The following is a 230,686-nucleotide window of genomic DNA, read 5'->3' on the forward strand; positions in this document are numbered from 1 at the left end:
AAACTGACCGCCTTCATATAATTTACCCACTTCAGTCACATCTACTTCCACCGTAGCTTGATTCGGATCGGTTTTATTCACTTCAATTTGTCTAACATTAAGCTGATGCTGCTGATACTCCCAGTACCAATTTTGCTGTTTGGCCAACTGGGCTGTTTCTCGCCAACTAGACAAAGCCGGATCGAGCAAAATCGTATTGAGTTGCTCAAATTGATGCTGTGGACCGAGGGCTTGTGATTTCAGGGCAAACCATTGCTGAATCACCTGAGTCGCCTGTTGCTGATTTAACTCCGTATTGCCTGACGGGGCGGCAGATTTTTGGGGATCGGGAATCGGGATGACTGCCGATTTGTCGGCCAAGTTAACATCACTTAAGTAAATCTGGAGTTGTTCCCCTTTGAGGGTTGGACCAGAGAAAAAGATCGCTCTGAGCAAACTCCAAAACAGCCAAATTCCCACCAGACCTACAGCCCCGACTAAAACCAGCCGTTCAACCTTCAGCCCTTTAATCATCAGGGCTTCGGAGCTTTTTTTCGAGGATTTGGCGGCACTGCGAGGTGAAGTCCCACTACTCTGGGGGGGATAAGGGGGGGTTCCTACCCGGGCTGCTATGGGCAAACGAGACTTATCTTCGGATCTGGTCTCCCCAGACACCGAGTTGCTTCTAAAGGTATCGGCGGACGCAACCCGGTTTCTGATGTTGCCAGTAGTTTCCAGCGGTCTAGAAATTGGCCGACTACTTCTGTCAGCGGGTAAGCTTGGGGAAGGGGTGGAAACCGGAACCTTTGAAGGGCTCGGATTTCTAATCGCACTCGGCAAGGGACTAGAGATTGTGGTAGGGGTTGTGCCGCCAGAAGTTACAGACCCCCGAGGACTCTGACTACTTGACCCGGCAATAATTCCGTTACTCGGAGACTGCCCCGATGTAGCATTAGTAGCATTAGATTCTGCCATCCGTTCGCTTAGAGATGGCATGGTCAAAGTCGGTTCCCGATAAGCTGCGGGTTGGGGCAATCCTACAGTAATCGGAGATTTTGGCGGTGGCACAACCATCCATTGATTGGCCTCATCCACTGAAGACTCCGGCAAGGATTCCAAATAGGCTTGACAGTTGGGATCGGCAAAATAATCCTTTAAAGAGACTTGAGCTTGGAGCAAATCTCTAAAATAAGGAAAAACTTCTGATTGCAGCCAGCGTTCGCCATACAAACATAATCCGGGCAGTAAATCGGGAGAATCTTTAGAATTTTCTCTAATAAACTCCAGCACATCATGTTCTTGGGTCAGATCCAACGCATGAGACGCTTGCTCGGTCTGACCGAGTAATAAAGCACAGACTGCTTGTTCTAAGTGAACATCTTGCCTGCGGGCTAAATGAGTCAACATTAAACTAGCACGGCGAATCAGTGCCGGTTGTCTGTTGGCAAAGCCACGGGCTATTAATGCATAGACCGCTAGATAGGTGGCGACCGCCGAGGGACGACGGGCTTCGGCTTCAAATAATTCTTGTTGTTCGCCTGCGGTTAAGTGGCTGCGGAGTTGTTGGATAAACCGGAGAAAGTCATCGACATTTAAACCGGAACGGTCATCGCCGCTGCCATCAATTCCTTGGCGTTCTTCTAACATATCGCGCAGGAGTTCCAAGCCATGCCGACGTTCTTTTACTTTTGACTCAGGCAGGGCTAATAATTCTAAGATGCGATAAGGCCGCAGTTTATACAGGTCTGCTTGAATTTCTCCCCGGACGCTGGGAAATAATTCTTCACGCAAGAGTAATTCTTGGCCAGTTTCTAAAGATGTGGCGGCTTTTTGATATTGCCCTTGTTGCCATTGTTCTCTTCCCAGTTCTAAACAAGCTAGGGCTAAAGTCAGCACAATATCGGGGACAACTAGCTGAGGATCGCCAAATTTAGAAACCGGGTTTCTATGAGAAATGTCTGTTGCCCCACCGGCTTCTACATAGAAACCCGGTTTCTGGCTAATGTTATTGGCATTATTTGCACCTAGATGGGGCAGACCTAGTTTGAGTACAAGCTCATATTCTCCTAATTCCTGGAGAATCAGCAAGGCACCTACGAGTTGTTGTGGTTCTATTCCAATACTCGGAGTATGAGGATCAAAGTCAGCGCTTCCCGGTTGAGTCCGATTGATCGATGGCTTGGCTTCCAATTGCTTGCCGGATTCCATCTCATTGTATGTTTTAGCTAGGAAGCTGGCATCATAAATTTGGCGTTCTTCAGGATCGCTCAGAATAGCATAAGCTTCGTCTATGAGTTGTTTGCGTAAATCAATGGCAATATCAGAATATTCTCGACGCGGATATTGTCGGCTGCGATCGCGATGGGCTTGTTGTAATTGTTCAGCGGTTGCTTGGATCGGTAAACCGAGAATGCGGTAATAATCAAGTGGAACTAGCACTATTAATCCCCCTGCTCACGAGTAACATCTAGTTAGCTTATAGTTAGCTGTTTTTGGCTTCTGACCGAACGCACCGTTATCGTGCGATAATTATACGCTCTAGCTTCATAGCTAAAAGTGTACACGCATTCATTAATCGTAGCGACTCGCCACTTAGGATCGGTGAACGCCTTCTCGCTCGTAGAGAAGAGAGGAGAGAGGATGCATGGCTAACCGTTGACCGTTGACCGTCAACCATAAATCGTCATCCGATCGGATCTGTTGCCAAGGTAGTGGCGATCGAGGATGATAAGTTGAAAAAACCTGTCTAAATTTTATTTGCGATCGGTAGGAGAATTAAATGTTTCAGGAGCGAACTGCACCAGTTTATCAGGCCAGCGCAACAGAAGTCACTAAAGAAGAAGGATTGATGTTGTATGAAGATATGGTCTTGGGGCGGTTGTTTGAGGATAAATGCGCCGAAATGTATTATCGGGGCAAGATGTTTGGCTTTGTTCACCTCTACAATGGCCAAGAAGCCGTGTCTACTGGGGTTATTCGGGCGATGCGGCGAGATGAAGATTATGTGTCGAGTACCTATCGCGATCACGTTCATGCTTTGAGTGCGGGTGTTCCAGCCCGGGAAGTGATGGCGGAGTTGTTTGGCAAGGCGACGGGTTGCTCTAAAGGTCGTGGGGGTTCGATGCACTTGTTTTCCGCAGAACACCGGCTTCTGGGGGGTTATGCGTTTGTGGCGGAAGGTATTCCCGTGGCAATGGGGGCGGCTTTTCGCAGCAAATATTGCCGAGAAACTATGAGTGATGAGAATGCGGATCAAGTGACCGCTTGCTTTTTTGGCGATGGGGCTGCCAATAATGGCCAGTTTTTTGAATGTTTGAATATGTCGGTGTTGTGGAAACTGCCGATTCTTTATGTGGTGGAAAATAATAAGTGGGCGATCGGGATGTCCCACGAACGCGCTACCTCTGTGCCAGAAATTTATAAGAAAGCCAGCGCTTTTGGGATGCATGGTGTTGAGGTGGATGGGATGGATGTGCTGGCAGTGCGGGCTGCGGCTAAGGAGGCGATCGCCCGTGCTCGTGCCGGAGAAGGTCCAACCCTGATTGAAGCCCTGACTTATCGTTTCCGAGGTCACTCTTTGGCTGACCCCGATGAAATGCGGTCGAAAGAAGAAAAAGAATTTTGGCACGCCCGCGATCCAATTAAGCGATTGGCAGACCATCTGATTACTTATGGTTTGGCTTCTGAGGAAGAGTTGAAGGCGATCGATCAAAGAATTCAAGGGGTGATCGATGATTCCCTGGAATTTGCCACCACCAGTCCCGAACCAGATGCCAGTGAACTGTATCGCTTTATTTTTGCGGAAGATGTATAGAGCGTAGTTCTTTTTGGGGAGCGGGGGAAAGTGAAAAGTCGTAGGGGCGAATGGCCAAGAGAGAAAAGAGAGGAGAGAAAAGAGAGGAGAGAATATCTTTCCTATGCATCCTCTTTCCTATGCATCCTCTTTCCTATGCATCCTCTTTCCTCTTTCCTATGCATCCTCTTTCCTATGCATCCTCCCTTTCACTATTCACTATTCACTCTCCCCTCTGCCCCTCCGCTCCTCTGCCCCCTATCACCCCTGCCCCCTCCGGGGGAGCGATCGAAAATACCATCTAATTTCTATGCGTTTACCATAGTTCTGAGCCAATCTAGTTGGTAAGGTTGAAGCATCAAGCTAAAAGATTATTTAGATTATCGAGATACTTATGTTTGACCTTCAACTTGACTGGGATCTTCCCGCTAAGATTAGTTCTCAGAATACCAATCACGTTCTGCGGGTGCGGATGACCCCGATCGCAGATGCGCCGAAAATGCCCTTGCACCTAGCGATCGCCCTCGATACCAGTTCCTCCATGCACGGGGAAAAACTGGAACGGGCTAAAGCGGCTTGTGAAATGGTGATTCGTCAACTCAGAGACAGCGATCCGCAGAACCCCCCCTTGCCCCCCCTTAGTAAGGGGGGGTTAAGGGGGTTGAGCGATCGCCTCTCCCTGGCTAGTTTTGCCACCAATGTTTCTCCTTTAATTAACGCCACTTCGGGGAATACCTCTCAGACACGAGAAGCGATCGCCCAACTTCGCGCTAACGGTGTCACCCGTACCGACCTTGCCCTAAAATGGTTGCAACAAGCCCTACCTCCAGAACCCGGAGTTGCCAGAGTTGCCATCCTAATTACCGACGGGCATCCCACCAACAATCAAGGACAGATTCTCGAAAATACCGACTCTCTGATTGATATGGCTAGACAATGCGCCAATTCGGGGATTAATCTTTGTACCGTGGGCTTGGGCAATGCCGCACATTTCAATACGGACTTTCTGGTGACATTAAGCGATCGCGGTCGTGGGGCATTTATTTACGCTGATACTCCCAGCAGCTTAGAACCACAATTACAAGAACGGTTATCCAGCTACCAGGCGATCGCCTTCGACGCAGTGCAACTAATTCTCACTCCTCTCGCTGGGTCTGAGGTGGAAAGCTTCTGTCGCTATCGTCCCGAATACCTGCCTTTAGAAGAAACTGCCCCCAACGAACTCATCCTCACCGCCCTTTCCTCCACCGAACCCACCGACGTTCTGATTCTAGTCAACGTCCCTCCTCTGGGTTTTAATGACCCTAGCACCTCTAAACCCGTGCTCAATGTTCAACTACAAGGGCCAAACATGAATCCCGTCCGCGCTACTGCGGCGATCGAATATACCACTTCCTATAGAAAAGCTCAGACCGTGAATCAAGAAGTCGATCGCGATCGCCTCGGATGGGAAATTAACCTCAACAGCACCGAACTGCCCAGCAGCCACGACCCCAACCGCACCGGGGAACTGCTCACCAACATTCAAGTTGCCGCTTACAAATCCGGTCGCACGGACATAATGCAGCAAGCCGCACAACAGCTTCAAGAATTACAAAATTCAGGAAAACTGAACCCCGATCGCATGACTTCACTGCTACGGGATACCCGCAAAACTGGAGAAATCCTATGATGGACGGATTTGGACTCGACCCCATTCCCAGACGGCAACGACTCCTTCCCGAAACCACTTACTTAGTGGTACTCAACGGGCCGCAAAAAAATCGGCTTTTTCCCCTAACGCAAATGCGATCGCTGGTCGGACGGAACGACCCGCCCCACTGCCAGGTAGAGATCGATCTCAATGACTGCGAACTAGGCAACCCACCAATGGTTTCGCGTCGTCATGCCCTATTGCAATGGCAAGACGGAAGCCTACAAATTCGCGATTTAGGTAGTCGCAACGGAACATTTATCAACGAGAAAAAATTAGATGTTCCGCCCAATCAAAAATTTTCCGAACCTGTTGCCCTAGAAATTGGCAGTCGCATTCGCTTAGGCAACATTCAACTTGAGGTAATTAACCGTGAATAAACCGATAAATAACTCTGAAAATAACTCTATAAATATCCCTGAAAATAACTCTATAAATTCCCTTGAATTAGCCCCAATTCAAGTTAGCCAACTTAACTGGGCTACTCTCTGTTCGGTTTCCCATATTGGAAAAGTGCGTACCGAAAACCAAGATGCTTTTTTACTGGAACCTTGGCCGGATAAATCAGCAATTTTGGCCGTAGTTGCTGATGGCATGGGGGGAGGTCGTGGCGGAAAACGAGCCGCTGAATTAGCCATTGAAACCTTTCGAGAACTGTTAGGCGAACCCTTGGCTAAACCTAGTAATAATAGTAATACTTTACTGGAACAATCAAACGAAAATTTGTCAGAAACCTCCGCAAGTCTATCAGACATATTATATCATAAATTAATCGAAAAATTTTACCAGGCTGACGAAAAAATTCGCTTAGAAGGCAGTCAAAGTTTCCAACTGATCGGCATGGGAACCACCGTAGTTGCTGCCATCATTACCCCTGAAGAATGCGTTCATCTTTATGCCGGAGATAGTAGACTTTATCACTTTAGAGAACCGCAGCACCTCTACAAAACCGCCGACCATTCCATCGTGCGGATTTTACTCGAAGTCGGTAAAATAACTCCCGAACAAGTGGAAAATCATCCTATGCGATCGCTCCTTAGTTCTTGTTTAGGTGGCAAAGAAGGCACCGGACAATTTTCAATCGACCCTAAATTTGGCCAACAACCATCACCGTTTTTGCCGCTACAACCAAACGATATTATTCTATTATCTAGCGATGGTTTACATGGGCATATTTCCGACTCAGAAATGCAACATTTAATCACTGAAAATATCAGCAATCCCGAACAGTTAATCACCGCCTTACGCGATCGGGCCTTAGACCAAGGAGGCAAAGACAACATTACCGCCTTAATCATTCAGCTTCAACCCAACTCTCAACTTTCTTAACTATAGCAATCCTATTTCAATCGTAATATTTTTGTAGGGGCGAATGGCCATTCGCCCTTGTAGGGGCGAATGGCCATTCGCCCCTACTGCTTGAAATATTAAATAAACTGCCGGAATGCGCGGGCCCGCTCTCCGCGAATAAATTATAAATATCTGTAGGGGCAAAGCATTTGCGCTATTAGCACTGCCCTGTCCTCCTGCCATATCCTTGTTCCCTTCTTAAAACATTCTCGATCGACAAAATCTCTCCAAAATCTCCCCAAAATCTCTCTTTGTGTCCTCTGTGTCTCTGTGGTTTCGATCCAGCCGTGTCCTTCGTTATCTCTCGTTCCCAGGCTCTGACTGGGAATGCCCCTCTAGAGGCTCTGCCTCGTGTCAGAAAAACCCGAAAAAACCCCCCCAACCCCCCCTTACTAAGGGGGGGCTTACTGATAAAATAGGGAAAAAAATCCTAGCCCCGACGTGCCCGTCCAACCACAATGGCAGACTTAATTCCCTATCTGATCATTCAATCCCCCAGTGGCGAAGAAAAAAAACTCGAACTCCGTGACACCCACTACACCATTGGCCGACTTTCTGATAATGACATATCTTTATCCGAAGATCCAAATAGTCTCATTACCCGCATCAAGCACTGTATTTTATATCGAGAAGCGGGACAATGGTTATTAACTGATAATAGCACCAATGGCACCATCGTGCAATGGGGCGAAAACCAAGAAAACATTCACCAAAAAACCATCGCCCTGAAACCGGAATCAGCGATTTTAATTCACCATTGGAAAATCACATTTTTCGACCCCAATGCCACCAACAAATATAAAACTAAGATCGTAAAATCATCGGCAGAATTAGCAGAATTATCGGAATTACCGAAAAAGCCATTAGAAATCAGCAGATTTATTTACAAAATCTCTCAAGCTACCTTGTATCATCAAATTGGCACAGAACGCACTGCAATTCCCTGCCGTCCCCAAGTAAATGCCATGCTGCGATATATGGCACAAAAAAATTTAGATAATCAAGGAGAACCCATTGTTTGTGAATATCAAGCACTGATTTCTGCGGTTTGGGGCAACGGGCCAGACGCGGAAGGACGCACTGCTTTAGAAGTCAATGGATTAGCCCGCGATATTCGTAAATTATTAGAAGAATATAGTAATATAAATGATGCAGAAGCAGCATTAGTCACTATCCGACGTATGGGTTATTTATTAAAAATTCAATCTGAATGGTAATTAGGTGGGCAAATTTTTTAGATTTGGCAATAATTTAAGGATTTTATAGCAATCCTAAATTGGTTGTGGTAATTGTAGGGGCGATCCCCCCGTGGTCGCCCCGTGTCCCTACTGTTGCATTAATTTTTGTAAATGGTATTATGAAGTACAAAAAAACCTGTCATTCCCGCGAATGCGGGAATCCAGAAAACCTCTGTACTTCATCCAGGTAATAACCGCTATATATAGCAATCCTAAATTGGTTGTGGTAATTGTAGGGGCGATCCCCCCGTGGTCGCCCCGTGTCCCTACTGTTGCATTAATTTTTGTAAATGGTATTATGAAGTACAAAAAAACCTGTCATTCCCGCGAATGCGGGAATCCAGAAAACCTCTGTACTTCATCCAGATAATAACCGCTATATATAGCAATCCTAAAGTGATGCGAAAAATTTTGTAGGGGCAATTCCTTTGGCGGTGGCTGCCCCTGGACGCTCCGGGGCAACCACGGGGGGATTGCCCCTACAAAAATATTACGATTGAAATAGGACTGCTATAACCAAAAAGCTCAAAAAAAAAGGCGCTTCGCGCCAAGAGGGAAAGAGGGAAAAAGAGTAAAGAGAAATTAAGTTCTCGGCAGGGAGACGGCAATACGAAACCCAACGAGGTAGCCCCGACCGCCGGGACTGCTGCAGTACCGAGCCGCCGAACGGCAGTACCTCGGAACGAGGTTCCAGTCCCCACCGCGCAACAGCTTATTTTTTTTATGTTCCAGAAATTTTTTCAGTAAATTTTGCCAATTCTCAAAATGATAATCATTATCATTCTTATTTTTAACAAAAATGCTTGAAAAAATAATTAAGTTAAAAATATTTTGAGAATCATTATCATTAGTATCTAGCCAGGGGCGACCGTCAGTCGGGGCGCCAGTATAGCTGTCATGCCAATCATCTAAACACCATTCCCACACATTCCCATGCATATCGTGCAAACCCCAAGCATTCGCCGCATTCAGGCTACCCACCGGAATGGTCTCTCCCAGACGAACCCCTTTCTGACCCCTGCCGTAAGTATGGTTGCCGTCGTAGTTAGCCACTTCTGCCGAAATAGTTTCCCCAAAATGAAAGGGGGTAGTGGTGCCAGCACGACAGGCATATTCCCATTCTGCCTCGCTGGGCAGACGGTAGTTTTTCCCTGTTTTCTGACTCAACCGCGCACAGAATTCGATACAGTCGTACCAAGTAACACACTCTACGGGGCGGTTGTCCCCTTTGAAGTCTGACGGGTCGGGGTCGAGGTCGCGGTGAATTTTCGGCAAATTAGCCACCACCCGCCATTGAGCCTGGGTAACTTGAGTTTGCCCCAGGCAAAATTCCGCGATACTGACTCGATGTTGCGGACTTTCAGCCTTCGTTCGTCCTGCTTCTGTGTGCGGGGAACCCATCAGGAAGCTGCCAGAGGGAATTCTCAGCAAGGGAAACTCCACGCCGTTGATAAGTTCGATATAGCCTTGGTTGCTGCCCTGGTTGCGGCTGCTGATATTGCCTTGGGGGTCGAGTTTTACTACAGCGTAAGAGAATGTTTTCCAGTCTTCCCGCCCTTTGAGGATTTCCAGCGCGGGAATAACCGGAGAAATGACAGGTGGGTGGATTCCCGCCTGCGCGGGAATGACAGGAGGATGGATTCCCGCCTGCGCGGGAATGACAGGAGGATGGATTCCCGCGCAGGCGGGAATGACAGGTGGTTTCAGCGCCTCTAGTACCCGTTCAGCCGTCCACCGTTGCCGTCTGTCCTCTTGCAAACAGCCCCGGACAATTGACTCTAACTCTGAGGGAATATTATTTGGCAAAACTAAATTACCAGTCATCACCTGCTTGAGCAACTGAGTTTTTCCGTCAAAACTATAAGGAACTTGTCCGCTAACCGCATTCACCACCATAATTCCCAGAGACCAAACATCCCAAGCCGTAGAAATCTTACCTCGATCGCCGAATGCTTCCGGGGGCGTATAGGCAATGGTGCCACTAGGGTTGGCAGTTTGGGCATAACTCTGACTGCCCAAACTCCGCACTAAACCAAAATCAGACAATTTCCAGGTATTGTTCAGCCAGAGAACATTTCCCGGCTTCAAATCCCGATGCACTTTATTTTGACCGTGCAGGTAAACCAACCCCGCCGCCACATCCCCAGCCAATTTTTTCGTATCGGCCACGGACAGCTTGCCCTGTTCTAGGCGCTTCTCTAGGGAATATTCGGCTTTTTCCATCACTAAATAAAGAAAGTCAATCCCATTTAACTGGCAATCTCCTGCTGCATAAGAGCGGATTAAATTAGGATGGTCTAAACGAGTCGCTTCGATCAATTCCTCGAGTTGCTCGTTGGTATTATCGGCAATCAATTTAATCGCCAATTCTCGCAGCAGCCGGTCTCGGACTACTTCATCGGCCAGAAAAACGCCCCCAAAGCCCCCAGCGCCGAGCACTTTTCTTAAATGGTACAGGTCTTTGATTACCTGTCCTACGAGCATTTTGTATAGCAGTTCAGCTTGATTCATTTCTCTAAACCCGAATGATAATTCCGCGTTTTTGCATTTGTGCCTCGAACTGTTGGCGAAATTGAGGCATCCCCGGCACGCCAGTAAAATAAACCTCCCCATTGCTTCCAGACACAAAGGTGAGTCCCGCTGAGTTATCCCCAGCCGCCAAACGTTCTGCCACCGTGACTCGATACCGTGGGGTCAAGCAGAGCAAACGCTGATTCCGAGAACCCCGCCACAATAGGTCATCGTGTTGGGACTGAATATATGTCCCATCTACCAGTAAATCAATTTTTTGCAACAATTGTCTTTGGGAGTTGGTTCCCTGTTGTTGAAGTGCTTCCAGTCGATATCCCGTATAGCACATTACTCCTAAATCCCGTTCCTGGCGAATCAGATCGATTAACTGAGTTAAAGCCCCTGCTTGGATCGTCGGTTCGCCCCCAGATAAGGTAATGCCTTCGATGTGCGGTTGCCCCAATACCCAGTCAGCCAGTTCCCCTAGGGTAATTTCTTCGCCACCGTTATGATCCCAAGATTCGGGAACGATACAACCGGGACAAGCGAAAGCACAGCCTTGAACCCAGATAACCGCTCGTTGTCCGGGTCCCAATACTCCCACGGGGGCTTCTCGACGAAAAATGCGTAAGGTGGTTTGCGGTGTCATAAGCCTGAAAGATGTTTTAAATGTTGCTATTCGTAGTCTGGCATTTTGTCAGCAGTGGCGGAATGACAGGAAGATGCCAGTCTTATGGTAACTGCATGGAAATTAAGATCGTAGGGTGGGCAAATGAATCAAAGCCTTACAGCGGTTTTCTTTCTTACTGAACCACGATCTGACCCGCGCCCAAGCGTAGGGGCGAATGCGAGAACGCCCCTACATTTAATATTTTTCCTCGTTTTCCTCGTTCGTTTTCCTCGTTCCCAGGCTCCAGCCTGGGAATGCCAGTCGAGAGGCTCTGCCTCGCGAGGGCTGGTTATAAGTAGGTGGGCAGAAATAAATGCACCACAGACCAGATCGGGAGAAAAACTGTCATTCCCGCGCAGGCGGGAATCCACAGCCTATCGGCGGGGAACGAAAAGTGCAATTAATTATGTTCACCTACTTACCAAGTTATACCAAGCATCAAAAATTATTGCTACGATTTCGAGGTTAATTTGGGCGCAAGCATTGCGCCCCTACAGATGCCAAATCACCAGATATTGTAGGGGCGAATGCGAGAACGCCCCTACATTTAATATTTTTCCTCGTTCCCAGGCTCCAGCCTGGGAACGAGAATGGAATCTTGCCCATCCTACTTACCAAATTGTCTGAATATTAGTTAAGGATTGAATTTGCGCGTCGCGAGTGACTAAGGGAAGATTCAAAGATAACGCAGTGGCGGCAATAATCCTATCAGGCATATCTGGCACTAGATGGCGGGGAATCTGACGCAAAGTTTGTGCTGTTATTAAATTTAAAGGGGCTATTTCTAATTCAGTCTCCGCATCGGATAAAGCCTGAATTAGTTGCCCAAATGCCTCTTCTGGCAATCGATATCTTTCCACTAGATAGCCTACTTCTACCACAGAAATCGCTGATACATAAATCAGATATCCTCCTGTAGATGCAGTATCTAAAGCATTCATAGCGGCTGGCGATAATCGAGTATGATCGCGCAAATAAGTAGGTGGGCAGAAATAAATGCACCACAGACCCAATGAGAAAAAAACTGTCATTCCCGCGAAGGCGGGAATCCACAGCCTATCGGCGGGGAACGAAAAGTGCAATTAATTATGTTCACCTACTTACCAGATAATTGTATGAGTGTCAGCGACAACGGCTGTCATTAAAAATCCTCTCTGGGAAAATTTCCCCACATTTCCTTTCTAGCTTGGGCGATATCTGCTTCCGTAATATTGATATCTAAATTATTCCACATTCCTTTAACACTTTTCCGAGGTTTTTTAGGAATGATTTTTTGTTGAAGAAACTCAGCAAAATCTAAAACTTCTTGTTGCTTATCTGGGGGCAATGTCTGCAACTTATCTAAAACGGCTTGCTCTAAATTCATTGTTAATTTTCTCCGTAATTATAAGTAGGTGAACATAATTAATTGCTCTTTTCGTTCCCCGCCGATAGGCTGTGGATTCCCGCCTGCGCGGGAATGACAGTTTTTCTTCTAATGGGGTCTGCGGTGCATTTATTTCTGCCAGTCTACTTACCTGATTTTTTTCATGTTTTAGCCAATATGCTCCGGCGATCGCATTTTTGCCATGACTTTGAGCTAATTACTATCCTATCAAATTCCATGTAAATTCCATATTCCTGACATTCTTCTCCTATGGAGTTTTTCCCCAACCAACCTTAGTCTGGAGATAACCCTAGAAACCGGGTTTCTGCATCAACTTATATATAAGGAGAAACTCCCATGAGTGGTAGCCCTAAATATTCCAGTGCGGAACTAGACCGCCAACGCCAAGAAAAACTGGAACGCGATCGCCGAGAACGGGCAGCAGAAGAAGAACGGCGCCGCCAAGAAGCGGCAGCCCGGGAAAAGCAACGTCGCCTAGAAAATCGTCGGACTAAAGTGCGGGAACAGGCGCAAAAGTTTCAGGCTGAATTGTCCCAACAACAAGCTAACCTGTATCCCAAGGCAGCCCAAACTCTGCAACAACAACTGCAACAGCATCAGCAAAAGATCCAAACAGCCCAGTCCGAACCGACTTTACAAGAAATTTCTCAGCATCTGGAACAATTGCAACAGGAAATGCAGGGTCATATTGCCCAAAAACGGCGCGATGATGAGGAGAAAAAGCGCCAAGCGGAACTGGACCGGCAACAGTTTGCCCTGGAAGAGTTGCAACGGCAATTAACGCAAATTCCCGATGGGGCTAAGTTTGCCCCCCAGTCTGAAGCTGATATAGCACAAAAACTGCAAAATGTCAAGCAATTCATCCAAACTGGCAACCCGATCGCCGTCCGACAACCCCTGCAAGCGGCAGAACAAGCCCTGGCACAACATCGCCAACGAGTGACCGAACGCCGCGCTGAGTGGCAACGACGCCAAGCCCAAGCAGAACAACAGTTAGGAGACTTGCAAGCCCTGATTGCCGGACTGCAAGCAGACCCGGTAGTGATGCGGTGGCAGCCCCAAGAAGTCGCGCAACTGGAAAGTCAAATCGCGGCGGCAACACAAGCGATTACCTCGGAACAGTTCGAGGTAGTGGGTGAAATTCTGGCCACTTGCCAACAGCAAAGCCAAAATACGATTAAAACTGCCAACGCCGCCCAACTTAAAGCAGACCAACGGGACTACATTGCCGATAGTATCGCCCAAAGCTTAGAGTCTCTGGGTTTTAGCATTCTCGCCCGCCAAGCGGAACATCCCGATAACCCTGCCAGTGCGGTAATTTTGGGCGCGGCCACCTATGCGGGGAAAGGTATTAGCGTTAGCATTCCCGTGGAAGGGGAAGTTTTCTACGATGTGGAGGGCTATAGCAAGAGTACGGAAGCGGCTGTGGGTGGGGGTTCGGCGGCAACCTGCGATGAAGCCGAAGCGGTGCTGAATGAAATGGGCAAAATTCTGGAGACGGAGTTTGGGGTACAAATGGGCGAGTTGCAATGGGAGGGAAAGGACCCTAACCGGAATATTCACCAAGCGGATAGCCTCCCCCGTAGTCAGGGTTCGCGATCGCGGACTGCGTGAATCTGAATACACCAAGCGGGCGCAAGCATTGCAGGGCGCAAGCATTGCAGGGCGCAAGCATTGCAGGGCGCAAGCATTGCGCCCCTACACCCCTAGTTTCGAGGACACCACCATGAACTTTCCGCTAATTTCCGCTCGTTGGATTTCTGACTTTGACAAACAACTACACCGCCGCAGTCATATTCTCCTTTACGGTGATATTCACGACCCCTTAGTATGGCGGGGAAACTATCTGTCTATTCAGGACTTTCTGAGCAGCTATTTCCAAGAACTCGACTTTAACCTGATCCTCCGCTATGACAGTATTGATGGGTTCACCTTTGCCGAACCGCAGATGCAGCAAGAGTTCCAGCGGATTTCTCAGGAACAACTCCGCCATCGTCATGGGGCAGCCCCAGACCTGCAACCTCCTAATGCTAATCCTGCTCCTAATGGTAATCCTGCTCCTAATGGTAATCCTGTGGCTGCACCACCTCGCGGCAACCCAGGGGCCGTTCTGCAACAACGTGGCAATGCTCAACTAAATCGCCGCATTCCCCCAGAAGAAGCTTTTGGACAATTGCGTTCTGTCCTCTGCCAAACCGAAACCGCGATCGCCGCAGTCATCGATTTGGGAGATATGCTCACTGCTGACCCCGATCGCTATGCTACGGAAGAACGCAACGCGCTGATTTTGCTGCAACGCTGCACTTTAGAAGCGGCGACGATCCAAGCAGGAACACTTCGAGGCTACCGCAATACGGTGATAATTTTGGCCAGCGACTTGAAACGAGTTCCCGTCTGGTTCTACAACAACAATCCTTATGTCAATTTAGTCCAAGCCACCTATCCCAACAAAGCCGAACGAAAATATTTTGCTTTGCGCTTTGGGGCAAATTTCTATGAGGGCGATCGGCTAAATGCGCGATCGGCTAACCCAAACCAAGCCTCGGAACTCGAACAAGTCGCCGAAGAATTCGCCGACCTCACCGACGGGTTTAAAACGATGGACTTAGAAGCCCTGCGTCTGACGTCAATTCAAAACCGTCTGCCTTTGAATCAACGAGACGCTATGCGCTTAGTGGACTTCTATAAATTCGGACAGCGAGACGAACCCTTTGAACAACTCAGCCGGGAAAAAGTGTCTCGGGCTGCGGAAACTTTGTCCCAAGAAGTCATCGGACAACCTCGGGCAATTCAAGCGGTGACGGATATGCTGACCACAGCGAAGGTGGGCATCAGCCTCAGCCAAGTTCGCGGACGCAACAGTAAACCAAAAGGCGTCTTTTTCTTTGTCGGTCCGACCGGGGTGGGCAAAACGGAGTTAGCCAAATCTCTCAGTCGTCTGATTTTTGGAGACGAGGAAGCTTTCGCCCGATTTGATATGAGTGAATATAAAGAGGAACACGCTGCGGAAAAGTTGGCCGGTTCTCCTCCGGGTTTTGTGGGCTATGAAGAAGGGGGACAATTGACCAACCGCGTTTTAGCCAATCCCTATAGCATTCTGTTATTTGATGAGATTGAAAAAGCACATCCAAAGGTATTGGACAAGTTTCTGCAAGTTCTCGAAGATGGTCGCTTAACTGATGGTAAAGGGCAGACGGCTTATTTCAATCAAACGGTAATTATTTTTACTAGCAATATCGGGGCTTCAGATTTAACCGACCCGCAAACCGGGGCGCTAATTCGTCCCGGAATTATGAATCAAGTACAGCATGAAGGAACGAGTCAGTACACTTATGACCAAGTTAACCAGCATTTTCGTGAGGAAGTAAGCTGGTATTTTTCCAGCCGAATTGGTCGAGCCGAATTACTGAACCGCTTAGGGGATAATATTGTCGTGTTCGACTTGTTGCGATCGCAATTTGTCACGCAAATTGGTCAGAAGTTTTTGGGACAATTGCAAGCATCATCCCAAGAAAAATATCGGTTATCCCTGAAATTTGATGCCTCGATTTTAACCGGGTTAACTGATTCTATGCAAGCCGGAGATAATTTGCTGTTTGGCGGTCGGAGAATTAAAACTTTGCTAGAAAGTTTGGTAGAACGACCTTTAAATCGGTGGATTTTTGATAATTATGTCAATCTATCAGAGATGGCTGGACAAACTTTAGAATTAAGTTTAGAGGTTGATAATAAATTGCGGGTTCAGCGTTCATAAAATCAATAAATCCGCATTGGGGGCTTTATGTCAAAAAGAGTTTTTGGCACCAATGGTGTATGAAGGATATTCTACATCTCAGGTAATTGAGACAAAGGCTAGAACAAGTGTTATTACTCAATCTCAAAAAAGGTCAAGTCATAATTAGGCATAATGCCCGGTTCCATCAAGGAAAAAAGTCAGATAATTAATTGAGAATGCGGGTTGTGAATTATTATTTTTACCAAAGGGAACAGGCAACAGGCAACTACTGCTACAGACAACAGGATGCTAATGAAAGAGGTGAATTATGAAAGAGGAAAACTCTCTCTTCTCTCTTCTCTCTTCTCTCTTCTCTCTTCTCTCTTCTCTCTTCTCTCTTCTCTCTCCTCCGAACCGCGTTCCCCAATATTCTCCTGACTTAAATCCAATTGAGCATTGGTGGCAAAAAAATCAAGAACGCTATCAAAAAAGAACTCCACCAGTATGATTTTAATCTCGATAAGGCGGTAGATGCAGTATTTGCGTATTTGTAGCAACGCCAGCGCGAAGCCTGCCCCCATGCAGCCTGCCCCCGTGCAGACGGGGGACGGGGGACGGGGGGAATCAAAACCTCATAATGTACCTCATAATATAGAAAAGTGCTGTATCTTTTGTGTAAATACTACTGTGCAAATACTATTGTGCAAATCATAGCAAATAATACAGAGACTATTGTGATTTAAAACGTAAAATATGATAAATTAAAATATCAAACAGTTTGCATATTATTAATTTACTCAAATCAAGAACTTAGGGAGGATGTCTTTGTCTCCAATTACTTCAACTTTTCAACGGAAAAATTTCCTACAAACTCCCCATAGTGGCTATCACTGGGATGGCAGCGATCGCCGTTTTTTTGAAGGCTGGTATTTTCGCGTGACTTTGCCAGAACATCGCCAAAGTTTTGCCTTCATGTATTCCATTGATGACCCCGCTGGGGGAACCGCAAATGCTGGTGGTTGCGCCCAAATTTTGGGGGCTAATGAACAATATTTTTGCCGAACTTTTCCCAATGTAAAAACTTTTTGGGCTGACTCCCAATCTTTGGCTTTAGGTCATTGGGGAAAAGTTAATGCATCGGCGAATAACTCTAATAACTATATTAAACCCAGATATTTAAACCCGGAGGAATTTAATGCCACCCTTGCCGAAGGGTATCAAGTTACTGCTACTTGGCATCAGGGCAAATTACAAGACCCCAGAACTAAACAATGGTGTTGCTGGGAATATCAAATTCAGCCGGTTTATGGCTGGGGCGATGATACCAGAGGGCAGCTATCAACCGGGGGAATTTTATCGTTTTTGCCGATTTTTGAACCGGGATGGCAAGTTTTAATGGCGCATGGTTTGGCTACAGGTTGGATTTCCTGGAATAACCAGCGTTATGAGTTTAATCATGTCCCCGCTTATAGTGAGAAAAATTGGGGCGGTTCTTTCCCCTCTAAATGGTTTTGGATTCATTGCAATTCCTTTAATAAATACCCGGATTTAGCTTTAACTGCTGCCGGGGGAAAACGTCAAGCATTATGGTGGCTGGAGTCCGTAGCAGCCATTGGCATTCACTATCAAAATAAATTCTATGAATTTGCCCCGTGGAATGCAGAAGTAAGCTGGGAAGTTGCCCCTTGGGGTTATTGGTGGATGACCGCAACTAATGATTACTATTCAGTGGAATTAGAGGGGATGACGAATCAGTCAGGAACCCTGGTCAGAGTCCCCACAGTTGATGGTTTACAGTTCCGTTGTCGCGATACGACCCAAGGTGATTTAAGATTGCGATTATGGGAAAAAAATTCCCCCAATTCTCCGCCTATTTTACAGGCAAATAGTAGTTTGGCAGGGCTAGAAACTGGGGGCGAACCTTGGCAAGAAACTTGGCGATCGCCTGTATCCGCAGTTAGTCGTCAGCAAGAGGCGATCGGCTATTAGACAATTCTGGCAAAATATCTGGCAAAATAAGCGATCGATCCTCCCAACCCCCCCTTAAAAAGTAAACCACACCCGTCGGGGATTAAAATCCCCGCCTCATAGCGCAAGTCGGTTTTAACCGACTAATCATGCTTGGTAGGGGTCAACGACCGTTGGCCCCTATAACAGCCCTTGACCCGTAAAGAATTTTAGTCAGTTTTAACCGACTGTAGGGGTCAACGGCCGTTGACCCCTACAGTCGGGATTTAATTCCCTGGCGGTTAATGTGGTTTATCTATCTGAAAAGCCCTGTAAGCTAAGTTTTGACCAATTCTTCTGCGACATTTTCAGTAACTACATTGTCAGTAACCGGGTAATCTATTTTTTCCGGTTCATTATCAACTTTAACGGTTAATTTTAATCCCACAACTTGCAGCCATTCAGCTAAATTATAAATCACCTCACTGCCACCATTAGATAGCAATCGTTCCAGCTTTTCTAGGTGAATTTTAACTTCTTCTGGGGTGAGGCGATCGCCTGCCAATGCTTGAGCAACATCTTTGAGGGCCAAAGCCAATAGTGCCTGGTCGGGTGCTTCGTCTTTTTCTAATTCTAAATGAGTTTCCACATAGCCAACGGCATAGTTGCGATCTTTTAACTTGGCCATCAAAAAATCATCATAAGATACAGATTTATTCATAGTTTTAACTCCGATATTCTAAATAGCCCCCTTTTTACAGCGGTTTTTAGATTAAAAAACCACATTAGACCTCTTGCAAAATAAATATTTCGACCCCCCCAACCCCCCTTTTTAAGGGGGGCTTTTAGGAATTTTGCAAGAGGTCTATTAACCACATTAACCACATTAACCACATTAACCGCCAGGGAATGAATTCCCTGGCTAATAGCTAAAGTCGGTTAAAACCGACTGAAATTCTGATAAATACAAGCATAATTAGTCGGTTTTAACCGACTTGCGCTATGAGGCGGGGATTTTAATCCCCGACGGGTGTGGTTTACTCAGTCTGGTGTAAAAGCTTTCTTGTCTAGCTTTCTTGTCTAGCTTTCTTGTCTATCGATCGTAGTTTTGGCTTTTTCGTCTTGGAGAGAATCAAACCACTTGGAAAAAGGAATCTTTCCCGCAGGGGTGATGTAAAGTTGAATATCTCTTGGTTGTGCTTCTGCCATATCATTCTAGCTAAGGTATCTTTGAGAAACAGGGTTTCTTGGTCAACCGTCTCACTTGAGTACCAAGTCAGCCCCGAGACAGAAAACTGAAATTTAACCAAAAAATCTGATTTCTCAGGATTGATCTGGTTAAATTACCAACTTGATCTGTTACAATTATTCATAAATTCTGCTGAATACAAACTAATATCACGTTTATCCTAGACGCAAGTTATGAGTCTTCCCATTCGCAACGTCGCTATCATTGCCCACGTCGATCACGGCAAAACCACTCTGGTGGATGCCCTCCTGAAACAATCTGGTATTTTTCGTGAAGGGGAAGACGTCCCTGATTGCGTCATGGACTCCAACCCCCTGGAACGGGAACGGGGGATTACGATTCTCTCCAAAAATACCGCCGTTCGCTACAAAGACACCTTAATTAATATTGTGGATACCCCCGGTCACGCTGACTTTGGCGGTGAAGTGGAACGGGTGCTCGGCATGGTCGATGGTTGTTTGCTAATTGTTGATGCTAACGAAGGGCCGATGCCACAAACTCGGTTTGTGCTGAAAAAAGCCTTAGAAAAAGGACTTCGCCCTATTGTGGTGGTGAACAAAATTGACCGCCCTCGCGCTGAACCTCATGGGGCAGTGGATAAGGTTTTAGACCTGTTTTTGGAACTCGGCGCCGACGACGATCAGTGCGAATTCCCCTATTTATTTGCTTCCGGTCTAGATGGATATGCCAAGAAAAACCTGGAAGAAGAAGGGGTGGATATGCAGCCACTATTTGAGGAAATCCTCGCCCATGTCCCAGCCCCGGTCGGCGATCCTACGAAACCCCTGCAATTACAAGTGACCACTTTGGATTATTCCGAATATATCGGTCGGATCGTGATTGGTCGGATTCACAATGGCACCATCAAAGCTGGGCAGCAAGCGGCTTTGGTGAAAGAAGATGGGTCAATTGTTAAGGCCAAAATTACTAAATTGATGGGCTTTGAAGGGTTAAGCCGCGTGGAAATTGCGGAATCCTCAGCGGGTAATTTGGTGGCAGTGGCGGGTTTTGCCGATGCGAATATTGGCGAAACTATTACTTGCCCCAATGAACCCCAAGCCCTGCCACTGATTAAGGTGGATGAACCTACTTTACAGATGACTTTCTGGGTGAATGATTCCCCGTTTGCCGGACAGGAAGGCACTTTTGTTACTTCCCGTCAGTTGCGCGATCGCCTAATGCGGGAACTGGAAACCAACGTTGCCCTACGGGTGGAAGAAGCGGACACCCCAGATAAATTATTAGTGTCCGGTCGTGGGGAACTGCACCTGGGTATTTTGATTGAAACCATGCGCCGGGAAGGTTATGAATTCCAAGTTTCCCAGCCCCAGGTGATTTACCGGGAAATTGGCGGTCAGCCTTGCGAACCGTTTGAATGTTTAGTCCTGGATGTCCCCGAAGAGGCGGTGGGTGCTTGCATCGAACGCTTGGGACAGCGCAAAGGGGAAATGCAAGATATGCGGGTGATTACTGGGGGTCGGACTCAGCTAGAATTTGCTATTCCCGCACGGGGATTAATCGGTTTCCGGGGTGAATTCCTGCGGATCACCCGTGGGGAAGGGATTATGAACCATAGCTTCTTGGATTATCGTCCTTTATCTGGGGATGTGGAAACCCGCCGCAATGGGGTGATTGTGGCTTTTGAAGAAGGAACCGCTACTTTCTATGCCCTGAAAAACGCTGAAGATCGCGGAGTTTTCTTTATTACTCCCGGTACTAAGGTGTATAAAGGCATGATTGTGGGCGAACATAATCGTGCTCAAGATTTGGATTTGAATGTCTGCAAAACCAAGCAGTTGACGAATATGCGATCGGCTAGTGGCGATGAATTAGTTCAGCTACAAACGCCGATTGATATGAGTTTAGAACGGGCGTTAGAATATATCAGTTCTGATGAACTGTTGGAAGTGACCCCGGAATCGATTCGTCTGCGGAAGATGAACGCGAAGAAATTAGCGAAACGCTAAAGAAAACCCTGGAAAAAATATGGGGGCAACCGCAGAAGAAACCGGGTTTCTGTGCAGAAACCCGGTTTCTGGCTTAATTTTTAACTTAATCATATAGACAAAATTTTATAGGCAGGATTTTTAATGGCGATCGGTCTGTCAAGCATCTCTAATATCATCCCTCAAGCAGAAACAGAAAATCTCAGGGAAATTGATATCCTTGACAAGCAATTATATGACCACTTTAAAACTAAATTTTTAGTCCAATCCTCCCTGACTAGACTTTTAGTCAGCTTTCAGGCAAATAAAACCAAACCAATGTATCGGTGGTACAAGTATAAAGAGGCGTTTTCCGCTTCTTTGGTGGAGTTTTTATTCCAGAAATATGAGATTTTCCAAGGGAAGATTTTAGATCCTTTTGCAGGGAGCGGGACGGCTTTATTTGCTGCCGGGGATCTGGGTCTTGATGGTGATGGCATTGAATTATTGCCCATTGGTCAAACCATAATTGAGACGAGAAAAATTTTTAATTCTGAATTTACCTCCGATGATATTGCCCGTTTAAAAGACTGGGTTAAATTGCCGTTATGGAAAAATTTTGAACATGAAACAAGTCTGCCAGAATTTAGAATTACTCAGGGGGCTTATTCCCTAGAAACTAAAACAGCCATTGAGGAATATATAGCCCGGTGCGATCGCGAAAATCCCAGAGTAAAAGCAGTTTTAATGTTTGCTTTACTTTGTATCTTGGAATCCGTAAGTTATACCCGAAAAGATGGGCAATATCTGCGGTGGGATTATCGTTCTGGTCGGGGTTCGGGGAAAAAACCTTTTAACAAAGGTGAAATTTTAACCTTCGAGATTGCCATCAGTCAGAAAATCAATGAAATCATCAATGATTTAGAACCAAACATAGAGCAAATCGAGCTTTTTCCCACCCAAAAGCCGCAAGGTCTGATTAATTTGTACAAAGGATCTTGTTTGGAATTAATGCCCAGTTTACCTGATGCCAGCTATGATGCTATTATGACCTCTCCCCCCTATTGTAATCGATATGATTACACTCGTACTTATGCCTTAGAACTGGCTTTATTGGGGGTTTCAGAACAGGGATTAATTGAGTTTCGTCAGCAAATGTTAAGTTGTACGGTTGAAAATCGTCCTAAAAATTTGTTAGCTATTAATTCAAACTGGGAATTGGCTGTAAATCTGGCAGATAGTCAATCTCTATTGCAAGCTATTTTAAAATATTTAGATAACCAAAAAATAGAAGGTTTATTAAATAACAAAAATATCCCCAGAATGGTCAAAGGATATTTCTATGAAATGGCTTGTGTCATCCAAGAATGCTCTCGTGTCCTTAAACCAGGAGCGCTTTTATTTATGGTTAATGACAATGTGCGTTATGCTGGGGCAAGCATTTCCGTGGACATGATTCTTTCTGCCTTGGCTGAAAAAGTAGGCTTTATTGTAGAGAATATTCTGGTTTTACCCAGTGATAAAGGCAACAGTAGTCAACAGATGGGAAATCATGGCCGCGACCCTTTAAGAAAGTGTGTTTATGTATGGAAAAAGCAATAAATGAGATGAATTTAAATCAGATTAATTTAAATTAATTTAAATCTATGAGCGCTTATCTTAACCATCTGAAATCTAGTGACGATCTGGTGACAACTTATGAAGCCACCCGTGCCGGATTTGTAGCCCTTGCCCTGGAGAGAAATCGACAGGCTGCACCTTATATTGCCGAAGCAAAAGCACTTCAAGCAGCGGCAAGTCAAGCTGTCAGTGCGGCTGATTTGCTCAAGATTAAGGATATTGAGGTGGGATTGTTAACAGCGGCAGGACTATCTCAAAAATCTCTTAATTATTTGACTCCAGAAGATAAAATTGATGCAATCAATGGGCTGATTCAGAATTTTCTTGAGCCAGCAGCGGCAAATTTTGTGGAGGAATTGGTGTTTAGATTTCTCCTGACTCGTGGTGACACCCTTGGTGGTTCAATGCGTAATATCGGTGGAGCATTAGCACAAAGAAAGTTAACCCGTGCTATCCTTTCGACTCTGAAAATTGCAGGTCGTCAATATTCTTGGCAAGATTCCAGGACTAAACAATGGATAGCCATGACCAATGATGATATAGAAATTGAGTTATCTTTACGCGGGATAAACTGGCAGAGTGAAGGAGAGAATCGCACCCTAATTTATAATCTGAAGGTGCCATTAGTCAGGAGCAATGTGGATCTATGTTTATTTAATCTTCCCCCGACCGAACTGGTAGTGAATAAATCCAGTAAAATTCAGCCATCTGAAACTGCACCATCTATCATCGCTTTGGGTGAACTAAAAGGAGGCATAGATCCAGCCGGAGCAGATGAGCATTGGAAAACAGCACAAGCCGCACTAAATCGGATTCGGGAAGCATTTTCTAAAGTTGGCTATTTTCCTAATACTTTCTTTGTCGGATCGGCAGTAGCAAAAAGGATGGCCGATGAAATTTGGCATCAACTGGAGGAGGGGACGCTCACTAATGCGGCTAACCTGAATCAAGAGAATCAAGTTGCATCGATCGCTCGTTGGCTATGCAATTTATAACTGGGGGCAACCCCAGGAGAAACCGGGTTTCTGTGCAGAAACCCGGTTTCTGGCTTGATTATGATGCGGCTAATTCTCATCAATTTTGGCAAAAATTTCTGACATATTCTTGCATCACGGGAGATAGTTGAAATAAAAGCCGTTCGCGGTTAATTTTCCTGACTAAATAACGCTGTTGTAAAGATTGCAACCCATTCATTAAGTCCATTGAAGATAAGTCTAAACGTTGCCTAAGTTCTTCTCTGGATAAAGCTTGGTCTTGACTCAAGGCTAAAATAAGTTGCTGTTCGCTGGGGGAAAGTCGGTTAAATAGCTGCTGCAAAGCAACCTGCATTTCTTTGGTGATGACCAAAGTATTCTCGTCTAAAAACTCAGCTACATGACCGGCAAAAATATTTTTAATTAAAATCGCAATACTTTTTAAATCAGCGGGATTTCCTTGATATAAATTAAGCAGCGAAGTCCAGCTATCTTCATCTTGTAATCCTGTATGGTTGAGGATTTCTACCCCATCTAATCTTGATAACTCTAGGCATTTAATGGGATATAACTCTTCGTCTAAGCATTCCATTTCCGCAGATTTTTCTTGACTGATTAAAATTAAATGACTTTGATGGTCACGTCCGGCGATCGCTTTAAAAAAGTTTTGATAATCTTGATATTCTGGTTGATATTGTCCGGCAAATTAACCAGGGATAAATAGATTTTGCACATCATTCATCCAGGATGATTAAACACCGTTTTTCCGCGAACAGGGCAAATAATTGTTTGAGGCGATCGCTCATAGTTTATTTTGGTTCTTGATGACAAACTTGCAATAAATCATTGACCAAGACATCCAAAGATTCGGGAAATTTTAAGTTTCGCCAAATGATGATTTCAAATCGATCTAAGGTGCGATTCCGCGAAGCGGATCCGGAAAGGGAATCGACCAATCTTTTCACCAGAGTAGTTTTGCCAATTCCCGATAATCCTAATACGGCGATTAAACGAGTATTTTGATTAATTAACCAGTCGGATAGGGTTTAGAGTTCCGTATCTCTGCGATAAAAATGAATAATTTTCGGGGCTAAGGTTAAATCGATTTTTTGGGATTTATCTTCATTTTTTGGTTCTTGTTCTTGAGATGGATAAGGATATGAACAAAATTTAAAATTATGGCTGCTTTGTATATTAATAAATTGTGATGATTTTAATTCTAACCTTTCAAAAGTTGATCGAAAATTATTTTTTTTAACATCCTCACCCAATGCTTCTGATAAGATTTGCCATAGTTTATAACCCACATCTCTAACATAGCGCTCACTCAAGTGAGATATACGGGCAATTTCCTCATAAGTTGTACTTTCCTAAACTCCCTTAATCACTGTTTATCCACGGTTGCTAAATCTCCTAAAAAAAGTGGAGAGCAGCACCTCCGACTCCAATCGGTAGCGGTTGCCTTCAACTTTCCACGGTGATTATACTTTATTTCTTAGGATAGATTTCATCCATCAATGATTGCCAGATAAGTTCTGTCATCCGCGCCGCTGTCCGCTGAATCGCTAGTTTCTTCCATTTTTTCTGAGTGTCTTCTTCTTCTTTTGGTAAGTAACTTTCTACAGAAATAGACCGCTCGATCGCTGCTTTCATGTCAGCCAATATTTGATAATCTATTATCTCCTTGAATGGCTTGTCTAAGGCTGCTTTGGCTTTTTTGATTGCTTGTTTTCGTTCGCGTTCGGCGATCGCACGTGGATCGGTATTCCACCGATGTACCAGGCTTTTGTAGTAGGAAAGCACCAAGTCTTGCTGCTTTGTCGTGCAGTAAGGAGTCATGTAAAAATAAGTTGGTCAATTATGCCTCGACTCGGGGCTTAATGATATAGTTCCATTCACCCCGAAAAGAGTGGAGCGAAATCACAATAGAATTAAACTCTTGGTCGGTCACTTTGATTCCTGTTTCGTAGCGACTTTCATCTAAGTTGGCTTGCACTTCTAATCCTTCCAAGGTCGTTGTATTTTTAATTAAATTAATCAGGACTTGCAAGCTTGTTATTGGTCTGCCCCGCCAATTTTGAGTCAGATGACAGAATCAGCGATGCTCAATTTTATTCCATTTACTGGTTCCCGGAGGAAAATTACAGACTTGAATCGGTTTCTGAATTTCGTCGGCCAACTCTTGGAGTTTTAACTTCCAGAGTCTCGACCGATAGCTATTACTTCCTCCACAATCTGCTGTAATCATTATCTTTTGACTATGGGGATAACAATCTTTTCCCATTGACTGCCACCAATGACGAATTGATTCCACCGCAAATTCCGCTGTATCATGGTCAATTCCCACATTGACCCATCCTTTATTCTGGGTTAAATCATAAATCCCATAAGGAATAGCTTTACCCAAATTTGGGTCTACAAAGTCATGCCTTCGGACTTCAATAGGCGGCGCCTTAAGCGTCCACTCTTTTCCTTCGTTTTTAAAGTCTCCAATTAATTCTTTTTTCTTGGTATCAACAGAGATTACGGGTTCGTTGGCGGCTTGAAAACTTTTGACTTCTGAATAAATATGTAAAAATTGCTCATCTCTATCTTGACAAGATGAGCCATCCCGAGTTTTCCGATTTGATTGTAAGCTATAGCCTAGATGTTCTAGTAAATTATAAACGCTTTTTGGACTGATTCTATGTCCCCCACCATTTAGCTCTTTGGCCAGTTTGGCTACACTGTTACAAGTCCATTTTAGCGGAGACTCCGGGTCTCCCAATGTCATAGGTTCTATCAAGGATTCCAAATCTGATAGCAGCATTCCATCTTTTTCTTCTAGTAATTTACGTCCACCCCCCTGACGACGGATCCGAGGAAGCTCTTTTTCTGATGGAGTGCCCGAAGATTCAGACAGTTCGCGGATTCCGGAATTTATTGTCGTCCGGGATAGTCCAGTTGCCTTGGCAGTAAGTGTTACACCTCCCCATCCCAAAGACAAGGCTTCACAAGCTGCCCAAATCCTTCGTGTTTTTTCATTCAAATAAGGTGATAATGACTAATATTTATCTTTAATGCTTTAATGCTTTTGAGGGTTTCGTTATCCACAATCATCAGGCTCGCGGTAGCGCTACTTCTTGATTATCCCACTTCCGGTCTAATTGGTCAACTTATTTTTACACGACTCCTAACGCTATGGAAACACGCGGATGTCGAAATTAAATGACACACCTTAGTCAACCCTGACAAATCCCCTTATGACGGAGATTGGGTTTATTGGAGTACCAGGCGAGGACAAGACATTGAACCCCCTACAAGAGTGGCAAAACTGTTGAAAAAACAGAAGGGCAAATGCCCATATTGCGGGCAATACTTCACAAGCAGCGACCCGTGAGAAGTAGACCACATCATACCTAGAAGCTTAGGTGGAAAGGATGAATACAAAAACCTGCAATTGCTTCACGCTCATTGTCACGACTTAAAGTCAAGATATGACGGAAGCGCCCAAGGGCGGAGGAAGAACTACCACTCTGGTAGACGTACCTGTGTAAAAGGTCAATTTAGGTAGGAGCCTAGTGCCGTGAAAGTGGCACGCTGGGTTCTGAATGGGAGGTGGGGAGAACGATTTCCCCATCGACCCCTAATAAATATGAAGTTATCCTGTTAATTGTTGATATTGAAAAATAAGAAGTCAGAAAATGGACAAATTAACCGATTATCAAAATTTTCTTAAAAAAATCTTAAATGAGTATGAAATAATCTCAGCACAAGTCCCCGATCCTGATATAGATGAGGTCTTAATGTTTGACGATCAAATGAGTGAATATTTTTGGTTTAATATTGGCTGGAAAAATAAGCGACGAGTTAAGGCAATTTTTGTTTATGTTCGCCTTAAAAATGAGAAAATTTACATTGAGGAAGATTGGACAGAGGAGGGAATTAGTGAGTTGTTAAGGGAGGGAGTGCCGTCCAAGGATATTGTGTTAGCGTTCCATGATCCTGAGAGTCGGAAGTTTACGGATTTTGCGATTGCTTGAGTCAGGTTGGTAAGGCGATCGCTATAGTTGTTTTATCTGGATCGATCGCCAATAAACCGGGTTTCTCTGGTGGGCCGATCGCATGACTTTGGCCTGCCAAAAAGAAACCCGGTTTCTAGGAAGTTTTGGGAAATAACTTATTTAGAGTTATTTATTAGACTTATTTAGTGGCGCGATCGGTTAAAGTGGTGAGCACTTGGTTAGAACGCTGGACAAAGGCTTTCATCCCATCAGCATCAAAGCCTTTTTGGGCCATTAAAGCCAGGTCATAAACGTGCTGACAAATCATATTTGCCAGTTCCCCAGAGGGAGAAGTGCCATCAGGCCCAATAATGGTGCCACTGCTGAGTTGAGCCAGATTTTTGATTAAGGGGTGGGCAGTATTTACTAATAAAATATGTTCTTCGGGGAATTTGGCGACTTCTTGGGACATGAGGGCACTCATATCTTGAATTCGGCGCATGAATTCCGGTAAGAGTACCATTGCCGGAGGACTGCCTTGGGGGTCGGAGGATTTGAGGGCTTCGGTACGAATATTTACCTTGGGTTTGTTCAGCGCTTTTTCAAAGATTTCTTTGATTTGTTCGCTGCGGGTTTTGTTGGTGGTGGGGTCAACAATTTCTTTTTCTTGGTCTTTGTCCAAGAGTTTGTCGTCAATTTCCGAGTCTACCCGTGAGAATTTAACATCGGTGTGTTCCCGTTCTAGGAAGGAAATAAAGTGGGTGTCGATGAAGGAGTCCATAATTAGGACTTCTAAGCCTTGACTCTTATGGAGTTGAATGTAGGTGGCTTGTTGGGCTTCATCGGTGGCATAGAACACCCGGTTTTCATGGCGTTCTTTGTTGCGGTCTAGGTAGTCTTGGAGAGTGGTGTAAGAGCCCCATTGAGTCCCCCCTTTGCTATTTTTTGGGGTGACATCTTGCCAAACGTCTCCCGCTTCGGACTGGACTTCCACTGCTGGGGTTTCCGGTTCGGCTTTACTCAGGTCAGCGGTGGTGCGGAAGATGACGATATCGTTGACTTGTTTTTTGAATTTGTCGTCGTTGAGGCAGCCAAATTTGACGAAGGTGCCAATGTCTTGCCAGCAACGAACATATTCGTTCCAGTCTTGTTTGTAGAATTCGTTGAGGCGATCGCCTACTTTTTTGGCGACAAAATCGGCAATCTTGCGGACGGTGCGATCAACTTGTAAGGCGCTACGGGAAACGTTCAGAGGAATATCCGGGCTGTCAATCACCCCGCGCATAGGCAGCAAGAATTTGGGAATAATTTCCTCAACGTGCTCGCTGACAAAGACGTGATTGCAGTAGAGTTTAATTTCCCCTTTGGTGACATCCACATCAGGGCGCAGTTTGGGGAAATAGAGAATGCCGTTAATGTCAAACGGATAGTCAGTTTTGAGATGTACCCACAGCAGAGGTTCATCTTGGAACGGATAAAGATAACGATAGAATTCCAGATAGTCTTCTTTGGTCAGGTTGTTGGGAGACTCTCGCCAAGGGGACTTTTGTTTGTTGATCGCTTCCCCGTCGAGTTTGATGGGTACGGGCATAAAGTCACAGTAGGTTTTCACCAACTGTTTGATTCGAGAAGCTTCAGTGTATTCTTTTTCTTCGTCGAGCAGGTGTAGGGTGATGGTGGTGCCGCGAGTGGTGCGGGTGGAATCTTCCAAGGTGAAGGAGGGAGAACCGTCACAAGACCAGTGAACCGCTTGGGCGCCTTCTTGATAAGACAGGGTATCGATTTCTACTTTGCTAGAAACCATGAAGGATGAGTAAAAACCCAGCCCGAAGTGACCGATGATTTGTTCTCCGGCAGATTTGTATTTTTCTAGAAATTCCTCGGCGCTGGAGAAGGCGACTTGGTTAATGTATTTTTTCACCTCGTCAGCGGTCATGCCAATGCCGTTGTCGGAAATGGAGAGGGTGTTTTTGCTGCTGTCGAGTTCGATGGTGATTTCCGGTTCGCCTACGTCCCCCTTGAATTCGTCGCTGAAGGACACCATTTTCATTTTGGTGATGGCGTCTACGGCGTTGGACATCAGTTCCCGAAAGAAGACTTCGTGACCAGAGTAGAGGGACTTCTTGATGATCGGGAAGATGTTCTCGGTATGGATCGTAATGTTGCCCTGTTCGAGTACGGCCATAGTTATCTCTCGCTGATTGATCTGTTATGTTATTGTAGGGTGCGTTAGCAAAGCGTAACGCACCGTTAATTGATTGTGGGCGATCTCTACCCTAGGATGGATCGCGGATAGCCCCCCGCTAGGGATGCGGATTTCCCTACACGCGACGATTAGATTTCGGGGCGATCGGGCCAATTACTATGGCGATCGCGCTTAAGTCCCTTCTCCAGAACTGCGAGAATCTCGGAAAACTTACTGCCCGCCGCCCGCCATTTACGCCTTGCATCCCATGACTCTTACACCCCATGACTAGAGAAACCGATCAAAAAAATCGTGAAATCGTTAATCGGACTCGGCAAGTGATGTCATTGCCCAATATTCAGCTATGAGGTCATCGTGTTATTTAACTCTTATGTTTTTATTTTAGGTTTTTTACCGATTACCCTGATGATTTTTTTCGGCTTGCTGCGGTTTGGTCATCGTCAATTTGCTCTCCTCTGGATGACTCTAGCTTCTTTATTTTTTTATGGCTATTGGAATCCTGCCTATTTACCTTTATTACTGATTTCAATTGGGGGAAATTATTGGTTTGGCTGGGAAATTAATCGCGGTGAACCGAAAAGTACCAAGTCCCGAAATTTGTTAATTTTAGGGATAGCTTTTAACTTGGTAATTTTGGGTTATTATAAATATGCCAACTTTTTTGTCAATTCTTTGAATCAAATTTGGTCAACCGATTGGCAATTGCCCACAATTATTCTGCCCCTGGCGATTTCTTTTTATAGTTTTACCCAAATTGCTTACCTAGTGGATGCATATCGTGGGGAAACCCAGGATTCTGATTATGATTTAATCACCTATACCTTATTTGTGACGTTTTACCCCCAACTGATTGCCGGGCCAATTTTGCGCCATGATGAGCTGATTCCCCAATTGCGCGATCGCCAGAAAGTTTTCTTCTCTGAGGCGAAGTTTGCCCAAGGTTTAACCTTATTTATTTTAGGACTTGCCAAAAAGGTTTTAATTGCGGATAATTTATCTCCTTGGGTTTCCTTAGTTTTTGACAATGCCAATGATGTCGGTTTCCTAGAAGCTTGGGTCGGGGCGTTAGCTTATACCTTTCAGCTTTACTTTGATTTTTCTGGTTACTCTGATATGGCGATCGGGTTAGCATGGATGGTGAATATCGATCTGCCATTAAATTTTAACTCTCCCTATAAATCTACCTCAATTATTGAATTTTGGCGGCGTTGGCATATTACCTTATCAAATTTTCTCAGAGATTATCTTTATATTTTCCTCGGTGGCAATCGCAAAGGGGAAATTCGGCGGTATATTAATCTCATTATTACCATGTTACTGGGAGGACTATGGCATGGGGCAGGCTGGACTTTTGTCTTGTGGGGTGGAATGCATGGGTTTTATTTGGCGATTAACCAAGCATGGCGCAAATTGGGAATATTTTTGCCCAAAATAGTGGCATGGATGATTACTTTTTTGGCTGTGGTCTTTAGTTGGGTATTATTTAGGGCTAGTAGTATTAGTGATGCAGTAGAAATGTTTAAGGCAATGACGGGAATTAAACCAATTGAAATGCCCCTTGCCTATCAAGGTTTTTTGGGGTGGTTATCGTTATTGGGCGGAAAATTTGAGCCGTGGAATAACTTTACTTACTTACCCGAAAATTTAGGAAATAATTATATCTTATTGATTCTGTTAGGATTAATGTTAGCAGTTATTTGGTTGCCGAACAACCAGGCAATTATGGATTGGTTTAAACCTCGGTTGTGGGTTGCTTGCTTAACAAGTTTGTTGGCGCTTTTTTGTTTGCTTTCTCTGAATCGTGTTTCGGAATTTCTTTACTTTCAGTTTTGATCAGAATGAAGCTTTATCAAACCTATCAAAAATATAATTTAATTTTATTTGTTTGTCTATTATCTCAGATATTAGCGATTGTGTCTTTTAATGTGATCGTAGATCCTTATGTAGTTTTTAATAGTCCAAAAATTGTCGGTTTCAATAAAGTCAAAAAGGAAACCCATAGTCATGCTAGACTTTTTAAAGCAATGGAAGCAATTCGTGTCCGTCCGCAAACCGTGTTTCTGGGGTTTTCGAGAACTGAGTTTGGGTTAGATCCAGCCCATCCGGCTTTTCGCGATCGCCAGCCCGCGTATAATTTGGCGCTTCCCGGCGCCAATATGTATGAAGCAAGACGTTATTTTGACCATGCAATTTACCTGAACCCCGACCTAAATTTAGTGGTCATTGGGGTTGATTTTATGATGTTTACGACTTTCGATGAGATTAAACCCGATTTTAAAGAAGAGCGATTAGAAACAAAAAATATTGTCGCGACAGATTTACTGGATGTCTTATTTTCCCTTGATGCGGTTTTTGGCAGTTTAAAAACAATTAAAGCCAATATCCTCTCTCCCAATGATGTAGGTTTTTATTATCCAAACGGTCTGAGGGAGCCAGAATTTTTTAAAAAACATATTTTCGGGGGAATTTCTAATCAAGGCAGATTTAAAAAATTTTTGCAAGAAGACTTGGCATCCTTAAGGAAAAGTATGAATAATTACCAACCTATCATCTCAACAGCATATTTAAATGACCTAAAGAAAGTTGTGGAGATTTGTCGCGAAAAAAATATCAAAATAAAACTTTTTATCTCTCCAGTTCATGTCAGTCTTTGGGAATCTCGGCGTTTGCTCAATGTTTGGCCTAGCTTTGAAGAATGGAAACGAGAATTAGTCAAAATTGCTCCGGTTTGGGATTTTTCGGGATATAACAGTATCACCACTGAACCAATTGGTCAAGAAGACATGAAAAATTACATCGATCCTTCTCATTATACCAAGGAAGTAGGAGATTTAATATTGAATAGAATGTTTGACGTGAATCAGGAGACTGTCCCGCAAGATTTTGGGGTGTTGGTGACTGATAAAAATATTGAAGAACACTTAAAACAGATCGAACGGCAAAGAGCAAAATGGATCCAAGAAGATCCAGAAATGTTAAAATATGTGGAAACATTTGTACCACCGGAAGATTGGAGCCAAAAATGATAGTAATTCTAATTTTCACTAGAGGAGTTGGCAGTGATGAAACCGAGTTATCCTCCCGAATTTAAAAAGTTCGTCGATCCAAACACAAATCACACGGTGATTCAATGGACAAATTCAACGGCTAAAGACCAGCATTTCTATTTCACCACTTATAGTATTACCCAAGACGATCGCTGGTTAGTATTTATTTCAGAACGAGATGGACATCCGAATTTATATGCGATCGCCCGTTCTTCTGGGGAAATTTATCAACTGACTCATAACCAAAATGGGTTAATCAGAAGTTATGTCTATCCTCAAGGAGGACTTAAGGGATTAAGTAAAACATCTCCTTGTCTAGATCCGATTAATAACCGAGTCTATTGGACTCAGGATGATATCTTATTTTCTATTGAATTAGATACCGGAAATAAACGGGTTATTTGTCATTTACCCGAATATTGGTGGACGGCTTATAATCATATTTATCCTGATGGAAAATTACTCTGCGTTCCAGTCACCCAACCCGAAGCATTTCCTGATGGAATTGTTGACCAATGGGAACAACTGCAAACCATACCAAAACGGATGGTTGAACAAGGATTTGTAACTCGATTATATCGCATTGATGCGAATACTGGAACAGCAGAAATTTGGGCAAAAGTTCCATTTTGGGTGACTCATGTTCAGTTCGATCCCCTTGGCAGTGGTCGGTTAATTTTTAACCGAGAAGGACATGGAGAATACACCACACCTAGAATCTGGTGTTTAGAACCCAATGGCAATTATCGCCCGTTATTTGACCAACCGAAAAATACTCTCTGCACTCACGAAAACTGGTCGCCTACAGGAGAATTTATTGTTTACCACGGTTGGAATTCTCAAGGCCCTTTTTTGGCTGCCAGAACTTGGGAGGGAGACTTAGTTCATCAAATCCCTATGCCGAATTTTTCTCTCGGTCATGTCACCAGTACCCTCGATAGTCGTCACTTTATTATTGATGGGATGGATGGGTTTGTCACCCTGGCTGAACCCATAATCGGCCAAGAAAAAAATCCGCTGAACCAGTGGTTAAATAAAATATCTTGGCTGTTACGTCGGCAAAAGGTTCAAGCATTATGGCCAGGAATGATTTCTCGTCTGGAAAAACAAGTCACGGATATGTATGTTCGGCGACTGTTAAAGATAACTCACTTGTGCAAGCATGATACCGATCCGTCGTTAAAAGACCAAGATGCTCATGTCCATGCGGCGATCGCCCCTCACGGACGCAGTATTGTCTTTACCTCAGACCGCGAGGGAACTTGTAATGTTTATGAGGTAATTTTATAAGCAATTTTTGGCGAAATCTTGTCAATCAATCAATCAGGAGTGTCAACCTTGAAAAACATTCGCCGCTATTGGCAGAATTTAATCATTCTGATTGTGTGCCTAATGGTTCCAGGAAATGCCCAGGCAAAACCAATTCATGTTTTTATTTTGGCTGGTCAATCTAATGCCGTAGGCAGTGGCACCATTGGATCTTATTTATCTCAACCGGATGCGATTAATCGGTATAGTCGGGATCTTAGCAGCCAACCTGACATCGAATTTTTCTATGAAATATCCTTAAATGAAGAATGTTTTTTCCTTGACACCCCAGTTGTCTATAATTCTGCTGGCAATTGGGTGCCATTAGGTCTTCAGCAAGCCGCTCCCTATACCAGTGGCCCATTTTGTAATCCTTTCTATAATGCACCGACTCTGGCCAATGGTTTTGGCCCTGAAATTACCTTGGGTCGGTGGTTGGCTGACAATGAATCCATACCAGTGGCGATCGTTAAATTTGCCGTCGGTGCCACTTTATTAGGCGATCCCGTGAGGGGATGGATGCCCGGAGGTAAACTGCATCAGCATTTATTAGCAGTTCTGGACAATGCTACGGCGGCTTTAACTGCCCGTGGAGATAGCTTTGAAATTCGGGGAGTTTTTTGGATGCAGGGAGAATCCGATGCCACCGATAAATATCATAAGCAAGTTTATTTGACCTACGAAGAAAACCTCACGAACCTAAAGAAATCCCTGCGAGACTATGCTAAAAATTCATTTTTACCATTTGTGATTGGGGAAATTTCTCCCCATGTGGGTTCCCAGGCAAAATATGAGTATTTTGTGCGAAATTCTCAGTTTAATGTGGCCTTAAATGACCCATTTACTATCGTAGTAAATACCAGCGATCTAGAAAAAACCCCCAAAGACGAAATTCATTATAGTTCCCAAGGACAATTAGACCTGGGTCAACGGTTTGCCCAGGCTTATTTTTATTTAACCCAAGATTTCCCCAAGACCCCAGAAAAAGTTGCGATCGCCTTTGATTGGTCTACGGAGTCTGCTGGATTCGATCTAGCGAATTTCTTTGGGGTTGAGGTGGGAAAACCTTTGGCCGGAACCGGAATATTATCCTACTATCCTAAAACCCCTTACTATAGCTGGATTGGAGATTATCCAGGAGCCATAGAATTCAGCTTAAGCAATGATCAAAAAACCCTGGAATTTAAATCACAAATCGATCAGACTCGTGAACCTAGCGATCGCGGTTTAGACTTGCGGTTAGCGGAACAGAAAGAAGATGGTAGTTTATTGTATAAAGCCTTTGGTAGATTTTTATGGCCTGAATTAAATAGGGCTGAAATTCAAACGGAAGTAGAACTCACTTTTGAGCAGTTTAATCCTGAATTTGCCTGTAGCCAAAATCGGGGAAATTCTGGGCTTTTGCTCCTGCCCCCTGCGGAATGTTTTCTCAGTCCAGGAGGCACAAATTATCAGGCAAATCTTCAAGTTTTCGTTAGCATTCTCACCTATCCCAAAGTCCCTACTGACTGCCCAAATTGTCAGCCAAATTCTCAGCAAACTTTGTTAAAGCTGGCTAATTTAAAGCTAATTTAAAACAGAGATATTTACCACAAAGACACAGAGAACACAAAGATCAGATATATCTATTATTCTAACCTAGAATATCTTGATATAAATTGATATAAGCCCGAGCTAAAATTTCCATCGTAAATTTCTGCTCAACGGTTTTTATAGCGCATTGGGAAAGCGATCGCCTGCGGTTTTCATCCTGCAAAACCCAAGTAATTCCTGCGGCTAAATCATCCTCACTAAAACATTTCGCCCGATAGCCATTTTGTTGATGATCGACAATTTCTTTTAAGCCGCTGCTATCAAAACAAACCACTGGAGTGCCACAAGCTAAAGACTCAATCGGCGTTTTCGGACAAGCATCGAGATAGGAAGGAACAATCATCACATCTGCTGCGGCATAAACTAAGGCTAAAGTTAAATCATCATTTAACCGTCCTAGATAAGTCGTTTTCATGCCCAAATTCGGGCGATCGCGAGGTTCTGAAGCTCCAAATATCACTAATTCTGTATCAGCGGCTAAATCACTTTCGGCAAATTTTTTAATCGCAGAACTCAAATATTCAAAACCTTTGCGGCGATCGCTCGTTGCTCTGATTGCCCCAAATAAAATCAACTTACGATTCTCTGGTAAATTCAGCAATTGTCTCGCTAACTTTTTATCTCTGGGCTGAAAAGTTAACGTATTAATCGCATTATAAATAACTTCTATTCGGGAATCTTTAAACAAACTACTTTGTCTCGTACAGTCTGCCAACCACTGACTAACCGCTACAATCGTCATATTTAAATCATTAAACGATTTTTGTTTTCGGTGCCAAAGCTTTCGAGATAAATCGTGTTCTTTTCCCGACCCTAAATGAGGACATAACCCACAATTCACTTGATAGCGAGTGCAGTCCTCCGTATAATGGCAGCCTCCCGTGAACCCCCACATATCCCGAAATGTCCAGACAATTGGTTTTTCAATTTTAGCAATAGTTTCGGGATTCAAGAAAGATTTACCAATCCAATGGATATTCACAATATCTGGGTTAATCGATTTAACTTTAGACAAGATATTTTGGGAATACCAAGCGGGAGAAAACAATTCTTTTTTTTGATTTTTATATTGTTTCAGCGGCCATTCATCAATATATTCACCAATATCTCTGCGGAGTTTCTCCGATATCGTCCTATACTGACTGCCCATCACCGTATAATCGTCACTCAACTTATGACCCACCAGCATCATAGAATTCACACCTGCTTTTAAGAGAGACTGGTGCATCCAATAAGCCCCACGAGAAGCCCCTCCTTCAATATCCCAAGTATTCAAATGTAATATTTTCATTATCATTATGAACTATAGACAAAAAACCTGTACCAAGCTGCCCTCGTTCGGGAATCCATCTTTTTAAGCATCTCAGCAGACAAATCGATCTTGGCATCGCATCAGGCGTGAGTTTTAGATCAATTTTATATCATAGACATTCGGCAATCTATGATTACTCGGTAAAAATTATGCAGATAGCTTTTTCAAATTCTCGATCAAGATTCTGGATTGCTTAGGCAGAAAAATCGTGATTAATATTTTTATTAGCAGCACCGACACAAATCGTGATTTCGTCAGGATCGATGGATTGTGAAGAATCGCTTTCACAAAACATTTAAATGCAATCAATCCTTCTTGTGTAGTGGGATAATTTTCTAAAGCCTTGGCCATCAAATATTTGTATCGATTTGCTAAACAAATCTTCTTTAAATGTTGGAGAGATTCAGGCGCATTAGCAAATGCTCTTTCCAGGGTTTTTAGGCTAACTTGCTCCATTTTCAAAACATTTTGAGTCACAGAACCAGCACTTTGTTGTCTATACAAAATTTGCACATGTGGCACTACGACTAAATTATATTTAGCCAATAACCTAAGCCATAAATCCCAATCAGCCGCTGGAGCAAGTGATACTTCAAAATTTCCTACTTCATCTAATGCTTGCTTACGAATCAAGGGATTAGAACCCGAACCTACATAATCTTCCAACAAGAGTTTGGTATAAGCATCGCCATTAAAAGTAGGGTGAGGTCCTTGACGTAAAAACTGACCGGATTTATCGATGTGATCTGTCCAGCTTATTGCCACGGCAGCTTCAGGATTATTTTGCAGTGATTTCAATTGATCTTTTAATTTATCCGTTGTCCATAGATCATCTGCATCTATAAATGAAATATATTCACCCTTAGCTAGAGATAATCCTCTATTGTTACTAAAAGCTTGACCTGAATTTGCATGAGAAAATACCTGTATTCTTGAATCAGAAATGCTGTTAATGACATCTAAAGTTGCATCCTGAGATCCGTCATTAATAATAATTAGTTCCCAATCTGTAAAACTTTGATTTATGACCGATTTAATTGTTTCGGCTATGGTTTCCGATCCGTTATAAACCGACAAAATTACTGAAATTAATGGCATATATTTCCTGTTTTTTAAAAAACTAAAATTTGCTCCAGTAAAACCATTAATATTTGATCAATTATTGATCGATTTTCATTAACTCAACAAAAGGACTCATCAAACTTCCCCAAGAAAATTCCATTTCAAAGGCTGGAATTAACTGATTTTTCACGTCACTTCTATATTTTAACCGATATTCTAGTAAACGACGCAAATTACCCAGTATTGTCCTAATAAAAATTACTGGTCTTTCACCAGGTTTAGCATTAATCATCCTCAGTTGATAGGTGGCTAAACCGCAACCTCTAGCAATAGAAAGCAGATAATCTCTTTCCAATCGCCAGTGGGGAATCTGATGATGAGTGTGCATCGCTGGATTATACCAAATTTTCCAACCTGTTTTATATATATAAAGCAAGGGCTCGTAATCATCGCCCTGGATTAACAACCCTGGTAATTTTCCCGTTAACCGGGGGCGATCGGGCACACTTTCCAGCCAAGCTTGCTTGCGAACCACCAAAGCTGCCGCAGGGGGTAATCTAATATTTGCCGCATCAAAAGTAAAAGGTTCTGAACCATGTTCTCTAATGGCTAGAAATTGTTGAATTTTCTCAAAACCTTCTGGGGGTTGGACTTCAAAATCACCGTGGATCTGTCCGCCAATTGCACCAGCATCAGGATGTGCTTGGGCAAAGGAATAAGCCGCCGCGATCCAGTCTGGTTCAGGTAAATTATCATCATCCAGAAATCCAATCCATTCTCCTTGGGCTTCTCGAACTGCTTTCAGTCTAGCAAATGCCGCCCCCTGCTCGGGTTCAAAAAAGTATTTTAAAGCTACCCCAGGCATAGATTTTGACCAAGTTGCTTGATATTCTTGCACAACTTTGGCTGTGTCATCTTTGCTGTTATTATCAACAATAATAATTTCCCTGGAAAGATTTTCAATACCTGTTTGTTTTTCCAGCTTTGCCAATACTTTAGTCAAACGGCTGGCTCCATTATAAGTAGGAATTGCTACGGTGAAGTAAACCACTTTTTCCCCCGATTAACTGAATGAATATCACCCTTGGTTTTAACTGTAGTGAAATGATTCAAGCATGAGCGATCGCGATCGCCTCCCATGATTTTTTTATTTTTTTCAGTTTTTTTCAGCTTTTTTCAAATAACCATGCCTCCATAAATAAAAGGGACTTTGCAAACTACTGACTAAAAGTTGCATTTCACAAGCGGCCACCAAGTCGGTTTTAATTTTAGTGCCATATTTTAGCAAATGTAGCAATATTTTGCGAATATCGTTGGCGCTATAAGCTAAGAGAACCAAAGGTTTAAGCCAAGATTTAACTCCTACCATTCGAGTGACATAGCGACTTAAACCAATGCCACGAAAAAAAGGAATTAAATAATCTTTTTCAAAGCGCCACTTAGGAATTTTATGTCTAACTTCCATTGCTGGATTATACCAAATTTCCCAGCCAGACTGTTGAATATAGGCTAAAACCTCCAAATCTTCACTGGTGAGCATACTGCCAGGAACTCTGCCACTTAATATACAGTGTTTTGGCACATTTGCCAGCCAGATTTCTTTTCTCACGACCAGTCCCGCAGAAGGGGGTAAAACTTTTTTTTTGGAATTGTATAAAAGCGGTTTATATCCCCGTTCATTGATGGCTAAAAATGGGACTATCCGCTCAAAATTTTCTGGTGTTTCTACTTCAAATTGGCCATGAATTTGACTGGCATAAGCCCCGGCTTTGGGGTATTTTTGCCCAAATAAAAATGCTTCATTTACCCAATTATTTGCAGGTAAATTATCGTCATCGATAAAACCAATTAAGTCTGATTTCGCTTCTTTAATCGCTCGTTTCCTGGCAAAACCCGCACCTTGTTGGGATTCAAAAACATATTTTAAGGGATAAGTTTCTGGCCAATTATTTTGATATTCGCGCACGATTTTGGCGGTGCCATCTTTGCTGTTATTGTCAATCACCATAATTTCCCAGGAAATATTTTCCGGGTTGATTTGCGATCGCAGACAATCTAAAACTTCGGGCAACCGCTTTTCTCCATTATAAGTGCATATCGCTACGGTAAAATTGACCATAAGTGCCAATGTTGAGTGATGCTAGATTGTTGATTGTTGGGTAGGGATTCTTTCACGGTTGACTGTTAACAAAAGAATCCCTACCCTGCTGCCTTCGGTTAAGATTTCATCGGCTGACTATTAATTTCTATCGTCTGTCCGGTAATGGGGAATGATTTACCCCGCTGAACCGCTACGGGTTCCGGTTCTTCTGACCAGGGGTCAGTTTCCGAGGTTGTCGTGACTTCAGTGGCTTCTAAAACGTCTACTTCCAAAGTTTCGGCAGCATTCACCGCTGAAGTTTCGGACAGTTCATCAGAGCTTTCTGACAATGTTTCCGAACTATCAGAAATATCGGAGCTAAATCTTAGCTGCCCGTCTCCGAGACTAATATATATCGTGTCACCGGCGACAAACTTTTGCTCTAGGAGCAAGTTCGCAATGGGATTTTCTAATTCCCGCTGAATGGCTCGTTTGAGGGGTCTAGCCCCATACACCGGATCGTACCCTACATCGGCAATATATTTCTGCGCTGCGGGCATTAAATTGAAAGTAATTTTTTGTTCGGCGAGGAGTTTTTCCAGTCGTTTGACCTGAATGGCGACAATTTGCGCTAGTTCTGAACGGCTGAGGGGGTGGAAAATAATCGTGTCATCTACCCGGTTGAGAAATTCCGGGCGGAAATGTTTGCGTAAAGAATGCATGACTCGTTTCCGCATTTCCTCATATTTAGAGTCATCCCCGGAAACATCGAGAATATGGTCGCTGCCAATATTGCTGGTCATTACGATGACGGTGTTGCGGAAATCTACCACCCGCCCTTGGGAGTCAGTAATGCGGCCATCGTCCAGGACTTGTAGGAGGATATTAAATACGTCCGGGTGGGCTTTTTCTACTTCATCAAATAAGACTACGGAGTAAGCATGACGCCGCACCGCTTCCGTGAGTTGACCCCCTTCATCGTATCCCACATAACCGGGAGGGGCGCCGACTAACCGGGCGACGGAATGTTTTTCCATGTATTCGGACATATCGATGCGAACGATCGCCTCTTCGCTGTCAAACATAGCCTCTGCCAGGGTTCGGGCTAACTCGGTTTTGCCCACTCCCGTCGGCCCCATAAATAGGAAAGAACCAATGGGACGGCTGGGGTCTTTCATGCCAGCGCGAGCTCGCCGAATGGCCGCCGATACAGCGGTGACGGCTTCTTGCTGGCCGATGACCCGTTGATGTAGATAGGATTCCAGGTGCAGGAGTTTTTGGCGTTCCGATTCTAATAACCGATTTACGGGAATGCCGGTCCATTTGGCGACAATTTCCGCAATATCTGATTCGGTGACTTGTTCCCGCAATAGGGTAGCGCCGCTAGATTGTAACTTCAGCAGTTCCGCTTCTTTGGCTTCGCGATCGCGCTGCAAAACTGCCAACTGTCCGTATTTCAACCGTGAAGCCCGTTCCAGTTCATATTTCCGTTCTGCTTGTTCGATTTGCACCCGGATTTGGTCTTCTTCTTCTTTTAAAGTATTGATGTCATCCAAAAGATGCTTTTCCGTTTGCCACTGAGAACTGAGGGATTCTTGTTTGGTTTTCAGAGAGGTAATTTCTGAGTTAATTCGGGCTAACCGTTCTTTGGAGGAACGATAAGCACTCGACCCAACGACTCCTTCCCCTTCTCCTTCCAGAGACAGTTTTTCCATTTCTAACTGCATTAACCGCCGGTCTACCCCTTCCAGTTCCGCCGGTTTAGAGGTAATTTCCATTTTTAGTTTTGCTGCCGCTTCGTCTACCAGGTCGATCGCTTTATCGGGCAAAAACCGCTCGGAAATATAGCGATCGCTCAACGTAGCTGCTGCCACCAAAGCGGAATCCAGGATTTTCACCCCGTGGTGGACTTCATAGCGTTCTTTCAGACCCCGCAAAATGGAGATGGTATTTTCCACCGTAGGCTGACCCACAAACACTTGTTGAAAACGCCGTTCCAGGGCGGCATCTTTTTCAATATGTTTGCGATATTCATCCAAGGTGGTAGCGCCAATACAGCGGATTTCTCCCCTAGCTAACATGGGTTTGAGCAGGTTACTGGCATCCATTGTCCCCTGTCCGGCCCCTGCCCCTACGACCGTATGGAGTTCGTCAATAAATAGGACAATTTGCCCGTCGGATTGAATTACTTCCCGCAAAACCGCCCGGAGTCGTTGCTCAAATTCCCCGCGAAATTTCGCCCCAGCAATCAAGCTGCCCATGTCCAGGGAAATCAACTGACGATTTTTCAGGGATTCCGGCACATCCCCATTCAGGATCCGTTGGGCTAAGGCTTCGGCGATCGCGGTTTTGCCCACCCCTGGCTCCCCAATGAGTACGGGATTATTTTTCGTCCGCCGCGAAAGTACCTGAATCACTCGGCGAATTTCCTCATCTCGACCAATTACCGGATCTAATTTACCTTTGCGGGCTTCTTCGGTTAAATCGCGGCCATACTTTTCCAGGGCTTCATATTGACTTTCTGGGTTTTGATCGGTGACTTTGGTATTGCCGCGAATGGTTTTAATCGCTGCTGCCAGTTGTTGTTGCTCAAAGGGAGTCCGGGGGTCTTGGGTGGAGGCTTTCATTACCCGTCGTCCGACTCGTTCTTCTTCTGCCAAAGCCAGCAGAATATGTTCCACAGAGATAAAATTATCGTTCCAATTTACCCGCGCTTCTTCCGCTTTGTCCAACATCACATCTAAACTACGGCCTAAGTACAACTCCGTGGTGTTGGGGACTTTCGGCTGTCGGACGGCAAAGGCGTTGAGTTGTTGTAGAAGCTTTTCCGGGAGAATTCCCGCACGAGTCAGAACTCGGTTGGCTAATGATTTTTGTTCCAGGAGGGCGATCGCCACGTGCTCCACTTCTAAATATTGATGCTGATAGCGACGCGCAACATCTTGGGATTTGACAATTGCTTCCCAAGCGGTATCGGTGAATTTACTAGGGTCGGTGGGCTGCATACGTGGAAATCTTCTCTTAGATGACAGCTATATTTTAGTAGAGTGACAGATATTTTTTGCAGACAACAGCAATGAAATCCGTCTAGATTCAGGCAAATCATACCAAATGACTATCCCAGAAACCAGGTTTCTTTTTGGGATATCACAGTTATCTATTTTTCGCCACCAAGAAACCCGGTTTCTCTTTTCTCAACAATACCGCTGTCAACACCCATCCGGTGCCAATCACTATCCGAAAATAAAATAGTCAACAATACTGCTGTCCACTGTCTCAGAAACCGGGTTTAAGAAGGTGAATACCAAAAAAAGGACTTTATTCTTGTTTCAAGGGATTTCAAGCCCTCGCAAATAAAAACGGTTTCTCAAGGCATCCATGCGATCGCACCTCTGGACAGAAACCAAAACCCTCTGTGTATCTCTGTGTCTCTGTGGTAAAAATTCGCCCTTTAAAATCCTAACTTTTCTTGCAAAAGTTCTTGCAAATGCGGCAAAGATTTCCGTTGAGGCAAACTTAAAGCTTTCACTCCCGTGAGTTTTTCTACTAATTCCACTCCGGCACTATCGCTGGCGGCAATCCCACTCACTAAATCGGGGTGTAAGCCAAAACTGTTAATTAACGCCAATACAGAATAAGGATCGGACGAACAAATCACCGTACAACGAATCTGCTCTTTAATTTCATCTAAAACTATCGATCCATTGTAGGGTTCTAATGGGGAAGCCCCCGCTTCAGCCACCACTACATCGGGCTTTTCTGCGGCAATTTTGGCTAATAATTTATGAACAGAAACCCGAAACTCGTCTTCAGGGCAAACCGTAGAGGGTAAACCGACATCGACAAAATCAAATATCGCATCAGCCCCCGCATCTTCCATTGATAAAATATCATGGTATTGTCCAGCCCCGGCAAATTTAACTCCCACTACTTTTAAGCCCGATCGCTTCAATTGAGAAATAATCGATCGAATAGATGTAGTCTTGCCACAAGACATAGAAGTACCCACCACCATTACCGTGGGACATTGGTAATTTGTCTCTGAAATATCTGGGGCAAAATCCTGCATACAAACTTTCTTTCCTTCCCGGACAACATGACCTTGATAAGTCATCGATGCCATCGGGTCTGCCAAAAATGACTCAGATGTCACCCGACCAAACAGACCCCCTTCGGTCATAGCTTGCATCACCCCATCATCGCCGATACTTTGCCAATCTCCCACCGCTTCCAAAGTAGCGCGACGCACCCCAAAAGCACCGACCACTAAATCTCCTTCCATTACCTCCGTCATTCTTCCTGTAGGCAGTTCCACTACTAAGTGATTTCCAGAAGGAGAAATCACTTCCCCGACCACATAATCCCCGGTTTCCCATTGCTCTTGTGGTAAAACACGCACCTCAAATGGGCGAGATTCTAAATCAGAAATCCGGGTCATTGATGTGAAGAAATACTTTTGAAACATAATTCTTAGCGCCTTGTCAAATCTTCATAGCTATTTTCATGCTGATGATGATGAATCAAGCTATTGTGTTTCGCTATTGTATAGCGGTTTGTCCCTGATGAACGATCACTTTTTCGTCAGTTTATGTCGCTCCCCCTCAAAGCACAATGAAAAATTAGATTAAATTTGATGTGAAATGGCGGAAATTCTGGGGAACTTCAATGATTTATGAATTTTTTTATATTTTTGTGAAAAAAAAATTACATTTTGATAAAAATTGTTAAGATAAATTTTACAAGGCCACTAACGATCATATTTAGTAGAATTAAACTGCCTGGAGCGATCGCGGATTCAGCCCGGTGACAGTCTCGATCGGTTTAACAATTCTGATCGATATGCTGTAATAGAAGAGTCTAAGTGATTGGCCTGTGCTAACCGTCAGGGAACTATCACAGTCGCGGGCAGCTACCCAGGGGAAGGACCCCGACAGGTCATCGGAATACGCGGAGCAAAATTTTATGTCTGTCCCAAATAAGCTGGTCAGTCTTGATGTAAACAAAGCCTTATGGGAGCGTTTTTTCTATGTCTCACCACTCGTTATTGTGGGCAGTCGAGAAGAAGACGGCAGCTACGATCTAGCGCCAAAGAGTATGACTATGCCGTTAGGTTGGGATAATTACTTCGGATTTATTTGCACCCCAAAACATCGCACTTACGCCAATATTAAACAATCCCAAAGTTTTACTGTCACCTTTCCCCGACCGGAACAAGTGGTTCTGACTAGCCTGAGTGCGGCGCCCCGTTGTGAGGATGATTCTAAACCAACTTTAGCGACTTTACCCACATTTCCAGCCAGCAAGGTGGATGGAATATTTCTCAAAGATGGCTATTTATTTATTGAATGCGAACTCGATCGCATTGTGGATGGGTTCGGGGAAAATAGTTTAATTGCCGGAAAAATTGTCGCGGTTCAGGTTCAAGAAGCGGCGCTAAGAATGAGCGATCGCGACGATCAAGATTTACTGCTAAATTCACCGTTACTGGCTTATCTCTCACCCGGACGGTACGCCACTATTAATCATAGTTGCTCATTTCCCTTTTACAACGGGTATAAAAGATAATGAAGATCGATCCTCTCCAGGCGAAAATTGCACAACGGTTGCGAGATTATCTCCACAATCGCCAAACCGAGATGACTAATTTATTGGCACAATTAGTGCTGGCTGAGTCTCCGTCGGTGGTAGCAGAATCACAACACCAAGTCTTAAGTCTGCTTCAGACAGAATTAGAACAAAGAAATTATCGAGTTAAGCGGATACCGGGGCAGAAAACAGGTGGGCAACTGTTCGCAGTTCCGGGCGATCGCACCAAAAACCAATCGATTCAAATGCTCTTAGGGCATTGTGACACCGTATGGCCGTTGAACACTTTAAAAAAAATGCCCCTACGTCAGGAGCAGGGGAAAATGTATGGGCCGGGAATCTATGATATGAAAGCGGGATTAGTTCAAGTCATCTTTGCTTTAGAAGCATTGCGGGCTTTGGAAATCCAGCCAGAAATTGCTCCAGTAATTTTTATTAATTCTGATGAAGAAATTGGCAGTAATGAATCCAAAGTTCATATTCAAAGATTGGCAAAAGTTGCCGATCGCGTCTTTGTCATGGAACCGTCCCTCGGTCCGAGTGGAAAATTGAAAACACAACGTAAAGGACTCGGTGAATTTACTGTTCACGTCATCGGTAAAGCTGCCCATGCTGGGTTAGAACCAGAAAAAGGGGCCAGCGCAATTTTAGAATTATCCTTTGCCATTCAGCAATTATTTGCCCTCAATGATCCAGAACGCGGTATCACTGTGAATGTGGGCAATATTGATGGGGGAATTCGCCCCAATGTGATTGCCCCTTCCAGTAAAGCAGTGGTGGATGTGCGGGTACTCCACCGAGAAGATGCCGATCGCATTGACGCCAAAATTCGCTCGCTTCAACCCAGTACCCCAGGCACTAAAATTATTGTCGAGGGAGGATTCGATCGCCCGCCTTTGGAAAAAACCCCTGGAAATCAGCAATTATGGCAACGAGCTCAAAAAGCAGCCTCGGAGTTGGGCATAGAAATTGATGAAGCCACCGCTGGGGGAGGATCTGATGGGAACTTTACCAGTTTATATGCTCCCACATTAGATGGTCTGGGGGCAGTGGGAGATGCAGCCCATGCACTGGGAGAATTTGTCTATTTGGATCTTATGGTCGAGCGATCGGCTTTGTTATCTCGATTATTGTTAGAGTCTGCGATTAAAAATATTGGATGATGAAGTGTTAAAAATCTTTTGGGAAAAAAGCAGCGTTTTCTCTGGCGATGGTGTTGACTACTAAGGCGCGATCGAGAAAGTCGTTACTTCTTTCACAAGAACTTTCCGCAATTAACACGCAACCATGACAAGCTGCCCCTTGTAATAAGGCATCGTCTTCGCGATCGCCGGGGATATGTTGAGAGCAAATCGGATCGTTAGAACATATTTCTCCGCTTTCTAAGGCTAGTTCGAGGTAATATTCTAAGTGATCGCCGATTTCAATTAATCCCCCTAAGGTGCCTTCAGAACCACTCGAACCCGTATAAATTAATATACCATAACCGAGGTCAGGATTAGCATAAATTCTTTCTTTAATTGCCGTAGACGAATAGCCGCATTTTAAGGAAATGGTAGTAATTAATAAATGGGATAAAGAATGCAGCATAATGTATGGCATTCCCGGAAAATGTTCCTCTTTTTTGGGAATATTGTTAATTTCTAGCCATGCTTTATAGCCTGTTTGTAAATCTTTGCAGCGTTCGATTACCGGCGATCGCTCTGCCCAAGTTTTGATTTTTTCTTGGTTGAAAGAAAAGAAAATTCCCTCTCCTTTATTGGCGATCGCGGGCACCCATGATATTCCACTGGTTTCCCAGTCTAAACTTGCCCGACGGACATTAATATCTAATTCCCCATTAATATCTGGCATTACCGCTTCAAACCGCGTAAAACCTACTTGGGCAATTACTTCTCGGAGGCGGTGAACTAAGACAATTTTATCTAGGAAAGGTTGCCAGTTACTTTCGATGGGTTTTGTGCGTAAATATGCCTCAAAATCTACCTCATCAATGGGTTTATTTTGTGCTGCTTGGGGTTCTGAAACACAAGCTAACAGCACCTCTAACTCCGCGTCTTTAATGGTTTTTTCAACTTCCGGTTCGTCGCTTTTTCGGCGTTCTAATTCTCCCCAAACTTTCGGAATTCCCAGGGCTTTTAGTTCGGCTAAACCGTCCATTAAATTGACAATCATATTCAGCATTTCTACTGAGTCGATATTTTTTAAATATTGGTCATAAAATTTATCCACGACTTTTCTTAATTCGTGGTCGGAGTCCGGCAAAGAAATCACGCTGAGAGTTTGACTAAAATAAGCGTTACTAGCCGATCGCACTAATAAACGGCTTTGTTCCGGTTCATTAGTAGGAATTAACTCCTCGGTTTCTGGATCTCGTTTATAACCTTGGCATTCTTCTTTGGTGTTTTTAGTCGGATTTAACCACGGGCGATCGCCCAAACATTTGCCTAATATTTTGGAATTGGGTAACTTAGCCAAAGAAAGGGGATGGCGTTTTTTACAAGCGTCACAGCGGACGAAAATTTCCTCAAAATCATTCCCCGAACCCGCTTCATCTAACCAAATTTGTCCTGGGCAGTTGGTTTGAAAATCTTGATGGGCAAAAGCCCGCCAATTAATATCACTTAAATGGCCATTTACGCAAGCTTGAACAAAGCGAACGGGCACCGCATGGCATTTTTTCCCTTCCCATGTACAGCCTTTTTTAATCCCACTCCAAGGGAATAGGGGACGAGTGCGATATAGCTTACCTTGAATAGTAATATTGCGTTCGATTTGCACTAGAAACCAGCGGGGAAATACAAAAGCATCGATGCCAGAAATCGCCGCCCCCGTCGGGTCGGAATCATCCACAGGTGGGGCATAAAGTTGCACATTTTCCCCTGGATTTATCTTTAATATTTTTTGCACTTTTTGCCGCAGACGTTCTTCTTGAATTGGTTGTTTATATCCTTTCCAATAGGATAAACCGCTAATCACCACCGACTGTTCTGGTAGGTCTACCATTGCCCCCGGCCCAAAGGTAGTAAGTAGTTGACTTTGCCGGAGTTCGCCATCAGGTTGAATGTTATTTGTATTTGCCATAGGATTAGGTTTTAATGGTAGTTTGGGTAGGGTGTGTTAGGCGCGGGGATAATTAATATTATAAACCATTAAATGAAATGTCCGCGCCGTAACGCACCATTAGGTAGAGGGTACAGAAACCGGGTTTCTTAGTTAACTTTTGGATATTTGCGTAAATTTTCGCAGAAACCCGGTTTCTTGGTTGCTTAATTAGCGTTGAATATTAAATATTATTAAAAATGACCCTGATTGAGAACATTCTCCATTGATGGGCTTGTATCATCAATGAGAGATTGGATCTTATCGATCATTCTTTGAAATACATCACTATAGTATCTAGAGGAATCCAAAAAATCTATATATTCCTGTCTATGGTTTCGTCTTGCTTCTGGGGTTCTATACTCTTGACGAATATTAGAGGACATTCGCTTCGTCTTGCGGACGATTAAAACATCATCAATTTGAGTTGAGATCAGCGAAACTGGGGTCATATCCAGAAATTCACAGACAATAAAATATAAAGATCCAGGAACAGCAGTTTTTAAGTCTCGACTTGTCGCTACTGCCTCTTGAAACATCGTTTTGTCTAGATTAGTTTTACACTCTGCACAAACATATCCAAGATGTGACTCAATGAACTTACAATCTTGAAATTCTCGGTCGAATGATGATTTTAGATATAATTTTTTACCCAAGATAAAGTCTTGGTCTTTACTTCTAATAATTGGTTCACCACCTTGACCTAAATTTCCCAGAGATGATAGAAAACTTAATCCAGCAAACGTATTTCTCAGTCCTAACTCAAAAGAATCATCGATTCCCCGCAAACTACGAAAAACTACTTGTGGCAAGAATTCTTCTAGGATAGTATTGTCTAGTTTTAACTGTCCTTTCTGTCTGTATAGAAAGTTTTCTGCACTATCAAAAATAAAATCAAGTTCGATAAAACGCTTGTATCGATTGGTTGCCTCGACGAGTCTTTCAACCGTATCCGGTTGACCCCGTTCAATTGATTCCATATCCGATATCCATTGATGATACTTTCTGATTGCTTCTTCTAACCGTTCTCGATCAGATTCAGGTAAGCGACGGTTGTTGAGACAAGCGATTAACTTTGTGTAATGAGGTCGAGAAATCTCAGGCATAGAGTGAAGTTTTATTTTTATTTTATTGATAATTTTACAATTATTTTATCCGATCGCTAACTATTTTTCGATCTAAAATCGGGGTACTTTTAATATAGTCTACTTTATCAATAGCCTCTTCAAGCAAACCGATATTTTGGCGATCGCATAAAGAGAGACCACTCTTTAATATATCAAAAGCTACCTCCCTGGCAATTTTTTCCACGGCTTCCTGTGATATTTTATTATCCAAGTTATAAAAACCAATAATATCTTCCCTGATTAATTGGCCGAACTTATTTTTGAATTCTCTTTCTTGCCTTAATTTTTCTTCAAATAGGTTAGCTTTTAACCCAATTTTTTCGATAATATCAGCATTATAAAATGGTACGCCTATTACATTAGATTTATGCCCGATAATCAGGACGATTCGGGCTTTTTCTTTGCTGACTCTAGAAATCTCTCTGAGAGTATCAGCCATGTCTAAACAGTATTGAACTACTGTGTAAAATCGATTGCTTCTGTTCGCTCTATTGGAGCCAATTTCTGACCGGGCTATTTTTAAAATATCCCAGCCGAGTATTTCAGCGGATTTCCGATAGTTTTGATGATAATTAAATACATTAATATAGGGGGGAGATGTGACGACAAAATCTATCGAATTGCTTTCTAAGGGAAGCGATCGCGCATCGGCTAAACCCATATTAATCGGCTGGTTGGAGTAAGGAATATTTTCCATAAGATTTACCAAATCAGCAAATTTTGCCTGAACAGATTCATTGGTGACAGTATTATTGGCGATATCGAGTAAAATCACCAATGCGTCAAATATCTTGATTGATTCTCGATCTAGCTGATGCCTAATATTGTTGATTTTTTCGGCAAAATTATCCACTGGATCTTGGGCAAAAATTCTAAAAGGAAACTCTCGATCTATAACTTCTCTGAGAAGGTTAATCGATTGTTTTTTTCTGGAGTTATTAATAAATTCATATATTGTGCTAAGTATCCAAGCTGCCGGATTAATATCAAATCCATAGGCTTCAAGCTGGAGAATTCCCGCTTCTAGTAAAACAGTGCCGCTGCCTGCAAAAGGATCTAAAATTACCGAATCAGGCAGGCAGTATTCATTCAGGATAACCTCAATAAGCTGAGGCGAAAATTGACCGCGCCAGGTAAACAAGTTAGACCTGGTTTTTTCCACGATGTCAAGTTTTTCTTTTGGGATTGGTTTGTCAAACTGCTTCAATGTTTTCTGGTACATTTGCTTAGGATTAGGTTTTAATGGTGGGTATTTTTTACCACAGAGACACAAAGGACACGAAGAGATTATATTGAATTAATCCCGGCTAATCCAGAGGTTAACGGTGGGTTCTACGTCCCGTAAACTGCGCGGGGTTTTGAATTTTTTCGCGGCTTCGGAAAGGTTGGCGGTTTTGGGGTCGTTGGGGTCGCACAATAGCGGGCCAATGTTTTCCGCTTCGGTCTGATTATATTGCAGTATTTTATCGTTGCTTTCCCATAATTCCGTCCAAGTATCTAATAAGTTCATTACTCGTTTTTCTATTTCTTGGCGAATTTTGGCGCTTTCTGCTGGGGACATGGGGGTATGACTCGCTGCCCGATCGCATATTGGGGCGATCGCCTGTTCGATAGTTGACCGGAGTTGGGCTATTTTACCGGCGCCCATAGGCGGAGTCATTTCGGCTAAATTTAAGCGGGTTAAGGCAACGGTGACAGCAGCTAAACCGCGATCTAAGGCCCGAACGGAGAAGGGAGTGACACTGGTGACTTCTACGGAACGATAGAAATTATTGTGCCAATGCATAAATCTTTCATAATGTGAGCGATCGCGCGGTCGATGGATATTTAATAAAGTAACTACCAACCCCGGACGACTGGGGTCACGACCGACCCGGCTGCTACTTTGAATATATTCGGCGGCAGTTTTTGGTTGACCGAGAATCACCATTAATCCTAAACGGACAATATCCAAACCCACAGAAATCATATTTGTGGCTAAGGCAATATCTACCCGTTCTTTTTTCGGGTCTTTTTCGGCAAAAGAAATAGATAAGCGGCGTTTGGTATTGGCTATTTTATCGGTGGTGACTCGCGAGGTGAGTTCTTGCTGATCGTCTTGGATTTTTCGGTTAGCAAATAAGCCGTCTTTTTCTCCATAACGCTGGCGGCTTTGATAGTTTTGCAGTCGAGAAACTACCTCATCTTCCACAATGCGGCGACTGCCCCCTAATTCTCGCAGAGAGTTAAAATATCCCAGCAAGGTCATATATGGATCGACCGGGTTATGGGAATTTTTTTGGCCTCCAGCTAATTCCCATTGTTTTTGGGCTGCACTTAATAAGGCCAAATAGGTTCTTAATAAGACTACTTTTAAACTACGGCCTTGGGCGGCTACTCCTATATATAGTCGTCCAGGGCTTTTTTTAGTCGGTATGGTTTGGGCAAAAAATGAATCATCCAAGTTTGGCCCCGGAGGAGGAAAAACTTGAATTTCCGTCCGATTAAATAGGGCTTGAATTTGTCGATCTGCCCTGCGGACTGTGGCAGTAGAGGCGACGATTTTCGGGCGAATTATTCTATCTCCCCCCTTTTCAAGGGGGGCAAGGGGGGCATCTCCTGCTGGGGTGGAAATTCTGCGGCTGCAAAGTTCATCGATCGCGGTTTCATAAAGTCCCACCATTGTCCCTAATGGCCCAGAAATTAGGTGCAATTCATCTTGAATAATTAAATCTGGGGGTGGCAAAGGTTGCTTGAGTTGAGTTCCTTTGATACCTCGTCCTTTAATATTATCTGCGGTACTATAAAAACCTTCTCCAGTTTGATAATGGCTAACTTTACCAAATAAGGCCGCAGTTTGGCCAAACCACGGCAAACCCGCAAATTTATCTACAGTGGAAATGAGAAAACAAGGTAAACGCCGATAGATGGATTCATCGATCGCAATTATGGGTAAATGATTGTTTTCCTCAGAAAATTCACAGTCAAAGTTTTGACATTTAACTAATAGTTGCGTTGGGTGGCTTTCGTCCGGGTGTAACCAAAAAGAATCAGGAGTGAATTTTTCCCCACACCAGGGACATTTTTCTAAGGGAATGGGCGATCGCGATCGCTTACTATCCTTTTTAAAATTAAGGGTAATTTGGCGGGCTGAATCGGGATTTTTATCGCCTTTTTTGCCCATACGGTTGGGGGTGGCGCTTTGTCCCACCCACAGGCCAATTTCAAACGGCCATTGTCCTAATTTTTTTAAGTTATCCGGGTGGTTTTTTCTGATTAATTCTAAGGCACAAATTAACCGAGTTGCCCTTTCTAATTGGTCTAAGGTTAGCAGGCGCAAAGTATAGCGCATGATGACGCTAACTCCCGCGCCATATATGTCTTGATTGGTTAATCGGCGATAGACTAAAGTAAATGCCGCTAGTCCTAAATAGGCTTCGGTTTTACCGCCACCTGTGGGAAAAAATAGCAGGTCAACTATATCGCGATCGCTTTTATCTCCTATTTTATCTCCCCCTTCTTCCCCTGCCAAAGAAAGAGTTTGATTGTCATTCCCGCGCAGGCGGGAATCCATCTTATCGCGATCGCTTTTATCTCCTATTTTATCTCCCCCTTCTTCTCCTGCCAAAGAAAGAGTTTGATTGTCATTCCCGCGCCGGCGGGAATCCATCTTATCGCGATCGCTTTTATCTCCTATTTTATCTCCCCCTTCTTCTCCTGCCAAAGAAAGAGTTTGATTGTCATTCCCGCGCAGGCGGGAATCCATCTTATTACTATTGACAATACCGCCAATATTTAGTAAAATAAAAGCTAACTGAAATGGTCGCCAATTTGGGGCAGAAAAAGCATCCGCCGGTTGCTTACTTTCTTGGGCTAACTGTTGGCGACGGGCTTGGGCTACCGCTTGATTGGCAAGTTTAAAAGCGTAGAATACTTGGCTATCTGTTAGTAAGTCTATGCCTTGGTTGATGCGATCGCAGGCAATTTGCGCCCGACTTAGCAGTTTTTTGCTAGTTTCTATCTGCTTCTCGGAATCCACAGGAATCTTCTCTTGTTCGGCAATCCATTGGCGATAAGCAATAGTTAAAGGGCGGAGGCTTTCTTGCAAAGATTCCGATTGAGAAAATTGGCCAATTTTCTCCATATTTAACTCAACTTGGTCTAACTTTGCCGGGGCAACTTGGGCAACTTCTGCCGCAGGAACCCAAGTAGTTTTAATCAGCGGACAATAGGCGGAATTTTCCGGGTCAATTTGGGCAAAAGCGGAGGCATTGTGACCCACCGCAAACTCATAATTATGGCGATATTGGACAGCGGCAACTCTTTCATCCCAATCATCATCACCGCCTTCTCGCAAGTCGGGACGAGGGAGAAATCCTTCCCTACATTCTAACTGTAATTGGGCTTGGAAAATATAGCTAGTATCTCGTTGTTTGCCCTCAGCAATTTTTCGTTTATTAACTAAAAATACGGATAAAATATTAGTATCGGCGAAAAGGCGACGATGATTTGCTTGAATATTTCCCTGGATATGCAAAGGGCGGTTATTTATGGCTAATTCTAACCCATTGCTATCGGGAATTGGCATATAAATTGTTTTTTCTGTGGTTCGCAGTTTTAGGGTTAATTCATATTTATGGGGAGTTCTTTGCCAATATTCTGGGTCCGAGAAACCGGGTTTCTCAGAAAGAGAATTGTCATTCCCGCGAAGGCGGGAATCCATATTTTCTGGTGTTAACTCGATCGCTTCATATATATTGTCATTCCCGCGAAGGCGGGAATCCATATTTTCTGGTTCTAATTCGATCGCCTCACATATATTGTCATTCCCGCGAAGGCGGGAATCCATATTTTCTGGTGTTAACTCGATCGCCTCATATATATTGTCATTCCCGCGAAGGCGGGAATCCATATTTTCTGGTGTTAATTCGATCGCCTCACATATATTGTCATTCCCGCGAAGGCGGGAATCCATATTTTCTGGTTTTAATTCGATCGCTTCATAGTCTCCCCAAGTCACCGTCACCTCTAACTCTTCGATGGTATTTTTTAATAAGAAAGTCAGCCCTACCGAAGAGGGAAACGGGGCAGTTCGGGCAGCTTTTTTTTCGGGACTGTAGCTATCTTCCCCGCGATCGCTTTTATTCAGGCTACTATTTAAATCATCTTGACCGCGATCGTCATCAATGCGGTCTTTCAGGGGGGCACCTTTGGGACAGAGAAACCCGGTTAAATACCATTTAGTTGGGGGAGAATTAATAATTTCTCTTGCGTGTTCGATATCGTCTGGGGTTGGCCCGATTAAATCGAATTCTAAGGCATTAACCAGGATATCTCTAACTTGGGCAGAGGTAATTGAGGACATAAGTTGTTTGTTGTTTGTTGTTTGTTGTTGGTTGTTGGTTGGTTGTTGCTTGGTATTATATCAAAGTTTGCAGGGTAATTAGAGAAACCGGGTTTTTTAATTATTTTTTAATGTTATCCGTAAATTTACGCAGAAACCCGGTTTCTTGGTTTAACCGTAACGCACCATATTATTTTTTTACCACAAAGACACAAAGAAACACAAAGATATTTTGTAGGGGCGAAGCATTCCGGCAGATAAATTATTGCTTAAAACGTTAACCTGAATACCGGAATGCTTCGCCCTCGCTGTGGGATTAGGGCAAAGCATTCCGGTAAATAAATTGTCGTTTATATATTAAATCAATCGCCGGAATGCTTTGCCCCTACATATCCCGAATAGAAACCGGGTTTCTTGGTTTAACCGTAACGCACCATATTATTTTTTTACCACAAAGACACAAAGAAACACAAAGATATTTTGTAGGGGCGAAGCATTCCGGCAGATAAATTATTGCTTAAAACGTTAACCTGAATACCGGAATGCTTCGCCCTCGCTGTGGGATTAGGGCAAAGCATTCCGGTATTTAAATTGTCGTTTATATATTAAATCAATCGCCGGAATGCTTTGCCCCTACATATCCCGAATAGAAACCGGGTTTCTTGATTTAACCGTAACGCACCATATTATTTTTTTACCACAAAGACACAAAGAAACACAAAGATATTTTGTAGGGGCAAAGCATTCCGGCGGATAAATTATTGCTTAAAACGTTAACCTGAATACCGGAATGCTTCGCCCTCGCTGTGGGATTAGGGCAAAGCATTCCGGTAAATAAATTGTCGTTTATATATTAAATTACCCGCCGGAATGCTTTGCCCCTACATATCCCGAATAGAAACCGGGTTTCTTGGTTTAACCGTAACGCACCATATTATTTTTTTACCACAAAGACACAAAGAAACACAAAGATATTTTGTAGGGGCGAAGCATTCCGGCAGATAAATTATTGCTTAAAACGTTAACCTGAATACCGGAATGCTTCGCCCTCGCTGTGGGATTAGGGCAAAGCATTCCGGTAAATAAATTGTCGTTTATATATTAAATTACCCGCCGGAATGCTTTGCCCCTACATATCCCGAATAGAAACCGGGTTTCTTGGTTTAACCGTAACGCACCATATTATTTTTTTACCACAAAGACACAAAGAAACACAAAGATATTTTGTAGGGGCGAAGCATTCCGGCAGATAAATTATTGCTTAAAACGTTAACCTGAATACCGGAATGCTTCGCCCTCGCTGTGGGATTAGGGCAAAGCATTCCGGTATTTAAATTGTCGTTTATATATTAAATTACCCGCCGGAATGCTTTGCCCCTACATATCCCGAATAGAAACCGGGTTTCTTGATTTTATAAAAGATTAAGTTGATCGCTATTTACCTCTTTTTTCGGTTTACTTGGCGGCTTACTTTGCTTCTTTTTCCCTTGGCTATGTTTGCCCAGGCGAATTTCCGCGTCATAGCGTTCCTGGTTCAGTTGCAAAAGTCGGGCCAAGATATCGTTATGGGTGGGTTCGTCCCAACGACGACGCCAGGGCAATTTGCGTTTGCCGGTTTGGACCGCGTTGGCAAATTCTAGGGCTGCGTCGGCGGTGGGGAAAAACAGGTCATGGCTATCTATGCGGTCTTGTATGTCCGGGGGATAGCTGTGGTCTGGGTCTGTGTCCAGGTAGTCCAGGGCAAAGCCGCATTCCGGGGTCAGGTCCGACCAACCGTAGGCAGAGAGGACCGCTAGATCCATTTGTTCATGGAGTTCTCGCAGTTGCAGGATTTCTGGGTCGGTTTCGTTGGGGTCGTGAAAGCGGTTATAAGTGTCCGTAAGTCCCTGGTTATTTTCGATCATTAATTGGGCGCGAGTTTCGTAGTAGGTTTGGCCAATTTGTTCTAGGTTCGCCTCGGTTTCCCAGTTTTCAGGAAAGGGGAAGGTTTCAAAACAATCTGTGGGAGTGTAGCGGAGTCGATCTTCCAGAGATGATCCGAAAAATCGCGCCCAAGTTTCATGGATGCGGGATTGTAAAATAGTGAAAGCAGAAAATGTTTCAAGTGAAAATACAGCAAGTGCGTGGGAAAATACACTGTTTGCTGATAAAAAGGCAAATGATAAATTTGCCGAGTGCAAAGAACAAACTAAGACGCGGGAAAGAGGCGCGATCGCCTTTTTTAATCCTGGTCGTTTTTCTGCATATTGCCACCACCGTTCACACAATGCTTTTCTTTTCTGTACATCACGTTCTGGCTTAACCTTATCGTGAACAATTTGCATTAAATCAGGGTAATTTTCCCAACACTCTGATTCTTCTCTATCAAAAAAATCAATTGCATAACGATAATATTGATGAGTCGGACTAGAATTCACCTCAGACCCGCCAATATAGGGAAAAATCACCTCTTGATTCTGGGGATTTGCGGCAATTAAACGGTGCATTTCCGCGATCGGGGTCGCGTCCGCATTGCGATCGTCAAAAGTGAAACCCATCCCTAAAACATAACTGCCAATAAAACTTTTTTCTGCATTAGCTAACAAAGGTTTCGGGTCATCATTTCCCCCGTCATTAAATAAGAATGCGGTAATTTTCTTCACCGGACGACCATCAAGAATTGGTTGGGGTAATTGTAGGGGTGGTGCCCCCGTGCCCACCCCGATATTTTTCCCTCCCTTAAAAATATGCACTAAACTAACCACAACTGCCGCCATTCCCGGCCAGCGATAACGCTGAGTTGCATGATAAATCATCCCGCCATGATTACAAATAAACCGCAACCCACTGCTGCGGGTATCCCCTTGAGAAATAGTATTTGTCGCAATTAATCCCAAGGTGCCATAATCTCTAATTAAATTAAAAGAACGGCGGAAAAAATGCGCCACTAAATCCGCGTTTCCGTGGGATTCGGGATGAACTTCTTTTAACCAATCCACATATCCCTCTGGGTTGCCATTAATAATCGTATTTTTTCCCGCAAACGGCGGATTGCCCACAATACAATCAAACCCAGGATTGGGGCGATTAAATACTTCGGGAAATTCCACCTCCCAATTAAACGGGGTGGGAATAGAAACCTCGTTGGAGGTAGAAACCGGGTTTTTTGAAAAAACCCGGTTTCTGGCGTCTCCATCACCGCTTAAACTGTTCTCAACTAATAGCCGATATTTATTCTCAATTTCTACTTTTTCCGACTTATTCTTACTTGCCCCATCAAAAAAAGCCGCCACTTTTGCCCAAGCCGCAAACCGGGCATTTTCTAACGCCGATTCTGACTGATTCCACCGTTCGGCATTCGCCTCCGCGTCCGCATCAGTTTGGGTATCCGTTGCCTGAATTTGTAACCGAAAATCCTCGGATTCTCTCACCTGATTATTTAATAGTTTACTTAACGGTAAATCCGCCGTAGGATCGACAAATGCGCCGATTTCTTTAGTAGTCAATCCCACCAAAGAATCCCCACATTTCAGGGCATGATCCACAAAAGTAAACGGCGCATCTTTAGCTAAAGTAACTAACCATAAAGATAACTTAGCCAAATTCACCGCAAACGGGTTTTTATCCACCCCATATAAACACCGTTGGGCAATTTTCCGCCTCGCTTGAATAATGGGTATTTGCGTCGTGGAGAGAAACCGGGTTTCTTCAAGAAACCCGGTTTCTGTGGCGTCTGCAACTACCAACAACTCCGCCAATTGACGGCAAACTTCTACTAAAAATGCCCCAGACCCCATCGCTGGATCGCATATTTTTAAACTTAATATCTGTTCCGCAGTTGGATTAGACCCAAATTGCTGCAATATCGGCTTTAAAGTATTAGCAACTATTGGCCCTGTTAAGGCGCGAGGGGTATAATGAGAACCAGATTTCCGCCGTTCTTCTCCCGGTTGTAAATATAATGAACCTTTGGGCAATAAATTCTGAGTTCGGTCAGAAATTCGCCGCCCCAATGCTGCTAAAATATCCTCAATGGTTTTCGCCTGTTTTAACTCCGTTGCCCCTTTCGTGGGTAGGCTACATTCAGCCCAATCTTTTAATAATTTTGCGCGATCGCCCGGTTTTGCCGCCAACAATTCTGCCACATTAATCACAATATCTTGGGGGGATAGGGCAATAGACAAATCAGGGGCGGTTTGCACTTCAAACCCCATAATTCCCTCATACACCGAACCAATATCTTCTACATCTAAAGACCGATAAGATAAGCGATCGCCATTTAACATCACCAGCTTATCTAATATGCGATAGATCGTCCCATCAGGAATTTGGGGAACGTTCAAAGGTTCTTCGATATCCTTAAATTTACTCCCTTCCGGTCTGCCTTCCAAAAACCCATAAACATCAGGATCAAATAACTGCCCATGTCGGGCTGGTAAATAGTCTTCATAGGGCCCGCCCCCATCATAAACTAAGCGAAATAAACTCAATAATCCCGCATAAGCCCCATATCGCAAATCCATCGTATCCGGGTATTGCCCCGCATCATTTCGCAACTTTTCATAAAGCCCCGACACCGCATAATAACGCTGATAAACGGGTTCGTCGGGCATTAATCCTTCATCTTCCGCATAGAGTAAAAAAACCAACCGCATTAATATAGTAATTAAGCCGCCATAAATGTGGGTTTTTCCCTCTGGATTTTGCCGCAATTCCTTTAATAATTGCCCCTGAACTGCCGCGTCTGCGGTTTGCATTCCCCGCAACAATTCCCACAAAGCATCTAACACTTGGGCTGATAATTGGGTGGAAACTTCCGCTTGATATTGCCGACTGTTGGCCAAAATTTGAGGCAGTCGATCTTTTGCGGGCACCGTATATAAACGGGATTTTCCTAGCAACATTTCTAAAGCCCCTAAGATTAACCGCCCCGCGACTTCGGTCATAGCTTTTACGGGAAAAGTGAGATAACCGGAAGATTCACCTCTGGGGGCATAAATTAATCTAATTTCTGTCCCATTACATAAGAGTCCGATGGGATTTTGGGTTTCTCGGAGAAGTCGTTCAAATTTTGCTTGGGGGGATGCTTTCCAACCTTGTCCCGGTTTCTCCGTTTCTGCCCGATCTAAATCCGTTCCCGGTGAGACTATTTTAATTAAAAATAGCCACTCGTTGCCCTCCCGATTTTTTAACCCATAATCCGCTTGTAAAATTTCTCCATAGTCCCGTAAAAATACGCTTAATTCTGCGGGCAATTCGCGAACAATGACTTTTTCGGGCCACTCTAATACTTGTTTGCCCATTTCTAATAAATCTGATATCCACGGTTCACCGTTCGGCAACGGTTCCGGGGCCAAATATTCTTTAAATTTCTGCTGCAATTCGATTAGTTTGCCCCGATCTATATTAGCTTGGGCTTTAATTAATGCTGGTGGGGCCACTACTAAGCCAATGGGTTGCAGCAGTCCTAGCCATTCTTTATGTTCAAATAAGGTGCGATCGATGTTCATGGTTGTTGTTGGTTGTTCGTTGGTGGTTGGTGGTTGGTGGTTGGTGGTTGGTGGTTGGTGGTTGGTGGTTGGTGGTTGGTGGTTGGTGGTTGGTATAAATTATTATGCCAAAATTTGCACCGTAACGCACCATGTTATTTTTTTTACCACAAAGACACAAAGAAACACAAAGATATTTTGTAGGGGCGAAGCATTCCGGCAGATAAATTATTGCTTAAACCGTTAACCTGAATACCGGAATGGTTCGCCCTGATCCCACAGCGAGGGCGAAGCATTCCGGTAAATAAATTATCGTTTATATATTAAATTACCCGCCGGAATGCTTTGCCCCTACAAAATGAAAATTCAATAAAAATTTACAATGAGGGCGAAGCATTCCGGTAAATAAATTATCGTTTATATATTAAATTACCCGCCGGAATGCTTTGCCCCTACAAAATGAAAATTCAATAAAAATTTACAATGAGGGCGAAGCATTCCGGTAAATAAATTATCGTTTATATATTAAATTACCCGCCGGAATGCTTTGCCCCTACATATCCCGAATAGAAACCCGGTTTCTTGATTTTAAATTAACTGGAAGTCGGCCATAAATAGACGACCCCAACGGGTTCTATGCGGATCGCTTTTACTTGGTAGCTTTGTTCGATCCGTTCCGGTTCCGTATTAATTTCTTCGGTTAGTTGGTCTAACCGAATTTCCCAGTAACGGCGATCGGCTTCTATTTGTCGCTTTTCATCGGTATTAAATAGAGAAAGTTGATAGGCTTCGATTTTTTGTTGATCGAGGATGCGATCGCGTTGTTGGGTTAAAAGTTGCTGCATTTCTTTGGCTTCTTGTTCTCCCCGTTTGGTGAGTTCTCGAATGGCCCGATCGCTGATAATTTCTGCCCGTTTTGCCAAATGTCCTTTTAATTCGGCAATATCTTGAGAAACATAAGCCTTAAATCGGTCTAATAGCTGGTCGGGGACATTGCGTAAGAGGCGATCGCCCAAACAAGTTTCTAACTCGTCCATCACATTGGCTTTTTCGGTTTCCGACAAAGGCCGTAATTTGCCCCGCCCCCGACTTTCTGGGTTATTCCATTGGGCAGCAACGGCCAAAATTTCGTCATGGAGTCGGGCTGCGCGATCGCCATATAAAGATAACCGCCCCAAAATAACCACTTTAGGAATAGCATCATTAGTGAAGCAAACGCAAGCGCGAGTTAACTGGTCTTGGGCAAAACCTTGAGATAAAAATCGCCCTAATAACCGCTGAACTAAACGATGTTCTAAATGTAGATGGACAACTTCCCCGTCTAAAGTTCCAGGGTCACGAAATACCACGGGACGAATCGGAGTTTCTCGGCGCCAGTCCCAGAGAGTTTTGCCCTTGGTTCGCGGCGATCGCAAACTATCAAGAGTATTGGCCCAAGTTGCATCCCCAGTTTGTTGGTCTAAGTTCGGCAAAATATAGCGATCGACATAGCGATCGGCAGAATTCGCGGCGGAACTTTCAAGCTGTAAACCTTCAGCCCCCATTAACTGCAAAGACACAGAAAGGGCATGGCGAAAATGAATGTCATCAAGTCCTAACCATTGCCGGGACTTTTGCAAAATTTCCTCTAATTCTTCCTGCTGCTGATAGAGTTTTTGCTGTTGTTCCCGAATCGGTTCCAGTTCTCCTTGAATGACGCGAGTTTTTTCATCAAATCCGGTTTCGCTGGATTGGGCGATCGCCTCCGTAAGTTTCCCCTCTTCTTTTGCGGAAATGCCCGCATCTAAAATTTGGGTTAAATTTTTCTCCACTACGGGGGATAAACTGCCCAACTCTTGCAAAATAGTCTGGGTTTTTTTCACCAACACATCCAAAACCCGATCCTCGGAACGTTGCTGCAAAATAAAATAGTGACAGCGGACAATTGTCTCTCGTTGCAACTTGCGATCGATGCGACCATTGCGCTGTTCCATGCGGCTAGGATTCCAGGGTAAATCAAAGTGAAATAAATCGGCGCAATAGTTTTGTAAATTCACCCCTTCTCTCGCAGCATCCGTGGCAATTAAAATCCGTAACGGATGCTGGGCTGGATTCTCATTAAATGCTTTTTTAATCTCCTCGCGGCGATCGTCCCCGATACCCCCATGAAACGTGGCAATTCGGTCTTCTGCTTGGTCAGAATTCGCGATCGCCTGTTTTAGCTGCCGTTCCAAATAGCGTTTAGTATCCGCATATTCGGTAAAAATTAATACACGGCGATCGTGCCATTGCGCCCCAGGTTGCCCTAAATTGGGACAAAGGTTTTCCCGAATCCACTCAATTAATTTTACCATCCGACTATCGGGTTGATAGCGGGCAGTGTCCGCAATATCCGCCATAGTTGCTAATAACTGTAACTCCTGGGGAGAAACTTGCCCCAAATCTTGAGCAATTGCCTGAGAAGCAGCGGTCATTTGCGCTTCTTCTTCTGCCTCCACTTCCGCTTCTGCTAAATCAGCGCGATCGTCATCACTGCTAATACTTTCCTGCAATAAAGCATAACGCCCAGAATCAGCGGAAAAAGCGGAAAAACTCGATAAATTAGTCGATTTTGACTTCTCTATTGCCCGTTCAATGGACTGCCGATGCACCTGCAAAGTCCGGGCAAAAGCCTCAATAGAAGACAACAGCCGTTTTTGCAAAGAAGTTAACACCAAAATAGCCGTAGTTTGGGTTGACTTCTTAGCAGTTTTTAACCGTTCTTCTCGACTACTGCGATAAGCTTGCAATAATTCCGCTAATTTTAACTCTGGGGCATCCTTGGGCAACCCATCAATGATAATGGGAATCACCAGACGTTCGGGAAAATCCGCTGGATCGATCGCCCGTAAATCTTGTTTTAACCGCCGTACCATCACCGCTTCTAATAGTCTCTTATCGACGGAAATACCGCGACAAAACCGCTGCGGATCGAGAATTTCTAATAAGGTAGAGAAACTATTAGAATGGCCATTATGCGGGGTCGCACTTAAGAATAATTTATGCTCAAATTTCGGGGCAATTTCCCGGACAACTTTGGTTAAATGGGAATCCACGGCATAACGAGAACTGCTAGATGGGGCCGCATGATGGGCTTCATCTAATATTAGCAAAGAACCGGCAGAAAGATTATCTTTATCTAACCAATCCCGTAAAAGAGAAGCATAAATTTCATCCCGTAATAAAGCATGAGAAATAATAAATCGGTTGTGAGTTTTCCAAGGATTAATTCCATAACCCCGTTCTCTTCTTTTACCAGCCATAAATTCGCGATCGAAGATTTGAAACAGCAACCCAAAGCGATGTTCCATTTCTTCTTGCCATTGTTGCACCACCGACGGAGGACAAGAAATCACTACTCGTTTCACTTTTTGCCGCAAAATCATTTCCCGCAAAATTAAGCCCGCTTCAATGGTTTTTCCCAATCCCACATCATCGGCAATAAACAAAGAAACCCGTGGCATTGATAATGCTTTCCGCAGGGGTTCTAACTGATAGGTTTTAATTTGAATGCCCGCCCGATAGGGAGATTGAAATAATTCTTTTTTCGTGGAAGTGACACAATTCCAACGCAAAGTATGTAAATAAGCGGAAAAATCATTTCCGCGATCGAACCCTCTTTTTGCCACTAAATCCCAAGAGGACTCAGGCAAAATTTTGGCATCAAGTTCTCGATGCCAAAATACGGTCAATTCTTCCCCGATCGCATCATCATCCACACAAGCTAAACTGACACTTTCATCCTTTCCTGCTTCCGTCGGTGGGATAATTTCCTGAACTAAATAATGGCGCGATCGGACTTTAACAATTTGCCCTAAAGATAACTGATTCATTGTTGTTGGTTGGCTGTTGTTTGTTGTTTGTTGTTTGTTGTTTGTTGTTTGCCCCGCCGCCCCGCCGCCCCGCCGCCCCGCCGCCCCGCCGCCCCTCCGCCCCTCCGCCCCTCCGCCCCTCCGCTTCAGATAATTTCTGGCTGACCCCTAGCATCAAAGCCGGTTACTTTGTAAACTTATGTAAAGTTAATCCCAAAACCTTAAACAGTGAACAGCTATGAATCCGCCTATTATCTCATCGACATTCTTATTGACCTTATTGATGATGATCGGGCTAGTCTTCTTTATTCGGGCTTCGGTGAAAGATCGCACGGAGGAACTTGAGTTTAGCAGCCAGCAGCCGGAAGACTCTGTACTTCGACAACTAGAAAAACATTTTACCGATCGCTCCTACCGGGTCGCGGCGGTCAACCCCCAGGAACACCAGGTAAAGTTTGAAGGGCTTGTCAGTCCTAGCTGGTTTTTGGCCATATTTTTATCGTTTCTGGCCGGTGCGGGAACTCTCTGCTTGGCGTTGGTGTTATCCATGTTATTCCCGAATGTAGGCAATCTGTTTTTGAGCTTATTGTTACTATCACCCTTAGCGGGAGTTTTCTATTGGCAAAAAGCCGGTCGGCTGGAGCAGGTGTTACTCACGGTGAAGACCCCAGAGTCGCTAGAAAATACGCAGTCAGGGTGTCAGGTGAGAGTAACGGCTCACCGGGATGAACTAATTGTTTTGCGGGAAACACTTCAGTTGCCGTTATCTGATTAGTTTGAAGTTCTTTGGCGGAACAAACCACAAAAAAACCACAACAAAACCAGAAAAAACAGCCACAAAACCACAAAAAAAATCCAAAAAAACCCAAAACAAAAACCCAAAAAACCCAAAAAATATGCGATCGCGACTCTTTTCAGAATGTTTAACTCAAGACAATCAAGACAATTTGCCCCGATATTCTGAGTATTTGCTCATCAGAAAACCGTACCGCTTTTTATCTGAGCAATGATCCATCGCTTGGCCGAACATCTCTAATTGCCCCATTGAGCAAAAATACTAGATTATTCAATCAATAAATAGCCCCAGTCAAACCTTTGGGGTTGATTGGGGCTAGTACAGTATAAAAAGCTCTAACCTAAATTTTCATCAGTACCAGCAGAGCGCGGTCTCTGCCGGGATTTTTCATACAGCTTTTGCTTTTAGTTCTGAGCGGGTGTTAACAGATGTGAGAGAATTATCTGTATGTACTTCGATGGATTTAAGGCTAGGGAATAAAAAGTGATTTTCTTCCACATATTGTGCCCCAAACAAACCTTTTTCTGCCCAGAAGTATCGATCAGTGGTGTGTTCATTTCTTTTTACTAGCAATAAAGCGGGGGGCGTAATCCCTTCTGCTTTAATGTATTTGCGGGCAGCCGTTACGGGCTTATCTTCTCCACTTTCGATACTATATTGAGGCACCTGTTCGAGAATTCTACGCCCCTCTTGGCGACGACGGCTTTTCCGCTTACGTCTCCTAGCCAATCTCGTTACCTCCTATTTCAGCCAACGGTTGTAGTGATAGTTACAAAAACCTAGGAGATTATATCGTTTTTAGCTAGAAAAGTCAACAGTTTTTAATTTGGAAATACAAAACCTGTAAACGCTATGCTACGGTTCGATAATGGACTAAATTTATAAAATATAGCCAATAAATGGTGATTTTTTTTACAAAAATACATAAATTTAAAGATTTTGTTACAAATTTTTAATCAGTAAAAACACTTAAGTCATTAGGTCAAAGGATATCTGCTCTGGTTGTGTTATTTGTTGTTATTTGTTATTTGTTATTTATTGTTTATTAGTCATTTGTTCATTATTCGGCAGGCGGCCTAACAAACAACCAACAACCAAAAATCAACAAATAACAAATAGCAAATAACAAATAGCAAATAACAAATAACAAAAATAATTAGATGAATTACAGATAGTCTGATAAGATACTAGAGATTGGGAAGAGTAAAGTTTTGTGCTCATGTTCATGCCTGCCAGTTCTGAATTTGTGACACTCTGCCGATCGCAAATGACTTTATTAAGTCAAGTTTTGGGAGCGGCATTGAGTGTGGTGTATTTAACCGAGGAACTGGCGGAAGGAGAACAGGCCAAACTGATTCCCGTTGTGGCCTATCCTGACAGTGATGTGGTTTGGCAACAAGATCAAGAGATGGGTTTGTTGCCGGTTCAACCTTTGACTAAACAACCGATTCGCGGGTTACTTAGCGCCGGCAAATCCCCGGAATTGTCGCGATCGCTGCCAGCAGAAGAGTCGATGGAAGAGTTTTTAGCGGATGCGGATGACACCTCTTATGGGCAGAATCAAGCCGAAAACGCCACTCCAACTCGGCAGTTAGTTTTGCCTTTAATTCACGATGGGATTGTAATTGGTTTGTTGGTGACAACTCGACGCGATCGCCCTTGGCAACCCCGCGAAGTGAGTCAGATTTCCCGAATTGCCGATACATTGGCGATCGCCCGGATTTTGGATCAACGGGGGGGCTGGTTAGAAAATCAGCTACGGCAAAAACAAATGATTCAATCTCAACAACAGGATCTCCTAGATAATTTACTGCATCAACTCCGCAGCCCCCTGACCGCTTTACGCACCTTTGGTAAATTGTTACTCAAGCGTTTTACCGCCGAAGATCCCAATCGCCAAATCGCCGCGAATATCCTCCGAGAAAGCGATCGGGTGCAAGAATTCCTGACTCTTATGGATCGGATGATTGACCTAAATCATCCAGAACCGATTCATCCGTTAGAACTGGTTGGTGAGCCTGAAAAAATTCAGAAAAATGCCAAAACTTCCCCAGGGAGTAGTTCCGGGATGTTGCGGTTATTACCTCCGAGTCCGATCGCCTCCTGTTCTGTAGCGGCAGTGCTTAAACCGTTGCTAGTTTCCGCAGAGGCGATCGCCGCCGACAAAAACATCTCTTGTCACCTCGACTTACCGGAAAACTTGCCATCGGTTCGGGCAAATCCGCAAGCTTTGCGGGAAGTGTTAAGTAATTTAATCGATAATGCGGTGAAATATACCGCCCCCGGTGGCCATATCTATATTCAAGTGAATCTTCCAGATCGACAAACTGACTCCAGCAAAACTCAGTCTCAGGGGTCATCCTCGCTCATGGCGATCGCGATTAGCGATACGGGGCCGGGAATTCCTGAACAGGATTTAGACCATTTATTTGAAAGACATTATCGCGGAGTCCAAGCCAACGGCAACATCCCCGGGACAGGATTAGGATTGGCGATCGTTCAAGACCTTCTTAACGAAATGCAGGCAGATATTGAAGTATTTAGCCCTGCCGCGACCCAGTGGCTACCAGCCAACCGTTTACCCACCCCAGATCCGGGCACCACTTTTGTGATTTGGCTAACCACCGAAACCCCAGAAACGAAAAAAACACCCTGAAAAAATATCATCTTTAGCAGAATTAGAGATTAGACTAATCTAGACCAATGTTGAACCTTGTTTAATCCCTTGAATCAATCGCTCAAATTTAGCCTTGGCCATTTCCCAGTTAGCTCCTCCCATCACATCCTCTGCATCATCCAAAGCGTTATTTTGGGGTTCGGAAGATTCCTTCATGCTAAAACTCTGGAAAGTGCCGCGTAATCGGTAGGAGAGAAACTTAGTAATTGCTTGGTAAAAGCGCAAAGCAAACAGCACATCTTCCTCTAGTTTTTGGCTCAATTTTTTTTGATTAATTGCTAAAACTAAAGAATTTTCAATGGCTTTCACCGTAGCGGACGGGGGGCTACCATCCACAAAAGACATTTCTCCCAAAACTTCCCCACAGACAATTTTAGCCACTTCCCGGTTGCCTAACCCGGCCACGGAAACCGTCAAAATGCCATCTAGGACAATGTACAAAGCATCAAGGGGCAGTCCTTCGTGAATCAATACAGTGCCTTTGGTGACTTCTTGGACTTGCCCATGAGTCAATAGCCAGTCAATATCCCGCGTACTCAATTCACTCAGGATAAATAAAACTTTTTTCATAATCACTTGCTCTCACAAGTTGAATGGGTTGACGATCGCTATTTCAAACCTATTTATATCATACACTGCCGCATCTCACCCTAGCCACTAGCTGCTGAATTGTGGTTTTATCTGAGCAAGACAATTTCCCTGAAAATTTAATTATTTAATTAGACAATTCTGGTAAAATTCTCAAAACCAGAGTGGCGCTGGATCGGAGGGTTGGGGGGATCTACGTCGGTATTTTGCCAGAATTGTCTATTGTTTAATTTAGTTTTATAGTCATTTTAAATGTGCGATTCGTTTCCCTCCAAAGTGGAAGCAAAACGGCTGAAACGTTTTTTTGGTGTGGGTTTGAGGAACGAAGAGTCTAAGCCGATGAACGGCTCCACAAACCCTTATAACTGTGGTGAAAGTTGTCCAATAAGGAGGAAAATACCCGGATTTCCTAGAATTATAATTACATTCCAGGGGTAATAGGCAACCGCCCCACTGCTGAGACTCACCATCAAAAGTTGTGAAGCGGGTTTATTGGTGGTAACTCTTAACACGATAGGGAATCCCCGAAGATCCAATTAGGGTTAGGCGTGGGTTAGCGCAAGCAAACGCCCGTCCTGAACCCTCTCTAATAATAAGTAGCGAAACTGGTTGATCTGCTGCGTTCAAAATGAACATGGGGAATAAATGAGTAATTATTTGATTAACCGACAAAAGTCAAAGTAAGTAGTAAACAATGCTTTGATACTGAAGTCCTAAAAGTACCCAGGGGCATAGGGTGAACCATTAGCTAATTAAACCCGAAACCACGGAACGAAGTATCCCCCTCTTGGCTCTCAAAGCAATTTGAGTAGTGATAAGTGTAAGGGCAAACCTTTGTGGGGGTCAGATGTATCTAGAAGCAAAAGACTGGGGTAATAATGCCTGGTATATGCAGACGGAATACGGCGGTAAAGTTAGTCTTAACATGGTTTACCTGAATACGTTATCAGCCACCCGCAAGGGTAGGAATAAATTAAAACATTCATTGTGCGTACAGTGAGCGAAAGCTGAGTAGGTAATTGCCCCCACAATGCATATGAATGCAATACATCGAACGACCCGAACCGAGCCATCAAGGCGGCATCGTCCAACGGGTCAAAGTGAGAAGAATATGCCAAACGGGATAGTGCAAGCTACCCTAGTAGGAGCCAAGTAAAGCGAGTAACGCCCGGAGCGACAGGGCGGTGAAAGTGGCACGTTGCGTTCTGAATGGTAGGTAGGGAAAGCGATTTCCCTATTGACCCCTAATCGTAAGTCTTAATTATGAGATGAAAAATGCAAAATTCTCGTCAGATAGCGTTTCTAATACTTCGAGATATCCATCGTCGAGGTGCTTTTGCGGATGTGGCTTTGGATAAGTGGCTGCGTCAGGTTCAGATCGAATCCAAGGCTGAAGAAATAAAATCCGATCGCGCAGAGTCTCGGAACGAGAATCGCGCTTTGGTGACCGAACTGGTTTATGGCTGTGTCAGAAGGATGCGATCGCTGGATGCGTTGATTGATTTATTGGCTAAAAAGCCTGCGGACAAACAACCCCCGGATTTGCGGATTATTCTGCATATAGGATTCTATCAACTGCGATATTTAAATCAAATTTCCGCAGCTACGGCGGTGGATACTACGGTGGAATTGGCAAAAACAAATGGGATGTCAGGATTAACCGGGGTAGTTAATGGTTTACTTCGGCAGTATCTTCGGCAGGCCGAAGCTGGTACGATTGAAGATGGACTGATCAAAGCCAGTGGCGATAGTTCTATTCCAGGAAAACATTTGGGAATTATCCATAGTTATCCTGACTGGATTGTGAATAATTGGTTAGAACAATTAGGATTAGAAGAAACTGAGCAACTTTGTGAATGGTTTAATCAATCACCCACCATTGATTTGCGGGTTAATCCATTGCGAAGTTCCGTGGATCAAGTGGAAACGGCATTACAAGATGGAGGAGTTAAGGTTAGTCGTTTGCCTGCTTTGCCCCAAGGATTAAGATTAACCGGAAAAGTGGGAGCGATCGCTGCTCTCCCCGGATATGAACAAGGCTGGTGGACTATCCAAGATAGTAGTGCTCAATTAGTCACTTATTTATTAGATCCTCAACCAGATAGCGTAGTAATTGATGCTTGTGCTGCCCCTGGAGGCAAAACCACCCATATTGCAGAGTTAATGGGAGATAAAGGCACAATTTGGGCGTGCGATCGCACCCCTTCTCGACTGAAAAAAGTCAAAGAAAATGCTCATAGATTACAACTCAAATCGATTCAAACTATTACTGGGGATAGTCGCAAATTATCTCAATTTAAAGAAACCGCTGATTTTGTGCTTTTAGATGCCCCTTGTTCGGGATTAGGCACCCTACATCGCCGTGCGGATATTCGGTGGAGACAAACCCCAGAAAATATTCAAGAAATTTGTCAATTACAAAGGGAACTTTTAGAGCAAGTTTGCCAATGGGTCAAACCAGGGGGCATTTTAGTTTATTCCACTTGTACTCTTTATTCTCCTGAAAATGAAGAGGCGATCGCCGATTTCTTATCTCAACACCATGACTGGCAAATTGAACTACCAAAAGCAGGCAATCCTGCGGCAGAATTTATCACTCCTGAAGGGTGGATAAAAGTTTGGCCTCATCGTCATATAATGGATGGATTTTTTATGGTGAGATTAAGAAAAACTACCCAATAAACTGCCAAAATAGACCAAAATAAAATTGACGGTTTGTAAGGGCGAATAGCCATTCGCCCCTACCGTCAAGAAAATCTCAATTCAGAGATATTTAACTATCTTTTTGGTCGTTTTTCTCAGTGTTTAAGTCAGGGATAATATTAGGACGTTCCGCATTTTCCCAGCCGGGAGGACGCTTGGAGTTATACCAGGCGATCGAACCAATCGTCACCGCTGCAATAAATCCCACTACATAAACAGCGACAAATTCTACGGGAAAATTTGTGGCTGGATTAGCCCCAACCTCGATCAGTATATTCATGCAATTAATGCACGGCGATTGATCGCCGTACCTCCTAACTTAAGAATCAACAATTTCCAATCTTAAAGAAATATTAACCGATCGCGATCGACTTTACTTACTCATAGCCCTGTGGGTATTCATAGTCATTCGTCACCGAAACATTCTCAACTTTTTGGGCATTATCCGGGGTGGTATCGCCGTAAATCACAGAATTAGGCTGTACGGGTTGGGCTTTGATGGTGGGTTCCCGTCCTTCCCAGCTTGGCACTTCAGGAAAGTTTGCCACAGGAATGTCTTCACGTACCTTATTCATAAATTCCCCCCAAGTGAATGCCGCTGTGCCGCTACTGCCCCAAGTGGGATAGCTGTCATCGTTGCCCAACCAAACCCCAGCCACAAGTTGAGGAATATAGCCAATAAACCAGAGGTCACGGGCTTCATCAGAGGTGCCAGTTTTTCCTGCAACCGGGCGATCGCGCAGTTGGGCAGGGCCGCCAGTACCCGCATTAACCACTGATTCCAACATCCAAGTGACAATGGCAGCACTATCACGATCTACCGCTTGTTTGGGAGCGAACTTAGGCTCATAAATCACCTCCCCTCGGCGATCGCGCACTCGGACAATTCCGTGGGGTGGGATATATTTACCTTCTGCCGCTAAGGTGCCGTAAGCACTGGTTAACTCCAAGAGGTTGACTTCGGAACCGCCCAAGGCTAAAGAATAGATGGGTTCAAGTTTTGATTTAATCCCCATTGCATTAGCCAATTTAATGGTAGGTTCAAAACCCACCTCCATTAAGACTTTTACCGCTACCACATTGGTAGAGGAAGTCAGGGCATCCCGCATGGTGATCCAACCGCGATATTTGCCGTCATAGTTCTTGGGTTTGTAGCCATCAACAGTAAAGTTGGCGTCTTCATAGCCATCGGTGGGATAAAACCCAGCCGCGATCGCCGCAGTATAAACCAACCCTTTAAAAGTCGAACCGGGTTGACGTTGAGCTTGAGTGACGCGATTAAACTCGCTTTCTTTGAAACTGCGTCCTCCCACCATTGCCTTAATTTCTCCGGTGACAGGTTCGATCGCCACAAATGCCGCTTGCTCAAATCCTTGGGCATAGCCATCGATTTCCACCGTCTCGCGAATAGTTTGTTCGGCAATTTTCTGCCATTTCGGATTAACCGTGGTTTCCACCGTCAGCCCTCCGAGTTCCAGAGCTTCTGATGAGATATATTTGGGTAATTCTTTTTGAATATAAGAGGTAAAATACGGCGCCTCCACATAAAGCCGTTTCGGAGAACTGGCTTTAATCGCCAAGGGTTCCGCTTTTGCCTGAGATGCCTTTTCAGGAGTAATAAATCCTAACTCAGCCATTGAATCCAAGACTAAATTACGTCGTTCTTTGCTCAGGTCTTGATTCACCAAAGGAGAATAGACACTAGGGGCTGGAGGTAAACCGGCAATCAAGGCCATTTCTGGTAAGGTCAACTGATCTACGGACTTACTGAAATAAACCCAAGCGGCATCTGCTACCCCATAAGCGCCTGAACCTAAATAAACATTATTGAGGTAGCTTTCTAAGATATCTTGTTTGCTGATATGTTTTTCCAGTTTCCAGGACAGCAGGGCTTCCCGCAGTTTCCGCCATACAGTCTGTTCTTGAGTCAGAAAGACCACTCTGGCTAACTGTTGGGTGATGGTACTGGCTCCTTGGACAACACCCCCCGCTTTTAGGTTAGAAAACATGGCTCGGAAAATTCCTTGGTAATCGATGCCATTGTGCTGGTAAAAGCGGCGGTCTTCTGAAGCGATAAAGGCATCAATCTGGAGTTGAGGAATCTTTTCAATGTCGAGTTTTTCTCGCGTGGCAGGGCCTAATTGTTGGAGTATGGTGCCATCAGCGGCTTTGATGGTGACGGTGCCATCCCGGACAAAGCTGAAGACTTCACTCACATCGGGCAATGTGCTGTTTAAGTACCATAAGCCAAAGCCGGCGGTTCCTACACCCCCTGTCACCGCGATCGCACCCACGGTATAGACCCAAAATGACACAGTGCGATACCGGGGTTTGCCATCTTTAGTGGTTAACAATGGTTTTAAGACAACAGCCCATTTGCGTATTTGATTCGCCGTTGACTTTTCTTCGGCAGGATTGGTCTGTTCCTCGGTTTGCGGCTGATTATTTTCAGGATTTTCACTTTCTGAACTAAGCATTGTTGCCGCAACGTCATTGTCGAGCTTTTGATCTGATTGATCTGATTGATCTGATTGATTATCCCAGGTGGTTAAATCGACATTTTCCGGAGGGCGAACGGCTTCTGGGGTCGATGTTGCTGGGGATAATTCCGTTTGGGGATCCACAGCAGCATCAACCGCAGCATCAATGGGGCGATCGCCTGCTTCGACAGGAGAAGATGCCATAACACCATTGGCAGCCTCTAATTTGTCATCGATCGAGGGTAATTCGGGACTCAAGGCATCATCCTTAGATTCAGACATCCTGACTTTATGAGAGATTTTGGGAAATTTAGCAAAAAAATTGGCCACGTCAACTCCTCAAACACCACCACGACTAAGAAAGACTAGGATCCTGCTAGACGGGATCGCTTGCTCGCAAAAAGAAAAATCATTGAGATAGATTTAATAATGTTTTAGCCGAAACAGTGATGTTTCGGCTAACTTGAAGTATAAACGATCAAAAATCTAACCGTAAGAATACCGCTTTTCTCATCCGTATAAGATACAAAATTTTTTGAATTTCCCATATAAGCGGGCATCAAAGCTTTGGATCTGTATCTGATGAGTCGGATAATTGCTAGAAAATTTCAGGAAATCAGTTAGATCACCTGATGACCGATCGCCAATGCAGTCACCAACATCCCCAAAACCAAAAAGGGTTGGGCACTAGCTTGATATTTCACGTCATTTTCCAGGGGGTTGCGTAAGAAGTACATATCCTGGAAAGTAATTTGCGGGATCACTAATAGGATCAATATGACCGCATAAAGGTTTTGATGAATACTGAGTAAGTATCCGGCAATCCCCAGTTGGAATACATCAATCATTAGTACACAAATCCAGGCTGCAGTTCCTACCCCAAACATAACGGGCAAAGATTTTAAGCCCAGTTGGCGATCGCCTTCCACACTTTTAAAATCATTGACGATCGCAATACCTAATCCCGCCAGACTATAGATTAAGGTGATGATCATAATCTTGGCATCAATTGTGCCAAACAGGGCTTGACCTGCCCACCAAGGTAAGGCAATATAACTCGCACCCAAAGCATAGTTACCCAACCAGCCATTTTTCTTTAATTTCAACGGTGGGGCTGAGTAAATATAGGACAAGAAAGAACCGCCCAAGGCTAAAACCGTAATGGTGGGAAACTCATGGTTTGCCCAAACATCTAAACCATAAGCCACCCCAATACCCGCAAGTAGCAACACCAGAATCTGGGTGACAACCTGGGGAACGGAGATCGCCCCAGAGGGAATGGGACGATAGGGTTCGTTAATCGCATCTAAGTCGCGATCATAAAAATCATTAATGGTTTGAGTATAGCCAGCCAACAGAGGGCCAGACATCAACATACAAGCGGCGGCAATTAATATATGTTCTAATTTCCATTCATAGTTGCCGGAAGCGGCGGCCCCGCAAACCACCCCCCAAATCAGCGGGATCCAGGTGATTGGTTTCATCAGTTGCAGCCGAATTTTCCAAATCGATGTTTCTTTAACATCAGCGCCTTTCATCCCTAACATTTGCCGCGTTTTGGCGCTGCGTTTGGATGTGGGGTCAGGGGGTGCGGGATTAGATGCGTTAGTAGGATTGGACTCAGGTGCAGGCTGGTTGCTCATAATATGACGATTAGACTGTACAACTTATAATGATTAATTTAAGGCATGATGAGCGATCGACTTCAGATTCAGAAACCGATGCTTCGTTTTTTAGCCAACCGGACGTAGTAGCAAATTTATACCCCATCCTCCCAAACCCCGATCGCTGCTCCCCGAACCAGACCAACGCAAAACAAAAGTGCGGTCTTGGGGGTTTCCCCAAGTAGAGCAACATTGTACTCGTCAAACTCCGCGATCGCCGATTGCGGTTCCCCACACTCCTTCGTTTTACGCCCGGTTACAATGACAGGTTTTACGCCCGGTTACAATGACATTGGTAGGTATTGCGAACGAACCATATTAAAAGAGGAATATTTCAGATGCTAGACCAGACAATATCAAAAACAAATTTTTTGTTTCCCACAAAAAATCTACAAGCAATTGCCAAATTGTCTCAATTATTTAATTCAGAAAATCCGGCAACAAAATTAATCCTAAAAAATGGAGAAAAATTGATAATAACTGAAGATATTCATAGCTTTTTACACAAAATATTTCAAGAAATTGAATCTGGTAATATTCTTCATTTTTTACCAGCAAATTATCAAATTACAACAGATATGGCCGCCAATATTTTGCAAATATCTCAGGCTGAATTATTGCAGCTTATAGAATCAAAAGTGATTCCGGCGATGCATCTGGAGGCAGCATCGATAATTTCTCTACAGGATTTACTAGATTACAAAATTAAACGCGATGAACAAAGGGAAATCCTGTTAGATGAAATCATGGAAATTAGTCAAGAAGCAGGTTTTTATGAGTAAAGCAGATATTACACAAAGCGCTCAAAATGAAGAGATATCTGTTGTCTCAATTGTACTTGAGATAATCAATCAGGGGCGCAAGCATTGCGCCCCTACAATATTTTTTGATTTGCTGTAGGGGCGGCGCAATGCTTGCGCCCTTGCGCGGGGCAACCACCGCCACGGAAAAGCCCCTACGATCGCCCCTGATTCCTTCTCTCAAGCACAATTGAAATAACTATATTCCGCTAAATTTTATGTCCCACCAGCCTTTCTCTCAATAACTTAATGCGATCGCGCAACTGAGCCGCTTGCTCAAATTCCAAAGCCTTCGCCGCTTGTTTCATCTCACTTTCTAACTGAGTAATTAACTGGGGAATTTCCTCTAAAGGCAACTGTTCAATTAACGGTAAATCCTCACGGTTTTTACCATCCGTATGCAACCGCCGAGAAATTTCCAAAAACGATAAAATTGCATTACTCGAAGTTTTCACAATCGACCGGGGCGTAATGCCGTGTTTTTGATTATACTCCAATTGAATTTGGCGGCGACGTTCCGTTTCACTAATGGCTTTAGCCATACTCTCTGTCAGATTATCCGCATATAAAATCGCTTGTCCTTGCACATGACGGGCTGCCCGACCAATCGTTTGAATCAAAGAACGTTCTGCCCGCAAAAATCCCTCCTTATCCGCATCTAAAATAGCCACCAAAGAAACTTCCGGTAAATCCAAACCTTCTCGTAATAAATTCACCCCAATCAAAACATCAAATTCGCCCTGACGCAATGCTTGGATAATTTCAATTCGCTCAATAGATTTCACATCGGAATGCAGATAACGCACTCGCACCCCTTGGTCTTGGAAATATTCCGTCAAATCTTCCGCCATGCGTTTAGTTAAAGTAGTCACCAGTACCCGTTCTTTGCGGTCAATTCGCTGGTTAATTTCTCCTAATAAATCATCCACTTGTCCCTTACTTGGTCTGACAAATAACTCTGGATCTACCACCCCAGTCGGGCGAATAATTTGCTCGACAATTTCCCCTTGAGATTCTTCGATTTCCCAATCTCCTGGAGTCGCTGAGACAAAAATACATTGACTAACTTTTTGCCAAAACTCCTCCGCTTTTAAAGGGCGATTATCCGCCGCACTGGGTAAGCGAAATCCATGCTCAATTAACACTTGTTTGCGGGATCGATCTCCATGATACATCCCCCGAATTTGCGGCACCGTAACATGAGATTCATCCACCACTAATAACCAGTCGGAGGGAAAGTAATCAATTAAACATTCTGGGGGTTCCCCTGGGTTTCTACCGGCTAAATGCCGAGAATAGTTTTCTACCCCATTACAATATCCCACTTCCGACAGCATTTCTAAATCATAGCGAGTGCGCTGTTCTAAGCGTTGCGCTTCTAAAAGTTTGCCCGCTTTTTCTAATTCAACCAATCGATTTTCTAATTCAGTTTTAATATCTTGACAAGCGGCTTCTAGTTGGTCTTGCGGGGTGACAAAGTGACGGGCTGGATAGATATTTAAACTATCTAAACTTTGGATAATTGCCCCTGTCACCGGGTCTATATAGCGAATGGCATCAATTTCATCGCCAAAAAATTCAACGCGAATAATGCGGTCTTCGTAAGCAGGGCCAATTTCTAAAACATCTCCTTTAACCCGGAAACGTCCCCGCCCTAAATCCAGGTCATTTCTCATATATTGGAGGGTGGCTAATTCCCGCAGCAATTGCCGTTGATCTAGTTCTTCTCCTACGGATAAAGGAATCGCCGCTTTGAGATATTCGGCGGGAATTCCTAACCCATAAATACAGCTAATTGAAGCGACGACAATTACATCCCGGCGTTCAAATAATGACCGGGTGGCTGAATGGCGCAACATATCAATTTCATCGTTGATGGATGCACTTTTTTCAATATAAGTATCGCTGACCGGGATATAGGCTTCTGGTTGATAATAGTCGTAGTAAGAAATAAAGTATTCAACCGCATTGTGAGGGAAAAAATTTCTAAATTCGTTGCAAAGTTGGGCGGCTAAGGTTTTATTATGGGCTAGGACTAAGGTGGGTTTGCCAATTTTTTCAATGGTTTTGGCAATGGTGTAAGTTTTGCCGGTGCCCGTGGCGCCCAGGAGCGTTTGGCGGCGTTTTCCTCCTTGCAAATTGGCAATCAGTTGCGCGATCGCCTTTGGTTGGTCGCCAGTGGGTTGAAATGGGGCTTCGAGACAAAAGTTTTTCATTGTTTCTCAGAACTATTGACAAATTGCTTAATATATGTATTAACTTCAGGGATATATTAGCCAAGGCAAAAAAAACCGAGTTGGCGGCTTTTTGTTGGCAATTTTGGGGCAAATTCAGCCCGAAAAAACCCGGTTTCTCTGATTGGGATTATATTAACTTTTCTTAAGAGAGCGATCGCATATTTTTATTCCCATCATCTAGATTCTCTATGTATAACAGACCGATGAAACTATGTTTTCCCCAGGCAAAAACCGCCTCCCTTGAAATTAAGCGGGCATCGAGGGGAAATTCTCAGGGCAAAGATAATTGTGGAGCGATCGCCAGCAAACATAACAGCTATCTGATTTGCAGGCATTCCCCTTTGGGGCGAAAGTTTAACTAATGGTGGGGGTGTGGGGGAGGCAATAAATCCCGCGTTCCAGTGGGGTCAACATCGGGATACATGGACATCCCCCACATTTTATGCTAGAGTTAACTTAACATGAATTCATTTTCTTACAAATGGTCAAGGCAACAAAGTACCGACTCTATCCAACCCCAGAACAAGCGTTACATTTTCGACGCTCGTTTGGCTGTTGTCGGTTCGCTTGGAATTATGCCTTGAATCAAGTCAAAGAAACTTACAAGAATACAGGTAAAGGGCTGAGTCGTTTTGCGATTCAAAAAGCCATTACAGACTTAAAAAAAGAGCATGAATGGTTATTAGAGCCTTATTCCCAATGCCTACAAGTTGTTGCTCTTAATTTATCTAGAGCATTTATTAACTTCTTTGAACGTCGAGCTAAGTATCCTAAGTTCAAATCCAAACGAGGGCATCAATCCATTAGTTACCCTCAAAACGTCAAAGTCCTAGACAGAAGCATCAAGTTCCCCAAAATAGGAGAAGTTCCTGCTGTTATTCATAGAGACTTAGAAGGGACAGTCAAAACCGTAACAGTGTCTATGAACAGTAAGGGACAATATTTTGCTTCTGTTTTGGTAGACGACGGAAAAGAATCTCCTGAGCTATCTACTGAAGGGAAAGCGATAGGGATTGATTTGGGGATGAACCATTTCGCAGTCACCAGCGACGGTTCAAAATTTGCCAATCCACGATGGTTAGAAAAGCATGAGCGCAACTTAAAACGGAAGCAAAAGCGTTTATCGCGCCGCCAAAAAGAGTCTAATAATCGTGAAAAAACCAGACGGCAGGTAGCTGCTATCCATAACAAAATAGCTCGTTGCAGAGAGGATTTTCACCATAAACTATCGCGCAGGATAGTAGACGAAAACCAAGTCATTTTGGTAGAAAATCTGGCTGTACAAAATCTGAGGCAAAATCATTGCCTAGCCAAGTCCATTGGACAAGTAGGCTGGGGGCAATTTTGCACCATGTTAAAGTACAAGCCAGAATGGGAAGGGAAAGTTTATCTGGAAGTTGACAGATTTTTCCCATCTTCTAAAACCTGCAACGTATGCTTAAATAGGGTTGACAGCCTTCCCCTAGATGTTCGTTTTTGGCAGTGCCATAGTTGCGGTACAAAACATGATCGTGACATCAACGCTGCCATCAATATTCGAGATGAAGGACTGCGCATTTTGACCTCTGGAACGGGGGATTCCGCCTATTGTCAAACTGTAAGACGAGGCAGTAAAGGACGGAAGTCTTCTACTGTCTCGCAGGTTTCTGGATAGGAAGCCCACGCCGTAATCTTTGATTCGGCGTGGGTAGTTCACTAATGTAAGCGTGTTATCACAAGCTGAATCCTGTTGTTATTTTAGGGTTCTCCTTGATTGCTAACGGCGTCACAAATCGAATCGAGAGGAATAGACCGTGACCACCAGCACTGAGGAAGCTAAAGGGACAAGCAAAACCAGCAGCCCTGAAGAAAAAAAGACTGTAAAGAAAACTGAGGAAAAAACCATTAACGAGAATCCAGCAGAAACCAAAACATCCGCAGCCATTCAGGTAGCCATACCGAAAATGGTGTTTGCCAACCGCCCGGTCACTCCAAGTAGTTTAGTAGTGGTTGATACCTTCAACCAAGCAGGGATTCGCCCAATTGGCGCCGGAAGCCTCAAAGTTCAAGATACGATGTTTGCTTCCGGGACTCGACCGATTACCTCGAGCACCCTGCACATTACTGGGATGCTGACCGCCCTTCGCCCGATCGCATCCAATATTATTGATGATTATGAAGTCCTGATGGGCTATTTAGATTAAGTCTTGTTTTTTCGATCATCTCATGCCTGTTGAACTCACCCCTGGAGGCATTATTGGCTCAGAAACCAGGGAAAACGTGAGACGACAGGCTTTTATTTGGCTCAAATACCCGAAATTTTACCCAGCTATATTCATGGGGAGCGGGGGAGCGGGGGTGCAGGGGTGCAGGGGGGATATTTTTCTCCTCATCTCCTCTGCCCCTCTGCTCCTGAAACTCCTCTGCCGACGGCGGTCTCCTCTGCTCCTGAAGCTCCTCTGCCCCTCATCCCCTCCGCTCCCCTACACCGATGGCGGTCCCAGACCCTACACCCTAAGAGTCTAAACCGAAATAATCACTAACAATTTGCAAAATCCGCTCACTTGCATGACCATCCCCAAACGGATTTACGGCCTTGGCCATTTTCTCATAAGCCGCCGTGTCACTGAGTAGCTCACTGGCAGCCGCTAGAATCCCCCCTGGTTCAGTCCCCACCAGCTTGGAAGTTCCCGCCTCAACCGCTTCTGGCCGTTCCGTAGTTTCTCGCAACACCAACACCGGCTTACCCAAAGCGGGAGCTTCTTCTTGCAATCCACCAGAATCACTCAATAACAAATAACAGCGCTGCATCGCCCCAACTAACTGACCATAATCCAGGGGTTCGGTTAAAAAAACCCTAGGATGATCTCCTAAGATCCCTTGCAAAGGTTCCCGTACCGTGGGATTGCGATGTAATGGCAACAACAACGCAGTATCGGGAAATTTCTCTAAAATTTGGCAAAATCCTTGGGCAATTCCTTGCAGGGGTTCGCCCCAATTTTCCCGGCGATGAACCGTAGCTAACAATACCCGGTATTTATGCCAGTCCAACCCCTCAACGGGACAATCAGGTTGTCCCTGGGCAACGGTCAGCAACGCATCAATCACCGTATTGCCGGTTTGGTGAATCGCCCCAGCAATCCCAGAACGTTGGAGATTTACCACCGATTGGGTGGTGGGGGCAAAATTAAGCTGGGCGATCTGGGAAATTAAACGTCGGTTGGCTTCTTCGGGATAGGGATTAAATAAATGATCCGTTCTTAACCCGGCTTCCACATGACCCACGGGGATTTGTTGATAAAATGCCGCCAAAGCCGCAGCAAACGCAGTGGTTGTATCCCCTTGCACCAAAACCAGTTGGGGTTTTTCCTGAGTAAACAACTCTTCGAGTCCTTTTAAACTCCGACAGGTAATATCCGTCAGGGTTTGTTTGGGCTGCATAATCTTCAGATCCGAGTCAGCGGCTAAATCAAATAGTTGCATCACTTGATCCACCATTTCCCGATGCTGCCCGGTTAAGACCACCTGAGTGGTAAAAGCTGGCGATCGCTGAAACAAGCTAATCACGGGAGCCAGTTTAATCGCTTCCGGGCGAGTTCCCAGGGTAATACAAATCTTAATCGGGGATTTTGACATATGAATAAACTCACCAGTAAATATTGAAACCGTTAAAATTCTGACAGATCGTCTAAAATTCTGAGAAACGTCACAAAAAAGCCAAATCAAATTTAGTGTAAACAGTCAACGGCTTGACCGTCTGACAATGACCCTAAATTTTTTAATTAATTCATCCATCTGGAAACAGATCGGTGAAAATATTGCTATCCGATGTCTGTATCGTCAACTTAGGAGCCTGTTATGACATCAAAGCGCCCAGCACCACCCCCGCCCCCCGCCGGACGCCCGCCCGTACCGCCGCCGCCGATGGCGGGTCGGCCTCCATCTCCTCCCACTGCTGGGCCTCCCCCCACCGCGCCCCCTGCAAAACCACCGGCGCCCAGCGTACCCGCCCCCCCCGCCCCCGCCCCGGCAGCCGCCCGCCCGCCTCAAGCTAGTCAACCGGCAGCCCCGGCAACTCCGGCAAGTTCGGGTCTTGGTCCGGGACAGCCAACCTTGAGAGATATTATCTGGCGAGCCAATGAAGAAGGGATTTCTGACGTTCACCTTGGTGTAAACGAGCTTCCCCGGTTTCGTAAACGCGGTGAAATTACTGACGCTGGTTATCCCGTAACCGATTTGAATACCTTTATGTCCTGGTTGCGGGAATGCATGACCCCAGAGGAAATTCAACAATTCCAACAAAACTTGGACTTTGACGGGGTGTTTGACTTTGGGTTTGTGCGGATCCGGATCAGTGCCTTTGACTCCTTAGCCGGTCCTGCGGTGGTATTCCGACTGATTGCGGCGAAAATATTGACGATGGAGCAGTTGAGCTTACCGCCAGTGTTTAAAAAAGTCTGTCACTACCACAAGGGGCTGATTTTGGTGACGGGACCGACGGGTTCAGGCAAGTCTACCACGATGGCGGCAATGATTGACTACATTAATAAGGAGTTTGCCCATCACATTATCACCATTGAAGACCCGGTAGAATTCGTCCATGAGAGTAAAAAGTCGCTGATTAAGCACCGGGAAGTCGGACGACATACGCTGAAATTTATGAACGCCCTGAAAGGGGCGCTGCGACAAGACCCGGACATGATGCTGGTGGGAGAAATTCGGGACGCGGAAGCGATGCAAATTGCTCTCAAAGCGGCTTCTACAGGTCACTTGGTGGCGGGAACCCTGCACACTAACAGTGCCGTGGGAACCTTGACTCGGATTTTGGATATGTTTCCCCCAGAAGAAAAACCTCCCTTGAGAAAATCAATTTCCGAATCTCTGGTGGCAATTATTGCCCAGCTACTCTGTAAAACTGCGGATGGGAAACGGGCTGCGTTTCACGACATCTTAATTAATACCGACGTGATTAAGGAATACATCGTCAAAGAACAGTATGAGGAAATTCAACAAATAATGCTGAAAGATACTTTTGAAGGTATGACGACGATGAACCGATCGCTTTATGAGCTTTATCAAGCCGGTAAAATTACTGAAGAAATTGCCTTAGAACAGTCTCCCACTCCTAACGAAATGGGTCAAATGTTGCGGGGTCGGATCTAAGTGCATGATGCTGGCAAGTCCCTGGAAGTTTTGGCGGAATGTCAGACTTCCAGACTTTCTCGATAGGGTTGAGTTTTTCTATTTCACTTTTTATTACTTTTCACACACTTTTCACAGATTTATCGAGAATCCATTGACTACGAAAAAAACTACAGAAATTCCGAAATCCTTTAAAGGAATTGCCCTATTTACTCCTGGAGGAGATGTCATTTATTGTATCGATGCTAATAAACAAGGTAGATGGCATCTGCATTTATGTGCCGCTTTGCAAGAATATCTGGGCTTATCTGAACCTCCACATTTCTTGGTTCCAGGTTATACAGCAACCGTTGATCGATGGCTCGATCCGCGCACGCAGCAAGTTAAAGTTTTTGCGGAGGCTTATCCCCCGGTAATTCGTCATCAAGGATTACTTAATCTTTTATTTGATACGGGTGATTTAGTTTGGGCTTGTTCTCATTGGCCTGAAGATTTATTTTATCCAATGGTATTGGGTAAGTATCATCAAAAATTCCCGATTCTTTGGCAAACTCACCAGTTTATTTTTCGCTGCGACCCTCCGGAAAATTTTCTCAGTTTTGCCTCTAACAACTCAGCGGATAAATCGGGTAAAGTTTCTATTATTGTATCGGCAAATCAAGAGTCCCTTCAAGAATCAACCCAAGAATATGTATTTCATTTATTTGTATCCGGTCGGTCGGCGATTACCCAGCGAACTATGGAAATTTTGCATCAAATTTTAGAAGATTCTTTGGGGATGACTTACACTTTAAAAGTTATTGATATTTCCCGGCATCCAGAACAAACAGAAATTTATCAAATTACTGCTACTCCGACTTTGGTAAAAATTTGGCCATTGCCGATGAGAAAAATTGTGGGTGATTTAGAAAATTTGGATAAACTGAGACAAGTTTTATCCACTTTTAGGTAATCTAATCAGGACTTACGCTTTCTAATGGGGTTTTTACCAGCCCTTGTCGGAGCAATTCACGAATCGCCGTTTTATAATTTTGGCGTAAGTCCTGAAGTGGGTTCCCTATTTTAAAGTGATTTAAGAGAATCCGATAATGTGCCGATCGCACTAGGAATATTGTCCTTGGCATCTTCGGTGGCTGACACCAGTAACATGATAATTTGATCTTGATTCTGTCGCACCAAGATTTCACCTGTTATCGGCTGTTTATTTTTGCCAATGGTGAGGCTACCTGTCCAGGGAATTAAAATTTCTCCGGGGGATAATATTTTTAACTGATTTGGTTGAAATCCTTCTCCCCGTTGAAACTGATTGCTGGCCATTTGTGCCAATGCTTCATTGGTGAATGATTCGGTGGTAATTTTGGCTTGCACAACTACGGTATAAGCCAGATTTCCATCCGGTGATTCGATTAATGGTGCATCGGCGATTCGCGAAGGCGATCCGCTTTGCGGAATCGCGCTAACTTTGTAGTTTTCCAGAATTCCCACTTCAAATCGACCCTGGGGATCTTTGTACGGTGCCTCACTCAGTGGCAGGGTCGGGGCTGAGAGGGTTGCCGCAGGCGGGTTGGAAGTGGTAGCTGGGGCTACGGAAACTCCGGGGGACGCAGGTGCTGCTGCCCTAAAAAAATTTTGAACTGCTGAGGTAGAGGGCTCTACGGTGCTAAAAATCAGCAGCATGGAAGTGATCCAAGCTAAACCGATAAACCACAATTGTTTTCGTTTCATATTCTCCACTCCGATATTTTATCTGCCCAAAATCGATGCACTATCGCCGAAGAAGAAAACCCCCGCAATACATCCGGTCATTAAGGTGGCTAATGTGGCAGCCCATAAGGATATCCAACCCAGAGAACTGATTTCATTGCGCCGAGAGGGGACTAGACTGGCCAAACCGCCGACGAAAATCCCATAGGAAGGAATGTGGGCAAAGCCACAAAGCACATAGCTGACAATCAACATGGCGCGATCGCTAATGAGTTGTTGTGAATTCAGTCGGGCGAGTTCAATATAAGGCGGAATTGAAGTTTGCAGCACCCGTTGGCCAATTAACACCGAAGCTTGCCAAATTTCTGGGGGATTTAAGGAAACCCCAGTTAACAAAGTTAAGGGGAAAAATAACACCCCGAAAATATTGTTCAGAGTCACCAAAGAGAATAAGTTGCCGATCGTTTGCCAAGGACCAAAAGAACTTTGGGAAAGACCCGCTAAACTACCAAACATATTATTCAGCAGTGCCACCAACCCAATAATCGCAATTAACACCGCAGCAATCCCGGTGGCCATGTTCACTCCATCGAGGGCGCCTAAAATTAAGCTGTCCATTGGGCTGGGTTTCTCTTTAGTTTCATCCTCTGGTTCTTCGGGAATGGTGCCCAATGTTTTGGGTTCTCCTTTTTCCGGCACCAGGATTTTGGCGATGACAAAGCAAGCGGGAATGGTTAAGATTGACGCGGACATCATGTGGGCGGTGATGTTGGGAAAGGTGCCGCGCAAATAACTCGCATAAAGTCCCAACACCGTGGAGGCGATCGAGCCAAAACAACTGGTTAAAATGGCACAGAGTTCACTCCGAGTCATATCGACCAAAAATGGCTTGACGGCGATCATCGATTCAATCCCCACGAAGATATTCGCTGCCCCGGATAACGATTCTGCTCCACTAATTCCCAGGGTGGCACGAAAGATCGTGGCAAATAACTTGACGATCGGTTGAATGATGCCCAAACGGTATAACAAACTGACGATCGCCGAGAAGAAAATCACCTGGGGCAATGCCCGAAACGCGAAAATATAACCAAAGTCCAGAAAGTTGTTGCCTAGGCGATCGCCCGGAACTGCCACATAAGGATTTTGTAATGCCCTAGTAATCCAGCGTCCGGCGGCTCCAGGCCCCACGGATTCCATCTTGGGCACAATCAAGTCCCCAAACAGAAACCGAGCCCCGGTATCAGCCGCGTCAATTAAGGCATTAAACAAATCGCCCAAATTGGCGATTAGATTGCGGGTGATGGGGACTTGAAACACCAACAACCCCAGCACCAATTGCAGAGCAATACCCCAAACAATCACTTTGATTGGTAATGCTTTGCGATCTTCGCTTCCCAGCCATGCCACGAAGCAAAGCGCAAAAATTCCCAGAAAGGAAATTAAATTTAAGGTTAAATTCATCGATCTAGTAGTCTCCTACTGGAAACACTCCCTCATCTATCTAAAAAAAGTAACCCACTATGGGTTACATCTTCACTATTGAAGCAGATATAAAGGGATTACAAGGCGATCGCATCAAATTTTCCTGACGAATACAGCAAGCGAATCAGCGTTTTTGCTCTTGTTTTCGGTTAAACGCTCATTGCACCGTGCTTAGATTATCGATTCCCTTAACATTGTCTTCGTTTAAAACCTGCAAAGTTTGACAACTAATCTTGTCTACTAAATCGGTGCCGGTAAATGTTTGGCGATGAACTTCTAAAAAAGAATTGGGAAAAGCCTCAAAAAACAATCTTTGCTTAGGAAAAACTACTCTTTCATAGTGTTTTTTCGCTAGGTTTTTCACTGTGATAATTTGTAGTTCACTACTAGGATTAAAATAGTAGCAAAGAATTTTTTGATTATAGGCATTTTGCATATTCATACAATGACTATCCCCTTGTTAATTAGCCTCTATTAATGAATTTATTACCCTCGTAAAATTACCTAAAAAGTATAATAAAAAGAGGGTTTTGCGTATTTGAAAAACGTGAAAACTTGGCATATGGTCTAACAGATGATATTAAAGTCATAGAGCGATCGCGGGTCAGATTGCAATTCAGTCAATCACTCAATTTATTGAATTGGTGTCCTTGCAATCTGAATTTAATGGCTGCGTGTGCATAGTCCTCAATCAGTAAGCGCAATTCTAGCGATCTATAAGGCAATCTTTGAAACGAGGATTTTTCACGTTTTTGCAACAATCGATTTGACAAGATTTTTTCAGTCACATCGGTGATGACTTCTTGTCTAAAATCACGTAAATTTTGATTAGATTTACAACACTCTGGATAGGATGCTAAAGCATTTTCAACCTCTTCAATAACGATTTGATAGCTGATTTTATCCAGGCATTTTTCGGTAATTTGATACATAATTCAAGGTTAAACTGACGATGACAATCAAAATAGACGATTCAAATCTCCCCGGTTTCTGGTAATCAGCATCACTTTTTGAGCAAATTTTGAGCAAATTTTGCTCAAATCTTGATACTAAACAGGATGTAAGACCTGAGACAAACTTGGATCTTTAACCCTTTTAAGTCGGGGTGATAAACCGAATCACCGCTACCAGATCGGCGATCCGTAAATCCTGAATTTCAACAAAAAACGATGATTTTGGCCGCATCAAATAGGATAAATCCCTAAACTGACTGCCAAATCACTGGTTTTTTGTTCACCTATTGTCACCGTACTCCCAAAATCAGAAGATTTTGGGTAAAAAATCGGGAAAAAATCGGGACAATCAGCGATCGAGAATCTAAAAAAAATCTTAAGAAAATCTTAAGAAAATTGTTTGAGGCGATAACCCAAGCTGTGAACGGTCTCAATCAAATTTTTCGGCGCACCAACCGCGTGCAGTTTTTTTCTTAACCGCTTGATGTGAGCTTTGACCGTTTCTTCTCCGGGTGGATCGTCGCTATTCCAAAGATGTTCAATAATAATGCTACGACTAAGGACTCGGCGACCGTTACGCATCAACAACTCTAGGACAGAATACTCTTTCGGGGTGAGGTGCAAAGGCTGCTTCTGATAGGTCACGTCATAAGTGATCGGATCGAGTTCTAGTCCATCCCAATACAATTTGTGTGAGGCTGTAGCCACCTCTCGACGTAATGCCGCCCGCACTCTGGCGAATAACTCTTGAAAATCAATGGGTTTGACTAAATAATCATCGGCGCCTGCATCCAATCCACGCACTTTATCGGTACTACCACTCAGGGCTGTGAGGATCAGGATCGGCATGGAGTAACCATCAGCCCGTAGTCGGCGACAGAGAGTGATTCCATCAAGTTTAGGTAATAGAATATCGAGTAAAATTAAGTCATATTTGCCCGTGTTGAGATATTTCCAACTCTGTTCCGGATCGGAAATCACGTCAACAATATAGTGCTGATCCCTCAGCGCTTCGGCTAGTGCTTGACTGAGGAGCTTATCATCTTCTACTACCAGGATTTTCATTAGAGCAATTGCTAAACATTAAAAGTTTTGTAATTCTGAATACAGATTAATTGGTTATTGGTTATTCGTTATTGGTTATTTGAACGCTATTTCTTCAAATCACCAATCAGCATTAAGCGATAACTAATAAGCGATAACTAATAACCAATAACGAATAACCAATAATAGTTATAAATGAGAATTCGGGGAAAATGTTCAAGCCCGCGAAAAAACTTGCTAAATCAGGATTATGCTCATAAATTTGAAGGGTCTTAATTATTTTATCGGCGATCGCAAAATAAAGACAACATTAAAACCAGATTGATTTAAGCAAAAAAGCTGGGGAACCGGAATTTACTATAAACTATTCTTTATGGTTGAGGCATTTTGCAAATATTGTGCAAATAGTTTCCATTTCAAATGCTTCCCCAGCTTTGTGCTGCTACGTCTTGATGTCGGTTGATGAAGTGAATCACATTCTCTAGGGTGTTTCTTTTTGAATTATGGCCGCTTGTCATAATTTGCGAGAAATAGGTACTCTAAGAATGTAAGGAGAATTAAAAGGATATGCCTAGAGATTATATGCTGCGAATTCGGCTGAACACTCAGGAACTAGAACGTTTAAAGGCAGTCGCCCAAAACCGTCAAGTTTCCATGTCGGAAGTAATTAGGAATTATATTAAGCGTTTACCAAAACCTCAGAAAAAATCTGAATAATTATCGGTTTTTATTTAATTGATGACATAATATAATGTGTTTTTTGTTTTGATTGTTAATTGCATAATTTTTAATGGTATGATATCTCCCTTTGAATTTATGAGTTATATGAATTAGATGAGGGATAATTCCAGGAATGAAAATGCTTTCGCGATTTTAATTCAATATTTTACCGGCTTTCAGTATTTTCCCGGTTTTCAGTATTTTCCCGGTTTTCACTGTCTAAAGTTAGGCTAAATTCATCTATAGTTACATCATCGGTGGATAGCTTTTGTGACAATTCTGCTGCCGCTTCTGAGGCAAAAGTATCGGGGTCGCAAATCTCCGCTAAATGTTCAACGAATTCTTGGTCTTGAGGCAATTGAGTGTTTTCAGGACGGTAGATTTGAATTTGGTTTAAACGGGGGCCGTCCGTAGCGATGACGGTAATTTCTAGGCCATCATAGATGAAGGTTTCTCCCTGGTTGGGAATTTTTTGGAGTTGATAAATGATAAAACCGCCAAAGGTTTGGTATTCATCATTGATGGGAAAATTGAGATTGAGAAGTTCGTTGAGTTCTTCAATGTCAATTTGGGCTTGAACTAGGAAGGTTTGATCGTCGATCATTTGCACGATCGCCGTTTCTGGTCTTTCTAATTCATGGCGATCGCCGATAATTTCTGCCACTAAATCATTAATGGTGACTAATCCAGCCGTCCCCCCAAATTCATCAACCACCATCACCATTGCTTGCTGCGATCGCTGCATTAAGGGTAATAATTCACTTAATGGCATATATTCTTGGACAAACCGGGCTGGTCGCACCCATTCAGCGAGCGGACTTTCTAAACCCAGCATCCCCTTTGACAACGGTTCGGCTAATTTTTTGAAATCAATAATCCCCCGAATATCATCTAAAGATTCTCCCATGACCGGATAACGGGAGTGACCGCTGCTGACCACTTCATTGAGTAAAGTTTTAAAATTGCCCTCATAAGAAAGGGCGCGAATTTGGGTACGGGTAACCATGACTTCACCGACTAAGACATCCCCAAATTCAAAGACATTACTGAGTAATTCTCGTTCTTCCGCTTCTAATCCTGTGGATTCTCTTTCCGTGGCAATAATCATTTGCAGTTCTTCGGGGGTGACCCGATTGTACCAACTGCCTGGGGTGTAACGAATTCCTCCCAGACGTAATAACCAGCGGGTGGATTGATTGAGAATCCAAATGAAGGGATTAAAAAAACGGGCGATCGCTAAACTTAGTGGGCCTAATAATAAAGCCAGTTGTTCTGAGTACAACATGGCCAAAGATTTCGGACATAGTTCCCCCAGCACAATTTGCAGGTAAGCCACCAGCAAAAATGCCAGAGGAATGGCTAAAGAATGGGCTAGAGTTTGGTTGAGTGGGTCAGGGATCGGCAAGTGGGCGATCGCTCTAGCGACCACAATCGCCATAGTATTTTCGCTAATCCAACCCAGGGCTAAACTGGAAAGAGTAATGCCCAACTGGGTGGTGGAGAGCAGTCGCTCAATATTTCGTTGTAAGTTTTGCACGGTTTTCGCTGGAATATTCCCAGAATCCACCAACTGATTAATCCGCGATCGCCGCACCGACACCATAGCAAATTCAGCGGTGACAAAAAAGCCATTAATCGCAATCAGCGCCAACACGGATAATAAACGCAGAACAATATCCGACGGCCAAGCTGTTTCCGCAGCCATTGCTAATCTTAGTAAAAATATTGAAGGCTCCAGCATCAAATTCATGGTGATTGCTTCATGCCTTCAATATTTAGCAGATTTTCCTGGAGATTAAACATTGCCCAACCTGATTAGAGAACCTCAACGATTGAATTAAACCTGGATTATCTCACCACTGGAATATTGGCAAGTTGCAATTGCAACTGTTGATCTGGGTAATCCGTCAGAGTCAAAGAAAGCTGTTTGGCATTATCTAGTAAAGCCGTAGAAATTTTAATCTTGCCCGAATAATTTTTTTGATCCGCAGGCAACTCACCGGGTAAACCCTCGGTGGTGGCACTCAATGCCCGACCTTGCTCGTCAGTGATATTCAGAAAACTATACAAAAACTGCACGGAGCGATCGCTATCATTTTTTAAGCTGACATCCATGATCAGCCAAGATCCATCTTTTTGCACCGAGTTGATATTCAAAGTCACATCCTGACTTTTGCTGGTCAGAGGAAAGTTACCCTCTGCTTTTTTCGGTTCCGGTGCTTTCTCAGGTTCAGCAGCAGCTTTGTCCGGTTTTTTCGCTTCGGCTTTGTTTTCTGGGGATTTTTCGGCGGGAACTTTGCCTTCTTCGATCGCCTTGACTCGCTGAAGAATTTTGTCCTCACTCAAAAAAGAGATGGCGTTTCCTTTGCCTAACCCTTCTTCTTGTTCTTTGCGGTTTCTGGTAGGACTGATTTCCGGCTGGGTAATTTCTTTGAGGGCATCAGTCCCCAGTTTTAAGCCCAACTGGGCACTGGTGGCACCAGCCGCAAACATCATCCCTAAAAGCAATAAGGTCAAAATAACAGTCGGATTAATTCTCATCGGTGATAGTACAACGTCTCAATTAATATGGTGGAAAATGGCTGATCTGCTTTTGACCACGGATTTAGACAGTGGCGGCCAAGATGCCAATCCCGCTTTCTCGTCAGCGAATCCAGGCTACAGCATATCTCACCTTTTTACTTTATTACACCAAGGCTGGGACAGATTCCGTCAGGAGCCGATAAAATTAATTCGGCGATCGCTAGACATATCCTACCAATTTAGGATACAATCAAAGTATCTTTGACGTAATCTGTATCACAAAAATCTCCGTAAATCCTCGGATCGGGGAATCTTTGGGCGGTTGGCCGAGCGGTTGAGGCAGCGAACTCATAATTCGCCTTAGGCGGGTTCAACTCCTGCACTGCCCATTTTACTTATCTACTTGCGGATTAAGGCCGATCGCGATGGCCTTAATCCTGACAAGCATAGAATCACTCAAATTTTCCTCAAATTTTACTCAAATTTTCCTCAAATTTTACTCAAATTTTACCTATTAGCACGCTCGGCGTCGGGGAATTGTTGACCCCGGCGCTAATTTCCATTAAGGTGACTTCCCAAACCAGACGGGGTTGCACATAATTCAGTAAATAGCTGCGGGCATTTTCTAATTTTTGAATGGGAAAAGTATCGCGAAAAGGATCGTGATGTTGTTGCTGCCAATATAACTGTTGTAAGTAATCAATTAACCACAATTGGGCGGGGGTATCCAGAGTTTTATTGATTTGTTTGGCAAGTTCTAAGGCTTGTTTGACCGTCGAGGGCTTTTGAGCGATCGCCCTTAACAAGTCTTCGGGAATTTCTTGCAATTGTTCCCAACAGGCGATCGCTCGACCGGGAGAACCCTGAGCCATTGCTATCACTGCTTTATCCTCAGCTACCTCACCCTTGCCCACTCGCTGCAACACTTGCACCATTGCCTCTTCTTCCAAGCGATAAAAGGGAATCCGCTGACACCGGGACACCAAAGTAGGCAACAGCGACTCCACCGACGGAGCAATTAAAATTAACGTCGCCCTTCCCGGTTCTTCCAGAGTTTTAAGCAACGCATTCGCGGGTGCTTCCCCCATTGTTTCCGCTTGTTCAATTACCACCACCGCTTGACTCGCTGCCAACGGCGGACGGCCTAAAAATTGACTAATTTCTCTAATTTGTTCTAAGCGAATTTGTGGCGGCGCCTTGCGTTTTAGTCCGGTTTCCGTTGCTTCCGCGCTAGTCAATCTTTGCCCTTGATGCATATAAGTAGGTTCCACCCAGAGAAAATCTGGGTGATTTTTCAAATCCCGATGTTTTTGTGACTTAGTAGCGGTGACTTCCAAGATTACATTGGCAAAACATATGGCCGCCAAAGCCCGTCCCACCCCATCAGGTCCGGCAAATAAATAAGCTGGGGCAATGCGATTTTTCGTGACCGCCTGAGTCAGTAATGCTATTGCTTGGGGTTGGCCAATGAGCGAAGAAAAAAGCATAAATTTCTCTTTAATTATCGTTTAAGTTTATCTGATTTTGGTAATTATTGTTAATCATAAAATTTATGATTTTTATGATGATCTATATTGCATCATTTAATAAATCAATAATTTGGCTATAAAAATAACGAAAACTAGGAGACTTATTTTCAGAGACATTCATGTGAGGAGCAATATTATCTGCCCACAGTGACTTTTGTTTACCAACCTCTTGCCACCCACGCTCTAAGAGTTTTTTTGATCCTCCTGGATAAATCGCATCTGCTAATATTTCCCATGTGCCACATACAGAGTCATTAATGTATGAATTCAAAATATCTGACTTAACATCTGGGTAAGCTTTCGCGATCGCATCTAAATCACCCAGAAACCATGCTTCTCCTTCCTCAATAGCCAGACAAAAGCGAGTCAATGGTTGAGGATCGCATTCATTTAAGAGTTTGAGTAATTCATGCTTAAACCTTTTTAAACATTGGTCATCCAAATCGCAGATAACAATCACCGCAGCTTGGTAATTTTTACCGTATGCGGCATTTTACCATATCCTCTTAATAACTTAGGGAGTTGATCGAGCAATATGCGCTTGCTGGGATCGCTCGTTCCTTTTAAGTTTTTTGGTAAACGTCCGATTCCTCTGTAAGCCCGAACCACAAATGTATGGTTAGGGCCGATTATATTAGGAACTAAAATATCTAATGCCTTTTTACCAGACTGATCCTCAAATTTCCAAGTGCATCTGATTACCTGACATCTAAATAATCACTATACCAAAGACTTCCCAGGGGTAAGCCTTCACTCACCATATTATTAATTATGGGATCTTCACTGGATCTTTTAATTTTGGCAAAGCCATCATCCCCTTTTTCTAGAACCCAGACTTCTGATGGTTCCAAAGCATCTACTAAATAAGGTTGATGAGTCGTTAGAAATATCTGTGAATCACTTTTACGACCCGTGGCATGGGCGCGGAATTCAGCGACTAAAGTTTCTAGTAAATTATGATACAAGCCATTTTCCGGTTCTTCGATACAGATAAATGGAGACGGGCTGGGGTCTTCCAGAAGCAGAAGGTATGCAAATACTTTCAATGTGCCATCGGACATTTTTTGCGAATAAAATGGATCGGTGAATCCTCGGTCATTAAACTGGAGTAATAGTCGGCCATCGGGAGTTTTTTCTGTACTGATTCTTTCTATACCGGGAATTTTATTTGATATTTGTTCTAGAATCGCTTTAAATCGTTTGGGATGCTCCCTTTCCATAAATTGAACTACATTCCCTAAGTTATCTCCGTGTATATTCAGGTGTCTTTGCGGCCCTGCTAATGGCAAGCTTCGCGCCGCATCAGGAGTAAAATAACTCAGATACCATCCTTCAATAAACTGACGAAATGCAGAAATTCTGGGGTGTTGTTTCAAAGACCCCAGGGTGGCAATTCCCAACTTACGCTTATCGTCAAGTTCAACGAATTCAGTTTTTTTACTTTCTTCTCGATCGTCGGACATTTCTATGTCTTTGATTAATTGGAATAAATCAAAATTGCGATCGCCTTCCTCGATCTGTTGTCCATTTTCTTCCCCTTTCCAGACAACACCTGTCCCCTCATTCAGTACCAAAAACGAAAACGGCCAACCATAACGCTGACCTTTGCGCCTCTGCCGCAGTCGTTCTTTTTTCACATAAGGGCGATCGAAGCTATCAATATCAATCGACAGTTCATAGGTAATTGGGCGAGCATTCCGATCTTGTTTATAGTAAATTTCAAATTCAATTGGCTCATTAATTCCTTGAGAGCGTAATTTCCCAAATCCCCCACGCCCTTTAGCATCGCAAGCCTCCTCCACCCCAAGCTTTAAACAATCGGCGAGAAAACCAAACGCATCAAAAAGAGTGCTTTTTCCTACCCCATTCTTACCAATAACTGCGGTTAATGGGGTAATTGGTTCTAGGTTTCCTGTATTCCATAATCTACCAATTGTTATATTTCTTAAAACCTGATAATTTTTAACTCTAAATACCTCAATTTTTGCCATGTTTTTATCCAGCATAAATTAAGTTTTATATTATAAAAAAGCAGAAATTATGGTAGATTATCTTTAGATTTTTTGTGTTCTCTGTGCCTCTGTGGTTAGTTCACATGGAAACCATATTTTCAGAGGTCAGAAACCGGGTTTCTTTGATTAAGTATCTGTCACCCAGCCCAAAGACTCATAGAAACCCGGTTTCTTTACCACGGCGTTATTTTACCCTAACAATTCATGGGCTCGTTTGACCATATTTTCTGCGGTAATGCCATTCATATTTAACACTTCATTGGCACTGGCAGCAGTTTCGCCCCGCTTCCAAGCAAAGATATCCCGCTTGGCAGTAGAACGCAACATAATCGGTTCTAACATGGCGGAAGTTCCCCCGGTAACGGCAATTAAAGCATCGCCACCAAAGAACTTTTCAAAGTCAGCATCTTCTAAGAAAAGACCATCGGGTTCGGAACAGGTTGCCCAGGCAGTATCGCTATCACGATATAAGCGACGGGGATTGATAACTGAGATAATTTTCGAGCCAATTCCTTGGGCTTTTAATTGTTCCGCAGCGGCAAACACTGGGGCTAAAACCATATCCCCGACCACTGGGAAAACTACGGTCTTTTCTCCGGGAATTTCTTGGAGAAGTATCGCCCCTTTTTCTAAGCCTTCGCGGGTTTGTTCAAAGGTGGTGTAAATCGGTAACGGCGACTTACTGGCAATAATCACAATGCCCTTATTTTTGGTGGTTAATGCCCAGTCATAACAGACTTGAATACTGTTAGCATCGGTGGGGAATAAGGGGAACACATTGCCATTCCGCATCATGGCGGCAAAGTAGTTTTCGATTTCAGGCCGTTGGTGCGTCCAACCGTTGCGTCCTTGTTCTAATGCCCCGGCAGTTAATAACATAATGGTGGAGGGAGTAGACCGGCGCAATTCGGCCATTGCTTGAGTCACCGTTTGCCAAATTGGTAAACCATTGATAGCAAAAGATTCATAAGAACACCAAAGAGTCCGCGACCCAAATAAGGCTAATCCTGCGGCTAAACCGGCACAAGCATCTTCACTCAGGGGTTCGTAAACTTGACCCTCTGGCCCTTGATAGTAAATTTCGTCAATGGTGGGGTGGGCAATTTTGAGGGCAACGTTGATATTATTAATCCCCGAAGCGGCGTTACCATCAGCGTTGGAGACGATGAAACTGGGGTCAGTTTTGCCCACATGGGCGACTAATTCACCCATTGCGGTGGTGGCGACTTGCTTGTCCCCAATGGCATATTCTTCCAGGGGTAGTTGACCCAGTTCGGGTAAGGGTAGTTCAAATTCTGTCACCACGGTTTTCACTGCCGGACCACCACCAGCCCGTTCGCAGTTGGTGCGGACGAGTTGCCATGCTTCTGGGGACAGGGCGCGGGTTTTCAGGGCGTTGACGATTTCTGCGTTGTCCAGGGTGTGATGGGCGTAGAGGTTGTGGGATTTGGCGCCCCGGGCGTGGACTCCGGCCCCTTTGAGTTGTTTGATGATAAAGACGGTGAGTTTGCCGGATAGGGCGGATTTAGCGGCTTTGTCTACGCCTTCGAGCACCGCTTGGGTGAATTTTAGCCGTTGTTCTAGGGAGAATTCGGTGCTGTCTACATAGTCACCGGGCTGGTTTTGGTCGTCGAAGTCTTTGGCGTTGACCAGGATGATTTCTTGGAAGCCGTTGCCTTCCCAATATTCGATCATTTCCTGGTTGGGTTTGGTGGAAACCATGCTGTGATGTTCCTGGGAGTAGCCGTTCCAAACCAGGATGGGCAGGAAGTTGGTGACGTTGGGATAGGCGGTGTGGAAGTGGGCCATGCTACTCATAATGTAGGGTTCGCCGAGTCCACCGTCGCCAATGGTGACAGGGAATAGGACGCCGGGGTGGAGTTTGGCGCCAGCCATTGCGAAGTGTTGCCCTTGTCCCAATGGACCTGCAGGGCCAAGAAGTCCCGGAATTTGCCCGGAAAGGTGGCCGAGGAGTCCTTTGTGTTCCCGGAAGCGATCGCGCATTTGTTGCACGTTATCGATATCCATCTGTTCTAAGGAGCGATCGAGGAACATGGCACTATAAAATCCGGGGGCATGGTGGCCCACTTCCGTGAGGATATTTTTGTAACCCAGCATGACCAAGGCGGCATAAACTTCGGCTTTGCTGGCAAATCCACCAGGGTGCCCGGATGCTTTGCTGGCGGTGACTTGCATGGTTAGGTAACGCAGGGCGTCGGCAACGAGAAGGGTTTGAAAGACCGCCGCAGGATCCGACGGAGAGGCGATCGCTTTTGTCCCAGGGGCGATCGCGGGTTCTTGGCCATATTTGTCAAATCCGGGCAACGGTTCGCCAAAATATTGGATGCCTTCGCAAAATGCCGGAACTGTGGTGGGGGCTGGTGCTGTGCTGGTCATGCTGATGGTTTACCTCAAAGTGACTATATCTATAGCGTTTCATAGATTAGATCGATTTAACTATTATTTTTGCACTTTCGCAACAGGTTTGTTGTTTAACTATCCTCTGAGAAACCGGAAGCGGTGAGAAACCGGGTTTCTATGTAGGGGCCGGTGGGGGGTGACCAGAAACCGGGTTTCTCTAAGAAACCTTTGCCACCAACCAACAACCATCATAGAAACCCGGTTTCTTGGAAAGCCGAAGTCAAATAGCCCCAACACCTGAAGCGCTTAGAAACCTGGAGAGTTTAGAAACCGGGTTTCTATGGAGGGGTCGGTGGGGTGGCAAGGGTTTCTTAGAGAAACCCGGTTTCTTGTCCTTGGGGCAGGGGCAGCCGGGAGAGGTTAGAAACCGGGTTTCTATGTAGGGGCCGGTGGGGTGGCAAGGGCTGACTTAAGAAACCCGGTTTCTTGTCCCTGGGGCGGCCCAGAAACCGGGTTTCTTGCGTTAACCTTTGCTACCAACCAACAACGCTAATAGAAACCCGGTTTCTTTCTTCAACCCGGTTTCTTTCTTCAACCCGGTTTCTTTACTCACACCACCCGCCAAACCTTAATCGTCTGGTCCTCACTGCCACTCACAAGAGTCCGCCCATCGGGGCTAATGGCGAGGCAAGTAACCGTGCCATAATGTCCGGTGAGGGTGCCAAGTTCCTGCCCCGTACTCAAATCCCAAATTTTGATGGTGTTGTCCTTACTGCCACTGACAAGAGTCTGCCCATCGGGACTGATGGCGAGGCAAGTAACCGTGCTAGAATGTCCGTTGAGGGTGCGAAGTTCCTGCCTTGTACTCAACTGCCAAATCTTAATCCTGCGGTCATCACTACCACTTATAAGAGTCTCCCCATCGGGGCTAATGGCGAGGCAAATAACCTCATCAGAATGTCCAGTGAGTTCATGCTCTTCTGGATAATTATAGAACTTAATATTGTTGCCAAGGGCATGAGCAGTCCCATAGCGTTTAATCTGACGGATATAATTCTTATCGTTTAAAATCTCCTCAAAAGGATGACGCTCAACGATACGGATATAATTCTTATCGTTTAAAGTCTCCTCAAAAGGATGACGCTCAACGATGACGGTGCCAAGTTCCCATCCCGTACTCAACTGCCAAGTCTTATTAGTTCTGATTTTACATGAAGATGTCTGATAATGCTCGTGTGTCTCTATATGGCCACTAACAAGGGTTTGCCCATCCGAACTGATGGCGAGGGAGCCAACTGGTCCCGCATGACCGTTAAGAACCGCCACAAGTGAGACATTTTCTAACTTCTGTTTGTCTTTCATCTTGTCCTCAACTGCTTCTTGTTGCTTTTTCTGTTCTGTTTGCTGGTGGCGCTGAATCTTATCCCCAATCAATTTTTGGTATTGACTTTCCCCAATAGCAGCCAAGCACTGATTCAGCTTTTCCAGATATTCACCATCCGCCAAGGTCAAAGCCGCCGTGAATGCCTCCAATAACCCTACCAAGCCCGATGTCTGTTTAGAAAGCTGATTTCGCAAAATCAACCAACATAACAGGGAATATTCAACCTGGTTTTTCGCCCAAGACTTATCGGGCAAACCACTCAAACTCAGCGCCAAATCCAAAAATAAATAAGGAATCGCATTCGGGCGTTCCACCCCAGTCAACTGATAGAGACTTTGATAACTGGCAACAATCTCAGCCACCAGCATTTCCTTTAAACTCTGACTGGGCACCTTTTCCAGCAGTCCCGGCAGCAGTTCTGGCAACTTCGGTGGCGTATCCCCATGAGTGAAATGGTAGCGGTCTGCCATCAGCCCCACTAAAATACAGTGGCAAATCCCCAAGAACTGCGCTAGTTCTTGAATGTACTTCTCTTCCTTGACATTATATTTGTAGTCCTCTTTGCCGCCAAACCCAAATTCCTTATCTTCTTCCTCTTCCTCCAAAATTGACAAATTTAGTTCATCATCCCCACCCCGCCGCTTAATCTCTTCCAGGGTTTTGTTTTTGTCTAAAAGCGTCATCCGGTATTCTCGCCACTTCTGGGCATATTTGCGGGCGATGGGATATAAAACCTCTTTCCAGGGAACCGTCAACACCTTTTCATAGTGCGGCGTTTTTTCCAGCACATCCCAACCGGCTAAATAAATCCGCAGTAAATCCCCATCAACCTTGGACTCCAAAACCACCGTGGGAACGGATTTCAAAACGTGATGCAGCACATCCACCGCACTTTTCCCATGAGCGGATTTAGTTTCCCAGTCCGCCCCTTGATATCTCACGGGTCTTGCTTCACTGGTCAGGGGGTAATGTTTGCAAAATTCCTGCACTTCATCGGTTAACCGGGCTTCAATGCGACTAAACCCCTGCGCGGCATTAGGGAATTTTTCAAACTCCAACGCTGGCGGTGAAATCACCACCAACAGAGGAATGGGACTGAGATTATTCTGATAGTTTTTGTACGCATTCAGGATAACCCGTGCGGGAGTTTTCAGGGGGAAACTTTCGCGCACTTCCTTGTCATCAGCTAATTCTAACGCCATGAGCAACTGGACACGGGATAAAATCAGTTGCGTTTCCCGGCGGTATGCTTCCAAACTTTGCTCGTGTTGCAACCGTCGGGTTAGCTGTTCTTGCTCAAAATCTTGACGTTTTTGCAATCGGGCATTTTCGCAAAACTGCCGATATTCCTCCATTTCCCGATTAAATCTTTGCCGCACTCCCTCCAAAGCTGCTTGAAATTCGTGTCCCCGGTCTTGCAGGCCAAATTGAGTATCAATTTTTACCGCTTCCAAGTCCGCTTGAAAGGCTTGCCCCTTGGCTTGCAGGGCAAATTGAGCAGCAGTTCTCAGCTTTTCCACATTGGCTTGAAATTCCTGCTGATTGCCTTGCATTCTGGCTTGAAATTCCTGCTGATTGCCTTGCATTCTGGCTTGAAATTCCTGCTGATTATCTTGCAGGGCAAATTGAGAATTAATGCGGTCTATTTCATTTAGCCGTTGGACGATCGCCCCCGCAATTTGTGGGGGGGAAAAGACTAAAGCGGTAGTTGTGACCATTTCGCTCGCTGCATCCCAAAGACTCATTTTTACTCCTCCTGATTGATTGGTTGCCTATGAAACCGGGTTTCTTCAGATAACCTTTGCCACCTAACTAACAACTCTCATAGAAACCCGGTTTCTTGTTTGGAGATGGTAGAAACCGGGTTTGTTTAGTCAAATTTTGCCATAAGTATTAAGTTAACGCAGATTGCCCCAGAAACCGGGAGAGGTTAGAAACCGGGTTTCTATGTAGGGGCCGGTGGGGTGGCAGACATTTCTCAAAGAAACCCGGTTTCTTCCTGGGGCGCGTAGAAACCGGGAGAGGTTAGAAACCGGGTTTCTATGTAGGGGCCGGTGGGGTGGCAAAGGTTAACCCAAGAAACCCGGTTTCTTGTCCCAGGGGTTTTACTGGGTGCAAGTGTTAAACACCAAAGTAGCCGCTGCCCAACGCACAGTGGATCCAGTAGCAAATAGCTTGCCATTCGTAGAATAGGCGCATCCGCTAGGAGTGACATAACCGATTTTATTCCCATCGGAATTGTAAACGTTTAAATCTGCTCCTAAACGTCCGATATATTTGTCACCCCGATAATATTTATGTCCATCTACAGTGCCCGCTTTTCCCCATCCTGTCCCATGCCACCAAACATTATTGCCATCAAAATAAACTGCATTATCATCCTGCTCGGTAATCGCCCCAGAACTGGTGTAATTCAGGGTTTGTTGTTGATGTTCCCAGGGGGAATTGGTGGCGGTTTCCCCATGATGATGGGATGCTAGGTGTTCTTGATTATATTGCTGATGATGCTCTTGATGATGATACTCTTGATGATAATTTTGGGTATGAATTAAATCGGTTAAATCTGTTGGCTGGTCTGCCTGAGTTAAGGGGTGGTCTAGGGCTGTTTCAGGGGAATGATAGAAATGTTCAGGGGTATGATTTAACCCCTCGGTGAGATGATGATGGGCTAATTCGCTGAGATGATTTTGACCGATATATTGATCAAATCCTGAGTGATGAGATCCTAAATCTAAGGAGTTAGGATGATTCTGGAAGTGAGGGTGATAGTGAGTTTCGGAATTGGTGAAATTTTGATGCGGTTCTGCCTGTAATCCATGACTGACCGAATCTGGCTGTGGTAAAAAGTTGTGTGAGTGGTTGTGTGAATCAGCGGTAGCATCAGTATGGGAGTGGCTGTGAGAATTTAGGTCTATTCCCAAAGATTGGATTAAGCGATCGAGTTGGGAATCGCCACTGAAGGGGGAGTTATCCTGAGTGTGGGACATGGCGAGATGGTGAGATGCGATATTTCCTTGGATTATAGCATTCAAAACAGAAACGGAGAGGTTAGAAACCGGGTTTCTTCTGATTATTTTTGCCACCAACTTCAGAAACCGGGTTTCTTCAAGAAACCCGGTTTCTTGGTTGGTAGCATTAACTTAAGAAACCCGGTTTCTCACCCCAGGGACAAGAAACCGGGTTTCTTGAGTCAACCTCTGCCAACCCAACGGCCCTTACATAGAAACCCGGTTTCTAACCTCTCCAGGTTTCTAACCTCCTCAACTTCGGCTTTCCAAGAAACCGAGTTTCTATAAGAGTTGTTGGTTGGTAGCAAAGGTTAACTTAAGAAACCCGGTTTCAGAGCCAAGGGACAAGAAACCGGGTTTCTATGTTACTTTAGACTATGTAACAGAACTTATTTTTGGACTGATATCAAGTCCGCTTTTCAGGGTTAGACTTACTATGATAACCCACCCCAGGGACAAGAAACCGGGTTTCTCTAAGAAATATCTGCCTCCCCACCTGCCCCTACATAGAAACCCGGTTTCTCACCGCTTCAGGTGTTGGGGTTAATTGACTTCGGCTTTCCAAGAAACCCGGTTTCTCACCCCGTTTCTTGGAAAGCCGAAAGTTGCCCCAAAAAAACCCTAATTCCAGAAACCTGAAGCGGTTAGAAACCGGGTTTCTGGAATTAGGTTTTGCCTCATAGAGTCAGAAAAAATCCAAAAAAATAAGATTTATGTATATTTTTTAGCGACTTTTTAAAATTTTCAAAATTATATACAATATGATATTATTAAATAAATCAATTAAATCAATAAATAATTTATTGATTCTTTCAGGTTAATCAAACAATGTTAACTAAATTCACAGCAAATTTAGGGCTAAATCAAGTGATCAATCAAATTTTATTAGGAAATTGCCAAGAATTACTTTGTCAGTTGCCCGATGAATCCGTTGATTTAATTGTGTCGTCACCTCCCTACAACTTGGGGAAATAATAAGAAGCAAAGCAAGCTTTAGATATTTACCTAGCCGAACAAAAGATCATCCTAGAAGAATGTACCAGAATTCTTAAAAAAACTGGGTCACTTTTCTGGCAAGTGGGCGCTTTTGCAGATCGAGGAATGCTAATTCCTCTAGATATTCGCTTTTTTCCCATTTTAGAGTCTTGTGGCTTAATTCCAATAAATCGCATTATCTGGGCAAGACAACATGGACTCCATGCCAGGAAAAAATTTTCCTGCCGCCATGAAACGATTCTTTGGTTTACCAAGTCCGATGACTATATCTTTAACTTGGATGCCATTCGGGTGCCACAAAAATATCAAAACAAGAAACATTATCGGGGCGATTCGCTGACGCGATAGCTTCGCTTCACGTAAAGGAGAACTATCCTGTAACCCTGACGGGAAAAACCCCGGAGATATCTGGATGTTTAGAAATGTCAAACATAACCATGAAGAACAAACCATTCATCCCTGTCAATTTCCCGAAGATTTAATTGCTCGAATTATTTTATCGACTACACAACCCGGTGATTTAGTCTTAGATCCATACATGGGATCGGGCACCGTTGCCGTAGTTGCCAGAGATTATCAGCGAGACTTTCTGGGAGCAGAACTCGATCCGAAATATCATCAAGTTGCCTTGCGTAGGCTTCAGGGAAAACCAGATATTAATGGATATTTTCCCAACTTAAAGACCCTGAGAGATTATGTAGAAAAAACCGGAGAAAACATTGAAAAATTCCGATTTGATTTACAAGTGGGTAAAACTGCATCTACACGGAGTCAAGCCAAAATTTATCCCGAAGAATATCACTTACAAGAAATGGAACAACGCCTCATGTATGAAGAATCAGTATTTGCGGCTGATTTACGGAACGAGCAACGTCCAATTGACTCAAAGCTAAATGGCAATAGAAAACAAACCAAAGCACCGATTAATATTACCAATTAAAATTTTTAGCTTTTTCCTTAAACCGGGTTTTCTCTCGGTTTTACCCAGTTGGGGAAAATCGCAAAAAAAACCCGGTTTCTGTGTTTCTGTTTCCTTAATCTACCGCTGGAGGTGCTGGTGCCTGGGATTCTCCCCCTAACAAGGGAACATTGACATCTATATGGATATTTTTGACAAAAGAAATCAAACCATTCACAAAATCCAAAACTTGAGCGATCGCCTCCTCGACCATTGCACGGATTTTTAATGTTACTGATTCTTGCGTTTCAGTCGTTGCCGTGTCTCTTGTCGTTTCCTCTGGCAATGTCACTGATTCCGCTTTTTCCACAGTTTCCGCTTTTTCCACTTTTTCTACTGGTGTAACTGTTTCCGGTATTTCTGCGGACTCCTCTGCGGTCGGAGTAGTTAATTCTGTCACGGGTTTAGATGCTTCCGGGACAGTCTTCTCAACGGTTTCCTCTGGGGTCACGGGTAAACCTGCGGGAATTTCCTCTTTTGTCACCTCTTCCGACACTGGTTCAGAAATCGGTTCGATAATCGGTTCGATAATCGGTTCGATCTCAGGTTTAGGGGTGACTGCTTGAGGAATTTCTTCCGGCACCGCTTCGGGAATTACCTCTACTGCGGGACTTTCTACCGTAGGCTCCTCAATTTCTTTCTCGATCGCCTCTTGATCAGGTTCTTGATCGGAAATCTCTGGCTCAGAAATGGGCTCAGACACGATCGGCTGTGGAATGACTGCGGGGATCTCTTCTGGTATTACCTCAACATCTGGTGTTGTCGTCTCTGGTGTCGGCACTGGGTAATTAGGATTCACCAGACCACGGATTTCAGCCGATGACAGTTCACCACGAATCAATTTGGATAGGCTATCTTTACCACGAGGTTGGTAAGTCAGCGATCGCGCCGTATTGTTAAACACATTATTAACGGAGTTGCCTTGTTCATCCAAAAATTCTAACTTGACCCAATTCACCCCAGGGTCAAACCCCTTCAGATAAATCGGTTCCCAACGGTCTACCACAAAACTGCTGCCATTCACCGTCACCCGAATTCGCCAGTCCACAATATTATCATCAGGATTTTCTTGGGCAACCAAATGTAAAGGGGCATTGCTCAAATAGAAATCCAGCATAATCGGTTCTGCCCCATAACTTCCCTTCGGGAGATTGTAGGTTAACAGAGGCTTTGCCCGGTCAGGGTTATTCGCTTCAGTTTTCGTATATATATGGAAAGTCGTTTGAGCATAAGCCCCTTGATTCTTATAGCTTTCATCCCAAGGACGCGCTGCAAACACTCTAACCGTATGAGTTCCAGGTAGCAAATCTTCCAACACCAAGGGTTGATTCAGATCGTAAATTTTGCTGGCCGGTTGGTTATCTAAGATAAATTCCAAATGCGGCCCCAAACCCAACTGAGAATTTTGGAAAATCGGCAGTCCTCTGATCTCTAGCTGCACCTTCACGGTTTCAGCTTCGATCATTTCATCTGGCTGAGGACTCAAAATCCTGACTTGCGGTTGATATTGATCAAAAGCCTGACGCAGCTTTTGGATCCCGGCAGGGGGAGACACTTCCACAATTTTTGCTCTTAGGGTCGGAGCCACCGTTTCAACCAATTCGTTTTCGGGTTCGACTTCTAGGCGATCGCCACATCCCACGGTAGTCAAAACTAATCCCAGGAACAACAAACCAATCAAGACTCTTCTTAGAGTAGTTATTAGCCAATTTTTGCCAAACACTTAGCAATACTCCCAAGCTATCTATTGAAATTTTTGATGATATGCCACATAAAAAATTAATTGTATCTTTAATCACTTACTTCTATGTAAGCGATGTCACTCAGGCTTTAACGCTGGTTGAACTTGGTTTGTATCAGACTATTAAATAACAAGCATTGATTTTTTTCTCATCTGAGTAAGACATCTTCAGGCGAACGCCTTGCCCATGAGAACATCGGCGCGGGTCTGCACCACCAATCTAAATCACTCATACTTCTTGATATATATGTCCTGTAGCCTTTGCTGAATCACAGTCTCCGCGATCGCACCCCAGATAAAACTTTAAGTTATGTAAAGTTTATGGGGATTGTTAAGCTCTGTTAACTTTTTAGTTATACTCTTGACTTTTGCTCTGAATTTTGATTTTCTACTTTCGAGAAGCTCAAAACTTGAGAAATTTAAAGTATTGTTAATTACCGTTTATAAAAAGCGGAAGTAACAAGTATAATGCAACAACAGTAGAACTCTGTTGAGGATAGTCTGGCGAAAGCGAGTAGCATTCTGCTACAGGAGCTATTGGGTGATCTTTCCCAAGCGTGGATTAAACAGGAGTCAAATTCAGATCCGTTTAATTTCCAGCAGCTTTGTTGTAAAGTAACTTAAAGAAAGCTCCGCTTTAAAAGACAAGTGTTGCTGTTTAGTAATACCTCAAGTAGAGCAATCCTTAATTCCCCGTCCAAAGAGAGGAGAGTCTAGATGACAATTAGCCCTCCAGAGCGAGAGGCAAAAGCAAAGGTAGTCGTGGACAAAGATCCGGTGCCAACTTCTTTTGAGAAGTGGGGTAAGCCCGGTCACTTTGACCGCACCTTAGCTCGCGGCCCCAAAACCACAACCTGGATTTGGAACCTGCACGCTGACGCTCATGATTTTGACAGCCATACCAGCAATTTAGAAGACGTATCGCGCAAAATCTTTAGCGCACACTTTGGCCACCTGGCCGTCATCTTTGTTTGGTTAAGTGGTGCCTATTTCCACGGCGCTAAGTTTTCCAATTACGAAGCTTGGCTGAGTAATCCCACCGGGATCAAGCCCAGCGCTCAAGTTGTTTGGCCAATTGTTGGTCAAGAAATCTTAAACGCCGATGTCGGCGGTGGCTTCAAAGGGATTCAGATTACTTCTGGACTCTTCCAGCTATGGCGTGCATCCGGCATCACCAATGAATTCCAGCTATACTGCACCGCCATTGGTGCCCTGGTAATGGCTGGTTTGATGCTATTTGCTGGCTGGTTCCACTATCACAAGCGGGCTCCAAAACTGGAATGGTTCCAGAACGTTGAGTCTATGATGAACCACCACCTCGCTGGATTGTTGGGTCTGGGTTCCCTTGGTTGGGCCGGACACCAAATCCACGTTTCTCTGCCAATCAACGAGTTGTTGGATAAAGGCGTGGCACCACAGGATATTCCCCTGCCCCACGAATTTATCCTCAACCCCAGCTTGATGACAGAGTTGTATCCGGGAGTGCAGTGGGGTGGTCTCAGCGGCATCGCGCCATTCTTTACCCTAAACTGGGGAGCTTATTCTGACTTCCTCACTTTCAAGGGTGGCTTAAACCCAGTCACTGGTGGCTTGTGGTTATCTGATACCGCACACCATCACCTGGCGATCGCTGTGCTCTTCATTATTGCTGGCCACATGTACCGGACAAACTGGGGCATTGGTCACAGCATGAAAGAAATCCTGGAAGCACATAAAGGTCCGTTTACCGGGGAAGGCCATAAAGGTCTGTACGAAATCCTCACAACTTCTTGGCATGCTCAACTAGCCATTAACCTGGCAATGATGGGTTCTTTAAGCATCATCGTGGCGCATCATATGTACTCGATGCCCCCGTATCCCTACATTGCTACTGACTATCCAACTCAGATATCTCTGTTTACCCACCACGTGTGGATTGGCGGATTCCTGATTGTTGGTGCAGCGGCTCACGGTGCAATCTTCATGGTTCGTGACTACGATCCAGCCAAGAATGTTGATAACCTGCTCGATCGCATGATCCGGCACAGAGATGCCATCATCTCTCACCTCAACTGGGTCTGCATTTGGCTAGGCTTCCATAGCTTTGGTTTGTACGTTCATAACGACACCATGCGGGCATTCGGTCGTCCCCAGGATATGTTCTCCGACACTGGGATTCAACTACAACCGATCTTTGCTCAATGGGTGCAACACCTGCACACCTTGGCTCCTGGAAACACCGCTCCTTATGCCGGTGCAACTGCCAGCGTTGCTTTTGGCGGTGATGTGGTCGCCGTAGCTGGCAAAGTCGCCATGATGCCAATTACCCTCGGCACCGCCGACTTCATGGTTCACCACATTCATGCTTTCACCATTCACGTTACCGTTCTCATCCTACTTAAGGGTGTTTTGTTTGCCCGTTCTTCTCGTCTAGTTCCCGACAAGATGAATCTGGGCTTCCGTTTCCCCTGTGACGGTCCTGGCCGTGGCGGCACTTGCCAAGTATCTGGTTGGGATCATGTGTTCCTGGGTCTGTTCTGGATGTACAACTCTCTATCCATTGTGATTTTCCACTTTAGCTGGAAGATGCAATCGGATGTTTGGGGCACTGTGGCACCAGATGGATCGGTTTCACACATCACTGGTGGTAACTTTGCTCAAGGTGCAATTACCATTAATGGTTGGTTGCGTGATTTCCTCTGGGCGCAAGCCTCTCAGGTAATCAACTCCTACGGTTCGGCCTTGTCAGCTTACGGGTTGATGTTCTTAGCCGGTCACTTTGTGTTTGCTTTCAGCCTCATGTTCCTGTTCAGTGGTCGCGGCTACTGGCAAGAACTGATTGAGTCTATTGTTTGGGCTCATAACAAACTCAAAGTTGCTCCAGCAATTCAGCCTCGTGCTCTGAGCATTATTCAGGGTCGGGCCGTGGGCGTAGCTCACTACCTCTTAGGAGGAATTGTCACCACTTGGGCATTCTTCCTAGCTCGGGTCATCTCAGTTTCGGGATGATCTTGATTGAGAATTAAGGATTTTGGAATGAGGAGGATCTCTCCTTGTTCCAAAACCTAAAGTCTCAAGCTCAAGATTTTGCGAGATTTATTTAAGGACTTATGGCAACAAAATTCCCCAAATTCAGCCAAGACCTGGCGGCAGATCCGACGACGCGGCGGATCTGGTACGGGATAGCCACAGCCCACGACTTTGAAAGCCATGATGGGATGACCGAGGAAAATCTCTATCAAAAGATTTTTGCCTCGCACTTTGGCCACTTGGCAATCATATTTCTGTGGACATCGGGCAACCTGTTCCATGTCGCTTGGCAAGGAAATTTCCCACAGTGGGTCAAAGATCCACTGAATGTCAAACCGATCGCCCACGCGATTTGGGATCCGCAATTCGGTCAACCGGCAGTGGATGCGTTCACCCAAGCGGGAGCATCATCACCAGTAAACATCGCCTATTCCGGGGTGTACCACTGGTGGTACACCATCGGGATGCGGACAAATGGGGATCTGTACCAAGGAGCGATCTTCCTGCTAATCCTGGCATCACTGATGCTGTTTGCAGGCTGGCTGCACTTGCAACCGAAGTTCCGTCCGTCCTTATCGTGGTTTAAAAACGCAGAATCGCGGCTGAACCACCACCTGGCAGGACTATTCGGGGTGAGTTCCTTGGCATGGACAGGACACTTAGTTCATGTGGCGATTCCCGAATCACGGGGAGTCCATGTGGGCTGGGATAACTTCCTGAGCGTGAAGCCACACCCGGCGGGGTTAGCGCCATTCTTTACCGGCAACTGGGGCGTGTACGCACAAAACCCAGACACCGCAGGCCATTTATTTGGCACGGCAACCGGAGCGGGAGAAGCGATCTTAACCTTCGTGGGCGGATTTCATCCCCAAACCCAGTCGTTGTGGTTGACGGATATGGCGCACCACCATTTGGCGATCGCGGTGTTATTCATCATCGCCGGCCATATGTACCGCACCAACTTCGGCATCGGTCACAGCATTAAAGAAATCCTGGAAGCGCACAAGCCCCCATCCGGGAAACTGGGTGATGGCCATAAGGGAATGTATGACACGGTAAACAATTCCCTGCATTTCCAATTGGGTCTGGCCCTGGCTTGCTTAGGTGTGATTACCTCCTTGGTGGCACAGCATATGTACTCCCTGCCGCCTTATGCGTTCTTGGCGCAGGACTACACCACCCAAGCGGCGCTGTACACTCACCACCAATACATCGCAGGATTCTTGATGGTGGGAGCATTTGCTCACGGAGCAATCTTCTTAGTGCGGGACTATGACCCGGAAGCCAACAAAAACAATGTGTTGGCCCGGATGCTCGAACACAAAGAAGCCTTAATTTCGCACTTATCCTGGGTGTCGCTGTTCTTGGGTTTCCATACCCTGGGACTGTACGTTCACAACGACGTGGTGGTAGCCTTTGGCACCCCAGAAAAGCAAATCCTGATTGAACCAGTGTTTGCACAATGGATTCAAGCGGCTCACGGCAAAGCCCTCTACGGTTTTGATGTGCTGCTGTCCAACCCAGATAGCCTCGCCGCTACCGCATGGCCAAATTACGGCGATGTGTGGCTGCCCGGTTGGTTGGATGCAATTAATGCGGGAACCAATTCTCTGTTCTTAACCATTGGACCGGGAGATTTCTTGGTCCACCATGCGATCGCCCTGGGTCTGCACACCACCACCTTGATTTTGGTCAAAGGTGCCCTGGATGCACGTGGATCCAAGCTGATGCCGGATAAGAAAGACTTCGGATACAGCTTCCCTTGCGACGGCCCCGGTCGTGGCGGTACTTGCGACATCTCCGCATGGGATTCCTTCTACCTAGCCATGTTCTGGATGCTCAACACCCTAGGGTGGTTGACCTTCTACTGGCACTGGAAGCACCTAGCCTTGTGGCAAGGAAACGTGGCCCAGTTCAACGAATCCTCCACCTATTTAATGGGATGGTTCCGGGATTATCTGTGGTTAAACTCTTCCCAGTTAATCAACGGATACAACCCCTACGGGACGAACAACCTGTCCGTGTGGGCTTGGATGTTCTTATTCGGACACCTGGTCTGGGCGACTGGTTTCATGTTCCTGATTAGCTGGCGCGGTTACTGGCAAGAGTTGATTGAAACTCTGGTCTGGGCCCACGAGCGCACTCCGTTAGCCAACTTGGTTCGCTGGAAAGACAAGCCGGTGGCTCTGAGCATTGTTCAAGCTCGCTTGGTCGGTCTGGCTCACTTCACCGTGGGTTATGTCCTCACCTATGCCGCCTTCTTGATTGCTTCTACCGCAGGCAAGTTCGGTTGATCAACGCTTCTCGTTGCTAGTTAAGCAAACATAACTAAAAAAAATCCCCTGCCTCCGGGCGGGGGATTTTTTTTAGAGATAAATTAAACCGGATTTAGTATTAGGCCAAATAAGTAGCCAAATAAGTATAGCAGCGGTTTTCTTTCTTACTAAACCACCAGCGGGCAAAGAAGGCAGGTAGGGGCGAATGGCCATTCGCCCCTACCATCTTTATAAGCATCAAATGCCGGAATGTTTCGCCCCTACAGATATTTGTGGTTTATTTGCGGAGAAAATTGCTGTAAGCCAAATAAAATTTTGGTCATCCTACTGATTTTTTTATCTTTTTTTGATGGCTATATCTATGTAGAGGCGGTCATGTATTTAGAGGCGCAAGCAGCCCCCTCAGCATTGTATCAACCACAACAGAAAAGCCCTGTAAATGGTCAATTAATTGGTTACACAAAATTCAACAATTATTGCTAAAATTATGAGATTAATTTGGGCGCAAGCATTGGGGGCATAATGTGGCCTTGTTAATTAAAAATGCTATTAATTGGTCAATTAAAAATCCCCTGCCTCTAGGCAGGGGATTTTTTGCTTAATGGTATGAGAGCGAAGAAAACGAAGAAGATGAGACTAGAATTAAGCCTCTTTTTCGATTTCAATAAATAAGAGTCCCATGACTACTAGAGGCATCACCCAGCAGGTTAAGGGAATCATAATCCAAGGAAGGAATGAAGCTGCATAATCGCCGGTCATTTTGAATTCTCCTATCTAAGGTTGTAGTTCTACAAAACTGATGTCACCAACAGATTAGTAATCGGCATACCCAAATTTGGATACTTCGATCTTGTACTGCGAGCAATGCGAGTAATTTTTCCGGTGAAAATACCCGATTAATTACCCGATTAATTAAACAAACCTCGCATGATACCGTCTACAACGGCAAAGTTTTCCAGTAGGAAGTAGGCTACAAAAGCTCCACCCATACCACCAACAAAGAAGCCACCAGCTAACTGACTCCAGCCTTCACCAGTTTGTAAAGGATCTGCTCCTTCAGATGATTGTCCTTGGAAAGTAACCAGTCCGTGGATGCTCAGACAGACAGTGGCAATAAGAATCAAAGTGATCCCCGAAATTAATCCACCGAGATTGGCATAATCTGAATCCCGTAATGGACCCAAGATAACCCAAGGGCCAATGATAAAATAACCATGAGCCATGCCAATTTCCAGTCCCCGCAGTAAAGGAGATAGTCCCTTGCGGTAGGCAGGCAGATTACCGATGAAAGCGCGGGTAAAAGCAGAATCGCTAATCGGAGTTGAGAGATTGCCCACAAATGGATCTCCACCGTAGGGTTTAATCATCTCTATGTCTCTGGAATTGGCCATATTTATTTTTCCTCTCTATCTGAAAATCCTAAAAAGACCTTAAGCACATATTCTAATCATCGATAGGTTGCGTCGTTACAAAATTAGTTCTCAGCTTTAAAAAACTTCATTAAATTGGTCAAGGATACGGTCATTTTGTAACGATTTGTGAATTTTATTCAGGTTTTTGGGCAAATTAGTTTAATCAGACTGGCCGCAACGACCCATAAAGCAAGGATTAGTAAACAGTTGTGGACAGTGTATGGGACTGTGTGGGTATGCGATCGCCTTCTTGATGCTGTCATGGCATATACTCTCGCTTCTGGAAATCGCTGCAATGTTCTGCTGATGCTAGGAATGTTAATTTTTATGAAGCTCCTGGATGGGAAAAAGCGATCCAGATTAACGATTCATTAGTAAATATCCTGAAATTGGGCAACTGTGCTGGTGAAAGGTAAGCATCTGTGAGATGGAGTGATTCCTATGACTGTGCCATTTTTGCTGATTGCAGACCTATTAGCCAAACTACCTTCTGAACCGGCAACACCCCAAATCGAGTCAGAGAGTGCATCAGAACTATACAAGGCTGACGATGTTGCCATCGATGGAACCACTAATCAGATTTCCAGTAGAGATATTAGTCCTCCTGAATTGAGTTCGTTGTTGCCCGGATCCACAGATAGCTGGTCTAATCACTGGTTGCTCAATGATTCACCCCCAGAACTACCCCCTTTGGCTGGGATAGAAAAATATTTGCCATTACCACCTCCACCCTCTACACCAACGGTGCCTTCTCAGCCGCAGACCCATCTTCGGTATTCATCATTTACGATGAGTTATGTACCCACAACGCGCCCGATGCCGGTTTCCGGGCCACAACTCTATCATCAAAGATTGGCTGCCCTGAAAACCGGGCAAATATATACTCGTTTATCTGGGGAAAGTTTTTGGTCATCTTGGGCGAATGCCACTGAACAACCGACTTATGAACAGTGGAAAAGCCTTTTGGCAAATGAAGCGAGGGCGATCGCCTTTGGACAAGGTTCTAATCGCTTATCGGTGTTATTAGGTGACTCGATTACTCTGTGGTTTCCCCATGAACAACTGTCTCGGAATCGCTTGTGGTTGAATCAGGGGATTTCCGGCGATACCACCACGGGGATTTTAAATCGATTGTCGGCGCTTTTACCTACCCGACCGGATACGATCTATCTGATGGCGGGGATTAATGATTTACGGTGTGGGGAAACCGATGCGACTATTCTGGGGAATTTTCGCCAGATTATGCGTCGCTTACGGCAGCAACATCCCGATGCTCAGGTGGTAGTGCAATCAATTTTACCAACTCAGTTAATAGAAATTTCCAATGCTCGCATTCGTCACCTCAATCGTCGCATTGAGGCGATCGCCCAAGAAGAGGGAGCCCAGTATCTAGATGTCTACTCCCAGTTTATCGACGCTCAAGGTAATTTCCGCTCGGAATTAACCACTGATGGATTACATCTGAATGCCCAGGGTTATCAAGTGTGGCGATCGCAACTGCGGGATGCTGAAGCATCAATTGCTCTCTATCATCGACCTTAAAAAATCACCTGCTTAAAATTTCGCAACAAATTATGTCTTGAAATCTGTAACCAGAATCGCTATTGTGGACTTTAATAAAATAGTCCCAAGTCGATTAACTGCAATTAGACCCAAGCACAATTTAGAGCGCTTTATGGCAACAAAATTCCCCAAATTCAGCCAAGACCTGGCGGCAGATCCGACGACGCGGCGGATCTGGTACGGGATAGCCACAGCCCACGACTTTGAAAGCCATGATGGGATGACCGAGGAAAATCTGTACCAAAAGATTTTTGCCTCGCACTTTGGCCACTTGGCAATCATATTTCTGTGGACATCGGGCAACCTGTTCCATGTCGCTTGGCAAGGAAATTTCCCACAGTGGGTCAAAGATCCACTGAATGTCAAACCGATCGCCCACGCGATTTGGGATCCGCAATTCGGTCAACCGGCGGTGGATGCGTTCACCCAAGCGGGAGCCTCATCACCAGTAAACATCGCCTATTCCGGGGTGTACCACTGGTGGTACACCATCGGGATGCGGACAAATGGGGATCTGTACCAAGGAGCGATCTTCCTGCTAATCCTGGCATCACTGATGCTGTTTGCCGGCTGGCTGCACTTGCAACCGAAGTTCCGTCCGTCCTTATCGTGGTTTAAAAACGCAGAATCGCGGCTGAACCACCACCTGGCAGGACTATTCGGGGTGAGTTCCTTGGCATGGACAGGACACTTAGTTCATGTGGCGATTCCCGAATCACGGGGAGTCCATGTGGGCTGGGATAACTTCCTGAGCGTAAAGCCACACCCAGCGGGGTTAGCGCCATTCTTTACCGGCAACTGGGGCGTGTACGCACAAAACCCAGACACCGCAGGCCATTTATTTGGCACGGCAACCGGAGCGGGAGAAGCGATCTTAACCTTCGTGGGCGGATTTCATCCCCAAACCCAGTCGTTGTGGTTGACGGATATGGCGCACCACCATTTGGCGATCGCGGTGTTATTCATCATCGCCGGCCATATGTACCGCACCAACTTCGGCATCGGTCACAGCATTAAAGAAATCCTGGAAGCGCACAAGCCCCCATCCGGGAAACTGGGTGATGGCCATAAGGGAATGTATGACACGGTAAACAATTCCCTGCATTTCCAATTGGGTCTGGCCCTGGCTTGCTTAGGTGTGATTACCTCCTTGGTGGCACAGCATATGTACTCCCTGCCGCCTTATGCGTTCTTGGCGCAGGACTACACCACCCAAGCGGCGCTGTACACTCACCACCAATACATCGCAGGATTCTTGATGGTGGGAGCATTTGCTCACGGAGCAATCTTCTTAGTGCGGGACTATGACCCGGAAGCCAACAAAAACAATGTGTTGGCCCGGATGCTCGAACACAAAGAAGCCTTAATTTCGCACTTATCCTGGGTGTCGCTGTTCTTGGGTTTCCATACCCTGGGACTGTACGTTCACAACGACGTGGTGGTAGCCTTTGGCACCCCAGAAAAGCAAATCCTGATTGAACCAGTGTTTGCACAATGGATTCAAGCGGCTCACGGCAAAGCCCTCTACGGTTTTGATGTGCTGCTGTCCAACCCAGATAGCCTCGCCGCTACCGCATGGCCAAATTACGGCGATGTGTGGCTGCCCGGTTGGTTGGATGCAATTAATGCGGGAACCAATTCTCTGTTCTTAACCATTGGACCGGGAGATTTCTTGGTCCACCATGCGATCGCCCTGGGTCTGCACACCACCACCTTGATTTTGGTCAAAGGTGCCCTGGATGCACGGGGATCCAAGCTGATGCCGGATAAGAAAGACTTCGGATACAGCTTCCCTTGCGACGGCCCCGGTCGTGGCGGTACTTGCGACATCTCCGCATGGGATTCCTTCTACCTAGCCATGTTCTGGATGCTCAACACCCTAGGGTGGTTGACCTTCTACTGGCACTGGAAGCACCTAGCCTTGTGGCAAGGAAACGTGGCCCAGTTCAACGAATCCTCCACCTATTTAATGGGATGGTTCCGGGATTATCTGTGGTTAAACTCTTCCCAGTTAATCAACGGATACAACCCCTACGGGACGAACAACCTGTCCGTGTGGGCTTGGATGTTCTTATTCGGACACCTGGTCTGGGCGACTGGTTTCATGTTCCTGATTAGCTGGCGCGGTTACTGGCAAGAGTTGATTGAAACTCTGGTCTGGGCCCACGAGCGCACTCCGTTAGCCAACTTGGTTCGCTGGAAAGACAAGCCGGTGGCTCTGAGCATTGTTCAAGCTCGCTTGGTCGGTCTGGCTCACTTCACCGTGGGTTATGTCCTCACCTATGCCGCCTTCTTGATTGCTTCTACCGCAGGCAAGTTCGGTTGATCCACGCTTCTCGTTGCTAGTTAAGCAAACATAACTAAAAAAATCCCCTGCCTCCGGGCGGGGGATTTTTTTTAGGGTTGGTGATAAATATGGAATCAATGAGCAGAATTTGATTCGCTCAATGAACAACTATGGGTATAATCGTTTACAGCGCTTTTCTCCGCGAGTAAACCACAAAGCATCTGTAGGGGTGTGATCTTTCCGGCATTTGATGCTTAAAATATTAATGTACGGGCGAAGCATTCCGGCAGATAACCTATTGCTGAAAATATTAATCTGACTGCCGGAATGCTTCGCCCCTACGGAATGCTTCGCCCTACCGTGGTTCAGTAATCTGAAAACCGCTGTAAGAATATGCTTTTCAACTAAGACGGTTGTGTTTTGACTGTCTTGTAGTCGCCAATGTAATTATCAGTTTCCTGAAACTCGATTAGTATGTCCAATAAACCCATTCAAAAAATTATCTTCGGAAGCCCTGGAACCGGAAAAAGTTATAGAGTTGAAAATAAAATAATTCCTAACCAGTTAAATATAACTGACAAATCAAATATTATTCCAACTGTATTTCACCCAGAATATACTTATGGTGATTTTATGGGTAAACTTATGCCATTAACTGATGATAGTGGAAAGGTAGAGTATAAATACTACCCAGGACATTTTTTAAAAGCAATAGCTAAAGCGTATAAAAATATAATTACTAGCTGCATTCAGTTAGAAAAAGATAAAAAAGATGAAACAGAGAAATACAAAAAAGAAATTGGAAAAAATCTAGGCGAGTTCACTAGCGAAGAAAAGTTTACTTTAGAACAAAAACACAAAAAAATAATTAAAAAACCTGATAATGTTGTTTTGGTTATTGATGAAATTAATAGAGGTAATTCAGCCGCAATTTTTGGTACAGTATTTCAACTTCTCGATAGAAACAAAAGCGGTTGGTCACAATATCCAATAACAATTTCAGATTTAGAAAAAGTTGGATTGTTGCAAGAAGTGGGATTTAAAAAATATTTTCTTTCTAAAGAGAAGGGATACTCTTTTGAGTATGATGGTCAGACTTTAAAAGAAACCGAATACGATAAATATCTTAACTATATTTTCAGCGATTTGAGCGAAAGTGACAGAGTTCAACTTCAAGAGTGCAAAATTAAATTGCCCCCCAATCTATCAATCTTGGCTACCATGAATACATCGGACAATTCAATCTATTTCATGGACAATGCCTTTAAACGTCGTTGGGATTGGGAGTTTATAAATGTTGACGATGACAACCAAAGAGATGTAGTGTCCATCCGAAGAGTAAACCTTGACAATAATGATACTTGTGCTTGGAATGATTTTGTTGATAATTTAAATAAATTCATCTGCGATCCAAAGCATAAAATTAGGAAAGTTGAGGACAAACAAATTGGGTACTTTTTCATTAATGAAAAAACTATAACTGAAGAACACATCAAAAATAAATTGATGTTTTTTCTATGGGATAGTGTGTTTAGCAACAATAGAGATCCATTGACTAACCTTTTGGGAATGGAGAAAGGCACTTTAGTTACCTTTGGACAATTTACGAAAAAAGTTAAAAATTTTGTTGAGGCAATCAAGGAATATAAGGGATAAAATGTTTGACCTGAATAATATAGATATCATCAAAACCGATGAACAACGTAATCATAGCCAGTATTCATTTGTTGGTCTTCAGAGAAATCAAGAGAGCAATCGTTTAGAATTTTGGCTTCCGTTAGGATTCGATGATTTTGATGATAAAGATTTTAACCTAGTTAAAGAATTTTTCTTCAAGATGTATCGAACCTTCAAAATTTATAGGCAAAAAAAACAAAACGATTTGGAAAAAGAATACATCACCAGTTATAGAGACGGAATTATTGAAGCTGAAAAGGGATTTAGCTTTATTAATGAAAACAACGAACAGGTAATTTTTTACGGTAAACTCAATTCCTTAGACAAAATACTTGAGGGTTACGATGAATTACGAATTTCATCTTTAGGAAAAAAACAAATGAGCAGCCATGAAATTGACTATTCCAAAATTTATCGGTATATGCACCAAGGGATATATCTTGATGAGGATGTGATTTATATTGATGAAATGAATATTGCCAAAAATATTTTAATCAAAGAAAGCCCGCCAATTTTACAAATGTTTGGTTTTATCTACACGGAAATAAAAAAAGAGTTGGAAGAATTAGAACAGATACCCGATCGGGCTGTTGAACTTGCCGATCAGTTCAAAGAAAACTATTTACAACCTGATAGTAGTTTATTTGGCGAAGATACATTTGCCGAAACCATAGAAATATTAAGAAAAACCCTGGAAGATATTGACCTAAAAACAACCTATAAAGATGAGGACTATTGGCATTTTTTTGAGGCTGTTGAGGCATTTTTGTATGGAGAACGACAAGAAGACGACCAAGGTATTTACTGGGGGTTTAGTAATTTCTATGATATATGGGAGGATATGTGCCAGACTTATGTACTTAATACACCTGAATATCGTCAAAGGGCAGTCTTTGCGGATGTTGGAGGAAAGCTAAAACTATTCCTAAATTACCATGATATTAATCCATTTAAAGTGGAATTAAATGATTTGCCAGAACCACGTTACTTGCGTCCTGATTTAGTATTGAAAACGAGCGTAAGCAAAATAGATCAGTATTATTTAGTTGATGAAAAACTCTCTAATGAAGCTGAGGTTGCAGTTAAATTGAACTTGCGTGCAGTAAAAGATCATCCAAAAATTCAAAGTGAATATAAAGAACTTTCTTATAAGACTTCTGTGATCAACACGACAGATAAGCTTGGCAGTGGATATAAATATATGTCTCAAAAAAAATTTAGCGACTTTAAAAATTTTGTAAAGCAATACTTTGAAGAATCATCTGCCTCAGTCCAAATCATTGATTACAAATATATGCGTGTTTCCGATTATGAAAAATACTCACCAAACAAGCCTGGAGAAAACAAAGTAAAAGATGATATACAGAAACAATTAGTCTATGAATGGACAGTTCAAAAAAATTGGAAAGTCAAAACAGAAAGTGAGTTTTGGATACCTTATTTTTCTAACTCAGAATTTGAAAAAATAGAAAATGTAAAGAATACTTGTTTTCAGCAAAGCCAAATTAAATTGGTAAAAATTAATTTCACAACCCTTCAAGATTTTTATATCAAGCAACAATTAGTATGATTGAGCAGATTAAGTTTCGGCATAGTGTTATTAGTGATTTTAATCCAGTTGTTTCCTTGAATTTAACAGCTTGTAAAATCGTCAATGAACAATTTATTTATCCAAAGTTAAAGGATTTTTTTGATGATAAAGGAGGCATAGATTATTATGAAGAATTAGATCCTGACAAAATTAAAACTGACATTGAATTTAGGCAAAAAGATAGCCAAGAAAGCTATGTTAAATCGTATATTTACAAAGAATTGATAAATACAATAAGTAAGAACGATGATGGCAGCATAAATTTCAAACCGAGATATGTTGTTTCTTTTGATGAAGAGTTAACCCCCGAAACAGATGCAAAAACGCAAATAAAATACGGAAAATTGAAACTTGGACAGCAGGCAATTTTATATTTTATTTATATTGATCTAAAGGATATTATTAGCTTTATCAAGCAATAAAAATTATGAAAGAATATGTGGTGGTTTTTGAATGGGCTGGCAGTAACTATTCAGCGTATGTTCGCGATTTGCCCGGTTGTATTTCGACAGGAAAAACTATTGAAGAAACCGAACAAAATATTAAAGAAGCGATCGCGCTTTATATTGAAACTCTGCGAGAAGACGGGCAAGAAATTCCCGAACCTTGTTTTTATGCTAAGGCAATTGCTGTAGCCGCTTAATCAGGCAGGTCAAAGTCAAAGGGCTTGCTCTGATCGCCCATCATTCTGTGAATATTGGCACAATCGCCACATTAAAAATGGCATAAAATATTGGGTAATAGGCACAATTAAAAAATAAATGATTATATTGGATAAATAATAAAATGCTAGTATTTTTTCTGCACGGCACGGCGGTGCGTAACCCTGGTTATAGCGATCGCACCCAAAATTTTATTCTTCAAGAATTCAGCCAACGAGGAGAAATAGAAATCCCCTCCTTTGGGGCGGCTTTTTTCGGAGATATTCTCGGTGCCGATGAACTCTGGGATTGGGTGTTGCAAGATTTAGAAAATTTTAAATGGGATCATCCCGGAGTGGATCTGGAGACAATCTTCTCTTATCAAAATTTTAGAGAACAGCTAATCAGCAAAATTTTTGGGGATATTTTTACTTATTTAAATCCTGATTATGGACACGCCGCCCGAAAAACCATTGCGGTTCAATTATTACAATTTATTAAGGAAAATCCCGGAGACGATGATTTGCATTTAGTGGCACATTCTCTGGGCAGTGTCATTTTATGGGATATTTTATTTTCTGATAAATTAAGCCCGTCTGACCCGGCTTTTTATATTCGAGATATCATTAAAGGATTAAGTGGGTATCGGCAAGGCAGAAAGGTTTACCTGAGAACTGTCACCACAATGGGTTCTCCACTGCTATTTTTTAATCGAATGTTGGGCATCGCCCCGGAGAAACTAAAAATCTTTGCCCAGCGATATGTCAAAAATCCCCTACGGTGGATTAACATTATTAATGCCGGAGATATTTTTGCTTATCCTTTAGCATCTAGTCTAAATTTGCATGATAATTCTATATTTTTTCAGGATAAGTATCTTGAAGATAAGGATATTCTTAAAAGAAGTCTGGGGAATGTGGCTATGGCTTTGGGGTTGGTGGACGATCATACAATTTATTGGAAAAGTCAGCGAGTTGCTAATCTAATTACGGCCAATTTACTGGGAGATATATCTATTTTATCTCAGGATAATGTATTGCCCGGATTCGGGAGCATTTGGGAATAATTTTTATAAAAAAAATAAAAAAATATAACAATATGATATTTTTGACCCTAAATTAGGGATAATTTAGCTAGGTAAAAATTAGAGGAAGGAGAGCATTTGATGGTAGTAGGAGTGATTATCATTAATGTTGTGATTTCCATGATTTGCCTGTATCTGGCGGCAAAATTATGGAAGATTGGCAAAAAAGTTGACAAAGCAGCTAATGCAATATTAAGAGCCGATCGCGGCACTTATAATGTCCTGCACAAGGCTCCAAGAGCGATCGCCAAAGGCGAAACAGGCACCAGAAAGTTGCGGCAAAAATACCAAAAGCTGCAAAAACAAGTTCAAACCATGCGCCAACTTCTCTTAGTGGTCAATTTTCTGGGGAAATTTACTCTGAGACGATCCTGGAAAACTCGTCCTTAGTGACAGCGGCAGAAAAATAGATCGGCCATGATTAATTTAAATCCGGCTGGGTAAAATTAGGTTTCAGGGCAATTCTGACTAAGCCTGGGTCAAATCCGCCTAAAATAAGTAAAAAGTTAATTGCTATAGAAAATGTCTAAGAATCGTTCGGGATCTTTTATTATGGGTATGCTGGTAGGAACTGCGATCGGTGCGATCGCTGGGATCTTAGTAGCACCGCGCAGTGGTCGTCAAACCCGACAACGGCTGAAAAAATCTGTTGAGGCTTTACCAGAGTTGGCAGACGACTTAGCCAAAACTGTCCAAAGTCAAGCCGATCGCCTCTCAGAATCAACTCTGCGTAATTGGGATGAAACTTTGCAAAGACTTAGAGAAGCGATCGCCGCTGGACTCGAAGCCAGCAAACAAGAACGGGAAACCCTCAACCAATTGGACAATGGTTTTTCGACGAAATCAGCGGCCAAAAACTCATCCCCTGATTGAACCCAAATCATTACCCTAGATCCCTAGATCCCAAGGGAGCGATCGCTGATTTATCCTTGTCTTGTTACTTGTCCCATGACTAGCTCCGATCCTCTAAGTAAGCAATAAGCAAAAAACCTGCTGTGACTGATCCTCTTTTTTGGCTTGGACTATCCTTTTTACTGGTTTGTGTCAGCATCATTCTGTTGTTACTGGCTGCCTTGCCCGCTTTGCAGTCTGTCGGGCGGGCAGCCCGTAGCGTGGAAAAATTAGCGGACACCTTAGCCAGAGAACTTCCCCCCACCTTACAAGCCATTCGTCTCACCGGCATGGAAATTAGTGACCTCACTGATGATGTCAACCAAGGGGTTCAAAGCGCTGGCAAAGTTGTCAAACAAGTAGATGAGAGTATCAGCAGTGCCAAGAAACAAGCAAAACGAGCACAAGTGAGCACCCAAAGCCTGATCGTTGGGGTCAAAGCCGCTTGGAAAACTTTTCGCTCCCTACCAAGCAGTTCATCCGGGGGATCTCGTAGTCTCGAAAGACTACCGCCTTCAAAACGCAGACCTTTGGACTTACGGAAAAAAACATCCAATCAGTCCAACACCTCTAGCAGTAATCAAGGAGCAATGGATCCTTATGTAGATTCATTTGAGGAATCCAGCCAGTCATATCCGTCAGCAGAAAAAAGTAGTCGATCTATCAATAACGCCAGTAATCAAACAGATATCTAGCCATCTACTGTGTTAAGTTACATGGTAAAGGATTTTTGTCCCAGTTTCAGGGGGGCAATATGTGATTTTCCCTGCCACGCATTCCGGGAATAAATCCTGAATTTTGTCGTTGATGATTTCAATAGTTGAGTTATGTCAGGACTAAAAAAAACACCAGGTTATGTCAATGCATGGACTCTTTGGTTTGAACGATTGATGGGACTATTAGTTCTGGCAAATTTACTTTTTGTAGGATTTGATTGGAGCTATGTGAAGCTGCGACCATTTTATCTCCGAAGCCATTTATGGCTGGAAGCAAATTTTCGGCAAAAACAATCTGAACAGTTTCTCAACACAGTGGAGGAACTAAAAAATGTATTAGCCGAAGATGGGTTTAATTCAGCAGATGCCATAAATTTACTTGATAAATTACGCCAACAAAATAAAGAATTATTTCAAGAAAGTCCGTTGCCGATTTTGCCAACCCAGGCTTCTTGGCAAGAAGTAAAAAAAATCCTCATGGATCATGTGGATAAAGATAATATTAATCAGGCAATAGAAATTTTTTGGAGTCAAGAATATTTAGCCGAAAAAGGTTGGCAGCAAGAGTTGGCGGTATTCGATAGAAAAATGAGTTATTTAATTGATTTTTATGAACCAAAACTGTTTTACGATCCCATCAAAGGCATCGAACCCAATCGCACTACCCAAGAGTATCTGAAAAAAGTTGATGAACTCAAGATAGTGCTTAAACTTGAAGGAATCAATGGCTCAGAAGTTGAACCTTTGTTGGCAGAACTGCGGCTTCTTAGCATGGAGATGATTGATACCGATCCATTCGCCAGAGTAAATAAAAGTGGGACTTTAGAAGAAATTAAATATAAAATGCGGGAGTATATTTATTCTAGAGATCCTAATAATCTGCCAAAAGTTGTCAATATTCAATGGGTGAATTCTGCCATCATTGGGGTTTTAGACTGGTTTTCCCCGGAAGTTTTGTGGGCTAATTATTCGGCTAAAGGATCATTTAGAACATTTTGGTCAAAAGAAAACCTGATAGCGCATGGATGGGAAAAAGAGTTAGATTTTTTCGATCGTGAAATTCGCTTTTTACTGGAAAGCAACTATTTTCGTCATTTGGGGGCAAATAGTGATTGGCTAGACAGGTTCTGGCTGCTCGATCTCCCTTGGATGACGCTATTTTTAGGAGAATTTATCGGTCGAATTTGGCTATTACATCATCACAAAAAAATGTCATGGGGTAGCGCGATCGCCCACCGTTGGTACGATCTGACTTTATGGTTGCCCGTGTCAGTATTTGTACCTGGTTTTCGGTGGTTACGAGTGATTCCGGTGATTATTCGTCTGGATCAAACTAAATTTCCGGATCTGGAACCGATTAGGAATCGCCTGAGCATAAATTTTATCGCCAGTTTTGCTGAGGAACTGACCCAGGTGGTGGTGATTCGAGCGATTAACCAGATGCAGGAAGCCGTGGAAACTGGTAAGTTTACCCGATCGCTCTTTGAACCGAAAAACAAAACCCAAAAAACTTATATCGATATTAATGATATCGATGAAATTCCGACGATCGTCAACCGCTTGCTACAAGTGACCCTTTGCCAAGTTCTCCCCACCATTCAACCGGAACTGGAAGCGGTGGTTCGCTATCAAATTGAAAAAGCCATGAAAAATTCGTCCGTGTACCAGCGAATTCATCGGGTGCCCGGATTAGGTCGCTTACCAGATCAAATCGCGGAAGGTGTGATCGCGCAAGTGACGAAACTGGTGACGGAAAAACCTCAAGAAGCTTATATATCCAGTCAAAACACCACTCCCGATCCGATCGCCACTGAACTCTCAGAACGGTTAGTGAAAAAATTTACCGTCACCCTCCGCAAGGAATTGCAGCGAGATAATACCCTGGACGAAATTGAATCGTTACTGAGTGACTTTCTCGAAGAGGTTAAACTAAATTACGTCAAGAACCTCACCGAGGAGGAAATCCAAGAACTTTTGCCCATCGTCAAACAGCCGCCGCAGCTAACTGGGAGTTAGTTTTTCCCCCAACCAGACTCCCGCGATCGGTTTTTAATCCAAAAAAATTGATGGGATCGGTTTATGGTATGCTAGACTACCTTATGGAAGTTCTTAGATTGCTGAGGAGCGTTCGGAGAAATATTTTCTGATCCCAAGAGCGCTCCTTACACATGGCTTCGATGCTTCAAATCAAGCACAGATGAAAGCGACCGATGTTTAATGCTAAACTAAAGTTGGCTGAAACACCAATCCTCAGCACGAAAATCTTTTCTTCCAGTCACTTTTCTCGGCTCAAAGTCAGTCTGATGCTGAGTATCAGCCAAAACCAGGCCGTTGAATTCGAGGCATATCTGGTGAGTGCATCGGTGCATTACTGCTGAAAACAAAAAGCGGCTTTTGTCATCGAGGATTCTAGCGCCGCCACTTGATTCGTGTTCAGCGATCTGAGAAGTTTTCCTTGTCGTGAAGGAGAACGATCGAAGGTGACAAGGGTTTGAACCTGCCCCATGTCTCGTTTAGAGAGCCGCAGGAGAAAAACCTGAATACTTGCACCGAAAGTGGGTGACAACCCGCTTTTTTTATTGGAGTTTTATTATGACTCATCCATTGATCCCACAAATTATCGATTTAGCCAAACCAGTGGCAGAAAACCTGGGACTACAGGTTGTTGGAGCGGTATTTCAAACGAATCATCGCCCCCCGGTTCTTCGTGTAGACATCTGTAACCCTGATAATGACACGAGTTTAGAGGATTGTGAAAAAATGAGTCGAGCATTAGAAATGACTCTAGATGCCACCGACTTGATCCCGGATGCTTATGTCCTAGAAATCTCTAGTCCGGGTCTTTCCGGTCAACTGACTACAGACCGAGATTTTATCTCTTTTAAGGGTTTTGGGGTTCGCATTGAAACGGTTGAACCCTACAAAGGGCAGAAAGAATGGCAAGGCAACCTAGTCAGTCGAGATGAAACTAACGTTTATTTGAATCAAAAAGGTCGGGTGATTTCCATTCCGCGATCGCTCATTGCCTTAGTTGAACTCCTATAAGGAACCTAAAACCGTGGACTCACAACCATTGATCGGCGATCGTCTCAGATTTTTCTGGCCAGAAAAATCTGGAGGCGTGTTTCAGTGATGGGGCGATCCATTGGTTCTATGCCATGAAACACTTAAAAATTGCAGGAAAAATTTATGACAATGATCAATTTACCCGGACTCCGGGATATGATCGAAAAAATTAGCCAAGAACGAAATTTGCCCAAATCCTCTGTACAAGCGGCCTTAAGAGAAGCCCTAATTAAAGGATATGAACGCTACAGGCGCACCCAAAATATGGAGGGTGACAATTTTGATGAAGATTTTTTTGATAATTTTGAAGTCGAACTGGATACAGAAGAAGAAGGGTTTCGGATTTTAGCCACCAAGACCATTGTCGAAACTGTAGAAAGTATCGATCATCAAATTGCTCTGAAAGAAGTGCAGGAAGTCGCCCCGGAAGCTCAGATGGGAGATACGGTGGTTTTGGATGTGACTCCTTCTCAGCGAGAGTTTGGTCGCATGGCAGCGATTCAGACCAAGCAGGTTCTCTCCCAAAAGTTGCGGGATCAGCAGCGCCAAATGGTTCAAGAAGAGTTTCAAGAACTCGAAGGTACGGTGTTACAAGCCAAAGTGCTTAGGTTTGAACGCCAATCGGCAATTCTGGCGGTGAATAGTGGTTTGGGTAAACCGGATGTGGAAGCTGAACTGCCTAAGCGGGAACAGCTACCGAACGATAATTATCGAGCGGGATCGACGATTAAGGTTTATTTGAAAAAAGTCCGGGAAGGCCCGCATCGTGGCCCGCAATTGTTGGTGTCTCGTGCGGATGCCGGTTTAGTGGTTTATTTGTTTGCCAACGAAGTCCCAGAAATTGAGGATGAGGTGGTACGCATTGTGGCGGTCGCCCGCGAAGCTAATCCCCCTTCCCGATATGTTGGGCCACGGACAAAAATTGCCGTAGATACTTTAGAACGTGATGTGGATCCCGTGGGGGCTTGTATTGGCGCCCGGGGATCGCGGATTCAAGTGGTGGTTAATGAATTGCGGGGCGAAAAAATTGATGTGATCCGCTGGTCTCCAGATCCAGCCACTTATATTGCCAATGCTCTGAGTCCGGCAAAAGTCGATCAGGTGCTTTTGGTGGATCCTGATTCCAGGCAAGCTCATGTGCTGGTGCCAGACGATCAACTCAGCTTGGCGATTGGTAAGGAGGGACAAAATGTCCGGCTGGCAGCCCGATTGACGGGTTGGAAAATAGATATTAAAGATACGGCTAAATATGAGGAAGTGATGGACAGTCCCGAAGAGAATGAGGATGAAGAATCTCTGGATGAAGAATTTCTGGAAGAACCAGAATTAGAGGTACAAACGAAAAAATCTTAGTTAGAGGGGAGGAGCGGCGACCTCAGCACCGTAGACGATTGCGCCATTCCTTCCTGGGTGGATGATGGGTTAGAATCACGGCGATTCCCATTTTCAATTTATTTCTGAATTCATCTCTAGGATTTCTGAGCTTTGTTACTCGTTTCAGAGATGTTACTCCTAATTTTGAAGATGGGAATCACAATCGTTCTGATTATCGTTTGATCCCGGATCGCTCAGTGCTGATGCTCAAAATTTTCTGGATTTGATCACATAACAACAGATCCGGGAAAACCGCGATCGCCTAAAATAAATAAGAGTCCTCTATTTTGTCATTGATCCTAGGTGAAAGACGATCGAGATCCCTATGCTTTCTTGGACTGAGCACAGTATATTTGTACATGAAACCAAACTACCGGCGTTGTGTCAGTTGCCGCCAAGTCTTCGCCAAACATGAGTTATGGCGCGTTGTTCGGGTCTATCCATCTCATCAGGTACAATTGGATCGTGGGATGGGTAGATCGGCTTATCTGTGTCCGCAAGCAACTTGCCTACAAGCGGCTCAAAAGAAAAATCGCCTGGGCAAAGCGCTCAGATCCCCGGTTCCTCCAGAACTTTATCAAACACTCTGGGAAAAAATTCCCCTGATGTCTTCAACCGAGCGAACCCAAGACCCCTGAGCTAACCCGGAATGTTAATTCAGCAGATGCTCAAATTCCCCGGCTGCGATCGTTAGCATAACCAACTATCTCAGTAACTCTGCCCATCCTAACCTCTGACAACCCTAGCGAACATCTGAAGTGAGCCGCCCTAACACAGCACAACTAACAAATGACAAAGTTCAACAGCTTAAGATTTGAAAATCAAATTCATAGTGATCCATTTCATCTACAATTCTATAAAAATTCGTGCCAAACTATCAAAGAAGCTGTTTTACAACTTGACTGGGGATGGGCTACACCAACATATATGAACTTTGATTACTGGAATAGCTACATCAAGATTCGTGGTCAACCTAGATCCAATCTAGATAGCTCCGGCTTAACAAGAAAACCTAAATTTCATCGCGTAGGCAATCATCCTGCCACTGTTGGTGGTGTTACATGGGTTCTCCTGATGAAAACACACCAGATGATTCCTGACTATCGTTTGGCAAAATATCGGGATTAATGACATTAATGTTAACCAGATAAAAATAGCGTTTAAACCTCAAACTCGGATGAGAGATAAAGGGTCATAATTATTGCCAAAAAGCTGGTTTTCAACATATGGTTTCTTGTATAAGTCAAATCAGACAGGAAAGCAAATTCCCCTGATTTGTCAATAATGTCGGAGCAACAAAAAGAATCGTCGGCAGGAGGTTTTATGAGTGAAAAAGTCAGAATTTATGAACTTTCAAAAGAACTTAATTTGGATAATAGAGACATTTTAGCAGTTTGCGAACAGCTAAATATTTCCGTAAAAAGCCATAGCAGCACAATCACAGAAGATGATGCTGCTCGTATTCGTGCTTACTCAGAAAAGCACCCAGAAGCACGCTCATTAGGTCTAATGAAAAATAAAGCATCTTTCAATCCAGACGATCTAGAATCTGGAGGCAAGAAAAAATTAGAAATTCGCCAATTCAAAAAATCACAGGATCACGAACAACATTTGGATAGCATTTCACAAGTAGACCAAACAGAAGTCAAACAACTACAACCACCCCCGGTAAAAAAACAGCCCAACTTGTCTATGAAGCAAAATACCCTATCAAAACCATCTGAAATCTTGGAAACCCGTAGCAATCAGGCAGCGGATGTCGCTACATATGTCACAGAAAAGGAAGCATCGCCAGTGCAGGTAAATTCATCATCAGAACCCCAATATTCCCAAGAATTAGAAACTTCTGCGAGCATGACTGAACCAGAAAACTCCAGCGAGTCATTAGAAGCGACGGCTGCCTCTCTCATGGCACCCCCCGTAAGACCAGAACCTCCCCAAAAGAAATCAAGGGAAGCTGGCAAGAATCGGCCTATTCCCAAAAATCAAAAAAATAAACCACAGAAACCAGTGGGGATCAAATCAGTTGGCCCTGAATCCAAGCCAGCGGAAATCAGTGGCTCTAAAGAGGAAGTCAAAAAACCGGCGCAGGTAACTAAAACATCTCCAACTCGCCTGAAAAAAAATGCTTCTGTTCCCTCTAAATCAGTCCCAGAACTGGTGCGTCCTCGTGCCTCTGTTCCCCCAGTGATTGACAAGGATGATATAGAAGATGATGAGCCGATCATTGAAACTGAGGCGATCGTGGATTTTGATGAGGAAATCGTCGAGATCGAAAAACCCCGTTTGAAACGACCCATTCCTCCTAAGAGTGCTAAAAAATCTAAAAAGCAGAAAGATACCAAAGATATTGATGATGAGGACAATCCAGAATTACTTGATGGTTCTCAGAAAAAAGTTGCCCCTGGAAAACGTCGTCTCAAACCCTTGAAAGTTGAAGACGATGATGATGATTTTGATAGTGAATTAGACTTTGGTAATTCCATTACTAAGGTGGGTCTTTCGATCGCCCGTCCTCCCAAAGCGAAATCATCTCCTGGCAACCAGCCAAAAACCCCAGGGCCATCTACAGGTGGGTCAGGGGTTAAAGCGAAAAAAGCAGACCGGGATGGTTCGGCGGCGGCAAATCGTCGATATCGTCGCCAAGAAACTCCAGGGAAAAAACCCCGCCCTGAGAAAATTACCATGACTGGGCTGTTGACAATTCGCGAACTGGCAGACTTAATGGCGGTTCCAGAAACAGAAATTGTCAAAACCTTATTCTTCAAGGGGATCGCCGTTAATATTACCCAGAGCTTGGATTACGAAACTGCCAAAATGGTGGCAGAAGAGTTTGAGATCCAAGTAGAAGCGGCTGAAGCTAAATCTGAAGCCAAAAAAGTCCGAGAATTCCTCAATGCCGAAGATTTAGATAATCTTCAGTTGCGACCCCCAGTGGTGACGATTATGGGTCACGTAGACCACGGGAAAACCACTCTACTCGACTCGATTCGGAAAACCAAGGTCGCTCAGGGCGAAGCGGGCGGCATTACCCAGCATATTGGTGCCTACCATGTGGATGTGGAATATAATGGGGCGCTTCAGCAGGTGGTGTTCCTGGATACTCCTGGTCACGAGGCTTTTACCGCTATGCGAGCTCGCGGCACCCGCGTCACTGATATTGCCATTCTGGTGGTCGCCGCTGATGATGGGGTGCAACCACAAACCATCGAAGCGATCAGTCACGCTAAAGCAGCGGAAGTCCCCATCATCGTAGCGATTAATAAAATCGACAAAGAAGGCGCCCAACCTGAGCGGGTGATGCAACAGTTGGCCGAATATGGTCTGGTGTCAGAAGACTGGGGCGGTGATACCACTATGGTGCCTATCAGTGCCATGAAAGGTCAAAACCTGGATGAGCTTTTAGAGATGATCCTCTTGCAGGCGGAAATTGAAGAACTCTCCGCTAACCCAGACCGTGCAGCGGTCGGTACGGTGATTGAAGCCCATTTGGATAAAGCCAAAGGCCCCGTGGCTAGTTTGCTGGTGCAAAATGGTACGCTCCGTGTGGGCGATATTTTGGTGGCTGGCTCCACGATCGGTAAGGTCCGCGCCATGATTGATGACCGAGGACAGCGGGTTGAAGAAGCTCGGCCATCTTTTGCGGTGGAAGTGTTGGGCTTGAATGATGTTCCCGCTGCCGGGGATGATTTCGAGGTATTCGAGAATGAAAAAGATGGTCGTGCGGTTGCGGAAGCACGGGCCGATGAAAAACGGGCATCTCGTTTACAGCAAACAATGGCATCCCGACGGGTGACTCTGACTACTATTTCCGAGCAAGCCAAGGAAGGTGAACTGAAGGATCTGAATTTGATCCTTAAGGCAGACGTACAAGGATCCGTTGAGGCGATCTTGCAGTCTCTGGAACAGTTACCTCAAAATGAGGTGCAGGTGCGAGTGCTGTTAAGTGCGCCTGGTGAAATCACCGAGACGGATGTGGATTTGGCCGCTGCCAGTAATGCGGTGATTATTGGCTTTAATACCACTTTTGCCCCGGGCGCCCGCCATGCAGCGGATCAAGCAGGAGTTGATGTTCGCGATTACGACATTATTTATAATCTCCTGGATGATATCCGCGCCGCTATGGAAGGTCTGTTGGAACCAGAATTGGTTGAAGAACACCTGGGACAAGCGGAAGTCCGTGCGGTGTTTAGCATTGGCAAGGGCGCGGTGGCCGGTTGCTACATTCAAAATGGCAAGGTGATTCGCAACTGTAAGGTGCGAGTCCGTCGTCGCGATCAAGTGATCTATGAAGGAATGCTTGATTCTCTCAAACGGATGAAGGAAGATGCCCGCGAAGTTAACACAGGTTATGAGTGCGGTATCGGCATTGATAGTTTCAGTGATTGGAATGAAGGGGATATTATTGAGGCTTACCGGATGGTGACTAAGCGTCGGACTCTGGCTTCTAAGTAGCTTCTCAGTAGTTCCACATCCCGTTAGCGATCGCCGCTAATCGCCGATTTAGTTAGCGATCGCCATTTGTTAGTTCTGAAGAATAATCAAAAAGGATCGAGTCCTAAAACAGGCTTGATCCTTTTTTTCTTTTTTCGTCGGTGGGTGCGGGGGAGGCGGAGGTGCAAGGGGGTGTAGGGGTGATAATGTCGAAGCACTGGTCTTCCTATGGGTGGATACCAGTGCTTCGCATTTTATGAGTCGTATTTATTTTTAGGGTCTTTATTTCGGCTGACCCCATTTCAACTGCAACACTTATATCTTGACACATATATGGGCAAACCCTGACTTTCGTAATAATTTCTTTAGATTCTTCAGCGCCATTTAATGATTGGGATCTGAGTTTTTGTTTCCAACATCCGGTTCACCGTCGATTTTGGCGAATTCCGCTCCGGGATGGAATGGCGAAAAAGTTCATTTGATCAGGGTTGGGTTATTTTTTGCGGTTTTCCCAGCGGAATAGCCAAACCATCAGGGCGATCAGTCCAATTTGTAGGGCGAGGTTGGGTAAGGTGGAAGTGTCTTGGCGACCGGCCAGGAATTGTAAGCAGAATATAAAGGCACCAATGGCACCAGAGGCGCCAAAGGAGATATACACGAATTTCCGCAGTCCCCGATAAGGGGCGATCGCCTCCCCTTTTAACCGAGCATATTTTTCTCTGCTTAAGTTTTGCGGATTACGGGGGGAATTCACGGTTTTTTTAGGACTGGGATTAGGACTGGGATTGGTCATAATGTTGCGATCAATTTTTAGGATTTTTCTGCTTGAATCTGAGTTATTTCTGGGTAATTATTGACTTTCTTGGAAAAATTCATATTGCTGGCTATCAATGCGCTGAGTTTGATACAATGTTTCGGCAATTTCTGATATGCTCAGGACTGAATGTCCCCGATAGCCATTTTGTTTCAGTCGGTCTTTGACCCCTTTTTCGTGATCGATTAATACTACAATATCCTCAACGTTTAATCCCGTTGATTTGAGTTTTTCTGCCCCTTCCATGACACTTTTGCCGCTAATCAAAATATCATCAACGACTACTACGGTTTCTCCGGGATTAAAATGCCCTTCTACGAGTCTTCGAGTGCCATGAGCTTTGACTTCTTTGCGGGGAAAAATCATCGGATAGTTCATCCGTAATGCTAATCCCGTGGCGGTGGGTAAGGCGCCGTAGGGAATTCCGGCAATGCGATCGAATTTAAGCTGTTGTAAAATTTCCGCGTAGGCGCTGATAATTCGGTCGAATATTTGGGGGTTAGAGATAATTTTTCGCAGATCAATATAATAAGGAAATGTAGCGCCAGAGGCTTGCACATATTGACCAAACATAATGCAGCCTAAGTCGTGTAGTTGTAAAATTAATTCCGTATTGGGGTTTTGTTCCGGTAAAGTAAAATCGGGAAACCACACGGAACAAGCCTGATTTTCATGGGTAATTCTAATTCGGGCTTGATTGATTATTTCACAAAGATCCAAGATTTCTATTTTGGGTTCTGCTCGGCTTAAAATGTCTTGGGGAATGGGAATAATTAAGCCGTTGCCACTAGGATTTAACCCCGCAGTTAAGGTTTGAGCCAGATCATTTCCTTCTGCCCAAATACTGCGGGCAAGGATTAATCTTTCGGGGGCGATCGCGCGAATTTTTGCCAGAACATCGGCCCCTGCCACACCCACTTCTAAAGCTACTTGTTCTGGGGTTCCCCAGGTTTGCGCCTCTTTGACCACCTGTAAGTAAAGGGGTGATTTCTCTGTGGGATATTGTTGGATGGGAATAGCTGCGGGATTGGATGTATAGCAGAGAACCACGATCGCTTTATCCGTATAGATTAAAAAAGGTGCCGCTAAGTCTTGTCCTGGGTAAGGACTAATGGTGACTGCATCTACTTGCCAATGTTCAAAAATAGTTTCGGCAAAGATACTACTACTATTAAGATCCCCGTGGGTGGCATCCAGAATGATGGGAATATGGGCAGGAATTGCCGCTAAAGTTGTTTGCAATAATTCGATTCCGGGGGCTCCCAAGGCGGTATAAAATCCCAGGGTGGGTTTGTAAGCACAGACTAAATCCGCACTTTGCTTGATTAGGAAGTGCAGCCAGTCTTGCAAGCAATGCATCAAGTCAGAGGAATTTTCCGGGGTGCCATAATGCACCGGCAACAATTCTGGGTTGGGATCTAGTCCGAGATATAGGACACTTTGATTTTGCTCAATGGCGGCATTTAATTTATCTAAAAAGTTCATATTTTTATGGGTGATATTTTTAGTTCAATCGGTAATTTATGACCAATAATATTAGCTAATTTATATCAATTTGCTTTAATGATTCAGATTACTGGCGAGCATATGAGTTAGTTTATTTTTTGGGTGCAGCCTTTTTTAATATGAATTAGCAACGATACTCTCGCCAACGATAAATTAAACCGGATTTAAAGTCAAGCACGATCGCATTATTCCGACATTTGGTTTCGCCGGTAATCTGATTCCGGTCTTCCCAACACCACTCCACCAGGGCTTGATCTCCTTCTACCAGAATCCGGTTGATGTTAATTTTGATATCGACTAAAGTGCGGAGATAATCTGCGGTGATTTTTTGAATTGCCGCTTTGCCGATGAGGTGATGATCCGGCAAGATAATCTCACTATTGACCGCAAATAGGGCAGCAAATGCCTGGGCGTTTTTGGTCATGCACGCATGAGCGGCTTGTTGAATTATTGCTCTAATGGTTTCTGGCCTCATTAATGTGCTAATTGTTAAGGTTCGTTAAATTATAATAGCATTAGACGCTCAAATATTGGTTATTGGGAACACAATTTAAACGTCAGCTAGAGAATATAATACGATAATTTTTGACTGGCTGAATCTGCATAAATTTAGTTGAATTTATCATAAATCTCTGGTAAGATAAAACATTGAACCTCCTAGTTATATAATTTAATGATATAATTATTGTATGCGATCGATGGTGCGATATTGAATCGCTTCGGCCACATGGTGAATTTTTAACTGTTCATCCCCGGCTAGGTCGGCAATGGTGCGGGAAACTTTGAGGATGCGATCGGTCGCTCTGGCAGAAAGTCCGAGTTTGCGAATGGCTCCTTCTAATAAGTTGCGGATCGGTTCATCTATGGGACACCATTGGCGGATATGACTAGCTTGCATATTGGCATTGCATTGTAGGGCAGGGTCTTGTTTGAAACGGTGATGGGCGCGATCGCGGGCTGCTTTGACTCGTTCTCGAACTGGGGCAGACGGTTCCCCGGTAGTTTGGCGGGTGATTTCTTCGGGTTTGAGGCGATTCACCATTACTTGTAAGTCGATGCGATCCATTAAAGGGCCGGAGAGTTTGGCCCAATATTGCTCCCTTTGGCGCGGGGTACAGGTACAAGCTTGAATCGGATCGCCGTAATAGCCGCAGGGACAAGGGTTGGTACTGGCGACTAGGGTAAACTGGGCGGGAAACCGGACGGTTTGCTTGGTTCGGGATATGGTGACATGGCCATCTTCGAGGGGTTGGCGGAGAAATTCCAGGACATCCCGCTTAAATTCTGTTAATTCGTCGGCGAAAAGTACACCTCGGTGGGCCAGGGAAATTTCTCCGGGACGGGGATAGGTGCCACCACCGACGAGGGAAGGGCCAGAGGCAGAGTGGTGGGGACTGCGAAAGGGGCGATCGCTGACCAAAGTCCCATAATCTTTGAGTAACCCGGCTACGGAATGAATTTGGGTGACTTCTAAGGCTTCTTCAAAGCTTAACGGGGGCAAAATTCCCGGTAAGCGTCGGGCTAACATGGTTTTGCCACTTCCCGGCGGCCCGACAAAGATTAAGTTATGTCCTCCAGCCGCAGCAATTTCTAAGGCGCGTCGGGCATGAGTTTGTCCTTTGACATCTTTTAAATCCAAACCGTTAAAACGGTTATTCACTAACTCACTTTCTCCATCAACTTTGACCGGGGAAAACTTTTTACTATTGTTGAGTAAGTCGGCGACTTCGGCAATGTTGCGACAGCCGTAAACGTCCAGACCTTTGACCACGGCGGCTTCTCTGGCATTTTTCTCTGGAACCACCAGGGCGCTAATTCCTTGTTGTTGGGCCGCAGCAGCGATCGGCAGTACCCCGGCAACCGGGCGCAAACTCCCATCCAGAGAAACTTCGCCTAAAAATAGATAATCTCCCAATAGTTCTGGATTGACTTGTTCTGATGCAGCTAAAATTCCCACGGCAATGGGTAAGTCAAAGCTGGGGCCTTCTTTGCGGAGGTCTGCGGGGGTCAGGTTAATGACGATCCGCCGCATGGGGAAGACATAACCGGCATTTTTCAAAGCCGCTTTGACCCGTTCTTTGGACTCTTGTACGGCGGTATCGGGCAAACCGACGACCACCATTGCCGGTAAACCACCGGAAACATCGACTTCTGCCCCTACTTTTACGGCGTCTATACCAACGATCGCTGCACTCCAAACTCTTGCAAGCACTTTAGTTTCCCTGAATCCATAACCATAATATAGTGCGATCGCGATCGTCTGAAAAGCCCCCTGGGAAAAACCAGAAACCGGGTTTCTTTTTCGCTTACCACAGTTATCTTTGGAAACCACCACAGAAACCCGGTTTCTTTTGCCCCAGCGACCAAACCCAGAAACCGGGTTTCTTTTTCGCTTACCACAGTTATCTTTGGAAACCACCAGAGAAACCCGGTTTCTTTTGCCCCAGCGACCAAACCCAGAAACCGGGTTTCTTTTTCGCTTACCACAGTTATCTTGGGAAACCACCAGAGAAACCCGGTTTCTTTAACCCCAGCGACCAAACCCAGAAACCTCACCCAGAAACCGGGTTTCTTATTCGCAAAAAACAGATAACTTTGATACTCACAACAGAAACCCGGTTTCTCTACCCCCGCAAGAAACCCCAGAAACCGGGTTTCTTCTCTGCTTACCACAGTTATCTTTATTTTCCACCAGAGAAACCCGGTTTCTTTTCCACCCAAAGGCGAAACAACTCCACCAGAATTCGCAAATTACCCGCTTTTTCCTCAACCACATCATGCCGCTTTAACCCCTTAATTGCTTCTAATAACACCTCCTCATCAAGTCCCGTAATTTCCCGAACCATCTCCACAGGTAAACCGGATTTATACGGCGCTAAAATTTGTAAAATCTCTTGTTGTCCTGGGACATCTTGGGCTGCTTGCCCCCAAACCCCAGTAAAATAATAACGACCGCGTTGATAAAATTCCGGGTCATTAATCACCGCTTCCACATCGTCAACGGTAAACACCGGGTCGCGTTTTTTGCCCGTTTCAAACATTTCTTGATTATAATGGCGAACTAACTGGAAACCCACCAACTGCACCAAAAAAGGTTGACCACAAGTTAAATCATAGATAAAATCTAAAGCATTCGGTTGATAATCCAGGATAAAATCCTCATCGGGATTAGCCAACAACTGCGCCGTTGAACCACGGGATAAAAAACTCACGGGGATGGGAATAATACTGGCAAAAAAGGGTTGAAAATAATCCTCGGTCATTTCCTCCAAAGTATGCAACCCGGCAAAAGCAAAAGCAATTCTAGGACTCGCTTGCACCTGTGTCCGCAGCATTCCCATAAACCCTGGTTCGATTTTTCCCGCATTAATCAGGTCTTCGATTTTCTCAAATTCATCTAAAGCAATAATTAATCCCTTGCCCTCTCTTAAATCCCCTTTTTCCAGGGATTTTTGGGGGGATTCTTCTCTTAAGCCCCCTTTTTGAAGGGGGGTTTGGGGGGATTCTACCAACACTTTATCAACCTGTTGTAAAAATCTTCTAAAAGTCGGATAAGGTAACTTTAATAAATCCTCATCTGCCGGGGGAGAAATATTTATAATCTCAGCAATTTCATCACAAATTGCCATCAATACTTCCCCCACTCCTTGCGGGGCATTGCCCACATTTAGCATATTCACATAAGCTAGTTTTACCCCATCCCCTAGGCAAGCATTGACATTTCTCAGAATCGAAGTTTTCCCCATGCGACGATGGCCAAACAATACCACAGACTGAAGCCTATTTGCTTCGATCCATAATTCTTCTAGCTGTTTGAGAATATCTTCTCGTCCCACAAATAAACTGCCCTCTACCGGGTTGCCAATTACATAGGGACTTCTGACAGGTTCGGTGATGGTGACATTCCCCACTTCCCCGGCAAGCTGTAGCAAAGCATTTTGCCAAGTGTGAGCAATTTTAAGAATTAATTCTCTTTCGGCTTGAGGGATATTTTTCGGATTATCTCTAATCGTTTGCAGTTCTGCTTGGGCACGGTTTAATGCTAAAGAACGAGCCGAAGGAGAAGCACTTTGGTGAATTGCCAGCACTTCAGAAACAACAACATGATATAAACGATGAATCGTTGCCCATGTGTCTAAACTAAGAGATTCTTTATCCGCCGGAATAAGACTTGCATTTAATCTTTCTAATTCTTGTAAAAGAACATTTATATCAGTATCTTCTCCTTGAGAAAATGTGCTGAAAAATTTTCTGGAAAATCTCAAGCGTTCTATAGTCGATCTAAAGTTAGATTTTGTAATTTGTTCTCCTAAAACATGGGATAGTATTCTATATAAGTTCGATCCTGAATTTTTTATATGGTCGCGGCTATAATCATTATTTATCGCAATTTCTTCGTATGTTTTTCCGTTCCAGGCACCGAATAAAATAATTCGCTGTAAATTATTAATATGTTTCCCTGTTTTTCTCAGCAAAATATCATCTATGAATGCCAACATTTCTTCGCTATCCATTGGTTGAGACAATGTGCCTGATAACTCTCTGGGAACTGTGGATTGTAAATCGCTGATATCGGCAATAAATTCCCAATGATCAATGCCCAGCGCCTTGCAAATGTTGATAAATGTTTCTCGTTGAATAGGCCCTCCTTGAAAAAACCGTCTTAAACTTGCTTCTGAAATAAAAACCATGCTACTTAAATTGCTTAACGTCAAACCTTGCTCGCGTCTGGCTTGATTAACAATGGCTAGACCGGCTGGAGATACTCGAAGCGTATTTCTCATCTAAAATCACCACAATTAAGTAAACTAGCATTTATTTTAACAACAATTAGATAGCCATTCGGTAGGGTGCGTGTTTGCTGGGGATAAGTTTTGGTCGATCGCAGATTAATTGAAAATCCAGCCGTAACGCACCGATGAGCAATTATTAATCTGGAAATCCGGTGCGTTACTTGCGCCCACCTTGGGTTGTGTCGTGAGGCAGAGGGCGCAAGCATTGCGCCCCTACATTAATGACCGTTATTTTTTGCCAAATAATCGGCATAAGTTTCATAACATCGCTGCATGAGTTGCTGAGGATGACCCCCAGTTTCAGCAATAATTTTAGATATTTCCTCTTCGCTAAAAGATACCGGGGTTGGGGCTAGACGCTGGGCAATAAAAGCCCGCGCTGTGGTTTCATCCCAGGGTTCTAGTTTGACTGGAATAAAAAGATTTTCAAAGGGCGAAAGCTTCCCTTGATCTTGATAGAGTTGATCTAAAGATTGACTAGAACCGAATACTAGACGCAAGGGGGCATTCATCCCTTCAGCTAAACCGCGTAGTTCCCCCGCGATTTTACCTTCGATAAATCCGTCCTCAGTCAATTTCTCTACTTTATCCATCACCAATAGCAGTTTTTTATTCTTCAATTCACGCTTTAGCCCAATTCCTCGATTTTCAGTAATTTCCAGGCGATCGCACAAATCCATGTAAAATTCATCCTCATTTTCCAACGATTGCAAATCCAAATATATCCCCTCACGAGGTTGCAGTAGTTGGCTTTTGGCTTCTCGGCAAATAGCCTGCAATACAGAAGATTTGCCAATACCTTTTTCTCCAACTACTGACACATGACTGCCACTATTTAGCAGTTCAAAAATATCTCTAATTTCTTTTTCTCGATTAAAGAATAACTTTGGGTCATCTACTCTCCCGGTAAGAGGGATAAACGGGTTACGGGGGTGGGGTGGAGAGTCGGTTTTATTATCTGTTTTTGTGACATTAGGGGCAGAATCCCCCCCCGCCCCCCTTGAAAAGGGGGGAGTAGAGTTGGCTTCTGTGACATTAAAGGCAGGATCCCCCCCCGCCCCCCTTAAAAAGGGGGGAGTAGAGTTAGCTTCTGTGACATTAGAGGCTAGATCCCCCCCAGCCCCCCTTGAAAAGGGGGGAGTAGAGTTGGCTTCTGTGACATTAGGGGCTAGATTACCCCCAGCCCCCCTTTTTAAGGGGGGAATAGAGTCTACTTCTGTGACATTATGGGCAGGATCCGCCCCCGCCCCCCTGAAAAAGGGGGGAGTAGTGAGGAGCATTTCCGGTTTATGTTGGGCAAAGAGCTTAAATAAGTCACTACGACGCGATCGCCGGTCTTTGGGAAAGTCACTATTAAGGTCAAGAACCCGGTAAATCCTTTCTATATGCTTTCTGACTGTAGGGGGTTGGATGCCCATGTTCTCGGCAATTTCCTCATCGGGTATCCCTTGCAACACCTGAGTCAGTACCTCGTGCAGCTTCGGGGTGAGTTGGGCGTATTTTTCCTCAAACTCTTGTGTATCCATAGATTTTGGTCTTTTATATGCGTTGATGTGAAATGAGGGGTGCTTTGTTCCTCTTCTATTGTACCCCCTGGACACGGACAACCTAAGTTTTCCCCGATGTAATATTTTTTAACAAAGCCGAAAAGCCTATATAGCAAAGAGTTTTTCTGCTTTTGTCACAAGGATTAGAAATTTTTTGCTGACTAGGGGTTGTCACTTACGCTTAATGTGACATAAAGTAGTAATGTCACAGAATGAGACAAAAACCAGGAGTTAACCCATGCAGCTATTTAACCCCTCGATCGAATACGGCCTCGACTTGGCCGCCGTGCGCCAAAGCTATCCGAAATTAATTGAACGCCCTTTTTGCTTTAGTGCCTATATGCCTGCGGATTATAACCCAGAAATTGAAGCGTTGAGCCACCAGCTAACCTTTCTGTTTGGTGGCACCAGTCGTTCCCTCATTCAAGGAACTTGGGGACAACCCATTGAATCAGAAGCCATTTCTAAAATCAATTGTTTCACCGATCGCCTCACCCTCGAAAAAAACCTTTCCGCAGCGATCGCTCACAGTTGCCATACGGCGAAGCTTTGCCGCCAAAAGTCGGTAGCGATGGAGATTTCTAGAAACAGCATTATGTGGGAATTTCCCTTGGTTTAATCAGCGGTTAGTTTGGCGGACACGGCCATGCCGTGTCCCTACGGTGCGATGAATTTTTACTACAGGAGAAAACTGATGCATAAATATCATAAATTGCTTCAAAATTCGGTTAAATTAATCGCTTTTTTTCTGATTTCATTCGCGATCGCTGCTTGTGACTCGGAAAAGTCGCAAGTCTATCTGGGAATTCAGGCCAATACTAAAGCAACAGCCGAATTAACCGAGGATTTATTGCATTCAATCGGCAAGCGAACCAAGGGCAACCTAATGAGTATCGACATCTTAAAAGGTGAGTCGGCGCAAACGATTTATTCTAACTCTATTTCTAAGCAAACTTTGCAGGAATTGCGCGAAAAGATCGATCCAAATCCCAATACCCCGAAAATGGATATTATCCCATCGAGCGATCGGGCTTTAGTTGCCGGTTTGCAAAGATTCAAAGATTTAGCCCGCGCTAATCCTAATCAGGAATTTCACGCCTATATTCTCACTCCAGGAACAACCGATGAAACCACCTTAGAACAGATAAAAACGATCTGTCAAGAATTAGCCTCACAAACCCAGGGCGATCGATTTCATATTTACCTGCTTGGACTCACAGAAGAGAATCGCCTCAAAACCGTTTCTGCCCTCCATCCGATTCGGGCAAATGCCTATTCTGCTGGTCAATCTTTCTCGGAAATGCAAAAACTGATTCGCCAGTTTTAGCGGGTAGGGTGCGTTAACCGAAAAAAATTTTTCAGAAACAATCGAAATTTATGTTTCCGGCATAACGCACCAAAGACATAAAAACGGTGCGTTAGACGCTGAGTAACGCACCCTAACAATTTCTAATGTTACTTAATCATAAGGAATAAAAATTATGTGGCTTTGGTTTAGCTGGATTGTTTCAATGTTCGATTCTCTTTTTGGCAACTATCCTTGTATTCCCGATCGCTGGGGAGAACAGGATCAGCTTGATGACGAATCCGTCAAATATATTCAATGGTTCAAAGAGTTATTGCTGAAACTAGCGCCCCAACTCCTTGACCAGTTAAATCGCTCGGTCATTCCTGCGGCGATCGAAGCCAAAAAAATCGCCAATAAACTCGAATCTCTACAACAGCAAAAAACTGAAATTCTTCCAGAAATTGCCGATGCCAAAAAGCGCGTCAAGCGAAATTGGCAAAAAATGCCAAAACTTGAGGAAAAATCTTGGTTACATATTGTATTTCCCATTGGCTTGTCTCTCATGCTAGTTCTGGGAATTTCAGAAATTCTCGGCATTGATATTCAAAGTTTGACTCCCGATCAATATCCTTTATTTATCTTAGGCTTAGGGGGAGCAATTTTCATCAACATTGCCGAAAGTGAATCCATCACTCTCCATGTGCAATATATCCATGCCAGCAAAAAAGGTGCCGCCAAAATTACCTTTTGGCAACTAATGAAAGAAGGTCATCCTGCTTTTTATTTAGCCCTAGTGATTATCATACTCGAAATTGCCTTTGCGACTCCTGGACTGCTGAACCTTTTGCCTCCAAGTCTCAGCGAAAAATTGCTTTGGCAACTGGTTGTTATGTTGGGTGCAGGTTTAGCCGCTTTAGTGAATGTCACTCTCGCTTGGGGCGCAGCGTTACCCAAACTAGAAAACAAAGAAGAAAAGCTGAAAATTGTGGAGGAAATTGAAGAGAAAAATCATCAAATTAATCGCCAAGTCCTAGTGCTTCACAATCTGGAAGAACAAATTCAGGAAACAAAACAGATCCTTTCAGATAGAACAGCGCGGGCAATTAGAGAACATCGCCGCTGGGAATTGTCTGTCAAACACTGTATGCGCTGTTATCGTCAAGCAGTTAAAAAGTTCTATGAACAATATCGGGAAATACAATTAGAAAATGCTAATATTTATGCTTATGACAAAAGCAATATTGAGCAAGGAAATGGACATAAAACACCCTTGAATAAGGAGCGATAAAAAATTACCTTTGTTCAATATATGCTAGAGACAACGCATTGCCGGTAATTATGGGTTTTGCTGGAAAAAACGGTGGTTTAGGACACAGTGCAATGCTGTGTCCATACGAGAAATATTTGCCGGTCATAAAATAGATGAGCAATTCTCAAACCCCAGAAACCGGGTTTCTTTTCCGCTAATCACAGTTATCTTTGTTTCTCACAACAGAAACCCGGTTTCTTTTGTGAGAAACCCCCAAACTCCAGAAACCGGGTTTCTTTTCCGCTAATCACAGTTATCTTTGTTCCCCACAACAGAAACCCGGTTTCTTTCACCCCAAAATACAGATCAAAAAAAGGCGATCGCGCCTTATATCCTTAACCTCAAACCTAGGGACACGGCACAGCACTGTGTCTTTTTTTTACGGCCATTTATTATTAAATAAGATGATATATTTGCAATAAAATTAATTGATTATTTTGATAATTTATGGTTTAATAATATTAAATCAATATGCCATAAACTTATGACGAAAAAAGCCGATATTGGCAGTAAACGGTTAATTAGCCTAGAACCGGAAAAATGGGTAAAGTGGCTAACTTCCTTTACTGATGTACAAGTCCGAGAAATTGTGAACTCGGAATTCCAATGGATTAGCCGAGAAAGTGATGTATTAATCCGCGCTTATACCCCCGAATATGGGGAATTCTTGCTAATCAATGAGTTACAATTATATTACACCGGAAAATTGCCGCGCCGCATCCGAGCTTATGCTGGGTTGGCGGAATAAAAGTATCAGCTACCTGTCTATCCGGTACTGGTGAATATTCTTCAAAGTAGTTATGCCAATATTCCCCAGAGTTACTTTTCGGAATTTGCCGGATTACAAGCGCGTCAAGATTATCGAGTAATTAATCTGTGGGAGGTGAATGCGGAGATAGTTTTTGAGCGATCGCTGACCGCACTTTTACCCTTTGTCCCGGTATTAAAAGGAGGTGGGGAAGAATATACAGTAGTAGGGTGGGCATTGCCCACCCTACATTTACTCCTATAAAAGTGCTTTCGGTAGCCTTCGGTAGGGTGCGTTAGCGACAGCGTAACGCACCGAATATAATAATAGCAAAAAGCCAAAATTAATTTACGATCGTCTATTGGTGCGTTACGGCTGGATTTGCAACTAATCTGTAAAATTCCCAAAATTATTGCCAGTAGGGTGGGCATTGCCCACCAAATCAGAGTTGTTGACCAGATTGGCTTTGTGGGCGATGCCCACCCTACTCACTCCACCAGTTGTAGCATTGCCCACCATAACCCAATAATATATTGTCACCGTCATTTGGTGGGCGATACCCACCCTACTCGCCTACATAATCAATAATGTCCGAAAAAGCAGGAATTTCTGTGGAACACCCCTGACATTGACACGCCCAATCTTCCGAATACATTCCCTGCGCCACATAACACGAAAAACTCGAATATTCCCAAGCGTGAGGGCAAGCAACCAGACCATGCTTAACCGGATTGTAATGGATGTAATCCAGATAGTGATTGACCTGCTGCCGATCGCACAAACTGCGCTCCCAAAACCGACGCTGCCATACATCCCGCTCTCGGTGCTTCCGACGAGAAGCAGAGAGATTCTGGGACATTTCAGCATTGCCACGCAGAGCGCGAGTAAACAAAACTTTCATCCGACCCACACGAGCAGAATAGTTACAGTCCTGTTCTGGCAATTGCCACAGAAAATGGAGATGATCCGGCAGAACAACCGCAGCTATAATGTTGAACGATCGCTCTTCTTTGGTTTGAGCAAGGGCATTGCGAGTTGGATATTATGTGGGCTTTGAAAGAGGGGTTGACGTTGATAGGTGACACAAGTGATAAAAATAATGCTGGCAGGAATCCGAGCACGGCGATATTGAGGCACGATCGGCGATTTTTTTGATGTTTGGGTTAAGTGTTGGTGGGTAATACCCACAAAAATTCAGGATATCGCAACCTTGGTAGGGTGGGCATCGCCCACCATTACCCAACATATCGCGATCCTGATTTGGTGGGCGATGCCCACCCTGCGCTCTGATTTGGTGGGCAATGCCCACCCTAGTATTGTTCGGCAATTTTTTCTCTCACCCAAGCGCGAAACGCTTTCATAGTTTTATTTCTCCCCTCAATTTTACTTTGTTCTAGATATTGGGGAATCACTTCACCCACAGGCAACCCAGGAAAATGAAAACTTTCATTACCTTGAATATATTCCCCCTCTTGTAAGACATTAATCTCTAATTTTGTGCCATTAAACCGCCACAATTCTTTCACTCCTAATGCCTCATAATTATTAAACCTCGTCCGGGAGGTAATATCAATCTCGATCGCTAAATCTGGAGGCGGGTCTATAGTTAAATCAATGCGCTTTTTCCCCCGGACATATGCCTCGTTTTCGATATAGAAACAGTCGTCTGCTTCTAAGCCTTGTTTCATGCTTTCGCTTTTAAAGGTGGTTGACCCTAAACTCCAAAATTCTAGATTCAGTTCTTCTAGAATAATTTTAATCAAATCGCCAATAATCACTTTATTTACTTCATGTTCGGGCAATGGCACCATGATTTCTAAGACTCCCTGACTGTAATTAATTTTTCCTCTCTGTTTTTCCCCAAATTCTTCTAGCATTTGTTCATACATTTGCCAGCTAATATCGGTCATTATGATTTGCTGACCGGGGGGAACGACGATTTGTTTGAGTTGGACTTGCATGGTTTTTACTCCCAAGTTTTTATTCCAAGTTTAACCATTTTCCTACAAAGCCAGAGAAAATATCTGCTCTGCGGATAATTTGAATTCGGGCAAAGTCGGGGAAACAATTGGACTATTGTCTGTAAAAGGATTCATCTGGTACTCTCCGTCAACCATAAGACAAACAAAAATGGTGGGTTGCTTGGGATTACCAATAAACTTTCTCGCTCCCAATGCGGCATAATCAATAATCCAATATTCTTCTATGCCCATTTCTTCATAATCTCTAAGTTTATTATAGTAATCGTCACGCCAATTCGTTGAAACCACTTCTACAATTAATTTAATTGAATCAAGATTTTGGATAATCGATTCGCTTTCCCACCGAGGTTCTGCCCCAATAACTTCTTGGTTCAATACGATAATGTCCGGCTCGTAACCCGATATTTCCCGTTTAGTTTTGACAATCGATTCCCTAGGAATAGTCCAAATTCCGCCTTTGCCCATCTGTCTGATAGTTATCAATATTTGCTCGATTAGAGCCCCGGTTAGGTTTGAATGTTTTCCCTTGGGCTTGGGCATTTCTATAATCACTCCATTATGTAGTTCGTAGCGGACTTTTGAGTTTTCGGGATACCAGCTTATAAACTCATCAAAGCTGTATATTTTGGTTTCGGCTTGGGCTTGAGTCATAATTTATTTTTAGGTTATTTATATTTATAGCTATCTGTAGGTGGGCAATGCCCACCACAACCCAACATATTGCGATCGTGATTTGGTGGGCAATGCCCACCCTAATATTTATTTTTCGGCATTTTGTTCTCTTACCCAAGCGCGAAAGGCTTTCATGGTTTTATTTCGTCCTTCAATTTTACTTTGTTCTAGATATTGGGGAATTACTTCAGCCACAGGCAAACCCGGAAAATGCGGACTTGCTTCATACTGCATATATTCCCCATCTTTTAAGACATTAATCTCTAATTTTGTGCCATTAAACCGCCACAATTTTTTCACCCCTAATGCCTCATAATTATTAAATCGAGTCCGAGAGGTTATATCAATCTCGATCGCTAAATCTGGGGGCGGGTCTATAGTTAAATCAATGCGCTTTTTCCCCCGGACATATGCCTCGTTTTCTATATAGAAACAGCTATCGGCTTCTAGTCCTTGTTTCATGCTTTCACTTTTAAAAGTGGTAGAAGCGAGATTTCTGAACTCAATTTCTAGTTCTTCCAGCAAAATCTCGACCAAGTTAGTGATAATGGTTTTATCATCTTCATGTTCGGGCAATGGCACCATAATTTCTAATACTCCCTGACTGGAATTAATCCGCGCTCCGCGTTTTTCCCCAAATTCTTCTAGCATTTGTTCATACATTTGCCAGCTAATATCGGTCATTAGGAGTTGCTGACCGGGGGGAACGACGATTTGTTTTAGTTGGACTTGCATAATTTTTACTCCCAAGTTTTTATTTCCAGTTTATCCGACGGCAAATTCTGTATATTGGCGCATTTCTGGGTCGCAAAACCCCAAGACAATCTGGTCTTTTCTGATACCATATTGTAACAGATCGTTGGCAATTCCATCTTCAGTGCCGTCTCTTTGAATCCAAATTTTTCCGGCGATAATTTCCAGATGAATCAAACAGCCATGAACGCGCTTGATGCCTTCCCATCCCACAATTACTAATAAATAGCGATCGCTGGCTCGATCAAACACAGTTTTTCTGTCAATTTCTCCATAGGAGTATGGTATTTGGGCGTATTCTGTTAAAATGTTACAGATAATATCTCTCATTTTATCTAAGGAATCCATCGCACAATTTCCTCCTGTTTTGGATTAAAAGGAAAGCTATCGGTATGGTGGGCTGGCATAAAAAAAGCCCACCCTATTATTTTATGATTATAACTGATTATAACTATAAATCACAGTTTTTGCCCAGTTTTGCACCGTTACAGAAAGCCATTTTCGGCTAAAAATGCCGGGGTAATTTCATCGATTTGAGCCATATTTGCGGTAGTTTCAGGGAAGTCCGACCATTGAGCATAACCGGCAGAACGGGCAGCTAAGGCACCAATGCTAGAACTGATAAATTTAACCGCATATTTGGCTAAAATATCGCTTTCTAAGTTTACCCAACTTCCGGGTAATAGATATTTAAGATTAGTTTGTTCGTAAGTATGCGGAATTACCGCGACTTTAAACCAACGACTATCAGGGTCACAGTCCGCTACGGTTAAGCTAATTCCGTTAACGGCAATGCTGCCTTTAGATACAATATAGGGAGCAATTTGTGTTTGCCAAAGATGCTGCCAGCGATCGCCTGAAGTAAAAGTAATTTCCCAAGAATTTGCCGTTTGGACGACTTCTTGGAGACAGCCAATGCCATCGACGTGACCGGACACGAAATGACCGCCGATTTTGCTGCCCACGCGCAGGGAGGTTTCCAGGTTGACCCAGGAATTTTCTTGGCGACCGAGGGTGGTGCGTTTCAGGGTTTCCGGGGAGGCACTGGCAATAAATCCTTGAGGTAAAATAGTTTCTACAGTTAGACATACTCCGTCTACGGCTACGCTGTCACCGATCGCTAAATCGGGCAAAATTAGCTCGGATACCGAGGGATTGGCAATTGTAATTTGTAGTTGTTCTGTTCCCAGGGATTTCACCGTCCCGAGTCCTTGAATTAATCCGGTAAACATGATTGGGGAAATGGTTGAATATTTTTTTTCATCTTATGCTGATTATGCTGATGTTCCCCAGTGAGGTTAACTGGAGGCGATCGCCGCCCTGGGGAGGTAGTACAGTTTTCGATCCAGGGATCTGGGATTAAATTTTCTATCGGCACCCAGATCGAGGCATACTGGAGTTGGATTTAAAAATATAACGACCCATCAGTTGATGAGTTCACCCGTTTGCTGACTACGTTTTAACGAGGCTGAGTCGATGATTGAAATGAAAGTTGCCGGAATCGCGCTGGATGCCGCCACTCGGACGCCAATTGTCCTGCTCAGAGATCACGAGGATCGCAGGGCTCTACCGATTTATATTGGTCAAGACCAAGCAAGATCGATTATCAGCGCGTTGGAAAATCACAAGCCCCCAAGACCCCTGACCCATGACCTCATGGTGAATATCCTGGAAGAATGTGATTGGACGATCGAGCGGATTATCGTTCATGCTTTACAGGACAATACTTTTTATGCGGTGCTGACTTTAAAGCATGGTGAGATGAGAAAAGAGATTGATGCTCGTCCGAGTGATGCGATCGCTTTAGCCCTGCGAACTGATTCGCCCATTTGGGTGATGGAAGAAGTGGTTGCCGATGCTTCAATTCCTGTTGACCGTGATGCAGATGAGGCGGAACGGCAAGCCTTCCGAGATTTTGTGGCGAATCTTAGCCCTGAAGAATTGATTAAGCGAGCAGGCTTTACCAGAAAGGATGACGAATAATTTTTGCCAATTTGTCCTGAGTTTCAGGGTATTCGTTTTTTAGCTATTAAGAAATTGACCGTTGCAGCTAACAGCCAATTTCTTAATAGTCAATTTTTTAGGAATTTTTAGGAATTTTTAGGGCTTTTTAGGGATTTTTAGGGTGGGCTGGTTTTTGAGTGATGCAATATCGTCGATTTGGTAAAACTAATCTGGATTTATCGGTATTTTCCCTGGGGACTATGCGATATTTAGCTTCTGAGGAAAATGCGATTAATACTATATATAAAGGTGTCGGTTTGGGGATTAATCACTTGGAAACCGCACCGGGTTACGGCAATAGTGAGAAATATCTCGGTTCTGCCCTATCCAATGGGTTGCCGCGATCGCGCCAGCAATTGTATATTACCAGTAAAATATCTCCGGGAATACCAGCAGCAAAAATCAGTGAGGCGATCGATCTATCTTTAACTCGACTTCAGACCGATTATCTCGACTGTTTGGCCATTCATGGGATTAATACTCAGGAACATTTAGACAATGTTTTAGATTCGGAATATATCAAAGCCCTCCAAGGTGCGATCGCCGATGGTCGGGTAAAACATTTAGGATTTTCCACTCATGGTTCTCTGGAATTAATCTTAGCAGCCATTAACACTGATTTATTTGAATTTATCAATTTACACTACTACTATTTTTTTCAACGCCACGCCCCTGCCGTAGCCTTAGCCCAAAAAAAAGACATGGGCATCTTCATCATTTCCCCAGCAGACAAAGGGGGTAAACTCTATCAACCATCCGCAACTCTCCAGCAACTTTGTCAACCTTTTTCTCCCCTAGAAATCAACTATCGATTTTTACTCAGCAACCCCCAAATTACCACCCTCAGTTTTGGCCCTGCCAACCCGGAAGAACTGGAAATTTTATCAAAATTTGCCGATCGAACCGAACCTTTAACCCCTGGGGAACAAGAAACATTTCACCGGCTAGAAACTCACGCCAGCCAAACCTTAGCATTAGATTACTGTCATCAATGCTATGCTTGTTTACCCTGTCCAGAAACCATTAATATTCCCGAAATATTGCGCCTAAGAAACCTCACCGTTGCCTATCACATGACCGACTATGGACAATATCGTTATCGAATGTTTGAAAATGCCGGTCATTGGTTTCCCGGAAACAAAGGCAACAAATGCACCGAATGTGGAGACTGTTTACCCCGCTGTCCGCACAATCTAAATATTCCCGAACTTTTGCAAGACACCCATCAGCAACTCAATGGCAAAAACGGTCGGAGATTATGGGAATAAAACCCCAGAAACATATTCACCATTGTAAATATACAAATATATCTGTAGGGGCGAAGCATGACCGCAGAAGTTTGATGGTTAAAAGCAAAAATTTAATCCGGTCATGCTTCGCCCTAATTTAGTAGGTTGGGTTGACGTAAGAAAACCCAACAAAACACTGTTATAATGTTGGGTTGAGTACCGATCACCCAACCTACAAATTTATCAATGTCAATCCAAATACATAATACCCATGAGTGACAATATTCTAATTAATCTTCGAGAAGCTTTCTTAAATGCCCCTGGATTTTGGGAAAGTAATCTTTCAGAAAAACCGGGAAACTGGTGCAAATTTGTCGAAGGCATTGACAAAACTCGCAGCGATGGCTATTCCATTGAAGGCAATTTTGTCAGTCAACTTGCCCAAGTCAAATATCAACAACCAGGACTCTATATTCATTGTCAGAAAAAAGGCGGCAAACCGGGACAACAAAAGCGACTTTATACCCTATTCATTCTCCAACATGATGGCACCGTAGAAGTGATTACCGAGTTGGCAAATTCTAGCAAAGATTGGGCGGTGGAACTATGGCCAGAAATTGAGGCTTATTTTGCAAAACAATCCAACTCCGTAGAACAGCGAAAACAGCAGTTAAGGGCAAACATAGAATCCTTAGAATCTGAACTCAGCCAACTCAAAGCCCAACTAGCCGCTTTAGAAATTCAAGAGTAGGTTGGGTTGAGGAACGAAACCCAACTACATATTATCAAGATTATCTTATCCAGATTATCTGGTCTTTACTTTCCTTTTGATGTTACTTGAGGGACAATCAATATTGCCAAAACCATTGACAAATGATACAATAAATTATGTGACGTTGGGTTTCGTGGACGGTGGACCCAACCTACGATATACAAAACGGATAAATAAAATAAAAATAAAATCAAGATACTATGAAAATACATTCTCTGGAAATTCAAAATTTTAGAGCCATCAAAAACCTGTCTTTAGACTTTACCGACTATTTAGGGCGTCCTCAGCCCATCAATTTAATTGTTGGCCCGAATGGTTCTGGTAAAACATCAATTCTTGATGCCATTCATCTGATGGTCAAGATATTTGAAAATCCAGCCCAACCAGACTTAAGAGAAGGATTAGAATATAGTCCTCAACAATTGGTCAGAGGGCGAGGCAATATCGCCGATATCACCTTTGAATTTTCCATAGATAAAGAAGAAGCCCAAGCAATTAATCAAGTCTATGGTGCTTTAAATTTACCCCAACATTTTAATTTATCTGAAGAGGATATACCCCCTCTGAATATTCCCACACAAGTTCGTTGGCGTTATCCCAATCCCGATACATTAAGTATAAGTGCTTATGACTACCAATATTTAGATCCATCTGCGGTTAAAGTATTAGGTGCCAGAGGTCAAGCATCCCAGGCTAAATCCAGGGGTTTATTTTATGGTGATATTTTTGATAAAATTGGGGGAGTCTGTTATTTAGACCAAAGACGGACAATTAGATTACATAAAAATTCTCTGTATCAACCAAATAAAGTAAGCGATAAAGCTGATGTTTTGTCTTGGCTGACTTTCTTTTATTTCAAACATATAAACTGGAATAAAGAAAAATATGGAGAGTCTTATTGGGAACGAATTAAAAGATTATTTAATAAAATCTGTTATCCCGATGAAATGGTAGGGTTAGAATCTGGCCCAGACATTGATACGGTAATTTTCAAAATAAACGGCATGGAATACGACTTTTTGCAAATGAGTTCAGGACAACATCAAATTATGCGAATTTTAGTCGGTTTAGCCGCTGAAAACGCGAAAAATTCTCTCGTGTTAATTGATGAGGTTGAACTGCACTTGCATCCCACCTGGCAAAAAAGATTAATTAATGTACTTCGCCATGATTCTGGGAATAATCAATATATATTTACTAGCCATTCTCCCGCTGTGATGAAATTATTTTCTGATTCAGAAACGATCGCTTTAGGACAATTGGAGGAAAATTAGTGGATTTTTTAAAGAATACCTTATATATTTTAATCGAAGGTGAACCTCAGAGTCCAGAAATTGATTTCCTGGAAAAAGTTATTGGCAACCTTAAAGATAGCTCGCAACTTCCCAATGTTGACCATGACTTAATTGCCGTAGGAGGAAGTAATGCATTTAATTCTATCGCTAGACTCGTTTATGCCCAGAGTAATTTACACCGAAAAATCCCGGTTTTGGCAATTACCGATCGCGACTTTAAAAGAGAACAAGATATCCAACGAAAGCAACAAACAACCGATAAATATTTAGTCAACAACAAGGTGGTGCGGGAACTATGTTGGCCCAGACATGAATGGGAAAATTATTTATTAGAAGAAACGGAGATGCTTGCGGAAATTTTGAATCAAATACCAATCAGGCAATCAGGACAACCATCTGCCCCATCAAAAAAACCAAAATTATTTAAACGGAGAAATACCATTCTGAGCAAAAGTCAGCTAGACAATTGGTTAAAGGAATATTTTCAGAATAAAATTAAAGATGAATTAATTGAGTGTTTAAAGTTTAGATTTAACACCGATAAAATTTGTCCTCAGCTAGAAAATATTAGTAATGATGATATTTTAGATATAGCTGCCATGAAAGATTGGTTTTTGCGACCAATTGAGCAGAATTGTCAAGCGGAAATCCGTAGTCAACATATTGAAGAGATTAATTCCAGATTTGAGGATACTTTAGCTGAATTAGACTGGGAAAACTGGTTAAATAATCCTAGCTTGGTTGATTTTGACCAAGCCAAAAGATATTTTCGAGGCAAAGAAGCTTTTGAGAATTTATTTGAAAAATTAAATCAAGAAGTTGACTTGGTGCCAGGAAAGACATATCGTAACTTTATTAAAGAAATTATGTTACCAGAAATGGAACATCAGCCAGATTGTCTTTTAATTCAAGAACTGGGAACGATGCTGTCACCTTATTTTGAGATAGTCGCTTAATATCAAAATCCTACTGGATGATATATAATGCCTTTAATTATTTGTCCCGGATACCACGATCGCGCACTCACTGACGATTTTTTGCAACAGTGTCATTTCCCCTCAACGGCACAAATTTTAGTATTTCCAGCCCATCAGCAACCGGCTTATTCTCCTTTTCATCTTAGCCAATTTTTGCAAGCAAATCTAACTCCAAAAGCTGATAATCCGCTACTATTTATCAGTTTTAGTGCGGGGGTTGTAGGGGCGATCGCGGCTGCGAAGAATTGGCAAGAATTGGGCGGCAATGTAACAGCATTTATTGCCTTAGATGGTTGGGGAGTTCCGTTATTTGGCGACTTTCCCATCCACCGTTTAAGTCACGATTATTTTACCCATTGGAGTTCAGCCCCCTTTGGGATTAAATGCCTGGGAGAAAGCAGGGATAGTTTTTATGCTGACCCACCCGTAGACCATTTACAATTATGGCGTCAACCCGCGATAACTTGCGGCTATCAGGTGATGGGAAATGATGATTCTGTCCCTCGAAAATTGACCACTGCCGCTGAATTTATCCGCGATCTTTATTGCGGGTATTTGGAATGACGGGGTTAATAACCGTAGGTTTTCAGAGATTTTATCAGAAAAAACGCTATGTTGCTTATTATAGCGAAAATTGAAGCTAATAAATCGGGTTTCTGTGATAATTTTGCCATCAAAGTCGAGATGTCACCAATAAATTCGGTTTCTGAGTCTCGCTACGATAAGTCTAGCTATGTCTAGGCTGATCTTTCTTGGCATTAGGAAACCCGATTTATATTTTTTAACTTAAGAATTACGGATAGTTTGTTTAAAGTTCCAAAAACCAAAGGCTAACCAAGCGATCAAGATTAGTCCAGTTAGACCCAAAACTGCGATCGGGCCAAATTGGTTAATCAAAGCTGGGGCAGCAGCAGTAAACAATCCGCCTCCGACAATAGGTTCAAACAACAGTTGTTTATAAGCAAAACTCTCGAACGCCCCAGACTTATTTTGGGGATCGACCATCCGCATGAGTACAATACCAGTTGCCGTCACTCCCATTGATTGTCCCATATCGCCAATACCGCGTTCAAACCAAAAAGAAGGCAATAAGCGTGGCCCCAGAAATAAAAATACCCAAACATTCCACACGATTCCCGCAATCGAAAGGATAATAAAAGGCCAGATATTGCTGCCTAAAACTTTCAGGGAAATTGTGGCGATGGCAGTGACAATTACGATGTCTAATGCGACTCCCGCAATATTAGCTATGAGTGGGCGAATAATTAAGAAACTCAAGCCCAAGCGTTCGAGAATGAGTTGGACAATTAGGCCACCGATTAAAGCCATTGGAAATAGGGGAACATACGCCATCAGTTTGAATCCCTGGGTTGCCCAAGTGAGATTTTCCACCGCGACTAATCCTTGCAAAATTAACCAACCAATCAATAAGGCTAAGGCGACAAAACCAAGATTTAATGTCAATGGATCGATAAGCAAATCTTGAAGTAAATTGGCTCTAGCCACTTGAATCTCCCTAGATTCTCGATCCTCTTTGATCGTTGATTGATCCGGTTGATTCGGGTCAATTTTATCAATTTGTAATTTCCCATTTCGTCTCCCCCAATTGGCCAAAGCTGTTCCGGCAACAATGCCAGAAACAATCCCCACAGTAGCTAATCCTAGGGATAAATCGGCACCTTCGGGAAAGCCTAACTGAACAAAAGTTTCTGCCATTCCCGCAGCCGTACCATGTCCTCCTTCAAAGGCTACTTCTATTAAGGCACCCGCCATTGGATCGATGCCGAATAGCGGCGTTAAAACCAGTAAGACTAGCAAAAGTCCCACTACATATTGTCCCCAGGCTAAAGTTTGCCCAAACGCCACCTGGGGCGCTGCTTTGCGCCAAATTTCTCTGGGACTGGGAATGGTTTCCCCGAGAAAAATGGCTGCGAACACGATATTAATAAAAATTCCGGGAGATTGTGACCAAACGGTGCGAATGGTTTCGCTAAATAAGCCATTAGCCACGGAAGAGTTAGGACCTGCGATCGCGCCTAAAACTCCTGGACCGAGTAGCAATGCTAACACCCCTGCCACAATGGAACTAGGAATATAGAGCGATCGCAACCATTGGATTTTTTGACGAATTACTCTGGCAATTAAAATTAAAATGCCAAGAATGATAAATGCAAAAAACGCATCTTTCAGATTAAACATTTTCCACCTATTTCAATAAAGATACTAACCAGGGAGCGATTGTATATTTTACTAGATATCTTTAAAATCTACATAACATTCATTTAATTTGTTAATAGTTTTAATTATTGTAGACCATATTTAACAAATGTTTGATCTAATGTAGATTGGCTATTTGTAATCATTTTGATGAAAAGTTATCTAGCTACAATCTCAGAATACAAAATCAAAATTTTCCAAAAATGGATAAAATTTTTACAGTTAAAATTTTATCCACAATCACAATCACCACAATCAGGATCGCCACCACAATCGCCACAACCCGGAATACATTCGTCAAGACACCCTCCTGGAGAACAGCTACAATTCCATTGGCTATTATTCTGCTCTCGGCGGCGTTTTTCTTCTAAGGTTTCTGCACGCAGGATAATTTTGGCAGTTTTACAAGCACTGAATCGTTTACGAGATAGAGAAATTGCTGACTGTAAATCTTGTTCAATCAGCATATTTTTGACATACTGTGAGCAAGAATCACTACCATATAAAACCCGATGAGCACAAGAAAAACCCTTATGGGGAGACAAATATTTTTGATAACCCCGAATTAAAGCCACTCCAGTTTGTTTCGTCATCTGCTCTAAAGTCTGACTGGTTGCCATCACAATAGGATGACGATATTGAGACAGATGCTCTAAAGTATCGCCAACGGAGTTAACTAGAGAATAGAGTAAACCTTTGGAGGTGTGAATAAATCCTCGGAAGATGGCGTATTGCCATCTCCGGGAATAAGATAAAGTTTTCATAATTGACTACCCAAATTCTAGTGATTTTTTAGGACATTTTATTGCCGCAATTAGAGCAAAACTTATCATTAATAGACATGGAATTACCACAGTTATTGCAGGATTTTACACCAGGATTTGCCATCATATTTCCTACTTTTTCGGATTGATTATCCTGGGGTTCAGTCGTGAATCCAAAATGAGGTTCGGTGATGACTGGAGGAGGAGTTGAAGGACTGTTTACAGTGCCGAGTTTATGGTCAATGATAAATTCGAGAATGATGGTTTTTTCCCGGAGATACATGGGTTCATCATTATTGTTCCGAAACTCAGTTTTGAGTCGTTCGGCTAAAAAGTCTTGTAGTTGTTTGCCCAGTTGTTGTTTTTGCGATTCCGTTTCGGCTCGATCCAGCCGTTCATTAAGTTGTCGTTCGACTTCTTGTCTGTCTTCTCGACAATCAGGTAATTCCAGAACTTGAACTGTATCTTCCCAGTTAGCTGCTACGGTTACGTTATCTTCACCCAATGGAGTCATGATGCGGTAACGAATCACATCTTGTTTGGTTTTTTGGTTGATTTCCTGACGCAAAATTCCCAAAGCACGGGCAATTAAAACTAACTGTTCAATGGTGGGGTCGGGGCGATGAAAATCCCAAAACACCATATCTTTTTGAATGTGAACAGGAGTGGGTAATTCATTGTCACTTTTCACACCTTTGAGAATAGCACGTTCAGCTTTAATTCGTTTGCCTCGCCATTGTTGGTAGGCTTTGCGAAGATTCTCAGTTCCAGCAATAGCTCGTAAAGAAAAGCCCCCTATTTCGTGAGTTGCTACAATTTTGTGCCGTTCTCGGTTGCTCAAGGGTGCGATCGCATCTATCTGGACAAAAAATTTCTTGAGCAGAGGAACTTGTTGTTGTGCTGCGGTTTCGGAGGTTTTTTCTCCTCCAATAATTCCCGCAAGATGACCTTCTTCGGGCTTAAATCCTCCCTCTTGAGGAATGGTTTGATCTAAACGAATTAAGGGTTTAGACAAGTTAAATAAACGTTGAATCTCTCGTTGTCGCTCTTGGGTTCCCGGGTACAATCGCATAAAACGGGTGCAAGCATCCATTTCGGTGTGCAGTTTACTGTTGGCGGGTGCTTCCTGAATTTTCCGTCGGGTGAATTGTTCAACTACATCCTCAAACTGGGGATATTGAAGCTCATCAATGCGAGCCACATCCAAAAGATGAAATTCTTGTTGACCATAGGCAGATTGAGTCCAGAATTTGCTGTTTTGGCTGGCGGCTTTTATATTTTGGGTGAGTTGACTAAAAAGGATATCCAGCCCTTGAGACTTGCTAATAAAATCATCGTAAAGTTCTTTCAACTCCCGTCGTTCAAACAGTTTGAGTCCAACTAATTCCAATTGTTCTATGTAATTCTCAGATTGAGCGATCGAGTCACGATACTTAGTTTCTGAACCTGAAATTCGCCCAGTCCATCGGTCAATTTCATTCTCAACCTCTTGAATGACACCAAGAAAGCGGGTTTGAATGTTAACGGCTATTAGACGAGACTGGCGTTGTAATGTGGCTTGATAACTTTTTTCAATCCCTCCAATCGCTCGATCGCACCATTCTTTCATCTGATTTTCCTTGGTTGCTATCCAGCGATCGCTAAATTCATCAATTTGAGAACTCGCTTGATTGTATTCTGCTAAAGCCGCTTTTTCAATACCTTCCCAAGTTTTTTCGGCTTCCCGTTGCAATTTTTCAATTTCTGTTTGTAAGCTGGTTCGCATTTGCTCCAGGAGTGCCTTGATAGCGCGAGCCCCTTGGCTCTTATCTTCTAAATAGTCGTAGATTTTTCCTTTAAAAGTTCGTGCTGTTTCAAGAAACAGTTTTTCGCCGTTGTCCTGCATTCTTTGAAGGAAGTCACCGCGTCTTCTTTGGTCATCTCGGAGATGATCTAAGCGATATTCTTCAACAGTTGGGTTAAGATAACGGCTCACAAACTCCAAAATTTTACCCGTTTCTTTGGCAAAAGGGTTGGGAAGTTGAGCGGTACATTTTAATCGTTGTTCGACGTTGATATTATTCTCTAGTTGCTTAATCCATTGTTGGATAACGACTTCATAACGCTTACCCTCTGGATTAAGTAAAATCTCATTCAGCAGTTCTTTACTAGACAACTTCAACTCTTTGAGTTCTGCTTCTGCCTCTTGTTGAACATCACTAGGAAGTTGAACATTCGCATTCAGCCACCACTGATATAAGTCAGCGGCTAACTTTACAGCAAGCGCTTTGCGAATGGCGTGAACTGGAATCTCAATACTAGCAATGCCAAAACTCAAAAAATTAAGAGAGTAACTCCGACCAATCGGGTCTTGTTGAGGATTTGTGGGTTGATCTACTTTTTTAATAGCGGACTTGCTGACATTATCTCGCACAGTTATTTTATAACTAGCAAAGTCAGAAGCTAACGTCATAAAAATCTGTTGAGCCATCATTTCATGGATCGTGGCTATTTTTAACTCTCTCAATTCGTTGCGGGTTCCAGTTAAATACAGAAAGTCATAGGGAGGCCGACTTGTTATAATTCTAATACCTTCTGCTGTACCATACTTAACGTTATAAGTATTCTTGGTATCAGAAAAATAATTTAATTCCATGAGAGCAGCATAACCATTTTCCTGAGTTCTAATGTCTCCAGAAATTCCTGCAAAAGCATCAGGAGTTGGTATAATCGCTATGGTGTTTAATTTTGTTTCTCCTTGAAACCAATCTCGCAAGCAATAACCTAAATCAATCAGCATTCCACTCCCAGTCCCACCAGATATGGAACCGACAACAAAAATGTTGAGTTCATTTTTGACGATTATAACGTCATTATCAATCGTTAGCTGATCCTGTTTAGGTATTCTATTTTTAGCTTCTTGACATTTTTTTTGAATCTGTTCATGGTTATAAAAAAAAGCAAAACGACCGCAGGCTCTAATCTGACCTGCGCCTTCTTGCGATACTAACTGTTCAGTAGTTAATTCAGGAGGAAGCCAGTCATGATACCGCGAGTGGGTGGTGGCATTGTTTTTGATATCGTCAGCATTTTTATAACTGACACGAGCCCAGAATTTTTCATTCTCTTCCAGCGGAGGGCCAGCCATTTCTGGCTTTTTTACTTTATAGTTTTGATCGGTATCGATATGCAAAAAAGACACAACAGGCAATTTTTCTAAACTACCGTAGCATTCCACAATCAAGCGACGAACACGAGTCATCGCTTCTAAGCCTGTTCCACCGACACCAATAATTAAAGTTGGCACAATTGTATTTTCTTGAAGATTATTATTGTCTTGTCCTACATTTGCATTAACCATGATTTACTCCTTTTTAACAATTAACAAGATTGAAACGGATTAAATAATCCTGATGCGATCAGATAGATCGGAGTGGCTACTGTCCAAAACATCGCATTGTAAACGGCAAGCTTACTGGCATAGTCAATCCTAATTCTGAGAGATTTATCTAAAAATCGTTCTAATGGTAACAAGATCATCCACATGAATGAAATGAACGCCAAACCATAAAACAAAGACACTAACGGACTGGCATTAAACCGATTAAACACTGTCTCTGAAAGCAAATCGATGACGCTACTGGAACTGGCTTCTAAGGCAATACCACCCGTTTGGTTTGCCCACTGATTAATTTCGGCAGTCAGAGGTTGACCGACGATCAAAAAATTTAACCTGACGTTATGAGCTTGGACTTGCTCAATTATCTCTGGTTCGAGAGTAAATACACCATCGGTAATCACCAAGATTTCTGTACAGAGTGTCGGCTGGTTTTTCAGTGTATATAAACCATTTTCTACAGCTAAATTAATGTTGGTTCCTCCACTAATACGGTTGGCCAGGGAAGGTTGAACAACTTGATTGATTGCTCTGGTAATTTCTTCAGGATCACTAGAGAATCCACTGGTAATCGGAACAACGGAACTAGCAAACCCTGAAACGGATATCAGATTAGGTTGAGAGAGTCCAGCATTGCGAGTTGCATAGGCTTTGACTGCTTCAATTTCCTGAGCCATAATTGTTCCTGGCTTGTTAAAATTTGCTAGGGAATTGTCATAAGTGCTACCACTGAGATCGAGAGCTAAATGAACGGCAACTAAGCGGGGAAACCAACCTAATTGACCAGCCAGGATCGCTAAGACTAGACAGATGGCTAGACAGGCGGCGGAAATTTGAAATATAGCATAACGCCAAACGGGTTGGTGCTCATGTAAAGGCATCGGTTTAGGTGTCCTCCTTACTTAATAGGTTGAAAGGAAAATTGCGTGCCTTTGGGGGCATTTCTTCCTCCTTTCACTGCTTGGACTAGAATGGGATCACCTTGACGATCGCCTGTGGATTCAAACTGAAGTAAATTACCAGAAGTATCAGCATTGGATAAGCTAATATTTCTGATATTTTGTAAAACGCTAGAACGAGATGCTTGCTCGGATAAAGCGTTAATCATTGCTTGAGTTGCATCAAAACTCATGGCAGTGCGCCAATTAACCTGTCCTAACCATCGTCTTTCTGCGGCTTCGGCATATTTCCCTTCGGCAAACCAAGGAACGGCTAAAATTAATCCTTCCACTGCGTTGCTACCCGATGTTAAAGTGTTGGGATTGTATAGAGCATCTCCTCCTAATAATTTCATTTGGTTGTTGTTAGCAACAGCTAGGGCGATCGCCACTGAAATATAGGCAGTATTGGGAAAGATAACAATCGCCTCTGTTTGTCCTTGTAAGTTTTGAATTTCTCGCTGTGGTTCAAGTTGCTGATTACTTAAATCAATAGTTTTTACTACTCTTCCTCCGAATTGCTGAAATGCTTGGGAAAAAGCTATTTCTAGACTTTTGCTGTAGCTACTATTGGGATTATAAAATATAGCTACAGTTTCGATACCTAGACTATATCTAGCATAATCAGCCAGTTTTTGACCGTTGATCGCATCAGAGGGTAAGGTTCTGAAAAAATTGTCTCCCGACAAAGCGGTACTGGTACTTGTTGGCGAAATCATGGGTACGCCAGCTTTTTTATACTCAGCTAAACCGGCTTGACTGGCGTCACTGGAGTTGTGTCCAATTACACCTAACAAATTGGGATCGCTTGCTAATCTTTTGGCCACTTCTGTGGCTCGTTGCGGATCGTTACTATCATTAGCTATTATTACTTCTAATAATCTCCCATTTAACCCACCCACTTGATTAAACCTGGTTTGAGCGTCGGCAACTCCTCTTAACATTTCTTCGGCGGAACTAGCGGCAGTGTCGATAGGAACAACAGCCCCAATTAGGAAAGGAGAACCAGCTAAACGTGCTTTAGCATTGTTCAGATAAATTTGATGTTCAGGAGAGTTGCGATCGCCACTTACAGCCTTCTCAAAATCTTGTACTGCTTGACTATACTGTCCGTTTCTAAAGGCTTCAATGCCCCGTTCGCTATCGGGATTTGCTCTGCCAACAAATAAGCGATTTTCTCCACTACTATAGCGCTCTATAGTTGATGTAACAGTTGGGGTAGAAGTTGGGGTAGAAGTTGGGGTAGAAGTTGGGGTAGAAGTTGATTTAACTGCAACTGCTACACAGGAAAATCCCTGTTTTTGTTGACCTGTCGGACAAGGCTTAAATAGACCAGAAATTCCATATCCTACCCCACCCAATAAAGCTAAAATTACGGCAGCAGCCCCAACTTTAGACCAAGGAATTGGTGGGTTATTTGAACCACCGCCTCCCGAATAGTTTCGGGGACGCCCGCAGATCATACATCTCTCCGTTCCTGCGGGATTTTCAATCAATTCATGCTTGTTATATTTGGGTGGGGCGCCTTCACATTCCCAAGGGGTATTTGGATCGTCAGCCATTGCCATTCTCCTTGTCTTAATAAAATTTACCAAGTAAATAAGTTGTGTAAATTCAGCTAATTATAAGGCGCTTTATATATGATTTAATGGCATAAAAAATAATTTGATATATTATGTAATTAATCAACAGTCTAATATCAATTTTTTATTCCATCGATCACGACCTTGAATAAGAATTTCTATTTTGGCGAGATAAGTAAGCTTTCCAGCGAGGTTTTTCTCCTTTTACATAAGTGATATTTTATTAACTATATGAGTAATCTCATGGTTTCAAAGTTTTTTCATGGCCGAAAAAACGTAATACTCGACTTCACACAGTTAGACTCGTTGCATGGTTTTTTGTGTTACAATAAAACAGCTTGGTAATTTTTTTATTTGGGAAAGCCGATTTAATTGCGTATCTGCAATCATTTATATGCTGAAGGCGATCGTACTTATCTTGCGGGGTTTCAGACATCAACATAAAACTGTCAGACCCAAAGAGTGAAGTAACAAATATCCTTTGCCTATGGTAAAGCGATCGCCCCATCAAAGAAAAGCGGAAAAAGACGGATCTTTTTTTAAGTTTTATTACCTGAAATTTTGCCACTTCAAAAAAGACGGGAAAAGACGGAAAAAAGACGGAAAAAAGACGGATATAAACCAAAAGACGGAAAAAGACGGGTATAATAATCACTGTTCTGTTAACTCTCAGATCATGGACATTGCCGCAGTCTTGGAATTTCTCGATGAGGTGGTACATCGCAATACGGGCAAACGTTTAAATAAGTTGCAGCGGGGAATTATTGAAGGAACCCTAAAGCAACAAAAGTATGCTGATATTGCAGATAATTACGATCTCAGCCCAGGTCATGTTAAGGATATGGGTTATGAACTATTGCAACTTTTATCGAATATTTTTGGCGAAAAAGTCACTAAAAATAATCTTGAATCTATCCTGGAACGGCAAGGAAATATAAATCTGTCTTTTGGAAATGAAAGTATTAATACTAACAATAGCAACATTATTGGTTCGATAAATATTTGCCCTAAACATCCTTCGGATATTGTTGATAATAATCCGCCTGTAAAAGCTGAGAAATCCCGTAGCAAAAATAAAGGTCATAGTCCAGCGATCGCCAAATTAAAGAAATTTGGCTTAACCGATGAACAAATAGCCGAAGCCTTGGGGCTACCATTGTCCGAAGTTAAACAAATTGATTCAATGTAGGGGCTTTCGCATTGGCGGATAAATCTCTCGGTTAAACCGAAAAATTATCGCCGCCAATGCGAAAGCCCCCAATTTTAATCCCATAATAAACTATTGATATGGTGCGTTACGGCGGCAGCGAAAATTAACATTTTTACCCGGAAATAATTGCCGCCTAACACACCCTAACTAGGCATTAGAAACCCGGTTTCTTTGGTTTCATTTGGTGGATTTAATTTTTCGAGGCACTAGAAACCGGGTTTCTTTGTCCGGGGTCGAGAGTTGTTTTTTTTACTATTTCCTATTCATATAGCGACCCTGAATCATTTTGGCAATGAATTCGACGTCCGCTCATAATAGACAACATCGCTTTGATAAGGTGTCGATCCCCCCAACCACCCTTAAAACCGCCTGCTCCGCACCGCAGCATAGCTGCGAACGGCTTTTAAGAATTCTGCAAGAAGTCTATTTTAATCATCACAATAGAGATTCACAAAATCGTAAAGATTCATTATGGATATTCCGGCAAAATTCTCTAAAACCAATAAATAAATCGCGATCGCCTGTAATCACAACTTCAACTTGAGCGGATAAAGCAGCCGCTAGAATATGATTATCCTTAACATCTCTTAACTCAGGGACATCAATGGAAATATTAGGGCAAAAATTGATAATTTCTGTTGCAGCATCCAATATATCTTCCACTGTTAAACCGAGAGATTGAATTTTTGAGTCAAATTTAGTCCGTCTTAAAGTGGCTTCTAATTCTTTAAATAAAGCCTCAGAAGCAAAAATTATAATTTGATGATTTTGAGCCAGTTGGATAATTTTACGGGGAACCCCTCCCCAGAGTAACCCTGATATCCAAACATTAACATCGACAACCACTTTCATGGATTACCCCATAATTCTTGTCTAACTTCTTTAACGACTTGACTAATTTCTGCTAAACTAGGTTGTTCTGGGTCGAGACCTGCTTCATCCACTCGTTGCCATAATTCATCTAAGGTTAATTTTTTTTAGTTTTGGTCAATTTGATTTCATTTTCGGTCAGAGAAATTTCATATTCGGTCAAAGGTTGAAGTTGTTTTAATATTTCTGAAGGAATCTCTAGTTTTCCTTCTGGAGTAACTATGGCAGTTAATTGTATAGTCATTGTTTTCTCCTGCTTTAACTTTACCTATTTCTTATTGTACCCCATCGATCGCATAATTAGTAGTATTGTAGGTTGGGCAAAAGTAAACCACAGAGACACAGAGGTTCACAGAGGGGATTGTATAAATTTTGAAATCCTCTGTGTTTCTCTGTGTCTCTGTGGTTTAAACCCCTAATTTCTTGCCAAATTTAACCCAGAAATCCGGTTGCTTTGGTTGCTATTTTTGTCTAGTTTGTGATACAATGCGATCAAAGTACCAGTTAATCCCAGGGCCGAGAATACTATGCAGTCGATTCAGTAAGGAAATTTCTAACCCAGGGGCGATCGCAAATACTTTTTTCTCAATTCCTTGGACGATTTCTTGGGCAACTCCTGCCGCTGTCCACATATCTGCGGTGGCAGTAATTCGTTTAGTTTCTTCCGGCTTAGTTTTATTTTCGGCAACCAATTGGGGGGTGTCCGTATCGGGGGGATAAACAATCGAAACATTAACCCCATAAACCTTCATTTCCCCACGCAAAGATTCGGCTAATCCCCGTAAGGCAAATTTAGTCGGGGAATAGGTGGTATAACCATAAATACCAATTAATCCCGCCCCAGAGGAAACTAACACAATATGCCCTTTTTTCCGTTCCAACATTTGCGGGACAACGGCCCGAATTGCGTAAAGGGTGCCAAAATAATTAATGGCCATTGTTTGTTCAAATATTTCGATCGCCTGGTCTTGAAAATATCCGGGCTGGGCAATTCCCGCAGAAGTAATTAAATAATCAACCGGGCCATTTTGCGCGATCGCTTTTTGAATAGCTGCTTCTATGTCTTCGCGGTGAGAAACATCAGCGGCAATAGTAACAACTTGCTGATTACTATTAACGCTGGCGGCTTCAATTTCCGTTTTAGCTTCAGCCAAAATGCTTTCTGTCCGGGCAATAATGGAAATATTTGCTCCTTTGCTGGCTAAAAGTTTAGCGGTGGCTTTACCAATGCCACTAGAACCACCTGTAATAATAGCGTGTGAATTATTAAAATTCATTTGTTATTGGTTGTTGGTTGTTGGTTGTTGGTTGGGGCCGCCATCGGCCGCCATCGGCCGCCATCGGCCGCCATCGGCCGCCATCGGCCGCCATCGGTGCAGGGGTGCAGGGGAGCAGGGGAGCAGAGGAGCAGAGGAGCAGAGGAGCAGAGGAGCAGAAGAGAAAAATATTCCCCCTCTTCCCCCTCTTCCCCCCCTGCCCCCTCTTCCCCCTCTTCCCCTACACCCTACACCCTACACCCTACACCCTACACCCTCTTAAAATTTAAGCGCTCATTGCATCAGCCGTTTCAAGTTTTGCCCATTCTTGCGCCAGGATATCCACCGTAGAACGGATTTGTTCTTCGGTATGAGTCGAGGTGACAAAGAAACGCAAGCGGGCAGTTCCTTCCGGGACACTCGGTGCGCCCAAGGGTTGCACATTAATACCGCGATCGAAAAGGGCCTGAGACAACTTAATACATTTATAAGTCTCCCCAACAATAATCGGAATCACCGGCGAACCGGCACTCATGCCGGTGTTGAGTCCCCGTTGCCGCGCTAAATCTAAAAACAGTTTGGCGCGTTGCTGGAGAATGGCGACTCGTTGGGGTTCCGCTTGCAGGACTTGTAAAGAAGCTAAGGCCGCCGCCGTATTTGCCGGAGACATTCCCACACTATAAACAAAGCCTGGGGCGGTGTATTTCAAGTATTCGACCAGTTCTTTACAACCGGCAATATAGCCGCCACAACTAGCAAAAGATTTGCTGAACGTCCCCATCCATAAATCCACATCCGCTGGATTAACCCCAAACATTTCCCCAATCCCCCGGCCATGTTTTCCCAAAACACCGATAGAATGGGCTTCATCTACCATGAGCAAGGTTTTATAGCGTTTGTTCAGTTCGATGAATTTGGGCAGTTCAGGAATATCCCCGTCCGTGCTGTAAACTCCTTCGATCACGATTAAGACTCGGTTGTAACGGTGGCGTCGATCGCCCAGAATAGACTCCAGAGCAACGTAGTCATTGTGGGGAAAAGCGATCGCCGTGGCGCCGGAAAGAATACACCCCTGCATAATACTGTTGTGGCTGAGGGAGTCGTGAACAATCAGGTCATTCTTGCCAAACAGATGGCCAATAGTGCTGACATTGGTACTGTGACCGCCAATGTAAACAATACTATCCTCAGCGCCAACAAACTCCGCAACGGCTTTTTCCAGTTCTCGGTGCAGGGGTTTTTCCCCGGAAGCAATTCGGCTGGCAGAAACCGAAGTGCCATAGCGATCGATCGCCTCTTTCGCCGCTTGGGACACCATCGGATCCCCGGACATTCCCACATAGTTGTAGCTGGAATAATTAATCAGTTCGCGACCACCAATCACAGTGGTATCATTACAGACTCGTTCTTGGACATTAAAATAGGGATTTCTCAGCCCTAACTGGGTAATTTGCTCTAATTGACCTTTGAGTTTGCGATATTCCGGGAAGCGATCGAACCGATAATATTGTTCGGGAACGTCATCACTGGATTCATCCATACTAGGTGCCCCATTTGCCATCAGTCCGTTTGTGGCTGCCCCATTTGTGTCATCGGGAGTCTGGGGTCTATCTTGATTCGCCAAATACAACGCCAAAGCCTGAATATTAGGATAATCCCACAGCAGAGTGGGATCGAGCCTCCGTCCGAGGAAATTTTCCAGATTCCCAGACAGGTTAACCGCCTCGATCGAATTCAGGCCATATTCAGTAAAATCTTTGTGGATCTCTATTTCTTCAACGGGCAGATCCAAGCGTTCGGCCAATTGAGTCACTAACCAGCTAGTAATCGCTGTGGCATCATAAACGTCATCCGGTGACTGCGCGGTAGATTTTGACGCTCCCTTCGGTACGAGAGTGGCTGATTTCGTAGCTTTTTTGTTGATGTTTTGTTGGCTTAACTGGTTTAACTGGTTTAACAATTTCATGGTTCACTCCTCTGTTCAATCGACTCAAAAGGTCTTGCCAATGCTCACCCGGATTTCAGGTTACACAATAGCCTCGTACAAGATGCCAGCGACGATCGCTCGACGATCGCCTCTTTAATTTAGCGATAGTTTTCCGATCGGGGCTATTCCGCCCAGAAATAGCATGATGGTTATTTTGCCATGAAGACATAAAAGTAGCGAGGTAACTTGCGAAAATATACTCACTACATACTAGACCTCTTGCTTTCATAAATATCTCGATCCCCCCAACCGATGGCGGATCAAAGGGGGAATACATAAGAATTTTGCAACAGGTCTACTCACTACTTTCGGATCAGCCCTTCGGAGTAAACGAAATCCAGAGCAAAAATCCAGAGCAAAAATCCAGAGCAAAAATTAGGCATTGATTATAGGCATAAAAGCGATTGACAAAGCAATCAAAATGCCTATCTTTAACGGTTACAGAACATTTTCTCCCTTTCTCCCTTTCTCCCTTGGGCAAAAATTCCTCCTGGGAAAACTAAGACGTTGGCTTAGTTTTGGGTAGTTCCTTGGCGATTCGCGACTAAGCGCGATCTGGCGATCGCGTTGCGGAGCAACATCGCGGTAGCGTTGCGGAGCAACATCGCAGCAAGGCGTTGCGGAGCAACATCGCAGCAAGCAAGGCGTTGCGGAGCAACATCGCGATCGCTTCACGCACCCTGAAAGGGCGGACGGTTCAGTACGCGGGAGAAACCCAGACAGGTTTCAACTCGACCTTGGGTAAAGATCGCTAGATCAAGAGTCCGGCTATTCACTGTAATTTTATTTTTATTTAATTTTTTTATAACATTTGCCGTGCAGTTTTATGGTAAATCAGCCTGAGTCCCGAATCTTTTCCCAAACACAGACACGATCACCCTAGGGGCAATCGATCGATTGCCACCTATCCCACCTACCTACACCCAGGGTTTGATGCTGAAAATTTCGATCAGTTTATTTCGGTCAGTCTATTTTTGCGCGACTTCCGATCCCCCCAACTCCAGAAACCGGGTTTCTTTTTGGCAACAACAGTTAACTGTAATTAGCACAACAGCGAGTCCCGGTTTTTTTCTCTTTTTGGATTTATTCCAGCATTCTAAATAGTTGATGAAGTGGCTAAGTCAAAGGGAATAATAGAAAACATTTTGTTTTCTGTATATAATTTTACCAAGTGATTGCCCATATTTTCCCAGTAAGACTCTGGGGCAGAATCCAAAGAAGGTTGGATTTTTTCCAGCAACCGGGTCAAACAAATCACCAGCCATTCCCCATTGGCAAAAAATGAGTCTAAAGTTTTCCGATTATGCAGCCACATTTGCAGACAAGCCACTGCTGTATGTAAAATACAGTAAGTTTTGGCTAAATCAAATAGTTGGCTAGATTTGCTATATTTGGGGGTGTAAGCAATTCCTTGCTCGACTAAAAATTTATTTTGAATATGAATTAGTTGGTTGAGTAGATTAGTTAAATTCATAATTCGATCTATCACTTGAGATTCTGCTTCTGAATTAATCGGCAGGTCGGCTAAATCCGCTTCAGCTAATTCAATTCCTTGTAAAATATCATCTCGGCCTCGATTATACATTTCCAGCCGATTCGGTTCAAAATCTGGCAGAGGTTTTTCTAAGTTAAAGATGGTGCTGATTTTTTCACGAATGCCAGGATTTTCTGCAATATTTGTTTGGACATGATAGGTGGCTAATTGCTGAATTTGGAGGGCGATCGCGTGTAAATTGACTGCGGTCGAACCATCAAATACACTGATAATTGAATGGTCTCTAACTATTTTCTGGAAAATGCCATACCAATGTTCTTCGCGTAAATAGTAACGCGCCCCTAAAACCGCCGATATGCGCTGAATTACTTGTTCAACGGTAGTGGGAACAAAGTATTTAATAATCGATGAAAATAAACTCATTTGATCGGTAGCGACATGAAGCGATCGCACCGCTGCTAAAGAAACACATTCACATAATAAAATATCTACAAAAGCCTCAATTAAAGTTTTACGAGCGTGAGGAATATCCCAAACGGTGCTGCCATAAATATGGCGGGAAAAGACAAAATCCAAAGTAACTCTTAAAGCCGTATCCGCTTGAGCCAATGAAGGGGCAGCCCCAGCGTGTAAAGTCCGGGTAACTTGGAGAGCTTTAAGAATAATTTCTAAACCGGATCCGGGAGTAGAAATTAAAGCATTGGCAGGCAAAAAGCTATTTTGAAAATTGACCCCACCAATATTCGCCCCGCGCACTCCATGAGTTTTAATTTTATTCAGATGACTGAAAGAGTTGGGATATAACTTATCTTTTTCCACTAAAAAAACGGAAAATCCACGTGGTCCACCTTTGGGATTTGTGCGGGTAAAAACCGTTAAAGCCGTAGACAGAGTAGCATTGCCAATCAGCCATTTTTCGCCGGATAATAAATAGCCATTTTCCAGCACTTCTACAGCAGTTTCACTACTTAAAATATCACTCCCATGATTTTTTTCCGTTAAACCAAAGGAAATTTTTTCCTTATTTTTGATCCGTTGAGCGATTGTTTGCTTTTGCTCATCACTACCGGCAAGCCAAACGGGGGTTGCGCCTAAATAAGTCACTCCATGAGCGATCGCCACTGTTAAGTCTCGTCGGGCAATCACACGGGAAATTGCCAGAACCTCTTCAAAAGATTTGAGTTTTCCCCCGTAAGCAGCGGGAATATAATACAAATCTACATTCCAATCAGACAACAACTGACAAATATCTTCTGGATAGGCATCTTGCTCATCCAACTCTATGCAATGCTGGAAAGAAAATAAATTCTCTGGATTTAACGGATCGCCCAGATGCAATTCCAGTGCTTGAGCCGTTTGGTACTGTGTGAGCAAAGACATGAGAAAACCCCCAATCGCATGATCCCGGAACTGCGACCTATTCCTCCACAACATCCAAGGTGCCAGCCAGAAAATTGGCTCGACAAGCATGGCGCTGGATTTTTCCGCTAGACGTTTTGGGAATGCTGCCATACTTAATCAGGAATACCTGATAAACCTGGAGATCGTGATGGGATGAAACCGATCGCCGAATCGATTGTATCACCGCCTTTACCTCCCAGGAATAGTGCTGGGAAGGATCTTCTGATGAGAGCGCAGCTTGTCGCTTACGCTGTCGATAACGCCGTTCGACTTCAGCCACAATAATTAACCGTTCTTCCCCATCAATTTCCACAGAAAACGCCGCCGAACAAGTGGGGCGAATGGCTGGGTGACTGTGTTCTACGGTGCGTTCAATATCTTGAGGATAATGGTTATGACCGTTAACAATAATCAGGTCTTTGAGTCGTCCAGTGACATATAACTCGTCATTGTCCAAAAACCCTAAATCCCCAGTTCGCAGAAACGGGCCTTCCCCGGTATCTGCTAAATAAGCACCAAAAGCGTGACGGCTTTCTTCGGTTTTATTCCAGTAACCTTGGGCAACGCTAGGGCCTTTGATCCAGATTTCACCGACTTCCCCGGCAGTACATCGGGTCAGGGTTTCTGGATGGGCGATCGCGATTTGGTGATAGGGAATTTGCCGACCGCAACCGACTAGGGTCCGAGTGGTTAACTCTGGATTGGATTCTGGGGATACCGGGACAACCCAATTTTTCTCTAATGCCTCCGCTTCCAGGGTTTGATAAATCGGTAGGGCAGTTTTTGCGCCCCCGGAAACAATTAAAGTGGTTTCCGCCATGCCATAACAAGGATAAAAAGCTTCCCGCCGAAACCCGCATTCGGCAAAGGTAGTCGCAAACTGTTCTAAAGTTTCCGGGTTAATCGGTTCTGCCCCGTTAAAAGCCACTTCCCAAGAACTGAGATCCAGGGTTTGTTTCTGTTCTGGGGTAATTTTATTAATACAAAGTTGATAAGCAAAGTTCGGCCCGCCACTGGTGGTGGCTTGATACCGGGACACCGCTTGCAGCCAACGAAATGGACTTTGAAGAAAGACTAATGGGGACATTAAGACCACGGGAAATCCGGCATAAAGCGGTTGCAAGATGCCACCGATTAAGCCCATATCGTGATAGGGGGGCAGCCAAATCACGCCGCGACTTTGGGGCGAATGTCCAAAACAATGGGCGATCGCCTCTAGGTTATGGAGTAAATTTTGGTGAGAGATCATCACTCCCTTGGGGGTGGCCGTAGACCCAGAGGTATATTGCAGAAAAGCCAGGTGACGACTATTTACCCGTGGGTCTTGCCAAGAGTTTGCCTGAATAGGATCGATTTGATCCGTCGCCAACCATCCCAGAGTTTCCAATTCCGGGGCATCCGCTACCCTTTGGACCAAACTGGAAAAAATCGATGTGGTGGTCAGGGCAACCGCCGCCTGTGCATCGGTCAAAATTGATTGAATTCTGGATAGGGAACGATTTGGCCGTGGCGGATATGCCGGGACTGCCACCACTCCGGCAAATAGACAGCCAAAAAAGGCGCTAATATATTCGATTCCCGGTTGGTAAAGCAATAAAGCCCGGTCTCCCGGTTGACAAAACTGTTGCAATTGGCTGGCGATCGCCAGGGCTTGTTGTGCTAATTCTTGATAAGTCAGATCGACGGAAACCGTTTCTCCGTCAACTAAAAAGCGATAGGCAATTTGATCCGGTTGATGCAATGCCCTGTATCGGAGTATATCAACTAACGTGCTTGTTTTCAGCGGAGTTTCTAGAAAATTCATTCACAACTAGGTGATGCGTGTTAATATTTCTGGTTTAATTTATCTGAATTGGTGCCTGGAATAATCAGGAAAAAATCAACAACCGGGCTTTTTGGGCGCTAATTTTAAATCCGATGCTTTATTCATCGCTAAAAAAGAGAATCGCGAACGGTGGTCAGGTTGATTGTAGCTTAATTAGATAGAAATCATAAGTGATCCTGTGGATATTTCCTAGGATGAGCATCTCAAAACCGATTTTCTCAGGATATTAGTCAGCTATGAGCGATCGCATTTTAATTATCGGGGGCACCGGCAGAATTGGCAGTTGTGTAGCCCAGGATATTGCCCAACATACCGACGCGGAGATTACCGTGACTGGCCGAAAAGCCATTGCGCCCGGGGTGGGGGATTTCTCCGTTTTAGCATTGGATTTAGCCGATCGCGGGCAACTGCTTTCTTGCGATCGCTGGCCATAATTTAGTCATCAACTGTGCGGGGCCGTTTAGCTACCGGGATCGAAGGGTATTACAAACCTGCATTGAACAGGGAGTTAATTATATAGATGTGTGCGACGATCCCCAATTTTGTCACCAAGCCTTAGCCCTGAAAGAACAGGCGATCGCCGCTGGGGTAACGGCGATTCCCTCCGGGACGCTTCGCGAACGTCAGTAGTGGGGTCTTTCCGGGAATTTCCAACAGCATGACCCGACAAGCAGTAGAACAGTTAGACCAAGCAGAAAGTATTCATCTTAGTTATGTGGTCGCGGGGTCTGGGGGCGCTGGAGTCACGGTAATGCGAACCACCTTCTACGCCACTTGGCGCCAGGTGCTTTACTTGGGGAGACCCCAAGACCGCACTGGCTTCTCTACTTGGGGAGACCCCAAGACCGCAGTGGCTTTGGAATTACAACATTCCTTTGACGCTTGGATTGACGGACAATGGCAGCGGGTCAAGCCTTACAGCGATTCCCTCCGGGACGCTTCGCGAACGCGAAATCGTCGAATTTCCTGCCCCTTATGGTCGGGCTGGGGTTTATTGGTTCCAAACCATTGAGGGCGCTACCTTACCCCTGACCTTTCCGGTGAAAAATGTTGTCACCAAATTCGGGTCTGTCCCGGATTTTTATAATTACCTCACGGGGATGGTGGCCAAATTGCCCCCGAAAATCCTAGAAAATCCCCAAACTATTGAATTTTTATCTCAAGTCAGCTATGCCATGACTCAAATTACCGATAAATTTACCGGAGTTGGTCTGGCAATGCGGGCTGAGGTGTCGGGAACCAAAGCCGGTCAACGGGCAAAAGCGATCGCCACAATGGTGCATAAAAATACGGCGATCGCAGCCGGGGCAGGAACCGGCAGTATCGCCGAACTAATCTTAGCGGGAAAACTGCGACAGCCCGGAGTTTGGTTAGTCGAACAAGCCCTATCCACGGACTTATTCACTGAAACCATGCAACGGCGGCAAATTCCCATTGGATTGATGGTTGATGGTTGATGGTTGATGGTTGGTTGTTGGTTGATGGTTGGTTGTTGGTTGTTGGTTGGGGCCGCCATCGGCCGCCATCGGGCTTTTGGGGTGTAGGGTGTAGGGTGTGGGGTGTGGGGGGAAGAGAGAAAAGAGAATAGAGAAAAGAGAATAGAGAATTTTCCTATGCATCCTATGCATCCTATGCATCCTATGCATCCTATGCATCCTCTTCCCCTACACCCTACACCCTACACCATCTCTTCCCCCACTCCCCTATCAATTAAATTTAACCCGTGGTAATTTTTTCTCCGCGAATGGATAAATCTAATAACTCAATTGGATGATAAAGGGGCATAGTTTTCCCCTGTAACTCCAAATGTTTCTTAATTTGTAAAGAACAACCCGGATTAGGTGAAGCAATTAATTTAGCCCCAGTATTCACCAAATTCTCAGCTTTTTGCTGTCCCAACTCATCCGCAACTTCCGGCTGTAACATATTATAAACTCCCGCACTACCACAACATAAGGCAGCATCGATAGGTTCGCGCAATGTCACCCCCGGAATTTTTTTAAGAAGTTGACGCGGTTGCACCGATATTTTCTGTCCGTGTAATAAATGACACGCATCTTGATAAACGATGGGTAATTCCCCATCAGTCAAGGGAGAAAGTTTGCTGGTTAAGCCTACTTCCGCGAGAAATTCTTGTACATCTCGGACTTGATTAGAAAACTGTTTCGCCTTTTCCCGATAGTCTGGATCGTCTTGTAAAATATGACCATATTCTTTCAAAGTATGGCCACAACCTGCCGCATTAATAATGATAAAATCCACGTTAGTATCGGCAAAACTATCAATCATTTGACGGGCGATCGCCTGGGCTTGATTTTCTTGTCCTTGGTGCGCGGGTAAAGCCGCACAACAGCCTTGAGATTTGGGAATCACCACTTCACAACCATTCGCCGTTAAAACTCGCGCTGTAGCTTCATTAACTGGAGAGAAAAATAGCCGTTGTACGCAGCCCAAAATCATCCCCACCCGATAGCGTTTTTCCCCTTTTGCCGGAATTACTTCTGGCAATTCTTGGGTTAAAGACTTCAGATTTACTTCTGGTAAAATAGACTCCATTGCCGCCAATTGGGGCGAGATTTTTTTCATAATCCCGCTAGACCTGACCAGCTTTTGTCCCCCAAATTTTTGATACAGATAAAGGGGAAATAATAAAGGTTTTAGCCGGTTAGGATAGGGGAACAGATTAAAGATGAGATTCCGCAACAACTTATCCGGCAGCGATCGCTCGACATTTCGTTCCACCTGGGGACGAGTTGCCGCAATTAAATCACCGTATTGTACCCCAGAAGGACAAGTGCTGACACAGGCTAAACAGCCCAAACAACTATCAAAATGTTGAGAAGTAATCGGATTTAAATCCGCTTCTCCTTGATTAATCGCATCCATCAGATAAATGCGACCACGGGGTGAGTCCATTTCTTTACCCAACACCCGATAACTGGGACAAGTAGATAAACAAAATCCACAATGGACGCAAGTATCAATTAAACTCGGATCCGGCGGATGTTTCGCATCAAATCCGTTTTCCTGAATTACTTTCTTTTCGGCATTTTCGGCGATCGTTCGATTTTCTGATGTTTGCATATTTGATTTGTTGGTGGTTGTTTGTTGTTGGGTAGGGATTCTTTGGGTAGGGATTCTTTTGTTGATGTTTTATAATTATCAATCATCAATTATCAATTAAATGCCGCAGATAAATCGATTCGGGCTTAAAACATTCTGCGGATCGAATTGATGTTTAATCCCTTGCATCAGTGGGAGAGCATTACCAGAATATCCCCAAATATCGACTTGTTGTTTCAATTCTTGGGATGCCGATAAAATTGTCAAAAATCCGGCATGATTTTCACAAATTTTTCTCAAATTTAATAATACAGATTTAGAGGCCGATTCCTCCGATAACCGTAAGCGACCTAAGCCGCTATTGGCATGAATTACCCCAAACCCTTGAACTTTTTCTATAGTGGCTACCGCTGCCGTCGGTCTTACTCCTATTTTGCATAAAATTGACTCATTTGAATCATTTTCTTCAATGATTTTTTTCAATCGTTGCCATAAAGTAGCTTCCGAGTCGTTGCTATAGGAAATTCCCTTTAAGCCTAATTTTTCTCCTACGGCTAATAATCGTTCAGATTGTTCGGCGACACTTTCTGGGACATTAGAAAATTTGGCCAATAATCCCATACCGCTACCTATATCTAAGGTTTCGACAATTGAGGCGGAAAGAATATCTAAGGCAACGGGGGTTAAAGCGGAAGAACGCACCGTTTGACTGGCTTGATTAATGGCAGCAGAGTCACCAGTTAATAAAACGGTTTGGGACGCGGCTTGCAGGGGATAGAGGCGAAATGTCACTTGGGAAATAATCCCTAATGTGCCGAAGGATCCGGTTAATAATTTCATCAAATCATATCCCGCTACATTTTTGACGACTCTTCCCCCGGCTTTGGTAAGCTGACCATCAGCCCGGACAAAGGAAATACCGAGTAATTGGTCGCGGACGCTGTTATAACGCTGTCGCAGGGATCCAGTGTCAGCAGTGGCAACAATGCCCCCAATAGTGGCGCGATCGCTGTAACTGGGATCGAGGGCGAGAAATTGCCCCGTAGCCGCTAAAATTTTTTGCAGTTCGGCATATTTCATCCCTGCTTGTACCGTCACCGTCAAGTCCCCACTGGCATGATCGATTAGTTGATTCATCCGTGCGGTACTAACTACTATATTGATATCTTTGGGAATACCGCCCCAATGCAGTTTGCTGCCGGAACCACAGGGCAAGATCCGCCATTGGTTTTGTCTGGCAAGGCTGACAACTGTTCCCAGTTGTTCTGGGGTTTGGGGATAAACAATGCAGCTTGGTGGCGGATCCAGGAATAAGTTTTCCGGTTGCCAAGGGCTGACAGCCCCTACACCGACAATGTTTTCCAGTTGTTGAGTCAGTTCTTGAGTAAGTTCTTGAGCGATCGCATTCATCTGATTTATACAATTTGTGGTAAGTTAACTATTCAATATTTTTTGAGGGCGGTCAAAGGGGGGGTGAAATTATTTTAACAAAACCGCGAAATTCCCCATCCCTCTATAGGGTGGGGATGGATAGCGGGGAAAAGTTAGGGGGTCGTACCGCCTAACTTTTCCAATCTACCGCCTGATTGGTTACAAATATAATCTTTGACTATTTGTAATGGAGCGCCGCCACAGGAAACGATACACTTAGAATCATGCCACAATGCAAGCCTTACCCCAATAATACTTATCAATTTCTGACTTGTACTTTTCTCTCAAGACTCTACTACTTGCAGATTTTAGAGATGCCACTAGATTGGAGATATTGTTGTCTGGATGCAAGTCTACCAACCGATGAACACGATCGGGTTCTCCGTTGCAATCTTCTAGCTTTGATGAATTTGCCGTTCTCTTGGTCAGCGTTCCCTAGCGCCGGAAACCGGCGCGGGGTCTGACCGCGTTTTGTCGCTCAAAAACCCCCTTCATATCCGAAATCATAGATTTAGTAAGCACTTTACGTCTGTACTTGGTTACAAAAACGATGTGCAGGTGAATGGAGAAAACAACGTGCGCTCCACTACCTAGATTAGTCATAGAATTTTCTAGTCATGTTCGGCAATTGTGCTACAGTAATTGTAGACTAAAATGCTAGTCACAAACCAAAGGGGGTGAGCAACGCTTGGCCACAAGACGACAGACATTTCGACTGTACCCAAATAAAACCCAAGAAAACAAATTATTTGAAGCGCGTCGCCATCATGCTTACTTGTATAATGCTTGCGTTGCTCACCGTCGCTATGAGTGGAGAGCGAATAAGAAAAATGTCACTTATTTTGAACAGCAGAATTGTCTACCAGATTTCAAAAAAGAATGGGTTGAATTCGCTTATACCCACTCCCAATCCTTGCAAGCCACAGTGAAACGGGTTGATTTAGCTTATGGTGCATTCTTTCAAGGTTTGAGGGGATTGCCTAAGTTTAAATCAATTCGTGACTACTCTGGCTGGACTTATCCAGCTAAATCCGGGTGGAAAGTTAACAGTAATGGCAAGAATGGTAACGTTACCCTTAATGATTTAGGTATCACGATTAAAATGCGTGGCCAAGCTAAACAGTGGGGAACTCTTACTACTTTAACCATTGTGTATAAACCAAGCAGAAATCAATGGTTTGCATCCATAACCGTTGAGCTTCCCACCGTTGAATCTAAATTTGGTTCAAAATCAGACTTGAGTTATGAATCAATCATTGCTTTTGATTTGGGAACTGAAACAGCTATAACTCTCTACGATGGAGAGAGTTTTATCGAAATAGAAAATCCCCGTTTCACTCAAAAAGTGGAACGGGTAATCAAGCAGAAATCTAAGGCTTTGCGCCGTAAAGTTGCGCCAAACAGGAACAAAAACGTTAAAGGTTCTAGACGCTGGAAGAAAGATAGGAAACAAATATCTAAGCTACAAAGAAAAGTTGCTAACCAGCGTTCAGATTGGCAACATAAAGTCACGTCAGAGATTGCTAATCGTTATGACATCGGCGTGAGTGAGCAACTTAATACCAAAGGTATGACGCGCAAAGCTAAAAAGGGTAGTAAACGTAAAAAGCAAAAATCTGGATTGAATAAATCCATCCTTTCAGTTGGTTTTGGAACGCTCAATAAAATGATTGCTGACAAAATCGAACAGAAAGGTGGTTTGATGCTAATGCTACCTACAAAACAAATAAAACCATCACAGAGATGTCCTGAGTGCGGGGCAGTTCATAAGCATTGGGCAGAGTTATCAAATCGATATCATACCTGCGATGCTTGTGGGTTTGAAATACCTCGCGATAAAGGTTCTGTGATGGTCATGTATAATGTTGCAACGTTGAAGCAACCGGGGCTTGGAACGAGCCTCGAAGACTGTAGATGTCTAAGCTCTAGCAATTTGACTGGAAAGCGTAAGCATACTGGTTCGATGCGGCAACTTGGGCAGAAGAAACGTCAAAAATCTTGTCGTAATTCGGATGGGAATTTAGAAACCCCGTCCGTCTATACAGCGGGGTAGTTCATATGGAAGTCAGGGAATAATGCCCGGAAAATTTATTGTTTTAGAAGGGGTGGAAGGCAGCGGCAAAACCACCCAACTGCAACGGTTACAGCAATGGTTATCCCCCCAATGGCCCAAAGAAGTGGTCATCACTCGCGAACCAGGAGGGACTCAACTCGGTGGGGAACTGCGACAAATTTTATTGGCCCACCGGGACGGGGAACCAATGCAAGAAAGGGCTGAATTATTATTGTATGCGGCAGACCGCGCCCAGCACGTCGAAGGCTGGATTAAACCGCAATTAGCAGCCGGGGCAATGGTGTTGTGCGATCGCTACACCGACTCTACTGTGGCTTATCAAGGCTATGGACGAGGCTTATCATTAGAACTAATTTCACAAATTAATCAATTAGCGACCAACGGACTGACCAGCGACCTGACGATCTGGCTAGATATTGATGTAGAAATTGGTTTAGCCAGAGCCAAAAAACGCAGCACCCTTGATCGTTTTGAGCAAGCAAACATTGAATTTCATCGTCGGATTCAAACTGGCTACCAAGCCTTAGCGAAAGCTAATCCTCAGCGGATTATGCGAGTAGATGCATCCCGATCGATTGAAGCAGTGACTACGCAACTTCAAGACATCTTGAAGAAATTTTTAAATTTAGATTAAATCCAGGGAAATTATCATGCATTTGCCAGGGGTGATGGAATTTTGCTAGATATTCACCTGATTCATCAGATAAATTCAATCAAAATAGCTTAAATATACGCCACTTGACGCCACTTGACGCCACTTGACGCCACTTGCTCTACTTGGGGAGACCCCAAGACCGCAGTGGCTTCTTCACTTGGGGAGACCCCAAGACCGCACTGGCTTCTCTACTTGGGGAGACCCCAAGACCCGTTCATGGTTCGCCAGTTGTTCATGGGGGTTTCCCCCAAGACCACACCGGCTCACCGCAGTGGCTTCTTTACTTGGGGAACCCCCAAGATCGCAGTGGCTTCGGAATCCCTTCTGGTCATTAGCCAAAATTGAATCGAGGTGATTAATCCAGAGCGGCAAGTCTTTGGTGACGATTTCCCAAATGATATCTAAATTAATCTCGAAATCTGTTTGATTTAAATAAGTTCTGATGCTGATAATTTTTTGCCAAGGAATCCCTGATAACTGGGCTTGGCGTTCCGGGGAAATATTGACCGCTGCTTCGACAATGAGTTCCAAGCATTCCACCATTGAGCTTGCCAATATTCGATTAATTTGCAGGTCGGTTTTTTGGCGATTTCGCGCTAAAAAAACCGCTTCTTTCGCCGCATCTAACATATGAGATAATCCGATGGTTTCATCAATAAACATCTCAGTTCTCTACTTAGTCTACAAATCAGAACATTTTTCTATGCTAACATTTTTATCCATCATCTTGATCCATCATCTTTATCCATCATCAATCGGGGATATCCGTTGGATAGCCCCTACTGGATCGGCAGGACTGAGCAGAAATTTTCTGGATTAGAAGCTTTGAGGCACGGCATCCCAACAATCAGAACAGGGAGCTAACCAATTCCGCAGGAAATAATAACTAGAGGTCAAAAACTCATCCACAACCTGACTGCTGCGTAATACACTAGAATCACTGGGAATTAAATCAAATAAGTCAGGATATCGTGGTTGTTTTGGACAGAATTTATTAGATAAATTCCAGGCGCTGGGAATCACCGTAATTGTTTCGCTTCGTTGCCCAAGCTTAACTTTCAAAGTTTTTTCTAAGGTTAACTTAACTCGTCCGACATCAAGGGGCGAAGAGATGATAATTACCTGATAATTACTGATTCCGCGAGATTGAATATAGACATTAATCGCTTCACTGGTTTGTTTGACGTTGAATGTGTTGTCAAATATTTGGTTTAAATCAAATATATCAGCCCGGGCAATTCCTAGGGTAATCAATTGATCTCTAATCAGGTCAAATTCTGAAGGAATTCTTTCGGTTTCTGATGCCGGTTTTTTTCGCGAAGCGATCAGTACGCTGTCCGGCCTATTTCTCTGGTATTCTTGGGAGGTTTGCAACAGGCGATCGCTCATCTCAAATATTTGCTGGCCTGGTTGATAAGCACCTCCGGGTTCCGTGACGCTATTGGCCAACATCACAATCAATCTACTTTGATTAGGCAGGGCGGTATAATTAGGATTATTGGGGCAGATTTGTGCATGATTAAGATTTGACCGAATAATCGAATATTCTAGTCTTTCAGAAATCCAATTTACACTAGAAAAAAGCACAATAATTAGTAATGAAACTACCAAATACTTGAGATTTTTAGGAACATTTTTTTCTTGGGCTTTAGTCGTAATAATAATTAATAATACCACAGATAACCCAATGGGCTTTAAAGGAAATGAAATCACACTCCAAATGGTAGATATCGACTGATCGTTGGGAAAAACAATTCCTAAGATGATTAAAACAAATAGCAAAATGGGCAGCAGCCACTTAACGTTGACTTGTGGCACCAATTGAACCAATACATACCAAATTAAGTAAGCCAGTAAAACTAAAATTACCAGCCGAGTTACAATTTCAAACATTCTGTGATGTCCTTCGCCGATAGTTTTTGATAAAAATCTTTATAAAAATATGTAATTCTTTAAAAAATCTAAAGAAATTTAATGTACAATACATATCAAGAGGATTTAAGGCAGGGCTAGAGGCTTGAGCCATGATATCTGTACGATCGCACCTGATGATTTATGCGTTTGAAACAGACAATAACCGACTCAATGTTCCAGATCGGGCTTTCATCTCCTTAGAGACTTCAGCTTTTAAAGAACCCATATAGAACCGAAATTTTTCAGAATTGCTACATCTTCACGAAACAAGTTCAGAGAAATTGTCATCAGCGATCGCTCATTGGCTAAGGACTGTCCCCTTAGCCCAACCGCAAACCTCCATAAAACCTAATCACCGAGGAGAAATGAACATTAATCATTTGCTAAGACTTTACGAAAAAGGACACAGAGAATTTAGTCATCTCCATCTCGACGGAGCCAACTTAAGCCATGTCTCTTTGATCCAGGTTAACCTAACTGGCGCAACCCTAACCAGGGCGGATCTTTCTCGTTCCTTCCTCACTAAGTCTAATCTCAATCAGGCGTCTTTAACCCAAGCCAATTTAAGTTTTATTAAAATGAATGACGGTCAATTCATTAACAGCGATTTGACCAAAGCAAATCTTAGTGGGGCTTTATTGATCAAAAGCCTGATGATGGGAGCCCAAATGAGTGGCGCGAATTTAACCGGGGCGAATCTGCGGGGAGCCGATCTGCGGGATGTCAACCTTTGTAGTGCCAATCTTCAAGGGGCTAACCTACGGGGGGTCGATTTGCGGGGCGCCGACTTGCGCTGGGCCAATCTCTATTGTGCCCGCTTAAGTGGGGCAAAACTGGATGGCGCCCTGCTTCATGGGGTGAATCTCAGTGGCGCCTATTTAAATGGCGTGAATCTTCAAGAAGTGGAGTTAAATGGCGTGAATCTGATGAACGCCAAACTCAGTGCGGCTAATCTACAAGGAGCAAAATTGGTCGCCTGCAATCTCCGAGAGGCCAAGCTTAGAGGCGCGAATTTCAGCGGGGCTAACCTGACCGGCGCCGATTTGACCGGGGCTGACATGAATCAAGCGAATTTATCCAAGACCAATTTTACGCGGGCTTGTATGAGTAAGGTCAACTTGACTGATGCCAATGTTCTCAATGCCATCATTGATGAAACTGCGTTGAATAGATCGCTGCTCACGGATACGATTAAAAAGTGCTTATCTTCGATTCACTCGGAAACAACAGCGATCGGAACCTGACGGTTATTTGTTGTCTGTTACTTGTTATTTGTTAGTGCGATTCGTTCAGGCGGAAAGTCTAGGGATAAAACCCAAAACCTGCGTCTGGTGTAGGTTCTGACCTACATAACTCTGGGGGTGTACAGGATAGTCCTGTAGACAAAGATTCCCGGAGGGTTTTTCCTCCGAGGTCATAGACACCTCACCCCACGGTAAAGATTCACTATCTTTACTCGTGAAGCGGGTAGGAAAGCTGATCATCCCTAAGCAGATGGGAAAAATCAGCAAGTCAAGCGCTCATGGGCAGCGAGAGCGAATTCCCGGCTTGAACCCTCTCCAAACAAAAGTAGCGAAACTGCTTGTTACGCTGCGTCCAAAATGGCATAGGGAAAGGTGACGAATTTAACAAGTCAGTCACAAAGGAATCCCAGAAATACCTAGGGGGACAGGGAAGACCCTAAAAGCGCATTCAACCACCACTAGGGAACGAAGTAAACCCATATTTCTCTTACCAGTAATGGTAAGTAGCGATAGTGTGTAAGCGGATGAAATATTGGGAATGGGATGTGGCAAGAAAGCTCTTTTCCGCCGGTTTTGCCAGTGGATATGCAGACGTGCCACGGCTGTGAAGTTAGCGATTATTAGTAAGTCCAAAGGACGCACAAAACCAGTCGCTTACGACATGGTGTGATTTTAAAGGGACAAAGGATGAACGCTATGCCAAACGGGAACGTTTAACGACTTCCCCATTAGGATGCTATTGGTTTAGCAAGCGCAGCTAGGAGCGGAGTGCCGCGAAAGTGGCACGCTCCGTTCTGAATGGGAGGTGGGAGTTGTGAAGCTCCCATCGACCCCTACCAGTTAGGCAGACAAATAACGAATAACGAATAACGAATAACTATTTCGATCGCCTATTCTTAGACTGGGGCGGTAAGAAATCAGTATAAGGTTGGTAGAAGCTGTAAGGAGGCGAAAAGTGACTCGGATCAAATGCCTGCGAACGATAGGGATAACGGCGAGGATGCTGTATGAGCATGGCGATCGCGCCAACAACCATAATGCTACCGCCAACCACCAAAACCAGAACCACACCGGCGATCGCCCACAAAAGGTTAGTTTGGAACATCGCCGCTTGTTCATAGCGATCTAATCGGGGGTTTCTTTGGTCTAATCTCAAACTCTCGATCGCCCGTTGTTGTTCTTGCAACTGCATCGTCAGTCGTTCGGTTTGAATTTTTTGTTGCTCCAAGCTGCTTCTAAGTTGCTCAATCAACTGACGTTGTTGTTCCAGACTCTTTTTTAACTCGTCGGTACTGGCTTGTTGTAGCACCAATTGACTATTCCACTGATCAAAATTATTTGGCGATCCCGGTGGGGTCGGTACTGGGAGAAGGGACAATGACTCCCCCCCCTCTGGTGGAGAACCCAAATTGGCACCTAACCCCGCCAAAGACCCAAAGCCAAAATTGAAACATCCTTTAAAAAACAAGAGAGCTAAAACCCCTGTAACGGCACAGCCCCCTAAAAATGCCGTAGTATTTTTCATGGATCCCCTTTCTTTGGTACTACGGCGAAATCACAAGCCATGAACATTGGATATCTGGACTTGCAACGCCCTTGCTTGAACATACTAACCGAAACCAAGAAGATCAATAAGAATCCCTACCCACAAATCCCTATTTATTCAAAATTTTGACAAAAATATTCACAAGGGAGACATTTTTCCCAATTTTCTGCTATAATCAAATTTAACTGCGGACATGGCGGAATTGGTAGACGCGCTAGATTTAGGTTCTAGTTCAGCAATGAGTGAAGGTTCAAGTCCTTTTGTCCGCATCTTTAGGTTGAGGCCATTGAGCGTTGACCAAAAAATAATCTACCCGACTTGAATGCGTTAGCCAAAAAATAGGTTACAATAGTAAGTCTCTGTCTAACGACAGTATGTTAATTATTCATTCCCAACACGCCAATGGCTGTCCCAAAGAAGAAAACCTCCAAAACCAAACGCGATCAACGTAAAGCCCACTGGAAGAGAAAAGCCGCTATCCAAGCTGAAAAAGCACTGTCTATTGGTAAATCTATTTTAACTGGACAGGCCAAGGGCTTTGTTTATCCTCCAAGTGAAAAACAAAACGAAGAAGACGAAGAATAAATCCCAGTTATTATTGGGTTTGGTAAAACAGGGCTTCCCAATGCCCTGTTTTTTTACTTTTTAGCCGTGGGCTTTAGCCGTGGGCAAAATCAGCATGGCATCCCCAAAGGAATAAAAGCGATACTGGTGTGCGATCGCTTCTTGATATAAGTCCAACAAACGCTGGCGTCCCACCAAAGCGCTAACCAGCATCAATAGACTCGATTTAGGTAGATGAAAATTCGTAATCAAGCCATCCACCACCTGCCACTGATAACCCGGATAAATAAATAAATCGGTCTTACCACACAAAGGTTGTAACTCGCCTCCTGCGGCTGCCCCTTCCAGCGATCGCACCGCTGTCGTCCCCACCGCAATAACTCGTCCCCCTTGGGCCTTAGTTTCCCGGATTTTGGCCACCGTTGACTCTGGCACCAGCGCCCACTCTGAATGCATCTCGTGTTGCGTCACATTCTCCACTTCCACCGGGCGAAACGTCCCCACGCCCACATTTAAAGTCACAAAAGCTCGTTGGATCCTCCGTTGCTCTAAGCGGGTGAGTAACTCTTCCGTAAAATGAAGTCCAGCGGTAGGGGCTGCCACAGAACCGGGTTTTTCCGCATAAACCGTTTGATATTGGGAGGGTAAAGCCGAAGATTTGGTGATGTAGGGAGGCAAGGGTACATGACCATAAACTTGCAAAACTTGCGCCAAAGTAGCGCCGGTTGGTAGAAATAACTCAATAAATCGACCCCCGGTTGACTCCTCCGTTGCTAAGACCTTGGCCGTAAACGGAGCCGGAATTGCTCCATTTTGTAAAGCTTCAGATTGTAAAGCTTCAGATGCTGGCTCAAATTCGATCTGGGCGCCTGGTTTTAATCGTCTCCCGGGTTTAACCAATGCTAACCAAATATTCGCCTGGGATTCTTCGAGCAACAAGACTTCAACTGGGGCGCCCGTAGATTTACGACCGTATAGACGCGCTTGAATCACACGAGTATTATTTAAAATCAGCAAATCCCCCGGTTGGAGCAATTCTGGTAACTCGCGGAAAATATGATGACTGTGTTCTGTGGGACTTTTCACCACCAGTAAGCGAGACGCATCTCTGGGCACCACTGGATTCTGGGCAATTCTTTCCTCTGGTAGTTTATAGTCATAAGCCGTTAACATAAGGTCAAAATTTTGACTCTCACTCATTCTTTGCCCTCCAAAGCGATTTATTTTTAAAACAGATCAGTCCACGGGATAAAAAATAACAGGTAGAAAAATTTGGGTAAATCCCCCCATAAGATATTAGGGATAATCCCGATGCTGATGGGGACAAAAAATTAAGAAAATATTAATTGTAGCGTTGTCTTTGCCATAAGCGATCGGATATGGAATACATTTATTTTTTCCCCAATGGCAGTCTCTCCATTCGAGTGGTTGAATATCTCCGCAATGCCATACACCTGCCCGTTGTCTTTGTGACGGTGATTCATCTAATTGACGGTTGGATTGTGCGGATTAAAATGAATCCTTGCCTGGATCCGCAGCAAGAAGGGGACTTTCTGGCGGTAATGAACGAGTTGGGATTTCCTTATCAACCAGGGATTCGGCTGCAAATGGCCCTCTGGAGTTTGGAAACTGGACAGTCAGCGATTGATGTGATGCGTCGGTATCAGGTGGTGATTGTGTCTCATGGAGGTGCGGATGTTCACGAAATCGAGCAATTTCGCGCACAATTTGTCAAAGGTTTGGGATATTGCCCAGAAACCTTGGCTTAATTAGTGTTAATTAGTGTTAATTCGTGTTGGCTTCTGAATTAACTAGCTGATTTCCGCATCGAAAGCCCCAGCAATATACTGGTACAAGGTTAGTTGATATTCGCCCAGGGAATTTTCGATGGAAACAGGTTGTCCCAAAATAATCGGGGATGAAAATTCAGTTGTAAATGTGGTTTGCGGGGCAGAAGATCGCCGCTGATACTTCTGATAACTAACTAAAGCCACATCAAATTGGCAAGGACAATTACTCAACTCTGGGCGATCGCCCAAAAATATCTCAGCAGTTTGTAAAAGTTTGGCTTGCTTTTGCGGGGGAATACTCAACAGTCCTCCGGCATCCAAGCTTCGATGTTTGCGTGTTTTCACTTCCACAAATGCGATCCGCTGGTAAGGATGCTCAGGTAATTGCTCCCCAGGGATTTCGCCTGCAATAATATCAATTTCCCCCCACCGACAACGCCAACGCCTCGCGATAATTTCCCAGCCATGATCCTGTAACCATAGGGCGACTAAATTTTCTCCCAACAATCCGATAGTCGATTTTTCCTGGGATTTTTGCTGGTGAGAATCCGGTGATGGTAGTGGCATTTTCGGTGAATTAAATCTTAAAGAGGCGATCGCTGGTAGGATCACCATAGAACCAATCATAGCGGCGATTCACGCACACCGTAGGGGCAAAGCATTCGCGCTGAAACTTTATTAGAGAATCGTCAAGACTCTTACGCGAATGCTTCGCCCCCACGATCCTGAACCTGGTTCACACTGCCGAAATCGATTGTAGATATTATTTCCCCATCAAACTTGTCATACCATGAGTCACCAGGAAGATATTGCGGAAAAGTTTATTACCTTAGTATGTGCTGCGGTATTGTTCATCACTACTGTAGGCGCCCTGACTACCCTCAACTTTGCCATTGCTGCACCCGCTTGGGCCAATGACTACAACCAAGAACAACTGGTTGGGGCTGATTTCTCCGGCAAAGATTTAAAAGACTCTTCCTTTACCAGAGCAAATCTGCGGATTGCCAATTTCAGTAACGCCGATTTGCGCGGGGTCAGCTTTTTTTCCGCCAACTTGGAAGATGCGAACTTGGAAGGCGCTAATCTAAGCCAAGCCACCTTAGATAAAGCTCGATTCATGGGCGCCAATTTAACTAATGCGATTTTAGAAGGCGCTTATGCCTTTAATACTGGCTTTAGAGGCGCGATCATCGATGGTGCAGATTTTACGGATGTATTTATGCGCGATGATGCCCATGAAGTGCTCTGTGGTTTGGCGAAAGGCACCAACCCCGTGACGGGTCGCAATACTCGCGATACTCTATTTTGTGATTAAGGTTATCGGTTATTTACGGATTTGCGGGTGAATGCCATTCGCCCCTACATTTAAAGAGGTGGCGGGGCAAAAGCCCCCCACCTCTTCTGATTTGCTAGATCCTAGATTTATATTGTAGGGTGGGCAAATGTCCACCATCATATAAGGTAGGGTGGGGTGAATATTTTTGCCCACCTTACGAATGTTAGGGGCTATATTTTGTCAGTGCGAGATTAACTGAAAGTTTCGGGATCGACCCCTAACTCTCGCAACTTCTGGGCGAGTAGGGCGGCTTTTTGCTCCGCTTGTTCGGCCCGAAGGCGTTCGGTTTCGGCAATTTGCCGTTCCGCTTCCGCCCGAAGGCGTTCGGTTTCGGCGCGTTGGCGTTCGGTTTCGGCGCGTTCCGCCCCAGTGGGAATCAGATTTCCGTCGTGATTCGCTGACGCGATAGCTGCGCTTCACGCACCACCGTAACCAGGTGAATTGTTTGCCTTCAAATTCTCCCTCCCAAAGGGTCAAACCCAGTCCCACGGTTGCCAACCAGTTGTCAGTCTTCGGTTCGTAGGTGGTGCCGCGTAATTCATAAATCCGCAGCAAGTCTTCCCCTAATTGGTAGGCTGGGTCATATACCACATAGTAGCTGACCCGCATTCGTTGATAGGCTTTTAACTTGCGTTCTAGTTCTTCTCCTTCCCGGTTAGAAACAATCTCGATCGCCACTTCTGGAGGTTTGCCAAACTCCCACATAAAATAGCTACGATGTTTCTTTTCCAGCCAATTCTCGGCCACTTCTACATCTAAACTGAGAAAGACATCTGGGACGATCGCCGGTTCTCTCGCGATCGCAAAAATGCCCACATTCGCCCCGGCTAAAAAAGGAAATCCTTCCAAGAAGCATAAAGCACTTCCGTTAACAAGCGCTGAAGTTTTTCTGAAAAAAAATTATCCACCGGCGTATCGTCTTCAGTAATTATATGATTGACGGAGGGTTCAAAACACAACTCCGGACTTAAAATTTCGGACATGGTTCAACACTCTCTTTGCATTAGGGGTCGATGGGGGAATCACTTCCCCCACCTCCCATTCAGAACCCAGCGTGCCACTTTCACGGCACTAGGCTCCTACCTACGTTGACCCCTTACATAGGTACGACTACCAGAGTGGCAGTTCTTCTTCCTGATGCCCTTGGGCGTTTCCGTCATATCTTGACTTTAAATCGTGACAATGAGCGTGAAGCAATTGCAGGTTTTTGTATTCATCCTTTCCGCCTTGGCTTCTAGGAATGATGTGGTCTACTTCGAGCAGGTCGCTGCTTGTGAAGTATTGCCCGCAATATGGACATTTACCATGCATGCTTTTTCAGCAGTTTTGCCACTCTTGTGGGGGCTTCGATGTCTTGTCCTCGCCTGGTACTCCAGTAAACCCAGTCGCCGTCATACGGAGATTTGTCAGGTTTGACTAAGGTATGTCGTTTAATTTCGACGTCCGCGTGTTTCCATAGCGTTAGTCCGTCTGCTGTGGCAAACGTCCATGTACCATGTCGGCCTTCTCGATAATACTTACGTATTGCTTGGGCTTTTTGTTTTCTTCCACGTCTTCTTACTGACCATGCTCTGAGCATTTGCCAAAGGATATTGTCTTCTGATGAAAACGTTTCCTTGGCTGCTACCCCTGAGTAGTAGTTTGCCCATCCTCTGATCATTGGGTTTAACTTTCCAATGAGTCCCGCTTGTGGGGCTGTTTTATGGGTCTTGATAACTGCTTTTAGGGCTACATGGTGGGCTTTGATTGCTTTCTTGCTTGGTTTAATCAGGGTTTTGAATCCAAGTAGTTCGGAATTGTGGCCACCTGTTTTTCCTGATTTGTGTCTTCCTGCTGGATATTGTCGGATGTTGAACCCCAAGAAGTCGAAACCGGGGTGTACAGTCAATTCATTTTCTGCAACCATCTGATTGAGAGTGTGACATATCCTGGTTTTTTCCGGCTTCAACTCCAACCCAACGGGTTGTAACCAAGTTTCGATTGCGGCTTTAGCTCTTAGGATGACTTTCAATTCTGGGTGTAGAACCACAAAATCGTCGGCGTAACGAATGATTCTGGCTGGTGGGTAGGCTCCTTTTTTAGGGAACTTAGATTCCACTTCGCGAATCATCCCATCTAGTGCTATATTGGCAAGTAGTGGCGATATGACCCCTCCTTGGGGTGTGCCTGCTACTGGTTCTTCAAAGGCTCCTTTGTCCATGATTCCGGCTTTTAACCAAGCTCGCACTTGGCGTCGGATATTCGATGGACATTGGAGCTTTTTCAGTAGGTATGTGTGGTCAATTTTGTCGAAACACTTGGATATATCCGCATCCAGAACGTAATTAGGTTTCTTGTTTATAACAAGATAAATTCTGGCTACGGCGTCGTGTGTTGACCTACCTGGCCTAAAGCCATATGAGGTTTCTTCAAATTTAGATTCCCAGTATGGCTCTAGTGCCATTTTTACCAATGCCTGACGCGCTCTGTCCTCTACTGTAGGGATTCCTAACGGGCGTTTTTCATCCCGTCCGGGTTTAGGTATCCATACTCTCCGAACTGCTTTGGCCTTATTGGTTAGTGACAGTCTGGAGGCCAGACCTAGCCTTTGTACGGGTGTTAGTGATTTTATCCCGTCTACCCCGGCTGTCTTCTTTCCTCTATTGAGTTGGGTTACTTGCCTTACTGCGAGTAATTTTGCGTAATATGACTTTAACAGTAGTTTCTGAAGCCTTTTTGCTGTGACATCGTTGCCCCTACTAGCCGCTCTGTAGATTCTCTTTTGGAGCTTGAACACTTTCCGCTGTACTGATTTCCAGGGGATTTCGTTCCATTCCACCATCAACATTTGTCGTGTTTTGGACATATATACTTCTACTTGAAACTCTACATTTCAACTTAGGCACAGGCTGTCTGCATATACCAGTTGTTAGGCTGGTCTTTGGCTTCTGCACTGTATCTCTCACCCATGTGGCTTGCGCTTACACTTATCACTACTTAGGAGTATCGACCTCTCCTAAGAGCCGGCATGGGCTTTACCTCGTTCCGTGGATTTGGGATTATTAGTTTTAGGATGCTGCCCTATCCCCCTGGGTACTTTTGGGACTTCGCTAATACGTAAGACGTGAAGCTCCGTATCTTTTGTGGGTGACTAATTAATTCCCCCACACTTTCCCCATGACCTTTTGGTCGCAGCGTTCCAACCAGATTTCGCTACTTTATAGTTAAGAGGGTTCAAGTCGGACATTTGCCTCGCGGCTGACCTTGACTAATTGGCTCGAAGGGATTCCCTTACTGGTTAAGCGTTACCTCCTTTTCAGCCCGCTTCACACCTTTGATGGTGAGTCTCCGGGTGGGGCTGATGCCTAATTACCCCTGGCAATTGTTAAATCTTTTGTTAAGATTCTTCTTTTGCCAGAAAATCCGGGTATTTGTCCTCCATTTAAGACAACAAATCCACAGTTATAATGGTTCGTGACACGAGTGCAGGCGGAGCCTGTTAGTACACGGCGTCTGACGAAACCATTACCACGCGCACGCTTCCGGGTTTCCCCGTCCGCTTTCCGCGTGAACGAATCGCACTAATTAATCTATAATAGCGTTAAGCCTGCCCCCGTGAAGACGGGGGTTAGCAATGGATTTAAACCCATTGCAACAAAAACCAAACCCAATGGGGCGTTTTCTTAGATTTAAATCAACCATAATTTGCGATTTTATTGACTTACAGCGGTTTTCAGATTAACAAACCACTATCGGGCGAAGCATGACCGTAGGGGCGTGATCTTTCCGGTAGTCCATCTAATATTATAAGCAGTAGGGGCGAATGGCCATTCGCCCGTACAAGGGCGAATGGCCATTCGCCCCTACGGAATGCTTCGCCCTTACAATATTTTCAGCAATAATTTGTCTGCGGTCATGCTTCGCCCCTACAAATCATTGTGGTTTATTTAATATAAAATTGCTGTAAATTAGCTAATTTAAAGCCAATAATTATCGATAATAATAATGCCAATTTAATTTTTCATCTAATTCCTTAATTCGCTCCTTTGCTTGATATAATTGCTCACCGTACTGCTGCCATTTTTCTGGGTCAGTCGTTGCATTAGTCTCTTGCCATAGCTTCAAATAGTATCGAGAAAGTTCTTCACAGTTTGCTCTTTCCATTGATGATGCCGCATCTTGAATTAATTCTTCCACTCTAAAAATATCTTTCTCGGTATATTCGTCTAAATGAAATAATGGCGAAATTTTGCCATAAAACTCTGGGTAATTGATTAAACAATCGTGCAGTTTTGAGATTAATTTATCCGTTGTATCGATTGGATATTCCCGCCGAATATCTATTTCTTTTAATGCCATCCGGCACGCTTCGCGATCGGCACTTTCTATTTGGGCAATTTGCTGCCATAATAATCGGTGATGAGATAAAGTAAAATCTAAATTTCTCTCTTCTAAAGTATCAATAATAATTGCCCGATATTCGGGACAATGTAAGTAAAGACGTAGCAATCTAGCTTCTGCTTGTTCTAGCAGAGTATTAGGGGAAATATTGGTTAAGACTCTTGGGGACTTTGCCAGTAGGGGCGAAAGGCCGTTCGCCTCTACTGAGTAAACAATACTGATATTATCTCTGGTATCGTCGCTAATCTCATAACTGGGTTCTTCTGATAATTCTTCCGGCATTCGTGCCGATTCTTGAATTAAATCTGCCCTTGGCGGTTGCTGATTTTCTCTGCTTTCTTGCCTTGATTTTTCGCTACTATTCTTGGCACTTAAATCGCTCTTTTTTTGCGGTCGTTTAATTTGTTTGAGGATATCTTGAGCCAGAATCGGGATGAGACGAGTATTCCCTTGGCTGAGGCGTTCGGCGCAATAATTCACATAATAAATCCGGGTGTCGTTCTGATCCAATTGAGTCAATAATTGCAATATTTCTCTATAGGCTTGCTGATATTCATCCGCAGCTTGGAGATTTTTCCCTTTTAAAATTTGTTCAATTTGCCAGTTAAGCCATAACGGGGCATCTAATAAAAGTTGCTTATAAGGTTCGGGAGAACCACTGGTTTTGAGGAATTCATCGGCGTCTTTGCCATCAGGAATGGTGAGAATTCTTAACTGGATTTCTCCAGAATAAGCCAAATTCGCAATTTCCCCGATCGCCCGTTCTGCCGCCTTAATTCCCGCTACATCAGCATCGAAATTCAGGACAATTTGTTTAGATTCGGTATAGCGCAATAGTTGGCGCACTTGGTGGAGACTGAGGGCAGTTCCTAGGGAAGCCACAACATTAGTAATTCCGGCAGCATGAAGGGCGATCGCATCAAAATATCCCTCCACCACCACCGCTTGGTCTGCTTGACCAATCGCAGTTTTAGCTTTATCTAAAGCAAACAGAGTTTTGCCTTTATCAAAAACTCTCGTTTCTGGAGAATTGAGATATTTGGGCTGGTCATCTCCCAAGGTTCTACCCCCAAACCCAATCACCCGTCCTTGAACATCATGGATCGGAATCATCAGGCGATCGCGAAATTGGTCATAATAACCGCCCCCAGACTTCCGGGGCTTAATCAACCCCGCTTGTTCCACCAACTCCGTCGGATAGCGTTTTTGCTGCACCAAATAACTGTAAAGGGTTTCCCAAGTGGGTGGGGCATAACCCAACTGGAACTGCTGAATCGTATTTTCCCCTAACTGACGCTTAGATTTGAGATAATCTAAAGCCTGACTGCCTTGGGGCTGACGTAAAGTATGCTGATAAAAACTAGCTGCGATCGCCAAAATTTCATACAACTGTTCCCGCATGGAAAGTTGGCGCTGAAATTCTTGCCGTTCCTCTGGTTCCAAAGTCTTAATCGGCACTTGGTAGCGTTTCGCCAAATCCAACACCACCTCAGCAAAAGAATGCTTGCCAATTTCCATCAGAAACTTAATCGCATTACCGCCAGCCCCACAACCAAAGCAATAATACATTTGCTTACTAGGGCTGACCGTAAAACTGGGGGTTTTTTCCTCATGGAATGGACACAACCCCAAAAAGTCTTTTCCCCGTTTTTTCAGCACCACATATTCGGAGACCACATCATAAATGTCAGCCCGTTCTTTAACCTCTTCAATAGTTTCTTGATGTAGGCGTGGAATATTCATCCCTATTTCTCTTGCTCTAAGCCTTTCTAACCTTTCTAACCTTTCTAACCTTTCTAACCTTTGTGTCCTTTGTGTCTTTGTGGTAAAAACTCAAAGTTGCACCAGATCCGCATAACCAGTCAATAGCTGATCGTAAGACAAACTATCGGTTGCCTCTTGGGGAGTCCACAGTAACTCTACCACCAACAAATAATCCTGGGTCATTGCGGCAACCCGTTGTAAAGCTTGCTGTAATTCTTCCGTTGAATGAATCGAACCAAACAAAGGGCGATCGTCTTCCGTACCAATCAACAAAGTCACCACAATATAAGCGGCTGGATCGTTATCATCGCTTTTAGCGATATTAGAGCGTTCCCGGACTTGGCCTTGGACATTACTAAAAGTTTCCGCACTAAATTTACTACGTTCAGCAATAGATAATTGTTCAAAAACTTGTCCGGCTTGTTCGCGACTTTTCACCGTTTGAGAACTAGAAAAAGCGTGACTCCAATATTCTGGATGTCGTAATAAAGATAAAGCCGCTTCTTGCAGAAATTCCACCCGGCCTTCAGGGGTTTCTAAGTCAGCATTGTAGCTGAGGTCTTGTAGTTGTGATTGCAGATCGCGAGCATTTGCTAGTAAAGCAATCTGTAATTTAGTCACCGTGACCACATCATTCTCTAGTTCCTTGGCAGTTCCTTGGGTGGAATTCTTTTTGGCCAGAAGATACCACGCGAGATTGCTCCGCAACGCTATCGCGATCGCCACCCCACCGCCAATCACCAAGAAAAATAGCACCCATCCCCAAGGAAACCCTTGAGATGCTGAACCACTGCTCGTCGCGGTCGTGGCCGCATTCGGCGCTACATTCGCTGGAGGTGTCTGACTCGAAGTCTCTGGACTGACCGAATTATTGGGAACAGGAGCCAAGTAGGGCTGTGGCGCTGGTTGCGACGGTGGGACAACAATCGTATTATTTTCGATTTCTATTTCCACAGAACTGGGACGACTGTGGGGCACCACTGGCACATAGTAGGTTCCACCCGTGGATGTCCCAGTCGAGGGAGTAACCGGGGTAGAAGTGGACGGACTGTTATGGGTATTGTTCGGAGTAACTGGTGCTGGGGCTACCGTCGGCTGATTAAACGAGCCACCGCGAGCCCGTCCCCCAGTTTGACCCCTGGCAGGGTAGGAAGTAGGACTAGATGTGGTCGATCCAGAGGTTGAACTGGGGCTGGCAGAATCACGGGTACTGCTTCCAGAGCTACTGCCACTGGAAGAATTAGAACGACTCGGATTGCTACTGCTGCCGGAAGAACGACTCGGACTGCTACTGCTACCGGAAGAACGACTGGGACTGCTACTGCCAGACGAACGACTCGGTGTGGAACGAGAAGGTCTACTGAAAGAACCTCCACGACTTGAACCCCCACTGCTTCTTCTGGCAGAAGCGACGGATGAATCTGTTGTCAGCCACTCTTTAAAATTTCCTCTTTGGGGACGAATGCTTACTTCGTTGATTAATAAGAAGGCTAAAAAAGTGGCGAGGATGAGATTAAACTTACGCATGGTTAATAGTTCAAAACCCAAACGGGCGCTTTCTATGATCCAGGTATAGCCTATTTCACGTGGGATCGTCATTTTGAGTCGAAACTTTTGGCGGGTTTGTATTTGTCATCCCTGGACTCAATAAATCTGGGCGCCGCTGTTGGGTGCGTTCCAATTGTTGCTGCGATCGCCACTGGGCAATTGCCCCATGATTGCCCGAAAGCAGCACATCCGGCACTTTCCAGCCGCGAAACTCTGGCGGCCTGGTATAGTGAGGATAATCCAGCAACCCCAACCCGTTAACAACTTCAAAGCTTTCCGCCATCAGGGATGCCACTTTCCCCACGGTTCCCGGCAGCAAACGCACCACCCCATTAATCAACGCCAGGGCGGGAATTTCCCCCCCAGTCAGCACAAAATCACCCAAAGAAATTTCTCTAGTGACTAAATTCATCACCCGTTCATCAACCCCTTCATAGTGACCGCAAATTAAAACCAGTTGATCGTAATTATTGGCCAACTCCTTAAATAGAGATTGATTCATTCGTTCCCCTTGCGGGGTTAGATAAATCACCTCGCGACGTGCTAATACAGGTAAAGATTCTACGGCGGCAAAAATCGGTTCTGGTTTCATCACCATACCCACGCCACCCCCGTAGGGTTCATCATCCACTTTACGGTGCTTATCGGTAGCGAAGTCCCTGGGATTCACCAGATTTACGGTAGCAATGTTTTTTTCCAGGGCTTTACCCAAAAGCCCAGACTCCAGGGGAGTGGTAAAAAAATCAGGAAATAAAGTCACTAAATCAATACGCACGGGGATTTCAACTCTCAATTTAACTTACGGTTAGGAGCATTTCTCTTTTCGAGAGTACCAAAAACTTTGACATTTCTAAGGCTTCAGCCTTTACCATTTAACTTGGCTGACCATAAATCTACCAGTTCATTGATTGCTATAATTGTTTTCACAGCAAGAGTGAATCCGCTACTATTTCCTTAAATGTGGTGAGCGGATTTAAAGAGCAGAGACCGCCGAACTTATTCTGACCCCCAGAAAAATGTTGTGGCAATACTCAACTCGCTAGATATTTTGACTAAACCTGATGATCGGTGACATTAATGGCTCAGTTATTAAGTGCAACAGAAATTCAAGAAAAAGTTGGCCAGCTATCCGGCTGGCACCTTGAAGGGAAAGAAATTCGCTGCCAAAAAACCTTCAAAGACTTTGTGGAGGCGATCGCCTGGGTGAATAAATTAGTCGAACCGGCTGAAGCCGCAGGTCATCACCCAGATATCACAATTTCTTATAACAAAGTAATCGTGAGTTTAACCACTCACGATGCTGGTGGCCTCACAGAACTGGATTTTGACCTAGCCACCGTAATTTCTAGTTTATAAAGCCTGCCCCCATGCAGCCTGCCCCCGCGAAGGCGGGGGGGCGGGGGTTAGATTCAATTCTTCTCACTGCTAGGATTTTTACTCTGGCTAGGAAAAAATAACTTTTCAGAAGGACCAAAGAAGGTTCCCTCGATTTCTAAACACGGATACAAAATCTCTGCCTAGCAGATTGCCATCTTCATCTTTAGATCCTCCAGCCGAGAGTCAAAAACCAATAAACGCGCCTAAAAATATCTAAGCAGGAAGCATTTTAGGAAAAGGTAAACCCGTGAACAGCCATCAAACATTGACACCTAGCAACCTAGAAATAGAAAATCCAGAATTACAGCAGAATATCGCTGCCAGAGCGGAAATTGTTGAAAAATTATTAGATATTGGATCTGCGCTGTCGAGCACTTATGATTTAGGCAAATTATTGAATTTAATCTTATCCAAAAGTCGGGAAATAACCTGTAGCGATGCAGGCAGTGTCTATTTAGTAGATCGCAGTGAAACCATTCCCAAGCTTTTGTTTAAAGTGGCTCAAAATGATTCTTTGCCCAGCCTATCTTTTGCAGAATTTGCGTTACCAATCACCAAGAAAAGTTTGGCTGGCTATGTTGCCATTACAGGTGAAACCCTGAACCTTGCCAATGCTTATGATTTGCCCTCAGATGTTCCCTACAGTCTCGATCGCAGTTTTGACCATGAGCTTGGTTATTATACCCGATCAGTGCTCGTATTACCCATGCAGAACCAGGAAGGGGAAATCATGGGGGTGCTCCAACTGATTAACCGCAAGAAGAGTTGGGATTTATTAGTTACACCAGAAAATGGTCTTGATGTCACTCAACCTTATTCCGACTGGGAAGAGCGAATTTTGCGGAGTTTAGCCTCTCAAGCGGCAATTTCTATTGAACGAAACGATCTCCAGGAAAGTATTGAAAAGCTGTTTGCTGGTTTTGTCAAAGCATCGGTGCAAGTGATTGAAGCTAGAGACCCTTGCACCTACGGCCATTCCGAACGAGTGGCAGAACTCACCGTCCGGCTGAGTCAAGAAGCGAATACTGTCACCAGCGGTGTCTTTAGTTCTCTTTATTTTAGCGATCGCCAAATCCAAGAAATTCGCTACGCTGCTTTGCTCCATGATTTTGGCAAAGTCGGAGTCCCGGAAGCCATTTTAGTCAAACAGAAAAAACTGTATCCCCGTCAACTAGAACTGGTAAAACACCGCTTTGCTTTAGCCAAGCGGACTTTACAATTTGAATGCGCTCAAAATAAGTTTCGCTATTTAGTCGAGCATCCCGATCGCCGACATCGTAACCATGAAACAAGCTGTCCACATTGTCAAGATTTATTCAACCTTGACGCCAAACTCGCCCAGCAACTAGAACAGTTAGATCAATACTGGGAGGTGCTACTCGAAGCCAACGAACCAAGAGTTTTAGCCGAAGAACCTTTAGCTCGTTTGAAAGAACTTTCCCAATATGTTTATCAAGATGTTGATGGCCAACTCAAACCCTTGCTGACCGCAGAAGAACTAGAGCAATTAATGGTTCGCAAAGGCAATTTAACTCCCGCAGAACGTTTTGATATTGAATCTCATGTGACTTATACTTATGAATTTCTCAAGCAAATTCCTTGGACAAAGGATCTCAAAGACGTGCCAACCCTGGCTTATGGTCATCACGAAAAACTTGATGGATCCGGATATCCTCTCGGCTTAAAAGCCGATGACATTCCCCCGCAAACTCAAATGATGACCATTGCAGATATTTATGATGCCCTCACCGCAGGCGATCGCCCCTATAAACGGGGACTGCCAGTAGAAACTGCCTTAAAAATTCTCCACCAAGAAGCCGCACAAAAGAAAATCAACCGGGAATTTTTGCTGCTGTTTGAACAGCGGCAAGTTTTCTCCGTCATTGGCCACAGACTCGACAACATCCAATTAGAATCTGCCTAACGGCAGCAGTCAACCAACCGTGGCATCAAGCTAAATTAACAATATTAAGAACAGGTAAGATTAATAACAGGTCAGCGATCTGCTCCAGAAAAGGTCATCGCTAAAGTCTAAGATTTTTTTATTTTACTCAAAAAATAAAAAAATCTATTATTTAAAACGTCATGGCTAAAATTCCCACTACAGGTTCCATCAGCCCCGAAGCTTTAGGATTTTTTGGTCAAGCTCCAAAATTATCGGCCTGAAAATTAAGCAACTGAATTCGATTTTCAACTAGAGAAAACCTCGATAAAATCTCCGGATTATATAGATCGCTATCAGTAAGTATCGATTAATTACCTAGACAGAGTTTCTCATTCTCTGAGCAATATTGGGATTAAAATAGTTGGTGACAACCGCGATCGAAGTGGGATAGGAACTTTGAAACCAAGGCAGCATCGTTATAGGCTATCGGGCTTTGACGGATCGCCCTGATCGAGGGGCACTCTCTCATGTATCTGTTCGATCGCTGAATGAGCGGAATGCTATACATGAAACATCATCGAGTTGATCTAAAGTTGAGCTAAAATTGAGCTAAAATTGGTCTAAAATCTAATTAGCCATCAGTATTTGGTATTGGCTTTAAGCATAGCCATCTTGACCATCGGCATGATTGCTGTTGTCCAGGGTGACATGGCACCGAAAGACCAGTGAAGTTATAATAACGCAGCTATCCATCCCGATCGGTGACTTATGATGTAGTATGAGCGTAGCGTTTACTGTTGAACCAAAAACCCTGTAAACTTAAGCTTATGCGTCATGGGGAGGCTAAAATCAAGACCAGAAACCATTGAGCATCTGCCCAAAAGCAACTCAGGAGTGAATTTATTTAGCCTAATTTTCAGGAAACCCTAACAGGCCACTGAAACATAATCTAGGTTAAAACTGACAAAGAGTGAAATAGCAAAGGAGATCCACTGCATTGACTGCCTAAATAAACCCTGGTTATGCTGAATCATCAGATATCTCCGGCAAGAAGATTGCAGAGACGACTGGTTGGCCGAAATCAGACCACAAATATTAGGCGATCGTCAATGGTACTCTAGGCTGAGTATATAGTGGCCAATCCCCTAGATATAAGCTCAGATATATCAGCCATCTTCAAAGTGGCAGGATTCAAACAATACCCAACACAGGTTAAGCGCCCAAATGCGCTGTCACCTGACAAAAGCTAATGGCTCTTGCTAGAATCTAGCCAAATAGACCGTTAGTCTCTCGATAAAAAAGGTGTGAGGACAAGAGGGAAAATGTCTAAAATCTTATGGAGTTCTCTGTTGGTTAGCCCAGCATTATTAGGGGCGACCTTGTTAGTCTCATCTTCAGCTTATGCTGTTGGTGAAGCCCAGTCCAATTTAGGACAAACTGAAGCGGGTGAAACTCAAACCTCTCAAGTGCAGCCAGTCACTTCTGTGTTTGCCTCCGAGGTGAATTTCCCCAGTCAACCAGAAATCATCGCTCAAGCTACTGAGACCCGCTCCAACGAGCAAAACGTCATCCAAAGACTGAATCAGTACAGCCGAGAAGGTTCTGCGAATACTTCAGCCGGTCAGTTAACTTCCGTATCTCAGCTATCAGACGTCAAACCCACCGACTGGGCATTCCAAGCGCTACAGAACCTGGTGGAACGCTACGGTTGTATTGCCGGTTATCCTGATGGCACTTTCCGGGGCAGTCGGGCGTTGACTCGCTATGAATTTGCCGCTGGTTTAAATAGTTGTTTGGATCAGATTCAAATCTTGATCAGCCAGGTACAAGGGGAAGTGACTAGAGAAGACCTCCTCGCCATCCAAAGATTAATGGATGAATTTGCCGCTGAACTGGAATTGCTGCGCGGTCAGGTGAACGCCCTAGAAGTGCGTACCGCCGAACTCGAAGCCAATCAATTCTCCACCACTACCAAACTATTTGGCGAATCCATCTTTGCCTTGGTTGCTGCTGATGGTGGTAGTGCGACTAACGCTGATGTCAACGGTGAATTTGCCCTGGGAACTCGGACTCGTCTCAATTTCGACACCAGTTTCTCCGGTCAAGACTTACTGCGGACTCGCCTGCAAGTCGCCAGTCTGGATTCATTTGCCCAGAACAACACCTTCACCCCTGAAGGCGATTTGATGTTTAATGCCGGACTTGACCAAGATGGAGACACCACTTTCCGCTTGGATTCCTTGCTGTACAGCACCAACCTGGGTGAAAAGACTCGGATTGCTTTTATTGCCAATGCTGGAGCCGTGGATGATTTCGCCAGCACCGTGGTGCCCTTAGATGGCGATGGTGGCAGTGGTGCCGTATCTCGCTTTGGGACTCGCCCGCCCATTTATAACATGGTGACTGGTACTGGTGTCGGTTTAACCTACGATGCTGGCAAAGCTGAAGTCAGCTTGGGTTATTTAGCTGGTAATGACAACTTGGGTCGTTCTGCGGCCAGCCCCCTCCCCCAAAATGGTTTGTTTGATGGGCCTTACGGCGCTATAGCTCAGTTGGTATTAAAACCTGTTGATGGCTTAAAACTGGGTTTAACCTACGTTAATGCCTACAACAAAGACACCCAGACAGGGAGCATTTTTGCCACCCCAGTTTCTTCCATTGGTTTCACCACTTCCACCAATGCCTACGGCCTGCAATTCGGCTACGAAACTGCTGATATGCCGATTAAACTCGGTGGCTGGTTGGGTTACACTGATTCAAATATCAAAGATTCAGGATTAGACGGTGACATGGCTGCCTGGAACTGGGCGGTGACTTTAGGGGTCGATGCGGGTCCTCCGGGAAGCCAACTGGGTCTGATTGTGGGCATGGAACCCAAAGTCACCAGCAGTGATGGAGCATTAGCCGGTCTGGAAGATGCGGATACTTCCCTGCACATTGAAGGTTTCTACGAATATCAACTGTCCAATAACATTTCCATTACTCCAGCCTTCGTCTGGTTGACTGCTCCCGATCACAACAGCAACAACGATGACCTGGTAATTGGAACTCTCAGAACCACCTTTAGATTCTAATTCTGGTTCAGGAAAAACCAGATCGCTTGATCTGGTTTGAACCTAGCTTAAGTTAGTTCTAGCCCTGCAAATCGCAGGGCTTTTTTATTACCATGAATTAAAATTACTAAACCCCAGTGGATAACCGGAGTATAATAATCAAGAAGAAGAGAACAATTTATTTCTGATGCGTTATTTGTGATGCATGGTTTAGGGGAAAGCACTAACAAACAACAAACAACAACCAAAGAATCCCTACCCAACAACCAACAAACAACAAACAACCAACAACCAACAACCAACAACAAACAACAAATAACAAATATGGAAATTACCTGTAAAACCGAATACGCACTTTTAGCTTTGTTAGAACTGACGGCTCATTATTATGACAGTGAACCTCGACAAATTCGGCAAATTGCTGCACAACAAAATATCCCCGACCGTTACTTAGAGCAGCTATTAGCTATGTTAAGGCGAGGTGGTTTGGTTCGCAGTCAACGGGGGGCAAGGGGCGGGTATCTTCTAGCTAGAGAACCCTGGAAAATTACTCTACTCGAAGTGGTGAGTTGTATTGAAGGATTAGATATCAACAACCGTCCAGACAATATGAATCGAAAAACGATTGAAAGTATTTTAGTCCGAGAAGTCTGGCAAGAAGCCTGTGATGCTTATTTTGGGATTTTACAAAAGTATAATCTTCAAGATTTATGTAACCAGCGTCATGCTAGACAGCAGTTGAATCTTATGTATTATATTTAGTTGGTTGTTGGTTGTTGGGTAGGGATTATTTGGTTGTTGGTTGATTGTTGTTGGTTGATTGTTGTTGGTGGATTGTTGGGTAGGGATTCTTTGGTTGTTGTTGGGTAGGGAACGGGGAACAGTTATCGGGGAACGGGGAAATATTTTTCTCCTCTGCTCCTGAAGCCCCCCTGCTCCTCTGCTCCTGAAGCCCCCCTGCTCCTGAAGCCCCTCCGCTCCTGAAGCCTCTCTGCCCCCTACACCCTACACCCTACACCCTACACCCTCTCTTCCCCGGCTCCTGAAGCCCCTCCGCACCCCCGCACCCCTGCACCCCTGCACCAGTGTTGTTGGTTGTTTGTTATTCGAGGGGGCGAATGATTCTGCAAAAAAGCATTCCCAGGCATAGCCTAGGAATGAAGTTGAAAAGCTAATTGCTGAGATAATAGTTTGTAGGAATTGACCCATAGATATTTTAAATAACCGGAAAATACTCAGATCAATTCTTTCAATAAATTCAATAAATTAGTCGTTGTCTCGTCGATTATTACTACCTCTTGCCGGGGAGAAGCCAATCGCACGAGTTCCAGTGTATTTGTACACGAAAAATTGTGCGAAGCTGATATTTTTCCGAGCAAACCGGAATCGGAAACCATTATTCGCAAAGAACTTGGCAGACTGAGCTAAGAAACGGATGCGAACTTCCGACAAACTATTGAAAATAGCCGCTAATTCTTCAGCGGTGGCATAGCTGCCAAAAAATTCGGCAAAAGCTTCATTGTTGAAAGCGTCTTTTCCAAATAAACCGGCTCTTTTTAAGGCGTTGATAAATGCTTCCAGGGCGAGTTGTTTATTCCCCTGAAGACCACGAAGTTTATCAAAAATTAAGGTGCCAACCAAGATGTCAGGGTCGATTCCTAATAGGCGGGCTAATTCAGCGATTAATGCGGCATCAAGACCTGTGGCAGTGGCATATTGCTGCGAAAGGCTGATGACTACGGCAACGGTTTCGGTGGAAGTGGTGGTTTCTGAGGTGACGCTGGTGGTCGCTTCTAAACCAGTGGAGACGTTGGTTATTTGCTGACCTTGAGTTGAGATTTCGCTGTTACTGCTGCCACTGACCACCTCACCAGTAGAACCAGTAGAAACTTGAGTTGTTTCCTGAGTGGAACTGCTCTGAGTTGTAGAAGTAGTTTGAGTGCTGGTAGTAGTAGTGGTGGTTGTGGTTGTCCCTTGTTGAGTGGTGGTTGTGGTCGTTTGAGTGCTGGTTTCTGTACCACTGAGAAGGTTGGTGAAATCTAATACGGTCGTCGTTGTGCCGACCGGTGAAGTTGGAGGGGGTGTGACTGGAGATACAGTATTTTGTGCTTTGGCAGAGAGTGGAGCCGCGACTATGGCACCAAAAGCGGTGCTCGCTGCGACTAAGCTACCGATGACTAAGCTTTGTGGGGTTAAATTTTGTTGTTTTCCGTTCATAGTCCAAAAACCCGTGGTAAATCCCCTGATGTTTTGACATCAAGAGAGGAAGCTCGGCGGGCGATCGCGCTTCCTTTGTATAATGTATGCTTTGGCTGTAATTAGCATAGATTTTTGATATTTTTTGCTAATCTCACCGATTTGGACGGCTCCTCTTCGCGAACGTACACCCTAATCACGCGAAATTCACACCCTTGAATGCCCCTATGTTAAAAAATTAGTTTGTTTTTTTCGCATCTAAGTTAGATTATAGCTTATTTTATTTCAAATGCAAGTTAATTATTATTAAATTTCTTCTGTTATCAAGGGTATATCCTCATCAGATTTGACTTGAGAAGATTGATGACAGGCGGACATGACTGGGCTAGGAGAGACCATTTCACCGAGCCTGTCATCGGCGAGATCCCCAAAAAAAGCTGACCAATTGATGTTGGTCAGCTTTTGATGAATTAAGTTTGGGGTTTACTCCCTAAAAAATGCCAAGATTTTAAGGAGTTAACCAGAGATTCAGAGAATCCTTAGTTCCTTAGTCGTTATTGTCATTAGTGCTTCTTTGACGATTGAACAAGCCGGGAGCAATCACACCACCGGGTCCGGTGAAGCGAACTGAAGTAAATTTGTAGGCCAGCATTTGAGTCAAGGTGATTTGGGAGTAGCGAAGGCGTGAAAATGCTCGCGCCGGCCGAATGGGTAAACCACCAAATCGAGTCAAGCCCAAACGATAGAGCAAGGCCAACTGCTTGTCCGATAAGGCGTTAAAGACACGAATGGCGTCATCAGCATTGGCCACAGTGGCAATAAGGTTGATAAATGCGGAGTTGCGGTAAGCGTCAAGGCCAAGGCCACGTTTTGCAAATGCCGCCAGAAAAGCCTCAGCCCCGGCACCAAATCTGGCGATCGCTTCCTGCACCAAGGGTAAAGCCATATATTGTGCTGGAGTCAGACCCAACGCCGCTGCCTGCGCGTTAACGAAAGCCGCACTCAGTGGGCCAAAGTTGGTTGGTGTCGGAGTCGGAGTAGGTGTCGGCGTCGGGGTGGGCGTCGGGGTCTCCGTCGGGGTGGGCGTCGGGGTCGGCGTCGGGGTCGGCGTCGGAGTAGGTGTCGGCGTCGGGGTGGGCGTCGGGGTCGGCGTCGGGGTCTCCGTCGGGGTGGGCGTCGGGGTGGGCGTCGGGGTCGGCGTCGGGGTCGGCGTCGGGGTCGGGGTCGGGGTCGGCGTCGGCGTCGGCGTTTCGGTTGGGGTTCCACCCAGGTTAGGATTCAGTGGTTGTGCGGGGGTTGTGGGTGCCGGTGACACTGGAGACACTACTGCTTCAGCCGGGGCGCTGGGCGCCACGACTGTGGCGATCGCGCTGGCTGCGGCAGCTAAACCGCCGATAATGACGCCTTTTGCGGGCGCTGTAAGATTTGAGAATCGCTGTTTTCCGTTCATTGTCCAAAAATACCGCTACTGAGCCCTATATGGTAAAGGGAGGAAGCGAGGCGGGTGATAGCGCTTCCTGATGTACAAGTGAATTTGGTCTTTTTGTCGATTAAGATCGGCAGTTAAGCCGATTTGGACTACTCCTCTAAAGCTGTGGCTTTCCACTCGTGAAAGCGAAATACACACAGATCAATGCCCCTATCTTAATGGAAAATGATCAGATTCGCAGCGATCGCTGCTTAATCTGACTGGATGTCAACAAATCTAGATCAAGCAGGCAGATCGATCAATTGCCGATACTTTTTTGCTAACATTTGCTAACAAACACATAAGTTGAGATACTCTCTCAACCAAGGCGTATCAACCAATGCACGTAGGAAGATCCCTCGCGCACCATTTAAATCCCTGTCCATCTTTAATTGGGTGGAATTCGATTTAATCGTTTTTGCTCCACCCAAATTATTGATAATTTCACCAGTCCATGACACCGTTTTAGAAGTGTAGGCTTCGTTGCAATCAATCACAATTTTGTGGTTTTCCCAAGCCTTCCATTTCAGAAATTGCTTAAACTCATAATGACTTAGAGTTAGCATAAGCCTGACAGATTTGTTTCTTTTACGTCTTGACTTAGAAACCATCTGTGATGTTTCAAATGTTGGGAGGAAAATCACATCAAAGTTTTCTACTAAAAATCTAGCTGTCTTATAATGCAATTCCTTGACTAAGTTCTTGATTTTACAACCAAGTCTACTCGCGGCTTTTTTGAGATTTCTTTTCTGTTTACACTTGGCTTTTGATAGTCGAGACACTAATTTGTCTAATTTGAAACACAATTTCTGAATGTGTAAGTTAGAATCTTTGCCTAGCCAACCAAAAGATGTTTCCGAAAAAAATGTCATAAACGTGCGGACACCAGGAGCTAAGGCAACAACTCTCCCTTGATTCTCGGAATTTAGTTGTTGCAATTCTGTCGAGATAGTCAAGTAATACTCACCGTAAGTTAGTGTTAATCGACCATCGCTAAAATTCTCGGGTAGTGACTCTTTGAATTTACCCTTTCCCAATATACTGTGGTAAATCCCACAATCTTTAATCGCTGATTTAGGTATATAGATTGATTGCTTTACGTCTTTACGACTCCGAAATTTGCATTGACGAATCTTGCCATCTGCCTTAAACCCTTGTTTAGCGGCTTTAACGGCTAAACAAGCATCTTTGATGGCGATTGATTTAATTTGATAAGGAACAGGTTTAGCCCATTCAGGTAATCCATTCAAGATTCCTGTTTTAATCGCCATCCAGTTAGCTTTTGTATCGGGCTGCTGCAAATATTTAATGGTTTCGTTGTAGACAAATCTACTAACTCCGAACCATTGTTTAAGCAATTTTTTTTGTTCTGGGTTTAGATAGATTCGGAGCTTCCTTGATTTTCTTACTGTAGCTTCTGAATCCGTGTATCCGACAATAAAAGACGTGAGGGATGGAGAGAATATCGGCTGTGAGTTGGGCTTCTGGACATTTTACAGAGTTTTCTTAAACCACGATGCCTCTACCGTTTTGTTGTGCCATAAACTCGAATAATTCAAATCCTTTTCGACACAATCTGTCACGACAGGCAAAAATAACTGTGAGCTAATCGCCTCGCATAAGTCTGACCAGTAACCAAAGCAACCCTTTGCGTTTGAAATTAAGCCCCGATCTAAAGCCGATATCTCGGATAATTTCTGCGTCTGGGTAGATTGATTACATATAGGCAACTTGTCTGTCGAGGTGAGATCGTTGTTTTGTTGAACTAACTCGGCAGTAGCAAGCCGTGGTAGCTCCAACTGTATCCCGCACCGATGATTCGACATCATAGAGTCTTTGGTAGGCGGTGTTTTTGATGTTTTTGATCTTCTTTTCATCAGCGTATTTTCGCTCCGGTGTTGGGATGTACACCCAGAAATTCGACCGCTTTCCTGAGTGGTATGTATGCCATCTCTTAAACTTTAGCATACATGAGCATCTGTTAACAAAACTGACACTGTTGAATAACCCCCGTCTTCACGGGGGCAGGCTTTGTGATTAAACTCTGACTTGCTGCGGTTGGGTAAAGCGATCGCGATCGCCTATATTCTTAATCTTCCTGAGATGATTCGCCGATCGGGAAATCACTACAGCACTGATAGGGGTAATCGAGGGATTGCCCAGATAGATCAATCAGCCCGGTCTGATTCCCTGGGCTTCAGTCCGACAAGATTCATCCTGAGTTGGCGATCGCCGAGCGGGAGCATCCCCGCCGATCCGCCGATGGATTGATGGCAAACCCTCAGAGCAATTAACTCAGAACCAACGCGATCGGGGGAGTTTTGCCCTTGAGTGACTTGCCAACGGGCGATCGTTTCTGAGAAACTAGCGAATATCATTTTCAGGAGAAAGTCCGATTATGACGGCAAATAATGATGCTTCTTGGGAATTGGGACACGATCTGTATGTGCCAATTTTATATAAAGGTTCATTGGCGGGATTTTGTAGTCCTGAATATTCTGAAGAGATCGTAGAAATTTTGAATCAAGAGGAAAGACTTCGCAAAGCTTTACGCATCGCTTGTTTGGATTTGCTGCGTCAGGCTGGTGCGGATGCCGGTAAAGTCGATGCTTTGATGAAAAAATATCTGAGTCTGGCTGAACGGCCTAAGTTTGGCCCAAGAGCGATCGCCTTTCTCTTGCGGGAAAGACAACAAGATTTACAGGTCAGTACCCCAGAATTTGTCAAATTTTGCGATACTTTCAAACTCTCACCCAAAGAACTCCAAAGTATTTTTGCGGGGAAATCCATTGAGCCGAGTTTAATTTCTCCCATCGCCAGAATTTTAGGCAAAACTAATGCAGAAGTCGAAGAAGTTCTTTATGGAAAACCAGAACAAGAGTAATAGATATTTTTATAATGTTTTTGAGCAATTATTAATCGATGATTAAGGTTTGGATGTTCGATGATCCAGCGGATTTTGTTAGGGAAAGATTTACCACATAAACCTAGCCCAAGCTGGGTTTTTTTGTGGTTTTTATTGTTATTGAAGGATAAAAAAACATCCTTTTTCATTCTGTTTCATTCAAATCATCATAGTGAAATAATCAGGATTATGAATTTTTATTGATTAATAAATCCCCAGCAAATATCAAACAATATCTGTCTATAAAAAATCAAAAATATCAATTGAATTTGAGGGGATTATTGTTGGGATGAATCCGGCGATAATCCTCAAAATTCATCCCAAGAAACGAAGATTGATAATCAATCTTTTTTCTTTATTTGTTGTCTAGTGTGGTTTTAGGTTGATAGTAAACTTGTCCGCCCTCATTGGGTACAAAATGACAAGTGTTGTAAGAACGCCAAAAAGCCTCAAAGATTGAGCGTTCGGATTTACGATAGTAATCTCCTAAAATTGGTTTAATAGCCTCAGTCGCGGTTTTGAGATGGTAGTGAGGCATATTTAAGAAAATATGATGGGCAACATGGGTGCCAATATTGTGGTGGATATTGTTGATAAACCCATAATCATGGTCAATGGTGGAAAGCGCACCTTTGAGAAAATACCAATCATCACCGCGATACCAGGGGATGTCAGGATCGGTATGGTGGAGAAAGGTGACTAAATCTAGCCAAATCACGAAGACAATGTAAGGGCCGAGATAGTATTTCACCAGCCACATAAAGCCCCATTGATAGGTGAGGAAACCCAATAAGGCTACCATCAGACTCCAGCAGATCGTGCTGGTAATTACGTCCCATTTTTCCGAGGGTTTAAATAGGGGACTACCGGGCATAAAATGAGATCCACCTGGTCGTTCGGGAGAACGCTTAAATAGGTAAAGGGGATAGACCAGTAGTAATGCCCACTCAAAGCGCAAGAACTTTTCATACCAGAGCATTTGCTCATAAGTGGACTGTTTGACCGGATACCAGCTTTCATCGGTGTCCAGGTTGCCGGTGTTTTGGTGATGAGTCCGGTGACTGATTCGCCAGCCATGAAAGGGGACGAGGATGGGGGTATGGGAAAGATGACCGAAGAGGTCATTGACCCATTTATGGCGAGAGAAGGAACGATGTCCGCAGTCGTGTCCAACCACAAATAAGGCCCAGAACATGGTGCCTTGCATCAGCCAGAAGATTGGCCAGAAGAACCAGGAGTCTAGGGTGTGCGCGATCGCATATAGTCCCGCAATGATGCCCACATCCAGAAAAAAGTATGAGAGCGATCGCCATGTCGAAGGTTGAAAGCATTCGGCGGGAATCGCTGCCTTTAACTGCTGTAAAGTAAATGGCGGATTGGAAGTTTTTTTTGAGACTTCCTCTGTCCGAGGCTGGTTGAACTCGAGAGTGTTTACTTGCACTTGAATTTGGTTGTAAGTAGAAATGAAATGACAGAATTGATTTTACCTTTACATAGCTTTACAGATAGTGGGTGATAAAGTCAAAATTTTTGTTTTTTTTTACAATTTTATTTGTTGTTTGTTGTTTTTTGTTTTTTGTTTGTTATTTGTTATTTGTTGTTTGTTACAAAACGGCAATAGGGTGTAGGGCAACAGGCAGAGGTGCAGAGGGGCTTTTGGGGTGTGGGGTGTGGGGCCGCCATCGGTGTAGGGTGTAGGGTGTGGGGTGTGGGGAGTGTGGGAAGTGTGGGGAGTGTGGGGAGTGTGGGGTGTGGGGGAAGAGGAAAGAGGAAAGAGGAAAGAGGAAAGAGCAAAGAGGAAAGAGGAAAGAGCAAAGAGGAAAGAGCAAAGAGGAAAGAGCAAAGAGGAAAGAGGAAAGAGCAAAGAGGAAAGAGGAAAGAGGGAAGAGGAAAGAGGAAAGAGGAAAATTCTATGCATCTCTCTTCTATGCATCTCTCTTCTATGCATCTCTCTTCCCCCTACACCCTACACCCTACACCCTACACCCTACACCCTACACCTCTTACCCTGAGCCTGCCGAAGGGCTACACCCTACACCCTACACCCTACACCCTACACCCTACACCCTACACCCTACACCCTACACCCTACACCCTCTCTTCCCCTGCACCCCTGCACCGCCGCACCCCGGTTCCCCGTTCCCTAATCCGAAATCACGTCAAAATTGCCCCACCCATCAGCCGTTGATAGCGCTGATCTAACTCCAGTTTCAACAAAGGCCACCGATTTAAAGTGGGATCTTTTTCGATCACTTTTTCGGCGGCATCCCGCGCCAAAATCAATACATCCTGGTCTTCGGACAAACTCGCCAGGGCAAAGTCCGGTAAACCAGACTGCTTGGTTCCCAAGACTTGACCCGGCCCCCGCAAGCGCATATCCATTTCGGCAATTAAAAATCCATCTTGAGACTGAGCCATCACATTTAATCGCTGTTTGGCATCATCGGTGGCTTTGGGATGAGTCATTAACAAACAATAAGAACGTTCTGCCCCCCGACCAACCCGCCCGCGTAGTTGGTGTAATTGAGATAGGCCAAAGCGTTCGGCATTTTCAATCAGCATCACTGTGGCGTTGGGTACATCCACCCCCACTTCTACCACTGTGGTGGAGACTAAAATTTGGGTTTCTCTTTCCCGAAATTGATTAATCGCTGCTTCTTTTTCGGCGGAAGTCATGCGGCCATGCAATAATCCCACTTGAAATTCTGGATAAATCACGTCCTGGAGTCGCTGATATTCTTCGATCGCCGACTTCAAGTCGATTTTTTCCGATTCTTCAATTAATGGCAACACTACATAAGCTTGTCGCCCTTGGACAATTTCTCGCCGAATCAAGTCATAAGCTTCGTGGCGGTCTTTCCCTGATAGGACTGTGGTTTGAATGGCTTGGCGTCCGGGGGGCAATTCATCAATCTGGCTGACATCTAAATCCCCATGTAAGGTGAGGGCGAGGGTGCGGGGAATGGGGGTGGCAGTCATGGTCAGCACATGGGTGACGCCATCGACTCCTTTTTGCTGTAGTAGCGCCCGCTGTTGGACTCCAAAGCGATGCTGTTCGTCGATCACAATCAGTCCTAAGCGGTGGAAATTTACCGAGTCTTGGATCAGGGCATGGGTTCCCACGATCGCGGGTAATTCGCTGGTTTCCAGTTGGGCATAAATTTGTTTACGTTTGGCGGTTTTGGTAGAACCTGTGAGCAGTTCTACGGGCAAATGCAGTAAATTGAACCATTCAACGATTTTTTTATAATGTTGTTCCGCTAAGACTTCTGTGGGAGCCATGATTGCGGTTTGATAGCCGGATTGAATGGCGGCTAACATAGCTACGACGGCGACCACGGTTTTACCAGAACCGACATCCCCTTGGACTAAGCGGTTCATCGGTTCGGGTTTTGCTAAGTCGCCGAAAATCTCGTTGATGACTCGCTGTTGGGCTTTGGTGAGTTTAAAGGGCAGCAGCCGATAAAATTCGGCAATCAATTCCCCTTTGGGTTCTAAGATGGCGGTGGTGGTGGATTGTTTGGCCGTATGACGCCGGTTGAGTAGTCCCAGTTGTAGATAAAAGAATTCATCAAAGACTAGGCGGCGCCGGGCTTCGGCAAGGATATGGCGATCGGGGGGAAAGTGGATGTTGGCGATCGCTTCTGGTAAATCGATTAACCCGTACTTTTTCCTCAGACCTGCGGGTAAGGGGTCTTGTAAAAGTTCCGCCATTGGCAAAATTTTCAGCGCCGCCCTTCGCACCACATCAGCGGTGACTCCCTCGGTGAGAGCATAAATTGGGAGGACTCGACCAACGGTGCTGGAGTCCAATTCACCACCGATCTGATCGAGGACTTCCAATTGGGGATTATCTAGGGTGGTGCCATATTTACTTTTTTTCACTAATCCCGAAGCTGCTACCATTGCCCCAACTGGATAAAGCCGTTTTTGCTGTTCTTGCCAACCGCGAGAACTCATCCGACCGGCAAAAAAACGACTCAGCTTAATGTCACCTGTATGGTCTTTGAGCACAATGTCCAGGATACTTAATTTTTTGTTGCGAGGACTGGTAAAACAATTACACCGTTTCACAGTGCCGATAATAGTCACGGTTTCACCGGCTTCTAATTCTTTGATCGGTACTTGACGAGCGTAGTCAATATGATCTCTTGGGTAATAAAATAGTAGGTCACGCACGGTGTAAATTCCCAATCTGGCTAGGCGATCGCCGGTTTTTTCTCCCAGCCCTGGCACTGAAATCAATCCTTGATCGAGAGAAATTTGGCCGCTCCTCACAGATTTTTTCCCTGACTGGGTTGATTCCACCCCCTTAGATCCACCATTAGATGCCGGAATTTCTTTATTTTTATATCCCGTTGCTTTGGCGAAGCGATCGGAATTTCTCGATGTCGGATCTGGTAAAGGTGAGTGATTTTCTGCCACCGAATTTCCCTGGGGCGATCGCTTAATTTGATAGGAAGTCTCTGTTTGACAAGTGAGGATCTGCTGCATTTGCAGCAAAAACATTTTAGTCTGGGAAATTAACGTTTTTCGCTGTTCAGAATCTAACTTAGGATAGACAGCAAACTTACTGGCTAAATCTTGCCATTGTTGGCGATCGGTGGCAACTAATGCCCCAGGACTATCTTTTAAACTCAAATGCAAAAACTCACTAAAGCGGTATTGATGACCCATCAAGTCTTGAAAGCCTTTTTCTGCTTCAATCGACAAGGCTTTTTGTAATCTCAACCAATCTGGTAATTCTGTAGTCACGGCTTATCCCCTACTCTTCAAACCAACTCGATCTCCAAGCTGCTTCTGCTTCAGCAATTATGCGTTCTTGTTGTTTCTTTTGATACTCCTTTACAAGACTATTTAACCGATGGGAAAGTTCACGAATTTGATTGCGTTTTGCCATCAACAGAGGTTCGGCAAACTCAATATCAGACAACCGTAAATTAATTTTTAAAATATTAATCACATCCTTATATTTTTTCTCTCGATTGCTGGATTTTTCCCCTTCGGCATCATTGCCAATTTCAATGGTCAAATTGACGATATTGGGCAAATTACCCATCGGTTCAGCATAACCAGAATTTTTCGCCCCCAACTCTAACAACATATCGGGAATATCCGGTAAATTTTTCGGTAAAATTTTATAGGATTGTAAATCCTCATTAGTTTTCCGAGAAACTGTTCTTAAAATTTCTATAATTCCTTGCTCTAATGTTTTATGCCACTGAGAGATCCGCTCTGGATTTGTTAACACTAGACCAGCCCAGGGATTTTCTGTCTCTTCGCTTACTTGATGAAAACTGCTTTCATCTAATAGCGCTGATTCATCATTTTCCTCTAATTCATCTAAATTATTCTCGGAAAAATCATCAGAATCAGCGGCGGCATCGCTTTCTGTTTCATCGGTTTCATTAGATAAATTTTGTTGAACTCTTAAAGTTAAAGTGAGTAAAATCGACAAATCCTGAACCGCGCTGAGAGCATTCTGGCGAATGGCCGATTGTAATTCTTGTTTTTCTTTAAAAGATAAGCTTAAGAAAGCTTCTGGGTATCCTTGCGTACATAGATAATAGCTGGCTAAAATCAGTTGTTTTTTTACGGCATTTCCTAAGAATTTTAAATAATTCAAAAAAGTCTGATGTAATTCATTGGCTAACGCTTTTGAAGATTGCTCGATCGCAGCTAATTGTTTTTCAACTTGTTTCAGGCTACTGGACATATTTTTTGAAAAGTTTAATAACCGAAAAAGTAAAAGGTAAAAGAAACAGAACCTCTGCTTTTCTTTTACCTTTTATCTCTTAAATCATTACCACTAAATCATTACCACAGAAGGCTGTTATTTCTTTCCACCAGTTTGAGCGGCGACTTCCTCAGCAAAGTTTTTCTCTTCTTTCTCAATGCCTTCACCCAAGACAAACCGGACAAACCGACGGACTTGGATATTTTCACCGAGTTGAGCAATGCTTTCTTTAACCAGTTCTTCTACGGTTTTATTTTGATCCCGAATATAGGGCTGATCCATCAAAGAAAGTTCTTTCAGGCGCTTTTCAATGCGACCTTGAACAATTTTTTCTTTAATATTATCGGGTTTGGAACCGAGGTCATCACGACCCATTTCAATCTCTTTTTCTTTCTGGGCGATCGCCTCTGGAATATCAGAAACTTTGATATATTCCACCTGCGGGCAGGCGGCAATTTGCATAGCAATATTGCGTACCAGAGATTGAAACTCTTGCCGACGGGCGACAAAATCAGTTTCGCAGTTAACTTCCACTAAGACACCAATGCGTCCCCCAGTGTGGATATAACTGTCTACAATACCTTCGGCGGCCACGCGCCCTGCTTTTTTGTCTGCGGAAGTGATGCCTTTTTGCCGCAGCCATTCGGTCGCTTTGTTGATATCGCCGTTATTTTCTGTGAGAGCTTTTTTACAGTCCATCATACCTGCGCCGGTTTTTTCGCGCAGTTCTTTGACTGTTTTTGCAGATATTTCCGCCATGTTGCCTGAGTTAGGAATCTATGGGTAATTTGAACAGTAGAATAATATTGAAGACTGGTTGAGGATTTTAGGTGATTAAATCAGTCAATCAATCTTCAATAATCAATCATTGATTAATTCAGAATAATAATGAATTAATTGTCATCTGAATCATCGGATTCATCATAAGATTCATCGTCATCGGATGATTCGTAGTCGTCTTCGTAGTCGTCTTCGTAATCGTCGTCTTCATAATCGTCATAATCCACCCCTTGAGGAGCATCTCCATGACGACCTTCGTAAATAGCATCAGCTAATTTACCAACAATTAATTTAATGGAGCGAATTGCATCATCATTCGCCGGAATATGAATATCTGCTAAGTCTGGGTCGCAGTTGGTATCTAGCAGAGCCACAATGGGAATATCTAATTTTTGGCATTCGAGTACGGCGTTGTACTCCCGACGTTGATCGACGATCACCACGATATCGGGAATTTTCCGCATATTCTTGATGCCGCCCAGATATTTTTGCAGTTTAGCCTTTTCCCGGCGGAGCATAGAAGCTTCTTTTTTGGGACGACGATCTAAAGCCCCGCTGTCGTCCAAGCCTTCTAATTCTTTGAGGCGCTGGGCACGGCGTTTGATGGTTTCCCAGTTGGTGAGCATTCCGCCCAACCAGCGTTGGTTCACATAGTAGGAACCGCAGCGGTTTGCTTCGGCAGCCACAATGCCAGCCGCTTGGCGCTTGGTGCCAACAAATAGAACTTTTTGCCCTTTTTCCGATGCACTCCGCATATACTCATAAGCTTCTTCCATTAACTGGGCGGTTTGCACCAAGTCAATGATATGCACTCCATTGCGATCGGTAAAGATATACGGAGCCATTTTGGGGTTCCAGCGGCGGGTCTGATGCCCAAAGTGAACCCCTGACTCTAGCATTTCCGCTAATGAGACAACTGGCATGATTTTTGATTCTCCTCGTTCGGGTTTATCCTCCATCTGGGCGGATTTTCATCATCCTTATGGGGATGGAAAACACCCGAAACCCCAGATGTGCGATTTTTCACAACTTAACTAGGGTAGCACAAGATGAGCAGAAATCTCTGCTAATTTCTGCTAATTTCCGATTTTTTTTATGCTTAATTGGTAATTAGCAATTATTGGCGGCGGAACATTCGGCATAAGCTTGATATACCGCTTTGACGTTGTACCAATTAAGAAATATGCGGGCAATTTCTAAGGCGAGTTGGGGTTTTCCTTGGTCAATTAACCATTGTAAAAAACCGGATAAGCTGCGTTCGTTGATTGTTCCTCCTAGAGAGAGTGTAGCCCAAAGAATTCGGTGTAACCAGGTCATTTGAATCATTAGCCTAACTTCCCAGGTTGGATGTTTTTGGTAAAATAAAACCCCCATTTTTCCCCGTTGAATTTCTCGGTCAATTAATCGGGGAATTTGCTCTAAGGCAAAGGCCGGATGCCAGTGATAGCCGACAGCTTCGGGACATTTGATCAGTTTTAATCCCAGTTTTTTGAGGCGAACTCCTAATTCTAGGTCTTCCCAACCATAGAGGGAAAATGCCGGATCGAATAAACCCGCTTGTTCTAACCATTTTTTCGCGATCGCCACATTGCCGGTAGCAAAATAAGCGGCAGAAAAATCGGTTATTTTATAAGGTTCACTGGTGGGATTTTCAAAGTTACAAGTATTGATGACTGCCCCATAGGTAAATATGCGCGAATGACCGAATTTTTTTTCCGCTTTTTTTAAAGCAGCGGCATGGGCAGAGAGAAAATTTTCGGTGACGACTAAATCACTATCAATAAAAATAATTGTGTCACCAATGGCTGATTGAATGCCTAAGTTTCTGGCGGCGGCAGGGCCAAGATGTGATTGTTCTAAGCACCGCAAATGAGGCAATTGCCCAGAGTGCGATCGCAGCCACTCCAGGGTATTATCGGTAGATCCGTCATCGATGACGATGATTTCATAGTCGGAAATTTGGCTATTTGGGGGAATAGTTTGCTGTTCTAAGGCTTTGAGGCACTTTTGCAGAATTGGCAGACGATTGTAAGTGGGAATAATAATGGAAAAAAACACGGTTTACCCTAGGATCATTTTTAGTTTACTTTATTTGGTTTAATTTAATAGTAACTCAGAAACCGGGTTTAGGCATATGCTATACCCAGAAACCGGGTTTCTTCTTTGCTATCAACAGTTATCTTTGTGATCCACAGGCATAAATAAACCCGGTTTCTCATCCCCACAGTCAACCCCTATTCTCAGAAACCGGGTTTCTTCTTTGCTAAGAACAGTTATCTTTATTATCCACCAAAGAAACCCGGTTTTTTTTCTGGCTTGAGGAGCGATCGCATACCGTGGCCAGAAACCGGGTTTCTTCTTTGCTACCAACAGTTATCTTTATTATCCACCAAAGAAACCCGGTTTCTTTTTTTGCTTGAGGAGCGATCGCATACCGTGGCCAGAAACCGGGTTTCTTCTTTGCTACCAACAGTTATCTTTATTATCCACCAAAGAAACCCGGTTTCTTTTTTTGCTTGAGGAGCGATCTCATACCGTGGCCAGAAACCGGGTTTCTTCTTTGCTGCCAACAGTTATCTTTATTATCCACCAAAGAAACCCGGTTTCTTTTTTTGCTTGAGGAGCGATCGCATACCGTGGGCAGAAACCGGGTTTCTTGAGTATAATTGATCTAGAGAATCGATCGCTTGCCCTGGTGCGAGTTAAATTTTCGATTACCAACTCACTAACCCATACAATCAATTTCTTTGACTATGCAGCCAATCCATTTTAATCAGGTTTTAGAAATTGCTGAATCTTTATCTGATTCTGAGCAAAATTTTTTAATTGAAATTCTCCAAAAACGATTACAAGAGAAACGGAGAAAACAAATCGCGGCTAACATTGCTGAAGCCCATGTAGAATATAAGATGGGAAAAACGCAAAAAGTTACGGTAGATGAGTTAATGGCGGATTTAGATTAATGAATTTAGTTACATCATCTGCTTTTAAACGCGCTCTTAAAACCACTGTCAAAAAGTATCCTCAGTTGAAAGAGCGAATTGCCGAAAAATTAGAATTATTAGGCATCGATCCGTTTAATGCTATCTTGCGGACTCATAAGTTAAAAGGAGAGTTATCAGGTGCTTGGTCTTGTACCGTGGATTATGATTGTCGGATTGTGTTTGATTTTGTCACCAATGAAGAAACAGGAGAATCTGAAATTTTGTTGATTGATATTGGCAGTCACGACGAAGTTTATTAAGGCGATCGCATACCGTGGCCAGAAACCGGGTTTCTTCTTTGCTGCCAACAGTTATCTTTATTATCCACGAAAGAAACCCGGTTTCTGGGGATAAGAAACCGGGTTTCTTCTCTGCTATCAAAATTTATCTTTATTATCCACGAAAGAAATCCGGTTTCTCATTCACATTTCTAAAATCCTCCGTTGTAGCCACGCAACAATATTATGAATTAGTTGCGGGTATTGCGGGGAAAAAGTTTGCAAAGGTGGGTGGGTTTGGTCGGTAATTAGGCAAATTATCCCGTCAAACCGAGTGAGAAGATCCAGAAAAGTTTCGCTAAAACCTTGGGCGGTTCCGTTGCTGGGGTCTTGATATAAAATTAGGACAGGGGGTTGATCATTTTCGTCAATTAAATCAGCCCAATAGTCTTGCAAATCTGCCATATTTTTCGGTTTATCCTCTATTTTCCGGCCACCTTGTTGGGTCATTTGGCGATAAATTGTTTTGGCAGGATCGTCACCGATGAATTTACTGCCGTCGATATAAAAGACTTGCACAGTTTGGTTTAGGTTGGTTTCGCTGAGTTGGGTTTGCAAATTTCTAGGGAGTTGGGCAAGTTCAAGATTTTGCACAAGGGGAGAGGTTTCGCCATGCCATGCGTGGTAAAAGTCTGGATAGGGTAAATCTTGGGCAATTTTCCAGAGAATTTTATAGCAGTTTGTCCAGAGGTCAAAGTTATTTTCGTAGGTTTCATGGTTGAGGTAGGGCTGTAAGGTAGTAACTACAGTTTTTCGATGTTCATCAGTAATGATGATTTTCCCTAAACCCTCGGCAGCCAGCCCACGGGTAAATACAGATTCATTGGTGTAGATAATTTTGACCAAAGCCGCGATCGCCGTTTGATTGCCTGGGTCGATTTCCCCCAAACTATAGGCAGCCTGCCAACAGGTATCTTCATCTTTAGTGGTTTCGATAACTTTAGCTAAAGCAGCGATCGCTGTTTCATTGCCTTGTTCGATTTTCCCTAAACTGGAGGCAGCCTGCCAACGGGTATCTTCATTATCAGTGGTTTCGATAACTTTGACCAAAGCAGCGATCGCCGTTTCATTGCCTTGTCCGATTTCCCCTAAAATCTCGGCAGCCAGCATACGGGTATATTCATCTTCAGTAGTTTCGAGAATTCTGACCAAAGCCGCGATCGCTGTTTCATTGCCTGGGTCGATTTTCCCTAAACAAGAGGCAGCCCGCCGATGGGTATCTTCATCTTCAGTAGTTTCGAGAATTCTGACCAAAGCCGCGATCGCCATTTCATTGTCTTGTCCGATTTCCCCTAAACTATAGGCAGCCTGCCCACGGGTATATTCATTTTTAGTGGTTGCGATAACTTTGATCAAAGCAGCGATCGCTGTTTCATTGCCTGGGTCGATTTTCCCTAAACAAGAGGCAGCCAGCCAACGGGTATCTTCATTATCAGTGGTTTCGATAACTTTGACCAAAGCAGCGATCGCCGTTTGATTGCCTGGGTCGATGAACCCTAAATAATAGGCAGTCTCCCTACGGGTATCTTCATCATCAGTGGTTTCGATAACTTTGACCAAAGCCGCGATCGCCGTTTCATTGCCTTGTCCGATGTCCCCTAAACTCCTGGCAGCCAGCCAACGGGTAAATTCATCTTCAGTGGTTTCGACAACTTTGACCAAGAGAGCGATCGCTGTTTGATTGCCTTGTCCGATTTCCCCTAAACTCTTGGCAGCCAGCCAACGGGTAAATTCATTTTTAGTGGTTTCGAGAAGTTTGACCAAAGCAGCGATCGCCGTTTCATTGCCTTGTCCGATTTCCCCTAAACTCTTGGCAACCTGCCTACGGGTATCTTCATCTTTAGTGGTTTCGAGAACTTTGATCAAAGCCGCGATCGCCATTTGATTGCGTGGGTCGATTTCCCCTAAACTCTCGGCAGCCTGCATAAGGGGATATTCAGACAATTGGGGATCTTCAACAATTTGGCAAAGTTCTCGAATAGTGCGTTTACGGTCAGTTTGGGGCAGAATTTCTCTGGCACCTGTTTCACTTGAATCGAGAAAGGTGTGCCATTCCTGTTCTTCCTGGTCGTAATAGCCAAAACCCCACTGAACTATCTGCTTAACAATGGCATCACCGAGAGAACAGGTTTTAAACTCACTAATCCCTGCTGCGGCTAGGAAAAAAGAGCGATATCCATAGAAATTTTCTACTCCATCATTAAAATTCACTAACTTTTCTATAAACTCCTCTTTCTCCTTATTAAACTTCTCCTGATCTGTAACATCGCTACGACCTAACCAGAATAAAATTACCTGCTTCCACTGCGGTTGAAAAATTCGGTATTGAGGTTTTCTCCCCGGGATAGTGGATTCCCGCCTGCGCGGGAATGACAGGTTTTCGCTGCATTCTTTCCCTGGGACTGGAAAATTTACATGATTCCGAGGTACAAAATCATCCCAATCATCTACCGCTAAGGCGGCAAAATATTCTTGAAACGTCAGATGGAAAAAAGCATAAATCGGTTCATCGTTGCGAATATCCCGATAAACAAAATTCAACCAGCCCAAATCTTCTGCTAACTTAAACCATTTCTGTTCCAAGACTGAATAAACAAACGACTGGTGCAAAGGACGATTTTCCGCGATCGCCCGAAATGCCAATTTCGCAAACCGTCGATTTAACTCCTGTCGCTCATCGAGGCTAGTAGGAAACTCCTGCTGCTTCCAAACATAAAAATCATCGCGAATTTGCTGATATAAATCTGCTTGGGTGGTGGGCAATATCCCCGGATTTAATAACCATGCTTTACACAACAGAGATAACCGCAAAGGATTTTTCACCAAATCGAAAATCCGCGCACTTTCTGCCGTTGCTAATTTCTCTTGTAACTGTTTGCCTAACTCCGGTTTTTCTTTCTTCTCAAACCACTGAGAAATAAAATCATTCACCTGTTCCCCTTCAAAACAAAGAGTGCGATAGGTGTCAAACTTCGGCAAAGTATTGGGGTTTGCCTCCCACACATTCAAACGACAAGTTAAAACCACTCGCGCTTTATTTACCCATCCCGTCAGGGATTTCGAGATTTGGGTCAGGGGATTGGCGGTTTTCATTTCATCTACCCCATCTAACAACAGCCACACCTTGCCACTATTAAATAAATCCACTAAGGCTTGTTTTTGCGCTGTTGTCGGTTCCAGTAGGGAAAAAGCATCTTTTAGCCATCTGTTCAGCAAATATTCCTCAAGGGTAAAATCCCCTAAATTCGCCAGAGGTATCCAAATGAGAAAAACCTCTCTGGTAGATAAATATTGGACAATTTGCTGTAACCAAGTGCTTTTCCCCGCCCCCGGTTCCCCAATAATCGCTAAATTTTTATCCGCTTTGGCGATTACCCGATCTAAAAAATCTTGGTAGGCGTAGCGTTTCTCAATTTCGTTTTCCCCTTGGAGTTGATATTGCTGCATTCCTTGGGTCGAGTCGGGATTTTCCCCACTGCGTCGAGGTTGTTGCTTGGGTTTGACTAACCCCAAGGGCACATAAATATCCACCTCATGTCCCATGCCATATCCTGTTGCTTGGCGTCTCTGGGCTTCTTCATTGAGGAGGTTTGTGCAAATTTCGCGCCAGTCGATCGGTTTTTCCGCAGGTGTCGCTAATTCTAAATCAGGAACAGAACCGATATTATCAGCCCATTTGTCCTTAATTACCTTTAAATTGTCTTTTTTATCCGCAGTCTGATGCTTTAGTTTGAGGTGAAATTTCCAATAGCCGCTTTTATCATTTTTGCCATGCGGTCTTTTATCTTCTAACAATTTCAAGTCTGTTAAGCAGTCGAGAACATCCTGGACTGCCTGTTTCTTTTTCTCAGGCGAATCTTTTTTCGTTCCATCTAAAGATGGAGATATTTCTAATGTCTTTCCAATACATTCTGTCAATGTCCATAAATCATCTTTAGTGATGCCTTTCTCGCTGGTTTGAATTTTGTTTCTCAGTTTTTGTTCAACCTTTCCCGATACCCGCAACTCATCTTCTTTAACCCATTCCAGCTTAAACGTGGCTTTTAGCTTATCCCCCGGAATGCTAATTTCCTCGTCAGCAAGGGTCAGTAACGCCTCAACTACTTTTAAGACGTTGCCTAATGTAATTTTATCTTTGCGGTATTTGCCCATTGCGACATTTTTGCTAAAAATCAGAGTTGTTTGGGCAAATTCGCCCAAACGCGAGGCTTGCCCAAACGCCTAAACCCAATTGTATCATGGGTTTCAGAATTTTTCCCATCGATTTGATTAGGCCAAAACCTAAAGTAACAATTGATCTCGAACAGTCAAACACGAGATGAATTGAGGAAGAAATCAATGAGTGAAATACAACTCGGACTATGGGCAGGATACGAACAAGTCATTGATAACTCTGGTAAGCCAAAACGCAAGCATAGCCACCGTTACCAACCTGTTATCAGAGACATATCGCCCAATACAGCCCAAACGGAAAATTTTCGCACTCTAAAAGAACTACAAATTACCCAGCAAATTTTAGCGGATAGCAGGGCAATTTTAGACAATCACGGGGTTGAAACTTTACAACTAATTTTAAACTCCCTGCCCCATGCTGCCAATTTGCCCAAATCAGAACCTAACCCAGAAGCTAATCAACTCTCAAGTTTACCTTTTGACAACTCACTAGATCAGGAGATTTACTATGTCCTTAGCAACCGTTAAAGCCGTTAAAGCCGTTAAACCTATTTGGAAAATATTGCCCAAACATCATGTTTCTCGTGGCGTGGGTTACAGCCAAGAAACTGACTTTATCGTAATTACTGAAACCTGTGTGGTGGTGATTGAAGCCAAAAGCTATCGTGGTAAAATTATCACCGATCGCGATGCGATGAATAACCAATGGTTTTGCCAAACGGGTAATCACCTAGTCCCGATTAAAAGTTGTTGGGGCAAAAATCCTTTTCAACAATGCGATCGCTATACCAAAAGCGTCTTAACAATTTTACAAGATTATCCCCAGACCTTTCCCCTTTGGCGAGAATTCAAAGACGCCATTCAGTTGCCAACAGTCAAAAGTCTGTTAAATGACCATTTAACATTCCTTGATTTTAATGGCGAAACATTTACTATTGGCTTAAGCAGTCCTGCATTAGCGAAAATTGCCAATGAAACCCCGAAAAAAGCCGAGTTAATCAAAGCGGCAAACTCTCTCTATCCCCACCAAACTATGCAAGTTGCGATCGCCCATATTCCCAGAATTCCCCAAATCCCAAAAATTCCCGTTTATGGGGCGATCGTCTTTCCTAAAAATAGCGATATTTCCCAAATTGGTCATGGAAATCATCCGCATATTCGAGAAATTGGCACATTTTATCGAGTCACCACCGTGGACTATTTGCCATCGCTGATAGACTGTCTGGAATTAGAGGCTGCCCAGCATACCAATTACTATCGGTTTTCTCCCTTAAAAATCGAAAATTTATTGTGCGATCGTCCGATTAATTCCAGAAACCTAGAAACTGGGTTTCTTAATGAAATCTTTGATATTCAGCCACAATTGTCGCAGAAACCCGGTTTCTCAAGCTTATCCTTCTTGCCCAAACAAATCGCGAAACCTTTGATCTAATTAGCTTTAACCCTTGAATCAACCCAGTGGCTTTGGGCGAACTCACCCAAAGCCACTGCAACTTTTACTGAAAATATCAGAATGCCACGAAAATACGCTAAAAACGAAATTACAAATTACAAGGAGCAATGTTCTAAGATTTGTTGAGTCATTACTTGCCCTGACTTATGGGGATAAAATTAGTATTCCAGAAGATAAGCTGGAGAATAAATTTAAAATTGAATGGACAGGAAAAGACCCGAATCAGTTGTTCATATCCGGTGATAATTCGATTGTCACCAGCAAAAGAACTGTACGTAAAGAAAAGCGTGAATTAGGCACCACAAAAAAGGATTTATGGATCTTAATTAAAGCATATTGCCAGGACGATCAAGCCTTAAGGCTGCCGAAAAATATAAATAATACTCCCGCCAATTATCAAAAGTTAGCGGCAGAATAACGCACCAATACAATGCGGAGTAGCTGCGTAAGTCCTTTTTTGTAAATAAATATTGCCGCCGCCTAACACAAAGCAAAAGAAACCGGGTTTCTAAGAAAAATGTCTGCCGACCCACCAGACCCTACAGAGAAACCCGGTTTCTGAGTTACAAAGAAGTCAGCATTTCTGCGGGCAAACGCTTAAAGGCTAAACGCTCATCTTCTACATCTACAAAAATGAGATCGCCCGTGAGGAAATCTCCCCGCAAAATCGACTTAGCGATCGCTGTTTCTAGGTAGCGCTGAATTGCCCGTTTTAACGGTCGCGCCCCATAAACCGGATCGTAGCCAATATCGGCAATAAAATCTAAAGCCGATTCTGATAGTTTCAGGGATAATTTCCGTTCTGCTAAACGTTCTTTCAGCCGTTCCACTTGCAGCTTAATAATTTCCCGCAACTGTTCTTTCACCAAACTGTGGAAAATAATCATATCATCCACCCGGTTAAGAAATTCGGGACGGAAACTATTCCGCATGGCTTCCATCACCCGACTCCGCATTTCTTCATAGCGGGAATCATCCCCAGCAATATCTAATATATATTGTGAACCGATATTGCTAGTCATAATAATGATGCTATTTTTAAAGTCCACCGTATGACCTTGGGCATCGGTTAATCGCCCATCATCCAAAATTTGCAGCATAATGTTAAACACATCTGCATGGGCTTTTTCGATTTCATCAAACAAAATTACCGCATAAGGACGACGGCGAATTGCCTCACTGAGTTGCCCCCCTTCGTCAAATCCCACATATCCAGGAGGGGCACCCAGGAGACGAGAAACGGTGTGTTTCTCCATATATTCCGACATATCAATTCGCACTAAAGCTTCTTCGGTATCAAATAAATTTGCCGCCAAAGCTTTGGCTAATTCAGTTTTCCCGACCCCCGTCGGCCCAAGGAAAATAAAGCTGGCAATGGGACGATTTGGATCGGATAAACCGGCCCGCGATCGCTGAATTGCTTCTGCCACAACTTGCACCGCTGCGTGTTGTCCCACCACCCGTTGATGCAGTTCATCTTCTAAATGTAGCAGCTTTTCTTTTTCCGATTCGACTAATTTACTCAGGGGAATTCCCGTCCATTTAGAAATAATTTCCGCAATATCAGACTCGGTGACTTCTTCCCGCAATAAAGAACTGCCCTTAGTTTGCATTTCCCCTAGATTCTTTTCCGCTTGTTGCAATTGCCGCTGCAAATCAGTCAGCTTGCCATATTGCAATTCTGCCGCCCGATTATAATCATAATCTCGTTGCGCTTGTTGAATTTCCAAATTCACCCGATCGATGCTTTCTTTAATCGACCGAATATGGTCAATCACATTTTTTTCTGATTGCCATTGAGCATTAAGAGTCTGCTGAACTGCTTTCAGTTCCCCTAATTCTACTTCTAGCTTATTCAACCGTTCTTTAGATAAAGCGTCCTCCTCTTTTTTCAGGGATAAACGCTCCATTTCTAACTGGAGAATCTTGCGGTCAACTTCATCAATTTCTTCCGGTTTGGAAGTAATCTCCATTTTTAATTTTGCCGCCGATTCATCGATTAAATCAATGGCTTTATCCGGGAGGAAGCGATCGCTAATATACCGATTCGACAACATTGCTGCTGCCACCACTGCGGTATCGGCAATTTTTACCCCGTGATGCACTTCATAGCGTTCTTTTAAACCCCGCAAAATCGAGATCGTATCTTGTACCGTAGGTTCATCCACATACACCGATTGAAACCGCCGTTCTAAAGCGGCATCTTTTTCTATATACTTGCGATATTCATCCAAAGTTGTTGCCCCAATACAACGCAATTCACCCCGCGCTAACATAGGTTTCAACAAGTTACCCGCATCCATTGCCCCTTGGGTCGCCCCAGCCCCAACCACCGTATGAATTTCATCGATAAACATAATAATTTGTCCCTGAGAGTCGGTCACTTCTTTAAGCACCGCTTTCAGGCGTTCTTCAAATTCCCCGCGATATTTTGCCCCGGCAATTAATGCCCCCATATCTAACGCAATTAATTTGCGATCGCGCAAAGATTCTGGCACATCTCGGCTAATAATTCGCTGGGCTAAACCCTCAACAATGGCGGTTTTTCCTACCCCCGGTTCCCCAATTAAAACCGGATTATTTTTCGTCCGACGGGAAAGAATTTGAATCGTCCGGCGCACTTCTTCATCGCGACCAATCACCGGATCGAGTTTACCTTCGCGAGCTAATTGGGTCAGGTCGCGACCATATTTTTCTAAAGATTCATACTTGCCTTCAGGATTTTGATCGGTCACTTTATGGGTTCCTCTAATTTGTTGAATAACGTCCTTTATTTTACTTTCGGTTAAATTAAATTCCTTGAAAATTCCCTGACCAAATCGGCTATCTTTGGCAAAACCCAGCAGCAAATTCTCGATAGAAATAAATTCATCTTTGTACTGCTGGCGATATTCTTCTGCCCGATCCAGTAACGTATCTAAACTGCGACCTAAGTAAATCGAAGAACTACTGCCAGAAACTTTCGGCTGATTCCGCATAAACTCTTCGGTGCGATCGCGCAACTTAGAAAGCGAGACTCCGGCTTTACTAAAAATATTACTAGCCATCCCCTCTTGTTCCAAGAGAGATTTCATCAAATGCTCGCTTTCGATTTGTTGATGCTGGTTTTGTTTCGCAATATCTGGGGTTCTCACCAAACATTGCCAAGCTTTTTCCGTAAACTTATTTGGGTCGGTAGGTTGCATGATTAACTCTCCTGGATAGAATCAAATAGAATAACTTTAAATGTGCTGATATTACTGGAAACTTGAATAAAAGTTATCCGGTTAAAATTTAAACGCCGAGCGAAAAACAGAAACAAAAACTACATAATTCGCGTCTCAGAAGATGTCTAAAGGGAATTTCATCTCTCTACTGGTGATTTCTCAAAGCAGAAATCACCAGTAGAGAAAGGCACTCTCTGTCTTATATATATTAATCCGTAGTGATGCACCGATGATTGGGAAAACCAACCCCACCAAGTAGGGTTTCCCGGTTGAAGCGATCCCTAGGCTATTATTAAAGTAGAACTTAAGCCTAAAAGCGATCGAGGGCAGCGCGATCGCTTTTAGCTGAAGTCACTTCCTCTGTCTTGTGGTCATGTTGGGTTCTAAATCCTGTTTCCGAATCAATCAGTTAAGGCAGATTTAGGATCGTCAAATCTGGAATCTGCGGATTAACCACTGTAGATCCGATTAAGTTTTACTCAAATACTATCCCTTGGATTAACAACTATGCGTGGTTCAAAGTCTTCTATTTCTGGGTTACAACTAGGCAGTTATCTTCTCACCTTCGTTTTAGGCGTGGGGTTAGCCTTTAGCACTTTGCGGGTGCTATCTTCCGAAGCATCTCCCCCAGCAACCGCCTCAAATTCTCCGGTATCCAGCAGTTTGGTCGCTCTTCAGCCCTCACCTGCCCCGATTCAAGCTGGTAGTTTTGTGGCCTCAGCAGTGGAACAAGTCGGCCCAGCGGTGGTGAGAATTGATACCGAACGCACAGTCACTCGGCAAATGGATCCGTTGTTTGAAGACCCATTTTTCCGCCGCTTTTTTGGCGACCAAATGATTCCACAGGTCCCCCAACAAGAACTGCAACGCGGTCAAGGATCTGGCTTTATCATCGATCGCGAGGGCATCGTCCTCACCAATGCCCACGTGGTGAGTCAAGCGGATAAAGTCACCGTCACCCTCAAAGACGGACGCACTTTTGAAGGAGAGGTGGCGGGAATTGACGAGGTGATTGATTTAGCAGTGGTCAAAATTAATCCGCGTGGGGAAAATTTACCCTTAGCTAAATTAGGAGATTCTTCTAATATTCGAGTGGGGGATTGGGCGATCGCCGTGGGCAACCCCTTGGGATTAAATAATACTGTCACCCTGGGAATCATCAGCACCTTATCTCGGTCTTCGGCGGAAGCGGGAATCCCTGATAAACGAATCGACTTTATTCAAACTGATGCGGCCATTAATCCCGGTAACTCTGGCGGTCCATTGCTCAACGAACGCGGCGAAGTGATTGGGATTAATACCGCAATTCGGGCTGATGCCAATGGGATTGGTTTTGCGATTCCGATTAACCAAGCCAAAGATGTGAAAGATATCCTAGCCAAAGGTGGAGAAGTTCCCCATCCTTATGTTGGCATTCAGATGGTGACATTAACTCCTGAACTGGCCAAACAAAATAATAATGACCCGAATTCTACGATTTTCCTCCCAGAAACCAATGGCGTATTAGTCATGCGAGTGATGCCCAATACTCCTGCGGAAGCGGCGGGCATTCGTCGGGGAGACGTGATTACCAAGGTAGAAAATAAAGCCGTCTCCACTGCCGCTCAATTACAAGAAATTGTGGCCAGAAGTAATGTGAATCAAAGTTTACGCTTTGAAATTCAGCGGGGTTCACAGTCTCTTACCTTGACCGTGCGGACGGCGCAACTGCGAAACGCCTCATAAACAGACATGGGTGGCACCGATCGCCCCAAACCCCCCTAAACCTAGCTTGAGGGGTTTGGGGCGATTGATTAGAGCCGATAATCGCCATATCATCGCCATATCATCGAGTAAGACTGTTGCTACATCGAAGATAAATCAGGAAATAGGGGTAAACGCGCTGGTTGCGAACCCTATGTTATTTCTCTTTTTCATCACGTTACAGGGTTTTGCCGATTATCCGATTAACAGAACCGCCTACAAACCCCTACAAAGATTTGTACTTCAGTGATTTGTGCTTCAGTCAGCCTAAAATTCCTGTAGGGCGGGTAGATTTGTGTCAAGCTGACTCTGGGTAAATCAGGGGATAAATTTACCCAGATTGGGTCAGTAGTAACTTCCTCCAGAAAATGTATGATTAAATGGATTGATCTACACTGACGGACTAATTAATGATGTATTCTTCTAACTTGGCAAAAGAGCATAAAAATTCCCTGAATCTGGAGGAAAGTTCTACTCTGCCCCAAATCCGAGGGGTGATTTTTGATATGGATGGGGTGATTACAGATACCATCGAATATCATTATCAAACTTGGCAACAATTAGCGGATGAAGAAGGCATTCCTTTTAACCGAGAAGCTAATGAGGAATTACGGGGATTATCTCGGCGAGATTCTTTAATAAAAATGCTCGGCGATCGGGAAATTTCTGAGGAAAAAATTCAAGAACTCTTAGATCGCAAAAATCGCTATTATTTAGAATTTATTCAAACAATGAATTCTGACCAGTTATTGCCCGGAGTCGAGAATTTATTAAATGAATTACGCGCCGCAAATATCAAAACCGGAATTGCTTCAGCCAGTCAAAATGTTCACCGGGTGGTGGACAGGTTGGGCATCCGCGATCGCATTGATGTGATTACAAATGTTTACAATGTGAATCGCCCTAAACCCGCCCCGGATGTCTTTGTTTACGCTGCGGAAGAGT

At 44.0% G+C, this 230,686-nt stretch carries 182 protein-coding genes, 2 tRNA genes and 7 pseudogenes (2 of these 191 cut by a window edge); 89 read left to right on the top strand and 102 right to left on the bottom strand.

Features of this window, described 5'->3' with window-relative positions:
• On the bottom strand, positions 1–2,418 hold the 5' portion of the coding sequence (locus ABWT76_RS27575; protein WP_054467565.1) for an IMS domain-containing protein. The gene continues 99 nt to the left of window position 1, outside the view; 2,418 of the gene's 2,517 nt are visible here — the first part of the coding sequence; its start codon is at positions 2,416–2,418; the stop codon falls past the left edge of the window.
• A gap of 340 nt (positions 2,419–2,758) precedes the next feature.
• On the opposite strand from ABWT76_RS27575, the gene pdhA reads away from it, so the two are divergent.
• From pdhA to ABWT76_RS27595, 4 genes are all read left to right on the top strand, one after another.
• Positions 2,759–3,793, top strand: a complete 1,035-nt coding sequence (gene pdhA / locus ABWT76_RS27580) for a pyruvate dehydrogenase (acetyl-transferring) E1 component subunit alpha (protein WP_190879466.1) — start codon at positions 2,759–2,761, stop codon at positions 3,791–3,793.
• A 373-nt stretch (positions 3,794–4,166) separates the two neighbouring features.
• The gene (locus ABWT76_RS27585) at positions 4,167–5,444 is read left to right on the top strand and encodes a VWA domain-containing protein (RefSeq protein ID WP_354635261.1); all 1,278 of its coding nucleotides are present in this window, start codon (positions 4,167–4,169) and stop codon (positions 5,442–5,444) included.
• On the top strand, positions 5,441–5,845 hold the full coding sequence (locus ABWT76_RS27590; protein WP_354635262.1) for an FHA domain-containing protein: 405 nt from the start codon (positions 5,441–5,443) through the stop codon (positions 5,843–5,845). The genes ABWT76_RS27585 and ABWT76_RS27590 overlap by 4 nt, the downstream gene beginning before the upstream one ends.
• Positions 5,838–6,794 (top strand): protein phosphatase 2C domain-containing protein, encoded by a 957-nt coding sequence (locus tag ABWT76_RS27595; RefSeq protein WP_354635263.1) that lies wholly within the window; start codon positions 5,838–5,840, stop codon positions 6,792–6,794. Before ABWT76_RS27590 ends, ABWT76_RS27595 begins: the two co-directional genes overlap by 8 nt.
• Here the strand turns inward: ABWT76_RS27595 and ABWT76_RS27600 are convergent, their stop codons facing one another.
• Positions 6,795–6,998 carry a hypothetical protein gene (locus tag ABWT76_RS27600; RefSeq protein ID WP_354635264.1) on the bottom strand — a complete coding sequence of 68 codons (204 nt, stop codon included), beginning with the start codon at positions 6,996–6,998 and terminating at the stop codon, positions 6,795–6,797.
• Between the two features lie 275 nt (positions 6,999–7,273).
• On the opposite strand from ABWT76_RS27600, the gene ABWT76_RS27605 reads away from it, so the two are divergent.
• Positions 7,274–8,032 carry an FHA domain-containing protein gene (locus ABWT76_RS27605; RefSeq protein ID WP_354635265.1) on the top strand — a complete coding sequence of 253 codons (759 nt, stop codon included), beginning with the start codon at positions 7,274–7,276 and terminating at the stop codon, positions 8,030–8,032.
• A 603-nt stretch (positions 8,033–8,635) separates the two neighbouring features.
• On the opposite strand, the gene ABWT76_RS27610 is transcribed toward ABWT76_RS27605, so the two are convergent.
• From ABWT76_RS27610 to ABWT76_RS27625, 4 genes are all read right to left on the bottom strand, one after another.
• Positions 8,636–10,564 (bottom strand): bifunctional serine/threonine-protein kinase/formylglycine-generating enzyme family protein, encoded by a 1,929-nt coding sequence (locus ABWT76_RS27610; RefSeq protein ID WP_354635266.1) that lies wholly within the window; start codon positions 10,562–10,564, stop codon positions 8,636–8,638.
• A gap of 4 nt (positions 10,565–10,568) precedes the next feature.
• A complete protein-coding gene (locus ABWT76_RS27615; RefSeq protein WP_190879472.1) occupies positions 10,569–11,213 on the bottom strand; it encodes a 4Fe-4S single cluster domain-containing protein in 645 nt (214 codons plus the stop codon).
• Positions 11,214–11,845: 632 nt separating this feature from the next.
• Positions 11,846–12,265, bottom strand: coding sequence for a type II toxin-antitoxin system VapC family toxin (locus tag ABWT76_RS27620; RefSeq protein WP_054467584.1), 420 nt, complete (start codon positions 12,263–12,265; stop codon positions 11,846–11,848).
• Between the two features lie 110 nt (positions 12,266–12,375).
• Positions 12,376–12,600 (bottom strand): DUF2281 domain-containing protein, encoded by a 225-nt coding sequence (locus ABWT76_RS27625; RefSeq protein ID WP_190878296.1) that lies wholly within the window; start codon positions 12,598–12,600, stop codon positions 12,376–12,378.
• Positions 12,601–12,957: 357 nt separating this feature from the next.
• Between ABWT76_RS27625 and ABWT76_RS27630 the strand changes: the two genes are divergently transcribed.
• Together ABWT76_RS27630 and ABWT76_RS27635 are read left to right on the top strand one after the other, a co-directional pair.
• Positions 12,958–14,235, top strand: a complete 1,278-nt coding sequence (locus ABWT76_RS27630) for a hypothetical protein (RefSeq protein WP_354635267.1) — start codon at positions 12,958–12,960, stop codon at positions 14,233–14,235.
• Positions 14,236–14,347: 112 nt separating this feature from the next.
• The gene (locus ABWT76_RS27635) at positions 14,348–16,375 is read left to right on the top strand and encodes an AAA family ATPase (protein WP_354635268.1); all 2,028 of its coding nucleotides are present in this window, start codon (positions 14,348–14,350) and stop codon (positions 16,373–16,375) included.
• 287 nt (positions 16,376–16,662) lie between these two features.
• On the opposite strand, the gene ABWT76_RS27640 is transcribed toward ABWT76_RS27635, so the two are convergent.
• On the bottom strand, positions 16,663–16,917 hold the full coding sequence (locus tag ABWT76_RS27640) for a hypothetical protein (protein ID WP_242049889.1): 255 nt from the start codon (positions 16,915–16,917) through the stop codon (positions 16,663–16,665).
• 238 nt (positions 16,918–17,155) lie between these two features.
• On the opposite strand from ABWT76_RS27640, the gene ABWT76_RS27645 reads away from it, so the two are divergent.
• On the top strand, positions 17,156–18,325 hold the full coding sequence (locus ABWT76_RS27645; RefSeq protein WP_354635269.1) for a tocopherol cyclase family protein: 1,170 nt from the start codon (positions 17,156–17,158) through the stop codon (positions 18,323–18,325).
• A 295-nt stretch (positions 18,326–18,620) separates the two neighbouring features.
• On the opposite strand, the gene ABWT76_RS27650 is transcribed toward ABWT76_RS27645, so the two are convergent.
• Complete coding sequence (locus tag ABWT76_RS27650; RefSeq protein ID WP_190878286.1) at positions 18,621–19,004, bottom strand: DNA-binding protein; 384 nt, start codon at positions 19,002–19,004, stop codon at positions 18,621–18,623.
• 359 nt (positions 19,005–19,363) lie between these two features.
• Positions 19,364–19,492 carry a hypothetical protein gene (locus ABWT76_RS27655; protein ID WP_255353219.1) on the bottom strand — a complete coding sequence of 43 codons (129 nt, stop codon included), beginning with the start codon at positions 19,490–19,492 and terminating at the stop codon, positions 19,364–19,366.
• A 213-nt stretch (positions 19,493–19,705) separates the two neighbouring features.
• Between ABWT76_RS27655 and typA the strand changes: the two genes are divergently transcribed.
• From typA to ABWT76_RS27670, 3 genes are all read left to right on the top strand, one after another.
• The gene (gene typA, locus ABWT76_RS27660; protein ID WP_054467597.1) at positions 19,706–21,499 is read left to right on the top strand and encodes a translational GTPase TypA; all 1,794 of its coding nucleotides are present in this window, start codon (positions 19,706–19,708) and stop codon (positions 21,497–21,499) included.
• A 123-nt stretch (positions 21,500–21,622) separates the two neighbouring features.
• Entirely contained in the window at positions 21,623–23,059 is a 1,437-nt protein-coding gene (locus ABWT76_RS27665) for a site-specific DNA-methyltransferase (RefSeq protein ID WP_054467599.1), read from the top strand.
• Between the two features lie 44 nt (positions 23,060–23,103).
• Positions 23,104–24,072, top strand: a complete 969-nt coding sequence (locus tag ABWT76_RS27670) for an AvaI/BsoBI family type II restriction endonuclease (protein ID WP_054467601.1) — start codon at positions 23,104–23,106, stop codon at positions 24,070–24,072.
• Positions 24,073–24,151: 79 nt separating this feature from the next.
• On the opposite strand, the gene ABWT76_RS27675 is transcribed toward ABWT76_RS27670, so the two are convergent.
• The 5 genes and pseudogenes from ABWT76_RS27675 to ABWT76_RS27695 all read right to left on the bottom strand — a co-directional run bounded on the left by ABWT76_RS27675 (position 24,152) and on the right by ABWT76_RS27695 (position 27,079).
• On the bottom strand, positions 24,152–24,643 hold the full coding sequence (locus ABWT76_RS27675; RefSeq protein WP_242049887.1) for a hypothetical protein: 492 nt from the start codon (positions 24,641–24,643) through the stop codon (positions 24,152–24,154).
• Between the two features lie 217 nt (positions 24,644–24,860).
• On the bottom strand, positions 24,861–25,016 hold the full coding sequence (locus ABWT76_RS27680; RefSeq protein ID WP_354635270.1) for a hypothetical protein: 156 nt from the start codon (positions 25,014–25,016) through the stop codon (positions 24,861–24,863).
• Positions 25,017–25,097: 81 nt separating this feature from the next.
• A complete protein-coding gene (locus ABWT76_RS27685; RefSeq protein WP_231636843.1) occupies positions 25,098–25,382 on the bottom strand; it encodes a hypothetical protein in 285 nt (94 codons plus the stop codon).
• Positions 25,383–25,539: 157 nt separating this feature from the next.
• Entirely contained in the window at positions 25,540–25,890 is a 351-nt protein-coding gene (locus ABWT76_RS27690) for a hypothetical protein (RefSeq protein WP_190878284.1), read from the bottom strand.
• Positions 25,891–25,909: 19 nt separating this feature from the next.
• Positions 25,910–27,079 (bottom strand): annotated as a pseudogene (locus ABWT76_RS27695) (ISAzo13 family transposase).
• Positions 27,080–27,229: 150 nt separating this feature from the next.
• Between ABWT76_RS27695 and ABWT76_RS27700 the strand changes: the two are divergent.
• A pseudogene (locus tag ABWT76_RS27700) lies at positions 27,230–27,604 on the top strand (HNH endonuclease); the annotation flags it as partial.
• A gap of 130 nt (positions 27,605–27,734) precedes the next feature.
• Positions 27,735–28,073, top strand: coding sequence for a XisI protein (locus tag ABWT76_RS27705; protein ID WP_190878282.1), 339 nt, complete (start codon positions 27,735–27,737; stop codon positions 28,071–28,073).
• Between the two features lie 160 nt (positions 28,074–28,233).
• Here ABWT76_RS27705 and htpG read toward each other — a convergent pair whose 3' ends face one another.
• Positions 28,234–30,219, bottom strand: a complete 1,986-nt coding sequence (gene htpG / locus ABWT76_RS27710) for a molecular chaperone HtpG (protein ID WP_054467607.1) — start codon at positions 30,217–30,219, stop codon at positions 28,234–28,236.
• Between the two features lie 73 nt (positions 30,220–30,292).
• Between htpG and ABWT76_RS27715 the strand changes: the two genes are divergently transcribed.
• The 5 genes from ABWT76_RS27715 (at position 30,293) to ABWT76_RS27735 (ending at position 36,170) form a co-directional block, all read left to right on the top strand.
• Positions 30,293–30,415, top strand: coding sequence for a hypothetical protein (locus tag ABWT76_RS27715; protein ID WP_255353220.1), 123 nt, complete (start codon positions 30,293–30,295; stop codon positions 30,413–30,415).
• A gap of 179 nt (positions 30,416–30,594) precedes the next feature.
• On the top strand, positions 30,595–32,073 hold the full coding sequence (locus ABWT76_RS27720) for an MBOAT family protein (RefSeq protein ID WP_054467609.1): 1,479 nt from the start codon (positions 30,595–30,597) through the stop codon (positions 32,071–32,073).
• A 5-nt stretch (positions 32,074–32,078) separates the two neighbouring features.
• Positions 32,079–33,266 carry a hypothetical protein gene (locus ABWT76_RS27725; RefSeq protein ID WP_054467611.1) on the top strand — a complete coding sequence of 396 codons (1,188 nt, stop codon included), beginning with the start codon at positions 32,079–32,081 and terminating at the stop codon, positions 33,264–33,266.
• Positions 33,267–33,302: 36 nt separating this feature from the next.
• Complete coding sequence (locus ABWT76_RS27730) at positions 33,303–34,577, top strand: oligogalacturonate lyase family protein (RefSeq protein WP_054467613.1); 1,275 nt, start codon at positions 33,303–33,305, stop codon at positions 34,575–34,577.
• A gap of 48 nt (positions 34,578–34,625) precedes the next feature.
• Entirely contained in the window at positions 34,626–36,170 is a 1,545-nt protein-coding gene (locus ABWT76_RS27735; RefSeq protein WP_354635271.1) for a sialate O-acetylesterase, read from the top strand.
• A 58-nt stretch (positions 36,171–36,228) separates the two neighbouring features.
• Here the strand turns inward: ABWT76_RS27735 and ABWT76_RS27740 are convergent, their stop codons facing one another.
• The 6 genes from ABWT76_RS27740 to ABWT76_RS27765 form a co-directional block, all read right to left on the bottom strand.
• Positions 36,229–37,479 (bottom strand): glycosyltransferase family 4 protein, encoded by a 1,251-nt coding sequence (locus ABWT76_RS27740; RefSeq protein ID WP_054467642.1) that lies wholly within the window; start codon positions 37,477–37,479, stop codon positions 36,229–36,231.
• Between the two features lie 168 nt (positions 37,480–37,647).
• The gene (locus ABWT76_RS27745; RefSeq protein ID WP_190878280.1) at positions 37,648–38,598 is read right to left on the bottom strand and encodes a glycosyltransferase; all 951 of its coding nucleotides are present in this window, start codon (positions 38,596–38,598) and stop codon (positions 37,648–37,650) included.
• Positions 38,599–38,659: 61 nt separating this feature from the next.
• A complete protein-coding gene (hpsE, locus tag ABWT76_RS27750) occupies positions 38,660–39,613 on the bottom strand; it encodes a hormogonium polysaccharide biosynthesis glycosyltransferase HpsE (RefSeq protein WP_054467619.1) in 954 nt (317 codons plus the stop codon).
• A gap of 105 nt (positions 39,614–39,718) precedes the next feature.
• Positions 39,719–40,681 carry a hormogonium polysaccharide biosynthesis glycosyltransferase HpsE gene (gene hpsE / locus ABWT76_RS27755; RefSeq protein ID WP_190878278.1) on the bottom strand — a complete coding sequence of 321 codons (963 nt, stop codon included), beginning with the start codon at positions 40,679–40,681 and terminating at the stop codon, positions 39,719–39,721.
• A 98-nt stretch (positions 40,682–40,779) separates the two neighbouring features.
• Positions 40,780–43,647 carry an ATP-dependent chaperone ClpB gene (clpB, locus tag ABWT76_RS27760; RefSeq protein WP_082348929.1) on the bottom strand — a complete coding sequence of 956 codons (2,868 nt, stop codon included), beginning with the start codon at positions 43,645–43,647 and terminating at the stop codon, positions 40,780–40,782.
• A gap of 446 nt (positions 43,648–44,093) precedes the next feature.
• Positions 44,094–45,107: a DUF1611 domain-containing protein gene (locus tag ABWT76_RS27765; protein ID WP_190878276.1), complete on the bottom strand. Its 1,014-nt coding sequence runs from the start codon at positions 45,105–45,107 to the stop codon at positions 44,094–44,096.
• 497 nt (positions 45,108–45,604) lie between these two features.
• Here ABWT76_RS27765 and ABWT76_RS27770 point away from each other — a divergent pair, with 497 nt between their 5' ends.
• Together ABWT76_RS27770 and ABWT76_RS27775 are read left to right on the top strand one after the other, a co-directional pair.
• Entirely contained in the window at positions 45,605–46,207 is a 603-nt protein-coding gene (locus tag ABWT76_RS27770; RefSeq protein ID WP_054467624.1) for a flavin reductase, read from the top strand.
• Positions 46,207–47,391: a M20 family metallopeptidase gene (locus ABWT76_RS27775; protein ID WP_354635272.1), complete on the top strand. Its 1,185-nt coding sequence runs from the start codon at positions 46,207–46,209 to the stop codon at positions 47,389–47,391. The genes ABWT76_RS27770 and ABWT76_RS27775 overlap by 1 nt, the downstream gene beginning before the upstream one ends.
• Positions 47,392–47,398: 7 nt before the next feature.
• On the opposite strand, the gene ABWT76_RS27780 is transcribed toward ABWT76_RS27775, so the two are convergent.
• The 6 genes from ABWT76_RS27780 to drmD form a co-directional block, all read right to left on the bottom strand.
• Positions 47,399–49,312, bottom strand: coding sequence for a DUF1998 domain-containing protein (locus ABWT76_RS27780; RefSeq protein WP_354635273.1), 1,914 nt, complete (start codon positions 49,310–49,312; stop codon positions 47,399–47,401).
• Between the two features lie 212 nt (positions 49,313–49,524).
• Positions 49,525–50,436 carry a Bpu10I family restriction endonuclease gene (locus tag ABWT76_RS27785; RefSeq protein ID WP_354635274.1) on the bottom strand — a complete coding sequence of 304 codons (912 nt, stop codon included), beginning with the start codon at positions 50,434–50,436 and terminating at the stop codon, positions 49,525–49,527.
• A gap of 40 nt (positions 50,437–50,476) precedes the next feature.
• The gene (locus ABWT76_RS27790; protein WP_354635275.1) at positions 50,477–51,679 is read right to left on the bottom strand and encodes a DNA methyltransferase; all 1,203 of its coding nucleotides are present in this window, start codon (positions 51,677–51,679) and stop codon (positions 50,477–50,479) included.
• A 75-nt stretch (positions 51,680–51,754) separates the two neighbouring features.
• Positions 51,755–55,801: a helicase-related protein gene (locus tag ABWT76_RS27795; protein ID WP_354635276.1), complete on the bottom strand. Its 4,047-nt coding sequence runs from the start codon at positions 55,799–55,801 to the stop codon at positions 51,755–51,757.
• A 1,391-nt stretch (positions 55,802–57,192) separates the two neighbouring features.
• Complete coding sequence (locus ABWT76_RS27800; RefSeq protein ID WP_354635278.1) at positions 57,193–61,269, bottom strand: Eco57I restriction-modification methylase domain-containing protein; 4,077 nt, start codon at positions 61,267–61,269, stop codon at positions 57,193–57,195.
• A 572-nt stretch (positions 61,270–61,841) separates the two neighbouring features.
• A complete protein-coding gene (drmD, locus tag ABWT76_RS27805; protein ID WP_190878267.1) occupies positions 61,842–65,099 on the bottom strand; it encodes a DISARM system SNF2-like helicase DrmD in 3,258 nt (1,085 codons plus the stop codon).
• Positions 65,100–65,316: 217 nt separating this feature from the next.
• Here drmD and ABWT76_RS27810 point away from each other — a divergent pair, with 217 nt between their 5' ends.
• The gene (locus ABWT76_RS27810) at positions 65,317–65,853 is read left to right on the top strand and encodes a cofactor assembly of complex C subunit B (protein ID WP_054469298.1); all 537 of its coding nucleotides are present in this window, start codon (positions 65,317–65,319) and stop codon (positions 65,851–65,853) included.
• Positions 65,854–66,261: 408 nt separating this feature from the next.
• Here the strand turns inward: ABWT76_RS27810 and ABWT76_RS27815 are convergent, their stop codons facing one another.
• Positions 66,262–66,603: a DUF3155 domain-containing protein gene (locus ABWT76_RS27815; protein ID WP_054469296.1), complete on the bottom strand. Its 342-nt coding sequence runs from the start codon at positions 66,601–66,603 to the stop codon at positions 66,262–66,264.
• A gap of 490 nt (positions 66,604–67,093) precedes the next feature.
• On the opposite strand from ABWT76_RS27815, the gene ABWT76_RS27820 reads away from it, so the two are divergent.
• A complete protein-coding gene (locus ABWT76_RS27820; RefSeq protein WP_054469295.1) occupies positions 67,094–68,530 on the top strand; it encodes a GAF domain-containing sensor histidine kinase in 1,437 nt (478 codons plus the stop codon).
• Between the two features lie 39 nt (positions 68,531–68,569).
• Here ABWT76_RS27820 and ABWT76_RS27825 read toward each other — a convergent pair whose 3' ends face one another.
• On the bottom strand, positions 68,570–69,121 hold the full coding sequence (locus ABWT76_RS27825) for a cyclic nucleotide-binding domain-containing protein (RefSeq protein ID WP_054469294.1): 552 nt from the start codon (positions 69,119–69,121) through the stop codon (positions 68,570–68,572).
• A gap of 1,293 nt (positions 69,122–70,414) precedes the next feature.
• On the opposite strand from ABWT76_RS27825, the gene ABWT76_RS27830 reads away from it, so the two are divergent.
• Positions 70,415–71,821 carry a 16S rRNA (cytosine(967)-C(5))-methyltransferase gene (locus tag ABWT76_RS27830; protein WP_190878265.1) on the top strand — a complete coding sequence of 469 codons (1,407 nt, stop codon included), beginning with the start codon at positions 70,415–70,417 and terminating at the stop codon, positions 71,819–71,821.
• Positions 71,822–71,912: 91 nt separating this feature from the next.
• On the opposite strand, the gene psb35 is transcribed toward ABWT76_RS27830, so the two are convergent.
• The 3 genes from psb35 to chlG all read right to left on the bottom strand — a co-directional run bounded on the left by psb35 (position 71,913) and on the right by chlG (position 75,965).
• Complete coding sequence (gene psb35 / locus ABWT76_RS27835; RefSeq protein ID WP_054469292.1) at positions 71,913–72,122, bottom strand: photosystem II assembly protein Psb35; 210 nt, start codon at positions 72,120–72,122, stop codon at positions 71,913–71,915.
• Between the two features lie 97 nt (positions 72,123–72,219).
• A complete protein-coding gene (locus ABWT76_RS27840; RefSeq protein ID WP_072160898.1) occupies positions 72,220–74,319 on the bottom strand; it encodes a penicillin-binding protein 1A in 2,100 nt (699 codons plus the stop codon).
• A 623-nt stretch (positions 74,320–74,942) separates the two neighbouring features.
• On the bottom strand, positions 74,943–75,965 hold the full coding sequence (gene chlG / locus ABWT76_RS27845) for a chlorophyll synthase ChlG (RefSeq protein ID WP_054469291.1): 1,023 nt from the start codon (positions 75,963–75,965) through the stop codon (positions 74,943–74,945).
• A gap of 359 nt (positions 75,966–76,324) precedes the next feature.
• Here chlG and ABWT76_RS27850 point away from each other — a divergent pair, with 359 nt between their 5' ends.
• Positions 76,325–76,768 carry a hypothetical protein gene (locus ABWT76_RS27850; RefSeq protein WP_354635280.1) on the top strand — a complete coding sequence of 148 codons (444 nt, stop codon included), beginning with the start codon at positions 76,325–76,327 and terminating at the stop codon, positions 76,766–76,768.
• Complete coding sequence (locus tag ABWT76_RS27855) at positions 76,761–76,886, top strand: hypothetical protein (protein ID WP_354635281.1); 126 nt, start codon at positions 76,761–76,763, stop codon at positions 76,884–76,886. The genes ABWT76_RS27850 and ABWT76_RS27855 overlap by 8 nt, the downstream gene beginning before the upstream one ends.
• Before the next feature lie 109 nt (positions 76,887–76,995).
• Here ABWT76_RS27855 and uvrB read toward each other — a convergent pair whose 3' ends face one another.
• On the bottom strand, positions 76,996–79,002 hold the full coding sequence (uvrB, locus tag ABWT76_RS27860) for an excinuclease ABC subunit UvrB (RefSeq protein ID WP_354635282.1): 2,007 nt from the start codon (positions 79,000–79,002) through the stop codon (positions 76,996–76,998).
• A gap of 502 nt (positions 79,003–79,504) precedes the next feature.
• On the opposite strand from uvrB, the gene ABWT76_RS27865 reads away from it, so the two are divergent.
• Together ABWT76_RS27865 and ABWT76_RS27870 are read left to right on the top strand one after the other, a co-directional pair.
• On the top strand, positions 79,505–80,677 hold the full coding sequence (locus ABWT76_RS27865) for an RNA-guided endonuclease TnpB family protein (RefSeq protein ID WP_190878259.1): 1,173 nt from the start codon (positions 79,505–79,507) through the stop codon (positions 80,675–80,677).
• 139 nt (positions 80,678–80,816) lie between these two features.
• Entirely contained in the window at positions 80,817–81,206 is a 390-nt protein-coding gene (locus ABWT76_RS27870; RefSeq protein WP_054469287.1) for a hypothetical protein, read from the top strand.
• A 310-nt stretch (positions 81,207–81,516) separates the two neighbouring features.
• On the opposite strand, the gene wecB is transcribed toward ABWT76_RS27870, so the two are convergent.
• Positions 81,517–82,638, bottom strand: coding sequence for a non-hydrolyzing UDP-N-acetylglucosamine 2-epimerase (wecB, locus tag ABWT76_RS27875; RefSeq protein WP_054469286.1), 1,122 nt, complete (start codon positions 82,636–82,638; stop codon positions 81,517–81,519).
• 222 nt (positions 82,639–82,860) lie between these two features.
• Between wecB and ABWT76_RS27880 the strand changes: the two genes are divergently transcribed.
• A complete protein-coding gene (locus ABWT76_RS27880) occupies positions 82,861–84,165 on the top strand; it encodes a type IV pilus twitching motility protein PilT (protein ID WP_054469285.1) in 1,305 nt (434 codons plus the stop codon).
• Positions 84,166–84,298: 133 nt separating this feature from the next.
• Positions 84,299–85,096, top strand: coding sequence for a circadian clock KaiB family protein (locus ABWT76_RS27885; protein ID WP_231636918.1), 798 nt, complete (start codon positions 84,299–84,301; stop codon positions 85,094–85,096).
• 110 nt (positions 85,097–85,206) lie between these two features.
• On the opposite strand, the gene ABWT76_RS27890 is transcribed toward ABWT76_RS27885, so the two are convergent.
• The 5 genes from ABWT76_RS27890 to ABWT76_RS27910 form a co-directional block, all read right to left on the bottom strand.
• Positions 85,207–85,869 (bottom strand): hypothetical protein, encoded by a 663-nt coding sequence (locus tag ABWT76_RS27890; protein ID WP_054469284.1) that lies wholly within the window; start codon positions 85,867–85,869, stop codon positions 85,207–85,209.
• Between the two features lie 18 nt (positions 85,870–85,887).
• The gene (locus ABWT76_RS27895; RefSeq protein WP_354635283.1) at positions 85,888–87,312 is read right to left on the bottom strand and encodes a nucleoside transporter C-terminal domain-containing protein; all 1,425 of its coding nucleotides are present in this window, start codon (positions 87,310–87,312) and stop codon (positions 85,888–85,890) included.
• Between the two features lie 178 nt (positions 87,313–87,490).
• Positions 87,491–87,775, bottom strand: a complete 285-nt coding sequence (locus ABWT76_RS27900) for a DUF1830 domain-containing protein (RefSeq protein ID WP_354635284.1) — start codon at positions 87,773–87,775, stop codon at positions 87,491–87,493.
• A gap of 178 nt (positions 87,776–87,953) precedes the next feature.
• A complete protein-coding gene (locus tag ABWT76_RS27905; RefSeq protein WP_054469281.1) occupies positions 87,954–88,265 on the bottom strand; it encodes a hypothetical protein in 312 nt (103 codons plus the stop codon).
• 408 nt (positions 88,266–88,673) lie between these two features.
• On the bottom strand, positions 88,674–89,351 hold the full coding sequence (locus tag ABWT76_RS27910) for a response regulator transcription factor (RefSeq protein WP_054469280.1): 678 nt from the start codon (positions 89,349–89,351) through the stop codon (positions 88,674–88,676).
• A 546-nt stretch (positions 89,352–89,897) separates the two neighbouring features.
• Here ABWT76_RS27910 and ABWT76_RS27915 point away from each other — a divergent pair.
• Positions 89,898–90,047, top strand: a complete 150-nt coding sequence (locus tag ABWT76_RS27915) for a DNA-binding protein (RefSeq protein WP_072160897.1) — start codon at positions 89,898–89,900, stop codon at positions 90,045–90,047.
• Between the two features lie 169 nt (positions 90,048–90,216).
• Here ABWT76_RS27915 and ABWT76_RS27920 read toward each other — a convergent pair whose 3' ends face one another.
• Both ABWT76_RS27920 and ABWT76_RS27925 read right to left on the bottom strand, forming a co-directional pair.
• Positions 90,217–91,791, bottom strand: a complete 1,575-nt coding sequence (locus ABWT76_RS27920; protein WP_369817798.1) for a hemolysin family protein — start codon at positions 91,789–91,791, stop codon at positions 90,217–90,219.
• 107 nt (positions 91,792–91,898) lie between these two features.
• Positions 91,899–92,591, bottom strand: coding sequence for a hypothetical protein (locus ABWT76_RS27925; RefSeq protein ID WP_054469279.1), 693 nt, complete (start codon positions 92,589–92,591; stop codon positions 91,899–91,901).
• Between the two features lie 298 nt (positions 92,592–92,889).
• Here ABWT76_RS27925 and ABWT76_RS27930 point away from each other — a divergent pair.
• A tRNA-Ile gene (locus ABWT76_RS27930) sits at positions 92,890–92,962 on the top strand.
• Between the two features lie 111 nt (positions 92,963–93,073).
• On the opposite strand, the gene ABWT76_RS27935 is transcribed toward ABWT76_RS27930, so the two are convergent.
• The 6 genes from ABWT76_RS27935 to ABWT76_RS27960 all read right to left on the bottom strand — a co-directional run bounded on the left by ABWT76_RS27935 (position 93,074) and on the right by ABWT76_RS27960 (position 102,942).
• Positions 93,074–94,060, bottom strand: a complete 987-nt coding sequence (locus tag ABWT76_RS27935) for a DNA polymerase III subunit delta' (RefSeq protein WP_354635285.1) — start codon at positions 94,058–94,060, stop codon at positions 93,074–93,076.
• An 82-nt stretch (positions 94,061–94,142) separates the two neighbouring features.
• A complete protein-coding gene (locus ABWT76_RS27940) occupies positions 94,143–94,562 on the bottom strand; it encodes a hypothetical protein (protein ID WP_354635286.1) in 420 nt (139 codons plus the stop codon).
• 238 nt (positions 94,563–94,800) lie between these two features.
• Positions 94,801–96,093, bottom strand: coding sequence for an AAA family ATPase (locus ABWT76_RS27945; RefSeq protein ID WP_354635287.1), 1,293 nt, complete (start codon positions 96,091–96,093; stop codon positions 94,801–94,803).
• Between the two features lie 210 nt (positions 96,094–96,303).
• Entirely contained in the window at positions 96,304–98,511 is a 2,208-nt protein-coding gene (locus ABWT76_RS27950) for a phosphoketolase (RefSeq protein ID WP_354635288.1), read from the bottom strand.
• A 573-nt stretch (positions 98,512–99,084) separates the two neighbouring features.
• Positions 99,085–101,604 carry a hypothetical protein gene (locus ABWT76_RS27955; protein ID WP_354635289.1) on the bottom strand — a complete coding sequence of 840 codons (2,520 nt, stop codon included), beginning with the start codon at positions 101,602–101,604 and terminating at the stop codon, positions 99,085–99,087.
• 360 nt (positions 101,605–101,964) lie between these two features.
• Complete coding sequence (locus tag ABWT76_RS27960; RefSeq protein WP_354635290.1) at positions 101,965–102,942, bottom strand: hypothetical protein; 978 nt, start codon at positions 102,940–102,942, stop codon at positions 101,965–101,967.
• A 753-nt stretch (positions 102,943–103,695) separates the two neighbouring features.
• On the opposite strand from ABWT76_RS27960, the gene ABWT76_RS27965 reads away from it, so the two are divergent.
• From ABWT76_RS27965 to ABWT76_RS27975, 3 genes and pseudogenes are all read left to right on the top strand, one after another.
• The gene (locus ABWT76_RS27965) at positions 103,696–103,842 is read left to right on the top strand and encodes a hypothetical protein (protein ID WP_354635291.1); all 147 of its coding nucleotides are present in this window, start codon (positions 103,696–103,698) and stop codon (positions 103,840–103,842) included.
• A gap of 21 nt (positions 103,843–103,863) precedes the next feature.
• Positions 103,864–104,211 (top strand): annotated as a pseudogene (locus ABWT76_RS27970) (DNA methyltransferase); the annotation flags it as partial.
• Between the two features lie 28 nt (positions 104,212–104,239).
• Positions 104,240–104,803: pseudogene (locus ABWT76_RS27975) on the top strand (DNA-methyltransferase); the annotation flags it as partial.
• Positions 104,804–104,897: 94 nt separating this feature from the next.
• Here the strand turns inward: ABWT76_RS27975 and ABWT76_RS27980 are convergent.
• Positions 104,898–106,544, bottom strand: a complete 1,647-nt coding sequence (locus ABWT76_RS27980) for a hypothetical protein (RefSeq protein WP_190878250.1) — start codon at positions 106,542–106,544, stop codon at positions 104,898–104,900.
• Positions 106,545–107,279: 735 nt separating this feature from the next.
• On the opposite strand from ABWT76_RS27980, the gene psaA reads away from it, so the two are divergent.
• Both psaA and psaB (ABWT76_RS27990) read left to right on the top strand, forming a co-directional pair.
• Positions 107,280–109,550, top strand: a complete 2,271-nt coding sequence (psaA, locus tag ABWT76_RS27985) for a photosystem I core protein PsaA (RefSeq protein WP_054470190.1) — start codon at positions 107,280–107,282, stop codon at positions 109,548–109,550.
• A 101-nt stretch (positions 109,551–109,651) separates the two neighbouring features.
• Positions 109,652–111,865, top strand: a complete 2,214-nt coding sequence (psaB, locus tag ABWT76_RS27990) for a photosystem I core protein PsaB (RefSeq protein WP_190878248.1) — start codon at positions 109,652–109,654, stop codon at positions 111,863–111,865.
• Between the two features lie 624 nt (positions 111,866–112,489).
• On the opposite strand, the gene ABWT76_RS27995 is transcribed toward psaB (ABWT76_RS27990), so the two are convergent.
• Positions 112,490–112,606 (bottom strand): photosystem I reaction center subunit VIII, encoded by a 117-nt coding sequence (locus ABWT76_RS27995; protein WP_054470364.1) that lies wholly within the window; start codon positions 112,604–112,606, stop codon positions 112,490–112,492.
• Between the two features lie 149 nt (positions 112,607–112,755).
• On the bottom strand, positions 112,756–113,238 hold the full coding sequence (locus tag ABWT76_RS28000) for a photosystem I reaction center protein subunit XI (protein ID WP_054470362.1): 483 nt from the start codon (positions 113,236–113,238) through the stop codon (positions 112,756–112,758).
• Positions 113,239–113,385: 147 nt separating this feature from the next.
• On the opposite strand from ABWT76_RS28000, the gene ABWT76_RS28005 reads away from it, so the two are divergent.
• From ABWT76_RS28005 to ABWT76_RS28060, 12 genes are all read left to right on the top strand, one after another.
• On the top strand, positions 113,386–113,634 hold the full coding sequence (locus ABWT76_RS28005; protein WP_054470360.1) for a hypothetical protein: 249 nt from the start codon (positions 113,386–113,388) through the stop codon (positions 113,632–113,634).
• A gap of 66 nt (positions 113,635–113,700) precedes the next feature.
• Entirely contained in the window at positions 113,701–114,801 is a 1,101-nt protein-coding gene (locus ABWT76_RS28010) for an SGNH/GDSL hydrolase family protein (protein WP_054470358.1), read from the top strand.
• Positions 114,802–114,934: 133 nt separating this feature from the next.
• Positions 114,935–117,148: a photosystem I core protein PsaB gene (gene psaB, locus ABWT76_RS28015; RefSeq protein ID WP_190878248.1), complete on the top strand. Its 2,214-nt coding sequence runs from the start codon at positions 114,935–114,937 to the stop codon at positions 117,146–117,148.
• A 435-nt stretch (positions 117,149–117,583) separates the two neighbouring features.
• Complete coding sequence (locus ABWT76_RS28020; protein ID WP_354635292.1) at positions 117,584–118,765, top strand: restriction endonuclease; 1,182 nt, start codon at positions 117,584–117,586, stop codon at positions 118,763–118,765.
• A gap of 1 nt (position 118,766) precedes the next feature.
• Complete coding sequence (locus ABWT76_RS28025) at positions 118,767–120,356, top strand: hypothetical protein (protein ID WP_190878246.1); 1,590 nt, start codon at positions 118,767–118,769, stop codon at positions 120,354–120,356.
• The gene (locus ABWT76_RS28030; protein WP_054468969.1) at positions 120,353–120,799 is read left to right on the top strand and encodes a hypothetical protein; all 447 of its coding nucleotides are present in this window, start codon (positions 120,353–120,355) and stop codon (positions 120,797–120,799) included. Before ABWT76_RS28025 ends, ABWT76_RS28030 begins: the two co-directional genes overlap by 4 nt.
• A gap of 5 nt (positions 120,800–120,804) precedes the next feature.
• The gene (locus ABWT76_RS28035) at positions 120,805–121,020 is read left to right on the top strand and encodes a type II toxin-antitoxin system HicB family antitoxin (RefSeq protein WP_054468968.1); all 216 of its coding nucleotides are present in this window, start codon (positions 120,805–120,807) and stop codon (positions 121,018–121,020) included.
• A gap of 143 nt (positions 121,021–121,163) precedes the next feature.
• Complete coding sequence (locus tag ABWT76_RS28040) at positions 121,164–122,084, top strand: hypothetical protein (protein WP_054468967.1); 921 nt, start codon at positions 121,164–121,166, stop codon at positions 122,082–122,084.
• Between the two features lie 99 nt (positions 122,085–122,183).
• On the top strand, positions 122,184–122,492 hold the full coding sequence (locus ABWT76_RS28045; RefSeq protein ID WP_054468966.1) for a hypothetical protein: 309 nt from the start codon (positions 122,184–122,186) through the stop codon (positions 122,490–122,492).
• A 132-nt stretch (positions 122,493–122,624) separates the two neighbouring features.
• Complete coding sequence (locus ABWT76_RS28050; RefSeq protein ID WP_054468965.1) at positions 122,625–122,975, top strand: YtxH domain-containing protein; 351 nt, start codon at positions 122,625–122,627, stop codon at positions 122,973–122,975.
• A 122-nt stretch (positions 122,976–123,097) separates the two neighbouring features.
• Positions 123,098–123,688: a hypothetical protein gene (locus tag ABWT76_RS28055; protein WP_072160880.1), complete on the top strand. Its 591-nt coding sequence runs from the start codon at positions 123,098–123,100 to the stop codon at positions 123,686–123,688.
• A gap of 132 nt (positions 123,689–123,820) precedes the next feature.
• Positions 123,821–125,725 carry a hypothetical protein gene (locus ABWT76_RS28060; RefSeq protein WP_190878242.1) on the top strand — a complete coding sequence of 635 codons (1,905 nt, stop codon included), beginning with the start codon at positions 123,821–123,823 and terminating at the stop codon, positions 125,723–125,725.
• A gap of 352 nt (positions 125,726–126,077) precedes the next feature.
• Here ABWT76_RS28060 and ABWT76_RS28065 read toward each other — a convergent pair whose 3' ends face one another.
• Complete coding sequence (locus ABWT76_RS28065; protein ID WP_156331953.1) at positions 126,078–126,275, bottom strand: hypothetical protein; 198 nt, start codon at positions 126,273–126,275, stop codon at positions 126,078–126,080.
• A gap of 26 nt (positions 126,276–126,301) precedes the next feature.
• Here ABWT76_RS28065 and rimP point away from each other — a divergent pair, with 26 nt between their 5' ends.
• The 5 genes from rimP to infB all read left to right on the top strand — a co-directional run bounded on the left by rimP (position 126,302) and on the right by infB (position 132,604).
• Positions 126,302–126,754 (top strand): ribosome maturation factor RimP, encoded by a 453-nt coding sequence (gene rimP / locus ABWT76_RS28070; protein ID WP_054468978.1) that lies wholly within the window; start codon positions 126,302–126,304, stop codon positions 126,752–126,754.
• Between the two features lie 144 nt (positions 126,755–126,898).
• Positions 126,899–128,128 (top strand): transcription termination factor NusA, encoded by a 1,230-nt coding sequence (gene nusA / locus ABWT76_RS28075; protein ID WP_054468963.1) that lies wholly within the window; start codon positions 126,899–126,901, stop codon positions 128,126–128,128.
• Positions 128,129–128,508: 380 nt separating this feature from the next.
• On the top strand, positions 128,509–128,787 hold the full coding sequence (locus ABWT76_RS28080) for a YlxR family protein (RefSeq protein WP_054468962.1): 279 nt from the start codon (positions 128,509–128,511) through the stop codon (positions 128,785–128,787).
• A gap of 151 nt (positions 128,788–128,938) precedes the next feature.
• Positions 128,939–129,277, top strand: coding sequence for a hypothetical protein (locus ABWT76_RS28085; RefSeq protein WP_054468961.1), 339 nt, complete (start codon positions 128,939–128,941; stop codon positions 129,275–129,277).
• Between the two features lie 195 nt (positions 129,278–129,472).
• Entirely contained in the window at positions 129,473–132,604 is a 3,132-nt protein-coding gene (gene infB, locus ABWT76_RS28090) for a translation initiation factor IF-2 (RefSeq protein WP_054468977.1), read from the top strand.
• 472 nt (positions 132,605–133,076) lie between these two features.
• Here the strand turns inward: infB and ABWT76_RS28095 are convergent, their stop codons facing one another.
• From ABWT76_RS28095 to ABWT76_RS28120, 6 genes are all read right to left on the bottom strand, one after another.
• Positions 133,077–133,376 (bottom strand): DUF3493 domain-containing protein, encoded by a 300-nt coding sequence (locus ABWT76_RS28095; protein WP_190878239.1) that lies wholly within the window; start codon positions 133,374–133,376, stop codon positions 133,077–133,079.
• 57 nt (positions 133,377–133,433) lie between these two features.
• Positions 133,434–134,882 carry a bifunctional orotidine-5'-phosphate decarboxylase/orotate phosphoribosyltransferase gene (locus tag ABWT76_RS28100; protein ID WP_190878237.1) on the bottom strand — a complete coding sequence of 483 codons (1,449 nt, stop codon included), beginning with the start codon at positions 134,880–134,882 and terminating at the stop codon, positions 133,434–133,436.
• Positions 134,883–135,027: 145 nt separating this feature from the next.
• Entirely contained in the window at positions 135,028–135,378 is a 351-nt protein-coding gene (locus tag ABWT76_RS28105; RefSeq protein ID WP_054468958.1) for a nuclear transport factor 2 family protein, read from the bottom strand.
• A gap of 207 nt (positions 135,379–135,585) precedes the next feature.
• Complete coding sequence (locus ABWT76_RS28110) at positions 135,586–137,115, bottom strand: YifB family Mg chelatase-like AAA ATPase (protein WP_190878300.1); 1,530 nt, start codon at positions 137,113–137,115, stop codon at positions 135,586–135,588.
• A gap of 469 nt (positions 137,116–137,584) precedes the next feature.
• Positions 137,585–139,687 (bottom strand): hypothetical protein, encoded by a 2,103-nt coding sequence (locus ABWT76_RS28115; protein WP_354635293.1) that lies wholly within the window; start codon positions 139,685–139,687, stop codon positions 137,585–137,587.
• Positions 139,688–139,914: 227 nt separating this feature from the next.
• The gene (locus ABWT76_RS28120) at positions 139,915–141,222 is read right to left on the bottom strand and encodes a LuxR C-terminal-related transcriptional regulator (RefSeq protein ID WP_354635294.1); all 1,308 of its coding nucleotides are present in this window, start codon (positions 141,220–141,222) and stop codon (positions 139,915–139,917) included.
• Between the two features lie 259 nt (positions 141,223–141,481).
• Between ABWT76_RS28120 and ABWT76_RS28125 the strand changes: the two genes are divergently transcribed.
• The 5 genes from ABWT76_RS28125 to ABWT76_RS28145 all read left to right on the top strand — a co-directional run bounded on the left by ABWT76_RS28125 (position 141,482) and on the right by ABWT76_RS28145 (position 144,852).
• Positions 141,482–141,862, top strand: coding sequence for a hypothetical protein (locus ABWT76_RS28125; protein ID WP_354635295.1), 381 nt, complete (start codon positions 141,482–141,484; stop codon positions 141,860–141,862).
• 75 nt (positions 141,863–141,937) lie between these two features.
• Entirely contained in the window at positions 141,938–142,570 is a 633-nt protein-coding gene (locus tag ABWT76_RS28130; RefSeq protein WP_054468954.1) for a hypothetical protein, read from the top strand.
• A 184-nt stretch (positions 142,571–142,754) separates the two neighbouring features.
• Complete coding sequence (locus ABWT76_RS28135) at positions 142,755–143,819, top strand: hypothetical protein (protein ID WP_354635296.1); 1,065 nt, start codon at positions 142,755–142,757, stop codon at positions 143,817–143,819.
• 505 nt (positions 143,820–144,324) lie between these two features.
• On the top strand, positions 144,325–144,588 hold the full coding sequence (locus ABWT76_RS28140) for an Rpn family recombination-promoting nuclease/putative transposase (RefSeq protein WP_190878231.1): 264 nt from the start codon (positions 144,325–144,327) through the stop codon (positions 144,586–144,588).
• A gap of 30 nt (positions 144,589–144,618) precedes the next feature.
• The gene (locus ABWT76_RS28145; protein ID WP_190878229.1) at positions 144,619–144,852 is read left to right on the top strand and encodes a hypothetical protein; all 234 of its coding nucleotides are present in this window, start codon (positions 144,619–144,621) and stop codon (positions 144,850–144,852) included.
• A gap of 123 nt (positions 144,853–144,975) precedes the next feature.
• Here ABWT76_RS28145 and ABWT76_RS28150 read toward each other — a convergent pair whose 3' ends face one another.
• The 7 genes and pseudogenes from ABWT76_RS28150 to ribE all read right to left on the bottom strand — a co-directional run bounded on the left by ABWT76_RS28150 (position 144,976) and on the right by ribE (position 149,227).
• Positions 144,976–145,134 (bottom strand): hypothetical protein, encoded by a 159-nt coding sequence (locus ABWT76_RS28150; protein WP_190882942.1) that lies wholly within the window; start codon positions 145,132–145,134, stop codon positions 144,976–144,978.
• A gap of 19 nt (positions 145,135–145,153) precedes the next feature.
• Positions 145,154–145,609 (bottom strand): annotated as a pseudogene (locus ABWT76_RS28155) (transposase); the annotation flags it as partial.
• A gap of 289 nt (positions 145,610–145,898) precedes the next feature.
• Positions 145,899–146,549, bottom strand: coding sequence for a Uma2 family endonuclease (locus ABWT76_RS28160; RefSeq protein ID WP_054468950.1), 651 nt, complete (start codon positions 146,547–146,549; stop codon positions 145,899–145,901).
• A gap of 42 nt (positions 146,550–146,591) precedes the next feature.
• Entirely contained in the window at positions 146,592–147,221 is a 630-nt protein-coding gene (locus tag ABWT76_RS28165) for a Uma2 family endonuclease (RefSeq protein WP_054468949.1), read from the bottom strand.
• Between the two features lie 108 nt (positions 147,222–147,329).
• Positions 147,330–147,977 carry a Uma2 family endonuclease gene (locus tag ABWT76_RS28170; RefSeq protein WP_354635297.1) on the bottom strand — a complete coding sequence of 216 codons (648 nt, stop codon included), beginning with the start codon at positions 147,975–147,977 and terminating at the stop codon, positions 147,330–147,332.
• A 30-nt stretch (positions 147,978–148,007) separates the two neighbouring features.
• Entirely contained in the window at positions 148,008–148,343 is a 336-nt protein-coding gene (locus tag ABWT76_RS28175; RefSeq protein ID WP_054468947.1) for a XisI protein, read from the bottom strand.
• A 137-nt stretch (positions 148,344–148,480) separates the two neighbouring features.
• Positions 148,481–149,227, bottom strand: coding sequence for a riboflavin synthase (gene ribE, locus ABWT76_RS28180; RefSeq protein WP_054468946.1), 747 nt, complete (start codon positions 149,225–149,227; stop codon positions 148,481–148,483).
• Positions 149,228–149,471: 244 nt separating this feature from the next.
• On the opposite strand from ribE, the gene ABWT76_RS28185 reads away from it, so the two are divergent.
• The 6 genes from ABWT76_RS28185 (at position 149,472) to ABWT76_RS28210 (ending at position 154,836) form a co-directional block, all read left to right on the top strand.
• Positions 149,472–149,978 (top strand): bifunctional nuclease family protein, encoded by a 507-nt coding sequence (locus tag ABWT76_RS28185; protein ID WP_054468945.1) that lies wholly within the window; start codon positions 149,472–149,474, stop codon positions 149,976–149,978.
• A 161-nt stretch (positions 149,979–150,139) separates the two neighbouring features.
• A complete protein-coding gene (locus ABWT76_RS28190) occupies positions 150,140–151,267 on the top strand; it encodes an aldo/keto reductase (protein ID WP_354635298.1) in 1,128 nt (375 codons plus the stop codon).
• A gap of 232 nt (positions 151,268–151,499) precedes the next feature.
• Entirely contained in the window at positions 151,500–151,979 is a 480-nt protein-coding gene (locus ABWT76_RS28195; protein ID WP_354635299.1) for a hypothetical protein, read from the top strand.
• 221 nt (positions 151,980–152,200) lie between these two features.
• Positions 152,201–153,274, top strand: coding sequence for an AAA family ATPase (locus tag ABWT76_RS28200; RefSeq protein WP_354635300.1), 1,074 nt, complete (start codon positions 152,201–152,203; stop codon positions 153,272–153,274).
• Positions 153,274–154,251 (top strand): hypothetical protein, encoded by a 978-nt coding sequence (locus tag ABWT76_RS28205; protein WP_354635301.1) that lies wholly within the window; start codon positions 153,274–153,276, stop codon positions 154,249–154,251. Before ABWT76_RS28200 ends, ABWT76_RS28205 begins: the two co-directional genes overlap by 1 nt.
• A gap of 27 nt (positions 154,252–154,278) precedes the next feature.
• A complete protein-coding gene (locus ABWT76_RS28210; RefSeq protein WP_354635302.1) occupies positions 154,279–154,836 on the top strand; it encodes a hypothetical protein in 558 nt (185 codons plus the stop codon).
• Between the two features lie 222 nt (positions 154,837–155,058).
• Here the strand turns inward: ABWT76_RS28210 and ABWT76_RS28215 are convergent, their stop codons facing one another.
• The 5 genes from ABWT76_RS28215 to ABWT76_RS28235 form a co-directional block, all read right to left on the bottom strand.
• A complete protein-coding gene (locus tag ABWT76_RS28215) occupies positions 155,059–156,471 on the bottom strand; it encodes a sodium/glutamate symporter (protein ID WP_354635303.1) in 1,413 nt (470 codons plus the stop codon).
• A 248-nt stretch (positions 156,472–156,719) separates the two neighbouring features.
• Positions 156,720–157,253, bottom strand: coding sequence for a membrane protein insertion efficiency factor YidD (gene yidD / locus ABWT76_RS28220; protein WP_354635304.1), 534 nt, complete (start codon positions 157,251–157,253; stop codon positions 156,720–156,722).
• Between the two features lie 28 nt (positions 157,254–157,281).
• Entirely contained in the window at positions 157,282–160,593 is a 3,312-nt protein-coding gene (locus ABWT76_RS28225) for a tubulin-like doman-containing protein (protein ID WP_354635305.1), read from the bottom strand.
• A gap of 20 nt (positions 160,594–160,613) precedes the next feature.
• Entirely contained in the window at positions 160,614–161,510 is an 897-nt protein-coding gene (locus ABWT76_RS28230) for a vWA domain-containing protein (RefSeq protein WP_354635306.1), read from the bottom strand.
• A gap of 17 nt (positions 161,511–161,527) precedes the next feature.
• On the bottom strand, positions 161,528–163,129 hold the full coding sequence (locus ABWT76_RS28235; RefSeq protein ID WP_354635307.1) for an ABC transporter substrate-binding protein: 1,602 nt from the start codon (positions 163,127–163,129) through the stop codon (positions 161,528–161,530).
• Positions 163,130–163,637: 508 nt separating this feature from the next.
• On the opposite strand from ABWT76_RS28235, the gene ABWT76_RS28240 reads away from it, so the two are divergent.
• A complete protein-coding gene (locus tag ABWT76_RS28240; protein ID WP_231636891.1) occupies positions 163,638–164,339 on the top strand; it encodes a hypothetical protein in 702 nt (233 codons plus the stop codon).
• Between the two features lie 456 nt (positions 164,340–164,795).
• On the opposite strand, the gene ABWT76_RS28245 is transcribed toward ABWT76_RS28240, so the two are convergent.
• The 6 genes from ABWT76_RS28245 to ABWT76_RS28270 form a co-directional block, all read right to left on the bottom strand.
• Positions 164,796–165,212: a putative toxin-antitoxin system toxin component, PIN family gene (locus ABWT76_RS28245; RefSeq protein WP_197285355.1), complete on the bottom strand. Its 417-nt coding sequence runs from the start codon at positions 165,210–165,212 to the stop codon at positions 164,796–164,798.
• 115 nt (positions 165,213–165,327) lie between these two features.
• Entirely contained in the window at positions 165,328–165,474 is a 147-nt protein-coding gene (locus ABWT76_RS28250; RefSeq protein ID WP_197285354.1) for a hypothetical protein, read from the bottom strand.
• A gap of 217 nt (positions 165,475–165,691) precedes the next feature.
• Positions 165,692–166,507, bottom strand: a complete 816-nt coding sequence (locus ABWT76_RS28255; RefSeq protein WP_054468937.1) for an SDR family oxidoreductase — start codon at positions 166,505–166,507, stop codon at positions 165,692–165,694.
• A gap of 265 nt (positions 166,508–166,772) precedes the next feature.
• Positions 166,773–168,452: an aminotransferase class I/II-fold pyridoxal phosphate-dependent enzyme gene (locus ABWT76_RS28260; protein WP_054468936.1), complete on the bottom strand. Its 1,680-nt coding sequence runs from the start codon at positions 168,450–168,452 to the stop codon at positions 166,773–166,775.
• Positions 168,453–169,569: 1,117 nt separating this feature from the next.
• Entirely contained in the window at positions 169,570–171,348 is a 1,779-nt protein-coding gene (locus ABWT76_RS28265; RefSeq protein WP_054468935.1) for an acyl-CoA dehydrogenase family protein, read from the bottom strand.
• A gap of 37 nt (positions 171,349–171,385) precedes the next feature.
• Positions 171,386–173,173: a fatty acyl-AMP ligase gene (locus tag ABWT76_RS28270; RefSeq protein WP_054468934.1), complete on the bottom strand. Its 1,788-nt coding sequence runs from the start codon at positions 173,171–173,173 to the stop codon at positions 171,386–171,388.
• A 257-nt stretch (positions 173,174–173,430) separates the two neighbouring features.
• On the opposite strand from ABWT76_RS28270, the gene ABWT76_RS28275 reads away from it, so the two are divergent.
• Genes ABWT76_RS28275 through ABWT76_RS28290 form a run of 4 tightly spaced genes read left to right on the top strand, consistent with a single transcriptional unit; the run spans position 173,431 to position 174,651 of the window.
• The gene (locus ABWT76_RS28275) at positions 173,431–173,628 is read left to right on the top strand and encodes a saccharopine dehydrogenase NADP-binding domain-containing protein (protein WP_322096550.1); all 198 of its coding nucleotides are present in this window, start codon (positions 173,431–173,433) and stop codon (positions 173,626–173,628) included.
• Positions 173,629–173,635: 7 nt separating this feature from the next.
• Positions 173,636–173,824, top strand: a complete 189-nt coding sequence (locus ABWT76_RS28280) for a saccharopine dehydrogenase NADP-binding domain-containing protein (protein WP_354636446.1) — start codon at positions 173,636–173,638, stop codon at positions 173,822–173,824.
• 28 nt (positions 173,825–173,852) lie between these two features.
• Positions 173,853–174,206 (top strand): hypothetical protein, encoded by a 354-nt coding sequence (locus ABWT76_RS28285; protein WP_322096549.1) that lies wholly within the window; start codon positions 173,853–173,855, stop codon positions 174,204–174,206.
• 28 nt (positions 174,207–174,234) lie between these two features.
• Positions 174,235–174,651: a hypothetical protein gene (locus ABWT76_RS28290; RefSeq protein ID WP_082348988.1), complete on the top strand. Its 417-nt coding sequence runs from the start codon at positions 174,235–174,237 to the stop codon at positions 174,649–174,651.
• Positions 174,652–174,910: 259 nt separating this feature from the next.
• Here the strand turns inward: ABWT76_RS28290 and ABWT76_RS28295 are convergent, their stop codons facing one another.
• The 3 genes and pseudogenes from ABWT76_RS28295 to ABWT76_RS28305 form a co-directional block, all read right to left on the bottom strand.
• On the bottom strand, positions 174,911–176,278 hold the full coding sequence (locus ABWT76_RS28295; protein WP_054468933.1) for a (Fe-S)-binding protein: 1,368 nt from the start codon (positions 176,276–176,278) through the stop codon (positions 174,911–174,913).
• A gap of 96 nt (positions 176,279–176,374) precedes the next feature.
• On the bottom strand, positions 176,375–177,667 hold the full coding sequence (locus ABWT76_RS28300) for an FAD-binding oxidoreductase (protein WP_054468932.1): 1,293 nt from the start codon (positions 177,665–177,667) through the stop codon (positions 176,375–176,377).
• A 243-nt stretch (positions 177,668–177,910) separates the two neighbouring features.
• Positions 177,911–178,291: pseudogene (locus tag ABWT76_RS28305) on the bottom strand (transposase).
• An 85-nt stretch (positions 178,292–178,376) separates the two neighbouring features.
• On the opposite strand from ABWT76_RS28305, the gene ABWT76_RS28310 reads away from it, so the two are divergent.
• A complete protein-coding gene (locus ABWT76_RS28310; protein WP_354635308.1) occupies positions 178,377–179,741 on the top strand; it encodes a transposase in 1,365 nt (454 codons plus the stop codon).
• A gap of 22 nt (positions 179,742–179,763) precedes the next feature.
• The gene (gene tmk, locus ABWT76_RS28315) at positions 179,764–180,396 is read left to right on the top strand and encodes a dTMP kinase (protein WP_054468931.1); all 633 of its coding nucleotides are present in this window, start codon (positions 179,764–179,766) and stop codon (positions 180,394–180,396) included.
• Between the two features lie 174 nt (positions 180,397–180,570).
• Here tmk and ABWT76_RS28320 read toward each other — a convergent pair whose 3' ends face one another.
• Entirely contained in the window at positions 180,571–181,080 is a 510-nt protein-coding gene (locus ABWT76_RS28320) for a DUF86 domain-containing protein (protein WP_054468930.1), read from the bottom strand.
• Between the two features lie 153 nt (positions 181,081–181,233).
• On the bottom strand, positions 181,234–182,310 hold the full coding sequence (locus tag ABWT76_RS28325; protein ID WP_054468929.1) for an ElyC/SanA/YdcF family protein: 1,077 nt from the start codon (positions 182,308–182,310) through the stop codon (positions 181,234–181,236).
• A 386-nt stretch (positions 182,311–182,696) separates the two neighbouring features.
• Between ABWT76_RS28325 and ABWT76_RS28330 the strand changes: the two genes are divergently transcribed.
• Positions 182,697–183,575 (top strand): pentapeptide repeat-containing protein, encoded by an 879-nt coding sequence (locus ABWT76_RS28330; RefSeq protein ID WP_054468928.1) that lies wholly within the window; start codon positions 182,697–182,699, stop codon positions 183,573–183,575.
• 877 nt (positions 183,576–184,452) lie between these two features.
• Here the strand turns inward: ABWT76_RS28330 and ABWT76_RS28335 are convergent.
• Positions 184,453–185,100, bottom strand: a complete 648-nt coding sequence (locus tag ABWT76_RS28335) for a hypothetical protein (RefSeq protein WP_054470348.1) — start codon at positions 185,098–185,100, stop codon at positions 184,453–184,455.
• 208 nt (positions 185,101–185,308) lie between these two features.
• Here ABWT76_RS28335 and ABWT76_RS28340 point away from each other — a divergent pair.
• Together ABWT76_RS28340 and rpmF are read left to right on the top strand one after the other, a co-directional pair.
• A tRNA-Leu gene (locus tag ABWT76_RS28340) sits at positions 185,309–185,390 on the top strand.
• Positions 185,391–185,523: 133 nt separating this feature from the next.
• On the top strand, positions 185,524–185,706 hold the full coding sequence (gene rpmF / locus ABWT76_RS28345) for a 50S ribosomal protein L32 (protein ID WP_054470349.1): 183 nt from the start codon (positions 185,524–185,526) through the stop codon (positions 185,704–185,706).
• Positions 185,707–185,766: 60 nt separating this feature from the next.
• Here rpmF and queA read toward each other — a convergent pair whose 3' ends face one another.
• Positions 185,767–186,885, bottom strand: a complete 1,119-nt coding sequence (gene queA, locus ABWT76_RS28350; RefSeq protein ID WP_054470351.1) for a tRNA preQ1(34) S-adenosylmethionine ribosyltransferase-isomerase QueA — start codon at positions 186,883–186,885, stop codon at positions 185,767–185,769.
• 179 nt (positions 186,886–187,064) lie between these two features.
• Here queA and ABWT76_RS28355 point away from each other — a divergent pair, with 179 nt between their 5' ends.
• Positions 187,065–187,454: a hypothetical protein gene (locus ABWT76_RS28355; RefSeq protein ID WP_054470352.1), complete on the top strand. Its 390-nt coding sequence runs from the start codon at positions 187,065–187,067 to the stop codon at positions 187,452–187,454.
• A 42-nt stretch (positions 187,455–187,496) separates the two neighbouring features.
• Here the strand turns inward: ABWT76_RS28355 and ABWT76_RS28360 are convergent, their stop codons facing one another.
• Positions 187,497–188,090, bottom strand: coding sequence for a YraN family protein (locus tag ABWT76_RS28360; RefSeq protein ID WP_242050094.1), 594 nt, complete (start codon positions 188,088–188,090; stop codon positions 187,497–187,499).
• A 175-nt stretch (positions 188,091–188,265) separates the two neighbouring features.
• Between ABWT76_RS28360 and ABWT76_RS28365 the strand changes: the two genes are divergently transcribed.
• Complete coding sequence (locus tag ABWT76_RS28365; RefSeq protein WP_054470357.1) at positions 188,266–188,790, top strand: pentapeptide repeat-containing protein; 525 nt, start codon at positions 188,266–188,268, stop codon at positions 188,788–188,790.
• 201 nt (positions 188,791–188,991) lie between these two features.
• Here the strand turns inward: ABWT76_RS28365 and ABWT76_RS28370 are convergent, their stop codons facing one another.
• From ABWT76_RS28370 to trmD, 5 genes and pseudogenes are all read right to left on the bottom strand, one after another.
• Positions 188,992–189,660, bottom strand: coding sequence for a Uma2 family endonuclease (locus ABWT76_RS28370; protein WP_231636974.1), 669 nt, complete (start codon positions 189,658–189,660; stop codon positions 188,992–188,994).
• Positions 189,661–189,921: 261 nt separating this feature from the next.
• Positions 189,922–191,656, bottom strand: a pseudogene (ltrA, locus tag ABWT76_RS28375) (group II intron reverse transcriptase/maturase).
• Between the two features lie 1,124 nt (positions 191,657–192,780).
• Positions 192,781–194,934, bottom strand: coding sequence for a DNA primase (dnaG, locus tag ABWT76_RS28380; RefSeq protein ID WP_354635310.1), 2,154 nt, complete (start codon positions 194,932–194,934; stop codon positions 192,781–192,783).
• Between the two features lie 90 nt (positions 194,935–195,024).
• Entirely contained in the window at positions 195,025–196,554 is a 1,530-nt protein-coding gene (locus ABWT76_RS28385; protein ID WP_354635311.1) for a DUF1517 domain-containing protein, read from the bottom strand.
• Positions 196,538–197,278, bottom strand: coding sequence for a tRNA (guanosine(37)-N1)-methyltransferase TrmD (gene trmD, locus ABWT76_RS28390; RefSeq protein ID WP_054470095.1), 741 nt, complete (start codon positions 197,276–197,278; stop codon positions 196,538–196,540). The genes ABWT76_RS28385 and trmD overlap by 17 nt, the downstream gene beginning before the upstream one ends.
• Before the next feature lie 302 nt (positions 197,279–197,580).
• Here trmD and ABWT76_RS28395 point away from each other — a divergent pair, with 302 nt between their 5' ends.
• The 4 genes from ABWT76_RS28395 to ABWT76_RS28410 all read left to right on the top strand — a co-directional run bounded on the left by ABWT76_RS28395 (position 197,581) and on the right by ABWT76_RS28410 (position 203,580).
• Positions 197,581–197,859: a 4a-hydroxytetrahydrobiopterin dehydratase gene (locus tag ABWT76_RS28395; RefSeq protein WP_054470091.1), complete on the top strand. Its 279-nt coding sequence runs from the start codon at positions 197,581–197,583 to the stop codon at positions 197,857–197,859.
• Between the two features lie 268 nt (positions 197,860–198,127).
• Complete coding sequence (locus tag ABWT76_RS28400; protein ID WP_082349183.1) at positions 198,128–199,804, top strand: HD family phosphohydrolase; 1,677 nt, start codon at positions 198,128–198,130, stop codon at positions 199,802–199,804.
• A 1,283-nt stretch (positions 199,805–201,087) separates the two neighbouring features.
• Positions 201,088–202,839 carry an iron uptake porin gene (locus ABWT76_RS28405; protein ID WP_054470092.1) on the top strand — a complete coding sequence of 584 codons (1,752 nt, stop codon included), beginning with the start codon at positions 201,088–201,090 and terminating at the stop codon, positions 202,837–202,839.
• Between the two features lie 303 nt (positions 202,840–203,142).
• Complete coding sequence (locus ABWT76_RS28410) at positions 203,143–203,580, top strand: Rrf2 family transcriptional regulator (RefSeq protein ID WP_054470097.1); 438 nt, start codon at positions 203,143–203,145, stop codon at positions 203,578–203,580.
• Between the two features lie 504 nt (positions 203,581–204,084).
• Here the strand turns inward: ABWT76_RS28410 and ABWT76_RS28415 are convergent.
• From ABWT76_RS28415 to ABWT76_RS28435, 5 genes are all read right to left on the bottom strand, one after another.
• Positions 204,085–205,035, bottom strand: a complete 951-nt coding sequence (locus ABWT76_RS28415; RefSeq protein WP_190880690.1) for a hypothetical protein — start codon at positions 205,033–205,035, stop codon at positions 204,085–204,087.
• 526 nt (positions 205,036–205,561) lie between these two features.
• On the bottom strand, positions 205,562–205,960 hold the full coding sequence (locus tag ABWT76_RS28420) for a hypothetical protein (RefSeq protein ID WP_190883187.1): 399 nt from the start codon (positions 205,958–205,960) through the stop codon (positions 205,562–205,564).
• An 812-nt stretch (positions 205,961–206,772) separates the two neighbouring features.
• A complete protein-coding gene (locus ABWT76_RS28425) occupies positions 206,773–207,840 on the bottom strand; it encodes a transposase (RefSeq protein ID WP_354635312.1) in 1,068 nt (355 codons plus the stop codon).
• A 679-nt stretch (positions 207,841–208,519) separates the two neighbouring features.
• Positions 208,520–208,654 carry a hypothetical protein gene (locus ABWT76_RS28430; protein WP_255353289.1) on the bottom strand — a complete coding sequence of 45 codons (135 nt, stop codon included), beginning with the start codon at positions 208,652–208,654 and terminating at the stop codon, positions 208,520–208,522.
• Positions 208,651–208,860 (bottom strand): hypothetical protein, encoded by a 210-nt coding sequence (locus ABWT76_RS28435; RefSeq protein WP_054470433.1) that lies wholly within the window; start codon positions 208,858–208,860, stop codon positions 208,651–208,653. The genes ABWT76_RS28430 and ABWT76_RS28435 overlap by 4 nt, the downstream gene beginning before the upstream one ends.
• 20 nt (positions 208,861–208,880) lie before the next feature.
• On the opposite strand from ABWT76_RS28435, the gene ABWT76_RS28440 reads away from it, so the two are divergent.
• Entirely contained in the window at positions 208,881–209,366 is a 486-nt protein-coding gene (locus tag ABWT76_RS28440; RefSeq protein ID WP_054470431.1) for a hypothetical protein, read from the top strand.
• Positions 209,367–209,742: 376 nt separating this feature from the next.
• Here ABWT76_RS28440 and ABWT76_RS28445 read toward each other — a convergent pair whose 3' ends face one another.
• Positions 209,743–210,828: a DUF3474 domain-containing protein gene (locus ABWT76_RS28445; RefSeq protein ID WP_054470429.1), complete on the bottom strand. Its 1,086-nt coding sequence runs from the start codon at positions 210,826–210,828 to the stop codon at positions 209,743–209,745.
• A 471-nt stretch (positions 210,829–211,299) separates the two neighbouring features.
• Here ABWT76_RS28445 and ABWT76_RS28450 point away from each other — a divergent pair, with 471 nt between their 5' ends.
• The gene (locus ABWT76_RS28450; RefSeq protein ID WP_354635313.1) at positions 211,300–211,575 is read left to right on the top strand and encodes a hypothetical protein; all 276 of its coding nucleotides are present in this window, start codon (positions 211,300–211,302) and stop codon (positions 211,573–211,575) included.
• On the opposite strand, the gene recG is transcribed toward ABWT76_RS28450, so the two are convergent.
• From recG to ABWT76_RS28480, 6 genes are all read right to left on the bottom strand, one after another.
• Entirely contained in the window at positions 211,542–214,142 is a 2,601-nt protein-coding gene (gene recG, locus ABWT76_RS28455; protein ID WP_054470269.1) for an ATP-dependent DNA helicase RecG, read from the bottom strand. The genes ABWT76_RS28450 and recG overlap by 34 nt on opposite strands.
• Positions 214,143–214,152: 10 nt before the next feature.
• Positions 214,153–215,103, bottom strand: coding sequence for a hypothetical protein (locus tag ABWT76_RS28460; RefSeq protein ID WP_054470268.1), 951 nt, complete (start codon positions 215,101–215,103; stop codon positions 214,153–214,155).
• A gap of 117 nt (positions 215,104–215,220) precedes the next feature.
• Positions 215,221–215,883, bottom strand: a complete 663-nt coding sequence (gene tsf, locus ABWT76_RS28465; RefSeq protein WP_190880392.1) for a translation elongation factor Ts — start codon at positions 215,881–215,883, stop codon at positions 215,221–215,223.
• Between the two features lie 134 nt (positions 215,884–216,017).
• Positions 216,018–216,827, bottom strand: coding sequence for a 30S ribosomal protein S2 (rpsB, locus tag ABWT76_RS28470; protein WP_054470270.1), 810 nt, complete (start codon positions 216,825–216,827; stop codon positions 216,018–216,020).
• Positions 216,828–217,014: 187 nt separating this feature from the next.
• Positions 217,015–217,962 (bottom strand): glycosyltransferase, encoded by a 948-nt coding sequence (locus tag ABWT76_RS28475; protein ID WP_190880390.1) that lies wholly within the window; start codon positions 217,960–217,962, stop codon positions 217,015–217,017.
• A gap of 205 nt (positions 217,963–218,167) precedes the next feature.
• On the bottom strand, positions 218,168–218,374 hold the full coding sequence (locus ABWT76_RS28480; RefSeq protein ID WP_354635315.1) for a hypothetical protein: 207 nt from the start codon (positions 218,372–218,374) through the stop codon (positions 218,168–218,170).
• A 283-nt stretch (positions 218,375–218,657) separates the two neighbouring features.
• Between ABWT76_RS28480 and ABWT76_RS28485 the strand changes: the two genes are divergently transcribed.
• The gene (locus ABWT76_RS28485; RefSeq protein ID WP_054470263.1) at positions 218,658–218,867 is read left to right on the top strand and encodes a hypothetical protein; all 210 of its coding nucleotides are present in this window, start codon (positions 218,658–218,660) and stop codon (positions 218,865–218,867) included.
• On the top strand, positions 218,867–219,148 hold the full coding sequence (locus ABWT76_RS28490; RefSeq protein WP_354635316.1) for a type II toxin-antitoxin system mRNA interferase toxin, RelE/StbE family: 282 nt from the start codon (positions 218,867–218,869) through the stop codon (positions 219,146–219,148). The genes ABWT76_RS28485 and ABWT76_RS28490 overlap by 1 nt, the downstream gene beginning before the upstream one ends.
• A gap of 162 nt (positions 219,149–219,310) precedes the next feature.
• Here ABWT76_RS28490 and ABWT76_RS28495 read toward each other — a convergent pair whose 3' ends face one another.
• Positions 219,311–223,366: a HEAT repeat domain-containing protein gene (locus tag ABWT76_RS28495; RefSeq protein WP_354635317.1), complete on the bottom strand. Its 4,056-nt coding sequence runs from the start codon at positions 223,364–223,366 to the stop codon at positions 219,311–219,313.
• Positions 223,367–223,504: 138 nt separating this feature from the next.
• On the opposite strand from ABWT76_RS28495, the gene ABWT76_RS28500 reads away from it, so the two are divergent.
• The 3 genes from ABWT76_RS28500 to ABWT76_RS28510 are packed head-to-tail and all read left to right on the top strand — an operon-like array spanning position 223,505 to position 225,210.
• A complete protein-coding gene (locus ABWT76_RS28500) occupies positions 223,505–223,867 on the top strand; it encodes a hypothetical protein (RefSeq protein ID WP_354635318.1) in 363 nt (120 codons plus the stop codon).
• Positions 223,848–224,771 carry a nuclease-related domain-containing protein gene (locus ABWT76_RS28505; RefSeq protein ID WP_354635319.1) on the top strand — a complete coding sequence of 308 codons (924 nt, stop codon included), beginning with the start codon at positions 223,848–223,850 and terminating at the stop codon, positions 224,769–224,771. The genes ABWT76_RS28500 and ABWT76_RS28505 overlap by 20 nt, the downstream gene beginning before the upstream one ends.
• Positions 224,772–224,784: 13 nt before the next feature.
• Positions 224,785–225,210, top strand: a complete 426-nt coding sequence (locus ABWT76_RS28510; RefSeq protein WP_054466622.1) for a hypothetical protein — start codon at positions 224,785–224,787, stop codon at positions 225,208–225,210.
• 145 nt (positions 225,211–225,355) lie between these two features.
• Here ABWT76_RS28510 and clpB (ABWT76_RS28515) read toward each other — a convergent pair whose 3' ends face one another.
• Positions 225,356–227,977 (bottom strand): ATP-dependent chaperone ClpB, encoded by a 2,622-nt coding sequence (clpB, locus tag ABWT76_RS28515; protein ID WP_354635320.1) that lies wholly within the window; start codon positions 227,975–227,977, stop codon positions 225,356–225,358.
• 528 nt (positions 227,978–228,505) lie between these two features.
• Here clpB (ABWT76_RS28515) and ABWT76_RS28520 point away from each other — a divergent pair.
• Both ABWT76_RS28520 and pgmB read left to right on the top strand, forming a co-directional pair.
• A complete protein-coding gene (locus ABWT76_RS28520; RefSeq protein WP_054466620.1) occupies positions 228,506–229,723 on the top strand; it encodes an HhoA/HhoB/HtrA family serine endopeptidase in 1,218 nt (405 codons plus the stop codon).
• A gap of 428 nt (positions 229,724–230,151) precedes the next feature.
• Positions 230,152–230,686: the 5' portion of a beta-phosphoglucomutase gene (pgmB, locus tag ABWT76_RS28525; protein ID WP_082348875.1), read on the top strand. The gene runs 191 nt beyond the window's last position; the window shows 535 of its 726 coding nt (coding positions 1–535); it begins with the start codon at positions 230,152–230,154; the stop codon falls past the right edge of the window.

Origin of the sequence: Planktothricoides raciborskii GIHE-MW2 (assembly GCF_040564635.1) — a bacterium.
GTDB lineage: Bacteria > Cyanobacteriota > Cyanobacteriia > Cyanobacteriales > Laspinemataceae > Planktothricoides > Planktothricoides raciborskii.

Coding starts and splice junctions, on each gene's coding strand:
- ABWT76_RS27915 (WP_072160897.1), top strand. CDS start 89,898: ATGCCTAGAGATTATATGCTGCGAATTCGGCTGAACACTCAGGAACTA.
- ABWT76_RS28295 (WP_054468933.1), bottom strand. CDS start 176,278: ATGCAAACATCAGAAAATCGAACGATCGCCGAAAATGCCGAAAAGAAA.
- ABWT76_RS28080 (WP_054468962.1), top strand. CDS start 128,509: ATGAAACCAAACTACCGGCGTTGTGTCAGTTGCCGCCAAGTCTTCGCC.
- ABWT76_RS28365 (WP_054470357.1), top strand. CDS start 188,266: ATGAGTCACCAGGAAGATATTGCGGAAAAGTTTATTACCTTAGTATGT.
- ABWT76_RS27800 (WP_354635278.1), bottom strand. CDS start 61,269: ATGAACATCGATCGCACCTTATTTGAACATAAAGAATGGCTAGGACTG.
- ABWT76_RS28520 (WP_054466620.1), top strand. CDS start 228,506: ATGCGTGGTTCAAAGTCTTCTATTTCTGGGTTACAACTAGGCAGTTAT.
- ABWT76_RS28320 (WP_054468930.1), bottom strand. CDS start 181,080: ATGTTTATTGATGAAACCATCGGATTATCTCATATGTTAGATGCGGCG.
- ABWT76_RS27625 (WP_190878296.1), bottom strand. CDS start 12,600: ATGAATTTAGAGCAAGCCGTTTTAGATAAGTTGCAGACATTGCCCCCA.
- ABWT76_RS28270 (WP_054468934.1), bottom strand. CDS start 173,173: ATGAATTTTCTAGAAACTCCGCTGAAAACAAGCACGTTAGTTGATATA.
- ABWT76_RS27640 (WP_242049889.1), bottom strand. CDS start 16,917: ATGGGGGCAGGCTTCGCGCTGGCGTTGCTACAAATACGCAAATACTGC.
- ABWT76_RS28125 (WP_354635295.1), top strand. CDS start 141,482: ATGCAGCTATTTAACCCCTCGATCGAATACGGCCTCGACTTGGCCGCC.
- ABWT76_RS27820 (WP_054469295.1), top strand. CDS start 67,094: ATGTTCATGCCTGCCAGTTCTGAATTTGTGACACTCTGCCGATCGCAA.
- ABWT76_RS27825 (WP_054469294.1), bottom strand. CDS start 69,121: ATGAAAAAAGTTTTATTTATCCTGAGTGAATTGAGTACGCGGGATATT.
- ABWT76_RS28285 (WP_322096549.1), top strand. CDS start 173,853: ATGACCCGACAAGCAGTAGAACAGTTAGACCAAGCAGAAAGTATTCAT.
- psaA (WP_054470190.1), top strand. CDS start 107,280: ATGACAATTAGCCCTCCAGAGCGAGAGGCAAAAGCAAAGGTAGTCGTG.
- ABWT76_RS27995 (WP_054470364.1), bottom strand. CDS start 112,606: ATGACCGGCGATTATGCAGCTTCATTCCTTCCTTGGATTATGATTCCC.
- ABWT76_RS28035 (WP_054468968.1), top strand. CDS start 120,805: ATGAAAGAATATGTGGTGGTTTTTGAATGGGCTGGCAGTAACTATTCA.
- ABWT76_RS28420 (WP_190883187.1), bottom strand. CDS start 205,960: ATGGCTTTACCCTTGGTGCAGGAAGCGATCGCCAGATTTGGTGCCGGG.
- ABWT76_RS27795 (WP_354635276.1), bottom strand. CDS start 55,801: ATGTCCTCAATTACCTCTGCCCAAGTTAGAGATATCCTGGTTAATGCC.
- ABWT76_RS27865 (WP_190878259.1), top strand. CDS start 79,505: ATGGTCAAGGCAACAAAGTACCGACTCTATCCAACCCCAGAACAAGCG.
- nusA (WP_054468963.1), top strand. CDS start 126,899: ATGACAATGATCAATTTACCCGGACTCCGGGATATGATCGAAAAAATT.
- ABWT76_RS28260 (WP_054468936.1), bottom strand. CDS start 168,452: ATGAAATTGTTAAACCAGTTAAACCAGTTAAGCCAACAAAACATCAAC.
- ABWT76_RS27765 (WP_190878276.1), bottom strand. CDS start 45,107: ATGTTTCAAAAGTATTTCTTCACATCAATGACCCGGATTTCTGATTTA.
- ABWT76_RS28410 (WP_054470097.1), top strand. CDS start 203,143: ATGGAAATTACCTGTAAAACCGAATACGCACTTTTAGCTTTGTTAGAA.
- ABWT76_RS27965 (WP_354635291.1), top strand. CDS start 103,696: ATGTTAACTAAATTCACAGCAAATTTAGGGCTAAATCAAGTGATCAAT.
- ABWT76_RS28500 (WP_354635318.1), top strand. CDS start 223,505: ATGAGTGAAATACAACTCGGACTATGGGCAGGATACGAACAAGTCATT.
- ABWT76_RS27785 (WP_354635274.1), bottom strand. CDS start 50,436: ATGCCTGAGATTTCTCGACCTCATTACACAAAGTTAATCGCTTGTCTC.
- ABWT76_RS27740 (WP_054467642.1), bottom strand. CDS start 37,479: ATGAAAATATTACATTTGAATACTTGGGATATTGAAGGAGGGGCTTCT.
- chlG (WP_054469291.1), bottom strand. CDS start 75,965: ATGAGCAACCAGCCTGCACCTGAGTCCAATCCTACTAACGCATCTAAT.
- ABWT76_RS28095 (WP_190878239.1), bottom strand. CDS start 133,376: ATGACCAATCCCAGTCCTAATCCCAGTCCTAAAAAAACCGTGAATTCC.
- ABWT76_RS28355 (WP_054470352.1), top strand. CDS start 187,065: ATGGAATACATTTATTTTTTCCCCAATGGCAGTCTCTCCATTCGAGTG.
- ABWT76_RS27950 (WP_354635288.1), bottom strand. CDS start 98,511: ATGACCAGCACAGCACCAGCCCCCACCACAGTTCCGGCATTTTGCGAA.
- ABWT76_RS28140 (WP_190878231.1), top strand. CDS start 144,325: ATGACGAAAAAAGCCGATATTGGCAGTAAACGGTTAATTAGCCTAGAA.
- ABWT76_RS27585 (WP_354635261.1), top strand. CDS start 4,167: ATGTTTGACCTTCAACTTGACTGGGATCTTCCCGCTAAGATTAGTTCT.
- ABWT76_RS27745 (WP_190878280.1), bottom strand. CDS start 38,598: ATGCCATTAATTTCAGTAATTTTGTCGGTTTATAACGGATCGGAAACC.
- ABWT76_RS28130 (WP_054468954.1), top strand. CDS start 141,938: ATGCATAAATATCATAAATTGCTTCAAAATTCGGTTAAATTAATCGCT.
- ABWT76_RS28170 (WP_354635297.1), bottom strand. CDS start 147,977: ATGCAAGTCCAACTAAAACAAATCGTCGTTCCCCCCGGTCAGCAACTC.
- hpsE (WP_190878278.1), bottom strand. CDS start 40,681: ATGGTCAATTTTACCGTAGCGATATGCACTTATAATGGAGAAAAGCGG.
- ABWT76_RS28150 (WP_190882942.1), bottom strand. CDS start 145,134: ATGACGGTGACAATATATTATTGGGTTATGGTGGGCAATGCTACAACT.
- ABWT76_RS27850 (WP_354635280.1), top strand. CDS start 76,325: ATGCTAGACCAGACAATATCAAAAACAAATTTTTTGTTTCCCACAAAA.
- ABWT76_RS28275 (WP_322096550.1), top strand. CDS start 173,431: ATGAGCGATCGCATTTTAATTATCGGGGGCACCGGCAGAATTGGCAGT.
- ABWT76_RS27880 (WP_054469285.1), top strand. CDS start 82,861: ATGACATCAAAGCGCCCAGCACCACCCCCGCCCCCCGCCGGACGCCCG.
- ABWT76_RS27810 (WP_054469298.1), top strand. CDS start 65,317: ATGAATCCGCCTATTATCTCATCGACATTCTTATTGACCTTATTGATG.
- ABWT76_RS27855 (WP_354635281.1), top strand. CDS start 76,761: ATGAGTAAAGCAGATATTACACAAAGCGCTCAAAATGAAGAGATATCT.
- ABWT76_RS27655 (WP_255353219.1), bottom strand. CDS start 19,492: ATGGCAGAAGCACAACCAAGAGATATTCAACTTTACATCACCCCTGCG.
- ABWT76_RS27615 (WP_190879472.1), bottom strand. CDS start 11,213: ATGACACCGCAAACCACCTTACGCATTTTTCGTCGAGAAGCCCCCGTG.
- ABWT76_RS28120 (WP_354635294.1), bottom strand. CDS start 141,222: ATGGATACACAAGAGTTTGAGGAAAAATACGCCCAACTCACCCCGAAG.
- dnaG (WP_354635310.1), bottom strand. CDS start 194,934: ATGAATATTCCACGCCTACATCAAGAAACTATTGAAGAGGTTAAAGAA.
- ABWT76_RS27620 (WP_054467584.1), bottom strand. CDS start 12,265: ATGACAGTTTTTTTCTCATTGGGTCTGTGGTGCATTTATTTCTGCCCA.
- ABWT76_RS27775 (WP_354635272.1), top strand. CDS start 46,207: ATGAAGATCGATCCTCTCCAGGCGAAAATTGCACAACGGTTGCGAGAT.
- ABWT76_RS28360 (WP_242050094.1), bottom strand. CDS start 188,090: ATGGTGATCCTACCAGCGATCGCCTCTTTAAGATTTAATTCACCGAAA.
- ABWT76_RS28010 (WP_054470358.1), top strand. CDS start 113,701: ATGACTGTGCCATTTTTGCTGATTGCAGACCTATTAGCCAAACTACCT.
- ABWT76_RS28325 (WP_054468929.1), bottom strand. CDS start 182,310: ATGTTTGAAATTGTAACTCGGCTGGTAATTTTAGTTTTACTGGCTTAC.
- ABWT76_RS27610 (WP_354635266.1), bottom strand. CDS start 10,564: ATGAATCAAGCTGAACTGCTATACAAAATGCTCGTAGGACAGGTAATC.
- ABWT76_RS28265 (WP_054468935.1), bottom strand. CDS start 171,348: ATGTCTTTGCTCACACAGTACCAAACGGCTCAAGCACTGGAATTGCAT.
- ABWT76_RS28175 (WP_054468947.1), bottom strand. CDS start 148,343: ATGGATTCCTTAGATAAAATGAGAGATATTATCTGTAACATTTTAACA.
- ABWT76_RS27905 (WP_054469281.1), bottom strand. CDS start 88,265: ATGTATCAAATTACCGAAAAATGCCTGGATAAAATCAGCTATCAAATC.
- ABWT76_RS27690 (WP_190878284.1), bottom strand. CDS start 25,890: ATGACTCCTTACTGCACGACAAAGCAGCAAGACTTGGTGCTTTCCTAC.
- ABWT76_RS28190 (WP_354635298.1), top strand. CDS start 150,140: ATGCAATATCGTCGATTTGGTAAAACTAATCTGGATTTATCGGTATTT.
- ABWT76_RS28330 (WP_054468928.1), top strand. CDS start 182,697: ATGAACATTAATCATTTGCTAAGACTTTACGAAAAAGGACACAGAGAA.
- ABWT76_RS27725 (WP_054467611.1), top strand. CDS start 32,079: ATGAAGCTTTATCAAACCTATCAAAAATATAATTTAATTTTATTTGTT.
- ABWT76_RS27895 (WP_354635283.1), bottom strand. CDS start 87,312: ATGAATTTAACCTTAAATTTAATTTCCTTTCTGGGAATTTTTGCGCTT.
- ABWT76_RS27590 (WP_354635262.1), top strand. CDS start 5,441: ATGATGGACGGATTTGGACTCGACCCCATTCCCAGACGGCAACGACTC.
- ABWT76_RS28300 (WP_054468932.1), bottom strand. CDS start 177,667: ATGAATGCGATCGCTCAAGAACTTACTCAAGAACTGACTCAACAACTG.
- infB (WP_054468977.1), top strand. CDS start 129,473: ATGAGTGAAAAAGTCAGAATTTATGAACTTTCAAAAGAACTTAATTTG.
- ABWT76_RS28200 (WP_354635300.1), top strand. CDS start 152,201: ATGAAAATACATTCTCTGGAAATTCAAAATTTTAGAGCCATCAAAAAC.
- tsf (WP_190880392.1), bottom strand. CDS start 215,883: ATGGCGGAAATATCTGCAAAAACAGTCAAAGAACTGCGCGAAAAAACC.
- ABWT76_RS27630 (WP_354635267.1), top strand. CDS start 12,958: ATGAGTGGTAGCCCTAAATATTCCAGTGCGGAACTAGACCGCCAACGC.
- rimP (WP_054468978.1), top strand. CDS start 126,302: ATGACTCATCCATTGATCCCACAAATTATCGATTTAGCCAAACCAGTG.
- ABWT76_RS28165 (WP_054468949.1), bottom strand. CDS start 147,221: ATGACTCAAGCCCAAGCCGAAACCAAAATATACAGCTTTGATGAGTTT.
- ABWT76_RS27730 (WP_054467613.1), top strand. CDS start 33,303: ATGAAACCGAGTTATCCTCCCGAATTTAAAAAGTTCGTCGATCCAAAC.
- ABWT76_RS27600 (WP_354635264.1), bottom strand. CDS start 6,998: ATGGCAGGAGGACAGGGCAGTGCTAATAGCGCAAATGCTTTGCCCCTA.
- ABWT76_RS27645 (WP_354635269.1), top strand. CDS start 17,156: ATGTCTTTGTCTCCAATTACTTCAACTTTTCAACGGAAAAATTTCCTA.
- ABWT76_RS28040 (WP_054468967.1), top strand. CDS start 121,164: ATGCTAGTATTTTTTCTGCACGGCACGGCGGTGCGTAACCCTGGTTAT.
- uvrB (WP_354635282.1), bottom strand. CDS start 79,002: ATGAAAAACTTTTGTCTCGAAGCCCCATTTCAACCCACTGGCGACCAA.
- ABWT76_RS28225 (WP_354635305.1), bottom strand. CDS start 160,593: ATGGTTAATGCAAATGTAGGACAAGACAATAATAATCTTCAAGAAAAT.
- ABWT76_RS28025 (WP_190878246.1), top strand. CDS start 118,767: ATGTTTGACCTGAATAATATAGATATCATCAAAACCGATGAACAACGT.
- ribE (WP_054468946.1), bottom strand. CDS start 149,227: ATGTTTACCGGATTAATTCAAGGACTCGGGACGGTGAAATCCCTGGGA.
- ABWT76_RS28195 (WP_354635299.1), top strand. CDS start 151,500: ATGAGTGACAATATTCTAATTAATCTTCGAGAAGCTTTCTTAAATGCC.
- htpG (WP_054467607.1), bottom strand. CDS start 30,219: ATGGCCGTACTCGAACAGGGCAACATTACGATCCATACCGAGAACATC.
- ABWT76_RS28245 (WP_197285355.1), bottom strand. CDS start 165,212: ATGAAAGTGGTTGTCGATGTTAATGTTTGGATATCAGGGTTACTCTGG.
- ABWT76_RS28085 (WP_054468961.1), top strand. CDS start 128,939: ATGACAAAGTTCAACAGCTTAAGATTTGAAAATCAAATTCATAGTGAT.
- ABWT76_RS28335 (WP_054470348.1), bottom strand. CDS start 185,100: ATGAAAAATACTACGGCATTTTTAGGGGGCTGTGCCGTTACAGGGGTT.
- rpmF (WP_054470349.1), top strand. CDS start 185,524: ATGGCTGTCCCAAAGAAGAAAACCTCCAAAACCAAACGCGATCAACGT.
- wecB (WP_054469286.1), bottom strand. CDS start 82,638: ATGTCAAAATCCCCGATTAAGATTTGTATTACCCTGGGAACTCGCCCG.
- ABWT76_RS28450 (WP_354635313.1), top strand. CDS start 211,300: ATGCATCTCTCTTCTATGCATCTCTCTTCTATGCATCTCTCTTCCCCC.
- ABWT76_RS28210 (WP_354635302.1), top strand. CDS start 154,279: ATGCCTTTAATTATTTGTCCCGGATACCACGATCGCGCACTCACTGAC.
- ABWT76_RS28415 (WP_190880690.1), bottom strand. CDS start 205,035: ATGAACGGAAAACAACAAAATTTAACCCCACAAAGCTTAGTCATCGGT.
- ABWT76_RS27650 (WP_190878286.1), bottom strand. CDS start 19,004: ATGAATAAATCTGTATCTTATGATGATTTTTTGATGGCCAAGTTAAAA.
- ABWT76_RS27780 (WP_354635273.1), bottom strand. CDS start 49,312: ATGGCAAATACAAATAACATTCAACCTGATGGCGAACTCCGGCAAAGT.
- ABWT76_RS28240 (WP_231636891.1), top strand. CDS start 163,638: ATGGTAAAGCGATCGCCCCATCAAAGAAAAGCGGAAAAAGACGGATCT.
- psb35 (WP_054469292.1), bottom strand. CDS start 72,122: ATGAATATACTGATCGAGGTTGGGGCTAATCCAGCCACAAATTTTCCC.
- ABWT76_RS28490 (WP_354635316.1), top strand. CDS start 218,867: ATGAATTTAGTTACATCATCTGCTTTTAAACGCGCTCTTAAAACCACT.
- ABWT76_RS27790 (WP_354635275.1), bottom strand. CDS start 51,679: ATGTACCAGAAAACATTGAAGCAGTTTGACAAACCAATCCCAAAAGAA.
- drmD (WP_190878267.1), bottom strand. CDS start 65,099: ATGAATCAGTTATCTTTAGGGCAAATTGTTAAAGTCCGATCGCGCCAT.
- ABWT76_RS27925 (WP_054469279.1), bottom strand. CDS start 92,591: ATGAGAATTAATCCGACTGTTATTTTGACCTTATTGCTTTTAGGGATG.
- ABWT76_RS28230 (WP_354635306.1), bottom strand. CDS start 161,510: ATGCCTTTACATGAGCACCAACCCGTTTGGCGTTATGCTATATTTCAA.
- ABWT76_RS28395 (WP_054470091.1), top strand. CDS start 197,581: ATGGCTCAGTTATTAAGTGCAACAGAAATTCAAGAAAAAGTTGGCCAG.
- ABWT76_RS28050 (WP_054468965.1), top strand. CDS start 122,625: ATGTCTAAGAATCGTTCGGGATCTTTTATTATGGGTATGCTGGTAGGA.
- typA (WP_054467597.1), top strand. CDS start 19,706: ATGAGTCTTCCCATTCGCAACGTCGCTATCATTGCCCACGTCGATCAC.
- ABWT76_RS27665 (WP_054467599.1), top strand. CDS start 21,623: ATGGCGATCGGTCTGTCAAGCATCTCTAATATCATCCCTCAAGCAGAA.
- ABWT76_RS28185 (WP_054468945.1), top strand. CDS start 149,472: ATGATTGAAATGAAAGTTGCCGGAATCGCGCTGGATGCCGCCACTCGG.
- psaB (WP_190878248.1), top strand. CDS start 109,652: ATGGCAACAAAATTCCCCAAATTCAGCCAAGACCTGGCGGCAGATCCG.
- ABWT76_RS28215 (WP_354635303.1), bottom strand. CDS start 156,471: ATGTTTAATCTGAAAGATGCGTTTTTTGCATTTATCATTCTTGGCATT.
- ABWT76_RS27670 (WP_054467601.1), top strand. CDS start 23,104: ATGAGCGCTTATCTTAACCATCTGAAATCTAGTGACGATCTGGTGACA.
- ABWT76_RS27605 (WP_354635265.1), top strand. CDS start 7,274: ATGGCAGACTTAATTCCCTATCTGATCATTCAATCCCCCAGTGGCGAA.
- ABWT76_RS28135 (WP_354635296.1), top strand. CDS start 142,755: ATGTTCGATTCTCTTTTTGGCAACTATCCTTGTATTCCCGATCGCTGG.
- ABWT76_RS27955 (WP_354635289.1), bottom strand. CDS start 101,604: ATGAGTCTTTGGGATGCAGCGAGCGAAATGGTCACAACTACCGCTTTA.
- clpB (WP_082348929.1), bottom strand. CDS start 43,647: ATGCAGCCCACCGACCCTAGTAAATTCACCGATACCGCTTGGGAAGCA.
- ABWT76_RS28030 (WP_054468969.1), top strand. CDS start 120,353: ATGATTGAGCAGATTAAGTTTCGGCATAGTGTTATTAGTGATTTTAAT.
- ABWT76_RS28435 (WP_054470433.1), bottom strand. CDS start 208,860: ATGATATTCGCTAGTTTCTCAGAAACGATCGCCCGTTGGCAAGTCACT.
- clpB (WP_354635320.1), bottom strand. CDS start 227,977: ATGCAACCTACCGACCCAAATAAGTTTACGGAAAAAGCTTGGCAATGT.
- ABWT76_RS28485 (WP_054470263.1), top strand. CDS start 218,658: ATGCAGCCAATCCATTTTAATCAGGTTTTAGAAATTGCTGAATCTTTA.
- ABWT76_RS28105 (WP_054468958.1), bottom strand. CDS start 135,378: ATGAGGCCAGAAACCATTAGAGCAATAATTCAACAAGCCGCTCATGCG.
- ABWT76_RS27920 (WP_369817798.1), bottom strand. CDS start 91,791: ATGCTGGAGCCTTCAATATTTTTACTAAGATTAGCAATGGCTGCGGAA.
- ABWT76_RS27635 (WP_354635268.1), top strand. CDS start 14,348: ATGAACTTTCCGCTAATTTCCGCTCGTTGGATTTCTGACTTTGACAAA.
- ABWT76_RS27890 (WP_054469284.1), bottom strand. CDS start 85,869: ATGAAACGAAAACAATTGTGGTTTATCGGTTTAGCTTGGATCACTTCC.
- queA (WP_054470351.1), bottom strand. CDS start 186,885: ATGAGTGAGAGTCAAAATTTTGACCTTATGTTAACGGCTTATGACTAT.
- ABWT76_RS28385 (WP_354635311.1), bottom strand. CDS start 196,554: ATGACGATCCCACGTGAAATAGGCTATACCTGGATCATAGAAAGCGCC.
- ABWT76_RS28505 (WP_354635319.1), top strand. CDS start 223,848: ATGTCCTTAGCAACCGTTAAAGCCGTTAAAGCCGTTAAACCTATTTGG.
- ABWT76_RS28000 (WP_054470362.1), bottom strand. CDS start 113,238: ATGGCCAATTCCAGAGACATAGAGATGATTAAACCCTACGGTGGAGAT.
- pdhA (WP_190879466.1), top strand. CDS start 2,759: ATGTTTCAGGAGCGAACTGCACCAGTTTATCAGGCCAGCGCAACAGAA.
- ABWT76_RS27675 (WP_242049887.1), bottom strand. CDS start 24,643: ATGGAATGCTTAGACGAAGAGTTATATCCCATTAAATGCCTAGAGTTA.
- ABWT76_RS27705 (WP_190878282.1), top strand. CDS start 27,735: ATGGACAAATTAACCGATTATCAAAATTTTCTTAAAAAAATCTTAAAT.
- ABWT76_RS27935 (WP_354635285.1), bottom strand. CDS start 94,060: ATGCTTTTTTCTTCGCTCATTGGCCAACCCCAAGCAATAGCATTACTG.
- ABWT76_RS28460 (WP_054470268.1), bottom strand. CDS start 215,103: ATGTCCAGTAGCCTGAAACAAGTTGAAAAACAATTAGCTGCGATCGAG.
- ABWT76_RS28020 (WP_354635292.1), top strand. CDS start 117,584: ATGTCCAATAAACCCATTCAAAAAATTATCTTCGGAAGCCCTGGAACC.
- ABWT76_RS27945 (WP_354635287.1), bottom strand. CDS start 96,093: ATGGCAAAAATTGAGGTATTTAGAGTTAAAAATTATCAGGTTTTAAGA.
- ABWT76_RS28440 (WP_054470431.1), top strand. CDS start 208,881: ATGACGGCAAATAATGATGCTTCTTGGGAATTGGGACACGATCTGTAT.
- ABWT76_RS28100 (WP_190878237.1), bottom strand. CDS start 134,882: ATGAACTTTTTAGATAAATTAAATGCCGCCATTGAGCAAAATCAAAGT.
- ABWT76_RS28045 (WP_054468966.1), top strand. CDS start 122,184: ATGGTAGTAGGAGTGATTATCATTAATGTTGTGATTTCCATGATTTGC.
- ABWT76_RS28255 (WP_054468937.1), bottom strand. CDS start 166,507: ATGAATTTTAATAATTCACACGCTATTATTACAGGTGGTTCTAGTGGC.
- yidD (WP_354635304.1), bottom strand. CDS start 157,253: ATGAAAACTTTATCTTATTCCCGGAGATGGCAATACGCCATCTTCCGA.
- ABWT76_RS27770 (WP_054467624.1), top strand. CDS start 45,605: ATGTCTGTCCCAAATAAGCTGGTCAGTCTTGATGTAAACAAAGCCTTA.
- ABWT76_RS28160 (WP_054468950.1), bottom strand. CDS start 146,549: ATGCAAGTCCAACTCAAACAAATCGTCGTTCCCCCCGGTCAGCAAATC.
- ABWT76_RS27830 (WP_190878265.1), top strand. CDS start 70,415: ATGCAAAATTCTCGTCAGATAGCGTTTCTAATACTTCGAGATATCCAT.
- psaB (WP_190878248.1), top strand. CDS start 114,935: ATGGCAACAAAATTCCCCAAATTCAGCCAAGACCTGGCGGCAGATCCG.
- rpsB (WP_054470270.1), bottom strand. CDS start 216,827: ATGCCAGTTGTCTCATTAGCGGAAATGCTAGAGTCAGGGGTTCACTTT.
- ABWT76_RS27840 (WP_072160898.1), bottom strand. CDS start 74,319: ATGCTTAGTTCAGAAAGTGAAAATCCTGAAAATAATCAGCCGCAAACC.
- ABWT76_RS28250 (WP_197285354.1), bottom strand. CDS start 165,474: ATGACTATACAATTAACTGCCATAGTTACTCCAGAAGGAAAACTAGAG.
- ABWT76_RS28405 (WP_054470092.1), top strand. CDS start 201,088: ATGTCTAAAATCTTATGGAGTTCTCTGTTGGTTAGCCCAGCATTATTA.
- ABWT76_RS28060 (WP_190878242.1), top strand. CDS start 123,821: ATGTCAGGACTAAAAAAAACACCAGGTTATGTCAATGCATGGACTCTT.
- ABWT76_RS28115 (WP_354635293.1), bottom strand. CDS start 139,687: ATGAGAAATACGCTTCGAGTATCTCCAGCCGGTCTAGCCATTGTTAAT.
- ABWT76_RS27900 (WP_354635284.1), bottom strand. CDS start 87,775: ATGAATATGCAAAATGCCTATAATCAAAAAATTCTTTGCTACTATTTT.
- tmk (WP_054468931.1), top strand. CDS start 179,764: ATGCCCGGAAAATTTATTGTTTTAGAAGGGGTGGAAGGCAGCGGCAAA.
- ABWT76_RS28235 (WP_354635307.1), bottom strand. CDS start 163,129: ATGGCTGACGATCCAAATACCCCTTGGGAATGTGAAGGCGCCCCACCC.
- ABWT76_RS27910 (WP_054469280.1), bottom strand. CDS start 89,351: ATGAAAATCCTGGTAGTAGAAGATGATAAGCTCCTCAGTCAAGCACTA.